At 67.2% G+C, this 222,486-nt stretch carries 211 protein-coding genes, 1 tRNA gene, 1 other RNA gene and 1 riboswitch (2 of these 214 cut by a window edge); of the genes, 115 read left to right on the forward strand and 98 right to left on the reverse strand.

Translation table 11 applies throughout. The features are described 5' to 3' along the window. Positions 1–217, forward strand: the 3' end of a protein-coding gene (locus ACI2JO_RS10145) for a hypothetical protein (RefSeq protein WP_404720581.1). It extends 1,028 nt beyond the left edge of the window; 217 of the gene's 1,245 nt are visible here — the last part of the coding sequence; its start codon lies off the left edge, out of view; it ends in the stop codon at positions 215–217. On the opposite strand, the gene smc is transcribed toward ACI2JO_RS10145, so the two are convergent. The 4 genes from smc to ACI2JO_RS10165 form a co-directional block, all read right to left on the reverse strand. Next, positions 162–3,554 (reverse strand): chromosome segregation protein SMC, encoded by a 3,393-nt coding sequence (smc, locus tag ACI2JO_RS10150; protein ID WP_404720582.1) that lies wholly within the window; start codon positions 3,552–3,554, stop codon positions 162–164. The two genes, ACI2JO_RS10145 and smc, sit on opposite strands and share 56 nt — an antisense overlap. Before the next feature lie 214 nt (positions 3,555–3,768). Continuing rightward, a complete protein-coding gene (locus tag ACI2JO_RS10155; RefSeq protein ID WP_404720583.1) occupies positions 3,769–4,521 on the reverse strand; it encodes a thioredoxin domain-containing protein in 753 nt (250 codons plus the stop codon). Between the two features lie 16 nt (positions 4,522–4,537). Then, positions 4,538–5,200: a thioredoxin domain-containing protein gene (locus ACI2JO_RS10160; RefSeq protein WP_404720584.1), complete on the reverse strand. Its 663-nt coding sequence runs from the start codon at positions 5,198–5,200 to the stop codon at positions 4,538–4,540. Next, positions 5,197–5,712: a DUF721 domain-containing protein gene (locus ACI2JO_RS10165; RefSeq protein ID WP_404720585.1), complete on the reverse strand. Its 516-nt coding sequence runs from the start codon at positions 5,710–5,712 to the stop codon at positions 5,197–5,199. The genes ACI2JO_RS10160 and ACI2JO_RS10165 overlap by 4 nt, the downstream gene beginning before the upstream one ends. A 26-nt stretch (positions 5,713–5,738) precedes the next feature. Here ACI2JO_RS10165 and mutY point away from each other — a divergent pair, with 26 nt between their 5' ends. From mutY to nudC, 3 genes are read left to right on the forward strand one after another with little or no spacing between them, the layout of a single operon-like run. Next, complete coding sequence (gene mutY, locus ACI2JO_RS10170) at positions 5,739–6,779, forward strand: A/G-specific adenine glycosylase (protein ID WP_404720586.1); 1,041 nt, start codon at positions 5,739–5,741, stop codon at positions 6,777–6,779. Further along, positions 6,776–8,128, forward strand: coding sequence for a serine hydrolase domain-containing protein (locus ACI2JO_RS10175; protein ID WP_404720587.1), 1,353 nt, complete (start codon positions 6,776–6,778; stop codon positions 8,126–8,128). The genes mutY and ACI2JO_RS10175 overlap by 4 nt, the downstream gene beginning before the upstream one ends. After that, positions 8,122–9,018: an NAD(+) diphosphatase gene (nudC, locus tag ACI2JO_RS10180; protein ID WP_404720588.1), complete on the forward strand. Its 897-nt coding sequence runs from the start codon at positions 8,122–8,124 to the stop codon at positions 9,016–9,018. Before ACI2JO_RS10175 ends, nudC begins: the two co-directional genes overlap by 7 nt. 166 nt (positions 9,019–9,184) lie before the next feature. Here nudC and gyrB read toward each other — a convergent pair whose 3' ends face one another. From gyrB to recF, 4 genes are read right to left on the reverse strand one after another with little or no spacing between them, the layout of a single operon-like run. Further along, the gene (gene gyrB / locus ACI2JO_RS10185; RefSeq protein ID WP_404720589.1) at positions 9,185–11,677 is read right to left on the reverse strand and encodes a DNA topoisomerase (ATP-hydrolyzing) subunit B; all 2,493 of its coding nucleotides are present in this window, start codon (positions 11,675–11,677) and stop codon (positions 9,185–9,187) included. 42 nt (positions 11,678–11,719) lie between these two features. Beyond that, the gene (locus ACI2JO_RS10190) at positions 11,720–12,943 is read right to left on the reverse strand and encodes an MFS transporter (protein WP_404720590.1); all 1,224 of its coding nucleotides are present in this window, start codon (positions 12,941–12,943) and stop codon (positions 11,720–11,722) included. A gap of 9 nt (positions 12,944–12,952) precedes the next feature. Further along, a complete protein-coding gene (locus ACI2JO_RS10195; RefSeq protein ID WP_404720591.1) occupies positions 12,953–14,230 on the reverse strand; it encodes an MFS transporter in 1,278 nt (425 codons plus the stop codon). Positions 14,231–14,253: 23 nt separating this feature from the next. Then, positions 14,254–15,339 (reverse strand): DNA replication/repair protein RecF, encoded by a 1,086-nt coding sequence (gene recF / locus ACI2JO_RS10200; RefSeq protein WP_404720592.1) that lies wholly within the window; start codon positions 15,337–15,339, stop codon positions 14,254–14,256. A gap of 463 nt (positions 15,340–15,802) precedes the next feature. Here recF and rarD point away from each other — a divergent pair, with 463 nt between their 5' ends. Continuing rightward, complete coding sequence (gene rarD / locus ACI2JO_RS10205) at positions 15,803–16,669, forward strand: EamA family transporter RarD (RefSeq protein ID WP_404720593.1); 867 nt, start codon at positions 15,803–15,805, stop codon at positions 16,667–16,669. Here the strand turns inward: rarD and ACI2JO_RS10210 are convergent. Continuing rightward, entirely contained in the window at positions 16,659–17,888 is a 1,230-nt protein-coding gene (locus ACI2JO_RS10210) for a dicarboxylate/amino acid:cation symporter (RefSeq protein ID WP_404720594.1), read from the reverse strand. The genes rarD and ACI2JO_RS10210 overlap by 11 nt on opposite strands. Before the next feature lie 68 nt (positions 17,889–17,956). Between ACI2JO_RS10210 and glmM the strand changes: the two genes are divergently transcribed. Further along, complete coding sequence (glmM, locus tag ACI2JO_RS10215; RefSeq protein WP_404720595.1) at positions 17,957–19,294, forward strand: phosphoglucosamine mutase; 1,338 nt, start codon at positions 17,957–17,959, stop codon at positions 19,292–19,294. Between the two features lie 215 nt (positions 19,295–19,509). Here glmM and gpmA read toward each other — a convergent pair whose 3' ends face one another. Then, entirely contained in the window at positions 19,510–20,196 is a 687-nt protein-coding gene (gene gpmA / locus ACI2JO_RS10220) for a 2,3-diphosphoglycerate-dependent phosphoglycerate mutase (protein ID WP_404720596.1), read from the reverse strand. Between the two features lie 13 nt (positions 20,197–20,209). Beyond that, positions 20,210–20,665, reverse strand: a complete 456-nt coding sequence (locus tag ACI2JO_RS10225; protein ID WP_404720597.1) for a GNAT family N-acetyltransferase — start codon at positions 20,663–20,665, stop codon at positions 20,210–20,212. Between the two features lie 74 nt (positions 20,666–20,739). On the opposite strand from ACI2JO_RS10225, the gene ACI2JO_RS10230 reads away from it, so the two are divergent. Both ACI2JO_RS10230 and ACI2JO_RS10235 read left to right on the forward strand, forming a co-directional pair. After that, the gene (locus ACI2JO_RS10230; RefSeq protein ID WP_404720598.1) at positions 20,740–21,495 is read left to right on the forward strand and encodes a dienelactone hydrolase family protein; all 756 of its coding nucleotides are present in this window, start codon (positions 20,740–20,742) and stop codon (positions 21,493–21,495) included. A 76-nt stretch (positions 21,496–21,571) separates the two neighbouring features. After that, the gene (locus ACI2JO_RS10235) at positions 21,572–22,099 is read left to right on the forward strand and encodes a GAF domain-containing protein (protein WP_404720599.1); all 528 of its coding nucleotides are present in this window, start codon (positions 21,572–21,574) and stop codon (positions 22,097–22,099) included. A gap of 4 nt (positions 22,100–22,103) precedes the next feature. On the opposite strand, the gene ACI2JO_RS10240 is transcribed toward ACI2JO_RS10235, so the two are convergent. Beyond that, positions 22,104–22,385 carry a chorismate mutase gene (locus tag ACI2JO_RS10240; RefSeq protein ID WP_404720600.1) on the reverse strand — a complete coding sequence of 94 codons (282 nt, stop codon included), beginning with the start codon at positions 22,383–22,385 and terminating at the stop codon, positions 22,104–22,106. Positions 22,386–22,466: 81 nt separating this feature from the next. Between ACI2JO_RS10240 and ACI2JO_RS10245 the strand changes: the two genes are divergently transcribed. Next, a complete protein-coding gene (locus tag ACI2JO_RS10245) occupies positions 22,467–23,477 on the forward strand; it encodes a polyprenyl synthetase family protein (RefSeq protein ID WP_404720601.1) in 1,011 nt (336 codons plus the stop codon). A gap of 157 nt (positions 23,478–23,634) precedes the next feature. On the opposite strand, the gene lepA is transcribed toward ACI2JO_RS10245, so the two are convergent. After that, a complete protein-coding gene (lepA, locus tag ACI2JO_RS10250) occupies positions 23,635–25,446 on the reverse strand; it encodes a translation elongation factor 4 (protein WP_404720602.1) in 1,812 nt (603 codons plus the stop codon). Between the two features lie 226 nt (positions 25,447–25,672). Between lepA and ACI2JO_RS10255 the strand changes: the two genes are divergently transcribed. Beyond that, the gene (locus ACI2JO_RS10255) at positions 25,673–26,620 is read left to right on the forward strand and encodes a hypothetical protein (RefSeq protein ID WP_404720603.1); all 948 of its coding nucleotides are present in this window, start codon (positions 25,673–25,675) and stop codon (positions 26,618–26,620) included. Positions 26,621–26,693: 73 nt separating this feature from the next. Here ACI2JO_RS10255 and ACI2JO_RS10260 read toward each other — a convergent pair whose 3' ends face one another. Both ACI2JO_RS10260 and pnuC read right to left on the reverse strand, forming a co-directional pair. Next, a complete protein-coding gene (locus ACI2JO_RS10260; protein ID WP_404720604.1) occupies positions 26,694–27,209 on the reverse strand; it encodes an AAA family ATPase in 516 nt (171 codons plus the stop codon). Beyond that, complete coding sequence (pnuC, locus tag ACI2JO_RS10265; protein WP_404720605.1) at positions 27,206–27,784, reverse strand: nicotinamide riboside transporter PnuC; 579 nt, start codon at positions 27,782–27,784, stop codon at positions 27,206–27,208. Before pnuC ends, ACI2JO_RS10260 begins: the two co-directional genes overlap by 4 nt. 118 nt (positions 27,785–27,902) lie before the next feature. Between pnuC and ACI2JO_RS10270 the strand changes: the two genes are divergently transcribed. The 5 genes from ACI2JO_RS10270 (at position 27,903) to ACI2JO_RS10290 (ending at position 31,253) form a co-directional block, all read left to right on the forward strand. Continuing rightward, positions 27,903–27,979, forward strand: a tRNA-Pro gene (locus ACI2JO_RS10270). Between the two features lie 77 nt (positions 27,980–28,056). Continuing rightward, positions 28,057–29,178, forward strand: coding sequence for an NADH:flavin oxidoreductase/NADH oxidase (locus ACI2JO_RS10275; protein WP_404720606.1), 1,122 nt, complete (start codon positions 28,057–28,059; stop codon positions 29,176–29,178). A 35-nt stretch (positions 29,179–29,213) separates the two neighbouring features. Next, positions 29,214–29,978: a molybdate ABC transporter substrate-binding protein gene (gene modA / locus ACI2JO_RS10280; protein WP_404720607.1), complete on the forward strand. Its 765-nt coding sequence runs from the start codon at positions 29,214–29,216 to the stop codon at positions 29,976–29,978. Further along, complete coding sequence (gene modB / locus ACI2JO_RS10285) at positions 29,975–30,658, forward strand: molybdate ABC transporter permease subunit (protein WP_159755148.1); 684 nt, start codon at positions 29,975–29,977, stop codon at positions 30,656–30,658. The genes modA and modB overlap by 4 nt, the downstream gene beginning before the upstream one ends. Beyond that, a complete protein-coding gene (locus tag ACI2JO_RS10290; RefSeq protein ID WP_404720608.1) occupies positions 30,648–31,253 on the forward strand; it encodes an ATP-binding cassette domain-containing protein in 606 nt (201 codons plus the stop codon). Before modB ends, ACI2JO_RS10290 begins: the two co-directional genes overlap by 11 nt. A 135-nt stretch (positions 31,254–31,388) precedes the next feature. Here ACI2JO_RS10290 and mtgA read toward each other — a convergent pair whose 3' ends face one another. The 3 genes from mtgA to ACI2JO_RS10305 all read right to left on the reverse strand — a co-directional run bounded on the left by mtgA (position 31,389) and on the right by ACI2JO_RS10305 (position 34,047). After that, the gene (mtgA, locus tag ACI2JO_RS10295) at positions 31,389–32,063 is read right to left on the reverse strand and encodes a monofunctional biosynthetic peptidoglycan transglycosylase (protein WP_404720609.1); all 675 of its coding nucleotides are present in this window, start codon (positions 32,061–32,063) and stop codon (positions 31,389–31,391) included. A gap of 62 nt (positions 32,064–32,125) precedes the next feature. Further along, the gene (gene rpoH, locus ACI2JO_RS10300; RefSeq protein WP_404720610.1) at positions 32,126–33,028 is read right to left on the reverse strand and encodes an RNA polymerase sigma factor RpoH; all 903 of its coding nucleotides are present in this window, start codon (positions 33,026–33,028) and stop codon (positions 32,126–32,128) included. A 71-nt stretch (positions 33,029–33,099) separates the two neighbouring features. Further along, complete coding sequence (locus ACI2JO_RS10305; protein ID WP_404720611.1) at positions 33,100–34,047, reverse strand: RluA family pseudouridine synthase; 948 nt, start codon at positions 34,045–34,047, stop codon at positions 33,100–33,102. Between the two features lie 62 nt (positions 34,048–34,109). Here ACI2JO_RS10305 and ACI2JO_RS10310 point away from each other — a divergent pair, with 62 nt between their 5' ends. The 11 genes from ACI2JO_RS10310 to ACI2JO_RS10360 all read left to right on the forward strand — a co-directional run bounded on the left by ACI2JO_RS10310 (position 34,110) and on the right by ACI2JO_RS10360 (position 42,519). Continuing rightward, positions 34,110–34,520, forward strand: coding sequence for a M67 family metallopeptidase (locus tag ACI2JO_RS10310; RefSeq protein ID WP_404720612.1), 411 nt, complete (start codon positions 34,110–34,112; stop codon positions 34,518–34,520). 9 nt (positions 34,521–34,529) lie between these two features. After that, positions 34,530–35,177 (forward strand): histidine phosphotransferase family protein, encoded by a 648-nt coding sequence (locus ACI2JO_RS10315; RefSeq protein WP_404720613.1) that lies wholly within the window; start codon positions 34,530–34,532, stop codon positions 35,175–35,177. A gap of 78 nt (positions 35,178–35,255) precedes the next feature. Next, on the forward strand, positions 35,256–37,550 hold the full coding sequence (locus ACI2JO_RS10320) for a chemotaxis protein CheA (protein WP_404720614.1): 2,295 nt from the start codon (positions 35,256–35,258) through the stop codon (positions 37,548–37,550). Further along, complete coding sequence (locus ACI2JO_RS10325) at positions 37,547–37,981, forward strand: chemotaxis protein CheW (protein WP_404720615.1); 435 nt, start codon at positions 37,547–37,549, stop codon at positions 37,979–37,981. The genes ACI2JO_RS10320 and ACI2JO_RS10325 overlap by 4 nt, the downstream gene beginning before the upstream one ends. 73 nt (positions 37,982–38,054) lie before the next feature. Continuing rightward, positions 38,055–38,420 carry a response regulator gene (locus ACI2JO_RS10330; RefSeq protein WP_184039445.1) on the forward strand — a complete coding sequence of 122 codons (366 nt, stop codon included), beginning with the start codon at positions 38,055–38,057 and terminating at the stop codon, positions 38,418–38,420. Positions 38,421–38,448: 28 nt separating this feature from the next. Next, positions 38,449–39,507 carry a chemotaxis protein CheB gene (locus ACI2JO_RS10335; protein ID WP_404720616.1) on the forward strand — a complete coding sequence of 353 codons (1,059 nt, stop codon included), beginning with the start codon at positions 38,449–38,451 and terminating at the stop codon, positions 39,505–39,507. Further along, on the forward strand, positions 39,507–40,331 hold the full coding sequence (locus ACI2JO_RS10340; protein ID WP_404720617.1) for a CheR family methyltransferase: 825 nt from the start codon (positions 39,507–39,509) through the stop codon (positions 40,329–40,331). The genes ACI2JO_RS10335 and ACI2JO_RS10340 overlap by 1 nt, the downstream gene beginning before the upstream one ends. Positions 40,332–40,413: 82 nt before the next feature. Continuing rightward, entirely contained in the window at positions 40,414–41,103 is a 690-nt protein-coding gene (locus tag ACI2JO_RS10345) for an N-acetylmuramoyl-L-alanine amidase (protein WP_404720618.1), read from the forward strand. Positions 41,104–41,229: 126 nt separating this feature from the next. After that, an RNA gene (gene rnpB / locus ACI2JO_RS10350) (RNase P RNA component class A) lies at positions 41,230–41,623 on the forward strand. A gap of 54 nt (positions 41,624–41,677) precedes the next feature. Continuing rightward, a complete protein-coding gene (locus ACI2JO_RS10355) occupies positions 41,678–42,226 on the forward strand; it encodes a DnaJ domain-containing protein (protein ID WP_404720619.1) in 549 nt (182 codons plus the stop codon). Beyond that, entirely contained in the window at positions 42,223–42,519 is a 297-nt protein-coding gene (locus tag ACI2JO_RS10360; RefSeq protein ID WP_404720862.1) for a (2Fe-2S) ferredoxin domain-containing protein, read from the forward strand. The genes ACI2JO_RS10355 and ACI2JO_RS10360 overlap by 4 nt, the downstream gene beginning before the upstream one ends. Before the next feature lie 239 nt (positions 42,520–42,758). Here the strand turns inward: ACI2JO_RS10360 and paoC are convergent, their stop codons facing one another. Genes paoC through paoA form a run of 3 tightly spaced genes read right to left on the reverse strand, consistent with a single transcriptional unit; the run spans position 42,759 to position 46,539 of the window. Continuing rightward, a complete protein-coding gene (gene paoC, locus ACI2JO_RS10365; RefSeq protein ID WP_404720620.1) occupies positions 42,759–44,954 on the reverse strand; it encodes an aldehyde oxidoreductase molybdenum-binding subunit PaoC in 2,196 nt (731 codons plus the stop codon). Then, complete coding sequence (locus ACI2JO_RS10370; RefSeq protein ID WP_404720621.1) at positions 44,951–45,904, reverse strand: FAD binding domain-containing protein; 954 nt, start codon at positions 45,902–45,904, stop codon at positions 44,951–44,953. Before ACI2JO_RS10370 ends, paoC begins: the two co-directional genes overlap by 4 nt. Beyond that, positions 45,901–46,539 (reverse strand): aldehyde dehydrogenase iron-sulfur subunit PaoA, encoded by a 639-nt coding sequence (paoA, locus tag ACI2JO_RS10375; protein WP_404720622.1) that lies wholly within the window; start codon positions 46,537–46,539, stop codon positions 45,901–45,903. Before paoA ends, ACI2JO_RS10370 begins: the two co-directional genes overlap by 4 nt. Before the next feature lie 154 nt (positions 46,540–46,693). Here paoA and ACI2JO_RS10380 point away from each other — a divergent pair, with 154 nt between their 5' ends. Both ACI2JO_RS10380 and ACI2JO_RS10385 read left to right on the forward strand, forming a co-directional pair. Then, positions 46,694–47,464, forward strand: a complete 771-nt coding sequence (locus ACI2JO_RS10380; RefSeq protein WP_404720623.1) for a class II aldolase/adducin family protein — start codon at positions 46,694–46,696, stop codon at positions 47,462–47,464. Between the two features lie 60 nt (positions 47,465–47,524). Then, positions 47,525–49,465, forward strand: a complete 1,941-nt coding sequence (locus tag ACI2JO_RS10385) for a sialate O-acetylesterase (protein WP_404720624.1) — start codon at positions 47,525–47,527, stop codon at positions 49,463–49,465. A 294-nt stretch (positions 49,466–49,759) separates the two neighbouring features. Here the strand turns inward: ACI2JO_RS10385 and pnp are convergent, their stop codons facing one another. The 6 genes from pnp to ACI2JO_RS10415 all read right to left on the reverse strand — a co-directional run bounded on the left by pnp (position 49,760) and on the right by ACI2JO_RS10415 (position 55,198). Continuing rightward, the gene (pnp, locus tag ACI2JO_RS10390) at positions 49,760–52,117 is read right to left on the reverse strand and encodes a polyribonucleotide nucleotidyltransferase (RefSeq protein ID WP_404720625.1); all 2,358 of its coding nucleotides are present in this window, start codon (positions 52,115–52,117) and stop codon (positions 49,760–49,762) included. Between the two features lie 201 nt (positions 52,118–52,318). Next, the gene (rpsO, locus tag ACI2JO_RS10395; RefSeq protein WP_028966110.1) at positions 52,319–52,588 is read right to left on the reverse strand and encodes a 30S ribosomal protein S15; all 270 of its coding nucleotides are present in this window, start codon (positions 52,586–52,588) and stop codon (positions 52,319–52,321) included. 8 nt (positions 52,589–52,596) lie between these two features. After that, positions 52,597–53,508 (reverse strand): tRNA pseudouridine(55) synthase TruB, encoded by a 912-nt coding sequence (gene truB, locus ACI2JO_RS10400; RefSeq protein WP_404720626.1) that lies wholly within the window; start codon positions 53,506–53,508, stop codon positions 52,597–52,599. Beyond that, entirely contained in the window at positions 53,505–54,197 is a 693-nt protein-coding gene (locus ACI2JO_RS10405; protein ID WP_404720627.1) for a site-2 protease family protein, read from the reverse strand. The genes truB and ACI2JO_RS10405 overlap by 4 nt, the downstream gene beginning before the upstream one ends. Before the next feature lie 48 nt (positions 54,198–54,245). Beyond that, positions 54,246–54,563 carry a hypothetical protein gene (locus tag ACI2JO_RS10410; RefSeq protein ID WP_404720628.1) on the reverse strand — a complete coding sequence of 106 codons (318 nt, stop codon included), beginning with the start codon at positions 54,561–54,563 and terminating at the stop codon, positions 54,246–54,248. Between the two features lie 50 nt (positions 54,564–54,613). Beyond that, on the reverse strand, positions 54,614–55,198 hold the full coding sequence (locus ACI2JO_RS10415; protein WP_404720863.1) for a thymidine kinase: 585 nt from the start codon (positions 55,196–55,198) through the stop codon (positions 54,614–54,616). A 28-nt stretch (positions 55,199–55,226) separates the two neighbouring features. On the opposite strand from ACI2JO_RS10415, the gene ACI2JO_RS10420 reads away from it, so the two are divergent. Beyond that, positions 55,227–55,679 carry a hypothetical protein gene (locus ACI2JO_RS10420; protein ID WP_404720629.1) on the forward strand — a complete coding sequence of 151 codons (453 nt, stop codon included), beginning with the start codon at positions 55,227–55,229 and terminating at the stop codon, positions 55,677–55,679. A 239-nt stretch (positions 55,680–55,918) separates the two neighbouring features. On the opposite strand, the gene rbfA is transcribed toward ACI2JO_RS10420, so the two are convergent. From rbfA to rimP, 6 genes are all read right to left on the reverse strand, one after another. After that, entirely contained in the window at positions 55,919–56,302 is a 384-nt protein-coding gene (rbfA, locus tag ACI2JO_RS10425) for a 30S ribosome-binding factor RbfA (protein WP_404720630.1), read from the reverse strand. 126 nt (positions 56,303–56,428) lie between these two features. Continuing rightward, a complete protein-coding gene (gene infB / locus ACI2JO_RS10430; RefSeq protein ID WP_404720631.1) occupies positions 56,429–59,254 on the reverse strand; it encodes a translation initiation factor IF-2 in 2,826 nt (941 codons plus the stop codon). Beyond that, on the reverse strand, positions 59,255–59,989 hold the full coding sequence (locus ACI2JO_RS10435) for a DUF448 domain-containing protein (protein WP_404720632.1): 735 nt from the start codon (positions 59,987–59,989) through the stop codon (positions 59,255–59,257). It lies immediately after the preceding gene. Then, positions 59,970–60,200, reverse strand: a complete 231-nt coding sequence (locus tag ACI2JO_RS10440) for a 4-oxalocrotonate tautomerase family protein (RefSeq protein ID WP_404720633.1) — start codon at positions 60,198–60,200, stop codon at positions 59,970–59,972. Before ACI2JO_RS10440 ends, ACI2JO_RS10435 begins: the two co-directional genes overlap by 20 nt. After that, a complete protein-coding gene (nusA, locus tag ACI2JO_RS10445) occupies positions 60,200–61,831 on the reverse strand; it encodes a transcription termination factor NusA (protein ID WP_404720634.1) in 1,632 nt (543 codons plus the stop codon). The genes ACI2JO_RS10440 and nusA overlap by 1 nt, the downstream gene beginning before the upstream one ends. Next, complete coding sequence (rimP, locus tag ACI2JO_RS10450; RefSeq protein WP_404720635.1) at positions 61,831–62,403, reverse strand: ribosome maturation protein RimP; 573 nt, start codon at positions 62,401–62,403, stop codon at positions 61,831–61,833. The genes nusA and rimP overlap by 1 nt, the downstream gene beginning before the upstream one ends. 197 nt (positions 62,404–62,600) lie before the next feature. Here rimP and ACI2JO_RS10455 point away from each other — a divergent pair, with 197 nt between their 5' ends. Both ACI2JO_RS10455 and ACI2JO_RS10460 read left to right on the forward strand, forming a co-directional pair. Further along, a complete protein-coding gene (locus ACI2JO_RS10455) occupies positions 62,601–63,791 on the forward strand; it encodes a PQQ-dependent sugar dehydrogenase (RefSeq protein WP_404720864.1) in 1,191 nt (396 codons plus the stop codon). A gap of 256 nt (positions 63,792–64,047) precedes the next feature. Beyond that, entirely contained in the window at positions 64,048–65,241 is a 1,194-nt protein-coding gene (locus ACI2JO_RS10460) for an MFS transporter (protein WP_404720636.1), read from the forward strand. Here ACI2JO_RS10460 and ACI2JO_RS10465 read toward each other — a convergent pair. Continuing rightward, complete coding sequence (locus ACI2JO_RS10465) at positions 65,234–65,497, reverse strand: hypothetical protein (RefSeq protein WP_404720637.1); 264 nt, start codon at positions 65,495–65,497, stop codon at positions 65,234–65,236. The two genes, ACI2JO_RS10460 and ACI2JO_RS10465, sit on opposite strands and share 8 nt — an antisense overlap. Before the next feature lie 117 nt (positions 65,498–65,614). Continuing rightward, a riboswitch (glycine riboswitch) is annotated at positions 65,615–65,717 on the forward strand. 167 nt (positions 65,718–65,884) lie between these two features. Between ACI2JO_RS10465 and gcvT the strand changes: the two genes are divergently transcribed. The 4 genes from gcvT to gcvPB all read left to right on the forward strand — a co-directional run bounded on the left by gcvT (position 65,885) and on the right by gcvPB (position 70,487). After that, a complete protein-coding gene (gene gcvT, locus ACI2JO_RS10470) occupies positions 65,885–67,033 on the forward strand; it encodes a glycine cleavage system aminomethyltransferase GcvT (protein WP_404720638.1) in 1,149 nt (382 codons plus the stop codon). A 2-nt stretch (positions 67,034–67,035) separates the two neighbouring features. Further along, positions 67,036–67,407 carry a glycine cleavage system protein GcvH gene (gene gcvH, locus ACI2JO_RS10475; RefSeq protein ID WP_404720639.1) on the forward strand — a complete coding sequence of 124 codons (372 nt, stop codon included), beginning with the start codon at positions 67,036–67,038 and terminating at the stop codon, positions 67,405–67,407. Positions 67,408–67,557: 150 nt separating this feature from the next. Beyond that, complete coding sequence (gene gcvPA, locus ACI2JO_RS10480; protein ID WP_404720640.1) at positions 67,558–68,916, forward strand: aminomethyl-transferring glycine dehydrogenase subunit GcvPA; 1,359 nt, start codon at positions 67,558–67,560, stop codon at positions 68,914–68,916. Next, positions 68,913–70,487, forward strand: coding sequence for an aminomethyl-transferring glycine dehydrogenase subunit GcvPB (gcvPB, locus tag ACI2JO_RS10485; protein ID WP_404720641.1), 1,575 nt, complete (start codon positions 68,913–68,915; stop codon positions 70,485–70,487). Before gcvPA ends, gcvPB begins: the two co-directional genes overlap by 4 nt. A 142-nt stretch (positions 70,488–70,629) precedes the next feature. Here gcvPB and ACI2JO_RS10490 read toward each other — a convergent pair whose 3' ends face one another. Further along, entirely contained in the window at positions 70,630–71,529 is a 900-nt protein-coding gene (locus tag ACI2JO_RS10490) for a DMT family transporter (RefSeq protein ID WP_404720642.1), read from the reverse strand. Between the two features lie 89 nt (positions 71,530–71,618). Here ACI2JO_RS10490 and proS point away from each other — a divergent pair, with 89 nt between their 5' ends. Continuing rightward, positions 71,619–73,148: a proline--tRNA ligase gene (gene proS, locus ACI2JO_RS10495; protein ID WP_404720643.1), complete on the forward strand. Its 1,530-nt coding sequence runs from the start codon at positions 71,619–71,621 to the stop codon at positions 73,146–73,148. A 123-nt stretch (positions 73,149–73,271) separates the two neighbouring features. Here the strand turns inward: proS and ACI2JO_RS10500 are convergent, their stop codons facing one another. The 4 genes from ACI2JO_RS10500 to thrS all read right to left on the reverse strand — a co-directional run bounded on the left by ACI2JO_RS10500 (position 73,272) and on the right by thrS (position 79,388). Further along, entirely contained in the window at positions 73,272–76,085 is a 2,814-nt protein-coding gene (locus ACI2JO_RS10500) for a TonB-dependent receptor (protein WP_404720644.1), read from the reverse strand. Between the two features lie 194 nt (positions 76,086–76,279). Beyond that, a complete protein-coding gene (infC, locus tag ACI2JO_RS10505) occupies positions 76,280–76,813 on the reverse strand; it encodes a translation initiation factor IF-3 (protein WP_184504475.1) in 534 nt (177 codons plus the stop codon). Between the two features lie 207 nt (positions 76,814–77,020). Beyond that, positions 77,021–77,344 (reverse strand): hypothetical protein, encoded by a 324-nt coding sequence (locus ACI2JO_RS10510; RefSeq protein WP_404720645.1) that lies wholly within the window; start codon positions 77,342–77,344, stop codon positions 77,021–77,023. Between the two features lie 58 nt (positions 77,345–77,402). Then, positions 77,403–79,388 (reverse strand): threonine--tRNA ligase, encoded by a 1,986-nt coding sequence (gene thrS, locus ACI2JO_RS10515; protein ID WP_404720865.1) that lies wholly within the window; start codon positions 79,386–79,388, stop codon positions 77,403–77,405. A gap of 283 nt (positions 79,389–79,671) precedes the next feature. On the opposite strand from thrS, the gene ACI2JO_RS10520 reads away from it, so the two are divergent. Both ACI2JO_RS10520 and ACI2JO_RS10525 read left to right on the forward strand, forming a co-directional pair. Beyond that, positions 79,672–80,298 (forward strand): TIGR02281 family clan AA aspartic protease, encoded by a 627-nt coding sequence (locus tag ACI2JO_RS10520; protein ID WP_404720646.1) that lies wholly within the window; start codon positions 79,672–79,674, stop codon positions 80,296–80,298. Between the two features lie 69 nt (positions 80,299–80,367). Next, positions 80,368–81,351, forward strand: a complete 984-nt coding sequence (locus ACI2JO_RS10525) for a DUF3667 domain-containing protein (RefSeq protein ID WP_404720647.1) — start codon at positions 80,368–80,370, stop codon at positions 81,349–81,351. A gap of 290 nt (positions 81,352–81,641) precedes the next feature. On the opposite strand, the gene ACI2JO_RS10530 is transcribed toward ACI2JO_RS10525, so the two are convergent. Then, complete coding sequence (locus ACI2JO_RS10530) at positions 81,642–82,457, reverse strand: LD-carboxypeptidase (protein ID WP_404720648.1); 816 nt, start codon at positions 82,455–82,457, stop codon at positions 81,642–81,644. Positions 82,458–82,507: 50 nt separating this feature from the next. Here ACI2JO_RS10530 and murC point away from each other — a divergent pair, with 50 nt between their 5' ends. The 7 genes from murC to ACI2JO_RS10565 all read left to right on the forward strand — a co-directional run bounded on the left by murC (position 82,508) and on the right by ACI2JO_RS10565 (position 88,988). Beyond that, positions 82,508–83,917, forward strand: a complete 1,410-nt coding sequence (gene murC, locus ACI2JO_RS10535) for a UDP-N-acetylmuramate--L-alanine ligase (protein ID WP_404720649.1) — start codon at positions 82,508–82,510, stop codon at positions 83,915–83,917. Positions 83,918–84,062: 145 nt separating this feature from the next. Next, positions 84,063–84,788 carry an alpha/beta hydrolase gene (locus ACI2JO_RS10540; protein ID WP_404720650.1) on the forward strand — a complete coding sequence of 242 codons (726 nt, stop codon included), beginning with the start codon at positions 84,063–84,065 and terminating at the stop codon, positions 84,786–84,788. 18 nt (positions 84,789–84,806) lie between these two features. Then, positions 84,807–85,241 carry a VOC family protein gene (locus ACI2JO_RS10545; protein ID WP_404720651.1) on the forward strand — a complete coding sequence of 145 codons (435 nt, stop codon included), beginning with the start codon at positions 84,807–84,809 and terminating at the stop codon, positions 85,239–85,241. Between the two features lies 1 nt (position 85,242). After that, positions 85,243–85,959 carry a hydroxyacylglutathione hydrolase gene (gloB, locus tag ACI2JO_RS10550; RefSeq protein ID WP_404720652.1) on the forward strand — a complete coding sequence of 239 codons (717 nt, stop codon included), beginning with the start codon at positions 85,243–85,245 and terminating at the stop codon, positions 85,957–85,959. 57 nt (positions 85,960–86,016) lie between these two features. Beyond that, complete coding sequence (locus tag ACI2JO_RS10555; RefSeq protein WP_404720653.1) at positions 86,017–86,424, forward strand: hypothetical protein; 408 nt, start codon at positions 86,017–86,019, stop codon at positions 86,422–86,424. Positions 86,425–86,435: 11 nt separating this feature from the next. Next, positions 86,436–87,755 carry a cystathionine gamma-synthase family protein gene (locus ACI2JO_RS10560; protein ID WP_404720654.1) on the forward strand — a complete coding sequence of 440 codons (1,320 nt, stop codon included), beginning with the start codon at positions 86,436–86,438 and terminating at the stop codon, positions 87,753–87,755. Positions 87,756–87,824: 69 nt separating this feature from the next. After that, positions 87,825–88,988, forward strand: a complete 1,164-nt coding sequence (locus ACI2JO_RS10565) for an NAD(P)/FAD-dependent oxidoreductase (RefSeq protein ID WP_404720655.1) — start codon at positions 87,825–87,827, stop codon at positions 88,986–88,988. Between the two features lie 36 nt (positions 88,989–89,024). Here ACI2JO_RS10565 and ACI2JO_RS10570 read toward each other — a convergent pair whose 3' ends face one another. Further along, positions 89,025–90,152: a zinc-binding dehydrogenase gene (locus ACI2JO_RS10570; protein WP_404720656.1), complete on the reverse strand. Its 1,128-nt coding sequence runs from the start codon at positions 90,150–90,152 to the stop codon at positions 89,025–89,027. Between the two features lie 95 nt (positions 90,153–90,247). On the opposite strand from ACI2JO_RS10570, the gene ACI2JO_RS10575 reads away from it, so the two are divergent. From ACI2JO_RS10575 to ACI2JO_RS10595, 5 genes are all read left to right on the forward strand, one after another. Continuing rightward, positions 90,248–91,081 carry an arylamine N-acetyltransferase gene (locus tag ACI2JO_RS10575; protein ID WP_404720657.1) on the forward strand — a complete coding sequence of 278 codons (834 nt, stop codon included), beginning with the start codon at positions 90,248–90,250 and terminating at the stop codon, positions 91,079–91,081. Between the two features lie 237 nt (positions 91,082–91,318). Next, on the forward strand, positions 91,319–93,178 hold the full coding sequence (locus ACI2JO_RS10580) for a beta-L-arabinofuranosidase domain-containing protein (protein ID WP_404720866.1): 1,860 nt from the start codon (positions 91,319–91,321) through the stop codon (positions 93,176–93,178). A gap of 75 nt (positions 93,179–93,253) precedes the next feature. Beyond that, on the forward strand, positions 93,254–95,470 hold the full coding sequence (locus ACI2JO_RS10585; RefSeq protein ID WP_404720658.1) for a DPP IV N-terminal domain-containing protein: 2,217 nt from the start codon (positions 93,254–93,256) through the stop codon (positions 95,468–95,470). A gap of 59 nt (positions 95,471–95,529) precedes the next feature. Continuing rightward, positions 95,530–96,246: an MgtC/SapB family protein gene (locus ACI2JO_RS10590; protein ID WP_404720659.1), complete on the forward strand. Its 717-nt coding sequence runs from the start codon at positions 95,530–95,532 to the stop codon at positions 96,244–96,246. A 60-nt stretch (positions 96,247–96,306) separates the two neighbouring features. Next, positions 96,307–97,377, forward strand: a complete 1,071-nt coding sequence (locus ACI2JO_RS10595; RefSeq protein ID WP_404720660.1) for an aspartate-semialdehyde dehydrogenase — start codon at positions 96,307–96,309, stop codon at positions 97,375–97,377. Positions 97,378–97,511: 134 nt separating this feature from the next. On the opposite strand, the gene ACI2JO_RS10600 is transcribed toward ACI2JO_RS10595, so the two are convergent. Further along, entirely contained in the window at positions 97,512–98,120 is a 609-nt protein-coding gene (locus ACI2JO_RS10600) for a YitT family protein (RefSeq protein ID WP_404720661.1), read from the reverse strand. Positions 98,121–98,202: 82 nt separating this feature from the next. On the opposite strand from ACI2JO_RS10600, the gene ACI2JO_RS10605 reads away from it, so the two are divergent. After that, on the forward strand, positions 98,203–98,649 hold the full coding sequence (locus ACI2JO_RS10605) for a GFA family protein (RefSeq protein WP_404720662.1): 447 nt from the start codon (positions 98,203–98,205) through the stop codon (positions 98,647–98,649). Next, positions 98,630–99,391: an alpha/beta fold hydrolase gene (locus ACI2JO_RS10610; RefSeq protein WP_404720663.1), complete on the forward strand. Its 762-nt coding sequence runs from the start codon at positions 98,630–98,632 to the stop codon at positions 99,389–99,391. The genes ACI2JO_RS10605 and ACI2JO_RS10610 overlap by 20 nt, the downstream gene beginning before the upstream one ends. 51 nt (positions 99,392–99,442) lie before the next feature. Here ACI2JO_RS10610 and ACI2JO_RS10615 read toward each other — a convergent pair whose 3' ends face one another. From ACI2JO_RS10615 to ACI2JO_RS10625, 3 genes are all read right to left on the reverse strand, one after another. Next, positions 99,443–99,928, reverse strand: coding sequence for a hypothetical protein (locus ACI2JO_RS10615; RefSeq protein WP_404720664.1), 486 nt, complete (start codon positions 99,926–99,928; stop codon positions 99,443–99,445). Between the two features lie 65 nt (positions 99,929–99,993). After that, a complete protein-coding gene (locus ACI2JO_RS10620) occupies positions 99,994–101,424 on the reverse strand; it encodes an AMP nucleosidase (protein WP_404720665.1) in 1,431 nt (476 codons plus the stop codon). A gap of 70 nt (positions 101,425–101,494) precedes the next feature. Beyond that, the gene (locus tag ACI2JO_RS10625; protein WP_404720666.1) at positions 101,495–101,974 is read right to left on the reverse strand and encodes a peroxiredoxin; all 480 of its coding nucleotides are present in this window, start codon (positions 101,972–101,974) and stop codon (positions 101,495–101,497) included. 97 nt (positions 101,975–102,071) lie between these two features. On the opposite strand from ACI2JO_RS10625, the gene ACI2JO_RS10630 reads away from it, so the two are divergent. The 9 genes from ACI2JO_RS10630 to trxA all read left to right on the forward strand — a co-directional run bounded on the left by ACI2JO_RS10630 (position 102,072) and on the right by trxA (position 115,766). After that, a complete protein-coding gene (locus ACI2JO_RS10630; RefSeq protein ID WP_404720667.1) occupies positions 102,072–102,632 on the forward strand; it encodes a YqgE/AlgH family protein in 561 nt (186 codons plus the stop codon). A 101-nt stretch (positions 102,633–102,733) separates the two neighbouring features. Next, positions 102,734–104,200, forward strand: coding sequence for an adenosylhomocysteinase (ahcY, locus tag ACI2JO_RS10635; protein WP_404720867.1), 1,467 nt, complete (start codon positions 102,734–102,736; stop codon positions 104,198–104,200). Between the two features lie 133 nt (positions 104,201–104,333). Further along, complete coding sequence (locus ACI2JO_RS10640) at positions 104,334–106,670, forward strand: PAS-domain containing protein (protein ID WP_404720668.1); 2,337 nt, start codon at positions 104,334–104,336, stop codon at positions 106,668–106,670. After that, on the forward strand, positions 106,667–107,122 hold the full coding sequence (gene tsaE, locus ACI2JO_RS10645) for a tRNA (adenosine(37)-N6)-threonylcarbamoyltransferase complex ATPase subunit type 1 TsaE (RefSeq protein WP_404720669.1): 456 nt from the start codon (positions 106,667–106,669) through the stop codon (positions 107,120–107,122). The genes ACI2JO_RS10640 and tsaE overlap by 4 nt, the downstream gene beginning before the upstream one ends. After that, the gene (locus ACI2JO_RS10650) at positions 107,119–108,102 is read left to right on the forward strand and encodes an aminoglycoside phosphotransferase family protein (protein ID WP_404720868.1); all 984 of its coding nucleotides are present in this window, start codon (positions 107,119–107,121) and stop codon (positions 108,100–108,102) included. The genes tsaE and ACI2JO_RS10650 overlap by 4 nt, the downstream gene beginning before the upstream one ends. Continuing rightward, the gene (locus tag ACI2JO_RS10655) at positions 108,099–108,854 is read left to right on the forward strand and encodes a nucleotidyltransferase family protein (protein WP_404720670.1); all 756 of its coding nucleotides are present in this window, start codon (positions 108,099–108,101) and stop codon (positions 108,852–108,854) included. Before ACI2JO_RS10650 ends, ACI2JO_RS10655 begins: the two co-directional genes overlap by 4 nt. Further along, positions 108,847–111,822: a double-strand break repair protein AddB gene (gene addB, locus ACI2JO_RS10660; protein ID WP_404720671.1), complete on the forward strand. Its 2,976-nt coding sequence runs from the start codon at positions 108,847–108,849 to the stop codon at positions 111,820–111,822. The genes ACI2JO_RS10655 and addB overlap by 8 nt, the downstream gene beginning before the upstream one ends. Before the next feature lie 123 nt (positions 111,823–111,945). Continuing rightward, positions 111,946–115,395: a double-strand break repair helicase AddA gene (gene addA, locus ACI2JO_RS10665; protein WP_404720672.1), complete on the forward strand. Its 3,450-nt coding sequence runs from the start codon at positions 111,946–111,948 to the stop codon at positions 115,393–115,395. A gap of 47 nt (positions 115,396–115,442) precedes the next feature. Next, the gene (trxA, locus tag ACI2JO_RS10670; protein WP_335307963.1) at positions 115,443–115,766 is read left to right on the forward strand and encodes a thioredoxin TrxA; all 324 of its coding nucleotides are present in this window, start codon (positions 115,443–115,445) and stop codon (positions 115,764–115,766) included. Between the two features lie 526 nt (positions 115,767–116,292). On the opposite strand, the gene ACI2JO_RS10675 is transcribed toward trxA, so the two are convergent. Together ACI2JO_RS10675 and argJ are read right to left on the reverse strand one after the other, a co-directional pair. After that, positions 116,293–116,904 carry a glutathione S-transferase family protein gene (locus ACI2JO_RS10675; RefSeq protein ID WP_404720673.1) on the reverse strand — a complete coding sequence of 204 codons (612 nt, stop codon included), beginning with the start codon at positions 116,902–116,904 and terminating at the stop codon, positions 116,293–116,295. Between the two features lie 8 nt (positions 116,905–116,912). Next, positions 116,913–118,139: a bifunctional glutamate N-acetyltransferase/amino-acid acetyltransferase ArgJ gene (argJ, locus tag ACI2JO_RS10680; RefSeq protein WP_404720674.1), complete on the reverse strand. Its 1,227-nt coding sequence runs from the start codon at positions 118,137–118,139 to the stop codon at positions 116,913–116,915. 69 nt (positions 118,140–118,208) lie between these two features. Here argJ and ACI2JO_RS10685 point away from each other — a divergent pair, with 69 nt between their 5' ends. After that, entirely contained in the window at positions 118,209–119,054 is an 846-nt protein-coding gene (locus ACI2JO_RS10685) for an energy transducer TonB (RefSeq protein ID WP_404720675.1), read from the forward strand. Here ACI2JO_RS10685 and ACI2JO_RS10690 read toward each other — a convergent pair. From ACI2JO_RS10690 to uvrA, 3 genes are all read right to left on the reverse strand, one after another. Next, positions 118,967–120,202, reverse strand: coding sequence for a hypothetical protein (locus tag ACI2JO_RS10690; protein WP_404720676.1), 1,236 nt, complete (start codon positions 120,200–120,202; stop codon positions 118,967–118,969). The two genes, ACI2JO_RS10685 and ACI2JO_RS10690, sit on opposite strands and share 88 nt — an antisense overlap. Positions 120,203–120,360: 158 nt before the next feature. After that, a complete protein-coding gene (locus tag ACI2JO_RS10695; RefSeq protein ID WP_404720677.1) occupies positions 120,361–122,022 on the reverse strand; it encodes an ATP-dependent nuclease in 1,662 nt (553 codons plus the stop codon). Further along, positions 122,019–124,934 (reverse strand): excinuclease ABC subunit UvrA, encoded by a 2,916-nt coding sequence (gene uvrA, locus ACI2JO_RS10700; protein WP_404720678.1) that lies wholly within the window; start codon positions 124,932–124,934, stop codon positions 122,019–122,021. Before uvrA ends, ACI2JO_RS10695 begins: the two co-directional genes overlap by 4 nt. Positions 124,935–125,093: 159 nt before the next feature. Between uvrA and ACI2JO_RS10705 the strand changes: the two genes are divergently transcribed. From ACI2JO_RS10705 to tal, 4 genes are all read left to right on the forward strand, one after another. Continuing rightward, entirely contained in the window at positions 125,094–125,399 is a 306-nt protein-coding gene (locus ACI2JO_RS10705; RefSeq protein WP_404720679.1) for a hypothetical protein, read from the forward strand. 200 nt (positions 125,400–125,599) lie between these two features. After that, on the forward strand, positions 125,600–126,277 hold the full coding sequence (rpiA, locus tag ACI2JO_RS10710; protein WP_404720680.1) for a ribose-5-phosphate isomerase RpiA: 678 nt from the start codon (positions 125,600–125,602) through the stop codon (positions 126,275–126,277). 70 nt (positions 126,278–126,347) lie between these two features. Continuing rightward, positions 126,348–128,417 (forward strand): transketolase, encoded by a 2,070-nt coding sequence (gene tkt, locus ACI2JO_RS10715; RefSeq protein ID WP_404720681.1) that lies wholly within the window; start codon positions 126,348–126,350, stop codon positions 128,415–128,417. Between the two features lie 110 nt (positions 128,418–128,527). Then, on the forward strand, positions 128,528–129,637 hold the full coding sequence (gene tal, locus ACI2JO_RS10720; protein WP_404720682.1) for a transaldolase: 1,110 nt from the start codon (positions 128,528–128,530) through the stop codon (positions 129,635–129,637). 121 nt (positions 129,638–129,758) lie between these two features. Here the strand turns inward: tal and ACI2JO_RS10725 are convergent, their stop codons facing one another. Genes ACI2JO_RS10725 through ACI2JO_RS10735 form a run of 3 tightly spaced genes read right to left on the reverse strand, consistent with a single transcriptional unit; the run spans position 129,759 to position 132,812 of the window. Continuing rightward, entirely contained in the window at positions 129,759–130,148 is a 390-nt protein-coding gene (locus ACI2JO_RS10725) for an acyl-CoA thioesterase (protein ID WP_404720683.1), read from the reverse strand. Next, on the reverse strand, positions 130,145–130,729 hold the full coding sequence (locus ACI2JO_RS10730; protein ID WP_404720684.1) for a DedA family protein: 585 nt from the start codon (positions 130,727–130,729) through the stop codon (positions 130,145–130,147). The genes ACI2JO_RS10725 and ACI2JO_RS10730 overlap by 4 nt, the downstream gene beginning before the upstream one ends. Next, on the reverse strand, positions 130,716–132,812 hold the full coding sequence (locus ACI2JO_RS10735) for a S9 family peptidase (RefSeq protein ID WP_404720685.1): 2,097 nt from the start codon (positions 132,810–132,812) through the stop codon (positions 130,716–130,718). The genes ACI2JO_RS10730 and ACI2JO_RS10735 overlap by 14 nt, the downstream gene beginning before the upstream one ends. 76 nt (positions 132,813–132,888) lie before the next feature. On the opposite strand from ACI2JO_RS10735, the gene gluQRS reads away from it, so the two are divergent. The 5 genes from gluQRS (at position 132,889) to egtD (ending at position 136,970) form a co-directional block, all read left to right on the forward strand. Continuing rightward, positions 132,889–133,692 (forward strand): tRNA glutamyl-Q(34) synthetase GluQRS, encoded by an 804-nt coding sequence (gene gluQRS, locus ACI2JO_RS10740; RefSeq protein WP_404720686.1) that lies wholly within the window; start codon positions 132,889–132,891, stop codon positions 133,690–133,692. Between the two features lie 202 nt (positions 133,693–133,894). Further along, complete coding sequence (locus ACI2JO_RS10745) at positions 133,895–134,122, forward strand: twin transmembrane helix small protein (protein WP_028966053.1); 228 nt, start codon at positions 133,895–133,897, stop codon at positions 134,120–134,122. Next, positions 134,122–134,679: a cob(I)yrinic acid a,c-diamide adenosyltransferase gene (locus ACI2JO_RS10750; protein WP_404720687.1), complete on the forward strand. Its 558-nt coding sequence runs from the start codon at positions 134,122–134,124 to the stop codon at positions 134,677–134,679. The genes ACI2JO_RS10745 and ACI2JO_RS10750 overlap by 1 nt, the downstream gene beginning before the upstream one ends. 54 nt (positions 134,680–134,733) lie before the next feature. Next, positions 134,734–135,993, forward strand: a complete 1,260-nt coding sequence (egtB, locus tag ACI2JO_RS10755) for an ergothioneine biosynthesis protein EgtB (RefSeq protein WP_404720688.1) — start codon at positions 134,734–134,736, stop codon at positions 135,991–135,993. After that, positions 135,993–136,970 carry an L-histidine N(alpha)-methyltransferase gene (egtD, locus tag ACI2JO_RS10760; RefSeq protein WP_404720689.1) on the forward strand — a complete coding sequence of 326 codons (978 nt, stop codon included), beginning with the start codon at positions 135,993–135,995 and terminating at the stop codon, positions 136,968–136,970. Before egtB ends, egtD begins: the two co-directional genes overlap by 1 nt. A 68-nt stretch (positions 136,971–137,038) precedes the next feature. Here egtD and ACI2JO_RS10765 read toward each other — a convergent pair whose 3' ends face one another. Both ACI2JO_RS10765 and sppA read right to left on the reverse strand, forming a co-directional pair. Beyond that, entirely contained in the window at positions 137,039–137,605 is a 567-nt protein-coding gene (locus ACI2JO_RS10765) for a GNAT family N-acetyltransferase (RefSeq protein ID WP_404720690.1), read from the reverse strand. After that, complete coding sequence (gene sppA, locus ACI2JO_RS10770; protein ID WP_404720691.1) at positions 137,602–139,473, reverse strand: signal peptide peptidase SppA; 1,872 nt, start codon at positions 139,471–139,473, stop codon at positions 137,602–137,604. The genes ACI2JO_RS10765 and sppA overlap by 4 nt, the downstream gene beginning before the upstream one ends. A gap of 233 nt (positions 139,474–139,706) precedes the next feature. On the opposite strand from sppA, the gene ACI2JO_RS10775 reads away from it, so the two are divergent. The 5 genes from ACI2JO_RS10775 (at position 139,707) to ACI2JO_RS10795 (ending at position 144,468) form a co-directional block, all read left to right on the forward strand. Next, a complete protein-coding gene (locus ACI2JO_RS10775) occupies positions 139,707–141,110 on the forward strand; it encodes an MATE family efflux transporter (RefSeq protein WP_404720692.1) in 1,404 nt (467 codons plus the stop codon). A gap of 145 nt (positions 141,111–141,255) precedes the next feature. Then, positions 141,256–141,543 carry a co-chaperone GroES gene (groES, locus tag ACI2JO_RS10780; RefSeq protein ID WP_028966046.1) on the forward strand — a complete coding sequence of 96 codons (288 nt, stop codon included), beginning with the start codon at positions 141,256–141,258 and terminating at the stop codon, positions 141,541–141,543. Positions 141,544–141,595: 52 nt separating this feature from the next. Further along, positions 141,596–143,239 carry a chaperonin GroEL gene (gene groL / locus ACI2JO_RS10785; protein ID WP_184504023.1) on the forward strand — a complete coding sequence of 548 codons (1,644 nt, stop codon included), beginning with the start codon at positions 141,596–141,598 and terminating at the stop codon, positions 143,237–143,239. Positions 143,240–143,483: 244 nt separating this feature from the next. Beyond that, complete coding sequence (locus ACI2JO_RS10790; RefSeq protein ID WP_404720693.1) at positions 143,484–143,990, forward strand: Uma2 family endonuclease; 507 nt, start codon at positions 143,484–143,486, stop codon at positions 143,988–143,990. A 10-nt stretch (positions 143,991–144,000) separates the two neighbouring features. Further along, positions 144,001–144,468 (forward strand): DUF3429 domain-containing protein, encoded by a 468-nt coding sequence (locus ACI2JO_RS10795; protein ID WP_404720694.1) that lies wholly within the window; start codon positions 144,001–144,003, stop codon positions 144,466–144,468. 54 nt (positions 144,469–144,522) lie between these two features. On the opposite strand, the gene ACI2JO_RS10800 is transcribed toward ACI2JO_RS10795, so the two are convergent. Beyond that, positions 144,523–145,584, reverse strand: a complete 1,062-nt coding sequence (locus ACI2JO_RS10800) for a mannose-1-phosphate guanylyltransferase/mannose-6-phosphate isomerase (RefSeq protein WP_404720695.1) — start codon at positions 145,582–145,584, stop codon at positions 144,523–144,525. A gap of 106 nt (positions 145,585–145,690) precedes the next feature. On the opposite strand from ACI2JO_RS10800, the gene ACI2JO_RS10805 reads away from it, so the two are divergent. Continuing rightward, positions 145,691–146,503, forward strand: a complete 813-nt coding sequence (locus ACI2JO_RS10805) for a DUF815 domain-containing protein (RefSeq protein ID WP_404720696.1) — start codon at positions 145,691–145,693, stop codon at positions 146,501–146,503. Between the two features lie 257 nt (positions 146,504–146,760). Here the strand turns inward: ACI2JO_RS10805 and ACI2JO_RS10810 are convergent, their stop codons facing one another. Together ACI2JO_RS10810 and ACI2JO_RS10815 are read right to left on the reverse strand one after the other, a co-directional pair. Continuing rightward, positions 146,761–148,212 carry a methyl-accepting chemotaxis protein gene (locus ACI2JO_RS10810; RefSeq protein ID WP_404720697.1) on the reverse strand — a complete coding sequence of 484 codons (1,452 nt, stop codon included), beginning with the start codon at positions 148,210–148,212 and terminating at the stop codon, positions 146,761–146,763. Between the two features lie 69 nt (positions 148,213–148,281). Further along, the gene (locus ACI2JO_RS10815) at positions 148,282–150,066 is read right to left on the reverse strand and encodes an ABC-F family ATP-binding cassette domain-containing protein (protein WP_404720698.1); all 1,785 of its coding nucleotides are present in this window, start codon (positions 150,064–150,066) and stop codon (positions 148,282–148,284) included. A gap of 115 nt (positions 150,067–150,181) precedes the next feature. On the opposite strand from ACI2JO_RS10815, the gene ACI2JO_RS10820 reads away from it, so the two are divergent. From ACI2JO_RS10820 to ACI2JO_RS10830, 3 genes are all read left to right on the forward strand, one after another. After that, entirely contained in the window at positions 150,182–150,475 is a 294-nt protein-coding gene (locus ACI2JO_RS10820) for a hypothetical protein (protein WP_404720699.1), read from the forward strand. Positions 150,476–150,573: 98 nt separating this feature from the next. Continuing rightward, positions 150,574–151,239 (forward strand): response regulator transcription factor, encoded by a 666-nt coding sequence (locus ACI2JO_RS10825; RefSeq protein ID WP_022686661.1) that lies wholly within the window; start codon positions 150,574–150,576, stop codon positions 151,237–151,239. A gap of 58 nt (positions 151,240–151,297) precedes the next feature. Continuing rightward, complete coding sequence (locus ACI2JO_RS10830) at positions 151,298–152,605, forward strand: sensor histidine kinase (RefSeq protein WP_404720869.1); 1,308 nt, start codon at positions 151,298–151,300, stop codon at positions 152,603–152,605. Between the two features lie 166 nt (positions 152,606–152,771). Here the strand turns inward: ACI2JO_RS10830 and ACI2JO_RS10835 are convergent, their stop codons facing one another. From ACI2JO_RS10835 to ACI2JO_RS10870, 8 genes are all read right to left on the reverse strand, one after another. Beyond that, on the reverse strand, positions 152,772–153,191 hold the full coding sequence (locus tag ACI2JO_RS10835; protein ID WP_404720700.1) for a SufE family protein: 420 nt from the start codon (positions 153,189–153,191) through the stop codon (positions 152,772–152,774). Between the two features lie 40 nt (positions 153,192–153,231). Then, positions 153,232–153,471 (reverse strand): hypothetical protein, encoded by a 240-nt coding sequence (locus ACI2JO_RS10840; RefSeq protein WP_404720701.1) that lies wholly within the window; start codon positions 153,469–153,471, stop codon positions 153,232–153,234. Between the two features lie 29 nt (positions 153,472–153,500). Then, positions 153,501–153,725 carry a hypothetical protein gene (locus ACI2JO_RS10845; protein ID WP_404720702.1) on the reverse strand — a complete coding sequence of 75 codons (225 nt, stop codon included), beginning with the start codon at positions 153,723–153,725 and terminating at the stop codon, positions 153,501–153,503. Between the two features lie 56 nt (positions 153,726–153,781). Beyond that, positions 153,782–154,063: a hypothetical protein gene (locus ACI2JO_RS10850; RefSeq protein WP_404720703.1), complete on the reverse strand. Its 282-nt coding sequence runs from the start codon at positions 154,061–154,063 to the stop codon at positions 153,782–153,784. Between the two features lie 53 nt (positions 154,064–154,116). After that, positions 154,117–154,497, reverse strand: a complete 381-nt coding sequence (gene pspC / locus ACI2JO_RS10855; protein ID WP_404720704.1) for an envelope stress response membrane protein PspC — start codon at positions 154,495–154,497, stop codon at positions 154,117–154,119. Beyond that, positions 154,497–154,778: an envelope stress response membrane protein PspB gene (pspB, locus tag ACI2JO_RS10860; protein WP_333915561.1), complete on the reverse strand. Its 282-nt coding sequence runs from the start codon at positions 154,776–154,778 to the stop codon at positions 154,497–154,499. The genes pspC and pspB overlap by 1 nt, the downstream gene beginning before the upstream one ends. A 1-nt stretch (position 154,779) precedes the next feature. Further along, a complete protein-coding gene (gene pspA, locus ACI2JO_RS10865; RefSeq protein ID WP_404720705.1) occupies positions 154,780–155,442 on the reverse strand; it encodes a phage shock protein PspA in 663 nt (220 codons plus the stop codon). An 82-nt stretch (positions 155,443–155,524) separates the two neighbouring features. Further along, positions 155,525–155,662 carry a hypothetical protein gene (locus tag ACI2JO_RS10870; RefSeq protein ID WP_404720706.1) on the reverse strand — a complete coding sequence of 46 codons (138 nt, stop codon included), beginning with the start codon at positions 155,660–155,662 and terminating at the stop codon, positions 155,525–155,527. A 155-nt stretch (positions 155,663–155,817) separates the two neighbouring features. On the opposite strand from ACI2JO_RS10870, the gene pspF reads away from it, so the two are divergent. From pspF to ACI2JO_RS10885, 3 genes are all read left to right on the forward strand, one after another. Continuing rightward, positions 155,818–156,879 (forward strand): phage shock protein operon transcriptional activator, encoded by a 1,062-nt coding sequence (gene pspF, locus ACI2JO_RS10875; RefSeq protein ID WP_404720707.1) that lies wholly within the window; start codon positions 155,818–155,820, stop codon positions 156,877–156,879. Between the two features lie 60 nt (positions 156,880–156,939). Continuing rightward, the gene (locus ACI2JO_RS10880) at positions 156,940–157,551 is read left to right on the forward strand and encodes a superoxide dismutase (RefSeq protein WP_404720708.1); all 612 of its coding nucleotides are present in this window, start codon (positions 156,940–156,942) and stop codon (positions 157,549–157,551) included. Positions 157,552–157,708: 157 nt separating this feature from the next. Beyond that, positions 157,709–159,853, forward strand: coding sequence for a TonB-dependent siderophore receptor (locus ACI2JO_RS10885; RefSeq protein ID WP_404720870.1), 2,145 nt, complete (start codon positions 157,709–157,711; stop codon positions 159,851–159,853). Positions 159,854–159,862: 9 nt separating this feature from the next. Here ACI2JO_RS10885 and ACI2JO_RS10890 read toward each other — a convergent pair whose 3' ends face one another. Genes ACI2JO_RS10890 through ACI2JO_RS10900 form a run of 3 tightly spaced genes read right to left on the reverse strand, consistent with a single transcriptional unit; the run spans position 159,863 to position 162,671 of the window. Beyond that, the gene (locus ACI2JO_RS10890; protein WP_404720709.1) at positions 159,863–160,567 is read right to left on the reverse strand and encodes an inner membrane-spanning protein YciB; all 705 of its coding nucleotides are present in this window, start codon (positions 160,565–160,567) and stop codon (positions 159,863–159,865) included. Further along, on the reverse strand, positions 160,564–161,496 hold the full coding sequence (ftsY, locus tag ACI2JO_RS10895; protein ID WP_028966018.1) for a signal recognition particle-docking protein FtsY: 933 nt from the start codon (positions 161,494–161,496) through the stop codon (positions 160,564–160,566). Before ftsY ends, ACI2JO_RS10890 begins: the two co-directional genes overlap by 4 nt. After that, on the reverse strand, positions 161,493–162,671 hold the full coding sequence (locus tag ACI2JO_RS10900; RefSeq protein ID WP_404720710.1) for a MiaB/RimO family radical SAM methylthiotransferase: 1,179 nt from the start codon (positions 162,669–162,671) through the stop codon (positions 161,493–161,495). The genes ftsY and ACI2JO_RS10900 overlap by 4 nt, the downstream gene beginning before the upstream one ends. Before the next feature lie 16 nt (positions 162,672–162,687). On the opposite strand from ACI2JO_RS10900, the gene ACI2JO_RS10905 reads away from it, so the two are divergent. The 5 genes from ACI2JO_RS10905 (at position 162,688) to rimM (ending at position 166,237) form a co-directional block, all read left to right on the forward strand. Then, on the forward strand, positions 162,688–163,242 hold the full coding sequence (locus tag ACI2JO_RS10905; RefSeq protein WP_404720711.1) for a DUF924 family protein: 555 nt from the start codon (positions 162,688–162,690) through the stop codon (positions 163,240–163,242). A gap of 276 nt (positions 163,243–163,518) precedes the next feature. Continuing rightward, on the forward strand, positions 163,519–165,027 hold the full coding sequence (gene ffh, locus ACI2JO_RS10910; RefSeq protein ID WP_404720712.1) for a signal recognition particle protein: 1,509 nt from the start codon (positions 163,519–163,521) through the stop codon (positions 165,025–165,027). 126 nt (positions 165,028–165,153) lie between these two features. After that, positions 165,154–165,579 carry a 30S ribosomal protein S16 gene (gene rpsP, locus ACI2JO_RS10915; RefSeq protein ID WP_404720713.1) on the forward strand — a complete coding sequence of 142 codons (426 nt, stop codon included), beginning with the start codon at positions 165,154–165,156 and terminating at the stop codon, positions 165,577–165,579. Between the two features lie 54 nt (positions 165,580–165,633). After that, positions 165,634–165,774 carry a hypothetical protein gene (locus ACI2JO_RS10920; protein WP_404720714.1) on the forward strand — a complete coding sequence of 47 codons (141 nt, stop codon included), beginning with the start codon at positions 165,634–165,636 and terminating at the stop codon, positions 165,772–165,774. Next, the gene (gene rimM / locus ACI2JO_RS10925; protein WP_404720715.1) at positions 165,743–166,237 is read left to right on the forward strand and encodes a ribosome maturation factor RimM; all 495 of its coding nucleotides are present in this window, start codon (positions 165,743–165,745) and stop codon (positions 166,235–166,237) included. The genes ACI2JO_RS10920 and rimM overlap by 32 nt, the downstream gene beginning before the upstream one ends. A gap of 82 nt (positions 166,238–166,319) precedes the next feature. On the opposite strand, the gene ACI2JO_RS10930 is transcribed toward rimM, so the two are convergent. Further along, positions 166,320–167,228 (reverse strand): NAD(P)/FAD-dependent oxidoreductase, encoded by a 909-nt coding sequence (locus tag ACI2JO_RS10930; protein WP_404720716.1) that lies wholly within the window; start codon positions 167,226–167,228, stop codon positions 166,320–166,322. A gap of 63 nt (positions 167,229–167,291) precedes the next feature. On the opposite strand from ACI2JO_RS10930, the gene ACI2JO_RS10935 reads away from it, so the two are divergent. The 5 genes from ACI2JO_RS10935 to rplS are packed head-to-tail and all read left to right on the forward strand — an operon-like array spanning position 167,292 to position 169,387. Next, positions 167,292–167,579: an AbrB/MazE/SpoVT family DNA-binding domain-containing protein gene (locus ACI2JO_RS10935; protein ID WP_404720717.1), complete on the forward strand. Its 288-nt coding sequence runs from the start codon at positions 167,292–167,294 to the stop codon at positions 167,577–167,579. Positions 167,580–167,584: 5 nt separating this feature from the next. Next, positions 167,585–167,953 (forward strand): type II toxin-antitoxin system VapC family toxin, encoded by a 369-nt coding sequence (locus ACI2JO_RS10940; RefSeq protein WP_404720718.1) that lies wholly within the window; start codon positions 167,585–167,587, stop codon positions 167,951–167,953. Then, entirely contained in the window at positions 167,950–168,276 is a 327-nt protein-coding gene (locus ACI2JO_RS10945) for a hypothetical protein (protein WP_404720719.1), read from the forward strand. The genes ACI2JO_RS10940 and ACI2JO_RS10945 overlap by 4 nt, the downstream gene beginning before the upstream one ends. After that, positions 168,273–169,007, forward strand: coding sequence for a tRNA (guanosine(37)-N1)-methyltransferase TrmD (gene trmD / locus ACI2JO_RS10950; protein ID WP_404720720.1), 735 nt, complete (start codon positions 168,273–168,275; stop codon positions 169,005–169,007). The genes ACI2JO_RS10945 and trmD overlap by 4 nt, the downstream gene beginning before the upstream one ends. Beyond that, positions 169,004–169,387, forward strand: a complete 384-nt coding sequence (gene rplS, locus ACI2JO_RS10955) for a 50S ribosomal protein L19 (protein WP_404720721.1) — start codon at positions 169,004–169,006, stop codon at positions 169,385–169,387. Before trmD ends, rplS begins: the two co-directional genes overlap by 4 nt. 109 nt (positions 169,388–169,496) lie before the next feature. On the opposite strand, the gene ACI2JO_RS10960 is transcribed toward rplS, so the two are convergent. The 4 genes from ACI2JO_RS10960 to ACI2JO_RS10975 form a co-directional block, all read right to left on the reverse strand. Then, a complete protein-coding gene (locus ACI2JO_RS10960; protein ID WP_404720722.1) occupies positions 169,497–170,573 on the reverse strand; it encodes an NAD(P)/FAD-dependent oxidoreductase in 1,077 nt (358 codons plus the stop codon). Then, a complete protein-coding gene (locus ACI2JO_RS10965; RefSeq protein WP_404720871.1) occupies positions 170,555–171,238 on the reverse strand; it encodes a methyltransferase domain-containing protein in 684 nt (227 codons plus the stop codon). The genes ACI2JO_RS10960 and ACI2JO_RS10965 overlap by 19 nt, the downstream gene beginning before the upstream one ends. Continuing rightward, positions 171,238–172,293 (reverse strand): type III polyketide synthase, encoded by a 1,056-nt coding sequence (locus ACI2JO_RS10970; protein ID WP_404720723.1) that lies wholly within the window; start codon positions 172,291–172,293, stop codon positions 171,238–171,240. Before ACI2JO_RS10970 ends, ACI2JO_RS10965 begins: the two co-directional genes overlap by 1 nt. A 67-nt stretch (positions 172,294–172,360) precedes the next feature. Further along, on the reverse strand, positions 172,361–173,689 hold the full coding sequence (locus tag ACI2JO_RS10975) for a replication-associated recombination protein A (RefSeq protein WP_404720724.1): 1,329 nt from the start codon (positions 173,687–173,689) through the stop codon (positions 172,361–172,363). A 126-nt stretch (positions 173,690–173,815) separates the two neighbouring features. On the opposite strand from ACI2JO_RS10975, the gene ACI2JO_RS10980 reads away from it, so the two are divergent. Next, positions 173,816–174,439: a PadR family transcriptional regulator gene (locus ACI2JO_RS10980; protein ID WP_404720725.1), complete on the forward strand. Its 624-nt coding sequence runs from the start codon at positions 173,816–173,818 to the stop codon at positions 174,437–174,439. Further along, the gene (locus ACI2JO_RS10985) at positions 174,436–174,726 is read left to right on the forward strand and encodes a DUF2218 domain-containing protein (protein ID WP_404720726.1); all 291 of its coding nucleotides are present in this window, start codon (positions 174,436–174,438) and stop codon (positions 174,724–174,726) included. Before ACI2JO_RS10980 ends, ACI2JO_RS10985 begins: the two co-directional genes overlap by 4 nt. Positions 174,727–174,810: 84 nt before the next feature. On the opposite strand, the gene ACI2JO_RS10990 is transcribed toward ACI2JO_RS10985, so the two are convergent. Then, positions 174,811–175,962, reverse strand: coding sequence for a glycosyltransferase family 4 protein (locus tag ACI2JO_RS10990; protein ID WP_404720727.1), 1,152 nt, complete (start codon positions 175,960–175,962; stop codon positions 174,811–174,813). Positions 175,963–176,010: 48 nt separating this feature from the next. Beyond that, positions 176,011–177,792 (reverse strand): cation:proton antiporter, encoded by a 1,782-nt coding sequence (locus ACI2JO_RS10995; protein WP_404720728.1) that lies wholly within the window; start codon positions 177,790–177,792, stop codon positions 176,011–176,013. 143 nt (positions 177,793–177,935) lie between these two features. On the opposite strand from ACI2JO_RS10995, the gene ACI2JO_RS11000 reads away from it, so the two are divergent. The 6 genes from ACI2JO_RS11000 to ACI2JO_RS11025 all read left to right on the forward strand — a co-directional run bounded on the left by ACI2JO_RS11000 (position 177,936) and on the right by ACI2JO_RS11025 (position 184,583). Then, positions 177,936–179,747 carry a DUF885 domain-containing protein gene (locus ACI2JO_RS11000; protein WP_404720729.1) on the forward strand — a complete coding sequence of 604 codons (1,812 nt, stop codon included), beginning with the start codon at positions 177,936–177,938 and terminating at the stop codon, positions 179,745–179,747. A 127-nt stretch (positions 179,748–179,874) separates the two neighbouring features. Further along, entirely contained in the window at positions 179,875–180,885 is a 1,011-nt protein-coding gene (locus ACI2JO_RS11005) for a zinc-binding alcohol dehydrogenase family protein (RefSeq protein ID WP_404720730.1), read from the forward strand. Positions 180,886–180,930: 45 nt separating this feature from the next. Then, complete coding sequence (gene fucP / locus ACI2JO_RS11010; RefSeq protein ID WP_404720731.1) at positions 180,931–182,235, forward strand: L-fucose:H+ symporter permease; 1,305 nt, start codon at positions 180,931–180,933, stop codon at positions 182,233–182,235. A gap of 5 nt (positions 182,236–182,240) precedes the next feature. Further along, positions 182,241–183,059 carry an IclR family transcriptional regulator gene (locus tag ACI2JO_RS11015; RefSeq protein WP_404720732.1) on the forward strand — a complete coding sequence of 273 codons (819 nt, stop codon included), beginning with the start codon at positions 182,241–182,243 and terminating at the stop codon, positions 183,057–183,059. A 13-nt stretch (positions 183,060–183,072) separates the two neighbouring features. Then, a complete protein-coding gene (locus ACI2JO_RS11020; RefSeq protein ID WP_404720733.1) occupies positions 183,073–183,930 on the forward strand; it encodes an amidohydrolase family protein in 858 nt (285 codons plus the stop codon). Continuing rightward, positions 183,927–184,583, forward strand: coding sequence for a DsbA family protein (locus ACI2JO_RS11025; RefSeq protein WP_404720734.1), 657 nt, complete (start codon positions 183,927–183,929; stop codon positions 184,581–184,583). The genes ACI2JO_RS11020 and ACI2JO_RS11025 overlap by 4 nt, the downstream gene beginning before the upstream one ends. Before the next feature lie 7 nt (positions 184,584–184,590). Here the strand turns inward: ACI2JO_RS11025 and ACI2JO_RS11030 are convergent, their stop codons facing one another. Together ACI2JO_RS11030 and ACI2JO_RS11035 are read right to left on the reverse strand one after the other, a co-directional pair. Continuing rightward, a complete protein-coding gene (locus tag ACI2JO_RS11030) occupies positions 184,591–185,529 on the reverse strand; it encodes a cation diffusion facilitator family transporter (RefSeq protein WP_404720735.1) in 939 nt (312 codons plus the stop codon). A gap of 58 nt (positions 185,530–185,587) precedes the next feature. Continuing rightward, on the reverse strand, positions 185,588–187,675 hold the full coding sequence (locus ACI2JO_RS11035) for a PAS domain S-box protein (RefSeq protein WP_404720736.1): 2,088 nt from the start codon (positions 187,673–187,675) through the stop codon (positions 185,588–185,590). 217 nt (positions 187,676–187,892) lie between these two features. On the opposite strand from ACI2JO_RS11035, the gene ACI2JO_RS11040 reads away from it, so the two are divergent. After that, positions 187,893–188,666, forward strand: a complete 774-nt coding sequence (locus ACI2JO_RS11040; protein ID WP_404720737.1) for an SDR family oxidoreductase — start codon at positions 187,893–187,895, stop codon at positions 188,664–188,666. A gap of 12 nt (positions 188,667–188,678) precedes the next feature. Here the strand turns inward: ACI2JO_RS11040 and ACI2JO_RS11045 are convergent, their stop codons facing one another. After that, entirely contained in the window at positions 188,679–188,876 is a 198-nt protein-coding gene (locus tag ACI2JO_RS11045) for a hypothetical protein (RefSeq protein WP_404720738.1), read from the reverse strand. 222 nt (positions 188,877–189,098) lie between these two features. Between ACI2JO_RS11045 and ACI2JO_RS11050 the strand changes: the two genes are divergently transcribed. After that, positions 189,099–189,680, forward strand: a complete 582-nt coding sequence (locus ACI2JO_RS11050) for a gluconate 2-dehydrogenase subunit 3 family protein (protein ID WP_404720739.1) — start codon at positions 189,099–189,101, stop codon at positions 189,678–189,680. A 65-nt stretch (positions 189,681–189,745) separates the two neighbouring features. Beyond that, positions 189,746–191,122 carry a GMC oxidoreductase gene (locus tag ACI2JO_RS11055; RefSeq protein WP_404720740.1) on the forward strand — a complete coding sequence of 459 codons (1,377 nt, stop codon included), beginning with the start codon at positions 189,746–189,748 and terminating at the stop codon, positions 191,120–191,122. An 88-nt stretch (positions 191,123–191,210) separates the two neighbouring features. Here the strand turns inward: ACI2JO_RS11055 and ACI2JO_RS11060 are convergent, their stop codons facing one another. From ACI2JO_RS11060 to ACI2JO_RS11090, 7 genes are read right to left on the reverse strand one after another with little or no spacing between them, the layout of a single operon-like run. Further along, positions 191,211–192,008 carry a TrmH family RNA methyltransferase gene (locus ACI2JO_RS11060; protein ID WP_404720741.1) on the reverse strand — a complete coding sequence of 266 codons (798 nt, stop codon included), beginning with the start codon at positions 192,006–192,008 and terminating at the stop codon, positions 191,211–191,213. A gap of 20 nt (positions 192,009–192,028) precedes the next feature. After that, positions 192,029–192,298 carry an HPr family phosphocarrier protein gene (locus tag ACI2JO_RS11065; protein WP_404720742.1) on the reverse strand — a complete coding sequence of 90 codons (270 nt, stop codon included), beginning with the start codon at positions 192,296–192,298 and terminating at the stop codon, positions 192,029–192,031. Further along, on the reverse strand, positions 192,295–192,702 hold the full coding sequence (locus ACI2JO_RS11070; RefSeq protein ID WP_028965961.1) for a PTS sugar transporter subunit IIA: 408 nt from the start codon (positions 192,700–192,702) through the stop codon (positions 192,295–192,297). The genes ACI2JO_RS11065 and ACI2JO_RS11070 overlap by 4 nt, the downstream gene beginning before the upstream one ends. A gap of 29 nt (positions 192,703–192,731) precedes the next feature. Continuing rightward, positions 192,732–193,628 (reverse strand): RNase adapter RapZ, encoded by an 897-nt coding sequence (gene rapZ / locus ACI2JO_RS11075; protein ID WP_404720743.1) that lies wholly within the window; start codon positions 193,626–193,628, stop codon positions 192,732–192,734. After that, the gene (locus tag ACI2JO_RS11080) at positions 193,625–194,056 is read right to left on the reverse strand and encodes an HPr kinase/phosphorylase (RefSeq protein ID WP_404720744.1); all 432 of its coding nucleotides are present in this window, start codon (positions 194,054–194,056) and stop codon (positions 193,625–193,627) included. Before ACI2JO_RS11080 ends, rapZ begins: the two co-directional genes overlap by 4 nt. Continuing rightward, on the reverse strand, positions 194,053–195,618 hold the full coding sequence (locus tag ACI2JO_RS11085) for a stimulus-sensing domain-containing protein (RefSeq protein ID WP_404720745.1): 1,566 nt from the start codon (positions 195,616–195,618) through the stop codon (positions 194,053–194,055). The genes ACI2JO_RS11080 and ACI2JO_RS11085 overlap by 4 nt, the downstream gene beginning before the upstream one ends. Next, positions 195,587–196,291 (reverse strand): response regulator transcription factor, encoded by a 705-nt coding sequence (locus ACI2JO_RS11090; RefSeq protein ID WP_404720746.1) that lies wholly within the window; start codon positions 196,289–196,291, stop codon positions 195,587–195,589. The genes ACI2JO_RS11085 and ACI2JO_RS11090 overlap by 32 nt, the downstream gene beginning before the upstream one ends. A 168-nt stretch (positions 196,292–196,459) precedes the next feature. Between ACI2JO_RS11090 and ACI2JO_RS11095 the strand changes: the two genes are divergently transcribed. From ACI2JO_RS11095 to ACI2JO_RS11110, 4 genes are all read left to right on the forward strand, one after another. Then, positions 196,460–198,070: a phosphoenolpyruvate carboxykinase gene (locus ACI2JO_RS11095; protein ID WP_404720747.1), complete on the forward strand. Its 1,611-nt coding sequence runs from the start codon at positions 196,460–196,462 to the stop codon at positions 198,068–198,070. Positions 198,071–198,207: 137 nt separating this feature from the next. Next, entirely contained in the window at positions 198,208–199,665 is a 1,458-nt protein-coding gene (gene guaB, locus ACI2JO_RS11100; protein ID WP_404720748.1) for an IMP dehydrogenase, read from the forward strand. A 403-nt stretch (positions 199,666–200,068) separates the two neighbouring features. Continuing rightward, the gene (locus tag ACI2JO_RS11105; RefSeq protein ID WP_404720749.1) at positions 200,069–201,220 is read left to right on the forward strand and encodes an RsmB/NOP family class I SAM-dependent RNA methyltransferase; all 1,152 of its coding nucleotides are present in this window, start codon (positions 200,069–200,071) and stop codon (positions 201,218–201,220) included. Between the two features lie 33 nt (positions 201,221–201,253). Further along, positions 201,254–201,778, forward strand: a complete 525-nt coding sequence (locus tag ACI2JO_RS11110) for a M48 family metallopeptidase (protein ID WP_184506810.1) — start codon at positions 201,254–201,256, stop codon at positions 201,776–201,778. A 4-nt stretch (positions 201,779–201,782) separates the two neighbouring features. On the opposite strand, the gene rsmA is transcribed toward ACI2JO_RS11110, so the two are convergent. The 4 genes from rsmA to ACI2JO_RS11130 form a co-directional block, all read right to left on the reverse strand. Then, positions 201,783–202,604: a 16S rRNA (adenine(1518)-N(6)/adenine(1519)-N(6))-dimethyltransferase RsmA gene (gene rsmA / locus ACI2JO_RS11115; protein ID WP_404720750.1), complete on the reverse strand. Its 822-nt coding sequence runs from the start codon at positions 202,602–202,604 to the stop codon at positions 201,783–201,785. Then, complete coding sequence (gene pdxA, locus ACI2JO_RS11120) at positions 202,601–203,599, reverse strand: 4-hydroxythreonine-4-phosphate dehydrogenase PdxA (protein ID WP_404720751.1); 999 nt, start codon at positions 203,597–203,599, stop codon at positions 202,601–202,603. The genes rsmA and pdxA overlap by 4 nt, the downstream gene beginning before the upstream one ends. 4 nt (positions 203,600–203,603) lie before the next feature. Beyond that, positions 203,604–204,956 carry a peptidylprolyl isomerase gene (locus ACI2JO_RS11125; RefSeq protein ID WP_404720752.1) on the reverse strand — a complete coding sequence of 451 codons (1,353 nt, stop codon included), beginning with the start codon at positions 204,954–204,956 and terminating at the stop codon, positions 203,604–203,606. 78 nt (positions 204,957–205,034) lie between these two features. Further along, the gene (locus ACI2JO_RS11130; protein WP_404720753.1) at positions 205,035–207,263 is read right to left on the reverse strand and encodes an LPS-assembly protein LptD; all 2,229 of its coding nucleotides are present in this window, start codon (positions 207,261–207,263) and stop codon (positions 205,035–205,037) included. 150 nt (positions 207,264–207,413) lie between these two features. Here ACI2JO_RS11130 and ACI2JO_RS11135 point away from each other — a divergent pair, with 150 nt between their 5' ends. The 4 genes from ACI2JO_RS11135 to ACI2JO_RS11150 all read left to right on the forward strand — a co-directional run bounded on the left by ACI2JO_RS11135 (position 207,414) and on the right by ACI2JO_RS11150 (position 210,326). Then, complete coding sequence (locus ACI2JO_RS11135; RefSeq protein ID WP_404720754.1) at positions 207,414–208,856, forward strand: leucyl aminopeptidase; 1,443 nt, start codon at positions 207,414–207,416, stop codon at positions 208,854–208,856. 9 nt (positions 208,857–208,865) lie between these two features. Continuing rightward, a complete protein-coding gene (locus tag ACI2JO_RS11140; RefSeq protein ID WP_404720755.1) occupies positions 208,866–209,306 on the forward strand; it encodes a DNA polymerase III subunit chi in 441 nt (146 codons plus the stop codon). Positions 209,307–209,386: 80 nt separating this feature from the next. Further along, positions 209,387–209,809 carry a nucleoside-diphosphate kinase gene (gene ndk, locus ACI2JO_RS11145; protein WP_341208491.1) on the forward strand — a complete coding sequence of 141 codons (423 nt, stop codon included), beginning with the start codon at positions 209,387–209,389 and terminating at the stop codon, positions 209,807–209,809. A 1-nt stretch (position 209,810) separates the two neighbouring features. Beyond that, a complete protein-coding gene (locus ACI2JO_RS11150) occupies positions 209,811–210,326 on the forward strand; it encodes a GNAT family N-acetyltransferase (protein ID WP_404720756.1) in 516 nt (171 codons plus the stop codon). 173 nt (positions 210,327–210,499) lie between these two features. On the opposite strand, the gene ACI2JO_RS11155 is transcribed toward ACI2JO_RS11150, so the two are convergent. From ACI2JO_RS11155 to ACI2JO_RS11190, 8 genes are all read right to left on the reverse strand, one after another. Next, on the reverse strand, positions 210,500–212,626 hold the full coding sequence (locus tag ACI2JO_RS11155) for a TonB-dependent receptor (RefSeq protein WP_404720757.1): 2,127 nt from the start codon (positions 212,624–212,626) through the stop codon (positions 210,500–210,502). A gap of 62 nt (positions 212,627–212,688) precedes the next feature. After that, complete coding sequence (locus ACI2JO_RS11160) at positions 212,689–212,928, reverse strand: hypothetical protein (RefSeq protein ID WP_404720758.1); 240 nt, start codon at positions 212,926–212,928, stop codon at positions 212,689–212,691. Further along, positions 212,925–214,178, reverse strand: coding sequence for an N-succinylarginine dihydrolase (locus ACI2JO_RS11165; RefSeq protein WP_404720759.1), 1,254 nt, complete (start codon positions 214,176–214,178; stop codon positions 212,925–212,927). The genes ACI2JO_RS11160 and ACI2JO_RS11165 overlap by 4 nt, the downstream gene beginning before the upstream one ends. Continuing rightward, positions 214,175–215,191 (reverse strand): arginine N-succinyltransferase, encoded by a 1,017-nt coding sequence (locus tag ACI2JO_RS11170; protein WP_404720760.1) that lies wholly within the window; start codon positions 215,189–215,191, stop codon positions 214,175–214,177. Before ACI2JO_RS11170 ends, ACI2JO_RS11165 begins: the two co-directional genes overlap by 4 nt. Next, positions 215,188–216,390, reverse strand: coding sequence for a hydrolase (locus ACI2JO_RS11175; RefSeq protein ID WP_404720761.1), 1,203 nt, complete (start codon positions 216,388–216,390; stop codon positions 215,188–215,190). Before ACI2JO_RS11175 ends, ACI2JO_RS11170 begins: the two co-directional genes overlap by 4 nt. 66 nt (positions 216,391–216,456) lie before the next feature. Continuing rightward, positions 216,457–217,515: a YdiY family protein gene (locus ACI2JO_RS11180; RefSeq protein ID WP_404720762.1), complete on the reverse strand. Its 1,059-nt coding sequence runs from the start codon at positions 217,513–217,515 to the stop codon at positions 216,457–216,459. 13 nt (positions 217,516–217,528) lie between these two features. Continuing rightward, positions 217,529–218,029 carry an RNA pyrophosphohydrolase gene (locus ACI2JO_RS11185; RefSeq protein ID WP_404720763.1) on the reverse strand — a complete coding sequence of 167 codons (501 nt, stop codon included), beginning with the start codon at positions 218,027–218,029 and terminating at the stop codon, positions 217,529–217,531. A gap of 31 nt (positions 218,030–218,060) precedes the next feature. After that, positions 218,061–219,053 (reverse strand): alpha/beta hydrolase, encoded by a 993-nt coding sequence (locus tag ACI2JO_RS11190; protein WP_404720764.1) that lies wholly within the window; start codon positions 219,051–219,053, stop codon positions 218,061–218,063. A gap of 42 nt (positions 219,054–219,095) precedes the next feature. Here ACI2JO_RS11190 and ACI2JO_RS11195 point away from each other — a divergent pair, with 42 nt between their 5' ends. The 3 genes in view from ACI2JO_RS11195 to ACI2JO_RS11205 are tightly spaced (at most 12 nt apart) and all read left to right on the forward strand, a layout consistent with a single transcriptional unit that may run on beyond the window. After that, complete coding sequence (locus ACI2JO_RS11195; RefSeq protein WP_404720765.1) at positions 219,096–220,016, forward strand: histone deacetylase; 921 nt, start codon at positions 219,096–219,098, stop codon at positions 220,014–220,016. A gap of 9 nt (positions 220,017–220,025) precedes the next feature. Further along, positions 220,026–221,366 (forward strand): cryptochrome/photolyase family protein, encoded by a 1,341-nt coding sequence (locus tag ACI2JO_RS11200; RefSeq protein ID WP_404720766.1) that lies wholly within the window; start codon positions 220,026–220,028, stop codon positions 221,364–221,366. 12 nt (positions 221,367–221,378) lie between these two features. After that, positions 221,379–222,486 carry the 5' portion of a class I SAM-dependent methyltransferase gene (locus ACI2JO_RS11205; RefSeq protein ID WP_404720767.1) on the forward strand. Its footprint extends 107 nt past the window's final position, so only the first 1,108 of its 1,215 coding nucleotides appear in the window; its start codon is at positions 221,379–221,381; the stop codon falls past the right edge of the window.

Consider the following 222,486-nt stretch of genomic DNA (forward strand, 5'->3'; position numbering starts at 1 on the left):
CCTGCTCGCCTATTTTGCCGAATTCTGGTTGTTCGCCGGGATGGATGGCGCATGGCCGTCAGCGACGCAGTCGGACGTTCTTGCCGCGGCGATCGTGCGCGGAGTGGCGATCCTGTGGCTGATCCATGGCGCTTTGCGGGATGACGCGCCTTCCTGGACGGTCATTCCGCTGCCAGCAACTCCGCAGCCTGGAGATCGACCGACACCAGCCGGCTGACGCCCTTCTCGATCATCGTCACGCCGAACAGCCGGTGCATCCGGCTCATCGTCACGGCATTGTGGGTAACGATCAGATAGCGGGTGTCGGTTTCGCGCGCCATGCGGTCAAGCAGGTCGCAGAAGCGCTCGATATTGGCGTCATCGAGCGGGGCGTCGACCTCGTCCAGCACGCAGATTGGCGCGGGGTTGGTCAGGAAGAGGCCGAAGATCAGCGCGATCGCGGTCAGCGCCTGCTCACCACCCGACAGCAACGTCAGCGATTGCAGCCGCTTGCCGGGCGGCTGCGCCATGATCTCAAGCCCGGCCTCCAGCGGATCGTCCGAATCGACCAAGGCGAGATGCGCCTGCCCGCCGTCGAACAGCGTGGTGAACAAGCGCCGGAAATGGCCGTCGACCGCTTCGAACGCCGCGAGCAGCCGCTGGCGTCCCTCGCGGTTGAGCGTGCCGATCGAGCCGCGCAGCCGGTTGACCGCCTGACCCAACTCCTCGCGCTCCGCGGCGGTCGCTGTACCGGCGGCTTCCAGCTCGGCGAGTTCCTGCTCGGCAACCAGATTGACCGGGCCGAGCCGCTCCCGGTCCATGACCAATCGTTCGTGCGCGGCCGACTCGTCGGCGGGGCTCGCGACCGTGTCGCTATCGAAACCGACGCGCGACGGCAGGGTCGGTGCGGGACATTCGAAACGCTCACCCGCGACGCGCCCCATCTCGACCCTACGCAATTCGTGGCCTTCGAGCCGCGCGATCGCACCGGCGCGCCGTTCACGCGCCTTGGCCAGCGTCTCGACGGCACGGGACAGCGCGGCGTCGGCGATGCGCAGCGCGACGTCGGCCTCGCGCTCGGCTTCGTGCGTGGCTTCGGCTTCGGCGCGGGCGGCGAGGTGTTGCGCGTCAAGCGTCGCGATTTCGGCCGCCAACGCCGCAGGCCGCTCCGACAAATCGGCCAGTTCGGCGTCGAGCGCGGCGGTGCGGGCGGTCATCTCCTCGATCCGCCGTGCCGCTTCGCCCGCTCGCGCGCGCCAGCCAAGCGCCTCGTCGCTGGCGCCGGACGCGCGGGCGCGCGCCTCTTCGAGCATCCGGTCGTGCGTGCTGCGATCGGCGCGGGCGAGCGCGACATGCGCGCGCGCCGCCTCCGCCTCGGCTCGAAGCCGCGCGGTCGCTGCGGTCGCCGTCGTGCCGTCGGGTAAAGCGGCAACCGCCTCCGCCGCTTGCGCCTGTTCGATATCGGCTGCTTCTACCTCGGCAGTGACGCGTGCGGCGCGCGCGGCAAGGTCAGTCTGTTGCGCCCCCAATCGCTCGATCAGCGCGGTAGTGCGATCCTCGTCGCGCTGCGCCGCGCGGTGCGCCGCTTCGGCCTCGGTCAGCAACGCGCGCGACGATTGCGCGGCGGCGCGCGCGCGCGCGATCCGTTCATCGAGTTTCGTCCGGCGCGTGGTGGTCACCGCGACCGCCTGCTCGGCAGCGGGACGTTCGGCCTCGAGCGCGGTGATGCGGTTGAGCCGCTTCAATCGCTCGGCTGCCGCTACGCCGCCGATGTCGCTGACGTAACCGTCCCAGCGCCGGACATGGCCGGTGCGAGTGACGAGTCGCTGGCCGACCTGCAGAACCTGACCGGAGTCGCCCTCGACCAGAAATACCTGCGACAGCCGCCGTTCGAGCCCGGCTGGAGCAGTGACGCGCGCGGCGAGCGGCAGCGTGCCAACTGGTGCGGGGGGATCGGTCGGATCGAGCGCGGCACCGGTCCAGTCGGCAAGGGCGGTTTCCAGTTCGTCGCCGAGTACCGCGGCGAGCGCACGTTCAAACCCGGGCTCGGCACGCACCGCATCGATCAGCCGATCGCCGTCACGCGCGGTCGACTGGCGCAGGGCGGACAACTCACCATCAAGCGCGGCCAGTGCGGCGATGGCGGCGGCGCGACTTGCCTCGGCGGGATCGCGTTCCTCGCGGGCCTCGCTTTCGCTCGCTTCGGCCCAGGTGAGCGCGGCGGCTGCCTTCTCGGCCTTATCCTGCGCCACGGCGAGCGCCGCCCGCGCGGTGGCGCGCTGTTCCTCAAGGACGACGGGATCGTCGAGCGCCTCGATCGCTCCGGCCAGTTGCAGCGCCTCGCGCCGTGCCCGGTCGTAGCGCGCCGCCGCGGCCGCCTGCGCGGCGAGCGCGACGCGGCGTTCGGCGGCCTCTGCAGCCTCGGCGGACATCGCCTGCGCCAAGGCAACCTCGGCATCGCGCGCGCGCCGCTCGGCGTCGGTCAGCGCGGCATCGAGGGCGGGGCGGGCGGCGGCGCCTTGCGCGAGACGCTGTTTGAGCGCGTCACGCTCATCGGTCAGCCGCGCCATCGCCGCCGCCGCGTCATGCGCCAATGCGTCCTCGCGCGCGCGATCCTCATCGATGCGCGTACGCGCGGCGCGTGTGTCGGACAGCTGGCGCTCAAGCCCGACGCGCTGCTCCTGAAGTCGGGTGAGCTGGTGCGCGGTCTCCGCAGCGGCGTCGCGGCCAGCGAGCGCGGCATCGCGCGCGGCGACGTATCGTTCGGCGGCGGCCTGTTGCGCCGCCTGGGCGGTGGTGCTTTCGACCGTCGCGGTGGCGAGCGCTGCGTCGGCGGAATCTGCTTCGGCCTTGGCGTCGCTCGCGGCGGCGGCCGCGTCGCGCCAGCGTGCGAAGATCATGCGCGCTTCGGCGAGGCGAATTTGCTCGGAGAGCAGGCGGTAGCGCTCGGCGGCGCGTGCCTGTCGCTTCAGCGCCGTGATCCGCGTCGTCTGATCGGCGAGCAGTTCGTCAAGCCGCGCGAGATTGGCCTCGGTGGCGCGCAGCCGTGTCTCGGCGTCCTTGCGGCGGACGTGAAGGCCGGCGATACCGGCCGCTTCTTCCAGCATTGCGCGCCGCTCGACCGGACGTGCGGCGATGACGGCACCGATACGATTCTGGCTGACGAGTGCTGGCGAATGTGCGCCGGTCGCTGCATCGGCGAACAGCAACTGGACGTCGCGCGCACGGACATCGCGGCCGTCGATCCGATAAGCGGAGCCGGCGCCGCGCTCGATGCGGCGGACGATTTCGCTTTCCTCGGGGCCATCAGGGCCGTCCCGCTCGGCAAGCAGCGCGACCTCGGCGAAGTCGCGTGGCGGGCGCGACGCGGTGCCAGCGAAGATCACGTCTTCCATGCCGGCGCCGCGCATCGAACGCGCGCTGCTCTCGCCCATCGTCCAGCGAAGTGCTTCAAGGAGGTTCGATTTGCCGCAGCCGTTGGGGCCGACCACGCCGGTCAGCCCCGGTTCGATGCGTAGATCGGCCGGGTCGACGAAGCTCTTGAAGCCGGTGAGGCGAAGGCGCTTTATGCGCATCGCGTCAGGCCGCGACGGTTCTCGTCGTCATTCCCGCGCAGGCGGTATTCCAGAACCTCTGACCAATACGAAAGAAGCGCGACGTCCGCGCGTCTGAACTCCCGCCCGCACGGGGATGACGGAGGAAGAGGCCGGGAAGACATAAGTCGCTTGGGGCGGATGCCATCAGCACCCGCCCGCGACAGGCGTCCGTGTCGACGGACGCCTGCCGGCATCACGCGCCCGCGTTCTTCAGCGCCGTCTCGACCTGCGCCCAGGTGACGCCATCGACCTTCGCGCCGTTGAGGATGAAGGTCGGGGTGCCGGTGACGCCGTTCTTGTCGGTGCCGTCCTGCATCATTTTGGTCAGCTGATCGATGGCCTTGGCATCGGTCAGGCAGGCGCGCGCCTGCGCCTCGGGCACGCCGCGCTGCTTGATGAACTCCAGATAGCCCATCTTCTCGGCCCAGGCGGTGGCGACCTGCGCGGGGGCGGCATTCTGCGTCTGCTGCAGGAATGCCTGATCCTGCGCGATCTTCATCTGCGTATCGAGGAACTTGGGCTGATCGATATACATCTGCTCGAGGATCGGGAAGAATGGCTGCGGCCCTGCGCAGCGTCCGAGCAGCGCGGCGGCGAGATCGGGCGGGCCGTGGACCAAGAAGTCGCGGAATTCATACGACACCTTGCCGCTCTTGACGTAATTGTCCTCGAGCGGGCGCATGCCCGTCTGGCCGAAGGCGCCGCACGTCGGGCAGGTGCGCGAACCATATTCGACCAGCTTCAGCTTGGCATCGGGATTGCCGACGACATAGCCGCCCTCCGGGGTCGCGGACACGACCTGCGTCCAATCCTGACCGGCGGGTGCCGCGACCGCCTTCACCGATCCGGCGGGTGCGGTCGGGGTGCTGCTGTTACCGTCGCCGCCGCTGCCGCAGCCGGCGAGCAGCGCGACCGCCGCCAGCAAGGGGATTGCCAAACGCTTCATCGTGTCACTCCGTCGCTCATTTCGCACCCGCGGCGCGCAATTGCGGCTGCAATTGCGCCCAACCGACATTCTGGATCAGCCGCCCGTTGATCTCGAAGGCGGGCGTGCCGGGGACCTTTGACGTGCTTTCCGACACCGCGATCGTCTTTTTCACCGCAGTATCAGTGGTGAAGCAGGCTCTGATCGCGGCCGGCGGCGCACCCGCGTCGCGGGCGATCGCGGTCAGCCCGGCGCCCTCGGCGATCGCGGAGAGCTGCGCCAGTTGCGGCCAGCTCGCGATCCGGTCGCGGTTGCCCTGTGCCCAGTCGCTGGCGCGATCAAGCCACTGTTCCTGCTTCTGAAAAAAGGCGGCGTGGACGCGCGGGAAGGCTGCTGCGCCCGAGCAGCGGGCCAATGTCGCCGCGGCGAGGTCGATGCCGTCATGGACCTGGTTGCGATATTCGACACTCGTCGAGCCCGAGCGGACCATCGCGCCGAGCGTTGCGCCGGATTCCTGTGTGAAATGAGCGCAATGCGGGCAGGTGTAGCTGACGTATTCGACCAGCTTCACGCGCGCCTTCGGATTGCCGATCAGGTAGCTGCCGCTCGCCACCGGCGTCGCGACCGCGGTCCACGGGCGCGGCGCGGTGGCAGCGGTGAGCGCGATGGTAGCGAGAAGGAGGAGGAAAATACGGGTCATCGAACCTTCGGCAGGACAGGACGGGGCGTGGCAACACCGGAAGCGAGCGCCTCCAGTACCGCTTTCAGCTCGGGATCGGCGATCGTGCGCAGGCTCTGCCCCATCTCGGGCGGGGCCGGCACGAGCGACGGCGGCGCGCGGCGTTCGGGGCGGCGCGTGACCTCACCATGCCGGATCGCGACGCGCACCACCGCGGCATAGCCGAAGAAGCGGTTCACGCGTTCGATGATCTCGGCCGTCAGGTGGCTCATCATCGCAGCATGGGCGCCACGAACGGTCAGCGTCAACACGCCGTCCTGCTTCTTGCCGGCGGGAAACCGGATCGATTCGGGCGTGCTGGCGGTGGCGAGTCGCTCGCCGACGATCTCCGGCCAGCGTGTGACGATCGCTGATTGCACGAAGCCGAAGCGCCGGAACGCCGCACCGCCGACCGCCGGCAACAGCTCTGCGACCTGCCGCGAGCGATTGTGACGCGGGGATTCGGTTTTGGGATCGCCAGCGCGCTTGCTCATTCCGTCGCCCATGCCATAGCCGGGGCATGGACGCCAAGCACCGGATCGATATCGCGGCTCCGTTGCTCGACTGGTACGACCGTCATCGCCGCGATCTGCCGTGGCGCGCAAAGCCCGGCGAGGTCGTCGATCCCTATCGCGTGTGGCTGAGCGAGGTGATGCTCCAGCAGACGACGGTGGCGACCGTGCGTCCGCGCTTCTCCGAATGGACACGACGCTGGCCGACCTTCGCCGACCTTGCCGCAGCGGACGAGGGCGAGGTGATGGCGGCGTGGGCAGGGCTCGGCTATTATGCGCGGGCACGCAACCTGCTGGCGGCGGCGCGGACGATCGCGGCGGAGTATGGCGGGCAATTGCCTGATACCGAAGCGGCACTGCGCGCGCTGCCGGGGTTCGGCGACTATACCGCGGCGGCGGTGGCGGCGATCGGGTTCGGACGGCGCGCGGTGGTGGTCGACGCCAATGTCGAGCGCGTGGTCGCGCGGCTGTTCACGATCGACACCCCGCTGCCTGCCGCGCGCAAGGCGATCCGCGCGGCGGCGGACACCATCACCCCTGACGCGCGAGCGGGCGACTTCGCGCAGGCGATGATGGACCTCGGCTCGGCGATCTGCTCACCGCGCAAACCGCGATGCCTATTGTGTCCGCTGAAGCATGCGTGCGCCGCGCAGGCGGCAGGGACACCCGAAGCCTATCCAGTCAAAAAGCCGAAGGCGGCGCGGCCGCACCGGCATGGCACGTTGTTCTGGTTGCAGCGCGGCGATTCGGTACTGCTGGTGCGGCGACCCGACAAGGGGTTGCTCGGCGGGATGCGCGCGTTGCCGACCGGACCGTGGAGCGATGCGCCGCCGTTGCTGGCCGATGCGCCCGCCGACGCCGAATGGCAAATGCTGACCGGGTCGGTAAATCATGGCTTTACGCATTTCACGATCGACCTTGCGATCGCGGTGGCGCACACGGAAATCGCGAGCAACAAAGGTGAGTGGTGGCCGGTCGACCGGCTCGACGAAGCGGGATTGCCGACGGTGTTCGCGAAAGCGGCAGATGTGGTGAGGAGACGGGCATGATGACGAAGCGGTGGACGATGAAGCCGGTGAAGGCGGTGGGGCTGAGCGCGGCGTTGCTGGCGACGGTCGCGGCATCGGCACAGCAACCGCAGCCGCAGATGCGTCCGCCAGCGCCGGCTCCGCGTGCGCCCGATGCCGCAGCGGCGGCGACGCTGCTGCCCGCGACCAAGGCGCTGTACGACGGCTATATTGCCGCCGGGAAGATGCCGGGGATCGTCGGCGCGTTCGGGCTCGGCGAGCTGCCGACCGTGTTTGTCAGTGCGGGCACGATCTCGCTCGATCCCGGCGCCGCCGCTGCCGGCCCCGACTCGTTGTGGCGCGTCTATTCGATGACCAAGCCGATCACCGGCATGGCGGCGATGCTGCTGGTCGAGGACGGCAAGCTGTCGCTCGACGATCCACTATCCAAGTACTTCCCGGCGTTCGCGAAGATGCGGGTGCTGACCAGCCCCGACACCTCGCTCGAAACGCGTCCCGCCACCAAGCCGATCACGCTGCGCGAGCTGATGACGCACACCTCGGGGATCGGCTACCAGATCAACGCCAAGGGGCCGCTGCTCAAGGAGTTCGAGCGGCTGGGGCTGGTGCCCGCCACGGTCAACGCGCAGATCGAGGCGCAGGCCCGGCGCACCCGTCCTGCGACGCTCGCCGCCTTCGCGGACCGCGTCGCGCAGGCGCCGCTTGTCGCCGAGCCGGGGACAACCTGGCATTATTCGATGGGGCTCGACGTGCTGGCGGCGGTGGTCGAGAAGGCGAGCGGCATGTCGTTCGAGCGCTTCGTCCAGACGCGATTGCTCGATCCGCTCAAGATGAACTCGACCTATTGGCAGGTGCCGCAGCGCGACGTCGGCCGGTTCGCGACCAATTATGCGTTTGTCGAGGAGAAGCTGACCCCGCTCGATCCGGCGGCGCGCTCGCCGTGGTTGCAGCCGCCGAGCTTCCCGTATGGCGGCGCGGGGCTGGTGAGCAGCGCGCGTGATTATGATCGCTTCCTCCATATGCTCCAGAATTACGGGATGCTGGAGGGCACGCGCGTGATGAAGGAGCAGACCGCGCGGCTGGCGATGTCGAACCTGATGCCGGAGGGCGTCTTCTTCGACAATGACGGGCAGCAGCGCGGGTTCGGCGCGGGCGGGGTCGTGTATCTCAACGACGATCCGAACGGCGCGTCGAAGGGTAGCTATGGTTGGGCAGGCGCGGCAGGGACGCTGGCGCTGGTCGATCCTGCCAAGCGCTTCCGCAGCACGATCATGGTCAATTACTTCCCGGCGGAGAAATGGCCGCTCGGCAAGGAAACCTATGCCGCGATCCGGCGCGACGCGGTGCGGCTGCACGGGGGACAATGGTGAGTTCAGTCGGGGTGATCGAAACCGGGTTCACCGGCGGTTTGCTGGATCGCGCCGACGCGTTGCGGCAGGATCCGGCCGCGATCGCCGCGCTGCTGGCGGACCCGGCTTCGCGGCTGCTGCGGCTCGACGCATTCGAGCCGATCGTGGAGGATGACGGGACGCTGGCGTGGGGCACGATCGCCGATGCGCCGGACGGGGCCGAGTTCGTGTTGCTCGGGCTTGCCGAAGGGTGCGCGCATTTCGCGGCGGTGACCCCGGGGGAGGCGCCGCCCCCGCCGTATCGGTCGCCAACGTTGTTCGCGTTGCTTGACCGCTTGCAGGGCGGTGAGGCGGCGACCTTCGCGGCGGCGCGCGCGCTGATCGACTGGCATGCGCGGCATCCGTTTTGCGCCCGCTGCGGCCATCAGACCGCGCCGTTTCGGGCGGGCTGGGGACGACGCTGCCCGAACTGCAAGGCGGAGCATTTCCCGCGTGTCGACCCGGTTGTCATCATGATCGCCGAGCATGACGGGCGCGCGCTGATCGGGCGGCAGGCGGCATTTCCGGTGGGGCGCTATTCGGCGCTTGCCGGGTTTCTGGAGCCCGGCGAGTCGATCGAGGAAGCGGTGGCGCGTGAGATCTTCGAGGAGGCCGGGGTGCGGGTCTGCGCAGTGCGCTATGTCGCGAGTCAGCCGTGGCCGTTCCCGTCGCAGTTGATGATCGCGTGTATCGCCGAAGCCGAGGATGATGCGATCACGCTCGACACCAACGAGCTGGAGGACGCGCGCTGGGTGACGCGCGACGAGGTGCGCGCGGCGCTGGCGGGTGAGGCGGGGGCGTTCGGTGCACCGCCACCCTATGCGATCGCGCATTCGTTGCTGCGTGCGTGGGCGGATGGGACGGCGGGCTAGATATCTACCCGCCCGATTCGTCATTTCCGCGAAGGCGGGAATCCAGTATCTCTGACGTTTCGACCCCTGCGAAGACCTGCGCGTCTGGATCCCCGCCTGCGCGGGGATGACGTTGTGGAGAGCGCCTGAACCTCGTCGCCCCGGATCACGTCCGGGGCGACAGTTCCTAGACGTCGAGGTTCGCCACACTCAGCGCATTGTCCTGGATGAACTCGCGGCGCGGCTCGACGACGTCGCCCATCAGGCGCGTGAAAATCTCGTCCGCGACGTCGGCCTGTTCGATCGCGACCCTGAGCATCGTGCGGTTCGACGGGTCAAGCGTGGTCTCCCACAACTGCTCCGCATTCATCTCGCCGAGACCCTTGTAGCGCTGGATCGCCAGCCCTTTGCGGCCCGACGCGAGGATCGCCTCCAGCAATTGCGACGGACGCGCGACCAGCGACTGGCCGCGGCCGACGGTGACGGTTTCCTCGCCTTCCTCGTCAGTGGCCACCGCATCGGCCGGTGCCTCGACCGCCGCGGTCTTGACCGGGACGAGCTTGGCGGCGTGCGCGAAGGTGTCGGCCTGTTCGGCGGCGAGCGTGTGAAGCTTGCGCGCCTCCGCCGAGGCGAGGAACGCCGCCTCGACGATGTGGTGATCGGTCACGCCGCGCCACAGTCGCTCGAAATGGATGCCGCCGTCCTCGGTGACGCGCGCACTCCATGTCGCGTCGCTGTCGCCCTGATCGAGCCGGCGGACGACCTCCGTGACGGCAGCGGCGCGGGTGTCACGCGTCGCCTCGGGATCGAGCGCGCCGCCAAGAGCCAGCCCCTCGATGATGACCGGATCATAGCGGCGCGGGACATAGCGCATCAGCGTGCGCATCCGTCGCGCGTGCTCGACCAGCGGGCGCAGGTGCGCGCCGGTCAATTTCTCGTCGCCCCGCTCCAGCGCCATCGCGCCGAGCCCGGCGTCGACGAGGTAATTGTCGAGCGCGTGATCGTCCTTGAGATATACTTCGGAGCGGCCCTTGGTCGCCTTATAGAGCGGCGGCTGCGCGATATAGAGGTGCCCGGCCTCGATAATCTCGGGCATCTGGCGATAGAAGAACGTCAGCAGCAAGGTGCGGATATGCGCGCCGTCGACGTCGGCGTCGGTCATGATGACGATCTTGTGGTAACGCAATTTGTCGAGCTTGAAGTCGTCGCGGCCGATGCCCGTGCCCATCGCCTGGATGAGCGTGCCGATCTCCTTCGAGCCGAGCATCCGGTCGAAACGTGCGCGCTCGACGTTGAGGATTTTGCCGCGCAACGGGAGGATCGCCTGGAAGTGGCGGTCGCGGCCCTGTTTGGCCGAGCCGCCGGCCGAATCACCCTCGACGAGGAACAGCTCGGACTTGGCAGGATCGCGCTCCTGACAGTCGGCGAGCTTGCCGGGCAGGCTGGCGATGTCCATGACGCCCTTGCGCCGCGTCAGTTCGCGCGCGCGCTTCGCCGCCTCGCGCGCGGCGGCGGCGTCGATGATCTTGCCGACGATCGAGCGCGCGTGCTGCGGGTTTTCCTCCAACCATTCCGCCATCTTGTCGGCCATCAGGCTTTCGAGTGGCTGGCGGACCTCCGACGAGACGAGCTTGTCCTTGGTCTGGCTGCTGAACTTCGGGTCGGGCAGCTTGACCGAGACGATCGCGGTCAACCCCTCGCGCATGTCGTCACCGGTCAGGCTGACCTTCTCCTTCTTCAGGAGCCCCGACTTTTCGGCGTAGTTGTTGAGCGTGCGGGTCAGCGCGGCGCGGAAGGCGGCGATGTGCGTGCCGCCGTCACGCTGCGGGATGTTGTTCGTGAAGGCGAGGACGTTCTCGTAATAACTGTCGTTCCACTCCAGCGCGACCTCGATCGTGACATGATCGCGGGTGCCCGCGACCGAGATCGGATCGGGGAACAGCGGCTGCTTGTTGCGGTCCAGCCACTTCACGAACGCGGCGATGCCGCCTTCGTAGAACAGTTCGATCGACTTCGGCTCTTCGTGGCGCGCGTCGTTGAGGAACAGGCGGACGCCCGAGTTGAGGAACGCCAGCTCGCGATAGCGATGCTCGAGCTTCTCAAAATCGAACTCGGTGATCTTGAACGTCTCGGGCGAGGGGAGGAAGGTGACGCGCGTGCCCTTCTTGCCCTCGGCTGGCCCAACGACCTTGAGCGGGGCGACCGCGTCGCCGTGCGCGAAGCGCATGTAGTGCTCCTCGCCGTCGCGCCAGATCGTCAGGTCGAGGAATTCGGACAAAGCGTTGACCACCGAGACGCCGACGCCGTGCAGGCCCCCCGACACCTTGTAGGCATTGTCGTCGCTGGTGTTCTCGAACTTGCCGCCGGCGTGGAGCTGGGTCATGATGACCTCGGCCGCCGAGACGCCTTCCTCGGGGTGGATCCCGGTCGGAATGCCGCGGCCGTTGTCGGTCACCGACACCGAGCCGTCGGCGTTCAGCGTGATGTCGATCCGGTCGCAATGTCCGGCCAGCGCCTCGTCGATCGCATTGTCGCTCACCTCGAACACCATATGGTGAAGGCCCGAGCCGTCGTCGGTATCGCCGATGTACATGCCGGGGCGCTTGCGGACGGCGTCGAGGCCCTTCAGCACCTTGATCGAGGAGGCGCCGTATTCGCTGGTATTCTGAGGTTCTGCCATGGCGATCATATAGGCAGGCGGGCGGTGTAGCGAAAGCGAAACCTAGCCTTGCGCGGGTCGCTCGCGCAGACCCGCGAAGAGCAGCCCGGCGATCGCCAGCGCGGCGCTCGCCGCCGCCAGCCCGGCCGCATCGCCACCGGTCCAGTCGTGCAGCGCACCGAAGCCGATGATCCCCACCCCGCTGCCGGCCAGCGCGATGACGATCAGCGAACCGTAGATCTCGCCATAAGCATGCAGCCCGAACAACCGCGCGGCGAAAAAAGGAAACAGGTCATTCTCCGCACCGTTCATCAGCCCGGCGAAAAAAACGCCGAGCGCAAGAGCGGGCAGTGCAAGACCACGCCACTGCAGCGCGACGAAGCCGAGCGCGGAGACGAAGGCGACGGTGGCGGCGATCCGCTGCGGCGCGAACCGGTCGATCAACGCGCCGAAGGTGATCCGCGCCGCGACCTGCGACGCCCCGAAGGCGGTGAGCAGCAGTGCCGCCCGTGTGGCGGTCAGCCCGCGGTCGATCCCGAACGGCACGAGTTGCGTGACGAAGCCGATCGTCCCCAGATTAACGAAGAAGCCGGTCAACCCCAAACGCCAGAAGCGCGGATCACGCCGCGCCGCCGCGGCGGTGACACCGGTCGCCGACAACGGGTCGAGGGCGGCGCGGCGTAGCTGGGGAGCGGTGCCGCGGATCGCGAGCAGGGCGATCGGGAGAGCGATCAGCGCCGAATAGACCGCCAGCGCCACGAACCCGCCCCGCCAGCCGAAGTCGTCGATGACCTCGGCCAGCACGATCGGCAGCAGCAAGGTGGCGAGCGGCAGTCCTGACGTCGCGATCCCGAGCGCGAGCCCGCGATGCGCGAAGAAGCGCGCCGCGATCAGCTTGCCATAGGCGAGTGCGCTGGTGCCCGGCACGGTCATCGCCAGCGCAAGTACCAGCAGGTGATAATGCCATAGCTGCCCGCGCATCGTCGCCATACCGAGATAGGCGGCGGCGAGCGCGACCATGCAACCGACGATCATCGGGCGCACGCCCACGCGGTCGACCATTCGCCCGAGCAGGGGCACCGCGAGGCTGCCCGCAAAGCCCAGTCCGCTGGCGGCGGCGACCGCACCGCGGCTCCAGCCGAATTCGCCGGTCATGCCCGGCACGAACATGCTCGACAGATTCTGGAACAACGCTGGCCCGGCCCCGCTGCCGATCACCGCGCCGAACACGATCGGCCAGCCGGTCCGCCATTCGTTATGATTCGGGACGGGCGGACGGTGCGACATCGACGCGCGCTAGCGGGCCGCACCGTGCCCGTCATCCCCTGTACGATCGGGGAGGATCAGGAAGCATACTGCCGCCAGCGACAGCGCGCCGCAACCGAGCGTCAGCGCAGCGGTGTAGCCGCCGGTCAGATCGTGGAGCCGTCCGAAGCCGATGATCCCGACGGCGGTGCCCGAAAGGGCGATCGGCATCGCGGTGCCGTAGATTTCGGCATAGGCGCGCAGCCCGAATAGCCGCGCGGCGAAGAACGGCAGCAGATCGTTTTCCGCGCCGTTCATCAGCCCTGCGAAAAAGACGAGCGTCAGCAGCAGCGCCAGCCCCGACGGCGCGAACGCCAGTCCGACGAAAGCAGCGGCGGACAGGATCGCGAACGCCGCCGCCACCGGCTGTGGGCGCAGTCGATCGACCAGCCAGCCGACCAGCAGCCGACCGGCAATCGCGCTGGAGGCGAAGCTGGTGAGAAGCAACGCCGCCTGCGCCGGGCGCAAGCCGAGTTCGAGCCCGATAGGAACGAGCTGCGTCACGAAGCCCGTCGTGGCGGCGTTGATGAGCCACGCCGAGGCGACCATGATCCAGAAGCGGCTGTCGCGCCGTGCCGCCGCCGCGCTGGTGCCCGGCAGCGCGGCGCGGGCTGCGGCGGGCGTGGCGGGGAGCGCCACCGCGCGCAGGCTGAGCAGGATCAGCGGCAGCGCAAGGATCGCCGATCCGGCCGCCAGCGCGGCAAAGCCGGTACGCCAGCCGAAGTGCGCGATGGTGGCGCCCAGCAACGGGGCGGCGACGATTGTCGCCAACGCCAGCCCGGACGTGCCGAGCGCCAGCGCCATCCCGCGCCCCCGCATGAAACGCGCCGCAATCAGCTTGCCATAGGCGAGGCTGCTCGTGCCCGGCAGCGCCAGCACCAGCAGCACGACGCCGAGCTGATAACGCCAGATCGCGCGACCGCCGTTCAAGCCCATTGCGGCGAGCCACAGATAGGCGACACCCAGCAACAGCATCGAGGCGACGATCACCGGCCGCACGCCGACAAGATCGGCGGCGCGCCCGATCAGCGGCGCGGCGATCGCGCCGGCCAGCGCCAGCCCGGCGGCGGTGGCGATGTCGCCGCGCGACCAGCCGAACGTCGCCTCCAGCCCCGGCGTGAACAGGCTGGAAAGATTCTGGTACAGCCCGGGCCCGAACCCGGCGCCGAGCATCGCCGCCGCCACCACCGGCCAGCCGCGCCGCCATTCGGTCAGCGTGCGCGGGGCGGTGGCAGGAGTGGCGAGATCGGTCAGCGCGTTTCTTCCCATTGGACAGGACGACAATTCGTTCCTCAACGCGGCGCGGGCGAAAATGTTGTGGGCGTAACGACGTCGTGCAGCGCGACCCAGGTGGCGGCGTCGATCCCCTCGAAAAGCGCGCGCTCGGTGCCGGTCATCCACACCTGCCCGAGCGGGGCGAGACGCGCGAACAGCGCAGCGCGGCGAATGGGGTCGAGATGCGCGGCGACTTCGTCGAGCAGCAGGACCGGGGCATGCCCGGTCAGCCGTCCGACCAGCTCGGCATGGGCGAGCACAATCGCGAGCAGCAAGGCCTTCTGCTCACCGGTCGAGGCGGTAGCGGCCGGGCGCGCCTTGTCGACATGGGTGACGATCAGGTCCGCGCGATGCGGACCGACCAGCGCGCGCCCGGCGGCCGCGTCTCTCGCGCGGCCGGTACGGAGCGCGTCGATCAGCGCGGCGGCGTCGCCGCTCCAGCCGTCGAGCGCGATGCGCGCGCGCGCGATCTCTCCGGCGGGCTGCGCGGCGAGCGCCAGGTCGAGTGCGGCGACGGTGCGGCGGCGGGCGGCGTCGAGTGCGGCGCCGTGCTGCGCCATCTGCGCCTCCAGCGCGGCGAGCCAGTCGGGATCGGGAAGTGGATCGGCGAGTAACCGGTTGCGATCACGCATCGCCGCCTCATAGCGCGCGCCATCCCGGGCATGGCCGGGTTCGATCGCGAGCGTCAGCCGGTCGAGGAAGCGCCGCCTTCCGCCCGCCGCCTCGGTAAACAACCGGTCCATCGCCGGAGTGAGCCACAGCACCGCGAGCCGTTCGGCGAGTGCGGTGGCGGGGGCGGCGCCGCCGTTGATCCGCACGACCCGCCGCTCGGGCGCGGACGCGAGCGTGCCGGTGGCGAGCGTGACGCCGTCGTCAAGCGTCGCGGCGACTCCGAAGCCGCCCGGTCCGTCGCTGCGCGCGACCTCCGACAAAGCGGCGCGGCGCAATCCCCTTCCGGGCGCGAGCAGCGACACCGCCTCCAGCACGTTGGTCTTGCCTGCGCCGTTGGCTCCGTACAGCACGACGAAGCCGGGCGCGGCATCGGGCGCGATCGACAGCGCTTCGTGGTTGCGGACATCGGTGAGGACGAGGCGGGACAGCATGATGGCGCGACGCTGGTACGGCCAAAGCGCGGGGAGGGCGACTGTTTCCTTGCGAGCCGGCAATGGTTTGAATCACCAGTTCGCTATGGCCAGGCGAGAGGCCGTCAGGGTCGTTGTTAGCTGGCCGATAGCACCCGGCAGCAGGGAGGCGGCGGTTATCTGAACGCGAACGTCGGTGCTGGCTGCCACAACTCGATTTTCGTGCCGTCAGGATCGAAGAACACGCCGTCGACCCCAGTGATCCTTCCCGGCGTTTCTACTGATGTGGGTCATGGCCGGCAGCGCCCCGAGAACCGCATAGAATGGCAGCGATTTGAGGATGACCAAAGCCACATGACGCTCCCCGGTTCACGGGTGTGATCCTATGAATCTTCTGGCTGGTAAAAATAGCACACCATTGAGGCTCGCCCCGGCCCCCCATGCAGGACTTGCGTCTTCGCCTCGCACCCGCGACACGGCGCGCATGACGACACCAGCGACGCGTTCCGGCCTGCTCCTTGGCGTGGGCGCCTATGTGTCATGGGGGCTGCTGCCGCTCTACCTGCACCTGCTGACCGGGGTGCCGGCGTTGCAGGTGCTGGCACATCGCGTCGTCTGGTCGCTGCTGCTGCTTGCCGCGATCGTGCTGGCGATGCGGCGCGGCCGGGCGATCGTGGCGGCGGCGCGGGGGCGGACGCTGTTGCTGCTGTGCGCGTCCGCCGCGCTGATCGCGGTCAACTGGCTGGTCTATATCTTCGCGGTGCAAAGCGGGCATGTGCTTGAGGCGAGCCTCGGCTATTTCATCAATCCGCTGCTCAACGTCGCGCTGGGGACGATCGTGCTCGGCGAGCGGATCGGCGCGGTACAGAAGGCCGCGGTCGCGGTGGCGGCGACCGGCGTCGCGGTGCTGGCGATCGCGGGGGGCGGGGCGTTGTGGATTTCGCTGACGCTCGCGTTCAGCTTCGGCGTGTACGGGCTGATCCGCAAGGTGGCGGCGATCGATGCGCTGGGCGGCCTGACCGTCGAGACCGCCTTGCTGGTTGGCCCGGCGTTGGCGGTGTTGTGGCTCAGCCCCGAGCCGGTGTTCGGACGCGGCACGATCGACCTGCTGCTGGTGCTGGCGGGGGCAGTGACCGCCGCGCCGTTGCTGATGTTCGCCGCCGCGGCGCGCCGGTTGCAGTACTCGACACTGGGGCTGCTGCAATATCTCGCGCCGACGCTGCAATTCCTGCTGGCGGTGCTGGTGTTCCACGAGCCGTTGCGCGATGTGCATCTGATCACTTTCGCGCTGATCTGGGCCGGTTGCGCGCTCTACGCCCTGGGCAGCCGGCCGCGGCGCGCTACTCCTTAGGCTCGCGCCGGCCCAGCCAGGCGGTGGTCGCAAGGTCCATGGTGACGTTGCCGACAGTGCGGATGATGTCGGGGATCGTCTCGACCGCGACCAGCAGGCCGAGCGGGGCGATGGGTGCGCCGATCGTGCCCGCGATCGGTGCGATCGCACTGACGTAGCTGACGGTGCCGGGCAGGCTGACCGAGCCCAGCGAGGTGAGCGTCGCCACCACCACGCCGATCGCCAGCGTCGCGGGCGACAGCGTCACATTGAACCACGTCGCGACGTAGATCGCGACGGCGAGGTTCATCGCCGGCCCGGTCGTGCGGAAGATCGCAACGGCGAGCGGCAGCGTCACGCCGGCGGTGCGCACCGGCACGCCAAGCGCGCGCGCGCCCTCCAGCATCGCGGGCACCGAGGCGAGCGAGGATTGCGTGCTGATCGCCACTGCCTGCGACGGGAGCGCGGCGCGCGCGAAGTCCGCAAGGTTGATCCGCGCACCCAGCCAGGCGACCGGATAGGCCAGCAGCGTGACGATTACCCCGACGCTGGCGATGACGAGAATATAATGCGCCAGCGCCCCGAACGCGCCCGAGCCCGCTCGCGCCCCGACCACCAGCGCCAACGCGAAAACGCCGAGCGGTGCGATCCACAGCACCCAATCGATCACCACCAGCATCGTGTCGCGCAGCGCGGTGAAAAAGCGCACCAGCAGCGCACGCCCCTCGGCATCGATCCGCGCGATCGCGAACGCGAACACAAGCGTGAAGATGATCAGCGACAGGAAGGCGTCGCTGGCGGCGGCGTGGACGATGTTCGTCGGGACGATCCCGGCGAAGAACTCGCCGAGCGGCGGGACGTTCGGCACCTTGCCCGCGCCGACCAGCGCCGCGCGCAACGCCTGCGCGGAGGCGGCGGGGAGCGGCGCGACCGCTAGGATCAGCGGGGTCGCGATTGCGGCGATCACTGCCGAGAGGAACAGGAAGGTGACGTAGAGCGCGATGGCGCGCCCGGCGAGCCGCCCGGCGCGCGCCGCCTCGGCGGTCGACGCGACGCCGGTGACCAGCAACGACACGACCAGCGGCACGATCGTCATCTGCAAGCCGTGCAGCCACGCCGCACCGATCGGCTCGGCGACCGCGATCGTGCCGGGAACCGCATCGCGCGCGAAGCTGGCGAGCGCGACGCCGCCCGCCAGTCCGATCAGCAGCGACAGCAGGATGCGGGTGGCTTGCGACATGCGGTATCTTCGCCTTTTGCTCGTCCGCGATTATGGGACCTGTCTGGGCCAAGCGAACGGAAGACACGATGGCAAGGAAATATTTCGGCACCGACGGTATTCGCGGCCTGACCAACGCGGGTGCGATGACCGCGGAGATGGCGATGAAGGTCGGGATGGCGGCCGGGCGGCACTTCCTGCGCGGGCAGCATCGGCACCGGGTGGTGATCGGCAAGGACACGCGGCTGTCGGGCTATATGCTGGAGAGCGCCTTGCAGGCCGGGTTCACCAGCGTCGGGATGGACGTGACGCTGGTGGGGCCGATGCCGACCCCGGCCGTGGCGATGCTGACCAAGTCGATGCGCGCCGACATGGGAGTGATGATCTCCGCCAGCCATAATCCGTTTTTCGACAATGGCATCAAGCTGTTCGGGCCGGATGGATACAAGTTGTCCGATGAGGACGAACTGGCGATCGAGGCAGCGATCGACGGTGAGGTCGCGCTGGCACCGGCCGGCGAGATCGGCCGCGCCAAGCGCATCGACGACGCGCGCGGGCGCTACATCCACTTCGCCAAATCCACCTTCCCCAACGACCTGCGGCTCGATGGGATGAAGGTGGTCGTCGATTGTGCGAACGGCGCCGCCTATCAGGTCGCGCCTGAGGCGTTGTGGGAATTGGGCGCCGATGTCGTGCAAATCGGGGTCAATCCCAACGGGCTCAACATCAACGACAAGATCGGCTCGACCCATCCCGAGGCGTTGTCGGCGGCGGTGATCGCAAACAAGGCGGAGATCGGGATCGCGCTGGACGGCGACGCCGATCGCTTGATCGTGGTCGACGAAAAGGGTCGCGTGATCGACGGCGACCAGTTGATGGCGACGATCGCGGCGGGCTGGGCGCGCGCCGGGCGGCTGGCGGGCGGCGGGCTGGTCGCGACGGTCATGTCGAACCTCGGGCTGGAACGGCATCTGAAGGCCCAGGGGCTGGGGCTGATCCGCACCGCCGTCGGCGACCGGCATGTGCTGGAGGCGATGCGACGCCGCGGGTACAATGTCGGCGGCGAGCAATCGGGGCATATCATCCTTAGCGATTATGCGACGACCGGCGACGGCCTGGTCGCGGCGTTACAGGTGCTGGCGGAGATCTGCCGCGCGGGCGCACCCGCGAGCGAGGTGCTGCACCGCTTCGAGCCGCTGCCGCAGTTGCTGAAGAACGTGCGCTTTACGGGCGGCAAGCCGCTGGAGACCGACGCGGTGAAGGCGGTGATCGCCGACGCCGAGGCGGAGCTGGCGGGGCGCGGGCGGCTGGTGATTCGCCCGTCGGGCACCGAGCCGGTGATCCGCGTGATGGCCGAGGGCGACGATCCCGCGCAGGTGGAGCAGGTGGTCGACCGAATCTGCGACGCGGTGCGCGCGGCGGTCTGAGGGAGTGGTGCGTCGGGGCTGATGTGCACTTCCCCTGATCACTTTACCGTCACCCCGGCGAAGTCCGGGGTCGATATTCCGGACGGTTGTGACAGGACGCGGCGTGCCACCACTTCGTCCTTCTCAACTGAACTCCGGCCTGCGCCGGGCTGACGGGGGAGGGGGGTAAGGCCCTCTCCCGTCTATGCCGGGTCGAGTCCGGGACGACGGCAGAATTACCGCTCGTTCAGATAATAACGGTCGGTCGCATTGAGTGCATCATCCAGTTCGTAGACGATCGGCTGACCGGTCGGGATTTCCAGCCCGGTGATCTCGTCGTCGGAAATCCCCGACAGATGCTTGACCAGCGCGCGGAGCGAGTTGCCATGCGCGGAGATCAGGACACGTTGCCCGTCCTTGAGCGCAGGCGCGATGCGGCCCTCCCAATAGGGCAGGACGCGCGCGATCGTGTCCTTCAGGCTCTCGGTCGCGGGAACGTCGATCCCGGCATAGCGGCGGTCAGCCGATGGGTCGAATTGGCTGCCCGACTCGATCGGCGGCGGCGGTACGTCGAAGCTGCGGCGCCAGATGTGGACCTGCTCGTCGCCGTGTTTCGCGGCCGTCTCGGCCTTGTCGAGCCCGGTCAGCCCGCCGTAATGCCGCTCGTTGAGCCGCCAGTCCTTCTCGACCGGCAGCCACAGCCGCCCCATCGCCTCCAGCGCGAGGTTGAGCGTCTTGATCGCGCGAGTCTGAAGCGAGGTGAAGGTCTGGTCGAAATCCAGTCCCTTGGCCGCCATCAACTCGCCCGCCGCGCGGGCCTCGGCTGCGCCCTTTTCGGTAACGTCAACGTCCCACCAGCCGGTGAAGCGGTTTTCGAGATTCCAAGCGGACTGGCCGTGGCGGATCAGGACAAGCGTGGGCAATCGGGTTCTCCCGTTAAAGGATCAGGGTCAGGAACTGGTTATGCGGGCTTGGCTGGTAATCCGCGAAGGCGGCGCAGGCGGTAAAGCCGGCGCTGCGATACAGGGTGACCGCCGGCTGATGCAGCGCGGCAGTACCGGTTTCGAGGCTCAGCCGCTTATAGCCGCGCGCGCATGCTGTGGCGATGACGTGCGCGAGCAGTGTGCGGCCGACGCCGGTGCCGCGCGCTTCGGGAGCCGCGCGCATCGACTTCACCTCGCCATGATGCGGATCGAGCTGCTTGAGGGCGACAAACCCGACCAGCGATTCTGCACGCCAGGCGGTCCAGAACGTCACCTCCGGCGCCGACAAGCCGGTCGCATCGAGCGCGAAGGCAAATTCCGCCATATGACTACGTAGCTCGGCGAGATGATGCGCGAGCAGTGGAGCGACATGCGAAGCGGTGGCATCGTCCTTCCTGATCTGCATCATCACGCCCGCTGCTTGTTCGCCGAATGGCTCCGATCTAGCGAATGGCACGATCGACACAACAGGAGAGCGCGCCCATGACGATCCGCCGTCGCACTATCGTCCACGACGGCCCGGGTGGCCCCTTCGAGGGCGTGTTCGCCTGGGACGATGCCGGTACCACGCCGCGATCAGGCGTGCTGGTGATCCCGAACGTGCTGGGGCAGAAGGAGAGCGACAATCTCAAAGCCGAAGCGCTGGCGGCGCTCGGCTACGCCGCGTTCGCCTGCGACCTGTTCGGGCAGGGCAAAAGGACGCAGCGCGGCGAGGGAGCCAGCCGCTACATGGACGAACTCAATGCCGATCGCGCGCTGTTGCGCGAACGGCTGCGCGCCTCGTTAGGCGCGTTGACGGCGCAGGATGAGGTGGATGAGGCGAACGTCGCTGCCATCGGCTTTTGCTTCGGCGGCAAATGCGTGCTCGACATGGCGCGCGCCGGGTTGCCGATCCGGGGCGGAGTGAGTTTCCATGGCGTCTACGACCGGCCGGACTGGGCAAGTGTCAATCCGATCGCCGTTCCGCTGCTGGTCTGCCACGGCTGGGACGATCCGCTCGGCCCGCCCTCGGCCCTCGTCGCGCTGGGGCAGGAACTCACCGACGCACGCGCCGACTGGCAGATACATGCCTATGGCGCAGCGGGGCACGCCTTTACCGACCAGGCGATGCCAAGGGGGCACGAGGGGTTCGGCTATGATCCGAAGGCGGATCGCCGAAGCTGGCGAGCGATGAGTCAATTCTTACAAGATGCCTTTAATAACAGCGAGATCGTTGCCGGAGCCGACACGGCATTGTAGCTAACGTGGCACGACCGGTGGCTGACAAGCCAGCGATACAGGTCGGTTTGGCGCGGGCTCGGGGACTTCGGAGGCTATGGGGATCACCGTTTATGCGCCGGCGCCGACGCCCAATGATGAGGCGGCACGCGAGCAGGCGGTGCTGGCGTCCGGCGCGCTGGACGCGCGCGACGACCCCGAACTTCAGGAGCTGGTCGAGCAGGGGCGGCAACGCTTCGCAACCGGCATGGCGGCGGTGTCGATCGTCTCGCGCGACTGGCAATATCTGATCGCCGCCAGCGGCGTTACTTCCCGGACCTACAGCCGCCGTATGTCACTGTGTGGCCACGCGATTATCACGCCGCGCGCGGTCTTCTGCGTCGAGGATGCGCGTGCTGACGTGCGCTTCGCCGACAATCCGGTGCTGATCGACGGCGGGCAGGTGCGCTTCTATGCGGGGGCGGCGCTGATCGATTCGGATCATCTGCCGATCGGCACCTTCTGCGTGTTTGATCACATGCCGCGCAGCGACTTCGGCGCTTATGAGCAGATGCACCTCAAGCAGATGGCCGACGCGGTAATGACTCGGCTGGCGGTGCGCCGCGCCACGTCACCGGCGCTCTGACGAACTATGCGGCGGCGGCGGCGCGGTGATGGCGGATCACCTCGTCGATGATGAAGCGCAGGAACTTCTCGGAAAATTCCGGGTCCAGCTCGGCGTCCTCGCTCAACTGGCGCAGGCGCGCGATCTGTGCGTCCTCTCGGCCGGGATCCGCAGCGGGCAATCCGGTCTGTGCCTTGTAGGTGCCGACCGCCTGAGTGATCTTGAACCGCTCCGCCAGCAGGCAGACGAGGGCCGCATCGATGTTGTCGATGCTCTTGCGATAGCCCTTCAGAACGTCGTCGGTCATCACGCTTCCCCGTCAAAGCGAAGTTGGTCATCCATCCCGCGCTTGCGTTGCGCGCGTGCCTCCCCCTAAGGGCAGGAACAGATGAGCGCTACCTTGCACCGACTTCCCGGGCACACGCCCTCGCTCGATCCGATGATCGGGCTGGTCGCCGCCGACATGGATCACGTCAATGCCGTGATCGTGGAGCGGATGCGATCGGAGATCCCGTTGATCCCAGAGCTCGCCGGACACCTGATAGCAGGCGGGGGCAAAAGGATGCGCCCGATGCTGACGCTCGCCGGTGCGCAACTCGTCGGTTATGGCGGCGACCGCCATCACCTGCTCGCCGCGGCGGTGGAGTTCATCCACACCGCGACGCTGCTCCACGACGATGTCGTCGACGGATCGGATCTGCGGCGCGGCAAGCGCACCGCCAATATCATCTGGGGCAATCCCGCCAGCGTGCTGGTCGGCGATTTCCTGTTCTCGCGCTCGTTCGAGCTGATGGTGGCGGGCGGCAACATGCGCGCGCTGGAGATCCTGTCGAACGCCTCGGCGGTGATCGCGGAGGGCGAGGTCAATCAGTTGACCGCGGCGCGGCGCGTCGATCTGCCCGAGGAACGCTATCTCGATATCATCCACGCCAAGACCGCGGCGCTGTTCGCGGCGGCGTGCCGGATTGCGGCGGTGGTCGCCGGGCGCCCGGCGGCGGAGGAGCAGGCGCTCGACTCCTATGGCCGCAATCTCGGCATCGCGTTCCAGCTGGTCGATGACGCGATCGATTATACCAGCGACGCCGGGACGATGGGCAAGGATGCCGGCGACGACTTCCGCGAAGGCAAGATGACGCTGCCGGTCATCCTCGCCTATGCGCGCGGCGGCGACGAGGAGCGGGCGTTCTGGCGCGACGCGGTGGAGGGCCGCCGCGCGAGCGACGCTGATTTCGCGCATTCGATCGATCTGGTCCGCCAGACCCGCGCCGTCGACGACACGCTCGCGCGGGCGCGGCACTACGGCCAGCGGGCGATCGAGTCGCTGGCGGGCTTTGCCGACAGCGCGATCAAGGACGCGATGGTCGAGGCGGTCGAGTTCGCGGTGGCGCGGGCTTATTAGGCGCGAAGGATATCCCGTCATTGGGAGAGTGGTGACGCAATCCAGGGTTGGATCAGGACTCCCTGGATTGCGTCGCCACGCCCGCAATGATGTGCATAAAGAAGAAGCTACTTCCCTCGCGTCGCCCCGGCGGCCGCCGGGACCACGGCTTTAAGGATCAGTTCTCGTCGCCCATCCGCAGCGCGGCGATGAAGGCTTCCTGCGGGATGCTGACACTGCCGTATTCGCGCATCTTTGCCTTCCCCTTCTTCTGCTTCTCCAGCAACTTGCGCTTACGCGTCGCGTCGCCGCCGTAGCATTTGGCGGTAACGTCCTTGCGCATCGCGCTGATCGTCTCGCGCGCGATCACCTTTCCGCCGATCGCCGCCTGGATCGGGATCTTGAACAAATGGCGCGGAATCAGTTCTTTGAGCCGCTCGCACATGCCGCGACCGCGTGTTTCGGCGGTACCACGGTGGACGATCATCGACAGCGCGTCGACCGGCTCCTCGTTGACGAGGATGCTCATCTTGACGAGGTCGCCCTCGCGGTAGCCGATCTGATGATAGTCGAAGCTGGCATAGCCCTTCGACAACGACTTCAGCCGGTCGTAGAAGTCGAACACCACCTCATTGAGCGGAAGTTCATAGGTGGCCTGAGCACGACCGCCTACATAGGTGAGATTCTTCTGAATACCGCGGCGATCCTGACACAGTTTCAGGATGCTACCGAGATATTCGTCGGGAACGTAGATCACCGCCTCGATCCACGGCTCGCTGATCGACTCGATCTTGTTGGGATCGGGCATGTCGGCGGGGTTGTGGAGGTCGATCTGTCCCGCGCCGTGTGACAATTCAATCTGATAGACGACGCTCGGCGCGGTGGTGATGAGGTCGAGGTCGTATTCGCGCGTCAGCCGCTCCTGGATGATCTCCAGATGCAGCAGCCCGAGGAAGCCGCAGCGGAAGCCGAAGCCGAGCGCTGCCGAGGTTTCCATCTCGAAGCTGAACGACGCGTCATTCAGCCGCAGCCTCGAAATGCTCTCACGAAGCTTCTCGAAGTCGTTGGCATCGACCGGAAAAAGTCCGCAGAACACGACCGGCTGAACTTCCTTGAAGCCCGGCAGGGCCTCGGCAGCGGGTCGCTTGGCATCGGTCAGCGTGTCACCGACGCGTGCCTGCGCGACGTCCTTGATCTGTGCGGTGATGAAGCCGATTTCGCCGGGTCCGAGGTCGGCCAGTTGCTCGATCTTGGGGCGAAAGCAGCCGACGCGGTCGATCAGGTGCGTCGTTCCGGCCTGCATGAAGGTGACTTGCTGCCCCTTGCGGAGCGTCCCGTCCACCACCCGAACCAAAATCATCACGCCCAGATACGGATCGTACCACGAATCGACGAGCATCGCCTTCAGCGGTGCGTCCGCGTCGCCCTTGGGAGCAGGAATCTTGCGAACGATCGCTTCGAGGATGTCGGGGATGCCGATCCCCGATTTGGCGCTGGCGAGGACCGCGTCGGACGCGTCGATGCCGATCACGTCCTCGATCTCGGAGCGAACCTTTTCGGGCTCGGCAGCGGGGAGGTCGATCTTGTTGATGACCGGCACGATCTCATGATCGTGCTCGATCGACTGATAGACGTTGGCGAGCGTCTGCGCCTCGACGCCCTGCGCGGCGTCGACGACCAGCAACGCGCCCTCGCACGCCGCCAGCGACCGCGACACTTCATAGGCGAAGTCGACGTGGCCGGGCGTGTCCATCAGGTTGAGCGTATAGGTCTCACCGTCGTGCGCCTTGTAGGACAGGCGGACGGTCTGCGCCTTGATGGTGATCCCGCGCTCTTTCTCGATGTCCATATTGTCGAGCACCTGCTCGCTCATCTCGCGGTCGGTGAGCCCGCCGGTCGCCTGGATCAGGCGATCGGCGAGTGTCGACTTGCCGTGATCGATGTGAGCGATGATCGAGAAATTGCGGATCGTGTTGAGCGGGGTCGTCATATCATCGCGCGCCTAGCGCAGCATTGGCGCAAGCGATAGGGGGGCGACGATTCCGTGCGCACCCGCGCGCTCCGCCATTCCGCGCGGTCGGCGACTTTTCATCACACATTCGCCGCCTCGATCGATCAGCCAGGCAGGCAACGCACATCTTTGAAATACAACTCGAGGTTCGCGGCTCGATACGCTAGCGTTATGGTCAAAGCGCACGTTTTGGGGTGGGACGACGATGAAGCAGCATGTGTTTCGGGCAGCAGCGCTGGTCGTGGCGCTCTCCTGGTGCGGGACCCCAGCAGGGGCGCAGTTCGGCGGCTTCAAGCTTGGCGATCTTGCGAAGCGGACGGGCATCTCCATGCCGAGCCTGCGCAAGGAGCCGATCTCGACCAGTCTGCCGGACGCGCGCTGGGGCGATCCCACGCAGGACAATTTCACGCCTCCTTCCCCCAGGCGGGAACTGACCCAGCTGCAGCGAACCGCCAACGGCGGCTTCCTGCTTCAGGCCGGATATTATCGCTTCCACGATCAAAGCTACTGCCTGCATGCGGGGACGCATGGGCCGGGTGGCGGCGACGGGTATCTGTATGCGCCGCCGCTTGGCGCAGCCAGGGACGCGGTGATCGCGATCGTTCGCGGCTCCGTCCCGCACCCCGAAATCGATCAGCATGTCATCCAGGCGTTGCTCTGGGCGATCCTGTCGCGGGCAAGGATCGAGGATTTGTCAGGCGAGCAAAAGGTGGCTGCGGCGCAGCTGCTGACGCCGCGGCAGCTCGCCGGGCTGAACCGCAACGTCATGGACATGTTGTCGTCCGGGCCGATCGCGGACAATCTGCCGCGCGAGGTAAGGACCGTCATGCAGGCCGAAGCCGACCTGCGGCGGATGCTGACCACGCCTGGCACCAGCTTCGGCGAGCTGGAGCGCGTCGCCGTGCTCGCTGGTATGGCGCCTGCCGGTCCGGGGAGCATCGCGGTGCCAACCGGGCGCTGGAGCCACCATCCCGACGGCTATTGGATCCGCTACCTTCCTAACAGCTACTCGAACACCGTGGTCGAACTATGGGTGCCGGAAGGTTCGCCGGGGGTCGGGAAGGAATATGATCCGGCCACCCATATCGCGGTGCCGGGCAACACCTCGCGGCAGCGACTGATCCAGTCCGGCCGGCCCTATCGGAACGAGTGAGGCCGACTGGCCCGTCCAGCGACGCTCGTTGTCGCGCGCTGAGCCATGCCAATGGCGTCAACGCGGGCGGCGGCTACAGCGCCGCACGGATTGCGGTAAGGGCGTTCAGATAGCGGCGCGAGCCTTGGCCCTGGATCAGCACCCACGGCACGCCACGCCGCTCCAGCTCGCGGCGTGACAGGTCGAAGAAGCGTCGGCGTTCGCGCTGCGAACCGAACATGCGGGTGCCGTCCTCGACCCACGGCAGATCGATGTCGAACAGCAGGTAGAGGTCGGCGGTGCCCCGCCATTGATCGAACCACGGATCGCGTCGTCCGAACATCATGTCCGCCCATACCGCGCTCATCAACGGATCGGTGTCGAGGATTACGGGGGACGCGCCGCTGGCCACCGCATTGCGCGCCTTTGCGTCCTGCGTCTGCGCGATCACGACGAGGTCGGCCATCGTCAAATCGGTGCCATAGGTCTCGCAATAGGTGCGTCCGAATTCGGCGACGCAGATCGAGTCAAACTGCTGCGCCAGTCGCGGCGCCATCGTCGACTTGCCGGTGCTCTCCGGCCCGTGAAGGCAGACGGTCCGCAACGTCATGCCGGCACCATCCGCCACCCGGTGGCGAGCGCGCGGCGCCAGTCGAGCAGCCCCCAGACCGCGAGCCCGAGATAGACGAGGTAGAGCCCGGCGAAGGGGTAGAGCCCCTTGGCGAGATAGAGCGGCACCGAGGCGACGTCGACCGCGATCCACAGCCACCAATTCTCGATCGCGCGCCGCGCCATCAGCAGTTGCGCCGCGACGCTGGCGGCGGCGATCCCGGCATCCCACCACGGCAGTGCGGCGTCGGTCAGCCGGTGCATCGCGCTACCCCATGCCAGCCAGCACAACATCATGCCGATGACCCATGCGGCGCGGGCGCGGGTGTCGAGCGTGCCGACGGGGACGTCGCCGCTCCGTTCCTGCGCGCGCCGCCAGTTCCACCAGCCGTACAGATTGGCGGCGGCGAAGAAGAGCTGCAGCAAGGCGTCCGAATAGAGCCGGGCGCGGAACACCACGACGCCGAGCAGTGCGACCGAGACGATCGCGGTCGGAAAGGTCCAGATGCTACGCCGCGCGGCCAGCGCGACACAGGCAATCCCGAGGGCGGTGGCGATCCATTCGGCAAGCGACATCGCCGCGAAACCTAGCCGCGCGAGGATGTAAAAACAGCTACGATTCCCCGCTTGCGCTGCGAATTTCCGCTGATATAAGCCGCGCCCTGTCGACGGTACATCCGCTCGGCACCCTGGTCGGGGAATAGCTCAGCCTGGTAGAGCACTGCCTTCGGGAGGCAGGGGCCGGAGGTTCGAATCCTCTTTCCCCGACCATTTCATTTGCCGCGGCCGCGCGGCACCATTCTTCCGCTGATGCGTAGGAGCCGCTCACCTTCAGGAGCGTGTTTCCGATGAGCGGACCCCGGTTATTCCAGCCAATTGCGATCGGCGGCCTGACGATCGCCAATCGCATCGTCATCGCCCCGATGTGCCAATATTCGGCGGTCGACGGCGGCATGACCGACTGGCACACGATCCATCTCGGGCACCTTGCGCTGTCAGGCGCGGGTGTGCTGACGATCGAGGCGACCGCCGTCGAGCCGATCGGGCGGATCAGCTATGGCGACGTCGGACTCTGGGACGATGCGACCGAAGCGGCGATGGCGCGGGTGCTCGAATCGGTGCGACGTCATTCGGACATGCCGATTGCGATTCAGCTTGGCCATGCCGGACGCAAGGCGTCGACCGACCTGCCATGGAAGGGCGAGCGCCAAATCCCGGCCAGCGATCCGCATGGCTGGGAGACGGTTGCGCCATCGGCATTGCCCTATGATCCCGAGAACCCTGCGCCGGTGGCGCTCGACCGTGACGGGCTGGTGCGTATCCGCGACGCCTTTGCCGAGTCGGCGAAACGGTCGGCGCGGCTCGGGCTCGATCTGATCCAGATCCATGCCGCGCATGGCTATCTGCTCCACCAGTTCCTGTCGCCGCTCTCCAACCGGCGTGACGATGAATATGGCGGCTCGCTGGAGAACCGGATGCGTTTTCCGCTGGAGGTATATGACGCGGTGCGCGCGGCGTTCCCGGCGGAACGGCCAGTGACGGTGCGCGTGTCAGGCAGCGACTGGGTCGAGGGCGGCTGGGATGCGGAGCAGACCGTCGCCTTTGCCAGGGCGCTTGAGGCGCGCGGCTGCGCGGCGATCCACGTATCGAGCGGTGGGCTCGATCCGCGCCAGCAGATCCCGGTCGGGCCGAGCTATCAGGTGCCGCTGGCACGAGCGGTGAAGCAGGCGGTGTCGATCCCGGTCGTCGCGGTCGGGCTCATCACCGAGCCGCAGCAGGCCGAGGCGATCGTCGCGACCGGTGATGCCGATCTGATCGCGCTGGCGCGGACGATCCTCTACGATCCGCGCTGGCCGTGGCACGCCGCCGCCGAATTGGGTGCGCGGGTGAAGGCGCCCGACCAATATCTCCGCTCGCAGCCGCGCCAGTACAAGCATCTGTTCGACGTCGACGGTTCAGCGGAGGATTGAGGGCGGCGCGATTGTCTTCGCCCGGGGCGGGTGCCATGAGCGTCGTCATGCGCTTCCTGCTTTCGCTGCTCGCCCTTTTGCTGATCGCCGGACCTGCGGCGGCGCAGGAGCGCGCGCCGCTGGTACTGGCGGCGGCGAGCATGCAAGAGGCGTTGACCGAAGCGGGCGACGCGTGGGTGAGGGCGGGGCATGAGCGACCGCGATTGTCGTTCGCGGCGTCGTCGGCGCTCGCGCGGCAGATCGCGGCGGGCGGGCGCGCCGATCTGTTCATCTCCGCCGACAACGACTGGATGGACGACGTCGCCAGGCGCGGGCTGGTCGTGGCGGGGTCGCGCGCGGTGCTGGCGCGCAACCAGCTGGTGGTGGTGTCGCGGCCGGGGCTGCCGCGCGTCGTGGCGACCAAGGGGGCGGCGCTCGCCAGGTTGCTGGGCGGCGGGGCGTTGGCGATGGCCGATCCCGACAGCGTACCGGCAGGCAAATACGGGCGTGAAGCGCTGACCCGGCTCGGCGCATGGGAGGCGGTCGCCCCGCGCGTCGTGCGGGCGGAGAATGTCCGCGCGGCGCTGGCGCTCGTCGAGCGCGGGGCGGCGCCTTACGGGATCGTCTATGCCACGGACGCACGCGCGGCGAGCGGCGTGCAGATCGCGGGCGTGTTCCCGCCGCGCAGCCATGCGCCGATCGTCTATCCGATCGCGCGGCTGACCGCTGGGACGAGCCCGGAGGCCGAGGGCTTTCGTCGCTTTCTGCTGTCGCGCGCCGGGCAGGCGATCCTCGCGCGGCGCGGCTTCACGACGCGTTGAGCGAGCTGCTGCCGATCGTCCGGCTGACCCTGCTGGTCGGCGGGACCGCGACGCTGGGGGCGCTGCCGGTCGCGTTCGCGCTGGCGTGGGTGCTGGCGCGGTGGCGGTTTCCGGGCAAGGTGCTGCTCGACGGGCTGGTGCATCTGCCGCTGGTGGTGCCGCCGGTGGTGACGGGCTGGGTGCTGCTGCTCGCCTTCGCGCCGGCGGGTCCGATCGGGCGCGTGCTGGAGGCCGGCTTCGGGGTCAGCGTGCTGTTCCGCTGGACCGGCGCGGCGATCGCGGCTGGGGTGATGGCCTTGCCACTGATGGTGCGCGCGATGCGGCTGTCCATCGAGGCGGTCGACCGGCGGCTGGAACAGGCGGCGCGAACGCTGGGCGCGACGCGCTGGCGGGCCTATGCGACCGTGACGCTGCCGCTTGCCGCGCCGGGGATAGCGGCGGCACTCGTGCTCGGGCTGGCGCGCGCGATCGGCGAGTTCGGCGCGACGATCACCTTCGTGTCGAACGTGCCGGGCGAGACGCAGACGCTGCCGCTCGCCATCTATGCCGCGCTCCAGCGGCCGGGGGGCGAGAGCGAAGTGTGGCGGCTGGCGGCGGTGTCGGTGGCGCTGTCGCTGGTCGCGCTCATCGTGTCGGAGGCGCTGGTGCGGCGCGCGGGGCGGGGCGTGCATGTCCTTTGACGTCGATGTGTCGGCGCGGCGCGGCGCGGGCACGGTCGGTGCGCGCTTCGTGGCGGGCGACGGGTTGACGGTGCTGGTGGGTGCGTCGGGGGCGGGGAAGACCAGCCTGCTCGACATGATTGCCGGGCTGCTGCGGCCGGTGCGCGGGCATGTGCGGGTCGGCGGACGGACGTTGTTCGATGACGACACCGGGGTCGACCTGGCACCGGAGCAACGCCGGGCGGGCTATGTGTTTCAGGACGCGCGGCTGTTTCCGCATCGCCGCGTGCAGGCGAACCTGCTGTACGGCGCGCGCGATGCCTCGCGGCTGGCGGAGGTGGCGGCGACTTTGGACATCGCGCCGTTGCTCCGGCGGTGGCCGCGGACCTTGTCGGGGGGCGAGGCGCGGCGGGTGGCGATCGGGCGGGCGCTGCTCAGCGAGCCGGCGTTCCTGTTGCTGGATGAGCCATTGTCGTCGCTCGATCCCGCGCGGCGTGAGGAGGCGATGCGCGCGATTGAGCGGGTGCGCGACGCGCGCGCGGTGCCGATCCTGATGGTGACGCATGATGCGCGCGAGGCAGAGCGGCTGGGGGATCGGGTGATCACGATCGGGTGAGCGTGCGGCTTCGCCGATACCACGTCCGTTCGCCCTGAGCCTGTCGAAGGGCTAGATGCACGTGCTTCGACGAGCTCAGCACGAAGGGGTTTGGTTCTTCACGTTCACTTCGATGGGGGACAGTCGGCGTGACGGTCAGCGCAGGCAGCTATCCAGCCCGGTGCGGCGAACCGCGCCCACGTAGCGCGCGATCTGGTTGCCCCGGCGGCGGACGAAGCCGGTCGGGGCGACCGCCTCGCGCTTCTTCGGGAGCGGCAGAACAGCGGCGATGCGCGCGGCCTCGACCGGGCTCAGCGTCTCGGCGCTGTGATGAAAGTAGCGCTGCGCCGCCGCCTCCGCGCCATAGGTGCCGATACCGGTCTCGGCGATGTTGAGATAGACTTCCATGATCCGCTGCTTGCCCCAGATCGTCTCGATCAGCAGCGTGAACCATGCCTCCAGCGCCTTGCGGAGATAGCCGCCGCCCTGAAACAAAAAAGCGTTCTTGGCGGTCTGCTGGCTGATCGTCGAGCCGCCACGGATCCGCTGGCCCTCGGCATTATGCGCCGCTGCCCCGGCGATCGCGCGCCAGTCGAAACCGTGATGGCTGCAGAAGCGCGCGTCTTCGCCCGCGATCGCGGCGCGTGCCATGTCGGGGTCGATCCGTGACAATGGTGTCCAGTCCTTCGTCACCGAATGACCGCCGACGACGTCACCCATCATCGTCATGGTGAAGGGTACGGGGACGATCGCGTAGACGCCGACCCAGACGAGCGACAGCACGACGAAGCCGAGGACGATCTTGAAGAGCAGGCGCAGCGCGGTGAACATGCGCCGCGTCGTACCGGCACCGGGCGGGGTCGCTCAACCCCCCGCCGGTGCCGCATCACGTATCAGGCGGTCAGCAGCCGTTTGTCGCCCGCCAGCCGCATCATCGCGCGCTGGAGCTTCTCGAACGCGCGGACCTCGATCTGGCGAACGCGCTCACGCGAGACACCATAGACCTGGCTGAGTTCTTCCAGCGTCTTGGGATCGTCGGTCAGGCGGCGCTCGGTGAGGATATGCTTCTCGCGATCGTTGAGATCATCCATCGCGTTCATCAGCATGTCGTGGCGGACGTCCTTCTCTTGCTGGTCGGCGACGACGCTGTCCTGCAAGGGCGCATCGTCCTGCAACCAGTCCTGCCACTGACCCTCGCCATCCTCGCGCATCGAGACGTTGAGCGACGTGTCGCCGCCCATCGCCATGCGGCGGTTCATGCTGACCACATCCGCCTCGGTCACGCCGAGATCGGTGGCGATTTTCTGGACGTTCTCGGGCGTCAGATCGCCGTCCTCGAACGCGTCGAGCCGCGCTTTCATCCGGCGCAGGTTGAAGAATAATTTCTTCTGGGCCGCGGTGGTGCCCATCTTCACCAGGCTCCACGAGCGCAGGATGAACTCCTGGATCGAGGCGCGAATCCACCACATCGCATAGGTGGCGAGGCGGAATCCGCGATCGGGCTCGAACTTCTTCACGCCCTGCATCAGGCCGATATTGCCCTCTGAGATCAGCTCGCTGACCGGAAGGCCGTAACCGCGATAGCCCATCGCGATCTTGGCGACGAGCCGCAGGTGGCTGGTGACGAGCTGCGCGGCGGCGTCGGTATCGCCATGCTCCTGGAAGCGCTTGGCGAGCATATATTCCTGCTCGGGCGCGAGGATCGGAAACTTCTTGATCTCCGACAGGTAGCGATTGAGGCTCTGCTCCCCGCCGAGCGCAGGAATCGTCGCGGGGACGTTGCTGCGGGTTGCCATGATCCTAAGTCTCCCTTCCTTGCGGAATACGCGTGATGTGCCAGCTGGCGACGTCGAACCGCGTTCCGTTTCTATACGATAAGCTGACTGAACAGTTCCTGCATGTCCGGCGGCATCGCGCTGTCGAAACCCAGCGTTTCGCCGGTGATCGGATGCACGAACCCCAGATGCGCGGCGTGAAGCGCCTGCCGCCGAAAATTCAGCGTGTCCAGCACCTGCTTGTGAGCATGTTTTGTTCTACCATAAACCGGATCGCCCAGCAAGGCATGGCCGATCGATGCCATATGCACGCGAACCTGATGCGTGCGACCGGTTTCCAGCCGGCACTCGACCATGGTCGCATCGCGGAGGAGGTCCAGCGTTCGGTAATGCGTCACCGCGCGCTTGCCGCCGACCACGATCGCGACCTTCTTGCGATTGTTGGGTGAGCGTGCGAGCGGAGCGTCGACCGATCCCGCCGCCGGCATTGGCCGGCCACCGACGATCGCGCGGTAGCGGCGATCGATGCTGTGCGCGGCAAATTGCCTGGCGAGCCCTTCGTGGGTGCGGTCGGTCTTGGCGGCGACCATCAGCCCGGAGGTGTCCTTGTCGATCCGGTGGACGATCCCCGGTCGTGCAACGCCGCCAATACCGGAGAGCGACCCCTGACAATGGTGGAGCAACGCGTTGACCAACGTCCCGTCGAGATTGCCGGCCGCGGGATGGACGACCAGTCCGGCGGGCTTGTCGATGACGATCAGGTGTTCGTCCTCGAATGCGATGACGAGCGGAATGTCCTGCGCCTCATTGTGCGCGGGCGTCGGAGCGGGAACAGCGACCGCGAATTGCTCGCCGCCACGTGCCTTGCGCGACGGGTCTCGCATGGCCGTGCCCGCCTGCGTGACCTGTCCGGCGTTGATAAGCACCTTCAGCCGCTCGCGCGACAGCGTCGGCACCGCATCGGCGAGCGCACGATCCACCCGCCAGCCGTCGGCGGCCTGTGCGATCGTCGCTTCGAGAATGATGACCCCCCGGTCCATTGCTTTGCTAAATGGCGATGATGGTCAGGATTACAATCGCCCAGCGAAACGAACTCCGTGCCATGGCGGCCGTGGAGCGAGGCGAGATCTGCGGCCTGTTGCTGGGCGACGGGGTAGTGGTGACGCGGCTGTTGCCGTGCAGGAACGTCGCCGCCGATCCGGCGACGCGCTTTGAAATCGATCCGGCGGCGTTGATCGCCGCGCATCGGTCGGCGCGCGGCGGGGGCGAGCGGATCATCGGTCATTATCATTCCCACCCCTCCGGCATCGCGCGACCTTCGCCGCGCGATGCCGCCGATGCCGCGCCCGATGGCAGCATCTGGCTGATCGTGGCGGGCGAGGCGGTGACGGCGTGGCGCGCGGTGGCGCATGGCGCGGTCGAGGGGCGGTTCGATCCGCTGACGCTGGACGTAAGCGGTTGCGCGGGCTCGGGCGACTCGCCACAAGGCCGTAACGCCATCCCGCCAAGGTAGCCCTTACCGATGCCCATCAGTCCGGTCGATTTCGCTTCGCTGCTCTGTTCGCGGCTATGCCACGATCTGTTGTCGCCGGTCGGGGCGCTGAACAACGGGCTGGAGTTGCTGAATGACGAAACCGACCCGGAGATGCGGGCGCGGTGCCTGGAGCTGCTGAACGAAAGCGCACGGACGTCCGCGAACAAGCTGAAGTTCTTCCGGCTGGCGTTCGGCGCGGCGGGTGGCTTTGGTGAGCGGGTCGACGTGCACGAGGCGCGGCAGGCGGTCGAGGCGCTGTTGGGCGACAACAAACGGCTGAATCTGCAATGGATGGTCGAGGCGACCGAATTGCCCAAGGCAGCGGTGAAGGTGCTGCTCAACCTGGCCTTGATCGCCGGCGATACCTTGGTGCGTGGCGGCACGGTGACCATCGGGACCGAGGAGAGCGCCGAGGCGACCGAGATCGTGCTTCGCGCCGAGGGGCCGCGGATCGTGCTCGATCCCGATCTGCGCACGACGCTGACGGATGGGCCGGCGGATGAGAGCGCGGTCACGCCGCGCGCCGCGGCTGCGTTCCTTGTCCACGAACTGGTGGGGGAGGCAGGCGGATCGGTGGTGGTCAGCGAGCCGGTGGACGGCGCGCTGTTGTTCGGCGCGGCGCTGCCGCACCGCTAACCTCGGCCGCGGCGCGGTAAAGACCCTTTTAACGCCTGTCGTGCGATGCCGTCCGCCTAGCCAGGGCGACGGGACCGCATGGACGATCTTCTGCAGGAATTCATTGCTGAAACGCGCGAAACGCTGGAGGCGATCTCGGGCGAGATCGTGGGGTGGGAGGCCGACCCTAACGATCGTTCGCGGCTGGATGCGATCTTCCGCTTCGTCCACACGATCAAGGGCAGCTGCGGCTTCCTCGATCTGCCCCGGCTCGCGCGGTTAAGCCACGCCGCCGAGGATGCGCTGGCGGCGGTGCGCGCCGGCGAGCGAGCGCCGGACCAGGCGCTGGTCACCGTCATCCTCGCGATCATCGATCGCATCGGCGAGATCGTCGAGGCGATCGATGCAGGCGAAGCGCTGTCCGAGTCGGGCGAGGCGATGCTGATCGCGGCGCTGGACGGCGCGATCGCGGGCGAGATCACGCCCGCGTCCGAGCCGGCGGATACGCCGTCGGCGGCCCATGCGACCCGTGCCACCCCGAAGCGATCGGTGCGGTTGTCGGTCGACCTGCTCGACCGGATGATGAGCGGCGTGTCGGACATGGTGCTGGCGCGGAACCAGCTGGCGCGGCATTTGCGGATGATCGACGACCCGCGGCTCGAATCCATGCTGGAGCGGCTGAGCATCTCGGTCGACGAGTTGCGCGACACGGTGACACGGACCCGGATGCAGCGCGTCGAATCGCTGTTTTCGGCACTGCCGCGACTGGCACGCGACTCGGCGGCGGCGCTCGACAAGTCGGTGACGCTGACGATCGAGGGCGGCGACGTCGAGCTGGACCGCGAGATGATCGAGCTGTTACGTGACCCGTTGGTGCATCTGGTCCGGAACGCCGTCGATCATGGGATCGAGGATCGCGCCAGGCGGATGCAGGCGGGGAAGCCGGCGGCGGGAGAATTGCGGATCGTCGCGCGGCAGGCGGGCAATCTGATCATCATCGAGATCGCCGACGACGGACGCGGCATCGATAGCGAGCGGTTGCTCGCCAAGGCGTTGCGCGAGCGTCCCGAGCGGGCCGCCGAACTCGCCGCGCTCGACGAGGACGGGCGGCTCAAGCTGATCTTCGAGGCCGGGCTGTCGTCGCGCGATGAAGTGACTGCGCTGTCAGGTCGCGGCGTGGGCATGGACGTGGTGAAGGCCAATGTCGAACAGGCCGGCGGGCGAATCTCGCTGGTCAATCGCCCGGGCCAGGGGCTGGTGATCGCGCTGGAGGTGCCGTTGACGCTGGCGATCCTGAACGCGGTGCTGGTCGAGGCGGCGGGAACGCGCTTCGCGATCCCGCGCCAGTCGGTCGACGAGATCGTCGCGGTGGATGGCGGTGCGGTACGAGTCGACCGCGTTGCGGCGGGCGCGGTGGTGCTGTTGCGTGGACAGCGGCTGCCGATGATCTCGCTGCCGACCCTTCTGGGGCGGAGCGAGGCGGCGACGGCGCCGGGCTTTCTGGCGATCGTGTCGCTGCGCGAGGGGCGGTTCGCGCTCGCGCTCGACGGGGTGAACGATACGCAGGAACTGGTGGTGAAGCCCGCCGCGCCCGCGGTGATGTGCGCGGGCATCTACGCCGGGCAGATGTTGCCCGACGACGGCGCGCCCATCCTGCTGCTCGATTGCTCGGCGATCGCGGCGCGTGCCGCGCTGGCGTTCGAGCGCGCCGACGAGGCGGTGGCGGAGGCCGAAGCGGTCGAGCCGGTCCGGGCCCTGCTGTTCGACGACATCGACGGCGCGCGCCGGATGATCGTGTCGGACGCGGTCGACCGGATCGAGGGCGTTGCGGCGGGCGGGGTCCGCGCGCTGGCCGGCGGGCTGTGGCTGACGATCGGCGATCGCTCCATCCCGGTATGGTCGGGGACCGGTGCGGTGGCAAGCGAGGTGCGCACGGTCCTGCGCCTCCAGCTCGACGATCAGGAACTCGCCTATCCGATCGCCGACGCGATCGAGATCGTGCCGCTGCCGCAGGACATCGCGCTCGCCGCCGATCCACATGGCGTGATCGCGGGGCTGGCGGTGATCGACGGCGAGCCGATCGAGCTGGTCGATCCGTTGGCGCTGTTCGACGATGCGCCGGCCGCGGCCGAGCGACCGGTGTGCCTGCTGCATGGCGCGGAGAGCGGCTGGATGGAGGCGTTCCTGAAGCCCGCGATCGAGCAGGCCGGCTATCGCGTGGTGCGACGCGCCTCGCCGGACATGCCGGTCGCGCTCGCGCTGGCCATGGAGGATGACGCCGACGCGCCGCCGGTGCCGGTGCCGGCGCTGCGGCTGAGCCGCGAGCGGGGCAAGCCATTGTACCGCTTCGACCGTGCCGCGCTGATCGCCGCACTCAAGGGATATGCCGCATGATGGGCGCTCTGCATCTGGTCGCACGGGTCGGCGACCGTGGTCTGCTGTTCGATGCCGAGCGCGTCGACTCGGTGGTCGAGGTCCACAGCACCGTTCCGGCCCCCGGCGCTGCTCCGGCCGTCGTCGGGCTGGCGGCGATGCGTAGCCGCGTGGCGACCGTCATCGACGTGCGCGAATTGTTTGGCGGCATGCCGATGGTCCGCGACGGCAAGGGGGGACGTGCGATCGCAACCCTGGTCGATGGACATCTTTACGCAATCGCCGTCGACGCGCTTGAGGACGTCGCCACCTTCACCCTGGCTCCCGCGCCGATCGCGCAAGGCACCGCCGGCGAATGGGACTTCGTCACCGGCGTCGCCGAGGGCGAGGGCGAGACGTTGATGGCGGTCGACATCGACCGGCTGGTCGCGCGCGCAAGTGCGCTGGGCTGAGCCCCGCCATTAACTCCATCCTTACTGCGCCGCGCCCAAGATGCGGCATCATCAGAAAAAAACCGGAAGTAGCATGAAGACCTGCCTGATCGTCGATGACTCCAAGGTGATCCGCAAGGTGGCGCGCCACATCCTGGAGGCGCTGGACTTTTCGGTGTCGGAAGCGGGTGATGGTCGCGAGGCGCTGACCCATTGCCGGCAAACGTGCCCGGACGTGATCCTGCTCGACTGGAACATGCCGGTGATGAGCGGGATGGAGTTCCTGCGCGCGCTGGGCGAGGAGCCGATGCCGCGTCGGCCCAAGGTGGTGTTCTGCACCACCGAGAACGGCATGGCGCATATCCGTGCCGCGATCGAGGCGGGCGCCGACGAATATGTCATGAAACCGTTCGACCGGGAGACGCTGCACAGCAAGCTCCAGATCGTCGGCGTCGCCTGATACTGATCGCGACGTGTCGGAACCTGCCATGATCCCGTTTCCCGGGCCGGCTGCTGCCGACCGGCAACCGCGCGTCCTGATCGTCGACGACTCGGCGGTAGCCCGCGCGGCCCTGTCGCGCTTTATTACTGGCAGCGGCCGGTTCGAGCTGGCGGGTGCGCTGCCGGATGCGCAGCGCGCACTGGCTTTCCTGCGGAAGGAGTCAGTCGATTTCATCCTGCTCGATCTGGTGATGCCGCATCAAAGCGGGATCGATGCGCTGCCGGAGCTGCTGAAGGCCGGTGCGGGTGCGCGGGTGCTGGTCGTCTCCAGTTCGGCCGCGGAGGGCGCCGCGGTGACGATGCGGGCGCTGGCGCTTGGCGCGGCGGATACGCTGGTGAAGCCGAGCATCGGCGCATTCGCCGGTCGGTTTGGCGAGACACTGCTGGCACGACTCGATCTGCTCGCCACCCATGGCGTGAACCGGCCGCTGCCGCGCCGCGCAACGATCATGACGCCGCCCCCGTTCGATGCGATCGCGATCGGCGCCTCGACCGGCGGCATTCACGCGCTTGCTTCATTGCTGGAGCAGGTGCCCGCCGCGATGACCCAGCCGATCTTCGTCACACAGCATCTGCCAACCGCCTTCTCGCCCTATTTCGCGGCGCAGATCGGGGCCGTCGCACGACGCCCGTCGACGATCGCTCACGAGCGGCGGCGGGTGCTGGAGGGTGAGGTGCTGATCGCGCCCGGCGATGCGCATCTGCTCGCCGCAACGCAAGCCGACGGGCAGATCGCTACGCGATTGTCGCAGGCGCCAAGCCCGACCGGCAATCTGCCGTCGGTCGACCCGATGTTCACCAGTCTCGCGCAGACCTATGGCACGCGGCTGCTGGCGATCGTGCTGACGGGCATGGGGCGCGACGGCCTTCAGGGAGCGCGGGCGGTGCGCGCGGCCGGTGGGACGATCGTCGTGCAGGACCGCGACTCTTCGGTCGTCTGGGGCATGCCGGGTGCCGTTGCCGAGGCTGGTCTGGCGGATGCGGTGCTCGCGCCGCATGAGATCGGCGCGATGATCGCAGCGCGGCGCGCGGGCGGGCGCGCGTGATGGCGGAAATCGATTCCGGTTCGGCGCGCGTGTTCGCGGCGCTGCTGGAGGCGCGTACCGGGCAGCGTATCGCCGTTGGCCGGAGCTGGCGGTTCGAGGCGTCGCTGGGCCCGTTGCTCCAGTCGTACGCGCTGGACCGCGTCGACCAGCTCGCGGCGCGGTTGATCGAGGGCAAGGACAAGCAACTGGCCGATAAGATCGTCGACGCGTTGCTCAATCAGGAAACGTCGTTCTTCCGCGATGGCGGCGTGATCGAGGGGGCGGTGGAGGCTGTTGCCGGACGCGCGCCAATGCGGGTCTGGTGCGCGGCCTGCGCGACCGGACAGGAGCCGCTGTCGCTGGCGATGTTGTTCGCCGAAGCGGGCGGGGCGATGCCGGAGATCGTCGCCACCGACGTTTCCGCCGCCGCGATCGCGCGCGCGCGCGAGGGCCATTATTCGCAATTCGAGATCCAGCGTGGACTGCCGATCAGGCGGATGATGAAATGGTTCGAGTCGGCCGCCGACAACAATTGGCGCGCCTCGGCCACGTTGTTGGGGGCGATCCATTATCGCCGGCACAATCTGATCGTCGACGTCCCGCCGATCGGCGAGTTCGACCTGATCCTGTGTCGCAACCTGCTGTTCTACTTCGCGCCACACCAGCGTGAGGAGGTGCTGGCGCGGCTGGCCGGGGCGCTCAGACCGGACGGGTTCCTGCTGCTGGGCGCGGGCGAAACCGTGATCGGGCAATCGGAACGGCTCCGTCCCAGCGCGCGCGCGCGGGGCCTCTACGAACGCGTTCCCGACCCGGCCGACAGCAACCGGGTTTACACCGGGCACTGATTTCGCGAACGACGGTGCATCGGGTAACGGTGGCGAGGTCGATGGTGGCAGGCGGGGAGCGTCGGACGGGCGGATCGGGCGCATGAGGTGCCGCGAGCTGCCGTCACCCAGTTTCAACGAGCGGTTGCTGCCGATCTCGATGATCGTGCTGCATTATACCGGGATGAAGACCGCGCAGGAGGCGCTCGACCGGCTCCGTGATCCGGCCGCCGAGGTGTCCTGCCACTATTTCGTCGACGAGGATGGCACGATCACCCGGCTGGTCGCCGACGACAAGCGCGCGTGGCACGCGGGAGCGGCGCATTGGCGCGGCGTGACCGACGTCAACTCGGCGTCGATCGGGATCGAGATCGTCAACCCCGGCCACGACCATGGCTATCGCGCCTTCCCGGAACCGCAGGTCGAGGCAGTGATCCGGCTCGTCGCGCGTCTGAAGGACATGTACGAGATCACGCGCGGCAATATCGTCGGTCATTCCGACGTCGCGCCGCTGCGCAAGCGCGATCCGGGCGAGCTGTTCCCGTGGCATCGGCTCGCGCGGCTACGGCTGGCGCTGCCGCGGCCGACCAAGAATCTCGTCGATCCGATGTGGGGCGAGGCGGCGTTCTGCCTCGCGCTGGAGCGGTTCGGCTATGACGTGAACGACCGGATGGCGGCGATCATGGCATTCCAGCGGCGCTTCCGGCCCGAGCTGATCGACGGCGAGATGGATGCGGAATGCCGGATGATCCTGCTCGCTTTGCTGTTGCCCAGGCCGCAGGGGGATGATTGACCCCCGTTCGTCATTGCGAGCGTAGCGAAGCAATCCAGTGTTCCGCGCGCGGCCCTGGATTGCTTCGCTACGCCCGAAATGACGATCCGCTTTGCTATCGCGTCCGCGTTCTCTAAGAGGGCCCCGCCAGAGGGCCGGGCGGCCGCGTCGCGCGCAAGCGTGCCGAGGAAAGTCCGGGCTCCACGGAACAACGGTGGCGGGTAACGCCCGCCGGCTCGGGCTTCGGCCCGCAGTCAGGGACAGTGCAACAGAGAGCAGACGGCCTGGGCCTCGGCCCGGTCATGGTGAAAGGGTGCGGTAAGAGCGCACCGCGCGGCCGGTAACGGTCGTGGCACGGTAAACCCCACCGGGAGCAAGACCGAATAGGGGCAGCATGGCGGCGCTTGCGTCGTCGGGGTGTGTTCCCACCCGCTGCCCGGGTTGGTTGCTGGAGCGCGTCGGCAACGGCGCGCCGAGAGGAATGGTCGCCTATCCCCGTTCGCGGGGTGGACAGAACCCGGCTTACAGGCCCTCTGGCAAATTCGCGGCCACGATCGGTTGGCGCGGGCGCGACGCGTCCTTATGTGCCGCACGAATGGCACGTATTCCCACCCGATCGAACGACTGGGGCTTTCCCCGCTGGCGCGGCTATGGCGCCAATCGCGAGGCGACGACCGTGCGGCTGTGCGACCGTCACGGCTGCACCGAGCCGGGAACGTGCCCTGCGCCCAAGTCGCCCAACAGCCCCGAGCGCTGGTATTTCTGTCAGGCCCATGCCGCCGAGTACAACCGCGGCTGGAATTATTTCGAGGGCCTGTCCGCCGAGGAGGCCGCGCAGCGCGAGGCGAACGAGCGGCGCGACGCGGGCGGCTTCTCGCAGTCGAAGCATCAGGCATGGGCCGGATCGGGCGACGGCACGCGCTCGCGCGACGAAATGCGCGCGCTGGAGGTGCTGGAGCTGGAGGTGGATGCGTCGTTCGACGATGTGCGGCTGGCGTGGCGGCGGCTGGCGAAGTCGAACCACCCCGACGTGCGGCCTGGCGACAAGGACGCCGCGACGCGCTTTCAGGCGATCCAGGCCGCCTATGACGTGCTGCGCGTCGCCGAGGAGGCGCGGACGTGGAAGCCGCGCGCCGAGTCATGAAGGATCAGGTGCGCGCCGGCTGGACGGGTGCGGTGCTGGTGTGCGGGAAGTGCTCGAAAAAGCTGGACGGCGGGTTCGGCGCAAAGGGCAGAACGTCGCTCGCCAAGGCGCTGCGCGGCGAGCCGGGGTTCGGCAAGGGACGCAAGGCAGCGGTCGGGGTGGTCGAGGTGAAATGCCTCGGCATCTGTCCGAAGGGCGCGGTGACGATCGTCGACAGCCGCGCGCCGGGGTGCTGGCGGATCGTACCGGCGGGGGCGAATGTCGAGGCGCTGGGTGAGTTGTTGAAGGATTAGGGACGTTAACTCCCGTTCGCGCTGAGCCTGTCGAAGCGTGTGATAAAAGCGCTGTGCTTGCAGCCCGTGCTTCGACAGGCTCAGCACGAACGGGAGGGGGTGACCGTCCATAACCCCGTCATTTCCGCGCAGGCGGGAATCCAGAACCTCTGACGTTGCGCCTCTATTGACATGCCTGCGCGTCTGGTTTCCCGCCTGCGCGGGAATGACGTGGCGGGAGCAGCGGGAGCCGCCCTCCTTCACGCCATCGGTAATCCCTCCAGCACCTTGTCGAGCGTCAACGGATAGTCCCGGATGCGGACGCCGCAGGCGTTGTAGACGGCGTTCGCCACCGCCGCCGCCGCGCCACACAGCCCGAGTTCGCCGACGCCCTTGGCCTTCATCGGCGAGGTCTTGTCGTCGAGCGTGTCGAGGAACACAACCTCCTGATGCGGCACGTCGAGATGCACGGGGACGTGATATTCGGCGAGATCGTGGTTCACGAAATAGCCGAACCGCGCGTCGACCACCGCATCTTCCATCAGCGCCGCGCCGATCCCCATCGTCATCCCGCCGATCACCTGGCTGCGCGCCGACGTCGGGTTGAGGATGCGCCCGGCATCATAGACGCCCGACATCCGCCGCACGCGGATTTCGCCAGTAAAGACGTTGACCGCCGCCTCGACGAAATGCGCGCCGAAGGTCGCTTGCGCGTAATCCTTCTCCAGCGTGCCGTACTCCATCGAGTCCTCGCCGCTGATCCCCTCGTCGCCTGCCGCCTTCGCAAGATCGACCGCGCGGTTGCCGCTCGACACCTTACCGTCGGCGAAGGTGACGTCGTCGGAATTGAAGCCCAGCTTCTGCGCGATGCGGCGGCGAAGGTCGACGCAGGCGGCATAGACGCCCGCGGTCGAGCTGTTGCCGCCCCATTGCCCGCCCGAGCCGGACGAGACCGGGAAGCGGCTGTCGCCGAGCAACACGATGACCTTGTCGAGCGGCACCCCGAGCATCTCGGCGGCGGTCTGCGCGATGATCGTGTAGCTGCCGGTGCCGATGTCGGTCATGTCGGTCGCGACCGTCACCATGCCCTTGCGGTCGATCCCGACGCGCGCGCCCGACTTCATGTTCATGTTGTTGCGGAACGCCGCGGCCATGCCCATGCCGACCAGCCAGTCGCCGTCGCGCACCTGCGCCGGTTTCGGGTTGCGGCGGTTCCAGCCGAACTTTGCCGCACCCTCTTCGAGACAGCGGACGAGGTTGCGGTCGGAGAACTCCCGCTCCGGCTGCTCGGGATCGACCATCGTGTCGTTGACGATGCGGAAGCGCACCGGGTCCATCCCCAGCTTCTCCGCCATTTCGTCCATCGCGACCTCAAGCGCCATCAGGCCGGGCGCTTCGCCGGGCGCGCGCATCGCGTTGGCCTCGGGCAGGTCGAGCACCGCAAGATGCGTCTCGGTCAGCCGGTTGTCGCCGGCGTAGAGCAATTGCGTCTGATTGGCGGCCGTCTCCGGGCCACCGCCGGGTAGATCGCCCGACCACGTCTGATGCGCGATCGCGGTGATCTTGCCCGCCTTGTTCGCGCCGATCCGGATGCGCTGGATCGTCGCGGGGCGGTGCGTGGTGTTGTTCATCAGCTGCTGCCGCGCGAGCGCGACCTTGACCGGGCGCCCCGCCGCCTTCGCCGCGAGCGCGGCCATCACCGCATCGGACCGCACCCACAATTTGCCCCCGAAACCGCCGCCGACATAGGGCGAGAGGACACGGATCTTTTCCTTGGGGATCAGCAGCGTCTCGCTCATGTCGCGCACCGCCCAGGCGATCATCTGGTTGCTGGTCCACAAGGTCAGTTCATCGCCGTTCCACGCCGCGATCGTCGCGTGCGGCTCCATCATCATGTGGCTCTGGTCGGGCGTGGTGTAGGTGGCGTCGAGCTTGACCGGGGCGCTGGCGAACGCGCCGGCGAAGTCGCCGCGCACGGTTTTCATCTTGTCGCCCTTGGCGATCGGCGCGCCGTCCTTGGCCGCTTTCAGCTCATATTTGCCCCTGGCGCGCGCATAGTCGACGCGCACGCGTTTGGCGGCGTCGCGTGCCTGCTCGAACGTCTCGGCGACGACGATCGCAATCGCCTGATCGTAATGCTCGACCTCCGGACCGGCGAGCATCGTCGCGGTATGTGCCTTGGCCTTGCCGAGCTTGCCGGCGTTCTCGTAGGTGACGACCGACACCACACCGGGTGCGCGCTGCGCATCGGCAATGTCGATCCGCGTGATGCGCCCCTTGGCGACGGCTGCGCCGACGATCACGCCGTAGGCGTGGTTCGGGGCGACGTCGTTGCGCTCGAAGGCATAAGGTGCAGTGCCGGTGACCTTGAGCGGGCCGTCGATACGGTCGGTGGGCTTGCCGATGACCTTCTGCTGGTCAATCGGGTTGCGGCCGGCGGGGGTGTCGAACTTCATGCTGCGCGTCCTTCGGCGAGCACCGCGGCCAGCGTGCGCTCGACCAGCGGGATTTTATAGGCGTTCTGCGATGTCGGCGTCGCACCGGCGAGCGCGGCGGCGGCGATCGCCTTCGCGCCACCGTCCAGCCGCGCCTCGGCGGCGGCAACCCGCCACGGCTTGTGCGCGACGCCACCGAAGGCGAAGCGGGGCGTGCCGCTTTCGGGCAGGATCGCCGCGACCGAAACCGTCGCAAAGGCGTAAGAGGCGCGGTCGCGGACCTTGCGATAGATATGCGTGCCGCGCACCGGCGGTGGGAGCGTGACGGCGGTGATCATCTCTCCGGGCGAGAGCGCGGTCTCGATCCACGGCGTACTGCCGGGCAGGCGGTGGAAGTCGGCGATCGGGATCACGCGAGTGCGTCCGCCGCCGTCGACCGTTTCTACGGTCGCGTCGAGCGCGCGCATTGCTACCGCCATGTCGCTGGGATGGGTCGCGATGCAATCCTTGCTGGTGCCGATCACCGCCAGCGCGCGGCTGTAGCCGCCCAGCGCCGCGCAGCCCGAGCCGGGCTTGCGCTTGTTGCACGCCTGATTGGTGTCATAGAAGTACGGGCAGCGCGTCCGCTGGAGCAGGTTGCCCGCGGTCGTCGCCTTGTTCCGCAACTGTCCCGACGCACCCGATAGCAACGCGCGGCTGAGCACGCCGTAGTCGCGGCGGACGCGCTGGTCGGCGGCGAGCGCGGTGTTGCGGACCAGAGCCCCGACGCGTAAGCCGCCATCCGGTGTCGCCTCGATCGTGTCGAGCCCGAGCCGGTTGATGTCGACCAGATGCGTCGGCGCCTCGATCTGCAGCTTCATCAGGTCGAGCAGATTGGTGCCGCCGGCGACGAACTTCGCGCCCGGCTTCGCGGCGACCGCGGCGGCGGCAGCGGCGGGGGAGGTGGCGCGCTCGTAGGTGAAGGGCTTCATGCGACGTCCTCCGCACCCGCGACATCGGCGATCGCGGCAACGATATTTGAATAAGCGGCGCAGCGGCAGATGTTGCCGCTCATCCGCTCACGGACTTCCTGCGCGTCGATGCGACCGGCGGCGGTGAGGTCGGGCGAAACGTAGCTCGGCACGCCGTCCTTCACCTCCTGCAACATCGCCACCGCCGCCATAATCTGGCCGGGGGTGCAATAGCCGCATTGATAGCCGTCGTGCTTGACGAACGCGGCCTGCATCGGGTGCAGGTCGCCCGGCCTGCCGAGCCCTTCGATGGTCGTGATGCTGTCGTCATCGTGCATCACCGCGAGCGTCAGGCACGAGTTGATTCGTTTGCCCTCGACCATCACCGTGCACGCACCGCACTGGCCATGGTCGCAGCCTTTTTTGCTGCCGGTCAGCTGCAGATGCTCACGCAACGCGTCGAGCAGCGTGACGCGCGGGTCGAGGTCGAGCGCGCGCTTCTTGCCGTTGACGGTGAACGACACCGGAACGGTGGCGGCGGGCGTCTCGGCGGGCAGCGGCTGCGCATCAAGCGGCAGCGCGACGGTGGAAGCAGCGGCGGCGCCGCTGACGAGTGCCCCGCGGCGGGTGGGGCAAAATCCGTTGGTATCGGTCATGTCGGTCCTGCTGTCGAAGCGGACAGGACGCCGCTCCGCTCGATGAAACGCGTATGATCTCCGTTATATCCTCAAGCCCAGGAGATGCGAGCCCGCTGGCGGACGTCCAGCGCCTGTATTAACATCGCTGTCAAAAGCTGGAGAGGACAGGCTGATGGCATCGCTCGCGACGGTGGATTCGACGTTGATGGCTCCGGGCGAGTGGGAGGCGCGGGTCGATCTGGCCGCCGCCTACCGGCTGGTGGCGCTCTATGGCTGGGACGATCTGATCTTCACGCATCTGTCGGCGCGGGTACCAGGGCCGGAGCATCATTTCCTCATCAACCCCTATGACATGATGTTCGAGGAGATCACCGCCTCCTCGCTGGTCAAGATTGACGTAGACGGGCAGCCGGTCGGCGCGAGCGCGCATCCGGTCAATCCGGCCGGGTTTACGATCCACTCGGCGATCCACATGGCGCGCGACGATGCGCAGGCGGTGATGCATCTCCACACGCCGCACGGGCAGGCGGTGTCGGCAATGGCGTGCGGGCTGTTGCCGCATACCCAGACCGCGATGATCGCGTCGCACGACGTCGCCTATCATGAATATGAGGGGATCGCGACCGACCTTGAGGAGCGCGAGCGGCTGGTCGCCGATCTCGGTTCGCGCCACGCGATGATTTTGCGCAACCACGGCACGTTGACGGTGGGGGACTCGGTCGCATCGTGCTTCCTGCGACTCTATTTCCTCGAACGCGCGTGCGAGGCGCAGGTGTTGATGCTCGCCGCCGGTGCCGATGGCCTGCATACGCCGCCGCAGGGTGTTGGGGACAAGGTCGCGCGGCAATCGCCGCCCGCCGGTGTCGGGATGCTGGCGCGCGGGCTGGCGTGGCCGGCCTTGTTGCGCAAGCTCGACCGGATCGATCGCTCCTATCGCGATTGACGCTTGGCGAGCCCCCGCCGCGTGCGATACGTGAGCGCTAACAAAGCGATGGAGGGGATGATGGCGATGTGGCGCATGTTGGTGGCGGGATCGGCAATGGCGCTGGCCGCGCCCGCGGGGGCACAGGTGGCGACGCCGCGCTTCGCGCACATCTTCGCGGATCATGCCGTGCTCCAGCGCGACCGGCCGATCGCCGTGTGGGGTCAGGGCGCGCCGAACGCGGCGGTGACGGTGCGGCTCGGCCAGCAGAGCGCCTCTGCCACCGCCGACGCGCAGGGGCGCTGGCGTGCGACGCTGCCGGCGCAGGCCGCTGGCGGGCCCTATATGCTCACGGTCGACGGCGGGCAGACGCTGAACGACATCATGGTCGGCGACGTCTTCCTGTGCGGCGGCCAATCGAACATGGAGTTCATGGTCAAGCAATCGACCAATGCCTGGGGCGCATTGCAGACCCCGGCCGACCCCGACCTGCGTTATGCCACGATCCCCGACACCAGTCGCGCGGAGCCGCTCGCCGATCTGGAGGCGCCCGCCAAATGGCAGCGCGTCGGGCCGGACACGGTCGGCGACGCCTCGGCGGTCTGTTACTACATGGCCCGCTCGCTGCGGCAGAGCGAGAAGGTCCCGATCGGCTTCATCAATTCCGAATGGGGCGGGACGCGGATCGAGAGCTGGATCAGCCCCATGTCGCTGGCGACGATTCCGCGACTTAAGGACGGGATCGCGGCGGTCGATCTCTACGGCCGGGATCCGGGCAAGGCGCTGGCGCAGGACGGCGCGCGGCGCGAGGCATGGTGGAAGGCGCATGACCCGGCCGCCGCGCGTCAGGCGGCCTTCCGGCGGCCCGACTTCGACGACAGCAAGTGGGCGACGATCCCGACCTCGGCCTGGAAGGAAGCGGGCGTGCCCGCGCTCGCTGCGTTCGAGGGAGTGGTGTGGCTGCGCGGCACGATCGACCTCACCGCCGAGCAGGTCGCGGCCGCAAAGACGCTGCAGCTCGGGCCGATCGATCAGTACGAAGAAACCTGGGTCAACGGCCGCTATGTCGGCGGCGGCAGCGTCAATTGGGCGTGGCGGCATTACGACGCGCCCAAGGGGACGTGGAAGGTCGGTCGCAACGTCGTCGCGATGCGCGTGCTCGGTGGCGCGAACGGCGGCGGGCTGACCGGTGCCGCGCCGCGCGGGCTGGAACTGGCCGACGGGACGCTGGTGCCGTTCGCCGGGCCGTGGCGCTATTTGCAGGGCCGCGCGCTGACCGGCGAGAAGATCGCGCCCGCGCCGTGGGACGTGCCCAACAGCCTCGCGACGCTGCACAACGGCATGATCGCGCCGCTCGCCGGCTATGGGCTGAAGCTCGCCGCCTGGTATCAGGGCGAGTCGAACGCCGGCGAGGCATCGACCTATCGCGAGCTGATGACGTTGCTGATGGCGGACTGGCGGCGGACCTTCGCCGCGCCGGCCTTGCCGTTCTTCGTCGTCCAGCTCACCTCCTACGGCAAGCCGTCCGCCGCGCCGGTGCAGTCGGGCTGGGCGGAGCTGCGCGAAGCGCAGGCGCAGGCGGTTGCGCAGGACGCCAACGCCGGGCTGGCGGTGACGCTGGACGTCGGCGACCGGTTCGACATCCATCCGACGCAGAAGACGGTGGTCGGCGAGCGGCTGGCACGGCTCGCGCGGGTGGTCGCTTATGGCCAGCCGGGGCTGCGCAGCGGGCCGGAGGTCGCGGGCGTGTCGCGTAGTGGCAGTGATCTGGTCGTGCGCTATCGCAATGTCACCGACGGGCTGCACACGTATAGCGCAGGGCAGGCGATCGGGTTCGAGGCCTGCGCGGGAGAGACGTGCCGCTTCGTGCCGGCCGAGGCGCGGGGCGATACGGTGGTGCTCGCGGGCGCGAATGCCGCGGGCGTGACGAAGGTTCGCTACGCGTGGAGCGATGCGCCGTTCACGAACCTGTTCGACGGCGCGGACCTGCCGGCGGCGCCGTTCGAGCGTGGGGTGGAGTAAGCGCGCCGTCATTGCGAGCGTAGCGCGGCAATCCAGAGCGGCCTGATCCGGCCCTAGATTGTTTCGCTGCACCCGTGATGACGCTCCCTACTGCTGTCACCCCGGCGAAGGCCGGGCTCCAGTTGCGAGCGGCTGGTGGCGATGCGAACCGTTCGACCACCACGGCCTTCCCGACTGGACCCCGGCCTTCGCCGGGGTGACGCTTTGAACGTGAGGTCACGGGACTACCCCAAACGAAAATGGCCCCGGCATTGCTGCCGGGGCCATCCGCTTGCTGCACGCAAAGCGAAGCGATTAGTCGCGATCGTTGGTCAGGAAGGCCGGCGCGAAAGCGGGCGCATCGCCCTCTTCCTTGCCACCACCTTCGCCGCGCTCGCGGCGCGGGCCACGACCTTCGCGACGCGGGCCGCCGCGATCACCACCACGGTCACCGCCGCGATCGCCGCCACGGCCACCGCCATCGCGGCTGCCGCCGTCACGGCGCGGGCCACGGTCGCCGCCGCGGTCGCTGCGCTCACGCGGCTCGCGTGCGGGGCGGGTGTCTTCCAGCTCGGCGCCGGTTTCCTGATCGACGACGCGCATCGACAGGCGAACCTTGCCGCGCGGATCGATCTCGAGGACCTTGACCTTCACGGCCTGACCCTCGGTCACGACGTCGCCCGGCTTCTCGACACGCTCGTTCTTCATTTCGCTGACGTGGACGAGACCGTCCTTGCCACCCATGAAGTTCACGAACGCGCCGAAATCGACGATGTTGACGACCTTGCCGTCGTAGATCTTGCCGACCTCGGCCTCTTCGACCAGCCCCTTGATCCACTTGATCGCGGCGTCGATCTGCGCGTGATCCGACGACGACACCTTGATGACGCCCTCGTCATCGATGTCGACCTTCGCGCCGGTGGTGGCGACGATCTCGCGGATCACCTTGCCGCCGGTGCCGATCACTTCGCGGATCTTCGACTTGTCGATCGTGAACGTCTCGATGCGCGGCGCGTGCGCCGACAGCTCGGTACGCGTCGAGTCGAGCGCCTTGGCCATTTCGGCCAGGATGTGCGCGCGGCCCTCATGCGCCTGCGCCAGCGCGACCTTCATGATCTCTTCGGTGATGCCGGAGATCTTGATGTCCATCTGCAGCGCGGTGATACCCTCGCTGGTGCCGGCCACCTTGAAGTCCATGTCGCCGAGGTGATCCTCGTCGCCGAGGATGTCCGACAGGACCGCAAAGTCCTTGCCCTCGAGGATCAGACCCATCGCGATCCCCGACACCGGGCGCTTCAGCGGCACGCCCGCGTCCATCATCGACAGCGAGCCACCGCAGACCGTCGCCATCGACGACGAGCCGTTCGACTCGGTGATGTCGCTGGTGACACGGATCGTGTACGGAAACTCTTCCTTGGTCGGCAGCACCGGATGCAGCGCGCGCCACGCCAGCTTGCCATGGCCGACTTCGCGACGACCCGGCGCGCCGAAGCGGCCCACTTCACCGACCGAATAGGGCGGGAAGTTATAGTGCAGCATGAAATGCTGATACGACAGGCCGTTCAGACCGTCGATCATCTGCTCCGCATCGCGGGTGCCCAGCGTCGTGGTCGCGATCGTCTGCGTCTCGCCACGCGTGAACAGCGCCGAGCCGTGCGCACGCGGCAGGAAGTGGACTTCCGCTTCGATCGGACGCACCGTCTTGGTGTCGCGTCCGTCGATACGGCGGCCGGTCTTCAGGATCGCGGTGCGGACGATATCCGCCTCCAGCTTCTTCACCAGCTTCAGGCTGGCGAGATACGCCTGCGGATCGCTGTCCTTCAGGTCGGCCATGCCGTCACGCGCCTTGGTGCGCGCGGCGTTGATCGCGGTCTGGCGCGCCTGCTTGTCGGTCAGCTTGTAGGCCGCCTCCAGATCCTTGCCGATCAGCTTCTTCAGCTTGGTCTTGACGGCTGCGCTGTCGGCCTGAACCTTCAGCTCCCACGGCTCCTTCGCCGCCTGCTCGGCCAGATCGATGATCGCGTTGATGATGTCCTGCGACGCCTTGTGCGCGAACATCACCGCGCCGAGCATCACGTCCTCGGACAGCTCCTTGGCCTCCGACTCGACCATCATCACCGCGTCATGCGTGGCGGCGACCATCAGGTCCAGCTCGCCCTCGACGACCTGCGCGTCGGACGGGTTGAGGATATACTCGCCGTCCTGATAGCCGACGCGCGCCGCGCCGATCGGACCCATGAACGGGACGCCCGACAGCGTCATCGCCGCCGAGGCCGCGATCATTGCCAGCAGATCGGGCTCGTTCTCGCCGTCATACGACATCACCTGCGCGATGCAGTTGATCTCGTTGTAGAAGCCTTCCGGGAACAACGGGCGGATCGGGCGATCGATCAGGCGGCTGACCAACGTCTCACGCTCGGTCGCGCCACGCTCACGCTTGAAGAAGCCGCCGGGGATGCGGCCGCTGGCGGAGAACTTCTCCTGATAGTGAACGGTGAGCGGGAAGAAATCCTGCCCTTCCTTCACGGTCTTGGCGGCGGTCACGGCGCACAGCACCACCGTTTCGCCGAGCGTCGCGATCACCGCGCCGTCGGCCTGGCGGGCGACCTTGCCCGTCTCCAGGGTCAGCGTCTTGCCGCCCCACTGGATTTCCACCTTCTTGGTATCGAACATCTGATTTCCTTCACTCCCCGCACCCGATGCGCGGGGGGCCTGCGTGCGGGCCGATAGTGGCCCGGGAAGATATGGCCGTATTGCCGCCTCTTCCGTCCCGGCTCCAGCGGGCCGGGAAAGCGCCGTCTGGCGCTCTTACATGCTGGACCCGGCTTACACCGGGATGACAAAAGGGGCGACCTTGCGGGCCGCCCCTTGATGTTACTTGCGGAGGCCGAGCTTGGCGATGAGCGCCAAATACCGGTCACCATCCTTCTTGCGGAGATAGTCGAGCAGCGAACGACGCTTGTTGACCATCATCAGCAGACCGCGGCGGGAGTGGTTGTCCTTGGCGTGGCCCTTGAAGTGCTCGGTCAGGTTCTTGATCCGCTCCGTCAGGATCGCGACCTGGACCTCGGGCGAACCGGTGTCGCCTTCGGCGCGGGCGTTGTCCTTGATGACTTCCTGACGGCGTTCTGCGGTAATCGACATATGTGTTCCTACGACATCTTTGACAAGTTGAAGCCACGGACGACGCGAACGGAGCCTTGCTCCACCTCTACCAATGCGACAGGTGACTCACCCAGCATGGCAAAGGCCTGACCGTCGTCGGCGGCGATCCCGGCCAGCACACGCCCCTGACGGAGCGCCCCTGCCTGGTCGGGCGTGAGTGCGAGAGCCGGGATGTCGTCCAGCCCTGCGCTCAATGGCAGGAGAAAGTGTTCAAGGCTGCGCGCCTTAGCGATTTCATCCAGTTTGTCCAGCGTAATCGCCTGATCGAGGGAGAACGGCCCGGCCTTCGTCCGGCGCAGATAAGTGACATGGCCGACCGTGCCGAGCGCCAGCGCAATATCGCGCGCGAGGCTGCGGATGTACGTACCCTTGGAGACGTGTGCGGTGAGCGTCGCCTGCTCCAGCGGTCGGTCGTCGAGTGCGGTCGCGACCGTCAGCGCGTGGATCGTCACCTCGCGCGTCGCCAGCACCACGTCCTCGCCAGCACGCGCGAGATCATAGGCGCGCTGCCCGTCGACCTTAAGCGCCGAATAGGCCGGCGGCACCTGCGCGATCGGTCCGGTGAAGCGCGGCAGGGTCGCCTTAAGTGCCTCCGCGGTCGGGCGCGTGTCACTGGTCGCGATCACCTTACCCTCGCCGTCGAGCGTGTCGGTCTGCTCGCCGAAGCGGATCGTGAAATCATAGACCTTGTCGCTGTCGAGCATCCGCCCGGCCAGCTTGGTCGCCTCGCCGATCGCGATCGGCAGCACGCCTGTCGCCAGCGGATCGAGCGTTCCGCCATGCCCGACCTTGGCCTTGCCATAGCCGCCGGTGCGCAGTGCGCGCTTCGCCGCCGACACGCCCTGCGTCGAGCCGAGCCCGAGCGGCTTGTCGAGGATCAGCCATCCGTGGAGCGTCACGCGCCAATCGCTCCCGCCAGCGCGAGATACCATTCGGCGAGCGCCTGCGCGGGTGGCTGGACGAGTCGCTGGACGATGTTCGCGCCCGGCACCAGCGACGGCAGAACCAGCAGCAACACGATCAGCAGCGGAAAGCCGAACCGCGCGAGCCGGTCCCAGCGCTGCGCCATCCGCTCGGGCAACAGACCGGCGACGACATGCCCCCCGTCGAACGGCGGCAGCGGGATTAGGTTGAAGATCGCAAGAAAGACGTTGATGAGGACGAAGTTGAGCAGGTTGGCGGCGACGAACGCGGTGAGGCTGCCCGGCGCGACGCCATAGATGTCGCGCGTGAACAGCCCCAGCAGCACCGCGCCGACCAGCGCCAGCACGAGGTTTGATCCCGGCCCGGCGAGCGCGACCAGCATCATGTCGCGGCGCGGGTTGGGGAGGCGGCGCGAGTCGACCGGTACCGGCTTCGCCCAGCCGAACACCGGTGCCTTGGCGATCGCGAGCATCAGCGGCAGGATGACGGTGCCGACCGGATCGACGTGGCGCAGCGGATTAAGCGACAGCCGACGCTGCTCCTGCGCGGTCGGATCGCCGAGCGCGCGCGCGGCCAAGCCGTGCGCGACCTCATGGAAGACGATCGCGATGACGAGCGGAATGATCCAGATCGCCGCTGACCATATGATGCCATTGGGGTTCATGCCCGCGCAGATAGGGCGGGGCAGGGGGCATGGCTAGGCGCGAGGTGGTCAGTCGATCAACTGATCGTCTGGTAGTGGCAGGACTAGCCAAGGCGATCGCGTGTCCGCCCTTTCCGCGACGTGTCCCAAATCGACGATCGGAAGCGACGACAAATCCGGATGGCGGGCCACCACGTGTGCGGCGTGTACGAAGCGACAATCGGCAGTGAAGTCATGATCATGAGCGCCGCACATGAATTGCAGGTCGCCGCTGGCCTCATGAAGAAACAGGAGAACGGGGGTGCCCTCAATGACATGGATGCACGTGAAGCATCCCTTGTCGGCATCGAAGGCGTAGCCAGCAAGGCTGAAGGTCGAGGCGGTCATGATCTTCGTTTGGCACGTATGCACGGACATGAATAGCTCAGGAGCCGCCGTTAGCCATGATCATGCAATGCCTCGCCGAAATGCCGCCGGCACAGCGCAACATAGCGATCATTACCGCCGATCTCGGTCTGCCGCCCCTCTGCGACCGGACGGCCGTCGGCATCGACGCGCAGGTTCATCGTCGCCTTACGCCCGCAGGCGCATACAGATTTGATCTCGACCAAAGAGTCCGCCAGCGCCAGCAGCCGCGCCGAGCCCTCGAACAGCGCGCCGCGGAAATCGGTGCGCAGCCCGTAGGCGAGCACCGGTATGCCCGCGCGATCCGCCAACGCGGCAAGCTGGTCGACCTGCGTGGCGGTGAGGAACTGCGCCTCGTCGACCAGCACGCAGGCGAGCGGCGTGTCGGCGTGGCGTCGCAGCACGCCGGCGGCGATGTCGGTGGTCGGGTCGAACATCGTCGCAGGGGCGGACAGCCCGATCCGCGAGGAGATTGTCCCCGCGGCAAAGCGATCATCGACCGCCGCGGTAAACAGCATCGTCGCCATCCCGCGCTCGCGATAGTTGAAGTCGGCTTGCAGCAGGTTGGTCGACTTGCCGGCGTTCATGCTGGCGTAGTAGAAATAGAGCTTGGCCATGCACCCGTCAGACCGGATGACGACAATCATGTCCAGCACCGTGCCGCCCGGTCTCTGCCCGATCATTGTGGTGCAGGATCGTTATCAGGGCGCATGTTCGGGCGGAGCGTGGCTGGTTATCGCACAGGCGGACCGACCCTTAAACGATACGACGCATGTGGCATGGGTCTTGGACGACGGTCCCGGCGGTGCCGACGTGTGCGCGTCGGATTTCTGGAGCGATGCGCCTTCATGGGTCGCGAGCGCTCACCCGGCTGTTGACGCCATTGCCCGACTGGTCCGCCGAAATAGCACCGTCGGTGCCGGTAGACCCTTTGCCGTCGAAGAAAAACTACGGTCAGATAAGGGCTTTGATCCGTCGGCCTATTCGCGTCAGGCACTTGGCCGTCGGAAGATGCGGGGCACACGCGACGCGCGCGTCAAGCTGGTTACGAAAGGCGATGTTTACGAAAGTCCTGACCGGCACCTCGAACAGCTTTGATCAAGTCGATCGTGCGGCCGCCGGTATCCTGCACCAAGCCCTCGATCGCGAAGATCAGCGTGCCGGGTGCTGTTGCCCATCTGACACGGCGATCGTTCACGATCTCCAGAACGGCAACGCCATCGGCAGGTTGCCCGTCGCCAGAACCAGACGCCAACTACCGCGGCGCTGTGAGTTCATCGCACCACGGCTCGATTCAGAACGTGAGCGCTGCCGAAGTAGCGATGCTAACGGAGACATCAGTCGTCGCCCAGATCGCGCGCCACCTCGGGCTTGCGCAGCAGCGCGTCAATATGGCTGCCCTCGTCGAAGCTGTCGTCGGCCAGAAACTTCAGCCGCGCGGCATATTTCATTTTCACCCGCGTCGCGACTTCGCGTTGCAGATAGGCGGTGTTGGTGCGCAGCGCCTTGAGCACCGCTTCTTCGTCCTTGCCGAGCAGCGGCTTCACGAACACTGTCGCGTGGCGCAGGTCGGGCGACATGCGCACCTCGGTGATGCTCACCATATGGCTGGCGAGCGTCTCGTCATGCACGTCGCCGCGCTGGAGGACTTCGGACAGGATGTGACGGACCTGCTCGCCGACGCGTAGCGTGCGGACAGATTTTTCTGGCTTGTCGGTCATTCATGATCTCCCTCTCCCCTCTGCGGAGAGGGGCGGGGTGAGGAGAGGGGTCTCACCAAGACCAGCGTCCGTAGCGGCCCCTCACCCAAGCCTCTCCCCAGCGGGGAGAGGGCTATTTACAGTCGCTTACAGCGTGCGCTCGCGCAGTTCGACCTCGAAGGTTTCGAGGTAATCCCCCGCCTTGATGTCGACAAAGTTCTGCGTGAACGTGACGCCGCATTCCAGACCGGCGCGCACTTCCGGCACGTCGTCCTTGAAGCGGCGCAGCGACGCGATCTCACCATTGTAGATGATGACGTCGTTGCGCGTGATGCGCGCCTTGAGCGCCTTGCGGATGACACCCTCGGTGACGAGCAGACCGGCCGCGCGACCATGCTTGCCCGCCGAGAAGACCTCGCGGATTTCCGCACGACCGACGACGGTTTCGAACGCTTCCGGCCCGAGCTCGCCCGCCATGCCCGCCCGGATCTCGTCGATCAGGTCGTAGATGACGTCATAGTATTTCAACGCCACCTTCTGCCGCTCGGCGATCTCGCGCGCCTTGGCGTTGGCGCGGACGTGGAAGCCGATGATCGGCGCGCCGCTGGCGCCCGCCAGCGTCACGTCGCTCTCGGTGATCCCGCCGACGCCGGCGTGCAGCACGCGCGCACGGATCAGGTCGGTCGAAATCTTGTTGATCGACGCGACGATCGCCTCGACCGTACCCTGCGTATCCGCCTTCACGACCAGCGGATATTCGATCGCGGCGTTCGCACGCAGCGCCGAGAACATGTTCTCGAGGCTGGTCGGCGCCGTGGTCGTGCGCTTCTGAAGCACCACGCTCTGACGATATTCGGCGACTTCGCGTGCCCGCTGCTCGTTCTCGACCACCTGCAACTGATCGCCCGCCGATGGCGTGCCCGACAGACCCAGCACCTCGACCGGCATCGACGGACCCGCCGACTTGAGCTGACGCCCCTTGTCGTCGACCAGCGCACGGACCTTGCCGCTCTCCGCACCGACCACGAACACGTCGCCGACCTTCAGCGTGCCGCGCGTGACCAGCACGGTCGCGACCGGACCGCGGCCCTTGTCGAGCTTCGCCTCGATCACGCTGCCCTCGGCCGCACGATCCGGGTTCGCCTTCAGGTCGAGCAATTCGGCCTGGAGCTGGATCTTCTCGATCAGCTCGTCGAGCCCGATCTTCTTGAGCGCGGACACTTCGACGTCCTGCGTCTCGCCGCCCATCATTTCGACCTGGATGTTGTGCTCGAGCAGACGCTCGCGAACGCGCTGTGCGTTCGCCTCGTGCTTGTCGATCTTGTTGATCGCCACGATCATCGGCTTGCCCGATGCCTTGGTGTGATTGATCGCCTCGATCGTCTGCGGCATCAGCCCGTCGTCGGCGGCGACCACCAGCACCACGATGTCAGTGACGTCGGCACCGCGCGCGCGCATCGCGGTGAACGCCTCGTGGCCCGGCGTGTCGAGGAAGGTGACCTTCGACTTGTCCTTCAGCGTCACCTGATAGGCGCCGATATGCTGGGTGATGCCACCGGCCTCGCCGCGCACCACGTCGGTGCCGCGCAACGCGTCGAGCAGCGAGGTCTTGCCGTGATCGACATGGCCCATGATCGTCACGACCGGCGGACGCGTCTGCAGCGTTTCCGCCGCATCCTCGGTGGTGTCCATCGCGAGATCGATGTCGGAATCCGACACGCGGACGATGTTGTGGCCGAATTCGGTCACCAACAGTTCGGCGGTGTCCTGATCGATCGTCTGCGTCATCGTGACGGGCATGCCCATCTTGAACAACGTCTTGACCAGATCCGCACCACGCTCCGCCATGCGGTTCGCGAGTTCCTGGACGGTAATCGCTTCCGGCACCTGCACGTCGCGGACCTGCTTGGCCTGCGGCTCGCGCGGGCCGCCGAAACCACGCTTCTCCTTCTCGCGCGCACGCTTCAGCGCCGCGAGACTGCGCGCGCGTGCACCGTCCTCGTTGAGCGCGCGCGTGACGGTCAGCTTGCCGCCACGACGCTCGTCACCCTTGCGATCACGCTGCTGCGGACGCGCCGGGCTGTTGTTGCGCGGGGTGGCCTGACCGCTGGGCAGGCTGCGCGGGGCGTTGCTGCTGCCACCGCCAGAGGCGGTCGACGCTGCCGGGGTCGGCGTGGGCGTCGGAGCCGGCGCGGGCTTGGGCTGCGGCTTGGGGATTTCGGGACGCGCGACCGGCGAGAAGCGACGCGGGGCGGGCAGCGACGGGTCACGACCCAGCGCCAACGTCGGCGCTGGGGCCGGCGTCGAAGCAGGGCGCGGCGCGGGAGCGGGCGTCGGAGCCGCGGCAACCGGTGCCGCGGGCGTCGCTGCCGCCGGCGCCGGGGTCGGTGCGGGCGCAGGAGCCGGGGTCGGTGCAGCGGCCTCTACCGGCGCGGGGGCCGGTGTCGGCGCGGGGGCTGGTGTCGGCGCAGCCGCGGGCGCGGGCTGTGCAGCGACCGGCTCCGGTGCAGCCGGCTCAGGCGCGGGAGCCGGCTCCGCAGCCTTCGCAGCGGCTTCGGTTTCGGCACGCGCGCGCTCTTCGGCACGACGACGCTCTTCCTCGGCGGCGCGCTGACGCTCGGCGTCCTCGCGGCGGCGGGTTTCCTCCAGCGTGTGCATCCGCTGGTCCTCGGCCTCGCGCAGCAGACGCGCCTGGCGCTCCTGCGGAGTCTCGTTCGAGACCGGCGGGCGTGGCGCGGGACGCGCGGGGGCGACCGGTGCGGCGGGCGCCGGCGTCGGCTCGGGCGCCGGGGTCGCCGCTTCAGGCGCACCGCCTTGCGGACCGAGCACGCGGCGACGCTTCACCTCGACCACCACCGTATTGCTACGGCCGTGGCTGAAGCTCTGCTTCACCTTGCCGGTCTCGACCGTGCGCTTGAGCCCCAGCGGCTGGCGCATTCCGAGTTTCGGCTTGTCGTTGTCGGTCTCGCTCACTCAAATTCCTCGTGCAGTCTCACGGCCGGTAGTGGTCGCCTCGGCAATGCCGGGCGCCGATGCGCCTTGCGCGGCCGTAGCGCAAGGTGCTGTATTCAGATCAGGGCCGATAAAGTGCAGCCAACGATCGAGCGCTTCGCTGAGTCGTTTGGCCGCAGCGCGGTCGATGACGCCGATGTGTACCACATTTTCGCGGCCCAGCGCCAACGACAATATGGGGCGCGCGACCGGCAGTGCCAAGCCCCTGACGTCGGAACCTTCGCGATCGGACCCGACGCGCCACGCCTGTGCCAGCTTGCGGCAGCCATCCTCGGCCGCGTCGGCGGCATGATAGAGTGCGTGGAGCTTGCCCGAGCGCGCGGCGGTTTCGATCCGCTCCGCGCCGGTCAGCACCGTGCCGCCGCGTGACTCCAGTCCGAGCCGATCGAGGGCGTTGCGCTCCAGCGCGGCTGCGATCAGCGCCGGCAGATCGTCGGGGATCGTGAACTCGCCGGTCTTGAACGCACGTGCCAGCGCACCGCGTAATTTCCCCTTTGCGATCGCCTGTTCGAGTTCGACGCGATCCACCCCGATCCACGCCCCGCGCCCGGGCGCCTTGGCGCGCACATCCGGCAGCACCCGCCCGTCAGGGGCGAGCGCGAGCCGGATCAGCGCCGCAGGCGACGCGCGCTCGCGGGTGAGAATGCACGAGCGTTCGGGGGTGCCGTCTAGCGTCTCATTGTCGGGGGTCCGCATGTGCGTCTCCCTTGACAACAGGCGCATCGCGGTCGGCCAGCAACTGGCCGCCCGCACCGTAATTCTCGGTCGACACTTCCTCGATCACGATCTGCACCGCGGCCGGGTTCTTGCCCAGCCGCGTGACCAGCGACGTCGTGACGTCCGCCACGATCGCCGCTTTCTGCTCGCGCGTCGCCGCGCCCGCCAGTCGGATCGATACGAACGGCATCAGGCGTCCTGATCCTCCGATGCAGGCTCGGCGGGTTGCTCGGCGACCGGCTCGTCGTCGAACCAGTGCGCGCGCGCGGCCATGATGATCTCATTGCCCTGCTCGTCGCTGAGGCCATACTCGCCCAGCACGCCGCCCTTGTTCTCCGGGCGATCGGTGCGACGCGGCGCATCGTCGTTGCGGCGGCGCGGCTCGGCGCGCTTCTTCTCGACCAGCTCGTCGGTCGCCAGATCGGCGAGATCGTCGAGCGTCTTGATCCCTGCCTTGCCGAGCGTCACGAGCATCGCCTCGGTCAGATACGGCAGCTCGGCCAGCGCATCCTCGACGCCCAGCGCCTGCCGCTCCTCGCGATTGGCCTGCTCGCGACGATCGAGCGCTTCCTGCGCACGGCTCTGCAGCTCCTGCGCGAGATCCTCGTCAAAGCCCTCGATCCCGGCCAGCTCGTCCAGCTCGACGTAAGCGACCTCTTCCAGCGCGCCGAAGCCCTCGGCGACCAGCAACTGCGCCAGCGTCTCGTCGACATCCAGCTCGTTCTGGAAGGTCTCCGAATTCTTGACGAACTCCTGCTGACGCTTTTCGCTGGCGTCGGTCTCGGTCAGGATGTCGATCGCCTTGGCGGTCAACTGGCTGGCGAGACGCACGTTCTGGCCACGACGACCGATCGCGAGGCTCAGCTGATCGTCGGGAACGACCACCTCGATGCGGTCCTCTTCCTCGTCGATCACCACGCGCGCGACGTTCGCCGGCTGCAACGCGTTGACGACGAAGGTCGCAGTGTCGGGCGACCAGGGGATGATGTCGATCTTCTCGCCCTGCATCTCCTGCACGACCGCCTGCACGCGGCTGCCCTTCATGCCGACGCACGCGCCGACCGGGTCGATGCTCGAGTCATGCGAGATGACGCCGATCTTGGCGCGGCTGCCCGGATCGCGCGCCGCGGCCTTGATCTCGATGATGCCGTCGTAGATCTCCGGCACTTCCTGCGCGAACAGCTTCTTCATGAAGTCGGGATGTGCGCGGCTGAGGAAGATCTGCGGGCCGCGGTTCTCGCGCACCACCTTGAGAATCAGCGAGCGGATGCGATCGTTGACGCGCACTACCTCGCGCGGGATCTGTGCGTCGCGGCGGATCACGCCCTCGGCGCGGCCGAGATCGACGACGATGTGGCCGAACTCGACGCGCTTGACGACGCCGGTGATGATCTCGCCGGCGCGTTCCTTGAACTCTTCATACTGGCGCTCGCGCTCGGCGTCGCGAACCTTCTGGAAGATCGTCTGCTTGGCTGCCTGCGCCTGGATGCGCCCGAATTCGATCGGCGGGAGCGGATCGACCAGATAGTCACCGACGCTCGCGCCCGGCTGCAGCTTCTGCGCGCCGTTGACGTCGACCTGCTTGTAGATGTCGTCGACCAGCTCGACCACCTCGACGACGCGCCACAGGCGCAGGTCGCCGTTGTTCGGGTCCAGCTTGGCGCGGATGTCCATTTCCTGGCCGTAGCGCGTGCGCGCGGCGCGCTGGATCGCGTCCTCCATCGCCTCGATGACGATCGCCTTGTCGATCATCTTCTCCGAAGCGACCGAATTGGCGATCGCGATCAGCTCCGCACGATTGGCGGTGACGCCGGTGGCCATCAGTGGGTTTCCTCTTCTTCGTCCGTGGACGTTATCTGAATCTCTTCTTCCGCGCCCTCCATCGAGAGCGGGACGGTGGCCTCGATCAAACGATCGGTCAGCACCAGCTTGGCATCGGCGATCAGCGCGAACGGCACCTGCTCCAGCACGCCGGTCCGCGGATGGCGGATCGCGATCATGCCGTCGGCGTCGATGCCTTCGAGGTCGCCCTTGAACTGCTTCTGCCCGTCGACCGCCTCGGTCAATACGATGCGCGCCTCATGCCCGGCCCAGTCGATGAAGTCCTGCTGGCGGGTCAGCGGGCGGTCGATGCCGGGCGACGACACTTCCAGCCGGTATGCGCCCTCGATCGGATCCTCGCCGGCTTCCTCCAGCGCGTCGAGCTTGTCCGAGATGCGGCGCGACAGTTCGGCGCAATCGTCGATGTTCAGCTGCCGCGTGTCGGGCCGCTCGGCCATGATCTGCAGCGTGCGCTCATCGTCCTTGCCGAACAGGCGGACGCGTACCAGCGCGAAGCCGAGCGCGTCGGCCTCTGGCTCGATCAACCGGACGAGGGGAGTGATGTCGTTCAAAAGCACCTACCGCACATGCGTTTCTTGCCGCCGCGGAGCAAGCCCCGCAGCCCCTTATCACCTGACGATGTAAGAGAAAGCACGGTTCCTATAGCGCCACTTCACCAGTGTCGCAAGCACCTAGCCCATGGAGGTGGAACAATGCCGATGACCCGGATTTGTTGAATGAAATCCGTGTGAAAAGGAGAAAAGGGTTGCTGTATCGTCTTGCGCTCGCCGCTGCCGCGCTAAGTGCGGCGTCCGCCTGCAACGGTGAGGACTCGGCCGCGGTGCAGCCGATCGCTGAGGCCCCCGTCGCTCCCGCACCGACACCTAGTCCGTCGCTTTCGCCCACCGGAACGCCGGTGGCGGGCACCCCCTTTGCCCGCGCGGTCGTTGCTGACTTCGACGCGCCCTGGGCGATGACGTTCCTTCCCGATCGTCGGATGCTCGTCACCGAGAAAAAGGGCGAATTGCTGCTCGTCGCCGCCGACGGATCGTCGCGTCGCACGATCGCGACAATTGACGTCGACTCCGCCGGGCAGGGCGGGTTGATGGACGTGGTGCTGGCCCCGGACTTTGCCACCAGTAGGCGGGTCTATTTCAGCTATTCGGCCGCGGGGCAGGGCGGCAAGGGTGTGGTGCTTGCGCGTGGCGTGCTGTCGGGCGATGCGGGGGCCGAGCGGCTCGCGTCGATCGAGACGCTATACCGTGCCACCCCGCTCGTGACGGGCGATGGCCATTATTCGGGACGGATCGCCTTTTCGCCGGACGGCCAATATCTGTTCTTCACCAATGGCGAGCGACAGAAGTTCACGCCGGCGCAGGACAAGGGCGGGTCGCTCGGCAAGGTTCTGCGGCTTACCCCGGATGGCAAGCCGGCGGCGAACAACCCGCTCGCGGCACAAGGCTTTCTCCCCGAGGTGTGGAGCTATGGTCACCGCAACCTGCTTGGGCTCGCTTTCGATGCACAGGGCAATCTTTGGCAACAGGAGATGGGGCCGAAGGGCGGTGACGAGCTGAACCTCATCCTGCCCGGTCGCAATTATGGCTGGCCGAATGTCTCGAACGGCTCGAACTACGACGGCAGCGACATCCCCGACCACGCGCCCGGCGACGGCTATGAGGCGCCCAAGGTGTGGTGGAATCCCGTGATCTCGCCGGGCGGGCTGATGATCTATTCGGGCGATCTGTTCCCCCAATATAAGGGCGATGCATTCATCGGCGGGCTGTCGTCCCAGTCGCTGGTGCGCGTCGATCTGAACGGAACGAACGCGAGCAAGGGCGATCAATGGTCGATGGGCGCGCGCATTCGCGAAGTGGAGCAAGGGCCCGATGGTGCGATCTACGTGCTGGAGGACGGTGGCGACTCGCAAGGCCGGTTGTTGCGATTGACGCCGGCCTCATAGGTCCGGGATGATAGGGGGCATGGACCATCCGGCCCCCGTCGCCCCTGCGCGGGCAGGGGCCCCTGTGCGTCGAATGCCTCGCCCGGACCAACACACACCTTGCGCCTTGTGTCAGACCTTCCAGGCCTCCACCGACAGCCATAGGCTTGTGCCAGCGCCGGAGCGAGGGAGGCGCTCGCAGGACAAGCCCTTGACGCTGCACCGCAGCATCGCCAGCTAGACGGCTCACCAGAAAAGCTGAAATCGGGGAATTCGCATGGCCACCGCCATCGCCGACGTGCGCAACGCACCCGTCGGCTTGATTCATTTGTCGCTCGCCGTTGGCGGGTTCGCGATCGGCACTACCGAATTCGCGACGATGAGCCTGCTGCCCGATATGGCGCGCGATCTTGGCGTCGATGCGCCGACCGCCGGGCACGTCATCAGTGCCTATGCGCTGGGCGTGGTCGTCGGTGCACCGCTGCTCGCGGTGCTGGGCGCGCGGATGGCGCGGCGGCATCTCCTGATCGCGCTCATGACGCTGTTCGCGCTTGGTAACGGCCTCTCCGCGCTCGCGCCGACCTACGGCTGGATGATGCTGTTCCGCTTCATGGCCGGTCTGCCGCACGGCGCCTATTTCGGGATTGCAATGCTGGTGGCGGCGTCGCTGGTCGATGCGGGGAAGCGGACGCAGGCGGTGGCGCGTGTGATGCTCGGGCTGACGGTCGCGACGATCGTCGGCGTGCCGCTCGCCAATTTCATGGGGCAATTGCTCGGCTGGCGGTCATGCTTCTTTGTGGTCGCGGGTTTGGCCGCGCTTACCGCCGCGCTGGTCGCCTTCTTCGCGCCGCGCGACCGGGGTGATCCGGCGGCGAGCCCGCTGTCGGAGCTTCGCGCGCTCAGGCGTCCGCAGGTGTGGCTGACGCTCGGCATCGGGGCGATCGGCTTTGGCGGGCTGTTCGCGGTCTACACCTATCTGGCGGACACGATGGCCGACGTGACGCAGGTCGGTCCGCGTATGGTGCCGTTCGCGCTGGCCGCGTTCGGCGTCGGGATGACCGCTGGCAACCTGATCGTCCCAAAATTCGCCGACCGGGCGTTGCTGCCGACTGCAGCGGCGGTGCTGGTGTGGAGCATCATCGCGCTGCTGCTCTGGCCGTTCGCCGCACAGCATTTCGCGACCGTCCTCGTTGCGATGGTCGCGATCGGGATCGGCGGGTCGCTCGGTACCGTGCTTCAGACCCGGCTCATGGACGTGGCCGGCGACGCGCAGGCGCTCGCGGCGGCGCTCAACCATTCGGCCTTCAACACCGCAAATGCACTCGGGCCGTGGCTGGGCGGGATGGCGATCGCGGCCGGCTGGGGCTGGACGTCGACCGGGCCGGTCGGCGCGCTGCTCGGTCTCGCCGGGCTGGTGGTGCTGGCGATATCGTGGCTGGTCCAGCGCGGCACGGCGCCCGCGACTACATGACGATGCCCGGCTTCGCCTCCGCGATCGCCGCCAGCACCATCCGCTCCCACACCGCGACATCGCCCGCGGCCGCCATTGCGGGGCTGGGCGCGCGCATCGTGTGCAGCACTGCGATGGCGTCGTCGCGGTAATCCTTCCACTGCGCATCGACCAGCGCACTGGGCGACTCGACGGTGCCGTGGCCGTTGGCGCTCAGATGTTGCGCCGCCAGCACGCGCGCGATCCGCTCGACGATCGGGGAGGTGGCAGTGTCCATAAGCGATCTCCTTCTCCTCCGCGATGAACGTGCCGCGCGCGTAACGGCTCCACTCGACGATTGACTCGTGCCACGGCGGGCGTAGAGGGCGCTTCAGTCGATGCCGCGCAAGGGGCATGGGCAGGCGCGGGAGAGCGCGGCCGGCCTTTCAGGTCATCAGCCGCCGCCGAAGGAGCAACCACCCCGGAATCTCTCAGGCAGCAGGGACCGCGCCGGCCGATCGACACTCTGGAAAGCGGCACGCGAGCTTTTGCCCGCGCGCCCACCGAAGGGGTAACCCGGCCTGCCCGGGGAAAGCTCTCAGGTTCCGTGACAGAGGGGGACATTCGGATCGTCAGCGACCCTTCGGGAACGTGCGACCGAACCTCTTGCGACGGAAGACCTGTGATGAGCGATACGCCCGCCACCCAAGAAGACGACGGTTTCGAGCCGCTCGAAATCCTGACCCTCCCCCTCGACGCATGGCACCGCGCGCGTGATGGCCGGATGGTCGAGTTCGCCGGCTACCACATGCCCGTTCAGTACGAAGGCATCATGGCCGAGCACCTGTGGACGCGCGAGAACGCCGGGCTGTTTGACGTCAGCCACATGGGCCAGCTGTCGATCACCGGCGAGGGCGTCGCCACCGCGCTTGAGGCGTTGATGCCCGCCGCGATCAGCGACGCGCCGCTCAACAAGGCGCGCTACTCGCTGCTGCTCAACGAAGAGGGCGGGGTGCTCGACGATCTGATGCTGACGCCGCAAGCCGCGGATCGCATCTACATGGTCGTCAACGGCGCGACGAAGTACGACGATGTCGCGCACATGATCGAGCATCTGCCCGACGACATCACGCTCAACATGATGGAAGAACACGCCTTGCTGGCGGTGCAGGGCCCGAAGGCGGTCGAGGCGGTCGCGCGGCTGGTGCCCGGCGTCGAGGCGCTGACCTTCATGCAGGCCGGCGCGTTTGAGTGGAACGGCCACGCGCTCTGGATCAGCCGCTCGGGCTATACCGGCGAGGACGGGGTGGAGATGTCGGTGCCCGCCGAGGCCGCCGAGGCGTTCGCCGACGCGCTGGTCGCGCAGCCCGAGATCAAGCCGATCGGCCTCGGCGCGCGCGACTCGCTCCGGCTGGAGGCCGGCCTGCCGCTCTACGGCCACGACCTCGATCCCGCGATCACGCCGGTGCAGGCCGATCTCGGTTTCGCGCTGTTCAAGCGCCGCCGCGAGGCCGCCGACTTCCCCGGTGCCGCGCGCATCCTCGCCGAGCGCGAGAACGGCCCCGCCACCAAGCGCGTCGGGCTGCTGGTCGAGGGGCGTCAGCCGGTCCGCGAAGGCGCCGACGTGCTCGACGCGTCGGGCGCGATTGTCGGCCGCGTCACCAGCGGTGGCTTCGCCCCCACCGTCGGCGCGCCGATCGCGATGGCCTATGTCCCGCTCGCCGATGCCGTGCCCGGCACCGTCGTCACCCTGTCGCAACGTGGCAAGGCGCACCGCGCCACCGTCACCGCGATGCCCTTTGTTCCGCACCGCTACTTCCGAGGAGTGAAGTAAAGATGAGCCGTTATTTCACCGAGGATCATGAGTGGATCGATGTCGATGGCGACATCGGCACGGTCGGCATCAGCGACTATGCGCAGAGCCAGCTCGGCGACATTGTCTTCGTCGAAGTGCCTGACGCCGGCCGCTCGCTCGGCAAGGGCGACGAGGCCGCAGTGGTCGAAAGCGTCAAGGCCGCATCGGACGTCTATTCGCCCGTCTCCGGCAACGTGCTGGAAGGCAATCCGGCGCTCACCGACGAGCCGGCGCTGGTCAACAGCGACCCGGAAGGCGAAGGCTGGTTCTTCAAGATGACGCTGTCGGATGCATCCGAGCTCGACGCGCTGATGGACGAAGCCGCCTACGCCGCGTTCGTCGCAAAGCTGTGATGTAACCAACGCCCCCTCCCCATTGGGGAGGGGGTCGGGGGAGGGGCGCGTGCTCGCGAGACGGTCGCCGTCTCACCCGCTGCCATCCGTACCCCTGGACGCTGGCCCTTCCCCGACCCCTCCCTGACAGGGAGGGGGGAGAAAAACAAAATGCGCTACCTGCCCCTGACCCCCACCGACCGCCAGGACATGCTGGCCGTGATCGGTGCGTCGTCGATCGACGATCTGTTCGCCGACGTGCCCGAAGCCGCGCGGCTCGACGGCCCGATTCACGATCTGCCCAACCACGCCAGCGAGCTGGCGGTCGAGCGCCACATGGCCGCGCTCGCCCGCAAGAACACCGTTGCAGGCGACGTGCCGTTCTTCCTCGGGGCCGGGGCGTATCGCCATCACGTCCCCGCCAGCGTCGATCACCTGATCCAGCGCGGCGAGTTCCTGACCGCCTATACGCCGTATCAGCCGGAGATCGCGCAGGGCACGCTCCAGATGCTGTTCGAGTTCCAGACGCAGGTCGCCGCCTTGCTCGGCACCGACGTCGCGAACGCCAGCATGTACGACGGCTCGACCGCCTGCTGGGAAGCGATCGGCATGGCGCGGCGGATCACGCGGCGCGGCAAGGCGATCCTGTCGGGCGGGCTGCATCCTCACTACGTCTCGGTCGCCAAGACGATGGCGAAATACACCGGCGACGTGCTCGACACGGCGCTGCCGACTCTCGGCGCCGACACCGAACTCAACGCGTTGATCGCGAAGATCGACGACGACACCTCGTGCGTCGTCGTCCAATATCCCGACATCCTCGGCCGCATCGCCGACCTCACTCCGCTCGCCGACGCCTGCCACGCGAAGAAGGCGCTGCTGATCGCGGTCGTTACCGAGCCGGTCGCGCTTGGCGCGCTGCGTTCGCCGGGCGAGATGGACGCCGACATCGTCGTCGGCGAGGGCCAGTCGCTCGGCGTCGGGCTGCAGTTCGGCGGACCCTATGTTGGGCTGTTCGGCTGCAAGGAAAAGTACGTCCGCCAGATGCCGGGCAGGCTGTGCGGGCAGACCGTCGACGCCGAGGGCCGGCGCGGTTTCGTGCTGACGCTCTCCACCCGCGAACAGCATATTCGTCGCGAAAAGGCGACCAGCAACATCTGCACCAACTCGGGGCTGTGTGCGCTGGCGTTCTCGATCCATATGACCCTGCTGGGCGAGGCGGGTCTTCGCCGGCTCGCGGCGCTCAACCACGCCGGTGCGTGCCGCGCGGCCGATCGGCTGGCCAAGGTGCCGGGCGTGCGCGTCGTCAATGACACCTTCTTCAACGAATTCACGCTCGACATCGGCAAGGAAGCGCGCCCCATCGTTCGCGATCTCGCCGACAAGGGGGTGCTGGCGGGCGTGTCGCTTGGCCGGCTGTACCCGGGCGAGGGTGCGCTCGAAAACGGACTGATCGTCGCCGTCACCGAAACCGCGACCGACGAGGATATCGAGGCGTTGGCGACCGCGCTTCAGGAGGCACTGGCATGAGCATCAACGCAAGCGGCTGGAAGCCGACCACGCCCGTCGCTGGCGGCAACGCCGCACCGACCTTCACCGGCAACAAGGCCTTGATGCTCGAAGAGCCGCTGATCTTCGAGATCGGCTCGACCGAGACGACCGGCGTCGACTTCGCGAACGGCGATGTCGCGGGCTCGCGGCTCGGCGACCTGACCCGCAAGAGTGCGATCGGCCTCCCCGGCCTGTCGGAGCAGGAGACGGTGCGCCACTACACCCGCCTCAGCCGGCAGAATTACGCCATCGACCTCGGGCTGTTCCCGCTCGGCTCGTGTACGATGAAGCACAATCCGCGCCTCAACGAGAAGGTCGCGCGGATGCCGGGCTTCGCCGACATCCACCCGCTCCAGCCGGTCGACACCGTGCAGGGCGCGCTGGGCGTCATCAACGAGCTGGCGGTGTGGCTGATCAAGCTGACCGGCATGTACGGCGTCGCGATGAGCCCCAAGGCCGGCGCGCATGGCGAGCTGTGCGGCATCCTGTGCATCAAGGCGGCGCTGGAGAAGCGCGGTGAGGGCCACCGCAAGGTCGTGCTGGTGCCCGAAAGCGCACACGGCACCAATCCGGCGACCGCAGCCTTCGCGGGCTTCACGGTCGAGGACATTCCGGCCACCGCCGATGGCCGCGTCGACACTGCGGCGCTCAAGGCGCGGCTCGGGCCGGACGTCGCGGCGGTGATGATCACCAACCCGAACACCTGCGGGCTGTTCGAGCGTGATCTCAAAGAGATCAGCGACGCGGTCCACGCCGCGGGCGGCTACGTCTATTGCGACGGCGCGAACTTCAACGCGATCGTCGGGCGCGTCCGTCCCGGTGACCTCGGCGTCGACGCGATGCACATCAACCTCCACAAGACCTTTTCGACCCCGCACGGCGGCGGCGGGCCGGGCTCGGGGCCGGTGGTGCTGTCGGAGGCGCTCGCGCCGTTCGGCCCGCTGCCGTTCACCGCGCGAATGGCCGATGGGCACATCCAGCTGATCGAGGAAGAGACAGCCGGCGACGACCATCCCGACACGTTCGGCCGCATGGTCGCGTTCCACGGTCAGATGGGGATGTTCACCCGCGCGCTGGCCTATATCCTCAGCCATGGCGCGGACGGCTTGAAGCAGGTCGCCGAGGATGCGGTGCTCAACGCCAATTACGTGCTGCGCTCGCTGGAGGACGTTCTCGACGCACCGTTCGCGGGGGCGGGGCCGTGCATGCACGAGGCGATCTTCTCGGATAAGGGCTTCGCCGCCGGCTTCTCGACGATCGACGCCGCCAAGGCGCTGATCGACGAGGGTTTCCACCCGATGACCATGTACTTCCCGCTGGTCGTCCACGGTGCGATGCTGATCGAGCCGACCGAAACCGAAAGCCGCGCCGCGCTCGACCAGTTCATCGGGGCGCTGCGCTCGGTGGCGGAGCGGGCAAAGGCGGGCGACCCTTCGCTCAAGACCGCCCCGCACTTTGCCCCCCGCGCACGCCTCGACGAGACGCTCGCGGCGCGTAAGCCGGTGCTGACGTGGAATCCGCCGGTGGTTCAGGCCGAGGCGGCGGAGTAAGCCTCCGCCGTACCGTTACCCACCACCCATCACCCCACACTCTACCCGTCACCCGGCGAAGGCCGGGGTGACGGGCGAGCGAAGGGCGACCGGTAAGGACGGAGGCGATGGGCAAGGGCGGGGGCGCGACAAGTGAAGCCGCTCAATCCTCCGGCGCCGCCGTCACCGTCTGCTGCTTTCCCAGCCGCTGCTCACGCCACACGATGAACAGCCCACTCGCGATGATCACCGGCGCGCCCACCCACGTCATCGCGCTCGGCAGCACCCCGAACAGCAGCCAGCCGTAGAGCGTCGCCCAGATCAGCCCCGAATAATCCATCGGCACCACCGACGTCACCGGCGCCAGCTTCGCCGCCCCGGTCAGCGCGAGTTGCCCGCAGCCACCGACCAGTCCGATCGCCGCGAGGTTCAGCCACGTCAGCGGATCGTGCGCCTTCAGGTGAAAGGCATAAGGCACCGCGATCAGCGGCAGCGTCAGCACCGAGAACCAGAACACCGTCGTCCCCGATGGCTCGTCGCGCAACTGCCGCAGCAGGATCGCGACCAAGGCGACGAACAGCGCCGCCAGCAAGCCGACGATCGCCCCGAATAGCGGCACATGCGTGCCACCGCCGGGCTGCGCGACGATCAGCACGCCGGCGAACCCGACCAGCACCGCGCCCCAGCGCTGCACGCCCGTCCGTTCGCCCAGCACCAGCGCGCCGAGGATCGTCGCGAAGATCGGCACCGTGAACTGGAACGTTGTTGCCTCGGCCAGCGGCAGCAGCAGCACCGCACCAAAGGTGAACACCATCCCGACCACTCCGACCAGCGAGCGCGCCAGATGCCCCTTGATCCGCGTCGTGCGCAGCGATCCCAGCCCGCGCGTCGCCGCGACGAACCCCAATACCACCGGTAGCGCGCACGCCTGTCGCCAGAACATCGTCTCGGGGAGCGACGCGCCGCGCGTCTCGGCGAGCTTCACCAGCGCCGACATCGTGGAAAGGAAGAAAATCGCCAACAGGCGCAGGGCGATGCCCTTCAGGACGCGATCACCCGACATTCCGCTGCTCCTAACCGCCGCACTGCGACGAAGGAACCCCGTGCGTTGCCGCTTGGCGAGCGGGCGCTTTTGCCGCTATCGCCGCGCGCATGAAACATGCGCTCCCCGTCACCCGCGAGGCCGACTTCGCCGCCTGGTATCAATCCGTCATCACCGAGGCCGACATGGCCGAGGAATCGGGCGTGCGCGGCTGCATGGTCATCCGGCCATGGGGCTATGGCATCTGGGAGCGGTTCCAGCGGCTGCTCGACGATCGCATCAAGGCGACCGGTCACGAGAATTGCTATTTCCCGGTCTTCATCCCGCTCAGCTATTTCGAGCAGGAGGCCAGCCATGTCGAAGGGTTCGCAAAGGAAATGGCGGTCGTCACCCACCACCGGCTGATCGCCGACGGGAAGGGCGGGCTGGTCCCCGATCCCGCCGCGAAGCTGGAGGAGCCGCTCGTCGTCCGCCCGACCAGCGAGACGGTGATCGGCCACGCCTTCGCGCGCTGGGTGCAGTCGTGGCGCGACTTGCCGGTGCTCATCAACCAATGGGCGAACGTCGTCCGCTGGGAGATGCGCACGCGCATGTTCCTCCGCACCGCCGAATTCCTGTGGCAGGAGGGGCATACCGCGCACGCCACCGCCGACGAGGCGCGCGAGGAAACGCTGAAGATGCTCGAGGTCTACCGGGACTTCGCCGAGAATTGCGTCGCGGTGCCGGTGATCGCGGGCGAGAAGCCCGAGAACGAGCGCTTCCCCGGCGCGGTCGGCACCTGGTCGATCGAGGCGATGATGCAGGACGGCAAGGCGCTCCAGGCCGGCACGTCGCACTTCCTCGGCACCAATTTCGCCAAGGCGCAGAACATCCGCTTCCAGAATGCCGAAGGGCAGCTCGATTACGCGCAGACGACGAGCTGGGGCGTGTCGACGCGGATGATCGGCGCGCTGATCATGGTGCATGGCGACGACGACGGGCTGCGCGTGCCCCCGCGCGTCGCGCCGTGGCAGGTGGTGATCGTCCCGATGCTGCGCGACACGCCCGAGGACGAGGCGCTGGTCAGCTATTGCCGCGAGTTGCAGCAGGCGCTGGCGGCGGAGAGCGCGTTCGGCGAGCCGGTGCGGGCATTGCTCGATCTCAAGCCGGTTAAGGCGACCAACAAGCGCTGGGGCTGGATCAAAAAGGGCGCGCCGCTCGTGATCGAGGTTGGCGGGCGCGACATGGCGGCGGGCAACATCTCGGTAATCCGCCGCGATCGCCTGTACCGCGAAGACGGCAAGCTCGACAGCGCCGCCGTGGCGCGCGACGGCTTTGCCGGCGGGGTCGCCGCGCTGCTCGCCGACATCCAGCAGACGCTGTTCGATCAGGCCAAGGCGCGGCTGGAGGCGAATATCGCGCCGGCCAGCGAGTGGTCGCAGGTCGAGGCGCATTTTGCCGAGAACGCCAGGAACCCCGGCTGGCTGGAAGTGCAGTGGTCGCGCCCCACCGGTGCCGCGCTCGACGCGGTGGTCGAGCGATTGAAAGCGCTCAAGCTGACGCTGCGCAATGCGCCGACGGGGCAGGCGGCGGCGGACGGCGCGTGCATCTTCACCGGCGATGCCGCGGTGGAGCGCGTGCTGGTCGGTCGCGCTTACTGAGGTCAACCACTCACACCATTCCCCGGCGCAGGCCGGGGTCCAGTTGGGTAAGGTCGCCTTAGAATAACGAGCGGCCCGCAACTGGACCCCGACCTTCGCCGGGGAACGGTGGTTTGCTTTACCTCAAAACCGCGTCCGTAGCGTCAGCCCGTACGTCCGCGGCTCCGCGAGGAAAGACGCGAACAGCTGGTTGCCGGTCCCACCGAACGCCTGCACCTGTTGCTGGCTGCCCGCGCCCTGGAACGGCGCGTTGAACGCCACCTGCTGATATTCGGTGTCGAGCAAATTCTGCGCCCAGACCTCGATCGCCCAGCGATCCTGGTTGCCGCGCAGGCCGATACGCGCGTTGAGCAAGGTAAAACCATCCTGCGTCTTCTCGACGAACAGGTCCGAGCCGGTGTTGTAGTCCGATACCGTCCGCTGATCGACGTAGAACAGCGCCGACATGCCGCTGCTGCCGATCGGCGGGTTCCAGCTCACCGAGGTGGTGATGACATTGCGCGGCGCGTTCGACATCTGCGATCCCGACAGCAGGAACAGCGCCGGGTCGAGCGCCGCACCCGCATCCGAGCCGACGAGGTTGCGACGATATTTCGTGTCGGCGAACGTATAGCCCATGTTGATCGCGAGATGCTCGGCCGGGTAGAAGCCTGCCTCCGCCTCGAAACCCTGGCTGACCACGCCATAGCGGACGTCGCCGGTGCACGCGCCGGTGGCAAGCGAATTGTCGCGGTCGGCGCCGTTCAGGCTGTCCGAGCAGGAGCCGATATTCTCGACGACATAATTGGTGCCGTTGAAGGTGTTGAGCTGGAAATTCTTGAACTCGGACCGGAAGCCGGCAAGGTTGAACGTGAACGGCCGGCTCGAATATTTTAGCCCGATTTCATAGGCATTCACCGTCTCGGGATCGAAGCGCAACCGGCTGGCATCAATATTGGCGATGGTGGCCGGATTATAGGCGTCGCCGAGATCCGAACGATCGAGGTTATACCCGCCCGCCTTGTAGCCGCGCGAGTAGCTGGCGTAGGTCATCAGCCGGTCGCTCGGCTTCCAGCTCAGTACTGCGGTGCCGGTTACCTGATCCTCGCGCAACTTGTCGCTGATCGTCTGGCCGTTGAGCCGGCTCGACGAGTTGCCCGTACAGGCCAGGGTCGCGATTCCGCGGGTCAGCGCGGCAAGCTGCGCATTGTTGAACAGATTGCCGCCCGGTCCGGCGCCTAGCAACGCCTGCACCTGCGGACATACCGTGTTGTTGTTGCCGAAGGTGGCGTCGAAGTCCTTCTGTTCGCGGGTCCAGCGCAGGCCGGCGGTCAGCGACAGCCGATCGGTCAGCCGGAAGATGTTGTGCGTGAAGACCGCGAAGCTCTTGCTGTTCTGGTTGTAGACGTCGCGCGTCGTGCCGAGGTCGTTGAGCGTCGAGAGCAGGCGGATGCTGCCCAGCACGATCGGCGTCGCGGCGCCGAAGGCCGCGGTCGTGCCCGGCACCTGTCCTTGCAGGATCGCCGAGCCGGCCGCGCTCAGGCAACCCGGATTGGCCGGGTTGCGCAGCGCTGCATTCGGGTTGATCGTCGCGACGATCCGGCACGCGGCGAACGCGCCATAGTCGCGGCCGAACTTCAGATTGTCGACGACCTGCAGATCTTCGTTGCTGAAGAAGCCGCCGATCAGCCAGTTGAGCCGGTCGCCGAACGCCTCGCCATTCAGCCGCAGCTCCTGCGTAAAGGTGTGGAACCGGCGATAGTTGTTCCCGTCGGCCGGCCGATATCCGATGTCGAGCACGTTCGCGTCGATATCGTTCGCGCCGTCCGACTTATATTCGCGATAGGCGGTGATCGAGGTCAGCGCCGCGCTGCCCAGATTCCAGTCGATCTGCCCAGAGCCGCCGTAATCCTTGGTGACGTTGGCATAGGCGCGGCCGGGGGTGAAGGCGATGCGGCGGCTATAAGGATCACTGCCCGCCGGAAAGACGCTGCCCGCCGGATAGCCGCGCAGCGCAGCGATCTGCTGCATGACGCTGACGATGCGGTTGCCGGCCGGGTTGATCGCGTAATCGCCCGGCGTGCCCGGGGTCGGATCGGTCTTCTCGCGCGTGTCGACATAGACCGCGCCGCAACACTTTTCGTTGCGCCACGTATAGTCGCCGATCAGCCGTACGGAGAAGTCGGGCGACGGCTCCAGCAGCAACTGGCCGCGCACGAACCAGCGGTTGCGGTCGTTATAGTCGGTATCGTTGACGACATCGCGATAGAAGCCGTCGCGCTTCGACGCGACGCCGTCGATGCGGAACGCCAGCAGGTCCTTGACGATCGGCCCGGTGATCGCCCCCGCAACGCGGTAGAAATCGTAGTTGCCGTACGTGCCCTCGGCGTAGCCACCGAAATCGAATGACGGTGCCTTCGTATAGATGTTGATCGCACCCGCCGAGGAATTGCGGCCCGACAAGGTCCCCTGTGGCCCGCGCAGCACCTCGACCCGGTCGACCTCGCCGAGATCATTGAGCCCGGAGCCGGTGCGGCTACGATACACGCCGTCGATGAAGACCGTCACCGAGCTTTCGAGCCCCGGATTGTCGCCGACTGTGCCGATGCCGCGGACGCGCGCCGAGGCGTTCGCCTCCGATCCGGTCGACGAGACGTTGAGTGACGGCGCGAGCTGCGCGAGCTGGCGGATGTCGGTCGCGCCCGAATTCTGCAGGGCAGCCTGGCTGACCGCGTTGATCGAGATCGGCACATCGGCCAGCCGTTCGGCACGGCGGGTTGCGGTCACGACGATATCGCCGGCGTTGAGCATGCCGGTGTCGCCCGACTGCGCGGCGGCGGTGCTGCCTTGCCCGGCAACCGCGGCGTTGGTGGTGACGGGGCTCGTCTGGTCCTGCGCCAGGGCCGGCATTGCCAGCACCGCGGCGGCGGTGGACAGAAGGGTGGCGGTAAGACGCATGGCGCTATCTCTCTCCCAATGTCATCCGAACTCTTTGAAGGTTCGGTATTGAGAGAGCGTAACGCAGATGCCGCGCCCGTCCAGCCATATTCGAGAGACAGGCCGAGAATTTAGAAAACACTGTCCGACAAATACAACACCGCCGCGCTGGTGAGGCGCGGCGGACGTTACGGCAGGCTTGGCAAATCCGCGCGTTACTTCGGCGCGAGCACCATCAGCATCTGGCGGCCTTCCATGCGCGGATAGGCCTCCACCTTGGCAATTTCCTGCACCTGCTCGGCGACTCGCTGGAGCACGTTCATGCCAAGCTGCCCGTGGCTCAGCTCGCGACCGCGGAAGCGCATCGTGACCTTCACCTTGTCGCCTTCCTCGATGAACTCGGCGACCTTCTTCATCTTCGTGTCGTAATCGTGGTCGTCGATGTTCGGACGCATTTTGATCTCCTTGATCTCCTGCGTCTTCTGCGACTTGCGGGCGAGGTTCGCCTTCTTCTGCGCCTCGTACTTGAACTTGCCGACATCGAGGAACTTGGCAACGGGCGGATCGGCGTTGGGCGACACTTCGACAAGGTCGAGCCCGAGTTCACGCGCCTGCTCCATCGCCTCGCGCGTGTACATCACGCCAAGGTTCTCTCCCTCGTGATCGATCACGCGGACCTTGGGGCTCTGGATCCACTCATTGAACCGCGGGCCGTTCATCGGCGGCGCCTGGTTTGGCCGGCGCATCATGGGAGGACGTATGGGTATTGCTCCTGTATCAACTACCGGCTCAATATAAGGCATCGGGCGGCGTTTTGGAAGATGTCATACGGGGGAGTGACAGCGCCTGCTCGTCGCATCATCCCGGACGTGATCCGCCGGCGTGCTCCAGCCTGATCGGCTCAGAAAGCGGAATTCCGGTCAACTACGGGATGACGATCGCCGGAAAATCGTTTCTCAGCCCTTCGGCGCGACGCGGGCCGGAGCATCGAGAATGCTACGCATCGCATTGTTGCGGTTGGTGATTTTGGTCTGCTCGTCGTCGGAGAAGCGACCGTCGCTGGCATAGCGATCTGCCAGCGAGTCGGTTACGCCATTCTCGGCTTTCGCTCGACGCGCATCGCTCCGCGACAGCCGCCCGGCGGACCGCTCGCGGTCGATGCGGGCATTGTTGTCGCGCACGCCGCGATCGACCGGGACGATCCGCCCGTTGATACCGGTCTGCGCGGCGGCGGGCAGGGGTATTGAAAGCGCGAGGGTCGCAAGCAAGATACGCATCATCTTCGCTCTCCCATGATAATCTCTCGACCATAGGAGAGCGGGATGATGCCGTCGAGCGTCAGCGCAGATCCGGCGCCCGCGCCTCGTCGCGCAGCATCTGCACCGCTTCGTCGAGCGTCAGGAACGTCTGCGCCTGACTTCCCAGCCGGCGCAGCGCGACCTTGCCTTCCTCGGCCTCGCGCTTGCCGACCACCAGCAGGTTCGGGACCTTGGCGACCGAGTGTTCGCGCACCTTGTAGTTGATCTTCTCGTTGCGCAGATCGGTTTCGACGCGAATGCCCGCCGCCCGCAGCTTCGCCGCCACCTCATGCGCGTAATCGTCGGCGTCGGAGACGATCGTCGCCACCACCGCCTGCACCGGGCTCAGCCACAGCGGGAAGCGCCCGGCGTGATGCTCGATCAAAATACCGATGAAGCGCTCGAACGTGCCGAGGATCGCGCGATGCAGCATCACCGGCCGATGCCGGTTGCCGTCCTCGCCGACGTAAGACGCGTCGAGCCGGTCGGGCAGCACGCGGTCCGACTGTATCGTCCCGACCTGCCACGTCCGCCCGATCGCATCGGTCAGATGGAATTCCAGCTTCGGCGCGTAGAAAGCGCCTTCGCCCGGCAGTTCCTCGAACTTGTCCTTGATGTCCTGCGGCAGGTTTGACGCCTGCACCGCCTCGCGCAGCTCCTGCTCGGACGTGTCCCACATCTCGTCCGAGCCGAAACGCTTCTCGGGACGCAGCGCCAGCTTCACCGCATAATCGGTGAAGCCGAGATCCTGATAGACCGAGTGGAGCAGCTCGCAGAACTTGCGCACTTCCTCGACCAGCTGGTCCTCGCGCACGAAGATATGCGCGTCGTCCTGTGTGAACTGGCGGACGCGCATGATGCCATGCAGCGCGCCATGCGGCTCGTTGCGGTGGCAGCAGCCAAACTCGGCCATGCGGATCGGCAGGTCGCGATATGATTTGATCCCCTGCTTGAAGATCAGCACGTGCGCCGGGCAGTTCATCGGCTTGAGCGCCATCATGTCGGCGTCGCCCGAGATGACCGCGCCCTCATCCTCGGTATTGGGGATTTCGTCAGGGACGACGAACATGTTCTCGCGATACTTGCCCCAGTGGCCCGACTGCTCCCACTGCCGCGCGTCCATCAGCTGCGGCGTCTTCACCTCGGCATAGTCGGCGGCGTCGAGCCGGCGGCGCATATACGCCTCCATCTGCCGCCAGAGGATATAGCCCTTGGGGTGCCAGAATACCGAACCCTGCGCCTCGGGCTGGAGGTGGAACAGGTCCATCTCCGCGCCGATCTTGCGATGGTCGCGCTTGGCGGCCTCTTCCAGCATCGTCAGATGCGCGTCGAGCTGCTTCTTGTTGAGCCAGCCGGTGCCATAGACCCGGCTGAGCATCGCATTCTTCTGGTCGCCGCGCCAATAGGCACCCGACACACGCGTCAGCTTGAAGGCGTTGGGGTCGAGCCGCCCGGTCGATGGCATGTGCGGCCCACGGCACATGTCAAGCCACGCGCCCTGGCGATAGATCGTCAGCTCCTCGCCGTCGGGCAGTTCGGCGGCCCATTCCGCCTTGAACGTCTCGCCCTGCTTCTTCCACGTTTCGATCAATTGCTCGCGCGACCAGACCTCGCGCGTGAACGGCTCGTTCTTCGCGATGATGCGCCGCATCTCGGCCTCGATCGCGGGCAGGTCCTCGTCGGTGAACGGGCGGTCCTTCGGCGCGAAGTCGTAATAGAAGCCGTCGTCGGTCGCCGGGCCAAAGGTGATCTGTGTGCCCGGAAACAGATGCTGCACCGCCTCGGCCATCACATGCGCGAAGTCGTGGCGCGCCAGCTCCAGCGCGTCCGCCTCGTCCTTCTGCGTCACCAGCGCCAGCCGCGCGTCCTGCGTCAGCGGGCGCGACAGGTCGCGCAGCTCGCCGTCGACACGCGCGGCGATCGCCGCCTTGGCGAGCCCCGGCCCGATCGCGGCGGCGATGTCGGCGGGGGTGGTGCCGGACGCGACCTCGCGGACCGAACCGTCGGGCAGCGTGATCGAGAGCATTTCCATCGAAGGGTCTTCCTGCACAAAGTCGAGGTGCCGGCCTAGCGATGCCGTGCCCCGACGAAAAGAGCGGCGTTGGTGATCGTCAGGGTGGAAAGCCGCCGCACCGTTTCCACCCGGTCCGGGCGGGCGGGCCCACGCGTCAGTCGGTGACGCGGGCACCGGCCCCCGGACGCGGCCGGGTGATGGTAGTGGGCATCGTCTTCACCGGCCCGGCATAGCGCCCCCGCCGCGTGCGCGCCAGCCATTCTCCAGCAAGGTTGCGCTTCCTATATGCCCCGTCATGCCCGACGGGATCACCGCCAATCCGCACTTTTACTTGCTGCTCGGTGCGCTGTTCCTCGCGGCGTTGGTGGCGCGACGCATTCCGATCCTGCGCACCCTCGTCAGCCTCGCCATATGGATCGGTGCAGGGTTGCTGCTCTACGCGGCGATCACCGAGCGCGGCCGGTTCGACCCATGGCTCGGCCGCGCGGCGGCGGCGCTCGACCTCGACGAACAAAAGGTCGCGGGCGAGGAAACGCGGATCCGCATGAGCCGCGACGGCCATTTCTACGTCCGCGCGACGATCGGCGGGACGCAGCACCGGCTGCTGGTCGATAGCGGCGCGACGATCACCGCGCTGTCGCCTGCCACCGCCGCCGCGGCAGGCGTCGAGGTCAAGCCCGCCGTCTTCCCGGTGTTGCTCAAGACCGCCAACGGCACGATCCGCGCCGACACCGGCGAGGTGCCCGAACTGCGTTTCGGCAACGTCGTCGCGCGCGATCTGGCGGTGGTGGTGTCGCCCGCGTTCGGCGACGTCGACGTGCTGGGTATGAACTTCCTGTCGCGGCTGAAAAGCTGGCGTGTCGAGGGCCGCACGCTGATCCTCACGCCGCATCATCCGCAGGACGCGAAGGCCGACGCCTGAGCCAGCCTTGCCGCGCGCCTCGGCTTTGTGCCAGATCAATCGCGGGAATAAACGGGGCGGATCAAGTCGATGGAGATGAGCGGGGGCGGGGCGACCTGCCTGAATTGCGGCGCGACCCGCATCGGCGAGTACTGCCACGTCTGCGGTCAGTCCGGGCACATCCACCGCACGCTGGGCGCATGGTGGCACGACTTCACGCATGGCGTCCTCCATATCGAAGGTGCGGTGTGGCGCACGATAGGGATGCTGCTGCGCCACCCCGGCGCACTGACCCGCCGCTATATCGACGGCGAGCGCCGCCGCTTCCTGTCGCCGCTGGCGCTGTACCTCTTCTCGGTGTTCCTGCTCTACATCGCCTATTCGCTGTTCGGCGGGTTCGCCAATGTCAACGCGCCGTCCGGCAACCCCCGTGCGCAGCTCGTCGCCGAGCAGACGCGCATCGCCGATCTCGGGCAGACGCTCCGCCAGCAGCGCGCCGCGGCGGCAGGGGCGGGGCGCGATACGCGTGCGCTCGACGCGCGCATCGCCAAGCTCGCGACCGACGCGCGGGAGCTGGAAGACGCGCGCAAGATCGTCGACCGGATGCCGGATGCGTCCGACGGCGTGAACGAATCGATCCACACCGGCTGGCACACGTTCGACGAGAAGCTGAACCACGCGATCGAAGACCCGGAGCTGTTGCTCTTCAAGATGGAGGCGAACGGCTACAAATTCTCCTGGGCGCTGATCCCGCTGTCGATGCCGTTCATGTGGCTGCTGTTCGCATGGCGACGCGGCGCGCATCTGTTCGACCATGCGGTCTTCGTCACCTATTCGATGAGCTTCGTCAGCCTGCTGATCACCGCGATGATCCTGTGGTCCAGCGCGCTTCATCTGCCCGGCGTGGCGCTGATGATGCTGCTGTTTCCGCTGCATCTGTTCGTGCAGATGCGCGGTGCCTACGGGCTCGGCAACGGCAGCGCGGCGGTGCTGACGGCGGCGGCGCTGGTGGCTTCGCTGGCGTCGCTGGTAATCTGGGTGGCGCTGCTCCTGCTGCTCGGCATCGCGCACTAGAGCGGTTTCCGACCGATGTGCATCACCGTGATTGCGTCAGCAAGGCTGCTGGCGAGGAGCGGCGTGAAGCAGGGGCTGGTATGCCCCTGCAAGCGTCGCGACGACGTCCAGCGGCCTTCCTGACGCAACCCCTGCGGGGCGGGCCGATTTTGGCCCGTGGCGGCGTCGCTCGGCAGTCACGGGGGCAAAGCCCCGTTTCTTCCTCCCTCCTGGCCACGAACCAAAATCGGCTCCGTCACGATGATGCACATCGGTCGGAAACCGCTCTAGGGTCTTCGTCGTCCCGGGGCTTACCCCACCCCGAACGGCACCACATGGTTGGCCTGCATATGCCCGATCTGCGCGCGCCCGAGATATGGCACGCCCAGATCGCGACACCAGCGCACCATCATCTCCTCGATCGGCTCGCCCCAGTCGGGCTCGTTTTCCTTCACCGCCGTCACCGCCCCCAGCCGCACACCCGCGATGCTGCGCAGCTGCGTGGCATTGCCGAGCGTAAACAGCATCCGGTCGATCGCATACATCGCCTCCGACACTTCCTCGACGATCAGCACATGGTCGGCGAGATCGGGCAGATACGGCGTTCCGATCAACGCGGCGAGGATCGACAGGTTGAACGCCGCCGCCGGCCGCCCGTCGAGTCCCGGCTCCAGCCCGGCGCGATCGCCACGCGCCAGCCATCCCAAGGACCGCGCCACGGTCGCGTCACCGCCACGCCGCCGGATATCGCTCGCCATCGGCCCGTGCGCCACGTGCCCGATCCGCCGCGCATAAAGTGCCCCGAGCAGAAACCCGACGTCGGAATAGCCGAGATAGGTCTTGGTCCGCGCCGCCGGCCCGAGTTGCGGCATGATCGTCGCCAGCAACCGGTTGGACCCATAGCCGCCGCGCAGGAACCAGATCGCGTCGAACGCCGGATCGTTGGCATATTCAAGAAACGCCGCCGCGCGCACCGCGTCCGAACCAGCGAAATGCCCGTCCTGCGCATAGCATTGCGGATGAAAAACGAGGTCGATCTCAGGGTAAGCGACTGCTGCAAAGGCAGAAACCGGGGCGACCACGTCCGGATTGGCGACGCTGCTCGCCGCCAGTACGCCGATCCGCATCGCTACCTCCTGCTTGTCACGCCCGCGCAAAGCGCCGATAGCCCGCCGCCATGCATGACGGCAACGTATCGGGCCAGCGCTTCTTTCTGGTCGGGATCGGCGGATCGGGAATGATGCCGCTGGCGATGATCCTCAGGGGCCGCGGCGCGACCGTCGCGGGCAGCGACCGCGGGCTCGACCAGGGCCGCGTCCCCGCCAAGTTCGACGGCCTGCGCGCGCTCGGCGTCGAGCTGTTCGCGCAGGACGGCAGCGGCGTGATATCGCCCGACCAGATTGTTGTCGCCTCCGCCGCGGTCGAGGACACGGTGGCCGACATCGTCGCCGCCACCCGGCTGGGCTGTCGTCGCCTGTCGCGCGCGGAGCTCAACGCCACCTTGTTCAACGCCGCCGCGCAGCCGATCGGTATCGCGGGCACCAGCGGCAAGTCGACCGTCACCGGCATGATCGCGACGATCCTTCACGCGGCCGGGCGCGACCCGACCGTGATGAACGGCGCGGTGATGAAGGACTTCGCCAGTCCCGATCGCCCCTTCGCCAGCGCTTTGATCGGGCAGGGCGATCCTTACGTCAGCGAGGTCGACGAGAGCGACGGCTCGATCGCGCTGTATCGCCCGCAGGTCGCGGTGCTCAACAACGTCAGCCTCGACCACAAGTCGCTCGACGAGCTGAACCGGCTCTTCGGCGATTTCATCGGTCATGCGCGCACCGCAGTCGTGAACGCCGACAACATGGACGCCGCACGGCTGGCGATGGCGCTGCCCGCGGCGCGGGTGACGCGCTTCTCGCTGGTAGACGAAAGTGCAGACCTGTTCGCGACCGAGATGGCTGCCGAGCCGTTCGCGATCCGCTGCACGCTCGTCGTCGACGGTCAGCGCACGCCGGTCGCGCTCAAGGTGCCCGGCCGCCACAACGTGTCGAACGCACTCGCCGCGATCGGCGCGACGCTCGCCGCCGGCCTCTCACTCGAACAGGCGGTGCAGGGGGTAGAGCGCTTCACCGGCCTGCGCCGGCGCTTCGATCTGGTGGGAGAAGCGAAGGACGTCGCCGTGATCGATGACTTCGGCCACAACCCCGACAAGATCGCCGCCACCCTCGACACGCTCCACGCCTTTCCCGGCGGCGTGATCGCGCTGTTCCAGCCGCACGGCTATGGCCCGCTCAAGGTGATGCGCGCTGAGCTTGCCGCGATGTTCACCACGCACCTGCGCGCCGACGACCTGCTCGTGCTGCCCGATCCGGTCTATCAGGGCGGCACCGTGTCGCGCGAGGTGACCAGCGCCGACGTGGTGCATGACGTCAGCATCGCCGGCGGCAACGCGGTCTATATCCCCGACCGCGCGGCGGCGGCGGCGCATTGCGTCGCACAGGCGCGGCCCGGCGACCGCATCGTCGTGATGGGCGCACGCGACGACACACTGTCGCTGCTCGCGGCGGAAATGGTGTCGATGCTGGAAGGCTGACCTCTCCTTTGATCGCGGGGATAACGGAAGAAGCCACGTGGGCCGTCGCTGCCGACTAATCTCCGGACGTCTCGCTCGACTGGCATCACGCCACAACCGGCTCGCACCCTTCCGCTCCCCCGCGTCTTCCCGCTAAGACATATCGATGAGCATCGTCACATCGCAACCGCCGCGCCCGCGGCTCGCCTACCACCACACCCAAGGCGCCACGCCGACGATCGTCTTCCTGCCCGGCTATGCCTCCGACATGACCGGCAGCAAGGCGGTCGCGCTCGAGGATTGGGCAAAGGCGCAGGGCCGCGCCTACCTCCGCTTCGATTACGGCGGCTGCGGCGCGAGTGAGGGCAAGTTCGAGGACCAGTCGCTCGCCGACTGGCGCGACGATGCGCTGGCGATGATCGATCATGTCGAGGGACCGGTAGTGCTGGTCGGCTCGTCGATGGGCGGCTGGATCGCGTTGCTGGCCGCGCTCGCCCGGCCGGAGCGCGTCGCGGCGCTGGTTGGCATCGCCCCCGCGCCCGACTTCACCGACTGGGGCTTTTCGCAGGACGAGAAGATGTACCTGCTCCAGCACGGCCGCCTCGAACGCCCGAACCCGTATGGCCCCGTGCCGACCGTGTACACGCGCCGCTTCTGGCAATCGGGCGAGGCGAACCGCCTGATGGGTGGCATGATCGCCTTCGACGGTCCGGTGCGCTTGCTCCAGGGGCAACAGGATCCCGACGTGCCATGGCATCGCACCTGCCGGCTCGCCGAACTGATCCGCTCGCCGCACGTTCAGACGTGGTTGGTCAAGGACGGCGATCACCGGCTCTCGCGCGAGGACGACATTGCGCTACTGGTCCGCGCCGTCGAGGATGTAGTGCCCTGACGGGCGGGAGCGAAGACGTTGAAATATCTGCACACGATGATCCGGGTCAGCGATCCCGATGCGACGATCGCCTTCTTCGAGCTGCTCGGGCTCAGGGAAGTCCGCCGTATCGACAGCGAGAAGGGCCGCTTCACGCTGATCTTCCTCGCCACGCCCGAGGACATGAACGCCCCGGGCGAGCGCGCAAATGCCGAGGTCGAGCTGACCCATAATTGGGACGCGGAGAAATATACCGGCGGGCGCAACTTCGGCCATCTCGCCTATCGCGTCGACAATATCTACGAGACCTGCCAGCGGCTGCTCGACCACGGCTATGTCATTCACCGCCCGCCGCGCGACGGGCATATGGCCTTCGTGAAGACGCCCGACGGCATCTCGATCGAGCTGTTGCAGGACGGCACGCTCGAACCCGCCGAGCCCTGGGCGTCGATGCCCAACACCGGGACGTGGTGAGATGCTGGAGATCGTCCGCGTCCCCGTGCTGAGCGACAATTACGCATGGCTGCTCCACGATGGCGCGCAGACGGTCGCGCTTGATCCCGGCGAGGCGCAGCCGCTGCTCGACGCGGCGGCGGCGCGCGGCTGGACGATCGGGGCGGTCTGGCTCACCCACTGGCACGGCGATCACGTCGGCGGCGCGGCGGCAATCAAGCAGGCGACCGGCGCGCGGGTGATCGGGCCGAAGGCCGAGCGCGCCAAGATCGCGGCGCTGGATGATGGCGTTGGGGAGGGGGACGTCGTTACCCTCGGTGAACATCGCGCGGAGGTCTGGCACGTCCCCGGTCACACCGCCGGGCATATCGCCTTCCACTTCGCCGCCGATGAAGTGATCTTCACCGGCGACACCTTGTTCGCGATGGGCTGCGGCCGGCTGTTCGAGGGCACCCCCGCCGAGATGTTCGCGAATATGCAACGCTATGCCATGCTCGACGACGCCACCCGTGTCTATTGCGGCCACGAATATACGCAATCGAACGGCCGCTTCGCGCTGACGGTCGAGCCCGACAATCACGCGCTAACGAAGCGGATGGCCGAGGTCGACCGGCTCCGCGCCGCCGGTGAGCCGACGATCCCGACCACGATCGGTGATGAGCGCGCGACCAATCCGTTCCTGCGCGCGCCCGATGTCGCCACCTTCGCCGAACGCCGCTTGCGCAAGGATCAAGGCTGACGATATGGTATCGCACGTAACCATGCCGGTAACGTGCGGAGAGAAGGAGAGAAAGCGATGCGTTTCCTCATCACCTTCGCCGCTGCGGCGGCGCTCGGCGCAGTCGCTGTGGTTGCCGCCCCCGTCCAGAAGGCCAACAGGCCGGACAAGAACCGGATCGCCTACGAAAAGCTGCTGGCGGGCAAAACCGCCGGCAAGCCGCAGGATTGCATCGACACGCGCTTCACCCGCCCGCAGCTGACCGCTTACGATGGCAAGCTGCTCTACCGCGTCAGCGGCAAGCTGGTCTATGTCACCGAGACGGGTGGCGGCTGCGAGGCGGTGTCGCGCGGCGATGCGATCATCACCCGTCAGTATCAGACGCGCCTGTGCCGCGGCGACATCGCCCAAACCATGAACCTGCAGGCCAATATCCCCAGCGGCAGCTGCGCGATGGGCCAGTTCGTTCCCTATCGTTCCCAATAGGTGAGACAGCCATGACCAAGCCGACCGAAGACGATCTGACCGGCGTCGAAACGCGCCGCTCGCCCAAGGCCGAGATCGACTCGATTGGCGGGCGCAAGCTGAAGCCCGCGACGCTGATGATGGGGCACGGCTACGACCCCGCGCTCTCCGAAGGCGCGCTCAAGCCGCCGGTGTTCCTCACCTCGACCTTCGTCTTCCCCAATGCCGCGGCGGGCAAGCGTCACTTCGAGGGCGTGACCGGCAAGCGCCCCGGCGGCGCCGAAGGGCTGGTCTATTCGCGCTTCAACGGCCCCAATCAGGAAATCCTCGAGGACCGGCTCGGCATCTGGGAGGGCGCGGAGGACGCGCTGACCTTCTCCAGCGGCATGTCGGCGATCGCGACCCTGTTCCTGTCGCTGGTGCGGCCGGGCGACACGATCGTCCACTCCGGCCCGCTCTATGCCGCGACCGAGACGTTGATCGCGCGCGTGCTCGGCCGCTTCGGGGTCAACTGGCTCGACTTCCCGGCCGGCGCGACCCGCGAGGAGATCGACGCAATCATGAAGAAGGCGAACGACGCCGGCCGCGTCGCGCTGATCTATCTCGAAAGCCCCGCCAATCCGACCAACGCGTTGGTCGATGTCGAGGCGGTGCGCGCCAGCCGCGACGCGATCTTCGCGGACGCCGAGGAACTGCCGCCGATCGCGATCGACAACACCTTCCTCGGCCCGCTTTGGTCGCAGCCGCTCCAGCACGGCGCGGACGCGGTGGTCTACAGCCTCACCAAATATGCCGGCGGCCATTCCGATCTGGTCGCGGGCGCGGTGCTGGGCGCAAAGCCGCTCATCAACACGATTCGCGCGATGCGCAACACGATCGGCACGATCTGCGATCCCAATACCGCGTGGATGCTAATGCGCAGCCTCGAAACATTGGAATTGCGGATGAGCCGGGCGGGCGAGAATGCCGCCGAGGTCTGCGCGTTTTTGCGCGATCACGAGAAGGTCGAGCGTGTCGGCTATCTCGGCTTCCTCGCCGAGGCCGAGGGGCGGCAGGCCGACATCTACCGTCGCCATTGCACCGGGGGCGGCTCGACCTTCTCGCTCTACCTCAAGGGCGGCGAGCCGGAGGCGTTCCGCTTTCTCGACGCGCTGAAGATCGCCAAGCTCGCGGTCAGCCTCGGCGGCACCGAAACGCTCGCCAGCCATCCGGCGGGCATGACGCATCTGTCGGTCGCCGACGAGCGCAAGCAGGCGCTTGGCATTACCGACAATCTCGTCCGCATCTCGATTGGGGTGGAGGATGCCGACGATCTGGTCGCCGATATGGAACAGGCGCTGGCGGCGATCTGACCTCCCGTCATTGCGACCCTGGCGTGCGCCGGGGTCGCAATGACGTGTGATCTATGACACGGCCGCGCCATGGAAACATTCGACGCGATCGTGCTGGGCGCGGGCGGGGCAGGGTTGATGGCGGCGGCGGTCGCCGGGCAGCGCGGGCGGCGCGTCGTCGTGCTCGACCATGCCGAGGCGCCGGGCAAGAAGATCCTGATCTCCGGCGGCGGCCGCTGCAACTTCACCAACCTGCACACCGCGCCGGACCGCTATCTGTCCGCCAACCCACATTTCGCCAAGTCGGCGCTCGGCCGCTACACTGCGCGCGACTTCCTGGACATGGTCGAGCGGCACGGGATCGCGTGGCACGAGAAAACGCTCGGCCAATTGTTCTGCGACGGTTCGGCGCGCGCGATCGTCGAGATGCTGCTTGGCGAATGTGAGCTGGGCGGCGTCACGATCCGGCTCGGGCAGGCACTCGGCGAGATCGGCCATGCCGATGGCCGCTACACCGTCCGCCACGGCGACCGCAGCTACACCGCTCCAGCGCTGGTGATCGCCACTGGCGGGCCGTCGATCCCGAAGATGGGCGCGACCGGTATCGCCTATGACATCGCGCGTCGCTTCGGCCTGAAGGTCGTCGAGCCGCGCCCCGCGCTGGTGCCGCTGACCCTGCCCGGCGACGAGGCGCTGTTCCGCGCGCTGTCGGGCGTCGCCACGCCGGTCGTCGCGCGCGCCGGCAAGGCCGCATTCGCCGAGGCAGCGCTTTTCACTCACCGCGGCCTGTCCGGCCCCGCGATCCTGCAAGCGTCGAGCTATTGGCGGCACGGCGAGGCGGTCGCGATCGATTTCCGCCCCGACACCGCATCCGGCTGGCTGACCAATGCCAAGCGCACCCGCCCCCGCGCGACGCTGGCGCAGACGCTCGACTTGCCGTCGCGGCTTGCCGACGTACTCGCCGAACGGCTGGAGATCGGCGAACTCGGCGCGGCCACCGACCACGCCCTGACGGAGGCCGAGCGCCGCCTGTCGGACTGGCGCTTCCACCCCGACGGCACCGAAGGCTTCGCCAAAGCCGAAGTGACGGTCGGCGGCATCGCCACCGACGCCTTGTCCTCGAAGACGATGGAGGCGCGCAAGGTGCCCGGCCTGTACGCGATCGGCGAGGCGGTCGACGTCACCGGCTGGCTGGGCGGCTACAATTTTCAATGGGCGTGGGCCAGCGGCTGGGCCGCCGGGCAGGCGGTCTAGGCGCTGCCGCCACCGCCTGCGCAGCGATGACGATCCTTACCGCATCGGATCGATCAGATACTTCTCCCCCGTCGCCTTGCGCTCATAGGCGCGCAGCACATCCGGGTTCAGCGCCTCCTTCAACCCGATCGTCGCGGTGTACTTGCTGGCAAAGGTCGTGGTCAGCTCGTCGGCAATCCGCTGCCGCATCCGCTGCGCGGTTTCCACGCCCGCCTTCTTGAGCCACGGGAACAGCAGGAAGCCCGACACGCTCCACTGGAACCCGAAGGCCAGTCGGTTGAGCGTGGTCGGGCCGGTGTCGAGCGCGCCGTAGATGTAGAGCTGCTTGAACGTCTCCGAGCCATAGCGGCTGTATGCGCCCGCATTACGATTGGCGGCCTGCTCCATCGCCTGCAGGATGTCGCTCCCCAGCGTTCCGCCGCCGATCGCGTCGAAGGCGATCGTCGCGCCGGTCTCGGCACAGGCATCCGCCAGCTTCGCACGAAAGTCCTCGTCCTGGCTGTTGAGCACATGGGTCGCGCCGATCTCGCGGAGGATCGCCTCCTGCTCGGGCTTGCGGACGATGTTCACCAGCGGCACGCCATCGGCGAGACAGATCTTCTGGAGCATCTGCCCCAGGTTCGACGCCGCGGCGGTATGAACGATCGCCTTATGCCCTTCGGCGCGCATCGCCTCGACGAAGGCGAGCGAGGTCAGCGGGTTGACGAACATCGCCGCGCCATCCGCCGCGCTCGCGCCCTCGGGCAGCGGAACGACCTCGCGCAGCTTGGCGAGCCGGTATTGCGCGAACATCGCGCCGCCGATCATCCCGACCTTGCGCCCGACCAGCTCGTGGCCCTGCGCTCCTGCGGCGACCACCGTCCCCGCGCCCTCGTTGCCCACCGGCAGCGACTGGCCGACCCGCGCGCGCAGTCCCTTCATGCGCCCCTCCGGCACCTGGAAGCGCAGTTCCGGCGCATCGGGCGTACCGATCTCTTCGAGCGTCGTCACATCAGCCGGGCCGAGCAGCAGCCCGAGGTCGGAGGGATTGATCGGCGCAGCCTCGACGCGCACCAGCACCTCGTCATCGCCGGGCGTCGGATAGGTGACCTCCTCGAGCCGCAGCGTCAGCGAGCCATCGGCATCGACCACCGATCGCAGTTCCAAACCCTTGATGTCGCTCAACTTGACCTCCTGATGTGGGTGAACCGGCATGGGCCTGACGATGGGGGCGGTCAAACCCGTTCTCAACGCCGCCCAACCGCGCTACCGCTGGCGGCATGTTCGACCTCGACGCTTATCTCGCCCGTATCGACCTTCCCGCGCGACCGACCCGCGATGCCGCCGGCCTGTCGCGCATCCAGCACGCGCACCGCCTTGCGATTCCGTTCGAAAATCTCGACGTCCGGCTTGGCCGTGCGATCGCGATCGACGGGCCCAGCGTCGCCGCCAAGTTGGTCACCGCCAGACGCGGCGGCTATTGCTTCGAGCAGAACCGGCTGCTGCTCGACGCGCTCGCCGCGCTCGACTTCAGCGCACGGCCGTTGCTCGCGCGCGTCTGGCTCGGTGCCACGGCGGTCCCGCCGCTGACGCATACGCTGTCGTTGGTGACGATCGACGGCCAGTCGTGGATCGCCGACGCTGGCTTCGGCGGCAGCTACGCACCCGTGATGCCGCTCGCCGACGGCGCGCAGGGCGAAGCCCCCGATGGCGCGCGTTTCCTGCTGACCCGCGACGACGCGCGCGCCGGAGAGGGTGGCTGGCTGCTGTTGCGCGACGGCGATCCGACAACCACCGATGGTCGCGGGGCCGGGCCGGGGTGGCAGCCGCAATACAGCTTCACCACGACCCAGGTGCACGACAGCGATCTGGCGATGGGCAATCACTGGTCGATGAGCGCGCCCGCCAGCCGCTTCACCAATGTGACGGTGACGAGCATCATCCTGCCGCGCGGCTTCGCGTCGCTGACCGATCGCCAGTATCGCCGCCGCGCGTCGGAGACGATGGCCGAGGCGGAAATCAGCGATCCGCGTGTCTACCGGATGCGGCTGAGCATGATGTTCGGGATTGACCTGAGCGCAGCCGAGGTGGCGGCGCTTGGCCTGTTCGGGTGACGCCTACCTGCGAAGCGTTCAACACCGGAGGGGCCGGGCGACGCTGACCGTCATGGTTCGGGAGACGGCACGACGGCTGAGCCAAGTGCCTGTGAGCGGGTGGCAATTGACGGAGTAATGGCTATGATCGCCGTGCGCAGCCCGAGCTGCGCGCGATAGGAGAGTTTCGTGGCCACCGTTTGTTGCAATCCGCTGTCGCGTCGTCACTTTCTCTCCGGCGTGGCCGGCAGCGCGTTGATGGCCGGCGTCGATGGGCCAGCCCTTGCGCAAGCGCCCGCCACCGCCACCGCCACCGCCACGCTTCAGCCATTCGACATGCGCGACGTCGACCTGCTTGACAGCCCGTTCCTCCACGCCCAGCGCCAGACCGAAGCGTATCTGCTGCGGCTCCAGCCGGACCGGATGCTCCACAACTTCCGCGTCAACGCCGGATTGAAGCCCAAGGCGCCGGTGTACGGCGGCTGGGAGTCTGAGCCGATGTGGGCGGACATCAACTGTCACGGGCACACGCTGGGCCATTACCTTTCCGCCTGTGCGCTGGCGTATCGCGCGACCGGCAAGGCCGAGTACCGCAAGCGGATCGACTATATCGCCGGAGAGCTGGCCGCGTGTCAGAAGGCTGCGAACAGTGGGCTGGTCTGCGCTTTCCCCAAGGGGGCGGCGCTCGTGTCGGCGCATCTGCGCGGCGAGCCGATCACCGGCGTGCCGTGGTACACGCTCCACAAGGTCTATGCCGGCCTGCGCGACGCCACGCTGCTGGCGGACAGCGCGGCGGCGAAGGCGGTGCTGCTGCGGCTCGCCGACTGGGGTGTGGTCGCGACCCGCCCGCTCAGCGACACGCAATTCGAGGACATGCTCAAAACCGAATATGGCGGCATGAACGAAGTCTATGCTGACCTGTTCGTGATGACCGGAAACCAAGACTATCAACACCTTGCTGAACGTTTTTCGCAAAAGGCGGTCCTCGCGCCGCTGGTCAGGGCGCAGGACCAGCTCGACGGGATGCACGCCAATACGCAAATCCCCAAGATCATCGGCTTCCAACGGGTCCACGAGGCCGGCGGCGACGCCAGCTACCACGCCGCCGCGCAATTCTTCTGGAAGACGGTCGCGCGCACCCGCGCGTTCGCGACCGGCGGGCACGGCGACAACGAACATTTCTTCGCGATGGCCGATTTCGACAAGCACGTCTTCTCGGCCAAGGGCTCCGAGACGTGCTGCCAGCACAATATGCTCAAGCTGACGCGGCAGTTGTTCCTGCAGGATCCGCGCGCCGATTACGCAGACTATTACGAGCGCACGCTCTACAACGGCATCCTCGCCTCGCAGGACCCGGACAGCGGCATGGCGACCTATTTCCAGGGCGCGCGTCCCGGGTACATGAAGCTGTATCATACCCCGGAGGACAGCTTCTGGTGCTGCACCGGCACGGGAATGGAGAATCACGTCAAATATCGCGACTCGATCTATTTCCACGACGGTCGCCGGCTTTTCGTCAATCTGTTCATCCCGTCGTCACTGAAGTGGCGCGAACAAAACGTTGTTATTACACAGGATACTTCATTCCCGGCACAGGCCGGCACCCGGCTGCGCATCGCCGCCAGTCGCCCGTCGTCGCTCGCGCTGGAACTGCGCCATCCACGCTGGAGCCGCACCGCCACCGTGCTGGTCAACGGCCGCGCCGCTGCGACCTCCGCGGAACCCGGCAGCTATGTCACGATCGACCGCACGTGGAACGATGGCGACACCGTCGAATTGCGGCTGGTCATGGAGCCCGCCGCCGAGCAGGCCCCCGCCGCGCCACAGATCGTCGCCTTCACCTATGGACCGCTGGTACTGGCCGGCGCACTCGGCAGGCAGGGGCTGGCATCGGGGGCGGACATCATCGTCAACGAGCGCAAATACGGCGAGTATAATGACGCGGCCGTCGCGGTGCCGGTGCTGGCCGGTGAGCCCGACGCACTCGCAAGGAGCATCCGCTCCACCGGCAACCCGCTCGAATTCACGATCGCCGCGCAGGATGGGACGCCGGTTCGCCTGATCCCCTATCACCGCATCGCGCACGAACGCTACGCAACCTACTGGCAACTCGCCTGACGGGCGCGCGGCCAAGATTTCGCTGTCTTCATGCGGTGATCTTTGCCACCAGCGGCCGCGTGACGGAGGGTCTGAATGCACAAGTGGTTTATCGCCGCCGCGCTGGCGACGACGGGTTTCTCGACCGTGGGTGAGGCGCGGGCGGCTGACCCGCAGACGCCGCTGACGCTGGAGCGGGTGTTCGCCGCGCCGGACCTCGCCGGCCCCCAGCCGCGCGCGCTGAAGCTGTCGCCCGACGGCACGTTGCTGACCTTCCTGCGCGCCCGCCCCGACGACAAGGACCGGCTCGACCTCTGGGCGCGCGACACCACCACCGGTGCGGAGCGGATGCTGGTCGACAGCCTCAGGATCGGCACCGGCGCCGCCTTGTCCGAAGCCGAGAAGATGCAGCGCGAACGCGCCCGCATCGGCGCGCTCAAGGGCATCGTCGCCTATGACTGGGCGGCGGACGGCCGCAACCTGCTCGTGCCCGTCGATGGCAACCTCTATCTTGCCGGCACCGACGGGCAGGTCCGCCGGATCACCGACGTCCCCGGCGGCGTGCTCAACGCCAACGTGTCGCCGCGCGGCGGTTTCGTCAGCTATGTCCGCGACCAGAACGTCTGGGTCCAGCCGCTCGCCGGTGGCGCGCCCCGCGCGTTGACCAGCGAGGGTCGGGGCCTGGTCCATTTCGGCGAGGCGGAATTCGTCGCGCAGGAGGAAATGCACCGCGCCGACGGCTATTGGTGGAGCCCCGACGATCGCTACGTCGCGATCGAGCGGTTCGACGAAACGCCGGTCAAGGTCTTCACCCGCGCCGCGATCGGTGCGACCGGCACCAGCATCTACGAACAGCGCTATCCCGCCGCCGGCACCCCCAACGTGCTCGTCGACCTCTACGTCATGCGCGCCGATGGCTCGGGCAAGGTGAAGGTCGACTTGGGCATCGACCCCGACATCTATCTGGCGCGGGTCGACTGGCTGCCGGACGGCTCGGCCTTGCTCGTCCAGCGTGAGAACCGCGCGCAAACGAAGCTCGACATGCTGCGCGTCGATCCCGCGACCGGCAAGGCGACCGTGCTCTTCACAGAGACCGCGCGCGCGAAGAGCTGGATCAACCTCTCCGACAGCTATCGTCCGATGGAGGACGGCAGTCTGTTGTGGCATTCAGAACGCGACGGCTACGGGCATCTGTGGCGGTTGAAGGACGGCCACTGGACGCAGCTTACCAGGGGCGATTGGGTCGTCACAGGGCTGGTCGCGGTCGACGAGGCGAAGGCGCGCGCCTATTTCATGGGAACGAAGGACGATGTCCTCGAACAGCATCTCTATGCGCTCGACCTGAAGCGCGGCGGCATCACGCGGCTGACGGAGCGCGGCTGGAACAACAGCGTCACCGCCGACGGCAAGGCGCAGCGCTTCCTCGTCACCCGCTCCAACCCCGATCAGCCGCCGCAGACCTATCTCGCCGACGCCACCGGCAAGCGCCTGTCGTGGATCAACGAGAATCGCGTCGAGGGTACGCATCCCTACGCGCCCTATGTCGCCAGCCACCAGCCGGTGCGCTTCGGCACGATCAAGGCCGCCGACGGCACCACCGATCTTCACTGGCAGATGGTCACGCCGCGGCTGGAGCCGGGCAAGCGCTATCCGGTGTTCTTCCAGCATTACGGCGGCCCCGGCCCGCAATATGTGACGCGCAGTTGGAAGAACCCGCTGATCCAGCATCTGGTCGACAGGGGCTGGATCTATTTCGAGGTCGACAATCGCGGCTCCGCCAATCGCGGTGTCGCCTTCGAAAGCGCGATCTGGCACGCGATGGGCACGGTCGAGGTGGCCGACCAGCGCAAGGGCGCCGACTATCTCAAGACGCTCGACTTCGTCGATGCGAAGCGGATCGCGACCTTCGGCTGGTCATATGGCGGCTATATGTCGCTGAAGATGATCGAAGCCGATCAGAATCTGTATGCCGCCGCGATTTCGGGGGCGCCGGTCACCGACTGGCATCTGTACGACACGCATTATACCGAACGCTACATGGGCGATCCGCGCGTCGACGGCGTCGCCTATGACGCCTCGCGCGCGGTGATCGATCCGAAGAAGATCACCACCCCGTTGCTGCTGATGCACGGCATGGCGGACGACAACGTCTTCCTCGACAACAGCACGAAGGTGGCGGCGGAACTGCAGGCGGCCGACATGCCGTTCGAGATGATGCTCTATCCCGGCAAGACGCATTCGGCGTCGCGCGACATCCACGTCTGGACGACGATCGAACGCTTCCTCGACCAGCATGTGCGCGACAAGCCGTAATGACGTCGTCGTTGCCACGGTGTAACATCGGCGTCCCCGTCGCCCGCTAGCGCCCGGCCATGCGTTTCCAGACCCTTTTTCATCTGTCGCCGTTCCTCGACACCGCGATCAGTTACCTGACGGCCTTCGTCCTCGGCACCGCCATCGGGGCGGAGCGGCAGTATCGGCAGCGAACCGCGGGGCTGCGCACGAACGCGCTGGTGGCGATCGGCGCGGCGGCGTTCGTCGATCTGGGTCAACGGCTGGGGGGCGATGTCGAGTCGATCCGGGTCATTTCCTATGTCGTGTCCGGGATCGGCTTCCTTGGCGCCGGCGTCATCATGAAGGAGGGGATGAACGTCCGCGGCTTGAACACCGCCGCGACCCTTTGGTGTTCGGCGGCCGTCGGTGCGATTGCCGGGTCCGACATGGTGGCGGAGGCGATGTTGCTGACCGGCGTGGTGCTCTTCGCCAACACCGCGCTTCGCCCGCTGGTCGACGCGATCAACCGCATTCCCTTTGTCGGCGGAACGGTGGAGGCAACCTATAGCGTCACGATCACGGTCGCTGTCGAGGAGGCAGGGCCGCTTGGTGATCTGCTGGTCGAGCATCTCGAAAATGCGCAATTGCCGGTCGCCGACCTGGCGACGCACGAACGCGGCGATGAACAGGTCGCGGTCATTGCCACCCTCGTCGGCACGAACGTGCCCGACAAGGAGCTGGACTCGCTGGTTGATCACCTTTCGCGCGTCCATGGCATCGAGCACGCCACCTGGCAGGTGAGCACGCACGATTAGGAAAGCAGATGGACGGCCTCGCGCAACGTCGATAGGGCGATCCCATCAACGGAGGTTTCGATGGGTTATCGGGTGGTAGTGGCGGGGGCCACGGGCAATGTCGGGCGCGAGATGGTCAACATCCTCGCCGAGCGGCAGTTTCCGGCGGACGAGATCGCGGTGCTCGCCTCGTCGCGCTCGGTCGGCGACCAGATCGAATACGGCGACACCGGCCGGATGCTCAAGGTACAGAATATCGAGCATTTCGATCCCGCCGGCTGGGATATGGCGCTGTTCGCAATCGGCAGCGAGGCGACCGCAGTCTATGCGCCGAAGTTCGCCGCGGCCGGCTGCGTCGTGATCGACAATTCGTCGCTCTACCGCATGGACCCGGACGTGCCGCTGATCGTGCCGGAGGTGAATGCCGCCGCGATCGACGGCTATACGCGCAAGAATATCATCGCCAACCCGAACTGCTCGACCGCGCAGATGGTCGTCGCTCTCAAGCCGCTGCACGACGCGGCCAAGATCAAGCGCGTCGTCGTCGCCACGTATCAATCGGTGTCGGGCGCGGGCAAGATCGGCATGGACGAGCTGTTCGAGCAGAGCCGCAACATCTTCGTCGGCGACCCCGCCGAAGCGAAGAAGTTCACCAAGCAGATCGCGTTCAACGTCATTCCGCACATCGACAGCTTCCTCGACGACGGCTCGACCAAGGAAGAGTGGAAGATGGTCGTCGAGACCAAGAAGATCCTCGATCCGAAGATCAAGGTCACCGCCACCTGCGTCCGCGTGCCGGTGTTCGTCGGCCATTCCGAAGCGATCAACATCGAATTCGAGAACGAACTGTCGGCCGAGGATGCGCAGAACATCCTGCGCGAGGCGCCGGGTGTGATGCTCGTCGACAAGCGGGAGGACGGTGGGTACGTCACCCCGATCGAAAGCGCCGGCGACGATGCCACCTATGTCAGCCGTGTGCGCGAGGACCCGACCGTCGAAAACGGTCTGGCGCTCTGGTGCGTCAGCGACAACCTCCGCAAGGGCGCGGCGCTCAACGCGGTGCAGATCGCCGAACTGCTCGGCCGCCGGCATCTGAAGAAGGCGGACGAAACCGACGCGGACGATTTCCAGGCGGTGCTGACCGCGGAGTAACCGCCTTTTCCCTCTCCCCTGAATAGGGGAGAGGGATAGCGGAGCTTGCCAGTTTACTGGCTAGCGCAGCTTGGGTGAGGGGTCGAGCGAGCCGAAGGCTCGCGTGCGTTCCCGGCAGGACGACCGCGCCCCCCTCAATATCCCCGATACCGTCCCGGCCGGTGCCACGCGATCAGGATGCCGCTGATCGCCGCCGACGAGATCGCCGACCAGCCGACCCGCTCCGGCGGCAGGAAGGCGAGCGCGGTCAGCAGGATCAGCGCGTCGATCGCCATCTGTGTCCGCCCGGCATTCCAGCCGCGCGTCTTCTGCAGCCACAGCGTCACGACCCCGGTCCCGCCGATCCCGGCATGATGCCGCGCCAGCGCCAGCGCGCCGAACCCGATCACCGACCCGCCCGCCAGCGCCGCGAACGCCGGGTCGATATGCGCGATCGTCAACCCGATCCGCGTCCACGTCCCCAGCGCCGCGACACCCGCACCGACCAGCACCGTGCGCAGCGTGAACCGTCGCCCCATCGCCTTCCACGCCAGCCACATGAAGGGCAGGTTGATCAGCGTGAACAGCACGCCCGTCGGCAGCGGCACCGCATAGGAGATCAGCAGCGCGATCCCCGCCGTTCCGCCCGTCACCAGCCCCGCGGCATGGAGCAGCGCGAGCCCGAGCACGACCAGGATGCAGCCGAGCGTCAGCGCATAGGCGTCCTCGATCGCGGAATGGGGCAGGGGTTCGTCCGGGGTCACGCGCGCTCCCTATCGGCGGGAGCGATGTGCTGCAATGCAGCATCGGTGGACGCAAGGAGTACCGCTGCGTACAGCCGGGGTGATGAGCCGTATCATGACCGGTGGCTGCCAGTGCGGCAGCGTGCGCTACAGCGTCGTGGTGACCGACGACGACGCCTATCTCTGTCACTGCCGGATGTGCCAGCGCGCGACCGGCGGCGTATTCGCGGCGCTCAAGCAGGTGCCTCGCGCCGCCGTGACCTGGACGACCCGCGAACCCGATCGCCGTGCTTCGTCCGAGATCGCGCAGCGCGGTTTCTGCGCCGAATGCGGCACACCGCTGACCTACGAGGGCACGGCGTCCGACAATATGGACCTGACCGTCGGCAGCTTCGATGAGGCGCACCGATTGCGACCGGTCGGCCATTTCGGCGTCGAGAGCCGTCACCAGGCGTGGAGAGAGCTGCTATTCCTGCCCGATAAGCGGACCCAGGATCTTCCGAACCTCGTTAGTCAATGGATGGAAACGCGTGGCCATGTCCCCGACTGAAACCCGGTACTTTGACAGCTTCGACGGACAGCGGATCGCCTGGCGCGAGCTGGGGGAGGGGCGTCCGGTGGTGCTGATCCACGGCTTCTTCTCGGATGCGCAGACCAACTGGTTGAAATACGGCCATGCTGCCGCGATCGCCGCCGCTGGCTTCCGGGTGATCATGCCGGATCTGCGTGCACATGGCGACAGCGCCCGCCCGCACGACCCGACTGCTTATCCGCCCGACGCCTTGGCGCAGGATGGTCATGCCCTGATCGAACATCTCGGGCTAAGTGACTATGATTTGGGCGGTTATTCACTGGGCGCGCGGACGACGGTGCGGATGCTAGCGACCGGCGCAACTCCGCGGCGCGTCGTGATCGCCGGCATGGGCCTCGATGGCATCACCCGCGCCGACCGCCGCGCCGGCCACTTCCGCAACATCTTGACCAACCTCGGCAAACACGAGCGCGGCAGCCCCGAGTGGATGGCGGAGGCGTTCCTTAAAACGACTGGCGGTGATCCGATCGCGCTGCTCGGAATCATCGACACCTTTGTCGGCACGGGTCAGTCGACGCTCGACGATATTGTTCAGCCCGTGCTGGTGGTTAGCGGTAGGGACGACGACGACAACGGCTCCGCTCCGGCCTTGGCCGACGCCTTGCCGCAGGCGCGTTATGTCGAGGTTCCCGGCAACCACATGAGCGCTGTCACCAAAGCTGAACTGGGGCAGGCAATCGCGGACTTTCTCGCGGCGTAACAATGCCCTCCGATATCATCCCGGGTTGGCCCCGGGATGATCGGCAGGCGCTCACGCCTTTTCGGGGATTGTATTCTCGTCGGCGATTCCTGCCTCGAATGACTTGGAAGAATCTTTCCCATCCGGTTGATGCGCCTTCGCTTTCTTCGGCCCTTCGGGCGCGGGAAGCCGCGGTGATTTGGGCGTTGAACTGCGCAGCGTCAGCAAGGCCGCCGTCGCCGCCGCGCCGATTGCCGCGACGCCACCCGCGATCGCCGCCGCACCCCACTTGCCCCCAACCTTGTCGATCGCCGCCTCACCGCGCGACGCGGGCTTGCGACTCGCCGCCGTCCGTGACTTCGTGGAAGTCGCGCGAGTGCGCTTCGCGGCAGGCTTCTTCGCGGATGCCGTCGGATTTTCCGCCGACTTGGCCGTCTTCGCCTTCGTGGCGCGCGGTGCAGCCGCCTTGGGCGCGGCGGCCTTGCGCGGTGCGCGACGGCGCGGGGCGGCGGGCTTCGACGCCGCCGGGGTTGGCGTCTCGCTGGTGTCGTCGGCCATGATTTGCTCCCGTATCGGTGGTTTCGGAAGCGCAACGCACGGACGGCGCGGTGTTTCCGACCCGATCAGCGGAACGGCGGCTCGTTGAAGGCGCGCAGCTTGCGGCTGTGCAGCTTCGCACCTTCGCGGCGCAACTCCTCGCACGTCTCGATCCCGATCCGCATGTGCTCGCTGATCGCGCGTTCGTAGAAGCGGTTGGCCTGACCCGGCAATTTCAGCTCGCCATGCAACGGCTTGTCCGACACGCACAGCAACGTCCCATAGGGTACGCGGAAACGATAGCCCTGCGCCGCGATCGTCGCCGACTCCATGTCGATCGCCACCGCGCGGCTCAGCGAGAAACGCAGCGCCGAGCGCGCATAGCGCAGCTCCCAGTTACGATCGTCGGTGGTGACGATCGTCCCCGTCCGCAGTCGCCGCTTCAATTCGTCGCCCGACTGGCCCGAGACCGTTTCGGCGGCACGCGCCAGCGCCTGCTGCACCTCGGCGATCGCCGGCACCGGGATCTCGGGCGGCAGCATGTCGTCGAGTACATGATCATCGCGGAGATAGGCATGCGCGAGCACATAGTCGCCGATCCGCTGCGACGGCCGCAGCCCGCCGCAATGCCCGATCATCACCCACGCCTCGGGACGCATCACCGCCAGGTGGTCGCAAATCGTCTTCGCGTTCGAGGGCCCGACGCCGATGTTGACGAGCGTGATGCCGGTACGGTCATCGGCCATCAGGTGATAGGCCGGCATCTGCAGGCGCCGCCACGCGCTATCGTCGAGCATCGCCGGATCGTCGCCCGCCTTGAACAGCACGCCCCCCGGCCCCGACAACGCGCTGAAGCGTCCGCCCTCGCTCACCTGCTGCGCACCCCAGCGGACGAATTCATCGACATAGCGGTGGTAGTTGGTGAACAGCACGTAGCGCTGGACATGCTCCGGCGGCGTACCCGTGTAATGCCGCAGCCGCGCGAGGCTGAAGTCGGTGCGCAATCCGTCGAACAAGGCCAACGGTCGCGTGCCGTCGATCGACGCCCACAGCCCGTCCGCGATCTCGTCGCCGATGAAGGCCAGTTCGGTGGTCGGGAAATAGCGCGCCAGCTCCGCCGCCGACGTGGCGTCGAGGCTCAGCGCGTGATGCGGCTCGATCACATAGGGATAGGGGATTTCCTGCGTCCCCGGCACCGCATCGACCTGAACGTCATAGTCCTCGATCAACAGCGTGAGCTGTTCGACCAGATAGTCTGCGAACACCGCCGGTTTGGTGACGCTGATGCGATAATCGCCGGGGCTGACCAGCCGCCCGAACGAGCGCATCGGCGTCGGCCGCCCATCGCTGCCAGCGAAGCGCAAGCGGATTTCGGGATAGGCGAACGAGCCATCGCTTCGCGCGCTGCGCGCCGGCACGGAGCCGTCCGCGATATACGCGGTGATCGCTGCCTTCAGTCGATCGACGGAGGCGGTGTAGAGCCGGTCGAGTTCCCGGACGAGGTCATTCGCTGTCATGTCGGACGGTTACATAGTCCGCATGACCGCGACAAGTCGCCCCGCCGACAAACGGCGGGGCGTTGGTGCCTTACAGCGTTTCGAGCAGATGATCGGCGGAACTGACCCGGAACTCGCCGGGTGCCTCCACCTGCAGCGACTCGACCTTGCCGTCGTTGATGACCATCGCATAGCGCTGGCTGCGGCGGCCCATGCCGAACTTGGTGCCGTCCATGTCGAGGCCCAGCGCAGTCGCGAAATCGGCGTTGCCGTCGGCCAGCATCGTGATGCCCTGCGCGTCGTTTGCCTTCGCCCACGCCTCCAGCACGAACGGGTCGTTGACGGCGGTGCAGGCGATCTCGTCGATGCCCTTGGCGTTCAGCGCGTCCGCCTTCTGAATGAAGCCGGGCAGATGCTGGGCCGAACAGGTCGGCGTATATGCGCCCGGCACCGCGAACAGCGCGACGCGGCGGCCCTTGAAATAGTCGGCGGTGTCGATCGGCTCGCGGCCGTCGGGGGTCAATCTGGTGAGCTGCACGGAGGGAAGGGGATCGCCGACGCCGATAGCCATGAGGGATTCTCCGGTTGAAATGTAGCGCAGCGATGGCGAGTGCGAGCCGTCATTTCAAGCTTTGGCAAGCGCGCCGCGAGCGCCTAGATCACGGGACATGGAGCAAGCGACCTCTCTCACCGGCCAGTTCCTGCTCGCGATGCCGGGAATCGGCGACGCGCGGTTCGATCATTCCGTGATCGCCATGTGCAGCCATGACGAGCAGGGTGCGCTGGGCATCGGCATCGGCGCGATCGTCAACGGGCTAGGGCTGCACGAAGTGCTCGAGCAACTCGAGATCGCGCCCGGCGTCGCGCCCGATGCGCCGGTGCATTTCGGCGGACCGGTCGAGCCACGGCGCGGCTTCGTGCTCCACTCGGACGATTGGGGCGCGCAGGACACGCTCGACGTCGCCGGACGCTGGCGGCTGTCGGGCACGCTCGACGTGCTGCGGGCGATTGCGGCGGGGAACGGGCCGTCGCACTGGCTGGTCGCGCTCGGTTATGCCGGGTGGGCGCCGGGGCAGCTGGAGGCGGAACTCACGCGGCATGGCTGGCTCAATGTCGAGGACTCAAACGACATGCTGTTCGCCACGCCGGTCCAGGAACGCTGGACGCGCGGCTTCGTGGCAGCGGGGGTCGATCCACGGTTGTTGTCGACGCAGAGCGGTCACAGCTAGGCGGCCGTACGACGGAACGTGGAGCCCGGATCACATATAAAGATACCTTTATATTTGATCCGGGCGGACTTCACGGCTAAGGCGCGCGGATGCCGATCGGTATGGGTGCATGCCTTGGTCGGCCTCATCTGAGTGGAGACAACGCCGTGGCAACCGCCCCCGTGCTCGATAAGAACGACTACGTCATCAAGGATATCGGCCTCGCCGACTTCGGCCGCGCCGAGATCAACATCGCCGAGACCGAGATGCCCGGCCTGATGGCGCTGCGCGACGAGTATGGCGCGTCGCAGCCGCTGAAGGGCGCGCGCATCACCGGTTCGCTGCACATGACGATCCAGACCGCGGTGCTGATCGAGACGCTGGTCGCGCTGGGCGCGGACGTCCGCTGGGCGACCTGCAACATCTTCTCGACGCAGGATCATGCCGCCGCAGCGATCGCCGCCGCCGGTATCCCGGTGTTCGCGGTAAAGGGCGAGACGCTCGCCGAATATTGGGATTATGTCGGCGACATCTTCAACTGGGGTGCCGACACGGACGGCACCACCGCCAACATCATCCTCGACGACGGCGGCGACGCGACGATGTTCGCGCTGTGGGGCGCGAAGCTCGAGGCGGGCGCGACCTTCGGCGAGCCGGAGAATGAGGAAGAGGTCGAGTTCCAGCGCTCGGTCAACGCATTCATCGCCAAGTACCCGGGCTACCTGACCCAGACGGTCAAGAACCTGAAGGGCGTCTCGGAAGAGACCACCACCGGCGTCCACCGCCTGTACGAGATCGCGAAGAAGGGCGAACTGCCGTTCCCGGCGATCAACGTCAACGACTCCGTCACCAAGTCGAAGTTCGACAATCTTTACGGCTGCAAGGAATCGCTGGTCGACGCGATCCGTCGCGCCACCGACGTGATGCTCGCCGGCAAGGTTGCGTGCGTCGCGGGCTTCGGCGACGTCGGCAAGGGCTCGGCGCAGTCGCTGCGTAACGGCGGGGCGCGCGTGCTCGTCACCGAAATCGATCCGATCTGCGCCCTGCAGGCGGCGATGGAGGGCTTTGAGGTCGTGACGATGGACGAGGCGGTCAAGCGCGCGGACATCTTCTGCACCGCGACCGGCAATGCCGACGTCATCACCGCCGATCACATGAAGGCGATGAAGCCGATGTCGATCGTCTGCAACATCGGCCACTTCGACAGCGAGATCCAGATCGCCGCGCTCAGCAACTATGAGTGGAACGAAGTGAAGCCGGGCACCGACCTGGTCAAGTTCCCGGATGGCAAGCAGATCATCATCCTCGCCAAGGGGCGTCTGGTGAACCTGGGCTGCGCGACCGGCCACCCGTCGTTCGTGATGTCGGCGTCGTTCACCAACCAGACGCTGGCGCAGATCGAGCTGTGGACCAAGTCCGAGAACTACAAGAACGAGGTCTACGTTCTGCCGAAGCACCTCGACGAAAAGGTCGCGGCGCTGCACCTCGAAAAGCTGGGCGTCCAGCTTTCGAAGCTGACCCCGAAGCAGGCCGGTTACATCGGCGTGCCGGTCGAAGGGCCGTTCAAGCCGGATCACTATCGCTACTGATCTGGCGATACGAACCGTAACAGGGAGGGCGGGGCCACGAGCCTCGCCCTTTTTTGTGCGCGACCATTGCGCCGCTTGCCGGTGACGGACGCCGACCCTAGACAAGCCGCATGTCGCGGAACTCGCACGCTCTATGACGCCGCTTTCGCCGAGCATCGCGGTGGCGATCGGGGCGGTGGTGCTGCTGCTCGTGCTGGCGGGAGTGATCCTGATCGCAACCGGATTGCGCGCTCGCGCGGGAGCGGCAGAGGCGGTGAGCGAGCGCGAGACGATCGAGACGCTGCTCGCCGCCGCGCCGATGCAGCCGATGGTGCTTTTGCCTGACGGCCGGATCGAAATGGCGCGGCGTGTCGCCGACTGGCTGGGGTTCAGCGAAATACCCGGCTATCTTCAGGAGGTCGAGGCGGCAGGCTGGGGGCTGGACGCCGGCGAGGCGCAGGCACTGTCGCGCGGGCTGGCGGCGTGTCAGCGGTCGGCGCGGAACTTCACCCACACGATCCATGCGCGCGACGGCGGACGGACGCTGACCGTACAGGGTGACCGGCGCGGCGACGCGGTCATCCTGTGGTTCTACGATTCGACCGCCAGCGAGGGCGAGATGCGCCGGCTGCGCGCGGAGCATGACGATCTTTCGGGCGCCTTCGAAACCCTGACGGGGCTGGTCGAGGCTGCGCCGCTGCCGATGTGGTACCGTGACGGCGATCTTCGGCTCGCGATGGTCAATTCCGCCTATGTCAGCGCGGTGGAAGGCAGCGATGCCGCGGACGTGGTCGGTCGCGGTGTGGAGCTGGTCGACGGCTCGGGGCAGGGCAGCCCGAGCGCGGGCGCGGCGACCGCGCGCAACGAAGGGCGCCCGCAGCAACGCGTCCTGCCCGCCACGATCGACGGCGCCCGCCGCTCGCTGCGAATCCATGACGTGCCGCTGCCGGTAGGCGGCGTCGCGGGATATGCTATCGACATCGAGGAGCTGGAACAGAGCCACGCGCGCGAACGCCGCTTCGCCGAGGCGCAGCGCGCGATGCTCGACCGCCTGTCCGCGGGCGTGGCGCAATTCGCACGCGACCGCAGCCTCGTCTTCTGCAACCAACCGTTCCGGCGCATGTTCGCGATGCGGCTGGAATGGCTCGCCGACCGTCCTGAGTTCGACCGCGTGCTCGAGCGGATGCGCGAGGCCAATCGCGTCCCGGAGGTCCGCGATTTTCCCGGCTGGAAGGCCGAGCGCCGCAACTGGTTCGTCAATGCCGAAACCGCGGTCGAGGAAAACTGGCATCTGCCCGGCGGCACGCATCTGCGCGTCGTGGCACAGCCGATCCCCGACGGCGGATTGATGGTGTTTTTCGAGGACCGTACCGAGCAGGTCCAGTTGGCCAGCGCACGCGATACCTTGCTGCGCGTCCGCACCGCGACGTTCGACAATCTGTTCGAGGCATTGGGCGTCTTCTCCGCCGATGGTCGTCTGCAATTGTGGAACAACCGCTTCCGCGCGCTCTGGGACCTGGATGAGGAGTTCCTCACCGGTCATCCGCGCGTTGACGTCATTGCCGAAAAGGTCGCGCCGAAGTTGGCGAATCCCCGTCGCGCACGCTCGATTGCCGAGCTGGTGCGCACGGCGACCATCGAACGCCAGCAACGTGCCGGGCACATCGCACTTGCGGACGGACGTCAGTTCGAGTTCGCTGCGGTGCCGTTGCCCGACGGCAACGCGCTGTTCACGATGCTCGACATCAGCGACAGCCGGGCAATGGAGCAGGCGCTGCGCGAACGTAATGACGCACTGGAGGCAGCGGACCGGGTCAAGACCGCCTTCGTGGCCAACATGAGCTACGAATTGCGCACTCCGCTGACATCGATCAGCGGCTTCGCCGAAATGCTCCACGGCGGCTATGCCGGCGACCTTTCGCCCGACGCGATCGCCTATCTCGATGCGATCCTCGATTCGGTCGATCGACTGGGGCTGCTGATCGACGACGTGCTCGACCTGACCTCGACCGACAGCGGCGCTCGCCCGCTTGAGCGCTCCGACATCGACGTGGCGGCGGTAGCGCACGCGGCGGTCGACGCGCTGCGGGCGAGCGCCCGCAGGCACCACGTCGATCTGGCGGTTGAAGTGCAGCGCTCGGCCGGGCGACTGACCGGCGACGCGCGCCGCATCCGTGAGGTTATCGAGCATCTGCTACGACGCGCGATCGGGACCACGCCGGAGCATGGCCGGGTCGAGTTGACGGTTGACGGCAAGGCGCGCGGCGCGCGGATCGTGGTCAGCGACAGCGGCCCGGGTATGAGCGCCGAGCAGGTCGCGCGTGCCTTCGACCGCTTCGCCGGAGAGGGAGCGCCGACGACTGGCGAGCGCGCACTCGGGCTCGGCCTTCCGCTCGCCAAGCAGTTCGTCGAGGCGCATGGCGGCACGATCGCGCTGCATAGCACGCCCGAGACCGGTACGATCGTTACCGTGGACCTGCCGCGGCGATGAGGCGTGGTGAGGAACGGCTGGCCGATCTCGCGGCAACCGCGGCGATCGGTGCGCGGCTTGCGGATGTGTTGCGTCCCGGCGATGTCGTGACCCTGACCGGCGGGCTGGGCGCAGGTAAGACGAGCCTCGCGCGCGGCGTGCTCGCCGCGTTGGGGCTCGCGGAAGAGGCGCCGAGCCCGACCTTCGCGATCGTTCAGCCGTATGATCCGCCGGAGATCAGGCTGCCGGTGCTTCACATCGATCTCTATCGACTCGATGATCCTGACGAGGTCGATGAACTCGGGCTGGAGGAAGCGCGGCGCGACGCGGCATTGCTGGTCGAATGGCCCGAGCGCGCAGGCGTGGGGCGCTGGCGCGATGCACTGGCGCTGGACATCGCGATGGCCCCGGATGGCGCGCGTCGCTTGACTTGGGAAGCGCCCGACGCTTGGGACGGGCGATGGCCACGATGATTCCGCCGGCAGACGCACCGGCCTTTCTCGACGCACACGGATGGGGCGGCGCGCGGATCGAGCCGCTGGCCGGCGATGCCTCGTTCCGGCGCTATTTCCGCGTCCATGCCGGCGCGCGCCGCGCGATCCTGATGGACGCGCCCCCGCCGCAGGAGGATCCGCGCCCGTTCCTCGCCGTCGCCGCGTGGCTGGCGGAGCATCGGTTCGCCGCGCCGGCGGTTCATGCGGTCGATCTGGAACGCGGATTGGTGCTGCTGGAGGATTTCGGCGACGTGCGGCTGCGCGAAACCGCCGATGGCGACCCGCATGTCGCGCTGGCCTTGTACGAGGCGGCGGTCGATCTGCTGGTGGCCTTGCGCGCCGCGCCCGCGGGCCCGTGGCGCCCCTACGACCGCGCCGAACTGCAGCGCGAAGCCGGCCTGCTGGTCGACTGGTACTGCCCGGCGATCGGCGCGGCCGTGGATGCCGGGGGCTATCGCGCGGCATGGGATGCGGTGCTGCACCATGTCGAGGACGCGACCGCTGTCACGGTGCTGCGCGATTATCATGCCGAAAATCTGATGCTGGTCGGCGCGGAGCGGACGCTCGGCCTGCTCGACTTCCAGGACGCGCTGGCGGGGCACCCCGCCTATGATCTCGTGTCGCTGCTCCAGGACGCGCGACGCGACGTCGACCCGACGATCGAGGAGGCGATGCTCGCGCGTTACCGCACCGCGACCGGCGAGGGCGATGCTTTCCTGCGCGCCTATCACGTGCTCGGCGCGCAGCGGAATGCCAAGATCCTCGGCATCTTCGCAAGGCTGTGGAAGCGCGACGGCAAGCCCCGCTACGCCGCATTGTGTCCGCGCGTCTGGGCGTATCTGGAACGCGACCTGACCGACCCCGCGCTCGCGCCGGTCGCGCGCTGGTTCGACGACAATCTGCCGCCCGAATGGCGCGGCGATCCGTTGCTGCTCGCCGAAGCGCGGGGGCTGGCATGACGCGCCCGCGCTACATCCGCCCCGATCCGGGCTCGCGCGTGCCGCGTACCGCGATGGTGATGGCGGCGGGCGTCGGCAAACGGATGCGCCCGCTCACCGCCACCCGGCCCAAGCCGCTGGTCGAGGTGCGCGGACGCGCGCTGATCGATCACGTCTTCGACCGGCTGCGCGCCGCCGGGGTCGAGCGCGCGGTGGTCAACGTCCATTATCTCGCCGACGCACTGGAAGCGCATCTGCGCCACCGCGTGCATGACATCGATGTCGTCATCTCGGACGAGCGCGCGCAACTGCTGGAAACCGGCGGCGGGATCGTCCGCGCGCTCCCGCTGCTCGGTGACGAGCCGTTCATCGTCGTCAACGGCGACAATCTGTGGCTCGACGGACCGACCGACGCGATCCGGCAACTCGCCGATCGGTGGGACGATGCGACGATGGACGCGCTGTTGCTGATGGTGCCCTATGCGCGCGCGCACAATCACCACGGACAGGGCGATTTCCACCTCGCGCCCGACGGCCGGATCAGCGCCCGGCGCAAGCCGGGGCGGGTCGCGCCGTTCGTGTTCACGGGCGTTCAGATCGTCTCGCCGCGGCTGATCCGCGACTGGCCGCAGGGGCCGTTCTCGACCAACGTCTTCTGGAACCGCGCGATCGAGGCGGGACGTGCCTACGGCCTCGTCCACCAGGGCTTGTGGTCGGAGGTAAACGTGCCGGGCGCGATCGCGCGGACTGAGGCACTGCTCGCCGATGGCTGACGCCGCGCCGCCGGCCGAGCGGGGCTTGCGGCTCTACACGATCCCCGCGCACCGCGCGTTTGCCGATGCGCTGGTCGCCGGGCTGTTGCGGCGGTTCGGTGGTGACCGTCTGGCGCTGGCGCGCGGGACGGTTCTGGTGCCGAACAACCGTGGCGGTCTCGCGGTGCGCGAAGCGTTCGTGCGCGCGAGCGGCGGCGCGCTGCTGTTGCCGCGCATCGTCGCACTGGGGGGTGAGGAACTGGACGCCAGCATCGGCGCGGCGCTCGATCCCGCCGATGCGGTGCCGCCGCTGCCTCCCGCCGTCGATCCGCTGCAACGACGCATGATCCTCGCGCGGCTGGTCGAGGAGGAACGTGCCGGCGGGGGGCGTCCGGTCGATGCCGCGGAAGCGGTACGGCTGGCCGGCGATCTCGCCGCAACGCTCGACCAGTTGATCGTCGAGGAGGTGCCGCCCGCACGGCTCGCGGCCATCGATCCGGGCGAGGGGCTGTCGGACCATTGGGAGACGGCGCTGCGCCTCTTCCGTATCCTGCTGGACCGCTGGCCCGCCGAGCGGGACCGGCTGGGCGCGATCGACGCCGCCGAACGCCGCATCCGCCTGCTCGACCAGCAAGCGGCACGGTGGCGGGCATCGCCATCCGACAGCTTCATATGCGCGGCGGGGATCACCGATCCCGCGCCGGCGGTCGCGCGCCTGCTGCGCACGGTGGCGGAAATGCCGGGCGGGATGGTGGTCTTCGCCGACCTCGACCTGACGCTGCCCGACGAGGAATGGGCGGCGCTCGGCCCCCACGAACCCGATCCCGTCAGCGGCCTGCGTGCGCGATCGATCGAAGTGCATCCGCAATTCCACCTCAAGCTGCTGCTTGAACGGATCGGCGCGGCGCGCGACGAGGTGTCGCGCTGGATGGGCGGCAGCGAGCATGATGCGACCGCCGCGCGCGGGCGGGCGATCGCCAACGCGCTCGCGCCCGCGCGCTTCACCGCCAAGTGGACGCGGCTCGACGCCGCCGATCGCCGGCTGACCGGCGTGACCGCGGTCGAGCTTGCGACACCGGCGGAGGAAGCGCAGGCGATCGCGCTCAAGCTGCGCGAGGCGGTTGAGACGCCCGGGCTTACCGCGGCACTGGTCACGCCCGACCGGATGCTCGCGCGGCGGGTGGCGGCGCATTGCCGGCGCTGGAACATCGAGGTGGATGACAGCGCCGGGCGCGCGCTGACGATCTTGCCGCCGGGCACGCTGCTTACCGCGATTGTCGAGGCGGCGGCGCAGGATTTCGCGCCGATGGCGCTGTTGACGCTGCTCAAGCATCCGCTGGTGCGGCTCGGCGACGGACGTGGCGCGTGGCTCGACGGGGTGCGTCGCCTCGACCGCGCCCTGCGCGGCCCGCGTCCGGCGCCGGGGCTGGAAGGCATCGATCGCCATCTCGCCGCGCATCCGGTTTACGCGGCCGCCGCCGAATGGTGGCGCACGGCGCGCCCGCTATTGGAGCCGGTCGCCCGCGGGTTCGGGACGGCGGTGGCGACGTTGCCGGGGCTGGTCGCCTGTCTGCGCGAGGCCGCCAACCTGCTGGCCGGTGACGAGGCATGGCGCGGCCCCGCGGGGCGGGCGGCGGCTGACCTGCTGACCGGGCTGGAGACACAGGCGCCGCTCGGACCGCAAGAGATCGCCCCGGCCGGCTTCGCACCGTTGCTGCGGATGCTGATGGACGAGATTGCGATCCGCCTGTTGCCGCGTGAGCGCCATCCGCGCCTCGCGATCTACGGTCTGATGGAGGCGCGGCTCCAACGCGCCGACCTGATGATCCTGTCGGGCCTCAACGAAGGCACCTGGCCGGGGCTGCCCGCCCCCGATCCGTGGCTTGCGCCGCGCGTCCGCGCCGAACTCGGGTTGCCGGGGCTGGAACGCGGGATCGGTGTCGCCGCCCACGATTTCGGGCAGGCGCTGGGGGCCAGGCAGGTGGTGCTCACCCGCGCGCGTCGTGACGCGCGCTCGCCTGCGCTCGCCTCGCGCTTCTGGCTGCGGCTGGAGGCGATGACCGGCGAGCGCTTCCCGCGCGACAGCACGCTGGCGGCTTGGGCCCGCGCGCTCGATGGAACGCGCGTGCCGACGCCCGCCGATCGCCCCGAGCCGCTGCCGCCCATGCGGCTGCGCCCGCGCCAGATTTCCGTGACCGAGGTCGATCGGTTGAAGGCCGATCCGTTTGCCTTCTACGCGCGGCGGATACTGAAGCTGTCGGCGCTCGATCCGGTCGATGCCGATCCCAGCGCGGCGTGGCGCGGCACCGCCGTCCATGCGGTGCTCGAGGCTTGGGCGCGCGAGGATGCGTGCGATCCCGAAAAGCTGCTGCCGCGCGCAGTGACATTGCTCGCCGATCCCGCGACGCATCCGCTATTGCGCGCTTTGTGGCAGCCGCGGCTGGTCTCGGCGTTTGAATGGGTTGCGGCGAAGACGCTCGCCGATCGTGCCGTCGGCCGCGAGGTGCTCGCGGTCGAGGGGCGCGGCAAGGCGGAACTGTCCGGGATCGAGCTGACGGGACGCTTCGACCGGATCGACCGGATGCCCGATGGCGGCCTGGGAATTGTTGATTACAAGACCGGCAAGGCGCCCTCGGTCGCGGCGGTCCGTGGCGGGTTCAACCTGCAACTCGGGCTGCTCGGCGCGATCGCTGAAATGGGCGGATTCGAGGGCATCAAAGGCGAAGCGACCACGTTCGAATATTGGTCGCTGGCAAGGAAGGGCGACACGTTCGGTGCGGTGTCGAGCCCGGCCGACCCGGCGGGCAAGGGCGGGCGGATCATGACCGACGATTTCGTCCGGGCAGCGTGCGACAGCTTTGCAGCGGCGGCCGCGCGCTGGCTGACGGGCGAGGAAGCGTTCACGGCCAAGCTCCACCCGGAATTCGCGCCGTTCGCCGAATACGACCAGCTGATGCGCCGCGATGAATGGTATGGTCGCGATGCGTGACCACCCTCGTCGTCGTCATTCCCGCGCAGGCGGGAATCCAGAACCTCGGACCTTCGCGATGAGGGCGCAACGTCGGCGTGTCTGGAGTGCCGCCTGCGCGGGAATGACGGAGGAGGTGCAGCCATGACCCCTCGTGCCATCACCCCGCTACCCCGGCTCAAGGACGCGCAGCTCCGCGCCAGCCGGCCGGAGGCGCACGTCTGGCTTTCCGCCTCGGCGGGGACCGGCAAGACGCAGGTGCTCGCCGCGCGCGTGTTCCGCCTGTTGCTGCGCGATGTCGAACCGTCCGCGATCCTGTGCCTCACCTTCACCAAGGCCGGCGCGGCGGAGATGGCGGCGCGCGTCAATCGCCAGCTCGCAGCGTGGGTGCGGATGCCCGACACCGATCTGGCCGCCGATCTCGCCGCGCTCGGCGAGCGGGTGACGCCGCCGATGATCGCGCGTGCGCGGACCCTCTTCGCGCGCGTGCTCGATGCGCCGGGCGGCGGCTTGCGCATCCAGACGATCCACGGTTTCTGTCAGGGATTGCTCGCCGCCTTTCCGATCGAGGCGGGCTTGGTCCCCGGCTTCCGCCCGATCGAGCCACGCGAGGAAGCCCTGCTGCGGCGGCAGGCGCTGTCGGACATGCTGGTACAGGCCGAGCGCGAGGGTCGCATGCGGCCGCTTGAAACGATCGGCGCGCTGAGCATCCGCCTCGGCGAGCAGGGCGCTGAGCAGTTCCTTGCCGATTGCGCGCGCGCGCATGATGCGCTCCAGGCGCTCCCGATCGGCGTTGCGCCCTTCATTCGCACACAATTGGGGCTCCCGCTCGGCGATGTAGCCGCATATATTCGCGACGCGTGCGGCACCGAGGCGATCGATCGTGCGACCCTCGACACGATCGCAGCGCTCAATCGCGCCTGGGGCACGAAGAGCGGCATCGACCGCGCCGAAACGATCGGCGCGTGGCTCGCCGCCGATGCCGACGAACGCGCCGCGACGCTCGATCGATTGCACGGTGTGTGGGCGAAAAAGGACGGCGATCCAATGTCGTTCGGCAAGGGACGCGCGCCGGCCGATCCCTATTATGCCGACCACGCGATGCGGATGCATGGCTGGTGCGGCGAATTGCTGTCGTTGCGCACGCGCGCTGCCTATGCGGACATGCTGGGGGCCGCGCTGGAAGTCGGACGAGACTATGCGCGCGGCTACGCAGCGGCGAAGCGGCACAGCGGTGCGGTGGATTTCAATGACTTGATCGATGCCGCGGTGTCGTTGCTGCGCCAGGAGGGCATCGGCGAGTGGATCCGCTACAAGCTCGATCAGATCACCGAACATGTGCTGGTGGACGAAGCGCAGGACACGAACGTCGCGCAGTGGACGATCATTCGCGCGCTGGTGGACGAATATTTCGTCGGCCGCGGCGTTTATGCGCCCTCCGTGCGTACCTTGTTCACCGTCGGGGACCTGAAACAGGCGATTTTCGGCTTTCAGGGAACCGATCCCCTCTTCTTTGTAGCAGCTGAGGAACACTTTGCTCGGAAGGCGCGGGAGGTTTCAGGCGATGATCTGATGCCAGACCATGAGCGTGGTCTACCATTCGATCGGTTGTCGCTTACCGACTCATTCCGCTCCACCGCACCCGTTCTGGAATTCGTCGATCAAGCAATCCAAACCATCGGTGCTGCGGGCTTGGGCGCCGCTGACGCCATCCCGCCACATTCCAGCCAAGTAAAAGGCCCCGGCGCGGTCGTCCTGTGGCCGCCGGTCGCCGCGGGTGCGAGCGACGCCGAGGATGGTGGCGAGGAAGGCTGGATCGACGATGCGGTCCGCGCCAACGCCACCCGCATCGCGCAGGCGGTGAAGCGCTGGCTCGGCCCGCTCGAACACGGCGGGCTGATGCTGGAGAGCAAGGGGCGGCGCCTGCGTCCCGAAGACGTGATGATCCTGGTCAAGCGCCGCGGCGAGCTGGCGCAATTGCTGGTCGCGCGTCTCTATGCCGAGGGCGTGCCGGTGGCCGGGGTCGATCGGCTGCGGCTGTCCGCGCCGCTGGCAGTGCAGGACCTGCTCGCGGCCGTGCGCTTCGTGTTGCAACCCGACGACGACCTCAGCCTCGCCAGCCTGCTCGTCTCGCCGCTGATCGGCTGGACACAGGACGAGTTGATGATGCGCGCGGTTGAGCGGCAGGGGTCGCTGTGGCGACACCTGTCGCGGCACTTCGCCGAGCATGTCACGGCGCTGACTGCGCTACTCGCTAGCGCCGATTACGACACGCCTTATCGATTCCTCGAGATGCTGCTGTCCGGGCCGCTCGACGGGCGGCGCAAGCTGCTCGCGCGGCTCGGCGAAGAGGCGCGCGATCCGATCGAGGAACTGCTCAACGCCGCGCTCGATTTCGAAACCGGCTCGACGCCGTCGCTGCAACGCTTTCTCGACTGGTTCGAGCGTGACGAGGTGGAGATCGTCCGCGATGCCGCCGCCCCGCTCGACGCGGTGCGAGTCATGACTGCGCACGGCGCGAAGGGCTTGCAGGCGCCGTTGGTAATTCTCGCGGACGCCACCGCCGATCCCGACGCAAGCCCACGCTCTACGCTGATGTGGACGCCCGAGGGCATGGAGAAGCCGATCCCTGTGTTCCGCCCGCGTGCGGCCGAGCGCGCCGGTGCGATTGACCTGGCCATGGCGAACGTCGAGGAGCGCGAGCGGCAGGAACATTGGCGGTTGTTCTATGTCGCCGCGACGCGCGCGGAGGAACGGCTGGTGTTCGCCGGTTCGCTGAGCGCCAAATGGCAGGGCGTACCGCCCGAGGCGAGCTGGTACGCCGCGGCCGCGCGCACGCTCGACGCTTTGGGGGTGGAAGGCGAGGACGAGCGCGTTTTCGCAGGCCACCATCCTGCCAAGGCGACCGCGCCGACGGGCAGCGGTGCGGACGAGGGCGATGTGGCAGTCGTGCTGCCCGATTGGGCACGCCGCACCGCACCCGAAGACGCCAAGCCGCCGCGCCCGCTCACCCCGTCATCAGTGGGTGACGACGTGGTCAGCGACGCGCCGCCGGCGCCGGCCGCGCGCTTTGCGGCCGAGCGGGGCACGTTGATGCATGCGCTGTTCGAGCGGCTGCCGCCATTGCCGCCGACGGCGCGCGAGGCGGCGGCGTTGCAATGGCTGGGCGCGCGGGGAGTGGCCGATCCGCAAGCGATTGTTGCGCCGGTGCTGGCGGTGCTTGATGACCCGGTGCATGCGGCGCTCTTCGGTCCGGCGGCGCTGGCGGAAGCGCCGATCGCCGCGACGCTGCCGACTGGGCGCGTGATCTCGGGGACGATCGACCGGCTGCTGCTCGGCGACGGCGTGGTGCGCGCGATCGACTATAAGACCGGGCGCAGCGTGCCGGCAGATGTGGCAGACGTGCCCGATTATCACCTGCGTCAGATGGCCGCCTATCACGCCGCGCTGGAGGTGATCTTCCCCGGCGCCCGCGTCGAGGTGGCGTTGCTCTACACCGCGGGGCCGCGGCTCATCGAATTGCCTGCCGCGCTGCTCGATCCCGTCAAGCGCCGCTTCTCCGGCCCGGAGCAAAGCTTGGCCGCCGGTGGTTGAGCGCGCGCACCCCGCACCCTAGTTTGATGGCATACAAGGAGAATGACATGGCCACCAAGAAGATCACCGACGCCAGCTTCCAGACCGACGTGCTGTCCGCCGACAAGCCGGTGCTGGTCGATTTCTGGGCGGAATGGTGCGGCCCGTGCAAGATGATCGGCCCGTCGCTGGAGGAGATCAGCGAGGAACTGGGCGAGCAGGTGACGATCGCGAAGCTGAACATTGACGAGAACCCCGATGCGCCGGGTCAGTATGGCGTGCGTGGAATTCCGACGATGATCCTGTTCAAGGGCGGGGTGCCGGCGGCGACCAAGGTCGGTGCCGAGCCCAAAGGCCGGATCAAGGCGTGGCTCGAGGGTGAGCTGGGCTGATGCTGTGGGCGGCGCTGCTGTTGATGCAGGGCGCCGCCATTATTCCGCTGGCGATTGGCACGTGGTGTGTTGGCGCGAGAAACGCTCTGGCGGGGCGATGACCGTCAGCCGCGGGTCGGACTATGAGTGCCGGTGTTTTCGTGCGGCTCGATCCTAGGAGGGCGTGTGGATCGGCGAGTTCGAGGGTTCGCGATTCATCCATGGTGCGAGGAGCTACGATGGGGGCGTCGGCGTTCGACGTCGTATACCGCGATCTAGTGGCACGTCATTGACGAGATGAACCACATCGCCAAGGTCGTCCCGCGGCGATATGGCACAGCTTGCCAGATCTCTCTAATCACGTAGCAGATGCTGCCCACGGCGCGCCATTCGCGGTTCAGCCTTCCCGGTTTCGGGCAGATGGGCATGTGGTATCGGAGCCTGTTGCTCGACGCGGTCCAGTCTGCCGAGCTGATACGCACCGCGTCCAAGTGAGCAGGTCGGCGCCCTGGCTCATTCCCAGGAGTAAAGCACGATCTGATCGTTCTTACGTCAGCGGGATCATGACGGTTGCGGCATAGCCGGGTCGTGCCGTGAGCCGCTCGTACCAGTTCGCGACGTGCGGCAGCGGTTCACGCGCCAGCCCGAGCGCGAAGAACGTATGTGCGTAGACACCCATCGGTATATCGCCAAGCCCGAACGTGTTGCCAGACAGCCACGGCTGCGTTGCCAGCGCTGCCTCGATCACCGTCATCATCCGCCCGCACACCATCGTCGCGCGGTCGATGGCGGCTGCGTCACGCTGCTCGGGAGATTGCCGCACGAGCCCCATGAACACCGGCCGCTGCGTCTCGGCATAGCCGAATTGCCAATCCATCCAACGATCCGCCAGCGCGCGCCGCACTGGATCGGCCGGCCAAACCGCGTCGTCGCCGTGCCGAGCCGCGAGATAGCGCAGGATCGCGTTCGACTCCCATAGCACGACGTTGCCATCCTCAATCGTCGGAACCAGTGCGTTGGGGTTCTTCGCTCGATACGCGTCGTCCATGCCGAACGCGCCGCCGACGTCGTGGCGCTGATATGTCAGGGCAAGCTCTTCGGCGAGCCAGACTACCTTTTTGACGTTGTGCGAGTTCAGCCGCCCCCAGATCGTCAGCATCGTGCGCGTCAGCTCCGATAATCGGCATTGATCGAGATATAGCCGTGGGTCAGGTCGCAGGTCCACACCGTGGCGCGGCCGTCGCCGAGGCCGAGGTCGACGCCGATCTCGATGGTTTGCCCCTTCAAGTGCGCCGCAACCGGCGCTTCGTCATAGCCGGTGACCGCCAGCCCGCCCTCGGCGACCTGCGTCGCGCCGAAGCGGATCGCCAGCCGGTCGCGATCGGCGGGCTCGCCGGCCTTGCCGACCGCCATGACGACGCGGCCCCAATTGGCATCCTCGCCGGCGATCGCCGTCTTCACCAACGGCGAATTGGCGATCGACATCGCGATCCGGTGCGCCGAACGGTCGCCCTCGGCGCCCTCGACTGAGATTTCGATCAGCTTGGTGGCGCCTTCACCGTCGCGCACGACCAGCAGTGCGAGCTGGCGGCAGACATCGGCCAGCGCCGCGCGGAACGCATCCGCACCGTCGCTGTCGTCGTCGGCGAGCGGCGTGTTGCCCGCCGCACCGGTCGCGAACGCCAGCACCGTGTCACTGGTCGAGGTGTCGCCGTCGACGGTGATGCACGAAAAGGTCCGTGTATTCGCCGCCGACAGTGCGGCCTGCAGGAAAGGCGAATCGACCGCGGCGTCGGTGAAGATAAAGCCGAGCATCGTCGCCATGTCGGGCGCGATCATCCCCGAACCCTTGATGATCGCTGCGATCGTGATGGTTCGGCCGTCGATGACCGCCGTCGCGGTCGCGCCCTTCGGATAAGTGTCCGTTGTGCCGATCGTCTCGGCGGCGGCGCGCCAGTCGGCTTGCGGCGCAGAGAAGGCGGCGGCGAGGCCAGCCTGTGCCTTGTCGATCGGCAACGGCACGCCGATCACCCCGGTCGAGGCGACGAACACGTCGGACGGGCGGCAGCCGATCGCCTGCGCGGTCTGCGCCGCGATCGCCTCGACCGCCTCGCGTCCGCGATTGCCGGTGAAGGCGTTGGAGTTGCCGGCGTTCACCACCAGCGCGCGTGCCTCGCCCAGCACCAGGGCCTTGCGGCACCATTCCACCTCGGGCGACGGGCATCTGGATTGCGTCAGCACGCCTGCGACGGTCGTGCCCGGCGCCAATTCCACGAACGTCAGGTCGGTGCGATCCCACTCCTTGTAGCGCGCGCGGGCGACCCGCAGCGTGACACCGGGAATGGCCGCCATTTCGGGGAACGGCGTGGCGAGCGGGGAGATGGACGTCGACATGCCGTCGCCTTAGCTTTGCGGTCGGGGCGCGCAAAGGGGGATGGTGACGCAATGCGGATGACGGGACGGGTGGCGGCGCTGATCGCGATGCTGGCGGCGGTGCCGGCGACGGGGAAGAACGTGCCGCGCGTAGCCAAACCGCCTCAGCCACGCAATCTCGGGCGCTGGTTCGGCGCCGACAACTATCCGCCCTCGGCCATTCGCGCCGGTGAGCAGGGGCGGGTGGTCGCCATCGTGTCGATCGATGCGACCGGCCGGCCGACCGCATGCCGCATCGACATTTCGACTGGCTCGTCGGCGCTGGACGAGAAAACCTGCGATATTGTGCTCACCAGCGGAGAGTTCGATCCGGCGCGCGACCCACGGGGGCGTGCGATCGCAAGCGAGATGCCCATGCCGGTGCGCTGGGTGCTGCCGGACGCCGGCGACCCTCGTCTGGGGAGTGGGCCCAACGACTTCACGATGATCCAGACAATCGCCGCCGACGACACGATCGAAGCCTGCGAGATCATCGTCGACGGCAAGCCGCAAGCAACCGAAGGCGCGCCATGCGGCGCGCCCGGTTTCGACCCGGCGGGAATGCGCGCGACGCTGAAGGTCGTCGGGCGCTTCAGGCTGCGCTCGGACAGCCTGGTCCGCCATGGCGACACACCGCCGCCACTCCCCAAGGCTCCGGCAACGGGACGCGTGCTGTCGTTCCGCGAGGCGCGTCAGGACGTCGATGCCGAGGGCGTGGCGACGAACTGCACGATGGCGGTGGGGGGTGAATGGGCGGAGCAGATGAAAAGCCACCACGAGCCGACGATCTGTGAAACACATCAGCTTTTTTATCCAGTGCCCGGCCCGAACGGGGGGCCGAAGCCCGTGCAGGTGCTGCTCGCGACCTGGCTGACGCTGCTCCCTCCCGAACCGTGACCGGCGTCAGCCGGATCGTGATGCGCACATGACGCCGCCGCCACGGGCCAGCCGCTCTCCACATCGGTGATCGCGAGCGACGGTGCGGGATCAGGCGCAGCGTCGACGGTCGCGAAGCCGAACCACCGGTCGCGCTCGACCGCACGGGACGCGAGCGTGGCCGGATCGTCGTGATCGGGGGGCGGGCCCATCCGCTCGGCCTCCGCTTCGGTCAGCGCGCGCGTATAATCGGGCGAGGCCGGGTCGCCATCCTCCTCGCCGTAGAAATCCGCGGGCGGGGGAAAATCGGTACGCCAGTCATTGGCATCCTCATCCCACCAGACAGGCTCGGGCGGCAGCGAACGTTGCGAATGTTGAGACGCTGGCGCGGTGGCGGCCGGGTCGGCGGATGGGGCGGCGAAGGCGATCAGCCCGGCGGCCTCGGCGCGCGCCCATTGCTCGGCGGTCCAGTGCTGGCGTTGCGCGGGGTCGAGATCGGCGACCGGCACGTCGGCGGCGCTGGCGTGGCCGGTGCGCGCGAAGCGGTCCGCGGCGGCGAGCGCGTAGAGCGGGGCGAGATCGGCGGTGCCTTCGGCCGGCGTGCCGAGCGCGCCGCTGCGTTGCGCGAGGAACAGCCCGGCGCGCGCGGGGCCGGCGTCCTGCGCGACGAGATCGAGATAGGCGTCGAACTCCTGCGCGACGAGCCGCGCGGCCTGCACATCGGTGTCGGGGGCCGCCTCGATCTGGCGGTCGAGGCGGGCGAGCAGGCTCATCGCGAGGCGGTTGTCATGGCGGTGGCGGGTGACGATGGTGCCGTCGGCGCGGGTGTAGGTGTCGGTCTGGCCGTGGAGCGCGCGGACCATCAGCGTCTCGGCGACGACCTCGCGCGCGACGAGCGACGCGGCGCGCCAGCCGAGCGCGAACGCCGCGCCCTTGGCGGTGCGGCGGAAGGCATAAGCGGAGGTGGCGGACAGCCCGACGCGCGCGCAGGCGGCGTCGACGCCGTGACCCTCGGCGATCGCTTCGAGGAAGAGGCGCTGGTTGGTGGCGGACCAGCCGTCGTGGCGGCGGGACTGGGTGGTTTCAGTCAGGAGGGTGACGGCGGGGGGCGGCGTCGTGGCCCGGCGGGCGGGGGCGGTGATGCCTTCCATCGGGGTCATGACGGTCATGTTGGGTGCGCCTCCTGCGGAAAGGGTGCGGGAGGGTGGCTTTTGTTGGAGGGTGTAGGACAGCCCGCCGCGCCAAGGCGGTAGCGAAGCGACCGGCGCGGCTATGAGTGCGGGGCGACGGCTGCTGTAGAAGCCTAAATTGAGGTGTCAGATGCTAATTACATCCCCTTCCGGCTGCTATCGTATACCCATTTTGCTACACGTCCCATGAAGCTCCAAACATCGTCTGCTGCCGGCTTTAGATAGGATGGTTGTGAGGGATCTGATCCCATCGCGTCAAATACACTGACAAGCCATTTGCTTTTAGAGCGATCTACGTTCAAGAAACTTAACCAACTTTCAAGCTCACCAGATCGAACAGTGAAAAGACCGTACTCTTCCATTTGATCAAAGAACGCATTAGCCGTCTCGAGTTCGTCTTGTTTTAGGAGTGAAACTCCCCCGTCGCGCTTGTAGTTTTTGGACGCTTTTTCTAGGTACGAGCGAACCGTTCTGCGGGCCGCAGCCATTGAGTCTTTCAGTCCAACTGGGGCGCCTGCTGCCTTGAAGAATCTATCCCAAACCTGTCCATCTTCTTTTACCCAGTCGATATCCAATATAAAGGCTGAAGGTACACCGATTTCTCGAAGTGGGGATGCAATATTTACGACAGTTTGCTTATTATGTGCATTTAGAAATATAACATGGTTCATCCCTGTTTGGGAGAACCTCGTCATTCTAGTATTGATTTCGTCGTAGAACGCCCTGTCGCTATCCCCTTCTACTATCACCGCTCCCTCGTAAAATAGTGCTGTTGACGCCCCAATTGATCTAAATAGCGGGTCGGTCATTAACTTGCTGAGTTTTTTCCATCCTAAATGTCTCGCTGTTGCCGCTCCGGACTTATGAGTTAAGCGAATTACGTCGACCTCATGGCCCGACAATACGCAGCCAAGCAAGAATGCGGAGCTATGAGTGGCTGCGAAGACCTGTTTTGATGTGCTTGTTTGCGAGGCGATTTGCTGCCCGAGCAAAAATTGCAGTGAGGGATGAAGAAACGCTTCCAGCTCATCCACAAATATAATGTCGGGATCGCCGACCATTATCTCTCCTAGTAAGCCCACAAAAGCTCTCGTCCCATCACTGGCATCTGAAAGTGCCATAGCATTTTCGAAAAAAGAAGCTGCTTCTATGTCAAATCGCTTCTCCACGTTATTATCGGGCGGAAGCAAAGACAATTTATAGCCTAGTTGAGGAGCTTTCGTCGGGTCAATTACGAGGTATTGTCCGAAAGCTTTGTGGACGATCTTCGAAAGGCTCTCTCGGGCCTTGTCGTTTTGCCAGATCGCTGAAACGGTGTTGGTGGGGGTACTGCCGACAGGCTCGATTTGAACGGGATTGGCTAGTCCAAGTCGATCATGACCATTCAAATCTATGTAGAAGTAGCGTAGAAAATGCTGGGCCAAGTATTGGCGCTCGCTTACATCCGCTCCAGACTTTCGGCCTTGGGCAAGTAGAGAAAGATGTACAATTTGGCGTCCGCCCTTCCCCTCAAAAGCAACGGTGCCATCTGAAGCGTTTTCACCTTCCTTTTTTGGTCTAATCAGCTCCTTTATTCTCTGCTCAAACTCTCGATCAGTTATGGGGCTGATCTCAGATGATTTGAGAACGTAATTTTTATAGCCAGTTATGGGTGAGATAGCCTCTTGTATCTCCTTTAGGACGCGACTCTTGCCGCCATTATTAGGTCCTATAAAAATTGTCACCCGGCCTGGGTGAATCGTAAGTGGATCGACGTGCTCACTTGGGCCGGCCTTAAAGTTCAGCTTTTCTACCTTCATTTACCCCGCCCTGCCGATTTCCGCGCATCTGTTGTTTCCAGCAACGGCGCCAGATACCGCCCCGTGAAGCTCCGCGGCTCCTTCACCACTTCCTCCGGCGTCCCCGCGGCGACGATCTCGCCGCCCTTCACGCCGCCCTCCGGCCCGAGGTCGACGATCCAGTCGGCGGTCTTGATGACGTCGAGATTGTGCTCGATGACCACCACGGTGTTGCCCTGCTCGACCAAGGCATGGAGTACCTCGAGCAGCTTGCGGACGTCCTCGAAATGCAGGCCGGTGGTCGGCTCGTCGAGGATGTACAAAGTGTTGCCGGTGGCGCGGCGGCTGAGTTCCTTGGCGAGCTTGACGCGCTGCGCCTCGCCGCCCGACAGCGTCGTCGCCTGTTGCCCGACCTTGACGTAGCCGAGCCCGACCTCGACCAGCATCGCCATCTTGTCGCGGATTGGCGGGACGGCGGCGAAGAAGCTCGCGGCGTCCTCGACCGTCATGTCGAGCACGTCGGCGATGCTGTGCCCCTTGTGCTTCACCTCCAGCGTCTCGCGATTGTAGCGCGCGCCGTGGCAGACGTCGCAGGTGACATAGACGTCGGGGAGGAAGTGCATCTCGATCTTGAGCACGCCGTCGCCCTGGCATGCCTCGCAGCGCCCGCCCTTGACGTTGAACGAGAAGCGTCCGGGCTTGTAGCCGCGCGCCTGTGACTCGGGCAGCCCCGCGAACCAGTCGCGGATCTGCGTGAACGCGCCGGTATAGGTGGCGGGGTTGGAGCGCGGGGTGCGGCCGATCGGCGACTGGTCGATGTCGATGACCTTGTCGAGATGCTGGAGCCCGGTGATCTTGTCGTGCTTGCCCGCGAGGATGCGCGCGCCGTTGAGCGTGCGCGCCGCGGCGGCATAGAGCGTGTCGATCGTGAAGCTCGACTTGCCCGACCCCGACACGCCGGTGATGCAGGTGAAGGTGCCGAGCGGGATCGACGCGGTGACGCCGGTCAGGTTGTTGGCGGTTGCGTTATGGACGGTGAGCTTCTTGCCGCTACCTTTGCGGCGCTTGGCCGGGACCGCGACCGCGCGCGTGCCGTTGAGGTAATCGGCGGTGACCGAGGTCTTGCTCTTGAGCAATTGCTTGACGGTGCCTTGGGCGACAATCTGCCCGCCGTGGACGCCCGCGCCCGGCCCCATGTCGATCACGTAATCGGCCATGCGGATCGCATCCTCGTCATGCTCGACGACGATCACGGTGTTGCCGAGGTCGCGCAGCCGGCGGAGCGTGGCGAGCAGCATGTCGTTGTCGCGCTGGTGCAGCCCGATCGACGGCTCGTCGAGGACGTAGAGCACGCCCGACAGCCCGCTGCCGATCTGGCTGGCGAGGCGGATGCGCTGGCTCTCGCCGCCCGACAGCGTGCCGCTGGTACGGTCGAGGTTGAGATAGTCGAGCCCGACGTTGTTGAGGAAGCCAAGCCGCTCGATGATCTCCTTCAGGATGCGCTCGGCAATCGCGCGCTGCTGGTCGCCGAGGTGGTTGGGGAGATCGGTGAAGAAGGCGAGCGCGTCGACCACGCTCATGCGGGTGGCGTGGCTGATGTTCTCGCCGGCGATCTTGACCGCCAGCGCTTCGGGCTTGAGCCGCGCGCCCTTGCAGACCTCGCACGGCTGGCTCGACTGGTATTTCGACAGCTCCTCCTTCATCCACGCGCTCTCGGTCTGGAGGAGGCGGCGGTTGAGGTTGCCGATCACGCCTTCGAACGGCTTTTTGACGTCGTAGCTCTTCTTGCCGTCGATGAAGGTCAGCGTGACCGCCTTGCCCTCGGTGCCGAAGAGGATCTTGTCGGCGATTTCCGGGTGCAGCTCGCCCCATGGCGTATCGAGCGAGAAATTGAACTCGCGCGCGAGGCTGGCCATCACCTGCATGTAATAAGGCGAGGGCGGGTTGGACTTCGCCCAGGGGACGACCGCGCCCTTCTTGATCGACAGTTCGTGGTTGGGGACGACGAGATCCTCGTCGAACACCAGTTTCTCACCGAGCCCGTCGCACGCCGGGCAGGCGCCCTGCGGCGCGTTGAACGAGAAGAGGCGCGGTTCGATCTCGGCGATCGTGAAGCCGCTGACCGGGCAGGCGAACTTTTCGGAAAAGACGATGCGGCCCGGCGGGGCGTGATCGCCGAGCACGACGCTTTCGGGGGTGCGCGGCTCGACCGGGTCGGCGGGGTCGATATAGGCGAGGCCGTCGGCGAGCTTGAGCGCGGTCTCGAAACTGTCGGCGAGGCGGGTGGCGGCGTTCTCGTTTACCGCGAGGCGATCGACCACCACCTCGATGTCGTGCTTGTACTTCTTGTCGAGCGCGGGGGCTTCGTCGATCTCGTGGATCGTGCCGTCGATGCGGACGCGGGTGAAGCCCGCCTTCTGCCACTCGGCCAGTTCCTTGCGATACTCGCCCTTGCGGCCGCGCACCACCGGGGCGAGCAGGTAGAGCCGCGTGCCCTCGGGCAGCGCCATGACGCGGTCGACCATCTGGCTGACGGTCTGCGCGGCGATCGGCAGGCCGGTGACGGGCGAATAGGGCACGCCGACGCGCGCCCACAGCAGGCGCATATAGTCGTAGATCTCGGTGACGGTCGCGACCGTCGAGCGCGGGTTGCGGCTGGTGGTCTTCTGCTCGATCGAGATCGCGGGCGACAGGCCCTCGATATGGTCGACGTCGGGCTTTTGCATCAGCTCAAGGAACTGGCGGGCGTAGGCCGACAGTGACTCGACGTAGCGACGCTGACCCTCGGCATAGATGGTGTCGAAGGCGAGGCTCGACTTGCCCGACCCCGACAGCCCGGTGATCACCGTCAGTGTATCGCGCGGGATATCGACGCTCACGTCCTTGAGGTTGTGCTCGCGCGCGCCGCGGACGGAGATCGTCGTCAATGCCATGAGGGGGTTTGTTCCATATCTGTTCGGCCGCGTCCAGCCCGGCGGCAGACGCGCGATGTGGGGCGGGTGCCGCACTGCGGCAAGACGCATGGGCGACGCGACGGTTGCGGGGCAGCGGCAGTGTCTTATATGACTGCGACAGTCAGGAGGCGCGAGGCGATGGCCAAGAAGAAGAAGGGCAAGCTGCCCAAGGAAGTGCTGGGGGTGAAGGTTCCCAAGGAGCTGCGCAAGGCTGGCGAGAAGCTCATCGAGCAGGTGCAGGGTCCGGCGGGCAAGCAGGCGCTGGCGGCGGTAGTCGGCGCGGTCGCCACCGCGGCGCTGTCACGTGAGGCAGCGAAGGCAGCGGAACGAACCGGGAAGGCTGACGCGCCCGGCCCCGAGGCGACGACGCGCACCGAGCCCGGCGAGGCGTTCGCGCGCGCCGCCGAGCTTCTGGTGGGGAAGATTTTCGCGCCGCGCTCCTGAAGGGGCGGGGCCGGTTCGACGTTCAGGTTTCTCATGGCAGATCAGTTTGTTGATCGCCTCCTTTCTCCGTCGCCCCAGACTGGATCCGAGGCCCGCTTTTTGTCGGCGAGCGTGGAAGAAGAAGCGGGATCCCGGATCAAGTCCGGGATGACGAGAGGGGCGATTGGTGCAACCTGTGGCGACGTTGGTGCGCTGAGGCGATGATGACGCAGGACGACGACAAGAGCGCCGCCGCCGAGGCGGCAGTGGCCGAGGTGCAGCACGACATGCTGGTCGGGCTCGGCACGGGATCGACGGTGCGGTTCGCGATCGACGCGCTGGGTCGACGGGTGGCGGAGGGACTGCGTATTGCCGCGGTCGCGACTAGCCTCGATAGCGCCGACCGCGCCGCCGCGCTGGGCATCGTCGTGCGCGACTTCGCCCAGGTCGCGCGCGTCGACCTGACGATCGACGGCGCCGACGAGATCGACGACCGGCTGTGGGCGATCAAGGGGGCGGGCGGGGCGATGCTGCGCGAGAAGATCGTCGCCGCGGCCTCGACGCGGATGGTGGTGATTGCCGATGCCTCCAAGCGGGTCCCGGCGATCGGTGCGGCGAAGCTGCCGATCGAGGTGTTGCCGTTCGCGCGCAGCTATGTCGCGGATCGGCTGGCGATGCTCGACGCGACGGTGACGGTGCGCGACGGCGTGACCGACAACGGCAACCTCGTGCTCGATGCCCATTTCTCACTCTTCCCCGACGCGCGGGCGCTGGCGACCGCGCTGGATGCCACCCCCGGCGTGCTGGGGCACGGGCTGTTCCTCGACGAGGTGGATGCGACCTATGTCGCGGACCGCGGCGTCGTTACGCGGCTGGAACGCGTCGAGGTGAGCGGTTAAGGGAGACGGGACTCGGCAACCGGCGTCGCGCCGGTGCGTTCGACCCCGTGACTCCCGACATGAGGATTGCATGACCGATATCGCCAGCTCGCCCGCCGGTTTCCACGAGGACGGCAGCCCGGAGCGGCTGCAGATCGACACGATCCGCACGCTGTCGATGGACGCCGTGCAGAAAGCCAACTCGGGCCACCCCGGTACGCCGATGGCGCTGGCGCCGGTCGGCTGGACGGTGTGGACGCAGTTCCTGCGCTATGACCCCGCGCATGCCGACTGGCCGAACCGCGACCGCTTCGTGCTGTCGGTCGGCCATGCGTCGATGCTGCTCTATTCGCTTCTGTATCTCGCCGGCGTCGAGGAAATCGACGCAAATGGCCAAAAGAGCGGCAAGCCGGCGATGTCGCTGGACGATATCAAGCAGTTCCGCCAGCTCTCCTCCAAGACGCCGGGGCATCCAGAATATCGCCACACCACCGGGGTCGAGACGACGACCGGGCCACTGGGCGCGGGCTGCGGCAACTCGGTCGGCATGGCGATCGCCGAGCGTTGGCTGGCGGCGCGCTACAACCGTCCGGGTTTCGCGCTGTTCGATCACGACGTCTACGTCCTGTGCGGCGATGGCGACATGATGGAGGGCGTGTCCGCCGAGGCGGCGTCGCTGGCGGGACATCTGAAGCTCAGCAACCTCTGCTGGATCTACGACAGCAACCAGATCTCGATCGAGGGCGATACCGACCTCGCGTTCGACGAGGACGTCGGTGCACGCTTCCATGCCTATGGCTGGAACGTGATCCATGTCGACGATGCCAACGACATCAAGGCGTTGACCGAGGCACTTCAGGCGTTCCGCGAGGAAACCGAAGCGCCGACGCTGATCGTCGTCAAGTCGGTGATCGGCTGGGGTTCTCCACGCGCCGGCAGCGAGAAGGCGCATGGCGAACCGCTGGGTGCGGAGAATATCGCCAAGACCAAGGAAGCGTACGGCTGGCCGGCGGAGGATTTCTTCGTGCCCGAGGGCGTGAAGGAAGCGTTCGGCAAGGCGGTAAAGGATCGCGGCGGCAAGGCGCGCGACGAATGGGTCGCGCTGTTCGAGAAGTATCGCGGCGAACATGCTGATCTCGCGGCGGAACTCGACCTGCTGCTCAAGGACGAGCTGCCGGAGGGCTGGGACAGCGAGATCCCGACCTTCGACGCCGACGAAAAGGGCGTGGCAAGCCGCGACGCGGGCGGCAAGGTGCTGAACGCGATCGTCAAGAAGGTGCCGTGGCTGCTGGGCGGCTCGGCCGACCTGTCGCCGTCGACCAAGACCGACATCAAGGGCGCGGCATCGTTCGAGGCCGACAATTACAGCGGCTCGAACTTCCACTTCGGCGTGCGCGAGCATGGCATGGGCGCGGTGGTGAACGGCATGGCGCTGTCGCACCTGCGCGCGTACGGCTCCACCTTCCTCGTCTTCCTCGATTACATGCGCGCGCCGGTACGGCTGTCGGCGATCATGGAGATCGGCGCGGTTTGGGTGTTCACGCATGACTCGATCGGCGTCGGCGAGGATGGCCCGACCCACCAGCCGATCGAGCATCTGGCGACGCTGCGCGCGATCCCGGGAATCGACACATTCCGGCCGGGCGACGCCAACGAAGTCGCGGCGGCTTGGCGCGCGGTGATGAAGGATGCGAGCACCCCGGCGGCGCTGATCCTGTCGCGGCAGGCGCTGCCGACGCTTGATCGCTCGAAGTATGCGAGCGCCGATGGTGTCGAGAAGGGCGCGTATGTGCTGGCGGGTGGTGACGAGACGCCGGACGTGATCCTGATCGCGACCGGATCGGAAGTGTCGCTGGCGGTGCAAGCGTATGAAAAGCTGGTCGCCGAAGGCGTCAAGGCGCGCGTCGTGTCGATGCCGAGCTGGTATCGCTACGAGTTGCAGGACGCCGCCTATAAGGAGAGCGTGCTGCCCAAGGCCGTCAAGGCGCGCGTCGCGATTGAAATGGCCGGGTCGCTCGGCTGGGATCGCTATGTCGGGTTCGAGGGGCGGCAGATCACGATGTCGACCTTCGGCGCGTCGGCGCCACTCGCCAAGCTGGCGGACAAGTTCGGCTTCACGGTCGAGAATGTGGTGAAGGTGGCAAAGGAAGCGATGGCGTGAGGGTCGCCCCTGCGAAGGCGGGGGCCCATGACTATATCGGCAGGCGACACCGTGCACGGTGAGAGACATGGATCCCCGCCTGCGCGGGGATGACAGACCGGAGAGAGCAGATGAGCAAGCTACAGGACCTCAGCAACGCCGGCACCGCGGTGTGGCTGGACTTCGTCGACCGCAAGTTCCTCGAACAGGGTGGCTTGCAGAAGCTGGTCGACGAGGACGGGCTGACCGGGGTCACCTCCAACCCGACGATCTTCGAAAAGGCGATGGGCGCGGGCGATGCCTATGACGCGGGTTTCGCGGAGTTCGACAAGGCCAATCCGGGCGCGGAGCCGATGGCGCGCTATGAGGCGCAGGCGATCAAGGACATCCAGGCGGCGTGCGACACGCTGCGCCCGGTCTATGACCGGCTCGATGCCAAGGACGGTTATGTCAGCCTCGAAGTGTCGCCGTATCTGGCGCTGAAGGGGCCGGAAACCGCCGAGGAGGCCGAGCGGCTGTGGCAGGCGGTCGATCGTCCGAACCTGATGATCAAGATTCCCGGCACCGACGACGGCGTGCGCGCGATCCGTGACACGATCGCCAAGGGGATCAACGTCAACGTGACCTTGCTGTTCGGGGTCGAGGCGTACAAGGCGGTCGCCCATGCCTATGTCCAGGGGCTGGAGGAGCGCGTGTCGAAGGACATGGCCATCGACCGGATCGCCAGCGTGGCGAGCTTCTTCGTCAGCCGCATCGACAGCAAGATCGACGATGCGATCGACGCCGGCACGGGTGGTGACGAGGCCAAGGCGCTGAAGGGCAAGGTCGCGATCGCCAACGCCAAGCTGGCCTATGCCTGGTATCAGGAGTTCATCGCGTCGGATCGCTGGCAGAAGCTGGCGGCGAAGGGCGCGCAGCCGCAGCGTCTGCTGTGGGCATCGACCGGGACCAAGAACCCGGACTATCCCGATACTTTGTATGTCGATCAGCTGATCGGGCCGGAAACGGTCAATACGATGCCGCCGAAGACGATGGACGCGTTCCGCGACCATGGCACGGTCGCGCAGACGTTGACGCAGGGTGTCGACGAGGCGCGGCACGTGATCGAGGAACAGGCGCGGCTCGGGCTCGATCTGGACGGCGTGACCAAGACGCTGGTCGACGAGGGCGTGGCGAGCTTCTCCAAGTCGTTCGACGATCTGTTGAAGGTGATCGGCGGGAAGCAGCCGGCGAAAGTTTGATGTTGCGGTGATGGGCGGGGGCTGGTGACGGCTTCCGCCCCTCCGTCATTACGAGCGTAGCGAAGCAATCCAGGGCCGGATCAGCACGCCCTGGATCGCTTCGGCACGCTCGCAATAACCTTCAAGCCTGAAATGGCGCGGCGATTTCCGGCGTAATCCGTAGCAGCCGCCCGCTCGCGCGGTCGAGTAGCGCCCAAGTTGTCACGCCCTCGACGCGCAGCTTGCCGTCGGTACCGACGAAGCGGAAATGGCGGTCGAAGCGCGCGCCGCGCGGTGGGTCGGGGACCCAGGTTTCGCCCGTAACCGTCTCGCCTTCCACGACATTGCCGCGATAGTCGATGACGTGTCGGGTGATCATCCAGACATAGGCCGCCTGATGCGCCGGGGGTGCGATCGCCGCCCAGTGCGCGACCGACAGATCCTGAATCCATCGCACCCAAACGGCATTGTTGACGTGGCCGAGCTCGTCGATGTCTGCGGGTTGCGCGGTGAAGGTGCGGGCGAACGTCATGCGTGGCTGGCCTTGTACCAGCGCCAGCCACCGAACGCGATGCCCGCGGCGATTACTGCGCCGATCGCCCACCACAGATGCCGGTTGGCGACGATCCGCCCGAGCAATTGCTCGAAGCCGTGTCCGAACAGATAGCCGATCCCGGTGAACAGGATCGCCCAGCAGGTTGCCGACACGCCGTTGACGATCGCGAAGCGCCGCGCCGAGACGTTGGTCGAACCGATCGCGATCGGGCTGACGGTGCGCAGCCCGTAGAGGAAGCGGAAGGCGAAGATGAAGGCGGTCGGATGCCGCTCGAACGCAGCGACGGCGCGCGCGAAGGCGGGCTTGGCGCGCGCGGCGGCGATCCATTTGCGGTCGCGAAAGTGCCGGCCGGCGTAGAACCACGCCTGATCCGCGGTGTACGACCCCAGACCGGCGGCGAGCATCGCGAACGGCAGCGACAGCAGGCCCTTGTGCGCAAGAATGCCGCCGGCCATCACCGCAGCCTCGCCCTCGAGCGCCGCGCCCGCGAACAGCGCGGCAAGGCCGTAGTGCGCGACGATCGCCTCGATCGTCATGCCGCGGTCATGCCTCGACACCCAATTGCCACAGCACGAAGGCATGTTCCTCGGCGGCTTCGCGCAGGCTCTCGAAACGGCCCGACTTGCCGCCGTGCCCGGCGCCCATGTTGGTCTTGAGCAGCAGCAGGTTGGCGTCGGTCTTGGTGGCGCGCAGCTTGGCGGCCCATTTGGCGGGCTCCCAATAGGTCACGCGTGGATCGTTGAGCCCACCCGAGATAAACAGCGGCGGATAATCCTGTGCTTTTACATTGTCATATGGCGAGTAGCTGCGGATCAGCGCGAAGGCGGACGGGTCGTCGATCGGGTTGCCCCATTCGGGCCATTCGCCGGGCGTGAGCGGCAGCGTGTCGTCGAGCATCGTATTGAGGACGTCGACGAACGGCACGTCGGCGATGACAGCGCCCCACAATTGCGGATCGGAATTGACGACCGCCCCCATCAACTCACCGCCCGCCGAGCGTCCGGCGATCGCGATCTGCCCGGCGCTGGTCCAGCCCTGTTCGATCAAGCCGTTCGCAACGTCGACGAAGTCATTGAAAGTGTTGGTGCGCTTTTCCAGTTTGCCGTCGTGGTACCATTGCTGACCGAGATCGTCGCCGCCGCGAATGTGCGCGATCGCATAGGCGAAGCCACGGTCGAGCAAACTGAGGATGCCCGTCGAGAAGCCCGGCGGGATTGCATGGCCGTACGCGCCATAGGCATAGAGGAACAGCGGCCGCGAACCATCGCGCGGGAAATCGCGAGGGTAGACGATCGAGACCGGCACCGCGGCGCCGTCGCGGGCAGTGATCTTCAGCCGCTGCGTGTCATATTTCGCCGCGTCATAGCCGCTCGGGATTTCCTGCACCTTCAAGGTGGTGAGGACGCCAGTGGCGGTGTCGTAGTCATAGACGGTGCCCGGTGTCACCATCGACTCATAGCCGAGCCGCAGAACCGTCTGATCGTATTCGGGATTGTCGCCAAGGCCGGCGGCGTAGCTCGCTTCGGGGAAGGCGATCCGGCGCGGTTTGGTGGCGGGGTCGTAGAAATGGATCTCGATCTGGTCGAGCCCGTCCTCACGCCCCTCGACGATGAAGAAATCGCGGAAACACTCGACCCCGGTCATGTAGAAATGCGTGCTCGGTGCGATGCGCTCGGTCCACTCGCCGGGGGCGGTGATCGGCGCGGTGACCAATCGCCACATCGGGTCGGTGTCGTTGGTGTGGATGAACAAGGTATCGTCGTGCGTGTCGACGTCATATTCGCGCCCCGGCAGGCGCGGCGCGATCAAGATCGGCTCGGCGAAGGGATCGTCGGCCGGATAAAGGCGAATCTCGCTGGTGTCGTGGCTGCTGGCGACGAGCGCGATCCATTTGCGGTCGCTTGTCTGGCTGACGCCGACCGAAAAGACCGGATCGTCCTCGTAGTACAGCGTCACGTCGTCGTCGCTCGACGTGCCGAGGCGATGGAATTTGATCGTGCGCGTGCGCCATTGATCGTCGGTGAGGCCGTAGAGGATGCCGCTGCCGTCGCTGGTGAAGACGATGTTGCCGATCGTGCCCTCGATCGACGTGTCGCCCCATTTGCCGGCGGCGGACTCGATCGCCTCGGGGGCGGCGGTCGCGCCGTTCAGGCTCTTGAAGCGGATCGTGTAACGCTCCGACCCATCCTCGTCGGTCGAATAGGCGAGCAGTGTCCCGTCCTCGCTGATCGACAGCGCGCCGAGCCGAAAATATTCCTTGCCCTCCGCCAATGCGGGTTCGTCGAGCAGCAACTCGTCGGGGCCGCCCGCGACGGGTTTGCGCCACCATTTGCGATACTGGCCGCCGGTCTCGAAGGCCGCCCAGTAGAGATGATCGCCATCCTTCTGCGGGACGCTGCTCTCGTCTTCCTTAATGCGCGCCTTCATCTCTTCGTAGAGGCGGTCGACCAGCGGGCGGTGCGGCGCCATCTCCGCCTCGAAATAAGCGTTCTCTTCCTCGAGGTAGGCGAGAACGTCCTTGTCGGTGACATCGGGGTAATTGACGTCTTTCAGCCACGCCCAGGGATCGTCGATGGTGATGCCATGCGTCGTGAAGCTATGCGGGCGGGTGGCGGCGACGGGGGGCGTGCGTTCGGTCATAGGCGCTTCCTAACGCGCGATATCGGCAAACGTCACCCTCTTGTCGCCGCGGGCACGACGGCGCACATCGCGCGGCATGAGCGTCGTCACCCGCTTTGCGCCATCGCCGACCGGTCGGCTGCATATGGGCCACGCCTTTTCCGCGATCCGGGCACATGACTTCGCGCGCGCGCGGGATGGTCGGTTTCTGTTGCGCATCGAGGATATCGACGGGACGCGCAGCCGGTCCGAGCATGTCGCGACGATCATGGAGGATCTGCGCTGGCTGGGGCTGACGTGGGACGGAGAGGTGGTGTTTCAGTCGACCCGGCTCGACGTCTATGCTGCCGCGCTTGCGCAACTGCGTGAGATGGAACTGCTATATCGTTGTTATTGTACGCGTGCGGAGATTGCCGAAGCGCTGGCCGCACCGCACGGCGCGGTGGCGGCCTATCCGGGCACGTGCCGCCATGCGCCAACGCGCGACGTGCCGCATTGCTGGCGGCTCGACATGGCGGCGGCGGTGGCGCGCTGCGGCGACCTGTCCTGGACCGATCGTGGACAGGTGGTGGCGAACGCCGCCTTGGCGCAGGGCGACGTGGTGCTGGCGCGCAAGGATGCCCCGGCGAGCTATCACCTCGCGGTGACGGTTGACGATGCCGCGCAGGGGGTGACCGACGTGGTGCGCGGGCGCGACCTGTTCGAGGCGACGCATGTCCACCGCGTTTTGCAGGCGTTGCTCGGGCTGCCGGTGCCGGGGTGGTGGCATCACGATCTGTTGGTGGGAGCAGACGGTATGCGCCTGGCGAAGCGGCACGGCGCGCCGACACTGGCGGCGCTGCGCGAGGCCGGGATGGACGGGCGCGAGGTGGCGGCGAAGCTGCGGGCGGGGGTGGTGTAGCGCCCGTCACTCGCGCGTCGCCCTTGCGGAGGCAGGGGCCATGGCTGTGTCGGCTTGGTGGTCGGTCTGACACAGGTCGGACCGATGTGTGTCGGCCGATTTTCTTCGGTGTTGGCGGTCGAGCCAATGAGGGGCGACGGCGGGCGACGGACGCGCCGCGACGGCCATTGCCGTTTGCTCTTTCGGGGCTTAGCTTCGGTTCATGAATACATTCCTCGTCATCCTGCTGGTCGCGGCGATGATCGCCACGGTGGTCGCGCTGGTGCGCGGCATCGTCTCGTTCCTCCAGAGCGCCTCGGCCGAGGCGCGCGGCGAGGGGCCGACTGCGGCGCAGCTGAAATCGAACCGGATGATGCAGATGCGCATCTTCTATCAGGCGCTGGCGGTGTTGATCGTCGTCGTGATCCTGTTCGCCGCCGGGCGCACCTGATGGTCCGGCTCAACCGTATCTACACGCGCACCGGCGATGAGGGCACGACCGGGCTGTCGGACGGCAGCCGCGTCGCGAAGACCGATGCGCGCGTGCAGGCGATCGGCGATGTCGACGAGGCGAACAGCGCGATCGGGGTTGCGATCGCCGGGCTCGGCGACGCGGCACTGGTCGAGCAGCTTACCCGTATCCAGAACGACCTGTTCGATCTGGGTGCCGACCTCGCGACGCCGGGTGACGATTACGAACCCGGCGAGATGACCCTCAGGATCGTTCCGGCGCAGGTTGCGCGGCTGGAGGCGGAGATCGACGCGCTCAACGAACATGTCCCGCCGCTGACCAGCTTCGTGCTGCCAGGTGGCGCGGCGGCGTCGCTGCATCTTGCGCGGGCGATTGCGCGGCGCGCCGAGCGCTCGGCGATCGCGCTGGCGCCGCATGCCAACCCGCAGGCGCTGATCTATTTGAACCGCCTGTCGGATTTTCTTTTCGTCGCGTGCCGATCGGTGAACCTTAATGCAGGTGGGGACGTTCTGTGGGTCGCAGGGGCAAACCGATAACATAGGGCAGTCCCGTGCGCGCCCGATCTCCCGGGTGGCTGCAGGAGGACGACCATGGAAGCGCTCTCCCGGCATGATGCCGGGACCGACCTGTTGGCGCGACGGTACGCGCAGGTGCGGCGGCTGACCGAGGCGCTGGTCGCCCCGCTCTCAGATGCTGACGCGACCGTCCAGTCGATGGACGATGCCTCACCGGCGAAATGGCATCTCGCGCACACGACGTGGTTCTTCGAAACCTTCGTCCTGCGCGATCACGTGCCCGGCTACGCGCTGCACGATGCGCGCTTTCCGTTTCTTTTCAACAGCTATTACGAGGCCGAAGGGCGACGCCATGCCCGCGGACGACGCGGGATGATAACCCGGCCGACGCTGGACGAGGTGCTGGCATATCGGCATGCGGTGGACACGGCGTTGCTGGCGGCCTTCGCCGCATTGCCCGCGGCGGCGCTGGAGCTGGTGACGCTGGGCTGTCATCATGAGGAGCAGCATCAGGAACTGCTCGTCACCGACGTGCTGCATCTTTTCTCGGAAAACCCGTTGGAGCCTGCGATCTGGTCACCCGAGCGCAAGGTGCCGGTCGCGATGCCGAGGCCAGTCGCGTGGCTCGAAAGCGACGAGCGTATCGTCGAGGTCGGCCACAACGGCAATAACTTCGCGTTCGATTGCGAGGGGCCGCGGCATCGCACCATACTGCTCCCGCATGCGATCGCCGACCGCACCGTCACCAATGGTGAATGGGCGGCGTTCATCGCCGATGGTGGCTATCGCGATGCGCGGCTTTGGCTGTCGGACGGCTGGGCGTGGGTGCAGCGCGAGCGCGTCGGTGCGCCGCTCTATTGGGAGCATCGCCATGGGGCGTGGACGCGCTTCGGGCTCGACGGGCGGCGCGCGGTCGATCCGGCGGCGCCGGTGACGCATATCAGCTTCTACGAGGCGGATGCCTATGCGACCTGGGCGGGCGCGCGACTGCCAACCGAATTCGAGTGGGAGGCGGCCGCCGCGCCGTTCGACGCGCGCGCGGGCAACCAGCTCGACGGGGCGGGGGCGATCGAGCCGCGGCCTTCCGACGACGGGCCGGCGTTCTTCGGCGACGTCTGGGAATGGACGGGCTCGGCCTATCGCCCCTATCCCGGCTTCCACCCGGTCGAGGGCGCGGTCGGCGAGTACAACGGCAAGTTCATGAACGGGCAGTTCGTGTTGCGCGGCGGCAGCTGCGCGACCCCGCGCGGGCATGCGCGCGCCTGCTACCGCAACTTCTTCTACCCCCACCAGCGCTGGCAGTTCACCGGCGTGCGGCTGGCAAAGGACCTTTAATGCTGAAGCCTGAGATCGAGGACGGGCAGGTGACGCTCGCCGACCCGCAGTTCCGTGCCGACGTGCTCGCCGGGCTGGAACGCCGCCCCCGCGCGATCCCGGCGCGGTGGTTCTACGATCACCGCGGCTCGGAACTGTTCGAGCAGATCACCGATCTTCCGGAATATTATCCGACCCGGACCGAGACCACGCTGCTGGAAGGATTGTGCCCCGAGTTGCGCGAGATCGTCGGCGAGGGGCGTGCGGTGGTCGAGTTCGGGTCGGGCTCGTCGACCAAGACGCCGATCGTGCTGCGCTGCGTGAAGCCGTCGTCCTATGTGCCAATCGACATTTCGGGCGATTTTCTCCGCCAGTCGGCGCGCGAGCTGTCGGATGCGTTCCCCGGCTTGCTGGTGCTGCCGTTCGAGGCCGACTTCACGCGCCCGCTGACGCTGCCGCATACGATCAAGGATGCGCCGAAGCTGGGATTCTTTCCGGGATCGACGATTGGCAACCTGATCCCGCTGGCGGCGATCGACCTGCTGCGTGCGATGCGCGCGTCGCTGGGCGAGGGGGCGATGCTGCTGATCGGGATGGACCGGATCAAGGACCCGGCGGTGCTTGTCCCGGCCTATGACGATGCGCAGGGCGTGACCGCGGCGTTCAATCGCAATCTGCTGGAGCGGATCAACCGCGAGTTGGACGGGACGGTGCCGGTCGACGCCTTTGCGCACGAGGCGCGATGGAACGACGATCGCGCGCGGATCGAGATGCATTTGGTCGCGACGCGCGATGTCGCTTTCACCGTCGAGGGGCGCGAGTTCACGATCGCGGCGGGCGAGTCGATCCATACCGAGAACAGCCACAAATATGGCGAGCGCGACGCGCGCATCCTGCTCCGCGCGGGCGGATGGACGCCGGTGCGCGAATGGACCGATGCCGAGGGCAAGTTCGCGGTGATCCTCGCCGAGGCACAGGCCGAGCGGCCGGCGCCGTGACGCCGCGTCGACCGCACTCCTTCGACGGCAGTTTGGGACGATAACGGCAGCCTTGATCGACGGCGACGTCAGTCGCGGCGAACGCCCGTGACGCTGAACGCTTTCGGCTCGACCGGAGGGATCGCGCTGTCGTTCAGCTCGCACTGCCAGAAGCCGACGTCGATCCAGCGCCCCTGTTTGTAGCCGATCTCGCGGTACACGCCCGCGCGGCGGAAGCCGACCGCTTCGTGGAGCGTGATCGAGGCGTCGTTGGGCAGGCTGATCACGCCGATCGCCTGCGTGAACCCCTGCGCGCGCAGCGTGTCGACCAGCGCCTCGTACAGCAGCCGCCCGACCCCCTGCCCATGTGTGGCGCCGCCGACGTAGATCGAGGTTTCCACGACATAACGATATGCCGGACGATCACGGAAGCGCGTCGCATAAGCATAGGCCAGCACCGCGTCGCCGCCGGTCGCGACCAGCCACGGGTAATAACCCTGCGACCCCTCGATCCGCTCAAGCATCGCTGCGGCGTCGGGCGCGTCGCTCTCGAACGAAACGGTGCCCGACAGGACGAACGGCGCGTAGATCGCGGCGATCGCCGCGGCATCGTCGCCGGTCGCGGCGCGGATCGTGATCGGACCGTGCGGCATCATAGCCCGATCCGCGCGACGACGAGCTGCCACAGATTGCGGTCCTCGGCGCGCGCCGCAACGGGGCCGAGCCCCACACATTCGAGGCATTGCGCGCGCACCGCCGCGCCGCCCAGCATCCGCTTTGCATCCCCTAGCGCGGACGCGAACGCCTGCTGGCGTTGCCACGCCAGCCGCGACAACGCGTCGGGTGCGCTGGCGTCATCGTCATCGTCTTCCTGGCTGGCGAGCTGCTGCGCGATCTGCGCGGCGAAGCCGGGCTTCTTTTCCAGCCACACGGCCTGCGCATCGTCGAGCTTCGCGCGCTTCGCCGCCTCGGCGATTGCGTCGTCGAGCCCGCCGAAACGGTCGACCAGCTTCAGCTGCTGCGCGATCCCGCCAACCCAGACGCGACCCTGACCGATCTCGTTGACGCGCTCGACCGGCAGCTTGCGCGACTGCGACACGCGGGTGAGGAATTGCAGATAGCCATGCTCGATCCCGGCCTGGACGATCCGGTCCAATTCGGGGGTGGTGCCGCCGAGCACGTCGGGCTGGCCGGACAGCGGCGTGGTCTTTACGCCGTCGGTCGACAGTCCGATCTTCTTGAGCGTGTTCTCGAACGTCGGGATGATCCCGAAGATACCAATCGAGCCGGTGATCGTGCCGGGCTCGGCGAAGATCACATCGGCGGGGGTCGACACCCAATAGCCACCCGAGGCGGCAAGCCCGCCCATCGAGACCACCACCGGCAAGCCACGGCGCTTGGCCTCCATGATCGCGAGCCGGATCTTCTCCGACGCCAGCACCGACCCGCCCGGCGAGTCGACGCGCACGACCAGCGCCTTGAGATCGTTGTCGACAAGGCCGTTGTAGAGCAGCTTCGACACGGTGTCGCCCGCCGCCTTGCCGGGACCGGCCTCGCCGTCGACGATCTCGCCCGCGATCGTCAGCACGCCGACCTTGCCCTTTTTGGGCAGCGGGTTGGCGGCGACATAGGCGTTGTAGTTGATCGTTTTGAACCAGCCCGCCACCTTCTTGTCGTCGCCGCCCGCGACTTGCGCGACGCGGCGACCGAAGGCGACGCGGTCGCCGAGCTTGTCCACTAGCCCGGTCGCGAGATTGGCGCGCGACACGTCGCCCTGCATCTGCGTGACGAGCTGCGCGGGGTTGCCGAGCCATGGCGCAAGCTGCGCCTTCGGGCGCGCGGTCGACACCGCCTCGCGCCACTGGTCGAACAAGGTGCCGTAGAGCGCCTGCGACGCCTCACGCGCTTCGGAGCTCTGGTCGGTGCGGGTATAGGGCTCGACCGCCGACTTGAACTTGCCGACGCGATAAACGTGCGCGTTGACGCCGAGCTTGTCGATCAGCCCCTTGTAGAACAACTGGTTGCCGCCGGGACCGGCGAAGAAGGTACCGCCGAGCGGGTCCATCCAGATCTCGCTCGCCGCCGAGGCGAGGCGATAGCCGCCGTCGGTGTAGGCGGTGGCGTAGGCGAGCACCGGCTTGCCCGCGGTGCGCGCGCGGAGCAGCGCCGCCTGCACCTCGCCGAGCACCGCCGGATAGGCGCCGCCGAAGCGGTCGAGGTCGAGGACGATCGCCTTGACCCGGTCGTCGGTGCGCGCGGTGTCGATCGCGCGCAGCACATCACGGAGGCGATATTGCCTGCCGACCTGCTGCCCGCTGACCAGCGCGGTGAGCGGCACCTCCTCGGGCTGTTCGACGATCGGGCCGTCGAACTTGAGCACCAGCGCCCCGTCGCCGATCGCCGCCGGGCGCTGCCGCGCGTTGAGCGCGGCGAAGATCGCCGCAAAGAATAGCAGCATCGCGACGAGCACCAGCGCGTCCTTGATCCCGACCAGCAGCTTCCAAGCGCCGCGTACCAGCTTCATCGTTCCTGCCACCTTTGTAACGTGGCGGCGATCGTAGCGCGGAGTGTATGACCGGGGCAATACGCTTTGAGGGTAAATGGCCTTTGTGGTCATTCCCGCGGAGGCGGGAATCCAGAACCTCGGGCGTTTCGCTTCTATCGCCGGCGCTGCGCGTCTGGATCCCCGCCTGCGCGGGGATGACGATGGAGGGGCGGGGTCGCCATGGGAGACAGGCTCGGCTAGGGGCTCCCCCCATGAACGCGCCCGCCACCCTCGCGCCGCTGACGCAGGCGCCGCCGCCGACGTGGCGCGCGGAGCTGCGCGCGCTTGCGGCGTTGGCGGGGCCGCTGATCGGGGCGAACCTGCTCCAGATGGCGGTGTTCGCGGTAGATGTCGTGTTCGTCGCGCGGCTCGGGCCGGTCGAGTTCGCGGCCGCGACGCTCGGCGTGTTCTTCTTCCATATCCTCGGCTTCGGGCTGATCGGGATGGTCGGTGCGGCCGAGCCGCTGATCGCCGCCGCGCTCGGGCGGCGCGTTGGCGCGGTGCGGCAGGTGCGGCGGTCGTTCCGGATGGCGATGTGGCTGGCGGTGCTCGGCTCGATGGTGGTGATCGCGGTGCTCAACTGCGTCGCGCCGTTGCTGCAACTCGCGGGACAGGACCCGGCGGTGGCGGCGCGTGCCGGATCGTTTTGTCGCGTCCTGTCGCTCGCCGTGCTTCCGGCGGTCGGCGCAGCGTTGATACGTCTGACCGCTGCGGCGCTGGGTCGACCGGGCTGGGCGTTGATGGTCACCGCGCTGGCGCTGGGCGTCGCGGTGCTCGCCAATTGGTGTCTGGTGTTCGGCAACGCCGGCTTCCCGGCATTGGGGCTGGAGGGATCGGCGCTGTCGAGCGTCATTGTCTCGACCGCCACTTGCGCAGCCTATGTCGTGATCCTGTTCACGGATCGCCGGCTGCGCCGGTACCGGCTGCTCGGGAAATGGTGGCGCGCCGAATGGTCGCGAATGGCGGAGATCGCGCGGCTGGGCGCGCCGATCGCGCTCGGCTGGATGGCCGAAGGCGGGCTGTTCGGCGGCGCCGGCCTGCTGATGGGGCTGATCTCGGTCGCGGCGATCGACGCGCATGCGGTGGCGCTCAACATCGCTGCGATCGCCTTCCAGATCCCGTTCGGGCTCGCGCAGGCGGCGACGATCCGCGTCGGATTCGCATTTGGCGCGGGCGACCGCGCGTGGGTGGCGCGTGCCGGCAATGTCGCGATCGTGACCGGGATCGCGGTGATGGTGCTAAGTGCCATGGTGTTCTGGGCAGTGCCGCATTGGCTGGTGCGCTTGTACATCGATCCGGCGCATGAGGGGGCGGTGGCGTCGCTGGCGATCGCGCTGCTCGGGATCGCGGCGATCTTCCAGCTCGTTGACGGTGCGCAGGCGGTAGCAGCGGGGGTATTGCGGGGTGTACAGGACACGCGCGTGCCGATGCTGATCCAGATCGCCGGTTATTGGGGGGCGGGGTTCGGGACCGCGCTGCTGCTCGGCTTCGGGCTCGGTTGGGGCGCGGCGGGCATCTGGTGGGGGCTGGCGGTGGGGCTCGGCGTCGTCTCCGCGTTGCTGATCTGGCGATGGAGCGCGCGCGAGCGGCTGCACCTGTCACCACGCACGGCCTGATCGCACGCACGTCCCGTCCGACGGTTCCCAAAAATTTCAGGTCAGGCGTTGACCCCGGCAGGGGGCACCCACATATGCGACCCGCTGGCACTCGGCTGGGTCGAGTGCCAAAGAACTGTCACATACCTTAGAGGGGTAAAGAGCAATGAACTTTCGTCCGTTGCACGACCGTGTTCTCGTCCGCCGCGTCGAGGCGGAAGAGAAGACGGCCGGCGGGATCATCATCCCCGACACCGCCAAGGAAAAGCCGCAGGAAGGCGAAGTCGTCGCCGCTGGTGCGGGCGCCAAGAACGACAAGGGCGAGGTCGCCCCGCTCGACGTCAAGGCCGGTGATCGCATCCTGTTCGGCAAGTGGTCGGGCACCGAGGTCAAGGTCGACGGTGAAGACCTGCTCATCATGAAGGAATCGGACATCCTCGGCATCATCGCCTGAGCGTTCGACCGCCTCAACTTTCTCAACATTCGTCATCTGAAAGGGTAGCCACATGGCAGCCAAGGACGTGAAATTCGGTCGCGACGCGCGTGAGCGCATCCTGCGCGGCGTCGACATCCTCGCCGATGCGGTCAAGGTCACTTTGGGGCCGAAGGGCCGCAACGTCGTGATCGACAAGAGCTTCGGCGCGCCCCGCATCACCAAGGACGGTGTGTCGGTCGCCAAGGAAATCGAGCTCAAGGACAAGTTCGAGAACATGGGCGCGCAGATGGTGCGCGAAGTGGCCTCGAAGACCAACGACATCGCGGGTGACGGCACCACCACCGCCACCGTGCTGGCGCAGGCGATCGTCCGCGAGGGCATGAAGTCGGTCGCGGCCGGCATGAACCCGATGGACCTGAAGCGCGGCATCGACCTGGCGGTTGTCAAGGTCGTCGCCGACATCCAGGCGCGCTCCAAGCCCGTCTCGGGCTCGCAGGAAGTCGCGCAGGTCGGCATCATCTCCGCCAACGGCGACCGTGAGGTCGGCGAGAAGATCGCGGAAGCGATGGAGAAGGTCGGCAAGGAAGGCGTGATCACCGTCGAGGAGGCCAAGGGTCTCGAATTCGAGCTGGACGTCGTCGAGGGCATGCAGTTCGACCGCGGCTATCTGTCGCCGTACTTCATCACCAACCCGGAGAAGATGCAGGTCGAGCTCAACGACCCTTACATCCTGATCCACGAGAAGAAGCTGTCGTCGCTGCAGGCGATGCTGCCGATCCTCGAGGCAGTGGTGCAGTCGGGCCGTCCGCTGCTGATCATCGCAGAGGACATCGAGGGCGAGGCGCTCGCCACGCTCGTCGTCAACAAGCTGCGCGGCGGCCTGAAGGTCGCAGCGGTCAAGGCGCCGGGCTTCGGCGATCGTCGCAAGGCGATGCTCGAGGACATCGCGATCCTGACCAAGGGCGAAGTCGTCAGCGAGGACCTCGGCATCAAGCTCGAGAGCGTCACGCTCGGCATGCTCGGCACCGCCAAGCGCGTGACGATCGACAAGGACAACACCACCATCGTCGACGGTGCGGGTGATGCGGAGTCGATCAAGGGCCGTACCGAGGCGATCCGCCAGCAGATCGAGGTGACCACCTCCGACTACGACCGCGAGAAGCTCCAGGAGCGTCTGGCGAAGCTCGCAGGCGGCGTCGCGGTGATCAAGGTCGGCGGCTCGACCGAGGTCGAGGTGAAGGAGCGCAAGGATCGCGTCGACGACGCGCTGCATGCGACCCGCGCCGCGGTCGAAGAAGGCATCGTCCCGGGCGGCGGCACCGCGCTGCTGTACGCGTCGAAGGCGCTCGACGGTCTGACCGGCGAGAACGACGACCAGACGCGTGGTGTCGACATCGTCCGCAAATCGCTGACCTCGCTGGTCCGCCAGATCGCGCAGAACGCCGGTCACGACGGTGCGGTGGTCTCGGGCAAGCTGCTCGACGGCAACGACACGTCGATGGGCTTCAACGCCGCGACCGACACCTATGAGAACCTGGTTGCGGCCGGCGTGATCGACCCGACCAAGGTTGTGCGCACCGCGCTCCAGAACGCCGCGTCGGTGGCGGGTCTGCTCATCACCACCGAGGCGACCGTCTCGGAGCTGCCCGAGGACAAGGCCCCGGCCATGCCCGCCGGCGGCGGCATGGGCGGCATGGGCGGCATGGACTTCTAAGCCACGGCCGGACCTGCGCCAGCGCGGCTGGCGCAGGACCTGCCACGGCGCGGACAGCCGGTCGGCAGCGCCGATCCGGTCTGACGTCCAAGGTAGCGGCTTTGCCGCTGCCGCCCAAGCGTTTGGCGAAGGGCCGGCGGAGCGATCCGCCGGCCCTTTGTTTGCGGGTGGTGATCTCCTACACTCGCCGCATGGCCACGCTGCTCGGCTTGGTGAACCGCACTTGCTGACCGCAGCGGAGTTCATGCAGATCGATTTCGGACCGGACCTGAAGGCCGAACCCGACAATGGGGTGATCCGGATGATGGCGGGCGGCTCGCGCGATCATGCGCGGGTGCAGGCCGATATTCCTATCGCGTTGGGCAGTCGGCTGCGTGGATCAGGCTGCCGCTCTTGTAAGTCCGACATGGCGATCCTGACCCACGACGCGTCGGTGGGATATCCAGACGTCACTATTGATTGTGGGCAGCCGGATGACAGCGGCGGAGACCGCTATCTCTCCGCGCCCAGGGTTATCGTCGAAGTACTGTCGCCATCGACGCGCACTATCGATCTGGGATCGAAGACGACGGAGTATCAGGCGCTATCGAGTGTCGAGGCGATCGTCTTCGTCGACCCCGAAGCGGAAACCTTGATCGTCAGCGCGCGCTCGAAAGCGGGCTGGTTCTATAGCCTGCCCGCGCGACGTGACGTCCTTTTCCCCACGCTGAACCTCTCCATCCCGGACGAGGAAATCTTCGCACGCGACTGACGGGGCAGCCGTGCGTTTGGCGCGTATGAACCAGCGTGCCCGCATTCCCATCGACAGCATCGTCTTCGGCTATGGCCCGATGCTCCCGCTAGTCGTCGCCGGGATCGCCGCATGGGTGCTCGGGCCCGGATGGGGGTTGATCGCGGTGCGGCTGGCGATCGTGTGGGGCGCGCTGATCCTGTCGTTCATTGGCGGGGTGCGGCGCGGGTTCGGGTTCGCGACGCCTGACGCGACGACCCTAGTCGAGATCGTTACGGCGGTAGGCTATTTCACGATTGCAGGGCTGGCGCTGGTGGTGCCGTTCGTCAGTACGTCGCTGGCGATGCTCGCGGCGGGGTATGCGCTGGCGGCATTGCTCGACCGGCGTGCGGCGCTGGCAGGAAACGCGCCGGCGCATTTCGCGAAACTGCGGCCGCCACAGCTGTTGCTGGGATGCGCCGGACTGGCGGCGTGCTGCGCTTGGGTGATGCTGGGATAAACCGACCCGGTCGTATTTGCGTCGCCCCGGATCAGGCTGGGGCGACGCGAAAGCTCAGCCCTTCATGGCTTCGAGCAACAGCTTGACGTCCTGACTACGCCCGCGCGGCAGGATCAACACGTCGTTGCCGCTGGCGACCACGATCAGATTTTCCACCCCGACCATCGCGACCCGCACCCCGTCGCTGCGCGCGAGGCAGTTGCTGCTGTCGAGCATGATAACCTCGCCGTTCACGACGTTGCCGCGCGTATCGCCCTCGCTGATCGCGTGTAGCGCATCCCAACTGCCGACATCGCTCCATCCCATCGCCACCGGCACCACCGCGACGCGATCGGCCTTCTCCATGACCGCATAATCGATCGAGTCCGACGGCGAAGCCGCAAACGCGTCGGCATCGGGATAGACGCGTACGCCCTCACGCCGGGCGCCCGCGCACGCCTTGCGCACCGAGCTGACGATCTCGGGTGCGAACTGCTCGAGTGCGGCCAGATAGGCGTCGGCGCGGAACAGGAAGATCCCGCCATTCCATGCATGGTCGCCCGAAGCAATCATCGCCTCTGCGACGTCGCGCTTCGGCTTTTCTACGAACCGCGCGACGCGGTGGACTCCCGCGGCGATCTCCTCGCCGACCTTGATATAGCCATAGCCGGTTTCGGGCGCATCGGGGGTGATGCCGAACGTGACCAGCCAGCCCTGCTCCACGAGCGGCAGCGCGGCATGGATCGCGGCGTGGAACGCCTCGCGATCGGCGATAACATGGTCGGAGGGCATGACCAGCAGCGCCTGATCGGCGCCGGCGCTGAGCGCGGCGAGCGCGATCGCGGGCGCAGTATTGCGCCCTGCGGGTTCGAGGATCAACGCGCTGGGCATGGTGCCGATCGCGCCGAGCTGTTCCTCGACCGCATCGGCATGCGCGGCATTGGCGACGACGATCGGCGCGGCGAACGCATCGCCGTGGGCGCGTGCCGCCGTCAGCTGCAACATCGTCTCGCTCGCGGTCAGCGCGAGCATCTGCTTTGGCTTTTCCGGCCGCGACATCGGCCACAAGCGAGTACCTGATCCGCCTGAAAGGATCACCGGCACGATTTCGGTCAATTGCTGCTCCTGTTCCCCCATGAGGGCGCAAACGCGCTCTCGACGCCACAACACGTCTGATCGTGCAAGGTTTCCTTATGCACGATATTGCGTTGCGGCAACGTGACGACCGGATTAGCGGGCGCCTATGACCGACACCCTGGACCGGATCGCCGCCGCGCTGGAGCGGCTCGCCCCGCCGCCGCCCGCCAGCGCCGACCCGCTGGCGCACCCAGCTTACCTCTGGCGCGATGGTGCGCTGGTGGTGGCGCGTGCCTTTGCGCCGCTGCCGTTGACGTTGTTGCAGGGCGCGGAGGCGCAGAAGGCGACCTTGCTCGCCAATCTCACGCGGCTGGCCGACGGGTTTCCTGCGCAGGATGCACTGCTGTGGGGCGCACGTGGCACGGGCAAGTCGGCGCTGGTGAAGGCCGCCGTCGGCGCGGTGCAGGCGGCAGGCGGCGCGCTGGCGCTGATCGAGGTCGCCGCGGACCGGCTGGAAACACTGCCCCGGCTGTTCGACATGGTGGCCGGGCAAAAGCGCGCGTTCGCGATCTTCCTCGACGATCTCGGCTTCGATGCCGCGGCAGAGGCGCGTGTGTTGCGCTCGCTGCTGGAAGGCGGGGCAGAGGCGCGACCTGCAAATGCGCGGCTGATCGTCACTTCCAACCGCCGCCATCTGGTGACGCGCGACATCAAGGAACAGGAAAGCGCGATTAACCCGCGTGATTCAGTCGACGACCAGATGGCGCTGGCGGATCGTTTCGGGCTGAGCCTCGGCTTTCACGTCGTCGATCAGGACGGTTATCTGGCGATCGTCCGCGGCTATGCCGAGCGATACGGGCTGCCGTTCGATCCCGCCGACGCGGTGCAATGGGCGACGCGGCGGGGCAGCCGGTCGGGGCGCGTGGCGTGGCAATATGTCGTCGAGCTGGCCGGACGGGAGGGGAAACGGCTGGACTAGGCTGATGGAGGGCCTGCCGGATCGACGCGGAGACAGTACCGTACAAATTTCAGCGCCGTCGTTTGCAGGGTGACGTCGCCGACGAACGGAAGGCCATCGTTGTCGATCGCTGCGGTGGCCCCGATCATCTGCTTGCCAGCCGGGCAGAGAATGCAGGTTCGCACGGAACAGGGCGTTTCTTGCCGTACGGCCAACGGTGATCCGGTTGTCCCACTCTTGGGCATCGGATCGCCGTCATCGATCGCGGAAGGCTGGGCTCAGGCCGCCGCCAGCCGCTGCTGCATCCGGTGAACAGGATTGCCATCCGTATCGCCCAGCCGGAAGCGGGCGACCTCGCGAGACAGCACTTCGGCTTCGGCGGCGAGCGTGCGCGCGGCCGCGGTGGCCTGTTCGACCATCGCGGCGTTGCGCTGCGTCACGTTGTCCATCTCCGACACCGCGGTGTTGACCTGGCCGAGCCCGACCGACTGTTGGCTGGCCGAGGTTGCGATCCGCGAGACGAGGTCGCTGATCTCACCGATCCGGCCTATGATGCGCTGGAGCGCCTGACCCGCCTCATTGACCAGATCGACGCCGACGCCGACCTGTTCGGAGGAGGCGAGGATGCGGGTCTTGACGTCCTTGGCTGCGTCCGCCGAGCGCTGTGCCAGCGCGCGGACTTCGGAGGCGACGACCGCGAAGCCCTTGCCCGCTTCGCCGGCGCGCGCCGCCTCGACGCCCGCGTTGAGTGCGAGCAGATTGGTCTGGAACGAGATGCCGTCGATCACGGTGATGATCTCGCTGATCTCCGCCGACGAGCGTTCGATGCCGCCCATCGCCTCGACCGCCCGGCGGACGATCTGGCCCGATTCCTCGGCCTCTCCGCGCGCTTCGCCAACGATGCGATTGGCCTGCGTGGCGCCATCGGCGGTCTGGCGGACGGTAGAGGTGATCTCGTCCATCGCGGCGGCGGTTTGCTCCAGCGAGGCAGCCTGCTGCTCGGTGCGCTGCGACAAATCGTCGGACGCCTGCCGGATATCACCCGAACCAGTGCGGATCTGGAGGCTGGAGCGGGTGACGACCCCGAGCGTCGTCGACATCTGCGTGCGCATCGCCTCAAAACTATCGGCGAGCGCCTGATATTCAGCTGGGAGGCCGTCGAGCGTCTCGGTCAGGTCGCCGTTCGCCATTCGCTCGAACACCTGCCCGCAGCGCTCGATCACCGCGCGGCGTCCCGCCTGCTCGGCCTCGAAATAGGCGGCGAGCGCGATGTCCATGTCGATCAGCGACGCCTTGACCAGCGCGGTCGCGGCGCGCGCGCGGCGGCGGGCACCGAACGGCCAGAGCAGCCGGCCCAGCATCACCTTGGGGAGTACGTGCTCCAGCATCCGCGCATAGCCGCTGATGTACCAGGTGGGGGCAAGGCCGATGCGCGCGTGGATTTGCCCGATGTGCGAGGCGGCTGCGGCGTAATTGCGGTCGATCGGACCCGAAAAGAGCTTGCGCCAATGTTCGAGCTGCTTGTCGCGGGCGTGATCCATCCGCGCCTGCGACTGAAACATGCGGCTGATCGCCGGGGTGCTGGCGATATGCTTGTAGAGCGCGACCAGCGCGGTTGGCGCGTGGCGCTCAATCGCGCGCCGTACCACCGGGAAGGTCGCATAGCTGCGTTCGGTATAGCCGAACGCGGCCAGACGTTGTTCGAAGTCGATTGGTTCCGATCCGCTCACAGCACTTCCTCCGTGCCGTCAGCAATAATCGGAGACGGTTAAGGTCGGGTAAGCCTGCCGCGTTGAATTCTAAGCATTTTCTACAATTTCAGCTAGTTCAAGCCAGCGCATCTCGGCGGCGTCCTTCTCGTCACGGAGCGCGGCGACGCTGCGGCTGAGACGGTCAAACGCGGTGGGATCGCGCGTGTACAGCCCCGGATCAGCCATTGCCGCCTCGTCAGCGGCGATCCGCGCATCCAGTTCCTCGATCCGCTTGGGCAGCAGATCATAATCGCGCTGATCCTTATAGGTCAGCTTGACACGAGCGGGGGCAGGAGGTGGTGCAGCCGCCGCGGCGGGTTTGGCGGCGGCCTTCCTGGTGGCCTCGACGTGCGGGCGGCGCTGGCGCTCCCAGTCCTCGTACCCGCCCGCGACGACATCGACGTGCCCCGACCCGTCCAGCCCGAGCGTGATCGTGACGGTACGGTCGAGGAAATCGCGATCGTGGCTGACGATCAGCACGGTGCCGCCGTAATCGGCGATTACCTCCTGCAACAGATCGAGCGTTTCGAGATCAAGATCGTTGGTCGGCTCGTCGAGGATCAGCAGATTGGACTCACGCGCAAATTCGCGCGCGAGCAGCAGCCGCGAGCGCTCGCCACCAGACAGCGTGCCGACCTTCGCCTCGGTCAGCGACGGATCGAAGAGGAATTCCTTGAGATACCCGTGGATGTGCTTGCGCGATCCCAGCACGTCGATCCACTCGCCGCCGTCCGCCAGCACCTCGCGCACCGTTTTCTGCGGCGCCATCAGGCTGCGCTGCTGGTCGATGAAGATGCCGTCGAGCGTCTTCGCGCGCTTGACGGTGCCGGTGTCGGGTTCCAGCTCGCCGGTCAGCAGCTTGAGCAGCGTCGTCTTGCCCGCGCCGTTGCGCCCGACCACGCCGATCCGGTCGCCGCGCGCGACGCGCAAATTGAGGTCGCGGATGATCGGGCGGTCGCCGAAGCTCTTCGAGACATGGTCGACGTCGATCACGACCTTGGTCTTGTTGTCGTCGCTGGCCATCTGGAGCGCAGCGGCGCCCTGCGGCCCCATCATCGCGGCGCGTTCAGCGCGCATCTCCTTGAGCTTCGACAAACGGCCCTGGTTGCGGCGGCGGCGACCGGTGACGCCGCGCTGCAGCCAATGCTCCTCGATCTTCAGCTTGGCGTCCAGCCGCTGCGCGTTGCGCTCCTCCTCGGCGTAGACCTGCTCCGTCCAGGCATCAAAGCCGCCAAATCCGACCTCGGCGCGGCGCAGCTCGCCACGGTCGAGCCACAGGGTCTGCCGGGTCAACCGGGTGAGGAAGGTCCGGTCGTGGCTGATGACGACGAATGCGCCGGTGAAGCGCTTCAGCCAGTCCTCGAGCCATTCGATCGCGGCGATGTCGAGGTGGTTGGTCGGTTCGTCGAGCAGCAGCACATCGGGGTCCATCGCCAGTGCGCGGACGATCGCGGCACGGCGGCGCTCGCCGCCTGAGGCGGAGGACGCCTCGCGCGACAGGTCGATGCCGAGTTGATCGGCGATTGCATCAGCTTGATAATGTTCGGGCGCATCGTTCCCGGCCAGCGCATAGTCGCGCAGCGTGGCGAAGCCGCTGACGTCCGGGTCCTGCTCCAGCATCACCACCTTGGTGCCGGGCACGATCGTTCGCCGCCCCTCGTCAGCGTCGATGACGCCCGCGATCAGTTTCAGGAGCGTGGACTTGCCCGCGCCGTTGCGTCCGATCAGCGCCAGCCGATCGCGCTCGCCGACATACAGGTCGAGATGGCGGAACAGCCATCCGGCCCCCTGAACGAGCCCGAGGTTCTCATACGACAATATTGGTGCGGCCATGTGCAGCGACCTAGGGAACCCCAGCGCAAGGGGCAAGTTGCGCGGAGGACACATGCGCCGCTTTCCTCATTCACAGGCTGTTCAAGCCGCTTTGCCTATGCCAGCACCGGTGAGAATGCTTCCTTCGCTCCTCTTGTGCGGGCTGGCCGCTCCGGCGATCGCCCTGCCGACGCCCGACCAGGCACGCGACGGGTCGGTGGCCTTGCAGGCACGCCGGCAGGGCCGGTTGCTGCCGTTGCCCGAGATCGAACGCCGCGTGGTGCCAACGATGCGCAACGCCCAGTACATCGGCTTCGATCTCGAAATGCCGAGCGGGATCTACACACTCAAATTTCTGCGCGATGGCGCGGTTATCTGGATCGATGTCGATGGCCGTACCGGGCAGGTGCTCGGTCGGACCGGGCGTTAGCCGGCGTTCAGCGCGATGAAAGCCGCAATTCCATACCGGCCGGCTTTCGTGCTAGCCCGCCGGCCAGACATAACGATTTCTAGGGAGCCCCACCACCGATGCGCGTGCTGATCGTCGAAGATGAGCCCAATCTGGGGCAGCAGCTGAAATCAACGCTGGAGGGTGCTGGCTATGCCATCGACCTGGCGACCGATGGTGAGGAAGGGCATTTCCTCGGCTCGACCGAGAATTACGACGCGATCGTGCTCGACCTCGGCCTGCCGGAGATCGACGGTCTGACCGTGCTCGATCGCTGGCGCAAGGAGGGCAAGGTGACGCCGGTGCTGGTGCTCACAGCGCGCGATAGCTGGTCGGACAAGGTCGCCGGGCTCGATGCGGGGGCGGACGATTATGTCGCCAAGCCTTTCCAGACCGAGGAACTGATCGCACGGCTGCGCGCGCTGATCCGCCGCGCCTCCGGTAATGCCTCGTCGGAGCTGATCGCCGGCGACGTGCGGCTCGACACGCGCTCCGGCAAGGTGACGCGCGCCGGCGAGCCGGTGAAGCTGACCGCGCAGGAGTACAAGCTGCTCAGCTACCTGCTCCACCACAAGGGCAAGGTGGTGAGTCGCACCGAGTTGATCGAACATATCTACGATCAGGATTTTGATCGCGATTCGAACACGATCGAAGTGTTCGTGACGCGCATCCGCAAGAAGCTGGGCCAAGACGTGATCACCACGATCCGCGGCTTGGGCTACAGTCTGGAAGACCCGGACGCCTGACACCGTGATGGAGGGCGAGCCCAGCAAGCCGCGGGCGAGCGGGTCGCTCTCGCGGCGGATGATCCTGATCGCGTTTGCGTGGATCTCGGCGCTGCTGGTCGGCGGCGGGTTCGCGCTCGATCGCGTACTGGTCGGCGCGGTGACGGCCAATGCCGACGATCAGCTGCAATATGTGCTGCGCTCGTTGCTGGCGTCGGCGGAGATCGACCCGATCGGCGAGGTGCGCTTCAACCGCCAGCCCGCCGACCAGAGTTTTCTGGAGCCGTATTCAGGGCTTTACTGGCAGGTATCGGCGCCGGGGCACGAGACGTTCCCGTCGCGGTCGCTGTGGGATCGTGAGCTGGCATATGGCACGCCGCACAGCGGGTCCGACATCCGGAAATATGACAGCAGCCAGTTTCCTGACGAAAAATTGCGCGTGATCGAGCGTGATGTGACGCTGCCGGGGTCGAACGTTCGCTGGCGCTTTCAGGTAGCGAGCCGTGGGGACGCGCTGGAGGCGCAGATCACTGTCCTTCGGCGCACGTTGGTGCGCAGTTTCGTGCTGCTCGGGGTCGGGCTGGCGGTGCTGGCGACGCTGCAGACGTTCTATGGCCTGTTGCCGTTGCGGCGCTTGCGGCTGGAGATCGCCAAAATGCGCGCCGGGCAATCAAACCGGATCGACGGCGCGATGCCACTTGAGCTGTTGCCGATGGTCGAGGAGCTGAACGCGCTGGTTGCGCATAACGAGACGCAGGCCGAAGAGGCGCGGCGCCACGCCGGCAATCTGGCGCACGCCCTGAAGACGCCGCTGACCGTCATCATGAACGCCGCGACCGCGCAGTCAGACGATCTGGCCGATACCGTGATCCGTGAGGCGCGAACGATGCGGCGGCAGGTCGACCATCACCTGGCGCGCGCGCGCGCGGTCGGGCGGCGCGGGTCGGCGCACAGCCGCGCGCAGGTGTGGCCGAGCGTCGAATCGGTCGAGCGCGCGGTGCAGCGGCTCTATCCGCATGTGCGGATCGACATGAGCGGGCCCAAGGATCTGGTCGCGCATATCGAGCGACAGGATCTCGACGAGATCATGGGCAATCTGGTCGAGAATGCCGCGAAATACGGCGGCGGCAGCGTGTTCGTCACCGTCGGGGCTCAGGCGGGGTTCGTCGAGATTGATGTCGAGGATGACGGCATGGGCATCCCGGAGGCGGATCGCATTCGTATCTTCGACCGCGGGGTGCGCCTGGATACCGGCAAACCGGGAACCGGGTTGGGGTTGGCGATCGTTCGCGATGTCGCGGAAATCTACGACGGGACGGTGACGCTGGAGGAGAGCGATGACCTCGGCGGGTTGCTGGTACGGTTGCGGTTGCCGATGGCGGGGTGAAGGGATCGTGACGGCAGGTCGGGCTTTTGCGGAACCGCCTTCGCAACTAGACCCCGGCCTTCGCCGGGGTGACGGCCTTGGATAGCCGGAAATCCAGACGCGCAGGTCCATCGGTAGAAGCGTAAGGTCATAGGTTCTGGATTCCCGCCTTCGCGGGAATGATGAACTAGCCAGCGTAACGTGTCGCGGTTTCGCGGATCAGGGCAATCATGTTCGGAATGCCCTGCGTGCGGTTAGAGCTGAGCTGTGCCTTCAGGTCGAACGAGGCCAATTCGCCTTCGATATCGGTGGCGAGGATTTCCGCCGGCGTGCGGTCCTGAACGGTCAGCAGCACCAAAGCGATGATGCCCTTGGTGATATGCGCGTTGCTGTCGGCGAGGAAGTGCAGCCGGCCGTCGTAGCGAACCGCGGGATAGACCCAGACCGAAGCGGAGCAGCCGCGCACCAGCGTCGCGTCGGTCTTGAGCGCCGTGGGCATCGGCTCCAGCGCGCGGCCGAGTTCGACGAGCAGGCGGTAGCGGTCGTCACCTTCAAGGAAGGCGTATTCGTCGCGAACGTCGTCGAGCGTGGCAGCGGCTTCGGTCATAGAGCGCGCGCTACCGCCCCGGCGCGCCGCCCGCAACCATTCAGAGGTCGACGCCCGCCGCAATCGCTTCCAGCTTGCGGATACGTTCCTTCAGGTCGGCGATCTCGATCCGCGCGCCGGCATTGTGGGGCGGTGCGGGCTCGTTCGCCAGCCGCAGCTCCTGGCTTTTAAGCTGGAGCCAGCCGCGCCAGCCGTTCAGCGCGGCGACGATCAGCATCGCCAGCCCGGCAAGCGACGCGACGGCAAGGGTGAGGGTGAGGGTGATCTGGGGATCGGACATGGCTGCCTTCTCCTGTGCTGGCGTTGGGATCAGCGGTCGCGCAATTCTTCGATCTGGCGTTCCAGATCGCTGCGGCCGTGTTGATCGGTGATGACGCGCTCCAGGACGGCAATGCGTTCCTTGAGCTGGCGGATTTCATCATAGGAGCGGGGGTCGGCTCCAGTCTCGGGCAGTCGCGGCTGAGCGCGTTCGGCGCGGTACTTCTCACGACTGACGCGGCCGATGGTAACGATCATCACGATCAGGACCACCATTATCGCTACGGACCACGGCACGATAGTTCCTCCCTCTTTCGTTTGTCTTCGGGTGTTCAGTTCAGCGGGCGCTGATCGGGCATCGTGCGCAGTGCGTCGATCTCGTCGGCAAGCGCGACGCCCTTATCGGTGGCGATCCGTTCGAGCACGCGGACGCGGGCTTCGAGCCGCTCGGTCTGCGCCGCATATTGTGCGGCCTTTTCGGCGGTGCGCTCGGCGTCGAGTTCGAGGCGGCGGTGCTGGATGTCGAGCCACGGCCGAACGATCATCTTGGCGACAATTGCCGTGATCGGGATCATCAGCGCTACGATCGGGACGAGGATAGGACCGAGTTCCATGACGTCATTCTCCCTTGGCGGTCGCAGTGTTCTGCGATCACGCGCCTGGCGTTTCAGCGCAGGCTGTCGATTTCCTTGGCCAGCGACGAGTTGCGGCTGGTGTAGTGGAGCTCGATGTCGGCAAGCCGGCGGTCGATGTCGCGGAACTTGGCGCGGACCTCGGCGGTCGACCGCTTCGGATTGGCGCGAACGCCCTGCCAGAACTTCTGGTCGTCATGATCCTGATAGAGGCCGGTCGGCTTCGGATCGACGATCCAGGCGACCACCACATAAGCGAGCAGGATCCACCATTGCTGCGCAACAATCGTCAGCCCGGCGATGCCGAGACGAACCCAGAGGACGTCAATCCCGACATAATCGGAGATCCCGGCGCAGACGCCCTTCCACTTGCCATTCTGCGGATCGAGGTAGAATTGGGTGCGGCTGTCGGACATCAGTTCCTCCGCTGCGACGTGGGTTGATCGAGGCGATAGTCGGGTGCCGAGCGATAGTCGGCGATGCCGGGGCGGAAATCGGGATTGTCGGCGGCGACGATCCGTTCGACCGTGTTGACACGGTCCTCGAGCCGGCGGGCGAGATTGTACATCTCGTCGAGCAACTGCTCGTCCTCACCGGTCATCTTGGGTGCGGTCTTCCACTTCGTCACATAGTGCAGGATCAGCCACGGCAATCCGATCATGAATGCCAGAATGGCGATGACGCCGGTCAAGTCCATTTCAACCCTCCTTGTTCAGGCGCTTCTTCAGCGCTTCGAGCTCGGCGTCGATCTTGTCGTTCGATCGCAGCTCGTTGAATTCGTCCTCGAGCGATCGGGGCGTGAGGCCCATCGCCTCGGCACGTCCCTCCGCCTCGTCGGCGCGGCGCTCCAGGATTTCGAAGCGGCTGAACGCCTCGTGCGTCTTGGGGCCGTTCCACATCTCGCGCAGCCGTGCCTTGGTGTTGGCGCTCTCCAGCCGCGTCGCGATGGCGTTCTGCTTGGCGCGAGCCTCGCGCAGCTTGTTCTGAAGCTTGGCGATATCCTCTTCAGAGGAGCGCAGCGCCTCGTCGAGGCCGGTCACTTCCTCGCGGAGCTGTGCCCCCATGTCGGCGGCCTTGCGACGCTCGACGAGTGCGGCCTTGGCGAGATCCTCACGGTTCTTGGACAGCGCCAGCTCGGCCTTCTCGGTCCAGCTGGCCTCCAGTTCCGCCAGCTTGGCGATATGGCGGCGCATCTCCTTCTGATCGGCGATGGTGCGGGCGGCAGAGGCGCGAACCTCGACCAGCGTGTCTTCCATCTCCGCGATGATGATGCGGACCATCTTGGCGGGATCGTCCGCACGGTCGAGCAACTCGGCCATGTTGGCGGCGACGATGTCGCGAGTGCGGGAGAAAATGCCCATTCGATGCGGACTCCTTGGGTATTCGCGCCTTCTTAGCGGATTGGGCAGGGTACGGGGAGGGTTCCCGTATCCCGCCCTCCGCTCACGCTATCGTGCGGGCGGAAACGGTGGGGGTGTTCGCCAGCGCCGTGGCCGGGCCGACCGCGCCGAGCACCATCGTGGCGCTGACGAGGACGGTGAGGGCGAGGGCGGCGAGCTTGGTGGTGAAGGTAGCGGTCATGGTGGAAACTCCCTGAATGCGTTGTTGCCAGAAGCTTTGCAGGAGGCGTGCCAATTTGATTTTTTGGCGTAAAAGCGAGCTTTTTTGGCGGCCAGAAGCGAATTGCAAAAACTGACAGTTGCTATCGTCTGGCAATTTGCGCCAATCCTTGGTGCATGAAGCGCAGCACGCAGGTGATCGGACAGTCGGGCGTTTTTCTCGACGCGCTGGAGCGGGCGAGCCGCGCCGCCGCGCTTGATCGCCCGGTGCTGGTGATCGGCGAGCGCGGGACCGGCAAGGAGCTGGTCGCCGAGCGGCTTCACCATCTGAGCCCGCGCTGGGATCAGCCGCTGGTGACGATGAACTGCGCCGCGCTGCCCGAGACGCTGATCGAGGCGGAATTGTTCGGGCATGAGGCGGGGGCCTTCACGGGCGCGTCCAAGGCGCGCGCGGGGCGGTTCGAGGAAGCGGATGGGGGCACGTTGTTCCTCGACGAACTCGGCACGCTCTCGATGGGCGCGCAGGAGCGATTACTGCGGGCGGTCGAATATGGCGAGGTGACGCGGATCGGGGCGTCGCGGCCGCTGCGCGTCGACGTGCGGATCGTCGCGGCGACGAACGAGCATCTGCCCGACCGCGTCGAGGATCATACGTTTCGTGCCGATCTGCTCGATCGCTTGTGCTTCGAGGTGGTGACGCTGCCGCCGCTGCGGGCACGCAAGAGCGACATTCCGGTGCTCGCCGATTTCTTCGGGCGGCGGATGTCCTCGGAGCTGGGGCGCGACGAATGGCTCGGATTTTCGCCCGAGATCGAGGAGGCGATGCGCGACTATCGCTGGCCCGGCAATGTCCGCGAATTGCGCAACGTCGTCGAGCGCGCGGTCTATCGCTGGGAGCGGGGCGGTGCGGTCGGCGCGATCGAGTTCGATCCGTTCGACTCGCCCTACCGCCCGGCGGGCGCGAACGGCCGGCGACCGGCCGCCGTGCCCGCGTCGGCGGCCGGATCGGCACCCACCGCGTCACCGCGCGGCGACGGCGCGGACGACGAGGTCGCGGCGTGCGAGGTTGGGCCTTCCGATTTCAAGAGCCGGGTGGCGCTGTTCGAGCGCGAGCTGCTGACCAAGGCGCTCGCCGAGCATCGCTTCAATCAGCGCGCGACCGCCGAGGCGCTGGGGCTCAGCTACGACCAGTTGCGCCACGCGTTGCGCCGGCACGATCTGATCGGAGCGGTTGCGTAACGAGCGCGGCGGAGCCATTTGGGGCGCATCGCGTTGCCGATGCGAACCTAAGGAGGATTTATGGCTTTCGAACTGCCGCCGCTGCCTTACGCCTATGATGCGCTGGAGCCGGTGATCTCCAAGGAGACGATGACCTTCCACCACGACAAGCATCATGCCGCCTATACCAACAAGCTGAACGAGGGCGTCACCGCGGATCCGTCGCTGGAAGGCCTGTCGATCGAGGACATTCTGGCGCGCGTCTCGTCGCTGCCGCCGCTGATCCGCAACAATGGCGGCGGGTTCTGGAACCACGATTTCTTCTGGAAGATCATGGGGCCGAAGGGCTCGACCCAGCCGTCGGGCAAGCTGGCCGAGGCGATCGACGCTTATGGAGGGCTCGACAAGCTGAAGGAAGATTTCAACGGCAAGGGCGCGGGCCAGTTCGGTTCGGGCTGGGCTTGGGTGATCGCGGACTCGTCGGGGGCGCTGAAGGTGACCTCGACCCCTAACCAGGACAATCCGCTGATGGACGACGCCAAGGACAAGGGCACGCCGATCCTCGGCAACGATGTGTGGGAACACGCTTATTACCTGACCTACATGAACGACCGCCCCGGCTATCTGAAGGCGTGGTGGGACGTGGTGAACTGGGACGAGGCCGGGCGCCGCTACGACGCCGCGATCGGCTGAGCCACTGCGCTGTGTTGACGAAAAAGGCCCGGGGCGATCCCCCGGGCCTTTTTCATGCGCGCCGAAATCATGGTGGATAGGTCGTTAACGATGCCTTGAGGCTTGCGGAGTACGGACTATGCGCCGCCGCGGGCTCGAGGGGATCAAGATCGTGCTTATGTTCAAGCGCTCCGCCGCGCTGTTCGGTGGACTGCCGGTCGCGCTGGCGCTCACGATGGCGGCGACGCCGGTCGCCGCGGAGGAGGAGCAGGCGGCGGAGCATGACGACGTCATGGTCGAAGGCGTGCGGCAGCCATATCGGGGGAGTTTCGCACTGCGCGAGATACCGCAGGCGATCACCACCATCGATGCCGCGACCCTGCAGGAAAACAATATCCTGCGCCTCACCGATGCGCTGGACCTCAATGCGTCGGTCGTGCGCCAGAACACGCTGGGCGGGCTGTGGGACAGTTTCGCGGTGCGCGGTTTCGCGGGCGACGAGAACTTGCCGAGCGGGTATCTCGTCAACGGCTTCAACGCCGGGCGCGGGTTCAGCGGGCAACGCGACGTTGCGGGGATCGAACGTGTCGAGGTGCTGAAGGGACCGGCGGCGGCGGTGCTGGGGCGCGGCGAGCCGGGCGGATCGATCAATCTGGTGACGAAACAAGCCGAGATCGGCCGCAGCTTTGGCAGCGCATCGCTGCAATATCGTAGTTTCGATACGGTGCGTGCAGAGGGCGACGCGAATGTCGCGTTGACCCGCAATCTGACCGCGCGGCTTATCGGCTATGCCGAACGTGGCGACACGTTCCGCGAGTTCGTCAGCGAGCGACGCTGGGGCTTCCTGCCGTCTGTCGCGCTGGCGATCGGCAGCAGCACGCGGCTGATCTACGACATGGAATGGACGCGAACGGCGGTACCGTTCGATCGTGGAATTGTCGTCCTCGACAACAATTTTCGCACGATACCGCGTTCGCGCTTCCTCGGCGAGCCGGGGGATGGCGATACCGTAGCGCGCGCCTTCGGGCACCAGTTGCGGGTCCAGCATGATTTCGGCAGTGGATGGAGCCTGTTGCTGGGTGCGAGCCACCGCGACACCAGGCTGACCGGCGCATCGTCCGACGTCGAGACCGCCACCGCGCGGCAGAAAGTGTTCGTCGACGGTCGCACCTTGTCGCGCCAGCGCAGGACGCGCAGCTACACCTCCGTACACAACGTCTTTCGCGCCGAACTGGCGGGTGCGTTCGCGACCGGCGCGATGCGGCATCGCGTGCTGATCGGCGGCGACGTCGATTATTTCGATACAGACCAATATTTCACGCGCTTTCGCGGCCCGGTCATCACTGCGGCCACTACCGACCGGCAGAGCTATGCGATCGATATCGAAAACCCGGTCTATGGCCGCTGGCCGGTGCCGGCGGGGGTGTCGACCACCAACCGGCTCGACGTGCAGCGTACGGCGGGCGCGTATGTGCAGGATCAGATCAGCCTCACCGACCGGTTGCAAGTGCGCATTGGGGGGCGGGTTGACGGTTTCCTGCTCCGCGTCGACAATCGCCTGCTGAACACCGTGGGGCGGCGGAGCCGGGCGCGGTTCAGCCCGCAGGCCGGCATCGTCTACGATATTGCAGCGCCAGTGTCGCTCTATGCGGCCTACGGCGAAGGCTATCGCGCCAATATCGGCACCGACGCACGCGGCAACGTCTTCGAACCCGAGACGAGCAAGTCGATCGAGGCCGGCGTGAAGCTGGTGGCGTTCGGCGGGCGGCTGAACGGCACGCTGGCGGTGTATCAGCTCGACAAGGCGAACGTGCTGGCGACCGATACCACCAACCCCGGTTACTCGGTCGCGATTGGCAAAGCGCGGAGCCGCGGGGTCGAAGTGGACCTCAACGGGCAATTACCGGGGCACGTCGATGTGCTTCTGAGCTATGCCTTTACCGACGCCGAAGCGCGGACGCGGGTACTCGATCCCAATTTCTCGTTCCAGATTTCGCCGGGCGATCCGCTCATCAACATTCCCAAGCACAATGCCAATGTGCAGCTTGCCAGGCATCTGACAGTCGGCGGACGAACCGCGGTGCTGGGGGCAGGGGCGCAATATGTCGGCGAGCGCAGCGGGCAGACCGGCAGCCGCTTTACGCTCCCCGCGCATACGCTGGCGCGTGTGTTCGGCGAGGTCGGCCTGACGCCGGGGACGACGCTGTTCGCCTCGGTCAGTAACCTGTTCGACGCGCAATGGTATGCGAACAGCTATTCGCCGATGTGGGTGCAGCCCGGCGCGCCGCGCACCGCGACGATCGGGGTGCGCGCGCGGTTTTGAAGGGCTGGTTCAGCCCTCCGGCGGCACCGGTGGCGCGTCATCGCCAAGGGTGAGGCCGTGGCGCATCAGCATGGGCACGTTGGCGATTGCGAACAGCATCGTCGCGGGAATGACGATCCACACCTTGTAGATCGCCCACAGGTCCCAGCCGCGCTGCGGGCCGACCGCGACCGCCGCGCCGCGCCACACCGCCTCGTTGAGGAACGCCATCACGACGAAGAACCACACCCAGTTGAGCGTCAGCCGCCGCCAGCCACTCTCGCGCAGGCCGGGATAGCTGCTGCCCATCAATTGCTGGAGCAGGGGGCGACCGGTCGCGACGCCGAAGCCGAGCACCGCGGCGAGCAGCGCATAGACGATCGTCGGCTTCATCTGGATGAAGCGCGGGTCGCGGAAATACATCGTCAGCCCGCCGAACACGATCACCAGCCCGGCCGAGATCAGCAGCATCGGCGGCACGCGCCCGAGCTTCACCTTTGCGATCACCAACGCGACGACGCTGGCGAGCACGAACACCGCGGTGGCGAGGATCACGCGCGCGAGCAGCAACGCCTCGACCTGTTTCAGCGTCGAAAGCATCGGGGTGAAATGCGCGACGATCCCGCGCGCGACCTCGGCGGGGACGAGGAAGTTGGCGGCGAAGAACAGCGCGAGCGGGCCGTAATCGACCAATGCGCGGACGCCGCCATGGCCGTCGTTCTGCGGCGTGCTCATCGTTGCTTGCCCCCGTCGATCCCGGCGATGATCCGGCTGACCTCGCGCGCGTCGAACGGGCGCAGGTCGTCCATCTGCTCGCCGACGCCGATCGCGTGGATCGGCAGGCCGTAGCGTTCGGCCGCTGCGACCAGCACGCCGCCGCGCGCGGTGCCGTCGAGCTTGGTCATCACCAGCCCGGTGACCCCCGCGACTTCCTTGAAGACCTCGATCTGGCTCAGCGCGTTCTGCCCGGTGGTCGCGTCGAGCACGAGCAGCACGTCATGCGGCGCGGCGGGGTTGAGGCGACCGAGCACGCGGCGGATCTTTGCCAGTTCGTCCATCAGCTCGCGCTTGTTCTGAAGCCGGCCGGCGGTGTCGACGATCAGCACGTCGGTGCCGATCGCGGTCGCCTGCTTGACCGCGTCCCAGACGATCCCGGCGGCGTCGCCGCCTTCCGGGCCGGTGACGATCGGCACGCCGATCCGCTCCGCCCAGGTCTTGAGCTGGCCGATGGCGGCGGCGCGGAACGTGTCGCCCGCCGCGAGCATCACCGCATAATCCTGTTCGAGGAACAGATGCGCGAGCTTTGCGATCGTGGTGGTCTTGCCCGAGCCGTTGACGCCGATGACGAGGATCACCTGCGGGCGCGGGAAGGCGTCGATCCCGATCGGCTTGGCGACGTCGCGCAGCACCTTCTCGACTTCCTCGGCGACGACCAGCCGGATGCCCAGTTCCTCCATGTTGCGCTCGAACGTCCCCTCGGCCAACCGGTCGCGAACCTTGGCGGCGGTGGCGGGGCCGAGGTCGGAGGCGATTAGCGCTTCCTCGACGGTGTCGAGTGTCTCCTCGTCGAGCCGTGCGCCGCCCAGCCCGGCGAGGTTGCCGACCAGGCGGTCGGAGGTGCGGCGAAAACCGCCCAGCAGCTTATCGTGCCAGCTCGTGCTCATGCGATGATTCCGGTCAGATGGTCGGGGGCGGCGGCGGTGATCGTCACCGCGACGATACCGCCGATGGGAGAAGGCGCGGGCAGACGCACCGCGGTGAAATCGGGCGCGTGGCCACGGTCGCCGGGCTTTTCGACCAGCACCGGCTGGACGGTGCCGACCTGCGCGGCGAGGCGGCGGGCGAGGCGATCGGCGGCGGCGGCGCGTAGCTGCGCGGCACGGTCGCGTGCGATGGCGGGGGCGACCTGCGGCATCCGCGCCGCCGGAGTGCCGCTGCGGGGCGAATAGGGGAAGACGTGCGCGTGGCTGATGTCGGCTTCGTCGATCAGCGCGCGCGTGTTCGCGAACATCGCGTCGTCCTCGGTCGGGAAGCCGGCGATCAGGTCGGCGCCGATCGCGACGTCGCGCGCCGCCCTGAGCCGCTCGACCAGCCGCAATACGTCGCCGCGCGTGTGGCGGCGGCGCATCCGCTTGAGGATCATGTCGTCGCCGGCCTGCACGGACAGATGAACGTGCGGCATCACGCGCGGCTCCTGCGTGAGGAGCGCGAGCAGCTGGTCGTCGATCGCGGCGGGGTCCAGCGAGGAGAGGCGCAGGCGTTCGAGCGCCGGCACCTCAATGAGCAGCCGCTCGACCAACGCGCCCAGCCGCGCGCCGCGATCGTCGTAGCTGGCGAGATCGACCCCGCTCAGCACCACCTCGCGCTGGCCGTGCTCGACCAGCGCGGCGATCTGCGGGATGATCGCCACGATCGGCTCGGCGCGGTTGCGGCCGCGGCCCTGCGGGATCGCGCAGAAGGTGCAGTGATGGTCACAGCCGTTCTGGACGCCGACGAAGGCGCGGGTCTGCGGGATTGGGCGCGGCGCGTTCGGGCGTGCGCCCCAGGTGGCGGGGAGCAGCTTGGCGGCATTGCCGATCACGCGATCGACCTCGGGCATCGCCGCGAAGCCGTCGCGGTCCATCTCCGAAGCGCAGCCGGTGACGATCAGCTCGGCCTCCGGACGCGCGCGACGCAGCCGGCGGATCGCGGCGCGGGTATCTTTCACCGCCTGATGGGTGACGCCGCAGCCGTTCACCACCACCTGCCCGCGACCCGCCATCTGGCGGATCGCCGCGCTTTCGGCGATGTTAAGACGGCAGCCGAGCGTCACGACCTCGGGCTGGGTGGATAAAGACATGAGGAGCGATCTAGTTATGACGGCGGATGAAGTCGACTCTGCGGCGCGCGCGGTGCGCGACTTCTGGTTCGGGCTGAGCAAAGAGCAGCAGTTCGCGAAGGACGACGCCCTCGACGCAACGATCCGCGACCGGTTTGGGGCGTTGCGCGCCCGGGTGCTGGAGAGCGAAGCTGCGGCGTGGCGGGATGATCCGCGCACGCTGCTGGCGGCGGTGATCGTGCTCGACCAGTTTTCGCGCAACCTGTTCCGGGGGAAGGCGGAGGCGTTCGCGGCCGACCCGCTGGCGCGTGAACTGACCGATCTGGCGATCGCGCTCGGGTGGGATACGGAGTTGTCGAAACAGGAGCGGGTGTTCCTCTACATGCCGCTGATGCACGCCGAGGATGCGGCGGGGCAGGCGAGGAGCGTCGCGATGTTCGAGGCGCTGGGAATCGAGGAGAATGTGAAGTTCGCGCACGATCATGCCGACGTGGTTGCGCGGTTCGGGCGGTTTCCGTCGCGCAATGCGGCGCTGGGGCGCGAGACGACCGAGGCGGAGCGGGTATATTTGGAGGCGGGTGGCGGCTGGTAGCCCCCCGGCCATTCCCGCGAAGGCGGAAATCCAGAACCTATGACGTTGCTACTCTATCACCAGACCTGCGCGTCTGGATCCCCGCCTTCGCGGCGATGACGGAGTGGCAAGGGCGCCAGACCCGAACAAACTTGCTTCCCATATCGCTTTCCGCTAGGCGATCACCCAAGTTCCGTTGGTGAACGCAAGGATCAAGCGCTCTTGTGGCGCACGCTGGCCGGCGAGGTTTCGCCCGCCGGCGTATTTTGCGTTTTGCGGCGGGTGAAAGGAGTTTCGATGTTCGATAGCCTCAGCGATCGTCTTGGCGGCGTCTTCGACCGGCTGCGGGGGCGTGGTGCGCTCACCGAAGCCGACGTGCGTCAGGCGATGCGCGAGGTGCGCGTCGCGTTGCTCGAGGCGGACGTGGCGCTGCCGGTCGCGCGGCAGTTCGTCGACGAGGTCACCGAAGAAGCGATCGGGCAGAACGTACTCCGCTCGGTCACGCCGGGGCAGCAGGTCGTCAAGATCGTCAACGACGCGCTCGTGCGGATGCTGGGCGGCGACGATCCCGAAGGCGCCGATCTGAACCTGAACGTTGCGCCGCCCGCGATCGTGATGATGGTCGGCCTGCAGGGCTCGGGCAAGACCACCACCACCGCCAAGATCGCGAAGCGGCTTTCGACCGGATCGATGACCGGGCGGACCGCCAAGAAGGTGCTGATGGCGTCGCTCGACGTCAATCGCCCGGCGGCGCAGGAGCAGTTGGCGACGCTCGGCACGCAGGTCGAGGTCGCGACGCTGCCGATCATCGCCGGGCAGCAGCCGGTCGAGATCGCGCGCCGCGCGGTGCAGGCGGCGAAGCTGCAGGGCTTCGACGTGCTGATGCTCGACACCGCGGGCCGCCTGCACGTCGATCAGGCGCTGATGGACGAGATGAAGGCGGTCGCCGATGTCGCGAAGCCGCAGGAAATCCTGCTGGTCGTCGACTCGCTGACCGGTCAGGACGCGGTCAACGTCGCGACTAACTTCTCCGAACAGGTGCCGCTGACCGGCGTCGTGCTGACCCGCATGGACGGCGATGCGCGCGGCGGCGCGGCGCTGTCGATGCGCGCGGTCACCGGCAAGCCGATCAAGTTTGCGGGCGTCGGCGAGAAGCTGGATCAGCTCGAGGCGTTCCACCCGTCGCGGGTTGCCGGGCGCATCCTCGGGATGGGCGATGTCGTCTCGCTGGTCGAGCGCGCCGCGGAGTCGATCCAGCAGGAAGACGCCGAGCGGATGGCGAACCGGCTCGCCAAGGGTCAGTTCGACATGAACGACCTGCGCAGCCAGCTCGCGCAGATGAAGCGCATGGGCGGGCTCGGTGCGCTGGCGGGGATGCTGCCGGGGATGAAGAAGGCGCAGGCCGCGATGGACGCGACGCCGGGCAGCGACAAGATGCTGGTGCATCTCGACGCGATGATCGGCTCGATGACCGTCAAGGAGCGCGCCAAGCCCGAGCTGATCAACGCCAAGCGCAAGATCCGCATCGCCAAGGGTTCGGGCACCACAGTGCAGGAGGTCAACAAGCTCCTGAAGATGCACCTCGAAATGTCGACCGCCATGAAGAAGATCAAGAAGATGGGCGGGTTGAAGGGCATGATGGCGATGCTCGGCAAGGGCGGGCTCGGCGGGCTCGGCAATGCGATCGGGGGCGCCGACATGGGCGACATGATGGGCAAGCTGGGCGGGCCGGGCGGTGGTCCGGGGCTCCCCGGATTGCCCGGCAACCTTCCGGGCGGGCCCGGCGGGTTCAAGTTCAAGAGATAGCGATCGTCGCTCCTGCGGAGGCAGGGGCTCGAGGTCTCTCCCTGACGAGGGGCGCCGGTCGTTGAAACGAAAACATGTCCCTGCCTCCGCGGGGGCGACGAAACGAAGAAGCAAGGAAGTTAGCAAATGGCACTCAGCATTCGCCTGTCGCGTGGTGGCTCGAAGAAGCGTCCGTACTATCGCATCGTCGTCGCCGACGCGCGCAGCCCGCGCGACGGCAAGTTCATCGAGAAGCTGGGCAACTACAACCCGCTGCTCGCCAAGGACGACGAGAAGCGCATCGTGCTCGACGGTGAGCGCGCCAAGCACTGGCTGGCGATGGGCGCGCAGCCGACCGACCGCGTGGCACGCTTCCTCGATGCGGCCGGCGTGAAGGAGCGCGCGGCACGCAGCAACCCGAAGAAGGCCGAGCCGGGCGAGAAGGCCAAGGAGCGCGCCGAAGAGCGCGCCGAGAAGCAGAAGGCGGCCGAGGAAGCCGCTGCCGAGGCAGCAAAGGCGCCGGCGGCCGAGGCAGAGGCTCCTGCTTCCGAGGCCGAAGCGACCGCCGAATAAGCATCCGATCGCGGTCGTCGTGCGTTGCTCCCGTTCACTCGAACAGGAGAGCGCATGATGACCGCCGATCCCGATCCGCGCACCGCGCCCGAGGACCATGAAGACGCGACCAACCAAGGCGTCTCCGCCAACGACCCCGCCGAAGGGCGCGACGACGCCCCCGATGGCGACGGCGACTCGCCCGATAGCGAGTGAGGTGCCGGCCGGCGTAATCGTGCTGGCCGCGATTACCGGCGCGCATGGCGTGGCGGGTGAGGTGCGGCTCAAAGTCTTTGCGGACGATCTGGCCTCACACCGCTCGTTCAACGGCGGGGCGCTGAACTTGGTAAAGTTGCGTGATGGCACGATCGCGCGCTTCGCCGAGGTCGCGGATCGCACCGCGGCGGAGGCGTTGCGCGGAACGGTGCTGACCGTGCCACGCGATGCGCTCCCTCCGCTTGGCGAGGGCGAATATTATCACGCCGATCTGCTCGGGCTCGCGGCGGTTTCCACGACCGGGGAGGAATTGGGCGTCGTCGCGGCGGTCGAGAATTTCGGTGCTGGCGACGTCGTTGAGGTTCGGCGCGCTAGCGGCAAGACCTTCATGGTGCCAATCTCGGCGGTGCCGGAATGGAATGATGAGCAGCTGGTGATTGAGGCCGAATTCGTCGAGCCTTGACGCCACCCGTTTGCGCTGAGCTTGTCGAAGGGCGTGTCTGGGGCACGTGCTTCGACAAGCTTAGCGCGAACGGGGGATGCGATTACCTCCTGAGCGGACTTCGCTCCGCCAGCAGGTTGCGGATCGCGGTGGCCGCCACCCCGGCCTCGCCCATCGCATGGCTGATCTGGTCCAGCCCCTTAACGACATCGCCCGCCGCGAACAGGCCGGGGACGCTGGTCCGCTGATGGTCGTCGACCTCCAAACATCCTTCGTCGCTGGCGCGCGCGCCGGCCTCGACCGCGAGCCGTGAGCGGATGCGCGAGCCGAGCGCGGGATAGACGCTGTCGAACGCCATCCGTCCGCGTGCTGTGTCGAAGGCGAACTGTTCGCCCTCGATCGCATAGCCGCCACATGGTCCGTCGACTCGCACCACGCCGGCATCGTCGAGCGCCTGCGCGCACGCCGGGTCCAGATCATGTTCAGCCTCGGGCGACACCAGCGTCACGTCGCGAGTGAAGCCACGCAGGAACAGTGCCTCGCGCATCCCGTGATCGCCGGTGCCGATGACGGCGACGCGGCGGTCGGTCACTTCATAGCCGTCGCAGACCGGGCAATAGCGCAACAACCCGCGGGCCAGTGCCGGATCATGGACGTCCGGTAACAGGTGGGCGGGGCGATGATTGACGACGCCGGTGGCGAGCAGCACGGTCCGCGCGCGGTGCGTGCCATGATCGGTACCGACAACGAAGTCGTCGCCGTCACGCGTGAGGCTAATGACTTTTACCGGCTCGCGTCGGGCGCCATATTTTTCCGCCTGCGCCTGCATCAGCGCGAGCAGGTCCTTGCCGGCGATCCCTTCGGGATAGCCGGCATGATTGCGGGTGCACGGGATCATCGCAGCGCGGCTCGATCCGTTGTCAAACAGGCGGATGGCGAGATGGTAGCGCGCCAGATAGATGGCGGCGGTCAGCCCGGCCGGTCCTGCGCCGATGATGATGCAATCGTCCACGAACCCTCCATCTTGCACGCCCCGCGGCCCGTATATACACGCCGTACATACAGGAGGCTGGCGATGGGTAACGAATATCGCGCCAAGGTGTTCAAGTCCGGCAATTCTGTGGCGTTGCGGCTGCCGAAGGCGCTTGGCTTCGAGGCCGGGCAGGAGGTTCGGGTCCGCGAGGAGGCCGGCAAGTTCTCCTTCGAGGCGGTGAATGACGCCGGACGGATCGACCTCACCGGCTTGTGGGGCTCCTGCCCAGATTTGAAGCCGTTGACATCGGAGGAGCGTGAATTCGATCGTTCCCCGCGGATTTGGGATGATCCCGACTGGCCGGGCTGGGGTGAGGATCCGAGCGCGTGACGTTCATGCTCGACGCCAATATCGTCATTGCGCTTCTGGGTGGCGGCCCCGACGTTTTGCGCCAGCGGGTCGAAGCGTGTCGGCCGGGCGATATCGGGATCTCTTCGATTGCTTTTGCCGAGGTCGCGCTCGGTAGCTGGAACGGCAAGCGGCCGTCGCTCAGCGCGCTGGACCAACTGCCCAGGTTGTTCGAGATTTTGCCGTTCGACCTGCTCGCCGGCCGCATCTACGCGCGTCTGAAGTTCCGGCGGCGTAGCTTTGACATGTTGATCGCAGCCCATGCGCTGTCGCTTGATCTCACCCTCGTCACCAAAAACGAACGCGACTTCGCCGACATTCCCGATCTGAGGATCGAGAACTGGACGTTGCCATGATGACGGCGAGCGACCTGCTGTGGCTGGTCGGCGTGCCTGCGATGGCGGCGGCGGTGCTGGCTGGTGTGTTGCTGGTTCTTCGTGGTCGGGGCTGGTCGCGACGTCGGCTCATCCTGACCGCGTCCTTACCGCTGCCGTCGCTCGGCGCGTTGTTGTGTGTGGGGCTGTTTGTCCATGCGATGCTCGCGTCGCCGGAGCGGTGCGGCGTCGATGCGTGCGGGATGGCGATGGCGTTTGCGATGTTCGGGCTGGTCTATGCGGCCGGTGCGTTTCTTCTCGGTGCGGCGGCGGCCAGCATCGTCTATTCATTGGGACGTCAATGACCTTCCGCGCCACGATCCTGACGCTCTATCCCGAGATGTTTCCCGGCCCGCTCGGCACGTCGCTGGCCGGGCGGGCGCTGGCAGAGGGCAAATGGTCGCTCGACGCGGTCAATATCCGGGACTTCACCACCGATCGCCATCGCACCGTCGATGATACGCCGGCGGGGGGCGGGGCAGGGATGGTGCTACGTGCCGACATTCTCGCGCGCGCGGTCGATGCGCAGGCCGATGGGCGGCCATTGCTCGCGATGACGCCGCGGGGTGCGCCACTGCAACAAGCGCGGGTCCGTGCGCTGGCGGCGGGACCGGGTGCGGTGATCCTGTGCGGGCGGTTCGAGGGCTTCGACGAACGGCTGCTGGAGGCGCGCGGCGTCGAGCAGGTTTCGATCGGCGATTACATCCTGTCGGGGGGCGAGATGGCGACGCTGGTGCTGCTCGACGCTTGCGTTCGGCTGCTTCCCGGCGTAATGGGCGCGGCTTCCAGCGGAGTCGAGGAAAGCTTCGAAAGCGGCCTCCTTGAATATCCGCATTATACCCGACCTGTCGAATGGGAAGGGCGCACGATCCCCGAGGTGCTGCGGTCGGGGGATCATGCGAAGATCGCGGCTTGGCGGCAACGTCAGGCAGAGATCGACACACGGCTACGGCGGCCAGACCTTTGGGAGCGTCATGAGGGCGCTCGGGTCGGCTCGCCCTCTGGCGCGCGGCAACGGACTGAGGACGAACAATGAACCTGATCCAGACGCTCGAAGCCGAGCAGATCGCCAAGTTCAACGAAACCAAGAAGATCCCCGAATTCCGCCCCGGCGATACGCTGAAGGTCGGCGTGAAGGTGGTCGAGGGTGAGCGCACCCGCGTCCAGAATTACGAAGGCGTGTGCATCGCGCGCTCGAACAAGGGCATGGGCTCGTCGTTCACCGTCCGCAAGATGAGCTTCGGCGAGGGCGTTGAGCGCGTCTTCCCGCTGTACTCGCCGAACGTCGATTCGATCGAGGTGGTGCGCAAGGGCGCGGTGCGTCGCGCCAAGCTGTATTACCTGCGTGGCCGCACCGGCAAGTCGGCGCGTATCGCCGAGCGTCGCGACACGCGCACGGTTGCCGCGGCCGAGTAATCGGCGCGGCTCCGTCGGGGCTTTGCGAAGAGGCGTGGCGGGCGACCGCCGCGCCTCTTTTCGTTTCCGTCATGTGAGCGCAGCGAAGCAATGACGAAGTAGGCGAAGGCTAGGATTGACCGACCCGCGTCGCGGCGGCGACCGCGTCGATCAAGCCGAGGCGCGCCGCGATTGGCAAAAGCGCCGCGATCATCGGCGGGCGTTCCGCCATGGCCCGGATCGCGCTGGCGACCGCCACGGGGCGCACGGTCTGGCGAGCGAAGCGGGTTTGCCATGCCGACGACGGCTCGCCCGTCAGCCACGCCTTGGCCGCCGATACGCCGCTGGCCAGCGCGATGCCCATGCCTTCGCCCGCGAGCGACGGGATCACCGCCGCCTGATCGCCGAGCCGAAAGCAGCCATCGTTGCCTCCAATCGCCCGCCAGCCGTACGGCACGTTTGCGATCGCCTCCACCGGCGTCGCGTTACCTGCGAGCCGGTCGGCGAAGGCGGGAAGCTCCGACGCAAGCACGGAGAGCAGGGCGTCCGGACTGCCCGCCTCGGTCAGACGCGAGCGGCGGATCGCCAGGCAAACATTTGCGCTGCCGTCCTCTTGCAGCACCACGCCGGCATAGCCGCGGTCGAACAGGTGCAATTCGATCACATCTCCGACGCAGCGCGCGACGTCGGCACCGCGGCGGCGGGTGCGAAGGCCGATGGTTGGGTCGACGCCACGCGCGTCGGCCGGGCGCGCCGCACCACGCACGTCATGCTTACCGCTGGCGAGGAACAGTGCGCCACTCGCCAGCAGCGCGCCATCGCCAGTGCGGACCGCACCGTTCTCGATCGCACGCGCGACAACGCCCCGCTCCACCGCTGCCCCGCCGGACATCGCCCGGTCGAGCAACAGCGAGTCGAGCCGGGCGCGCGAGACGCCGATGGCAGGGGCGGGCAGCGCCGTCTCGACCACGCGGCCGCGCGCGAAGATGCGCACCCGCGTCACCCGCGAGTGGTTGAGTGTGTCGGCGTCGACACCGAGCCGCGCGAGCGTCTCCAGCGTCCGCCAGCTCAGGAAACCGCCGCACAGCGCGTCGCCGGTTTCGCGCGTCCGCTCGATCACCAGCGGCCGGGCACCGCCGCGCGCCAGCGTGATCGCCGCGGCGCTGCCGGCCGGCCCGCCGCCGAGGATCAGCGGCTGGCGACGCACAGCCGAAACGGGAATGTGCGGAAGACGCGCGCCTTACTGATCCCGGCCTCTGCGAGCAACGGCGGCCACTCGGCGGGGCGATAGCTCCGCGCGATCGAGAGCCGCCCGTCATGCCGCACGATCGGGTGCCAGCCAAACAGTCCAGCCAGCAGCGGCCAGCCATGATACGCGAAGCCGTGGCGGTGCAGATCGTTGACCAGCCAGCCGACCCGCGCTTCGCGGGCCATGAAGCGCAGGAATGCGGTCAGTTGCGCACGAGTCATGTGATGCGCAACGAGGCTGGAGATCACGAAGTCCCAGCCTTGACCTGCGAAATCGGCATAGTCGCCGGTTCGCCAGTCGATCGCGAGATCGGGCGGTGTATGCGCACGGGCGGCCGCTTCGCTGCGCGGGTTGAGGTCGACACCTACCAGATCGAAGGCGATGCCGCGCCGTGCCCCCCAATCCGCGATCCGCCGCAACATATCGCCGTCACCATAGCCGACATCGAGCAGGCGGTAGCGCTGGCCTTTCTTCGTGAGCCTCGCGAGAAACGCCAGTGTCGGGCGGGCGGCCATCGTTACGACATTGACCCGCGCAAGATCTGCGACAACCGCAGCGTAGATGTCCGGCGGCAGATCGTCGGCGTCCATCAACTCTTCGGCAGTGGCGCGCTGATCGAGCATCACGCCGCGCTCGCGAATGTCAGCCCCTCGGCGGCGAGGCCGGGGCCGAACGCGAGTGCGATGCCATGCTCGACCGGCGCGCCGCGCAGCACGCGCGCGAGCACGAACATCAGCGTCGCCGAGGACATGTTGCCGTTGGCCGCGAGCACCGCGCGTGAATCGTCGAGCGCGTCGGAGGGCAGCGCCAGCGCGTGCTCAACGGCGTCGAGGATCGAGCGACCGCCGGCGTGAACCGCCCAGCAGTCGACCGCGTGCCCACCGGTGAGCGTTGCGACCAGCGCCGGGTCGCTTAACGCATTGCCTATCCGTCCGGGCACTTTGCCCGACAGGTGCATCGCAAAGCCATGATCGGTGATGTCCCAGCGGATCATGTCGGCGGCATCGGGTACGGTGGCGCTGAACGGTTGGCCGATCGTCAGGCCTTGCGGTATCGCGGTGACCAGTGCCGCCGCGGCACCATCCCCGAATTGCAGCATGGCCAGTAGCGGCTCGATCGCGCGCTCGGCCTGAAGATGGAGCGTCGAAAGTTCGACGGTCACGACCAGCACGCGCGCCGTCGGCTCGGAGCGGACGATGTGGCGTGCGGTGCGCAAGGCGGCGATTGCCGCATAACAGCCCATGAAGCCGACCAGCGTGCGCTCGACGCTGCCGGCCAAGTCCAGCGCGCGGGCGATGACCTGATCGATGCCGGGCGCGACGAATCCGGTGCAACTCGCAACAACGAGGTGGGTGATATCGTCGAGCGCGACCTGCGCACCCAGATCGGCGATGGCTGCCAGCGCCAGCGCCGGTGCCGCCTGCGCGTACAGCGCCATTCGCGAACCGGTACCGGGATGCGGCTCGGCGGCGTAGAAGCCGGTCGCGCCGACCGGCGAGCCCTGTTCGGCCGGGAGCACCGACCAGCGATGCTTGATTCCCGCGCGCGCCGCCATCCGGGCGAACACGCGCGCCTCGCGCTCGGGCAAACGCTGCTCGGCCCAGTCGACGAAGGCGGCGTGGATGTCGTGGGTTGGGACGGCGGTGCCGACGGCGGCGATATGGGGCATGGCGCGCATTACCTGCGCCTAACGCATGTGAAGCAATTTGGGCCCGGCAATCTTGCCGCAACGGTCCGCAGCTCGTTCAATCGCCGCGCCGCTCGCGCGCTGTCGTCCAGAAGGCGAGCCGCTTGCGGATCTCGCGCTCGTAGCCGCGCTCGTTCGGCTCGTAGAACCGATGGTCGTCGCCGATCTCCGCCGGAAAGAAGTCCTGCGCCGCAAAGGCATCGGGGTAATCGTGATCGTAGCGATAGCCCTCATGGTAGCCGAGCTCCTTCATCAGCTTCGTCGGCGCGTTGAGGATATGTTTTGGCGGCGGCAACGAGCCGGTGTCGCGCGCCACGGCGCTCGCGCGGTCGAACGCGACATAGGAGGCGTTCGACTTCGGCGCCGTCGCGACGTAATTGATCGCCTGCGCCAGAAACAGGCGGCCCTCGGGCATCCCGACACGCTCGAACGCCTGCCAGGCAGTCATCACCTGCACCAGCGCCTGCGGGTCCGCCATCCCGACATCCTCGGACGCGGCGCAGCACAGGCGACGGAAGATCACGCCGGCATCCTCACCGCCGCGCACCATCCGCGCAGCCCAGTAAAGTGCGGCGTCGGCGTCACTACCGCGCAGGCTCTTGTGGAAGCAGCTGAGCAGGTTGAAATGCTCCTCCTGGCCGCGATCGTAGAGCGGGGCGCGCTTCTGGACGATCGCCGCCAGCGCGGCGGTTTCGATCGGCGTGTCGGCTCCGATCAGGAACAGCGTTTCGCACAGCCCGAGCAGATAGCGCGCGTCGCCATCGGCCATCGCGATCAGTGCGGTGCGCGCATCGGGGTCGAGCGGCAATGTCCGTCCCTGCTGCGTTTCGGCACGCGTGATAACGGTATCGAGGTCGGCGGCGGACAGCCGGTCGAGCGTGAAGACCTTGGCGCGCGACAACAGCGCGGCGACAAGGCTGAAGCTCGGGTTCTCGGTGGTCGCGCCGATCAGGACGATTGTCCCATCCTCGACCGCCGGCAGCAGCGCGTCCTGCACGGGCCGCGAGAAGCGGTGCAACTCGTCGATGAACAGCGCGGTAGGCTTTCCGGCCGCGCGCAGGTCTCGTGCCGTGGTGAGCGTGCGGCGCAGGTCGGCGATCCCGGTCGACACCGCGGAGAGCTGTACGAAGGCATAGCCCGCCTCGGCCGCGATCAGTCGCGCGATCGTCGTCTTGCCGACGCCTGGCGGCCCCCACAGCACGAACGACGACAATCGGCGCGAGCGGATCATCATCGCGAGCGGCGCCTCCGGGCCGAGCAGGTGGCGCTGGCCGATCACGTCTGCGAGCGCGCGCGGGCGTAACTGGTCTGCAAGCGGGGCGTGCGGATCGGAAGCAGCGGGGCTGGGAGGATCGACGGGATCGAACCCGGCAAACAGGTCGGCCATGCGAGCCATGTAAGGTGCGCGGCCGGCTGCGTCATGCCGGAAAGTTAAAATATATCTTGTACACTCTTGCTTGAACGCAATGAAGATATATCTTGCTGCATCATGATACAGGATGGAGTCGAACGGATGTTTGGTTTTTCGCAGGGTGGCCGTGGGCGCCATCATCATTTTGGACCGCGCGGCGGGGGCGGAGGCTTCGACGCGGAGCGGTTCTTCCACTGGATCGAGCGGCTAAACGACGGTGAGCACCGTCGCGGCGGGGGCGGCGGCGGCGGGCGCAGCAGGCGGATGTTTGACGGATCGGAGCTGCGGCTGGTGCTGCTCAAGCTGATCGCAGACACCCCGCGCCACGGCTATGAGCTCATCAAGGCGATCGAGACGCTGACCGGCGGCGCCTATGCGCCGAGCCCGGGGGTGGTCTACCCGACGTTGACCCTGCTCGACGAGATGGAACTGATCGCGGAGCAGGCCAGCGAGGGGTCACGCAAGCGCTTCGCCATCACCGACGCCGGGCGTGCACATCTCGACGAACAGGCCGAGACGGTTGCGACGCTGATGGCGCGGCTGGAGGCGCTGGCCGCACAGCGCGCCCAGGGCGAGGGCGAGGGCGCGCCGGTTCGACGCGCGATGCACAACCTTCGCCACGCGGTCATGGATCGCGTGAAGCGCGCCGACGCCTCGCCGGAACTGCTCCACGAGATCGCCGCGTTGATCGACGAAGCAGCGCAGAAGGTGGAGCGGCTCAAGTGACGGTGCGCGTGGCGCGCGTGCCGACGCATTCGGCGAGCCGCTATCTCCAGCAGCTTGCCAAGCACTGGAGCCACAAGATGGAGGTCAGCTTCTCCGAACAGGAGGCGACGATCGCCTTCCCGGACGGCGCGACGCTCGAACTGCGCGCGGACAGCGAGACGCTCGACGTGCGGCTGGTGGTGCCCGAGGACGGCGATGTGGCGCGGATGGAGGAGGTGGTGGCGAGCCACCTCAACCGTTTCGCCTTTCGCGAGGCGCCGCTGACCTTCGATTGGCGGGGGGTATGATGTGAGGCTCGCTTCCCGACCGCTGGTCCTGAGCTTGTCATGGGCGCGTGCGTCGACAGGCTCAGCAAGAACGGTCGGGAGAAATCACTTCCGTGTTAGCGCCAGCACTTCCTGATACGCCTGCAGCACCGCGGCGTTGGCGGTGTCCCAGCGGAAGTCCTGTGCGCGGCGATGTGCGGCTTCACCCATTTCCGCGCGCAGTGCCGGGTCCGAGATGAGCCGTGCGATCGCCGCGGCATAGCCGTCGAGATCCTCCGGCGGCACGAGGAAGCCGGTGCGCCCGTCCTGGAGCAGGTCGACCGCACCGGTGGCGCGCGCCGCCACCACGGGAACGCCGGCGGCCATCGCTTCCGACGTCACCTGTCCCCAAGTCTCTGTGACGCTGGGGTTGAACAGCAGGTCCATCGACGCAACCGCGCGGCCGAGATCGTCGCCGCTCTGGAAGCCAGCGAACGCCGCCTGTGGCACGCGTTGGGCGAACCAGTCGCGCGCCGGCCCCTTGCCGACCACCAGCACGCGATGGCGGACACCCAAGGCGTCGAGCCGCGCCAGCACGTTGGCGAACACGCCCAGCCCCTTCTCGAGCACCAGCCGACCGAGAAACCCGATCGTCACCTCATCGTCGCCGATCCCGAGTGAGCGCCGCCATGCGAGGCTGCGTGCCGCAGGATGGAAGCGCCGGTGATTGACGCCGCGTCCCCACAGCGAGATCGGTGTCGTCACCCCGAAGTCGCGGATCACTTCCGCCATCGACGGTGTCGGCACCAGCACGCGATCGGCGCGATTGTAGAAGCGGCGCAGGATCGCGACGATCACCGGCTGCACCAGCGACAGGCCGTAATATTGAAAGTAGGTCTCGAAGCGGGTGTGGACGGTCGCGACCACCGGCACGCCGCGCCGCCGCGCCCAAGTGACGGCGGCGTGGCCGAGGAACTCGGGTGCGGACACGTGTACCAAATGCGGGTCGAACGCCTCCAGATCGCGGCGCGGCTGCGCCGGAAGCCCGCGGCCAAGCTTATACTCGCCGCGCCCGCCCGGCATCGGGATCGCGGGCACGTCGACCACGGTGCCGCGCGCCTCGAACGCCGGGGTCGGAGTGGTCGGCGAATAGACGCGCACCTGCACGCCCTGATCGAGAAGGTAGCCGACCAGCAGATTCTGCGCCTGGTTCGCACCGTCGCGAACATAGTTGTAATTGCCGCTGAAGAAGGCGACGCGCAGGTCGGACGGGTTCATACTCCGCCCGCTAGCCGCGATGTGCGGCAAAATCGCGACCGTGCGGGCTCAAGCGGGGCGGATTTCATCGCTGCGCCGGATGCGCCGAATGCGCGGCTGTCGCTCCAGCTTCGCGGTGCGGCGGATCGTCTCGCGCAATTCCTCGCGCTTGTCGTGGATCGAGGCGATAACTGGCCCCATCGCCACGCCGAGATCGACCAACACTGCCTCGGACAATTGAAGCGAGCTTTCGAGCGTCTCGGGGACCGCGTCGGTCACCCCGGCCTTGTAGAGTTCGGCGGCATGCGCCGTGTCGCGCGCGCGCGCGATGATCGGCAGATCGGGAAAGGTGGCCCGCAGCCTTTTGGTCAGCCGCACCGTCAGCACCGGATCGTCCATGGTCAGGATCAGCGCGCGCGCATTGCCGAGATCGAGCCGGTCTAGCAATTCCGCCCGTGCGACATCGCCGAAGATGATCGGATATCCACCCGCACGCGCCTGCGTCACTGCGTCGATGTCCGCCTCGACCGCGACATAGCGCTGGTCGTGGCGCGCCAGCATGTCGGCCACCATCCGTCCGACACGGCCGAAGCCGAAGACCACCGCCCGAGTCCCGTCGATCTGGTCGAGCGTGTCGGGCCGCGCGCCATCGCGCTTCTCGATGCGCCGCGCGATCACGCGGCCGAGCAGCGCGAGCAATGGGGTGATCGTTAGCCCGATCGCCGTGACGGTCTGCCAGAAGCTGGCGGTGGCGGCGGTGATGAGCTGCGCCTGTGCAGCGGTAGCGAGCACGATCAGCGTCGTCTCCGACGGGCTGCCCATCAGCATGCCCGTCTCGGCGGCGATGCCCGGCCGCGCGTTGGCAACGCGCAGCAGCAGATAGGTGACCACCGCCTTGACCGCAACGACGCCGAGCACCGCCGCTAGCAACGGCATCCAGTTGCGCGCGATCGCGCCAAGGTCGAGGCTCATGCCCACCGTGATGAGGAACACGCCGAGCGCAAGACCCTTGAACGGCGCGGTCATTACCTCAACCTCGGTGTGGTATTCGGTCTCGGCGATCAGCAGCCCGGCGAGCAGCGCGCCGACGATCGGCGACAGACCCGCGGCGGTGGTCGCGACGCTGGCGACGATCACGACCAGCAGCGAGGCGGCGAGAAACAGTTCGGGGCTCTTGGTGCGCGCCGCCTGCGCGAAGAGGCGGGGCAGCACCAGCCGCCCGCCGAGATACATCGCCACCACGGTCAACCCGCCACGCAGCGCGACCCCGGCAATCCCGACCCAGCCTTCGTCGCTGGCAGTCGGCGCCATCGCGCCCAGTGCGAAGATGATCGGGACGAGCGCGAGGTCTTGAAACAGCAGGATCGCGAAAGCGCCGCGCCCGACCGGGCTGGTGGTGCCGACCAGCGGCAGCACTAGCGCCGTCGATGACAGGGCGAGCGCGAGGCCGAGCCCCGCCGATCCGCCCCAGCTTTGCCCCAGCAGATGCAGCGCCACCCCGACCAGCACCGCGCAGCCCACCAATGCCGCCGGCCCGGTGCCAAACACCAGTTGCCGCATCGCCCATAATCGCCGGAACGACAGTTCCAGCCCGATCGAGAACAGCAGCAGCACGATCCCGAACTCGGCGAACGGCTCGATCGATTCCGGATCGGAGATCGTGAAATAATAAAGCCACGGCGCACGCGGTACCAGCGCGCCGAGCCCCGCAGGGCCGACCAGCGCACCGACGAGAATGAAGCCGATCACCGGGCTGATCCGGAATCGGGCAAACGCCGGAATCACCAGACCGGCGGCGCCGAGCACCACCAATGCGTCCGAGAAACCTTCGTTATGCAGTCCGATCGCCATAATCGCGACTGTACGCAGGCGCGTGCTGCTTTGTCGCCCTTCGTGACCCGAAAAATGCGGATTGCCACTCAAGTGACTGCCCCCGCTCGACAAAGCCGGGTGCAAACGTCAGTCTGGCTGTCATAACCAGATCGGGAGTTCGCATGCGTCGTCGCCAGTTCCTCGCCTCCGCCAGCGCCACCGCTGCGCTCGCCGCCCTGCCGCGCGCGGCTGCCGCCGCCGCGAAGACCGGCGCGCGCGATGCCGATCTGCGTGCGCTGCTCGACCGCTTTTTCTATGCGCGGCTCGATGAGAGCCCGGAGCAGGCGACCTCGCTGGGGCTAGACACGGGTGCACGCGCACCGCTCAAGTCGCGGCTGTCGGACGCGAGCCGCGCCGGGGAGTTGCGCGACTTCGCCCGTGCGCGCGCCGAACGCGCGGCGCTCAGGGCGATTCCGCGCGACGCACTCGGCGATGCGGCGCGGCTTGATTATGACATCGTCGCCTACAGCCTCGACCGAATGCTGGCGGGCGAGCGGTATGACTATGGTGCGAGCGCAGGCCGATATGCGCCCTATGTACTGACACAATTGACCGGCGCGTATCGCGACGTGCCCGACTTCCTCGCCAATCAGCATCGCGTGCGGGACGCCGCCGACGCCGATGCCTATGTCGCGCGCGTCGCCGCTTGGGGTCCGGTGATCGACGCCGAGACCGAGCGCCAGCGGGGGGACGCGGGCAAGGGGGTGTTCGCGCCCGACTACATTCTCGACACGACGCTCAAGCAACTCGCGGCGGTGCGCGACAAGGCCGCCGATGCGACCGGGCCCGCGACCGACATCGCGGCCAAGCTGAAGGCCGCGAACCTGCCCGCCGATCGCGCCGCGGCGGTGACGAAGCTGATGACCGAGCGCGTCTTCCCCGCGCTCGACCGTCAGCGCGCGCTGGTCACTGAATTGCGCGGGCGCGCGGTGCATGACGCCGGCGTCTGGCGGCTTCCCGATGGCCAGGCCTATTACGCCGCGGCGGCGAGCGCGGCGACCACCACCGACATGACCGGCGACGAGATCCACCGGCTGGGGCTGGCGCAGGTCGCGGAGATCGGCGCGCGCATCGACGGCATCCTGCGCAAGCAGGGCATGGCGCAGGGCACGGTCGGCGAGCGGCTAGTCGCGCTCAACAAGGGCCCGGATCAGCTGTATCCCAACACCGACCCGGGCCGCGAGGCGCTGCTCGAGCAGCTCCGCGCGCAGGTCGCGGCGATGACGAAGCGGCTGCCCGAGCAATTCGCGATCCTGCCGCGCGCGCCGGTCGAGGTGCGGCGCGTCCCCGAGGCGATCCAGGCGGGCGCGCCGGGCGGCTATTATCAGTCGGCGTCGCTCGACGGGTCGCGGCCGGCGATCTACTTCATTAACCTGCGGGATACGTTCGACCGTCCCAAATTCGGGCTGGCTACACTCAGCTATCACGAGGGGGTGCCGGGGCATCATCTGCAGGTGATGTCGGCGCTGGAAAGCCAGGACATTCCGCTGATCCGGCGACGCGGCTTCTACTCGGGCTATTCGGAGGGCTGGGCGCTCTATTCGGAGCAGCTCGCCGACGAGATGGGGATGTATGACGGCGATCCGCTCGGGCAGGTCGGCTATCTGCAATCCCTGCTGTTCCGCGCGACGCGGCTGGTCGTCGACTCCGGCATGCACGCGAAGCGCTGGAGCCGTGAGAAAGCAACCGATTACCTGATCGCCACGACCGGGATCGCGCGCGGACGCAGCCAGGGCGAGATCGACCGTTACACCGTCTGGCCGGGGCAGGCGTGCAGCTACAAGATCGGTCACACCGTCTGGACGCGGCTGCGCGACGAGGCGAAGCGCGAGGCGGGAAGCAAGTGGGATCCAAAGGAATTCCACCGCGTGCTGACGCTGGGTGCAATGCCGCTGACCGTGCTGGAGCAGGTGGTTCGCGAGCGGATGGCATAGTGCACAGCATCAGTCGACTGCGTCACGCGGCGCCCACGTATGAGACCGGCTGCCTCGCGATCTTCCTGTTGCCTGTCTGTGAACAAGGTCTCATATATGAAAGTGACTGAGGTAGAGGACGTTAGCCATGCGCGCGATTGTGTGCCGCGAGCCATTTGCGCTCGAACGCGTCGAGCGCGATCCGCCGCTCGCGGCACCGGGTGCGGTACTGATACGGATGCGGCGCGTCGGACTGTGCGGCACCGACTATCATATCTTCGCGGGCAATCAGCCCTTCCTCTCCTATCCGCGCGTGATGGGGCACGAACTGGCCGGTGAAATTGTAGCGGTGCCGGACGGCTCGCTGTTGCACTTCGGACAGCGGGTGACGATCAACCCGTACCTCGCGTGCGGAGTCTGCGTGGCCTGTCGCAAGGGCAAGCCCAATTGCTGCGCGCGAATTGCAGTGCTCGGCGTCCACACCGATGGGGGGATGCAGGACGTCATCGCGGTGCCCGAGCGCGCGGTGATACCGGCCGATGACCTTACGCTCGAACAGGCGGCGATGGTCGAATTTCTCGCGATCGGCGCTCATGCGGTGGCGCGCGCGAAGCTCTCTCCCGGCGACCGCATACTGGTCGCCGGAGCAGGGCCGATCGGAATTGCGGTTTCGCTGTTCGCGCGATTGGATGGCGCGAGGGTGACGATCATCGACACGCGTGCCGCGCGGCTCGACCATGCACGCGACCGGCTGGGGTTCCCCGACGTTTTGATGGTCGATGATGATATTCGCGACGGACTGGCGGCACGCACCGACGGCGACTTCTTCGACTGTGTGTTCGACGCCACCGGCAACATCCATGCAATGCGTGCCGGGCTCGATTATGTCGCTCACGGTGGAAGTTACGTGCTCGTCAGCGTCGTACCCGATGACCTGGTCTTCGCCGATCCCGAGTTTCACCGGCGCGAGACGACGCTGATCGCCAGCCGTAATGCGCTGTCGAGCGACTTCGCGCGCGTGCTCGCCGCAATCCGTAGCGGCGTCATTCCGACCGACGCACTCCATACCCACAGCGTCGACGCCGACGATCTCCCCGCGCGGATGCCGCAGTTGATCGCCGCGGCGGACCATGTTCTGAAGGCGATCGTGACATTCTGACAAGCGGGCGCGACGACCCGACCCAGCGGCAAGAGGATGACGATAATGGCGTGGCACGGCTCCCCTCCGCTGGAGGATCATCCCCGCGCGGACCGAATGCACGAGCCGGGCGGCGCGCGGCGCTGGGTGCCGGCGCTCGTCATCACTACCTCGCTGTTCTTCCTGTGGGGGATGGCGAACAACCTCAACGACATCCTGATCGCGCAGTTCAAGAAGGCATTCACGCTCTCGGATTTCGGCACCAGCTTCGTGCAGCAGGTATTCTACCTCGGATATTTCGTTTTCGCGATCCCGGCGTCGATCGTGCTGCGGCGTTTCGGGTACAAAACGGCGATCATTACCGGCCTGCTGCTCTATGGTCTGGGCGCGCTGCTGTTCTATCCGGCGGCGGCAGTCAGTGCCTATCAACTCTTCCTGTTTGCCCTGTTCGTAATCGCCGCCGGGCTGGCGTTCCTCGAAACCTCCGCCAATCCGCTGATGACCGAGCTCGGCGATCCCGCGACCGCGACGCGACGGCTCAACTGGGCGCAGGCCGCCAATCCGTTCGGCGCGATCACCGGCATCCTGATCGGACGCAACTTCATCCTCTCGGGGATCGAGCATGACGAGGCGACGCTCGCCGGCATGAACGCCGCCGCGCGCGCGGCCTTTTACCGCAACGAGGTGCAGGCGGTCGCGACTCCGTATCTGGCGATCGCCGCCATCGTGCTGCTGTTCGCCGGTGCCGCCGCGCTCACGGCCTTCCCCCGCAACACGGCGGCGCGCGACGTACCTGAGGAGGCACGGACGCAGCGTTTTGCCGACCTGTTGCGGCACCCGCGGCTGATCGGTGCGGTGATCGCGCAATTCTTCTACGTCGGCGCGCAGGTCGGGCTTTGGAGCTACACGATCCGCTATGCGCAGGGCGCGCTCGGCTGGAACGAGCGGCAGGGGGCGGACATGCTGTTCGTCTCGCTGTTGCTTTTCGCAAGCGGTCGGTTCGTCGGCACGACCCTGATGACATGGATCGCGCCATCGCGCTTGCTCGCGATCTTCGCGCTGGTCTCGGCCGGGCTGGCGGGGGTCGCGGCGCTGGTCGGGGGACCGATCGGGCTCTACGCGCTGGTGGCCACCAGCTTCTTCATGTCGATCCAGTTCCCCACGATCTTCGCGCTCGGCGTTGAGACGCTCGGTCCGCTGCGCCGGCTCGGTTCGTCGCTCATCATCATGGCGATCATCGGCGGCGCGGTGCTGACCGGGGTGATCGGCTTCGTCTCGGATCAGGCCGGGATCGCAGCGGCCATGCTGGTGCCGGCGGCGTGTTTCCTGGTGGTGCTGACCTACGCCGTCCGCGCGCGCACGCAAGCCTGACGCCGATGACCCGCGCGCGCGTGCAGGCCGATGCGGACGGTGCGGCCAAGCCAAAGCAGACCACCTATGCCGCGCCTGCGCTGGAAAAAGCGTTCGAGATCCTCGATCTCCTCTCTGCATATCCGCAGGGGGCGCTGGTCACCGACATGGCGTCGGCGCTCGGCCGTTCGGTTGGCGAGTTGTTCAGGATCGTCGTCGTCATGGAACAGATCGGTTATCTGCACCGCTCACCGGTCAACGATCGCTATACGGTGTCGTACAAGATCCTCGACCTCGCCTATCGTGCGACGCCCGCGCAGAATCTGACGCGTGCGGCGACTCCTGAGATGCAGCAACTCGCCGTCGAGACCGAGCAATCCTGCCATTTCGTCGTGCCCAACGGCGCCTGTGGCCTGGTGATCGCGCGCGAGGAAAACCCGGGAATGCGGGGCTTTTCGCTGCGGCTCGGCGCGGCGATCGACATGATCCGCAGCTGTTCGGGGCAGGTGCTGCTCGCATTCTCCTCGCCGCAGCGCGTCAAGCGGATCGTTGCGCTGGCCGCCGAGGCGCAGGCGCAGCCCGTCGACATGGACTGGCTGGAGGACCGGCTGAAAATTGTGCGAAGACAGGGCTTTGACCTGCGACAGAGCCCCGTGACGCAGGGGGTGACGGACGTCAGTTATCCGGTATTCGCGTTCAGTGGCGAGATCGTGGGGGCGCTGACCGTGCCCTATCTCGAGATGATTGACGGATCGCAACGGGTGAAGCTGGATGCTGTCGCGGGGCTGCTGCAGGCGGCGGCGGCGCGCATCTCGCTGACTTTGGGGCATCATCCGGCGGACTGACGAGGACGATAACATGACCCGAACGCCGCGCATCGACGCGCATCACCACCTGTGGCGCTACGATCCGGCGACGTTCGGCTGGATCGATCCCGACAGCGCGATCGCGCGCGATTATGACACCGATGCGCTCGCCGGTGCGCTGGCGACGCGCAAAATAGCAGGTGCAATCGCGGTACAGGCGCGGCAGGTGTCAGGCGAAACGCGGATGCTGCTCGATGCGGCGACACATTGTACAGCGATTTGCGGGGTGGTCGGCTGGATCGACCTGCGCGCCGGCGACGTCGCCGAGAGAATGGCGGTCGAGGCCACGCCGTTGCTGGTCGGCTACCGCCACGTCGTGCAGGACGAGCCCGACGCCGATTTCCTGCTTGGCGACGCGTTCGTCCGTGGAGTGCGCGCGCTGGCCAAGCAGGGGTTGAGCTACGACCTGCTCGTCGACCATCGGCAACTCGCGACGGTGCCGGCGTTCCTCGACCGGGTCGGGGAAGGGCGCTTCGTGCTCGACCATGCCGCCAAGCCAGCGATCGCGGGCGGGGGATGGCAGCCGTGGGCGGAGCGGCTGAAAGCTGCTGCCGCCTGTGAGGGGCTGATGTGCAAGGTGTCGGGTCTGGTCACGGAGGCGGATCATGCGCACTGGACCGCGGACGATCTCGACCGCTATCTCGATCATGTCTTCGCGTTGTTCGGACCGGAGCGGCTGATGTGGGGATCGGACTGGCCGGTCTGCCTGCTCGCGGCCGACTATGGCGCGGTGCATGACGTGATCGCCGCCTATGTCGCGCGGCACTGTCCTGCGGCGGCCGACGGTATCTTCGGCGGGCATGCGCGCGCCTTCTACAAGCTGGCGACGGAGGCGGCAGCATCGCCGTGACCGATCCTGCCCGGCGTCTGGGCCGTCGCGCGCTGTTGACGCTCGGCATGGCGGGCGGCGCGGGATGGGCGCTGGGTCGCGTGCTCTCCCGAAGCGCGCCGGTCGGGCGCGACGTGCAGGCCTCAGGGGCAGTGGCGGCGATCCTCGACGATCCGGAAGCCCCCGCGATCGGCCGGGCGGATGCATCGCTGCGGCTGGCAGTGTTCAGCGATTATCGCTGCCCGGCCTGCCGCCACGGTTTTCCGGCATTGACCGAGGCGGTCGCAAAAGACGGCGACGTGCGCCTGCTGTACAAGGACTGGCCGATCTTCGGCGACGCCTCGGTACAGGCGGCGCGCGTCGCGCTCGCCAGCGCCACGCAGGGCATCTATCCCAAGGTGCACCGTCGGCTGATGACCACCCCCGGCGCACTCGACACCGCACAGTTGCGCGCCGCCGTCGAAGCGTCCGGTGGCGATTGGCCACGCCTTCTGGCAGACCTGACGACGGAGGGCGAACGCATCGACGGGCAGCTTCGTCGGCACGCGGCGGAAGCGGCCTCCATCGCGCTGCCGGGAACGCCGGGCTACCTCGCGGGATCGCTGCTCGCGGTCGGCGTGATCGATGCTGCTGCGTTCGCGCGCTTGTTCGCCGCGGCGCGAAGCGCCGCCTGAGCGATGGTCAGAACGTCACCGCATCCGCGCTTTTCTCGGGCCGGATGTAGATCGATTTGAGCTGCGGCAATGCGGTCCGCAACTCGGTTTCGATCGTCTCGATCAGTGCCTCGGCCGCACCCATCGACAGGTGATCGTCGAAATCGGCGCTGATCGCGGCGAAGACGATGTCGGGCGCGGTGTGGACGGTGCGGACGTGGTTGACCGCGACGATCTCCGGGTGCGCGGCGACGATCGCGCGCGCATGGGCGATCACCGCCGGGTCGGCACGCTCGCCGATCAGCAACCCCTTCGCCTCGCGCGCCAGCAACACCGCCACCGCCGCGAGCAGCACGCCGATCACGATCGAGGCAACGCCGTCCAGTCGCGGATCGTTGAAATAATGGCTGCACCACACACCGATCGCCGCCACCAGCAGCCCGATCAGCGCCGCGCTGTCCTCGAACAGGACCATGAACCCGGCCGGATCCTTCGAATCGTGGATCGCCTGCCACCAGCCCGTTTCGCCGCGCGTCTGATTGAACTCGCGCATCGCGATCGTCCATGACGCGCCTTCCATCAGCGTTGCGATGCCGAGCACGATGTAATTGACCAGCGGATCGACGAGCGGCTCCGGCTCGATAACGTGCAGATAGCCTTCGTAGATCGATACGCCCGCGCCGATCGCGAAGATCAGGATCGCGACGACAAACGCCCAGAAATACAGCTCTCGCCCGTAGCCGAACGGATGCGCGGCATCGGCAGGGCGGCGCGCGCGGCGCTGCCCGTAGAGCAGCAGCACCTGATTGCCGCTGTCGACCACCGAGTGAACGCCCTCGGTCAGCATCGACGATGATCCGGTAATCGCGGCCGCGATGAACTTGGCCACCGCTATGCCCAGGTTCGCAGCCAGCGCACCGAACAGCACGATATTGTCGCGCCAGCCTTTTTTGCCCGTTTCGCTCACGCCGTCTCCTTCACTGCGAAGCGAGACGCGACGGAACCTCGCAGGTTCCTCAATCCCGTCACCACCGTGCGCTACGCGCCACCGCGCGGCGAAGGACGCGCGACAGTTGCTCGATGGAATATGGCTTGTGGAGCAGCTCGAACCCGTGCTGCCAGTTCTCGGCGAGCACATGCGCATAGCCGCTGGTGAGCACGATCGGCAGCCCTGGGTGATCCCTGCGGATGCGCGTCGCGCATTCGACCCCGTTCATTCCCGGCATCACCACGTCGGAGAAGACCACGTCGAAGCGCGAGGCATCGGTTTCCAGCATTGCCAGCGCATCATGGGCATTGGTCGCCAACATGCTGCCATAACCGAGTTCGTTCAGCGCGGTGGTGGCAAATCGACCAACCTCCTCATTGTCCTCGATCAGCAGCACGTTGGCACCGTGGCCGTCGGCGGGGCCGTGCTCCTCGTCTTCCGGCTGCGGCAGCGCCCGGCCTTCCGCGACGCGGGGCAGGTAGAGCGTAAAGCTGGTGCCCAGCCCGTGCTCGCTGACGACGCTGATGTCGCCGCCGGATTGCTTGGCGAAGCCGATCACCTGGCTGAGTCCGAGGCCGGTGCCCTTGCCGACGCCCTTCGTGGTGAAGAACGGCTCGAAGATGTGCGGAAGCGCCTCGGGGGAGATACCGGCACCGTCGTCCGTCACCGTCACAGACAGGAAGTCGCCGCTGACCCCGTGATGACCGCGCAGCGACGGGATCTCGGCCACGGGCGACACTGCGAGGCGCAATTTGCCCTGGCCTTCCATCGCGTCGCGCGCATTGATCGCGAGATTTACCAATGCGGTTTCGAACTGGCTGCGATCGACTTCGGCAAGGCACGGATCGGCCGGCGCCTCGACATGCAACGCGACGCGGGCTCCGATCAGCGTCTGCACCATCTCGGCGATATCACCAACCGCGTGGCCGATATCGAGCAATTCGGGAGTCAGCGCCTGCCGACGTGCGAAGGCAAGCAACTGTCCGGTCAGTTTGGCGGCGCGGCCGGCGGTCTCGCTGATCGCCTCGACATAGCGATCGCGCTTCGCCGGCGGCAGGTCAGGCCGGCGAAGAAGCTCGACCGAGCCGCGAATGATGGTCAGCAGATTGTTGAAATCATGGGCGACTCCGCCGGTCAGCTGGCCGATCGCCTCCATCTTCTGCGCCTGACTGAGCTGTTCGGTGGTCCGCTTGAGCTGCTCCGCCGCTTCCTTCGCGTCGGTAATGTGCCGACCGATTGCAAAAACCTCCGTCGCGCCGGGCGCCGCCACCCATTGCAGCCAGCGATAGCTGCCGTCGCGATGACGAAAGCGCGTCTCAAACGTCGGCATGGTGCCACCCTGCGCAGCGGCAAGCGCCTCGACGGCGGCGGGCAGGTCGTCGGGATGGACCAGCGACAGTGCGTCGATCCCGATCAATTGCTCGGCATCATAGCCGAGGATTTGCTTCCACGCCGGATTCACGGACAGGTAGCGTCCGTCCGCTCCCACCACCACCATCAGGTCAGGCGAGGCATTCCACATGCGATCGCGCTCGGCGGTGCGCACCGCGACCTGTTGTGCCAGATCGGCGTTGAGCCGCACCAGTTCGGCGCGGCTTTCGGTAAGCGCGCGATCCGCCAGCACGCGCTGCGTCGTTTCGTTGGTGAAGATGAACAGCCCGGTCTTCGCGCCGTGATCGTCGAGGACGCGTGAATAGGAAAAGCTCCACCACGTATCGGCCGCACCGCGATCGGTGGCGAGCCTCCACGGTAGGTCGACGAAGCGCCGGCTGTTCCCCGCGAACGCATCCTCGATGATCGGCCGGGCCTGCTCCCACGCGTCCGCCCATACGTCGCGCATCGGCGTGCCCATCGCCCACTCGAGCCGTGGCCCGAGCAGCGGGAAGTAGGTTTCGTTGAAGAAGAAAAACAGTTCCTCGGCGTCCCAGCACAGGATCATCGATTCGGGCGAGTTGAGCAGAAGGCTGAGTGCGGTCTTGAAGGACGATGGCCAGCCCTCCGGCGGGCCAAGCGGATGATCGCGCCAGTCGCGCGCCAGGATCAGCCGCGTCGCCGCGCCGCCGCCGGCCAGGAAGCCAAGCGCTTTCGGCAGATCGTCGGGAGCGGGCGAAGTTAGGTCGGTCATGAAATCCGATAGTAAAGGCGGGCGGATAACGAGCCACCTAGCTTGATGATCCGCGTCGAGGAAGGTCGACCGCCGCTACGCTGGATGGTTGGGCTCGGCAGACGGAGCGGCGGAGACGACAAACCGCGCGCGGCATCGCAACTCACCAGATGATCATCACGTTAGATTGCCCGATCCGGAGGCGTTCCACGTACCGGCACAGGCGGAGCGAGCAGCGATGAAGACGAGTGGCAATACGATCCTGATGACGGGCGGCGGCAGCGGTATCGGCGAGGCGCTGGCGCACCGCTTCCACGACCGCGGCGACACCGTCATCATTGCCGGGCGACGCCGCGATGCGCTTCAGAGGGCGGCGGCGGGGCGCGAGCGCATCCATGTCCGAACACTGGATGTCGAGGATGCTGCCGGGGTCGAGGCGTTCGCCCGGCAAGTCGTCGCCGACTTCCCGGCACTCAATGTGCTGTTCAACAACGCCGGAATCATGAAGTACGAGGATCTGACCGCGTATCGTGATCTGGCGGATGCCGAGGCGACGGTGGAGATCAACATCCTCGGCCCGATCCGGCTGACCAACGCGCTGACCGGGCACCTCGTTACGCAAAGCGATGCCGCGATCGTCACCGTGACCTCCGGCCTCGCCTTCGTACCGCTGGTTGCCGCCCCGACCTATTCGGCGAGCAAGGCGGCCATCCACTCCTACACCGTGTCGCTTCGCGCCCAACTGGCGGGCAAGGTCGAGGTGATCGAGCTCGCGCCACCCGGCGTGCAGACCGACCTGACGCCGGGGCAGGCGCATCGGCCGGGCTATATGCCGCTAGAGGCTTTCGCCGATGCGGTAGCTGCGCAGTTCCTGCAGCAGCCGACCCCGCGCGAGATCCTCGTCGACGAGGTCCAGTTCCTTCGTCAGGCGGAGCGCGAAGGTCGTTTCGATGAAACGCTCAAGACGCTTACCGAGCGCGCCGCGCAGCAACGTGCCGCCGGCGCCGAGTGACCGCATGGCGTGTCAGCGCGTACGATCGGTGTGATGTTTGATCAGCCACGGCGCGGTGCGAGGGTCGGTGGCGGTCGCCGCCGCCTGCGTCGGAACCGCTGCCGTGGCGCTCGACGACAGGCCGAACCAGTGTGGCCGCTCGACGGCGACGAGAAGGGCTAGCAGGCAGGAGCCCAGTCCGAACCATACCGAAAGCCCGCGCGTCGTCATCAACAACCTCCTCCGTGCCGGATCGGATCTCGACCGGCGCTACGGCATGTAACGTTCGCGAACGAGCCGGGTGTAGCTCGTCAATGACAAATGCTTGCTGAAATAAGGTTAACAATGCTGATCTGCCTCAGACCTTCGGCGCATTGACTGCGCGGCTGGGGCCGGCATAACTCTCTCAACGAAAGTAGCGGGTTGGGGAGAGGGTATGAGCCAGGCTCACGCATGTCGCGGGCGCGGGGCGTCGCGATGATCGGTCGGCGCGAAACGCTCGCGGCGATGGTGGCGGCGTTCGGGGCGAGCGCGTTCGCTCCGCTCGCGCGTGCGGTCGCCTATCAGCCAAACCCCGTCATCAACACCGGCCCGCCGGCTCCGGTCTTCACCGCCGCGCAGCGCGCGCTGGTTGCGGCGCTCAGCGAGCGGGTGATCCCGACCACCGACACGCCGGGCGCGATCACCGCGGGGGTGCCGGCCTATATCGAGCACATGCTTGGTGATTGGGCGATCGACGACGAGCGCGCCACGATCCTCGGCGGACTTGCCGCTGTCGACGCGCGCAGCATGGCGGACTATCGGGTGCCGGCGGTGAAGGCGACGGCGGCGCAGCAGGATGCGCTTTTGACGCTGGCGATGAACGACAAGCTGCCGGGGGCCACGGCGTTCTTCCCGGCGTTCAAGCAATTGGTGCTGACTGGCTATTACACCTCGGAGGTCGGGATCACGCAGGAGCGCGAATATCTGCCGGTGCCCGGCGAATATGACGGCGCTTATCCCTATGCGAAGGTCAAGCGCATCTTCTCCTCCTGACGTCGGCGGTGGCGTCCGGCGCGCCACGCTTTCCCCGAACCTCCTTATGGCGGGCATACAAGATCATGGCAGCTACAGATCGTTTTGACGCAATCGTCATCGGCTCCGGCATCAGCGGCGGCTGGGCGGCGAAGGAGCTTACCGAAAAGGGGCTGCGCGTCCTGATGGTCGATCGCGGCCGGATGGTCGAGCATGGCGAGGATTATCCGTTCGACGGCAAGTCCGTCTACGAAACCCCCGCGCGCGACCGAATGCCCGCCGCGCTCGCGAAGCGCGACTATTTCGCGCTCAACGGCTGGGTGTCGCCCGCGACGCAGCCGTTCTTCATCAACGACCGCCTCAACCCCTACGATTACGATGCGCCCAACAAGTTCAATTGGGTGCGCCCATCGGTGGTCGGTGGCAAGTCGCTGACCTGGGGACGGTGGAGCTTCCGCTGGGCGCCGACCGACTATGAGGCGAACAAGCGTGAAGGCGTCGGCGTCGACTGGCCGATCCGCTATGAGGATGTCGCGCCGTGGTACAGCTATGTCGAGAAGTACATCGGCGTATCCGGGGGCAAGGAGAACCTCGACTATCTGCCCGACAGCGAGTTCATGCCGCCGTTCCCGATGAACGTCGCGGAGAAATGGCTGAAGGGACGGCTGGAAGGCGAATTCCCCGGCCGCAAGCTCATCAACGCGCACGTGCTGCTCAACTCGCGTCCGAAGGATAGCGAGCGGAGCTGGTTCCATTCGAACGGCGCGCTGGGCAGTCAGGTGATGGACCACATCTTCCGCGTCGGCGTGCAGGGCGAGATCCCCGGCATGACCGACCTGATCGAATATGGCCGGCGGCCGGGCGGGGTTTATGTCCCGCGCTTCCGCAATCTCACGACGGAGGCGCTGCCGTTCAAGCGCGGCTATGGCTATCAGGGACAGGCGTTCCGCCAGCCGGCGATGGTCGACGGCTTCGGTGCCGACATGAAGCACGGGATGCGCGAATATGGCCCGTGGCGCTTCTCGATGGGCGCGTTCGGCGAATGCCTGCCGTACGACGATAATCGCGTCATGCTGAACTTCAACAAGACCGATCGCTTCGGCACGCCGCTGCTCCGCTTCGACGTGACGTTCCGCGACAACGAGATCAAGATGATGGACGATGCGCTGGAGCAGGGGCAGCTGATGCTGCGCCGCGCCGGGCTGACCAACGTCACGGGTGGTCGCGGCAAGCACGTTCCGGGCGAGGCAATCCACGAGATGGGCGGCGCCCGCATGGGGCGCGATCCGAATACGTCGGTGCTCAACGGCTGGAATCAAGCGCATGATGCGGCCAACCTGTTCGTCACCGACGGCGCGCAGATGGCGTCGGTGTCATGCGTGAACCCGTCTCTGACCTTCATGGCGATGACCGCGCGCGCGGCGGATCATGCGGTCAAGCAGATGAAGGAAGGCATTATCTAAGCGCAGGTCGCGCTGCGCCAGGCGAGACGTAGCGCGACCTTCGGCACCAGCACAGAAGACACCATGGCGCTTTTCCGTCGCGGACCCGTCAACGGTGCCGCGCAAGCACCTCATAGGCCATTACCGCCGTCGCGACCGCCGCGTTCAGGCTGTCCGCCTTACCCAGCATCGGCATCTTCACCAGCAGGTCGCACTCGGCCTCATATTCCTCCGGCAACCCTTGTGCCTCGTTGCCGGTCAGCAGGAAGGTCGGCGCGGCATAAGGCGCGTCGCGATAGCCGTTTTCGGTCTGCAGGCTCAGCCCGACCAATTGCCCCGGTCCCTCGCGCAGCCACGTCAGGAACTCCGGCCAGATCACGCGCACGATCGGCACCGTGAACAGCGCCCCCATGCTCGCGCGCACTGCCTCGGTCGAAAAGGGGTCGACGCATTCGTCGACGAGGATCAGCGCGCCCGCGCCGACCGCATCGCCGGTGCGCAGGATCGTGCCGAGATTGCCCGGATCGCGCAGCCGTTCCGCGACCAGCCAGATCGGCGCGGCGCTGCGGTCGAGGTCGCCGAGCATGGTCTCGAACGTGTCGAACACGCCGACCACCGCCTGCGGATTGTCCTTGCCCGACAGTTTGGAGAGGATGTCGGGTGTCGTTTCGACCGCCTCGCCATAATCGCCCTCGACCGCGTTGATCAGCGCGCGGACCAGAGGATGGCCGGCGCTCGCCGCGGCGAAGAACAGGATGCGCGGGATGCGCCCGGTCTCGCGCGCCTCGGTGAGGATGCGCAGCCCCTCGGCGAGGAACAGCCCTTCCTCGCGGCGATGACGCTTGTCGCGCAACGCCTGCACGCGCTTGACCAGCGGGTTGGAAAAGGAGGTGATGACCTTGGGCATAAGAAGCAAACGGCGGAGGATCAGTCCTCGCCGAACTTGCCCTCGACCAGCGCACACATCGTCTCGACCACGCCCTCGGCGTCGTCGCCTTCGGCGGAGATGGTGATATGATCGCCCTTGGCGGCGCCCAGCATCATCAGCCCCATGATCGAGGTCCCGATCACTTCCGAATCGCCCTTCGCGACTTTCACCGGCGCGGGCTGACCGCTGGCGAGCGTCACGAACTTGGCGCTGGCGCGCGCGTGCAGCCCGCGGCGATTGGTGACTTCGACCGTGCGCGACACCGTCATGCCGCGGCCTCGCCCAGCACCTCGGAGGCGACGGAGATATATTTGCGCCCCGCCTCGCGTGCGGCGGCCACCGCCGCGACCACCGTCATCGCCTTGCGCGCCGACTCCAGCCGGATCAGCATCGGCAGGTTGATGCCCGCGATCACCTCGACCCGCCCGCGCTCCATCAGCGAGATCGCGAGATTGGATGGCGTGCCCCCGAACAGGTCGGTCAGGACGATCACGCCGCGTCCCTCATCGACCTCGGCGATCGCGGCGGCGATGTCGGCGCGGCGCGCCTCCATATCGTCTTCCGGCCCGATCGCGACGGTGCGCACCTGCCGCTGCGGCCCGACGACATGCTCCATCGCGACCACGAACTCATCGGCGAGCCGCCCGTGGGTGACGAGCACCAAACCGATCACTGGCCCCGACATTTTCTTCGACAATCCGTTCATTGAGCCTGTGGGCGTCCCTCGAGCGCATCCTGCGGGGCCGCCGCAAGGTCCCGATGCACGATCGTGGGGCATAATCCCGCGTCGCGCAACCGTCCAGCGACGCGCTCGGCGACATGGACCGAGCGATGTTTGCCCCCGGTACAGCCGAACGCCACCGTGACGTAAGGTTTTCCCTCCGCACGATAACGCGGCAGCAGCAGCAATAGCAGGTCCTCGATCTTCCCCACAGCTTCCTCATATGCCGGATCGGCGGCGATATAGGCCGCCACTGCCGGGTCCTGTCCCGTATGGGGACGCAGCGTCGGGTCCCAATGCGGATTTCGCAGGAAGCGCATGTCGAACACCATATCGACCCCCGCCGGGATGCCCCGCGCGAAGCCGAACGATTCGATCGTCAGCGTCGTCCCGACCCCGGCGTCGCGCGTGAACATTTCGCGCACCTGTTGCGCCAACGTATTGGCCTTGAACGTCGTCGTGTCGATCAGCCGGTTGGCGCGCTCACGCAGCGGCGCCAGCAGGCGTCGCTCACGCTGGATGCCCTCGACCGCGGGGCGATCATCGGCGAGCGGATGGCGACGACGCGTCTCGGCGAAGCGCCGCGTCAGTTCCTCGCCCGAACAGTCGAGGAACAGCATCCCGACGTTATCACCGCGCTGGCGCAGTTCCTCGAACCGCCGCAGCGCGGTGTCGGCGTCGAAGTTGCGCGTGCGCGTGCCGAAGCCGATCGCCAGCGGGCGAGGGGCCTCGTCGGGATCGGCAGGGGGCGCGACGACGCGCGGCAACAGCGACAGCGGCACGTTGTCGATCGTTTCCCAGCCGAGATCCTCCAGCGTCTTCAACACCGTCGAGACGCCCGCCCCGGCCATTCCGGTCACCAGCAGCACTTCGTTCATCGCTCGGCCTCTCTGACGGGCGGTTGTTCGGCCAGTGCCCATTCGACCTTGATCGGTGCGGAGGGCCAGCGCGGATCGATCACGACCTCGGGCACGGTAACGCCGTCGAGGACGATCGCGCGCGGCTCGGGCATCCGCTCGTCCTCACTGGCGAGCACCACCGATAGCGCGACCGGCACCGCCGCGCAGGCCGGCCGGGCGACGATCCCGATCCCGCGCACCTCCATCCGCCCGGCGATCGTGGCAGGCGCCCGCGCGATCAACACGCCGTCCTCCTGCGCCAACAGGGTGTAGTCATCGGCGACCAGAACGGCGCCGCGATCAATCAGTCGCATCGCCAGATCGCTTTTGCCCGCGCCCGAGGGGCCGGTCAGCAGCACACCGCGCGCGCCGATTGCGACGCAGGTCGCATGGACGGTCGCGCTCATGCGCGCGCCGCCAGCGGCAGGCGGACCACGAAGCGCGCGCCGCTCAGCCGATCCTCGCGCGATTCGACGCCGATCTCGCCTTGATGCGCCTCGACGATCGTTCGCGCGATCGCCAGCCCCAGCCCGGAATGCTGCCCGAACGTCTCTTCCGCCGGGCGGACAGAATGGAAGCGGCGGAAGATCGCCTCGCGCGCTTCCTCGGGGACGCCGGGGCCCTCGTCCTCGACCCACACCTCCAGCATCGACCGGTCGCGTCGTGCCGCGATCGTCACCGTGCCGCCCTCGGGCGAAAACGAGATGGCGTTGTCGATCAGATTGGCGAAGACCCGCTCCAGCCGTGCACCTTCGCCCGCCACGATCAGTTCGTCGTCGAGCGGATCGAAGCGCACGCGCACGTCATGCGCCGGCCCGCGCGCCTCACGCTCGGCGACCATCGCCGCCAGCATCGCCGCGACATCGACCGGGTCGAAGGTCGCGCGGCTCAATTGCGCGTCGAGCCGCGAGGCCTCGGAAATGTCGCTGATCAACCGGTCGAGCCGGTGAACATCGTCGTTGACGATTGAAAGTAGCTTGGCGCGCAGCTCCGGTTGTTCGACGCGACTGAGCGCGTCGGTGGCGGAGCGCAACGAGGCGAGGGGGTTCTTCAGCTCATGCGTCACGTCGGCCGCGAACGCCTCGGTCGCGTCGATCCGTGCGCGCAGCGCCAGCGTCATGTCGGATAGCGCGCGCGCCAGCATTCCGATCTCGTCGCGCCGTTCGGGCAGGCGGGGCACCGTCACCTCGCGCGCGCGACCCAGCCGCACCCGTACCGCGGCGCGCGCCAGCGAGCGCAGCGGCACCACGATCGTCCTTGCCAGGAACAGCGACAGCCCGATCGAGATCGCGCTCGCCACCAGCACCACCACGCTCAGCCGGTAGCGCTCGGCGCGGACCCGCTCGGTCACGTCGCGCGCATTCACAGCCGTCAGCAATGCCATATTACCCCCCAGCGGGGCGGCGGCGGTGATCACCGGGGTCCGGTCCGGCGCGCGCCACAAGGTCTGCGCGCTTGCCGCGCCGGTGAATACCGCGCGCACATCCGGCCAACGCCGCCCGTCACCGCGCTCGCGATAGCCGGGTGCGAGCGGCGCGCGCACGATCCGGTCGATCGCTGCATCCAGCCAGCGCGCGCTGCGCCGCGCCAGCGGATCGTTGTCCGGATCGTCGAGCCGGAAATTGCCGACGCCCAGCGCGCGGCTGTCAGCGAGCAGGGCGCCGCCGCGATCGTACAGCCGCACGCGCGTCCCCGTTTCCTGCGCGAGCCGCGTGATCGTCGCGTCGCGCATGTCCGGCGCGATCGGCGCCAGCGCCTCCGCCATCAACCGCACCTCGCGCGCCGCCTGTGTCGAACGCTGGTCGAGAATACGGCTCCGGAACGATTCGAGATAGAAGAACCCGCCCGCCAGCAGCAGCAGCGCGAGGACGTTGACCGCCAGGATGCGCGGCGTGAGCGAGACCTTGCCCGACCACGCGCGCGCCTGTTCGGCGGCGTCACTCCTCCGAAAAGCGGTAGCCGGCGCCATACAGCGTCTCGATCGAGTCGAAGGCGGGATCGGCTTCGCGGAACTTGCGGCGCACGCGCTTGATGTGGCTGTCGATCGTGCGGTCGTCGACGTAGATGTCGTCTTGATAGGCCGCGTCCATCAACTGGTTGCGGGTCTTCACGATGCCGGGGCGCTGCGCCAGCGTTTCCAGGATCAGGAATTCGGTGACGGTCAGCGTGACGGGATTGCCGTCCCACGTCACGCGGTGTCGCGCCGGGTCCATCACCAGCCGCCCGCGTTCGATCGGCCCTTGCGTCTCGGACTCGCCCTCCGCGCCCGCCTGCGCCGGCTCGGTGCGGCGCAGGATCGCGCGGATGCGTGCGATCAGCAGCCGCTGGCTGAACGGCTTGGCGATATAATCGTCCGCGCCCATCGCAAGGCCCAGCGCCTCGTCGAGCTCGTCGTCCTTGCTGGTGAGGAAGATCACCGGCAGCCGGCTCTTCTCGCGTAGCCGGCGCAGCAGCTCCAGCCCGTCCATCTTCGGCATCTTGATGTCGAAGATCGCCAGGTCGGGCGGATTCTCGGTCAGCGCCTTCAACGCCGCCTCACCGTCCGAATACAGCCGGGTCATGAACCCCTCTGCCTGCAGCGCGATCGACACCGAGGTCAGGATGTTGCGATCGTCATCGACCAGCGCGATCGTGGCGGTCATGGATTGGTCCCGTGCTTCACACCGGCAGGGGTAAGGCAAAGCGCCGCGTCGCTCAACAAGAACGACACGCCTCCGATATGTGTTTAACACGTTTGACGCCGGTCGCCGTCCGGCGTATTTCGGCGCCATCGAACGCGCCCGTCGAGGCGCCCATTGGAGGACGGACCTTTGAGCCATCGCATTCCCGACGCCGGGCTGGAGACGCAGGGCATCGAAACCCGCGCCACGCTGCACTGGAACCTCGTCACCGCGCGCCTGACCGAGGCCGCCGTCGCGCGCAGCGAGGGCAAGCTCTCCGCCGACGGTCCGCTGGTGGTGGAGACCGGCGCGCACACCGGCCGCTCGGCGCAGGACAAATTCATCGTCCGCGATGCCGAGACCGAATCGACCGTCTGGTGGGGCAAGTCGAACAAGGCGATGGACCCGGCGCATTTCGCGGCGCTCAAGGCCGACTTCCTCACCGCGCTCGGCGCGAAGAGCGACCTGTTCGTGCAGGATCTGTACGGCGGCTCGCAGCCGTCGCACCGCGTGCGTGTGCGGGTCATCAACGAACTGGCGTGGCACAATTTGTTCATCCGCACGATGCTGGTCCGCCCCGAGGAGAAGGACCTCAAGGGCTTCGTCCCCGATTACACGATCATCGACTTGCCGAGCTTCCGCGCCGATCCCGCGCGCCACGGTTGCCGCAGCGAGACGGTGATCGCGGTCAACATGACCGAGAAGCTGATCCTGATCGGCGGCACGCGCTATGCCGGCGAGATGAAGAAGTCGGTGTTCGGCATCCTCAACTATCTGCTCCCGCCGACCGGGGTGATGCCGATGCACTGTTCGGCGAACATGGGCGCGGACGGGCGCACCGCGGTGTTCTTCGGCCTGTCGGGCACCGGCAAGACCACGCTGTCCGCCGATCCCAAGCGCACGCTGATCGGCGACGACGAACATGGCTGGTCCGACGACGCGGTCTTCAATTTCGAGGGCGGCTGCTATGCCAAGATGATCCGCCTGTCGGCCGACGCCGAACCGGAGATCTTCGCCACCACCAAGCGTTTCGGCACCGTGCTCGAGAACGTCGTGATGGACGAGGTGACGCGCCAGCTCGACCTGGACGACAACAGCCTCGCCGAGAACAGCCGCGGCGCCTATCCGATCGACTTCATCCCGAATGCGTCGAAGGAGAATATGGGCGGCACCCCGCGCAGTATCGTGATGCTGACCGCGGACGCCTATGGCATCCTGCCCCCGATCGCGAAGCTGACCCCGGATCAGGCGATGTACCACTTCCTCTCGGGCTATACCGCGCGCGTCGCGGGCACCGAGATTGGCGTCACCGAGCCCGACGCGACCTTCTCGACCTGCTTCGGCGCGCCGTTCATGCCGCGCCACCCGTCGGTTTACGGCAACCTGCTCAAGGAGCGGATCGCGCGCGGCGGGGTCGATTGCTGGCTGGTCAACACCGGCTGGACCGGCGGCAAGTACGGCACCGGGCACCGGATGCCGATCAAGGCGACCCGTGCGCTGCTCAATGCCGCGCTCGACGGCAGCCTCAACGACGCCGAGTTCCGCACCGATCCCAATTTCGGGTTCAAGGTGCCGGTCGCGGTTCCCGGCGTCGACAGCGCGATCCTCGATCCGCGCGGGACATGGGCCGACAAGGCTGAATATGACGAGACCGCGGCGAAGCTGGTCGACCTGTTCAACGACAATTTCGCGCAATTCGCGGAGCACGTCGACCAGGGCGTCCGTGAGGCTGCACCGAAGGCGGTCAAGGCCGACGCCTGAACAACTTTCGTCCCCCGGCTCAAGGCCGGGGTGACGAACACGGATTGAGACAGCCGGCGAGGGCAGGGTACTAGCCCTTCGCCGCCGATGCGGTTACATGGCGCGCCACTTCCTCACCCCACAGGATTCGGCGTTCCATGAACATCCGCCTCGGCCTTACCTTCGACGACGTGCTGCTCGTGCCGGCGGAGTCGAGCGTGCTTCCTGGAGAGGCCGATACGCGGACGCAGGTGACGCGCGGCATCTCGCTCAACATCCCCGTCCTCTCCTCGGCGATGGACACCGTGACCGAGGCCGACATGGCGATCGTCATGGCGCAGCTCGGCGGGATGGGCGTGCTCCACCGCAACCTGACCGTCGACGAACAGGTCGCGGCGGTGCGACAGGTCAAGCGCTTCGAAAGCGGCATGGTCGTCAACCCGATCACGATCGCGCCGCAGGCGACGCTCGCGCAGGCGCAGGCGTTGATGGCCGCGCACCGCATCAGCGGCATCCCGGTGGTGGAAAGCGACGGCAAGCTGGTCGGCATCCTCACCAACCGCGACGTGCGCTTTGCCGAGAACCCCAATCAGCCCGTCGCCGAGCTGATGACGCGCGAGCAGCTCGTCACCGTCTCGACCAGTGTCGGGAAGGAAGAGGCGCGCCGCCTGCTCCACCAGCGCCGCATCGAAAAGCTGCTGGTCGTCGACGATGCCTATCGCTGCGTCGGGCTCATCACCGTCAAGGACATCGAAAAGGCGGTCATGTACCCCGAGGCGACCAAGGACGCCGCCGGCCGCCTGCGCGTCGCCGCCGCCACCACCGTCGGCGACAAGGGCTTCGGCCGCACCGAGGCGTTGGTCGACGCCGAATGCGACCTGATCGTCATCGACACCGCGCACGGCCACAACAGCGAAGTCGCGCGCGCAGTCGAGCGCGTCAAGAAGCTGTCCAATTCGGTGCAGGTCGTTGCGGGCAACGTCGCGACCGGCGAGGCGACACGCGCGCTGATCGATGCGGGGGCGGACGGGATCAAGGTTGGGATCGGCCCGGGCTCGATCTGCACCACGCGCGTCGTCGCCGGCGTCGGCGTGCCGCAGCTGACGGCGGTAATGGATTGCGCCGAGGCTGCCGCGAAGGCCGGCGTCCCGGTCATTGCCGACGGCGGTCTGCGCACGTCGGGCGACCTCGCCAAGGCGCTGGCAGCGGGTGCGGGCACGTGCATGGTCGGCTCGTTGCTCGCCGGCACCGAGGAAGCGCCGGGCGAAACCTTCCTTTATCAGGGACGGGCGTACAAGTCTTATCGCGGCATGGGCAGTGTCGGCGCGATGGGTCGTGGCTCCGCAGACCGTTATTTCCAGGGGGAGGTTCGCGACCAGCTGAAGTTGGTGCCCGAGGGGATCGAAGGGCAGGTGCCGTACAAGGGCCCGGCGCGCGACGTGATCCACCAGCTCGTCGGCGGCATCAAGGCGGCGATGGGCTACACGGGCTCGGCGACGATCAAGGACCTGCAGGCGCGCGCGCAATTCGTCCAGATTACCGGTGCGGGGCTCAAGGAAAGCCACGTCCATGACGTGACGATCACCCGCGAGGCACCCAACTATCCGACCCGTTGAGGCGCCGACACCCGCGCCGCTGTCCTACGCGGCGCGGGTCTGGCAGAAGCGGGGAATGACGATCGCGCAAGATTGCCGGCCGATGCTGCCGTTCACAGGCTCGATCCCGGCCCCAAATTCGTTGTCCCGGCAAAAGCCTGGGTCCCGCTTCTTCTTCTTCTTGGCCGGGCGAGCACCCGGTCGACATCGCGCGGGGCCGACCCAGTGACGGAGCCTCCGGCAGCTACGGAGCGTCCCCCAGCTGGACCCCGCCGTGCCCGGGGTGACGAAAGAAGTAGGGAAAGCGCCTCATTGCCACCCCGCCAGCGTCTCAACATTCGCAACATTCGCGTCCATCCACTGTTCGCCCTGAAGCGCGGATGGATCCCACCACCGCTCCGCCTCCGACCCCGAAAGCACAACGATGACCCCCGCCGCCCGCACCCAAGCCGCGATCGACCTTCTCGACGCGATCGTCATCGCCGCACGCGAAGGCGGGGCGGCGGCTGACACGTTGATCTCGCGTTATTTCTCGCAACGCCGCTACGCCGGCTCCAAGGACCGCCGCGCCGTCCGCGAACTGGTCTACGCCGCGATCCGCCGCCTTGGTGAGCGCCCTGCCGATGGCCGCGCCGCGATGCTCGCGCTTGCCGCGACCGATCCGGCGCTCGCCGCGACCTTCGACGGCTCCACCCACGGTCCGGCGCCGATCGGCGACGAGGTGCCCGCTGCCGAAGGCCTGCACCCGCGCTGGCTTGAGGATCGCCTGACCGCCTCGGGCGTAAACGCCACCGAGCAACAGGCATTGATCGACCGCGCCCCGCTCGACGTACGCCTCCATCCCGATCATGCCAACCTGGAACTCCCCAATGCCGTGCCGATCCCCGGCCTTGCGCTCGCGCGCCGGCTCCCCGCCGGCAGCGATGTGGCCGCACACGCCGGCGCGCTGGAGGTACAGGATGCCGGCAGTCAGGCGGTGACGCTGGCCGCAGGGGTCGTGCCGGGCATGACGGTGCTTGATCTGTGCGCGGGTGCGGGCGGCAAGAGCCTCGCGATGGCCGCGCAGATGGCCAACGACGGCCGCATCATCGCTTCCGACGTCGACCGCGCCCGCCTCTCCCGTCTCGCGCCGCGCGCCGAAAAGGCTGCGGCGACGATCATCGAGACGCGGCTGCTCAACCCCAACCAGGAAACCGAAGCGCTGGCCGACGTGCAGGCAGACGTTGTGCTGATCGACGCGCCGTGCTCGGGCACCGGCACGTGGCGGCGCAACCCGGAGGCCCGCTGGCGCCTCACCCCCGCGCGGCTCGACCGGTTGATCGAGACGCAGCGTCACGTTCTGGCGATCGGTGCCGGCGCGGTAAAGCCGGGCGGGGCGCTCGTCTATATCGTCTGCTCGCTGCTCGACGGAGAGGGTCCCGCGCAGGTCGACGCCTTTCTCGCCGATCGTCCCGGCTGGCAGGCCCAGCCGCTGGCATTGCCGTTCGGCAGCCCGCATCATGCCGGCACCCGCCTCACCCCCGCGCATGACGGCACCGACGGTTTTTTCGTCGCACGGCTGCGGGCACCATGCTAACCGGGCCGGATCGTGTCGAAGCTGGAGCCGTTCATGCGTTTCACCGCCATCGCCATGGCCGCCTCGCTGGCGCTGGTGTCGATCTCTACCGCGCTCCACGGGCAGCGGCCTGACGACCAGATCGACGCGCGCAGCATGGCGTTGCTGCAACAGGGCAAGGCGGCGCGCGCGGCGGGCAATCTCGAAGGCGCGACCGATCTCCTCGAAACCGCGGTGACGGTCGACCCACGCAACCGTCAGGCGTTCGTCGCACTGGCGGGTGTCGCGGAGGCGCGCGGGCTGCCGGGCAAGGCAATCCGCCTCTATCGCGAGGCGCTGCTGCTCGAGCCCAATGACGTCAACGCGTTGGCGGGGCAGGGCGAGGCGATGGTCGCGAAGGGCGCGGTCGAGCGCGCGCGGCAGAACCTCGCCAAGGTTCGCTCGCTGTGCAAGGGTGCCTGTCCGCAGGCGACGACGCTCGCGTCGGTGATCGCCAAGGGTCCTCCGATCACCACCGCGCAGGTCGGCGCGAACACCACCACCGCCGCGGCGGGGGCCGCACCGACCTCGGACGATTGAGGCGTCAGCTCAGCCGCTTGGCGACCGCGACGAACTCGGCGACGCTCACCGTCTCGGCGCGGCGCGTCGCCTCAATCCCCTCGGCTTCCAGCGCGTCCAGCGCACCCGGCACCCCGCGCAGCGACTGCCGCAACATCTTGCGCCGCTGACCGAACGCCGCCGCGGTGACGCGCTCCAGCACCGATAGCGCCACACCCGCCGGCGCCTCGGCCGGGGTGATGTGGACCACCGCCGACATGACCTTCGGCGGCGGCGTGAAGGCGGAGCGGTGCACCGGCATCGCAATCCGCGCGGTCGACCGCCACTGCGCCAGCACCGCCAACCGGCCATAAGCGTCGCCGCCGACCGGCGCGACGATCCGCTCCGCCACCTCTCGCTGGAACATCAGCGTCAGCGACCGCCACCATGGCGACCACCCGGCGGACAGCCATCCGATCAGCAAAGCGGTCCCGACGTTATAGGGCAGGTTGGACACAATGTGCGGCGCACCTTCGAACAGCGCCTGCGCGTCGATCTCGGTCGCGTCGCCCTCGATCACCCGCAGCTTGCCCGGATATGCCGTCTCGAGTTCGGCGAGCGCCGGGATGCAGCGCCGGTCGCGCTCGATCGCGGTCACCCGCGCGCCCTGCGCCAGCAACGCCCGGGTCAGACCGCCGGGGCCGGGGCCAATCTCCAGCACCTCCGCGTCGGTCAGATCGCCTGGAATGCGCGCTATCCGCCCGAGCAACTGTGCGTCGAACAGGAAGTTCTGCCCCAACGCCTTGGACGCCGACAGACCATGCCGCGCGATCACATCGCGCAGCGGCGGCAACTCAGGCGCGGTCATGCGGTTGCGGCGCGCGTACGATGCGCCGCGGCGTCCGCCGCCATCAGGATCGCCGCAATCGTCGCGCCGGGGTGGGCCACACCCTTGCCCGCGATCCCGAAGGCCGTGCCATGGTCGGGTGAGGTGCGGACGATCGGCAAGCCCAGCGTGATGTTAACCCCGTCGTCGAAAAACAACGTCTTCAGCGGTACCAACGCCTGATCATGGTACGGGCACAGCGCGACGTCATAAAGCGCGCGCGCGCGAGCGTGGAACATCGTGTCGGCCGCCAGCGGCCCGCGCACGTCGAGGCCTTCGCCGCGCAGGATCTCAATTGCCGGCTGCATTACCTCGATCTCTTCGCGCCCCAACGCACCGTTCTCGCCCGCGTGCGGATTAAGGCCGGCGAAGGCCAGCCGGGGCTGCTCGATCCCGAAATTGCGCAGCATCGCGCGCGCGGTCACCCGCGCCTTGGCGAGCATCAGCTCGACCGTGATCAACGCGGGCACCTCCGCCAGCGGCACGTGCGTCGTTATCGGTACGACGCGCAGTCCCGGCCCAGCGAGCATCATCACCGCATTGTCGCGTGCGATCCCGCAGCGTTCGGCGACGAATTCGGTCTGTCCCGGATAGGTGAAGCCGGTCTGGTAAAGCTGCGCCTTGGAAACCGGTCCGGTGACCAGCGCGCGGCCTGCGCCTGATCTTACCAGCCCCGTTGCCAGCTCCAGCGCCCGAACGGCGCAGCGGGCGCCATCCGGGTCGGGCAGTCCCGGCACGATGTCGCCAGCGTCCTCGACGGTGAGGACCGGCAGCGCGTCCGGGAAGACCTGCGCCACCGCATTCAGGTCGGAAACCGCAGCGACCGGCCCGTCCCAGACACGCGCGATCGAGCGCCGGTCTCCGACGGCAACGAACGGCGGCAGCGCGCGTTCGACGCGCGCGTCCCACGCCTTGGCGATCGTCTCCGGACCAATCCCCGCGGGATCGCCCATGGAAATGACGATCGGACCAACCATCGAATCAGCGATATTCGATGACCGCATCACGCCGCAGGTCGCGAAGCGCCTGCTGCGCGCGCAGATTGACGCGCTGCTGCTCGAGCTGGTTCTGGATCTGCTGCGCCCCCGGAAGCTGACCGCCCTGCGCCTCGTCGCGCCCGCACATCACGAGGGTACGCACGCCCTCCGTGGGCGAACCGAACGGCGGGGTTGCCTGACCGACCTGCAGCTTCAGCATGATCGCCTGCAGCGGCGGCGGAAGGTCGCGGATGCGGATCGCGTCATTGTCGACCACCTCGGCGTTCAGCGAAGCCGCCACCTTCGCAACCGAGCCGCAACCTTGCAGCTTCTGAATCGCCTCGGCGAAGGCGCTGGTGCGAGCGGTGGCCTGCGTCTGTGTCGTCCCAGCCGGAAATTTGATGGTGAGCTGCTTGAGGCTCAAGCGCGCATCGCGCGGATCGGCGGTGAGCACCTGCCGTTTGTCGACAAGATACAGGATCGAGAAGCCGCCCGGCGTTGCGACCGGTCCTGCGACCTGCCCGACCTGCATCGTCTGCGCCGTCTCGGCGAGCGGACCGGGAAGCTGCGCGGCGCGCACCCAGCCCAGATCGCCGCCGACCCCCCGTGTCGACGCCTCGGAGAAGTTGCGCGCGAAATAGCTGAAGGGCGCCTGACCCTTGCTGATCTCGGCGATCAATTGTTTGCTGTTGTCGAACACCTGCTGCTGCCGATCGGGCGTCGCGGCGAGGTAGATTTCGTTGAGGTGATATTCCTCGGTACCCTTTGCGGCTTCCAGCCGATCGAGGATCGCCTTCACCTCTTCGTCGCCGACGTTGACGAACGGCTCGACCCGCTTGCTCAGGTAACGATTCCACGCCAGCTCGCCCTCGATCTGGCGACGCAGCGAGCGATCGGACGACCCCTGCTCGCGCAGCCAGGTCGTGAGCTGGTCCGGCGTTTTCTGCAGGTTGCGGGCGACTCCTGCGAAGGCTTGGTCGATCTCGCCCTTGGTCACGGTAATATCCGCAACCTTTGCCTGCTGGATCTGAAGGGTTTCGTCGATAAGCTGACGCAGCACCTGCAATTGCAGTTTCTCGCGTTCCTCGGCGTTCAGCTTGGCGTTGTTCGCCGCGGCGATGAAGTTCACCCGCTGGTCGACGTCGGTGCCGGTGATGATCGACTCGTTGACGATCGCGGTCGCCTTACGAACGTTCGGATCAACCTTGCCGAAGATCTGAAGGTCGTTGGGCAGGTTGAGCCCGGTGGTGTCGCGCACCTGTTCGGCATCCTGCGCAAGCGCAGCGCCCGTCACGCCGAGCGCCACCATCGTTCCCAGCAACCGGCGGGTCAGCGCCGCGCCTCTTGTCTTCATCATCACGTTCGTCTCGAAATCCCGATGAGGTGCGCCTGTCGCCGCCGCGGCGCTTTTGCCGGAAAACAACTGAACCGCGGCTTAGCGGCCGAGGTTCTTCAAGGAAAGCGTCAACAGATAGCTGTTGCCGCTCCGCGCGTCACCGACGTTGCGATAATCGCGCTTCCACGCCAGCCCCAGGGTGAGACAATCGTCTTCATAGGTGACACCAACCCGGTGACGGATCGGCGAAAAACCATCCGACGTGGACAAGGGATCTTCCGCACGGTTGGTCAGGTCGACGATCGCCGAGCCCCATACCGACCAGAAGCGGGTGATCCCGACCCGACCGCCGGCGCGTACTTCCTCCCGATCCTGCAGGTCTTCCAGTACATCGATGTCGCGGTTGAGCCGCAGGTAGCCGATGGTCGCATAGGTCTGGCGCGTGCCGACCGTCGCGTCGATCTCGTTGCGGCGCACCGCGAAATTATCCTTGTCGATCCGATAGCGGTGCGTCAGCGTCACCAATTCGCCAAAGCGTATGTTGGTCCGCCCGACGATGTCGGAGAAGCGATCGGACAGCCCGGTGCCGTCCGGCAGGATGCTGGCGCGGTTGTTGAGACGATAACTCTGCCCGATATTCGCGGAAATCGCGATACGGTCCAGGTCGAGCGCCCATTCCGCGCCATAGGTAACGCGGCTGGAATCCTCCCAGCGATCGTAGCCGGAGAAGCGGTTGAGCGCGAACAGGTTCGAATCTTCTAGGTCGACCGCGCGGGCATCCTCATTCGGAACCTGAATGTTGCGCGTCTTGGGCGTGGCGACGACCTGCACGCGCGGGGTGAAGCGCTGGAACCCGCCGAACAGCTCGCCGACGAACGGCCAGCGCACGTCCGCCGCCAGCGCCCCGATGAAGCGGGTCTGGAAACCCTCGATCCCGCGGTAGCTGACGATCGAGGTCGCGGCCACATTCTGCGTGTCATAGGCGTCGGCGCGGCCGAACGCGGTCAGCGTCACTTCCTGCCCGAGCACGGTGATCCCGCGCCAGTCCCAGCGCGCGCTGCCGAACGCGCGCTGCGTGTCCTGTCCGGCCTTGCGCCCGATCGCCAGCGAGTTGAGCTGAATCTGCAACGTGCCCCCGAGCAGTGCATCGGGCACGCGGCGGCGGTAGTCGATCTCCGGCAGCGCAACCGGCTGCATTCCCTGACGATCACCGACGCGCAGCGTCTGCACCGCCCAGCCGGCAATCGACAGATAGCTGTTCGGATCGACCCGCTCGAGCGCCAGCGTCGTGCGCAGCCGGTCCTCGTTCGAGATGTCATAGCGGCGCAGGAAGGTCCGGTCGGTCACGAGCCGCAGCGAACCCGACAGGCTCCAGTTTGGGTCGAACTGGAAACGCCCGGCGCCGTCCAGATAGCCGCGAAACGCGCGCTCGGTGTTGGTTGTGGTGATATCCGCAAGATTCTGCGTTCGACGGCTGCTCGTGGCGAAGCCGCGGATGGAATAGGCACCCAGCTCGTTCAGCCCGCTATAGCGCGCCTCCATCATCGGCACCTCGGAGGTAAAGAGGTGCGGCGCGAGCACGAGCGACTGATTGGGGCCAAGTGCCAGATTGAACGGCAACACCAGCTCGGCGCCGTTCAGTCGGGTCAGTCCGATCGACGGGGTCAGCAGCCCGGTGTCGTTGGTTTCCGCCACCGGCGTGCTGAAAGGCGGCAGCGATGGGCTGGTGAGCCCGAACAAGTGGAAGCGCGCACCCTGATAATAGACCCGCTTGCGATCCGGACGATACAGAACCTTGATCGCGGTGATCTTCCAAGAGGGCTCCCGCGGGCAGCCGTCTGATCCGGTGACCGCACAGGGCGAATAGACCGCGCGATCCAGGTTCATCGTCCCGTCGGCGTTGCGGACGCCGCGCACCGCCGCCAGCCGCCCGCCCTGATCCAGAACGACGAGCAGATTGTCGACCACGCCATCCTTCAGCGTGTCGGTCAACTCGATCGTATCGCCGTAAGCGACATCGCCCTGCGGGTTCGTTACCGCGACATTGCCGGTCGCGACGACCTGCCCGCTCTTGCGATTCCAGACGACCTTTTCAGCGCGCAGTCGCTCTCCGGCGCGCGACATCCGCACCTCGCCGGTGGCGGTGACGACATCGGCATTGTAATCATATTCGAGGGCCCCGGCGCTGAACTGCACCTGATCGCTGTCGGCGGGAACCGCCGCCGCCGCGGCGGGAGCGCCGCCCGCGCGATCCTGAAGCGACTGCGCAGCGGCCGGTGCGGCCAGCGCCAGACACAGCGCACCGCCGGCGAGAAGATCGAAACGCATCACGTCGTCGTCGTTGCCCCGTTTGCGCGACCGACCGGAAGTGGCGGCCACGCCTTTGCCGCCTATCGCATCGCCACGCGTGGCCTGCAACGCTTTGCCATTTCACCAGGCGGTGCCTAGGTAGGCGGCATGTTGCAAGAGGATACAGGAATGCAGATCGTCTTCACCGCCGACCGTCCCGCCGATGCCGCGGTGCTGGCGTTGCCGGTCCGCAAGGATGCGCCCCTAGGCGGGTTGGTCGACGGCGCCGACGCATTGCTGGCGGCTGCTGCTGCCGGGCAGCGCTTCACCGGCGAGGCGGGCAGCGTGGCGGAGGCGTTCGTGGCGGTCGGGCAGGGGACGCAGCGCGTGCTGTTGCTCGGCGTCGGCAGCGGTGACGATGCGGCGTTCGAGCGGGCGGGCGGCGCGCTCACCGCGCGGCTCCTCACTTCGGGGGTCGCCAATGCCGTCGCCGATCTGCACGGCGAGCCAGCGCTTTCTACCGCTCGCTTTGCGGCGGGCGTGTCCCAGCGCGCTTGGCGCTTCGACGAGTATCGCACCAAACTCCCCGAGAAACAGAAGCCGACGCTGAGCTCGGTCACGATCGTCGGCGACGATGCCGAGTGGACCGGGCGGGAGGCGGTGACACGCGGACTGGGACTGGCGCGGACGCTCGCGACGTTGCCGCCTAACATCCTCTATCCGGAGAGCTTCGTCGAACGTGTGCTGGAAGCCGTTGATGGTCTAGGGCTCGAAGTGACCGTGCTCGACGAAGAGGAACTCGCCGGTCTCGGGGCGGGTGCGTTGCTCGGCGTCTCGCAGGGATCGCGGCGGGAGGCTCGGGTACTCGCGCTCAAGTGGGCCGGCGCCGGTGCGGACGCGCCATTGACCGCGCTGGTGGGGAAGGGCGTAACCTTTGATACTGGCGGGATTTCGATCAAGCCGGCCGCGGGCATGGAAGACATGAAGTGGGACATGGGCGGAGCGGCGGCGGTGGCCGGCGCGATGCTGTCGCTCGCCGCGCGCAAGGCAAAAGCCAATGTTATCGGGGTGATGGGCCTGGTCGAGAACATGCCCGACGGCAATGCGCAACGTCCGGGGGATGTCGTGACGAGCATGTCGGGTCAGACGATCGAGGTCATCAACACCGACGCCGAGGGACGGCTGGTGCTGTGTGATTGCATCACCTGGGTCCAAAATACCCATAAGCCGACGCGGATCGTGGACCTTGCGACGCTGACCGGGGCAATGATCGTCGCGCTCGGTAACGAATATGGCGGGCTGTTCAGCAACGACGACACGCTCGCCGGGCAGCTGCTGGCGGCGGGCCTCGCCACCGGCGACAAATTGTGGCGCTTCCCGCTGTCGGACGCTTACGACAAGCTGATCGACTCGCCGATCGCCGATGTGAAGAACGTCGGTCCGCGCGGCGCGGGATCGATCACCGCGGCGCAATTCCTGCAGCGTTTCGTCGACGAGGGCGTCGCCTGGGCGCATCTCGATATCGCCGGGATGGTCTGGGCCGACAAGGACGGTCCGACCTGGGCGAAGGGCGCGACAGGCTATGGCGTGCGCGTCCTCGATCGCTTCGTCGCCGACACCTGCGAGGGCTGAGGCGGGACGATGCAGGTCGATTTCTACCACCTGACCCGCATGCCGCTGGAGCGTGCGCTTCCGCAGATCGCGGCGAAGGTGGTGGGGTCGGGCGCACGGTTGCTGATCGTCGCCGCTGACGAGGAGCGGCGTGCGGCGCTCGACCGGCTGTTGTGGAACTATGCGCCCGACAGCTTCCTGCCGCACGCCCAGCAGGGCGGGACGGCGGACGAGCGCCAGCCGATCCTGATCGCCGCCGACGTCAATCCCGCCAATCGCGCGCGCCACATCGCGCTGGTCGACGGCGAGTGGCGCGACGCCGCGCTCGATTTCGACCGCGCCTTCCACTTCTTCGATGAGGAACATATTCGTGCGGCGCGCGCGGCGTGGAAGGAACTGGCGGTGTGCGACGGGGTCGAGCGGCGCTATTGGAAGCAGAACGAGGCGGGGCGCTGGGAACAGGCGGCCTGAGCGCTCGCTTGCATCCCCGCCCGCGTCCGCCTAGGGCGACGCCACTTCCATCCTATTCATTTCAGGAGCCCGTGACCGTCATGGCCGCGAACCGTACCTTCTCGATCATCAAGCCCGATGCCACGCGCCGCAACCTGACCGGCGCCGTCACCAAGATGCTGGAGGAAGCCGGCCTGCGCGTCGTCGCGTCCAAGCGTATCCAGATGACCAAGGAGCAGGCCGAGGGCTTCTACGCGGTCCACAAGGAGCGTCCGTTCTTCAACGATCTGGTCTCGTTCATGACGTCGGGCCCGGTCGTCGTGCAGGTGCTGGAGGGCGAGAACGCCATGCAGCGCAACCGCGACATCATGGGCGCGACCAACCCCGAGAATGCTGCGCCGGGCACGATCCGCAAGGAACTGGCCGAGTCGATCGAGGCGAACACCGTCCACGGTTCGGACTCGGACGAGAATGCCGAGATCGAGATCGCCTATTTCTTCAAGCCGGAAGAAATCGTCGGCTGATATGGAGTGGCGCCTGCACCGTGCGGGGCCGGCGGATGCCGCCGCGCTCTCGCTGGTAGCGGGCGCCACTTTCCTCGAAGCATTCGCGGGCATCCTCGACGGGCCGGACATCGTCGCGCATGTCACGCGCAACAGCAGCGTAGCCGCGTTCGAGGCGTATCTGGCCGATGGCGCGATCGCGACGCTGGCCGAGGCCGAAGTGGGCGGTGCGCCGATCGGTTACACCCTGCTGACCGCGCCCGATCTACCCGTGGCGATGGAGCCTGGCGATATCGAGCTGAAGCGCATCTACGCGCTTTTCCCTACTCATGGCACCGGCCTTGGCCCCGCGTTGATGGTGCGCGCGATCGACGACGCGCGCGCGTGCGGCCACCATCGCCTGCTGCTCGGCGTTTACGGCCGCAACAAGCGTGCGCAGCGTTTCTACGAGAAGCAGGGCTTTGCCGTCGCGGGCACCCGCCGCTTTCGCGTCGGCGCAACGTGGCACGACGATCTGATCTACGCCCGCGCGATATAATCGCGTCGCCCCGCCATTCAGCCGGGCGACGACAATCCTCAAACGTGATGACGTCAACTTGAGCCGTCATTGCGAGCGTAGCGAAGCAATCCAACGCGTCCTGGTCCGGCCTCGGATTGCTTCGCGACGCTCGCACTGACGAACGATACGGGGCGACCTCACGTCGTCATGGTCTAGATCCCTACGCGGAACGTGACCCGCACGTCGCGACCCGCGAGCGGCGCAAAATCCTTGAGGACGCTGGCAGCGCGGCGGGCCTCGACGTCGAAGATGTTGTTCGCCGCCAGCAGGATACTGCGCCGGTCGCTGCCACCCCACGGATGGAACGACAGCGAGGCGTTGACCATCGTATAGCCATCGGTGCGCGTCTCGAACGGCGCGGTGCGATTTTGGGCGAACGCACGTTCCACCTCGATGCGCGCACCGCTGGTGTCGTTGCGCGCCTCGATTCCGCCGAGCAGGCGCAACGGCGGAATGCGCGGCACTGGCCCGCGGTCGACCACCTCGGCGTGGACATAGTCGCCGAGCAGATCGGCGGTAATCACGTGCGTGCCGATCGTCGCCAGCCGCGCTGACGCATCCGCCTCGAAGCCGTAATAGCGCGCCTTTGCCTGATCGTAGCGGAAGCACGGCAACTCCACCTCACCCTGCGCGGCGGTCACGCACGCCGCCTCGGCGACCTGCGACTCATAGATGTAATTGTCGAACCAGTTGTAATAGGCCGACGCATCCAGGCTGAAGATCTGGTTGTGTGCGTGAAGGGTGGCCTCCAGTCCCCACGACGTCTCCGCACGGAAATTGGGGTTGCCCAGCTCGTAAGCCTGCGTGCCGGCGTGCGGACCGTTGGCGAACAACTCCTCCGCCGATGGCGCGCGCGCGGTGCGCGAACCATTCAGCCCGACGCGCAGGCCGTCCGCGAGCGTATAGGCTGCCCCCAGCGACCCCGACCACGTTCCGAACCTGCGATCCTGACCGGTAAAACGCTCGGTCCCTTCACGGAAGCCGGGAACAGCGGTCAGGCGGGTCTGTTCGTAGCGCAGTCCGCCCTCGGCCTTGAACCGGCCATCTTCATATTGCTGAAGCGTGAAGAGCCCGGTCTGTTCGGTCTGGTTGCGCGGCAGGAACGCCTCGTCCCCGACCACGTCGAACGCACGGCTGAAATATTGCACGCCGCTCGCACCCTGCCACGCGCCGCGCTTGGCCTGTACCACCTCGAGCCGCGCCTCGAGCCCCTTGTTGTAGAAGGCGGTGCCGACCGAGCCGTCTTCCTCCAGCTCGAAATGCCGGTAATTGGCATGCGCGGCGCGGATGCGGATCGCATCGATCAGCGAGCCGTGCGGGGTGACTTCGGCGCGCAGGTCATAGCGGTTCTGGACCACGTCGAGCCGCGGCGCTTCCTGCTCCTGCCCAAGTGCGGTCGCATAGCGAACCGGCACGCCGTAGAGGCTGTCGTAATGGCCGTAGGAGACGCCCAGCATGCCGCCATCGGTGATGATCGACGCGCCGGCACCAGCGGTCCACGTCTCCGCCCCGCTGTTGGGCAGCTTGCCGCTCAATGCAGCGTTGCCAGCAAAATCGATCGGCTCGTCGCCGGCTTGCGGCGCACCCGCCAGCGCCAGCGAGGCGCGGCGTGCGGCGCGCGAGAGGATGAACCCGCCGGTGCGCAGATCGTCCGCCTTCAGGTATGATCCGTCGACGTGCAGCACGAGCGGGCCGACTGCGGTCACGTCCGCCGCGCCGCCGACCGAGCGCTCGTTGGCCGCACTGCCATAGGTGCCGATCGCATCGACGCGATAGCCGTTCTGTGGCAGCGCGCGCGGGATACGGCGGTCGACCACATTGACCACGCCACCGACTGCCGATGAGCCGTACAGCAACGCCGCCGGCCCGCGCAGCACCTCGACGCGCTCGGCGAGCAGCGGATCGATCACTACCGCATGGTCGACCGAGGTATTCGACACGTCGATTGAACCGATGCCGTCGGTCAGTACGCGGATACGATCGCCCTGAAAACCGCGCAGGATCGGCCGCGACGCATTCGGCCCGAACGAGGTTGCCGACACGCCGGGTAGCCGCGCCAGCGTTTCGCCGATGGTCGGGCGCAACTCACGGGTCAGGTTCGCACCGGTCAGCACCGACGTGCCCTGCAGCACGTCGGCCTCGCTGGTCTGGATCGGCGCAGTGACGATCACCTCGTCGGAACGATGCGGATCGGGCTGACGCGCCGCGTCGGCGGTCTGGGCGGCGGCAGGCAGGGTGAGCGGTGCAAGCGCAACCGCGGCAAACAACATGGTCTTCATGGCGACTCCCTTACGGGGTCATCCATTAGCGCAATGATACAACATATCAAGCGTCGATCCGCTCAAGGGTTGGCGTCGCGCTCTACCCCGTCGATGATCTTGCCCCCGGCCATGAACACCACGATCGTGCACGCGCCGAACATGATCCAGCCGGACGTGCCGGGAAAGCGATGCAGATAGGTCATCCCGCGCTCAACCGCGCCGGTGGCGATCGCGTAGATCAGCATGAATGCCTCGAATTTGGTCTTCACGACGAACAGCCGCGCGACGCTCCGCCACCAACGCTGCAAACGCGCGGTCATCCGCGTAACTCCGCCAGTCCAAGTTCCTCCACCAGCGCCGCACGGGCGGTGGCGATCTGTTCCAGCAAGGCACGGTCGCCAAGATCGGCCGGCGCGATCGCCGCGGGCCAATGACGCTCGATCACCGCGGCGATCCGGTCGAGCCGCCGGTCGTCGACCAGAAAGCGTTGGTCGACCGTCACCGGATCGCAGACGACGCGCAGCCGCAGGCACGCTGGCCCGCCCCCGTTCGCCATCGACTCGCGGACGTCCACCACCTCGACACGACGGATCGGCCCATTGCCCGCCAGATGCGCCTCGATCCAGTGCCACACGCGCGGGTTGGCGCGGGCCTCTTCGGGCACGATCAGCGTCGGCACGCCATCGGGCGGGGTGACGAGCTGGGCGTTGAAGAGGTAGGAGCCGATCGCATCGCTCAGGCTTACCTCGGCCGCCGGCACCTCGACGATTTCGACCTCGGGCAGCAAGCGGCGCAGGTCGGCGTAGAAGCCGTCCCGGTCCGCGAAAGCCTGTTCGTGCGCCAGCAGGATGCGCTCGTTTGCGACCGCGACCACGTCGTTGTGAAAGGCGCCGGCGGCAATCGCCTCCGCCGATTGCTGGACGAACAACGTCCGTGCCGGATCAAGCCCGTGGTGCCGCGCGATGGCCCGGCTGGCCTCGACATGCTGTCGCGCCGGAAACGCGCCGCCTGTCACGCCGTAGACGAACACCTCGACACCCGGCGCATCGTGCGCGGCACACAGCCGCATGTGGTTCGCCGCCCCTTCATCACCGAACGGCGGCGGTACCGGCGGCTGCACGACGAACTGCGCGGCGTCGGCGAAGGCGACCTGCAATTGCGCCAGCGTCGCGCGCCACTCGTGGCTGCGATGCGGCATCGTCACCAGGTTGGCGACGGTCAGATGGCAGCGCCCGTCCGCCGTATCTGAAGCGGGCGAAACGGTTGCAGCGTTGGCGGCCCACATCGAGGAGGCGGAAAGCGCCTGCGCCTTCAAGTGCGCCGGTGCCGCATCATATTCGGTCGCCAGCCGTGCGAGCCACGCGTGATCGGGGCGGGGCGGGGGGATCAGCACGCCCTGCACGAGCCCGAGCGCGAGATTGGCACGCATCTTCGCCACGCCCTGCAACGCCGCTGCGCGGGGATGCGCGACCTGTCCAGCATTGGCGGTCGCGGCGAGATTGCCGGGGCTGAGCCCGGCGTAATTGTGGCTGGGGCCGACGATCCCGTCGAAGTTGATCTCGCGTATCATATCCGTCCGATCCAGCTTACCCGGTCGCCTTCGCGCAGCCGTAGCGCGGTGGCGGCGGCGGGGTCTAGCGAGATGCCTCCGTCGATCGTCCCGATCCTGGCATAGGCGCAGCGGAAGTCGGCGAGCCGTCCGGTCGCGACAAGCGCTTCGATCGATCCCCCCTCGCGCACCGCTGCGACGGGCGCGTCCTGCGCGTCGCGCACGGTGCGGATCTGATCGGTCTTGACCGTCATCGTCGGGCCGCCATCGAAGATGTCGATGTAATTCTCGTACGCAAACCCCTCATTCTCCAGCATCCGCATCGCGGCGCGCCCGGAGGGGTGCGGCAGCCCGATCGACGCGCGCGCATGGTCGGAGAGCATCGCCGTATAGATCGGGTGCTTGGGCATCAGGTCGGCGATGAACTGGTGCCCGTGTACGGCATTGAACTCGTCAGCCTCCTGAAATCCCATGCCAAAAAACCGGCCTGCCAGCCCGTCCCAGAACGGCGACCCGCCCGCCTCGTCGATCACCCCGCGCAGTTCGGCGAGCGTCCGGTCCGCAAAACGCGGGCGATGCGCGCGGATGAACAGGTAGCGGCTACGCGCCAGCAACAGCCCCAGCCCGCCCGCGCGCTCGCCAGGGTGGAGGAACAGTCCGCCGACCTCGCTCGCGCCCTCCAGATCGGTGGTGAGCGACAGCATTTCGGCCCGGAACGTCCGCTCCAGCTCACGGCTGTGCTGGGTCAGCGTGCCGAGCCGATAGCTGTAGAAAGGATGCTTCTGCCCGACGTGCGTGAACAACTGGCATGTTCCGCGCACCTCGCCGGTGACGTTGTTCTCGAGCATCAGCACGAACAACTCGTCGGTCAGCGAGGTGTCGTCATGCCCGAGCGCCAGCGCGCTGCGCTCCAGCTTAGCGGTCAGCGCGTTGCGATCCGGGGGCAGGTTGGTGAAGCCGCCGCCGGTCAGCTTGGCCATTTCATAGAGATGCGACAGGTCGTTACGGTCGGCGGCGCGGATCACGAACGTCATGCCAGTGCTCCCTCGGCCAGTCGCAGCATCGTCACCGCCGACAGCGCCGCACGCTCGGCCAGGCTGTCGACGATCAGGAATTCGTCGCTCGAATGGATCGCACCGCCGCGCGCACCCATCGTATCGACCACCGGCACGCCGCACGCCGCGATATTGTTGCCGTCGCAGACGCCGCCGGTGTCGCGCCACGCGATTGGCTGGCCGAGGTCGGCCCCCACGGCGCGTACCAATCCGAGCAGCCGCGCGGCACCCGCGTCGATCGGCTTGGGCGGGCGATTGAAGCTGCCATGGACGGCGATGCTCACCTCATGCGCGGCCTGCACCGCCGCGACCGCGGCGTCGATCGCCGTGCGGGCGCGGGCGATCTCGGCGGCATCGGCGGGGCGGAAGTTGACGCGCAGCACTGCCAGATCGGGAACGACATTGTTGGGGCCGCCGCCCTCGATCCGCGCCGGATTGACCGCCAGTCGTGGCGAGCGTTCGTCGTGCAACCGCACTGCCAGGGCGCTCGCCGCGACGATCGCGTTGCGCCCCTCCTCGGGGTTGCGTCCGGCGTGCGCCGCGCGTCCGTGCACGACGATCGAGAAATTGCCCGTTCCGCCACGTGCGCCGGCCAGCGTGCCGTCCGGAAGCGCGGGCTCGTAGGTGAGGGCCGCCACCTTGCCGCGGGCCGCTTCGGCGAGCAGCGAGGCGGATGACAGCGAGCCGGTTTCCTCGTCGGAATTGATCACCACGTCATAGCCGAGCCGCGTACCACCCGCCTCAATCGCCAGCAGCGCCTCGAGCATCAGCGACAGCCCGCCCTTCATGTCCGCGACGCCGGGGCCGTTAAGCACGCCGGGCTCGCGCCACCGCGGTGACTGGAACGGGTGATTGGCGGGATAGACGGTATCCATATGCCCGGTCAGCAACAGCCGCACCGGCGCTTCTGGGCGTACCGATAGATGCAGGTGCCGGCCGTGCGCCAGCGGCTCGACCCGTCCGTCGCCCGCGACGCTGTCGGTCGGTGTCGGCTCGACCAGCTCCACGTCGCCCGGCAGCGCCGCGAAGGCGTCGGCCAGTTCCTCGGCCATCGCCGCGCAGCCCGCGACATTGCGCGTGCCGCTGTTGATCGCGGCCCAGCGCTCGACCCGCACCAGCATCGCGGCGGCGTCGATCCTCTCCAGAGATGCCCGTTCGGCGGGCGATAGCTTGTTCATTCCAGTACCGTAGCGGGCTGATCGCAGAAACGGAACACGCGGGCCGAACGGTGCCTTCAGGGGCGGCTAGAAGGCGTACACCAAGGACGCGCGGCTGGTGGCATCCGTCGTCATGCGACCGTTCGGCGGCTCGCTTTCATATTGCAAGGTGTAGGAAAGTCGTGCGGACAGCGGCCCGAGCAGCTTCGCCTCGATTGCCGAGACGCTGCGGATCGTGCTGTTGTAGCGCTCCCAGTAACCCGACGCGCTTTGCGTCGCGACCAGCCCACTGAACAAGGTCCAGTTCAACTCGACGCTTCCGCGCGCGGCCAGGCTGCCCTGCATCGTGCCATCGGTGAAGTCGGTTTGCCGGAACGCCGGTCCGACCTCGAGGTCGAGAGTCAGCCCGTTACGCCGGATGACGCTGTAACCGGCACCGATCGAGCCTGAATAACGGCTGTAATAGCCCAGGAACCGATCCGATTCATATTGGCCGTTGCCGTAAATGTATCCGCGGTCATTGATCTTATAGTTCGGCTGATAGCCAAGTGCGTAGCGTTCGCGGCTGGTGACGCCCCCGGTGCGCTGAAAATCAGCCTGCGCCATCACGCGATGCCGCCAGCGCAGCCCCTCTCGGGTCAGATCGGCGACGCCGGTCAATCCGGTGACGTCGGAATTGCCGGTCGAGATGAACCCGCCCGCCTCGACGCGCCCGCTCCAAAGCTGAAAGGCGCTGGCCTTCTGCACCCGTTCGTTGCGCGCCCGCGCCCTCGCTTCCTTCCACTCGGTCGCGCGCCGCAGCACCAGGTCGCGCGATCCGGGATCGCCGGCGCGGGCATATTTGACCAGGGTATCGACGCCGCTTTCGTCACCCGCCTGCATCGCGGCGTCGAGCATCGCGCGCATTTCAGGTGAAATTTCCGGGCCGGGGATCCTGCCGAGCGTGACGCCGACATCGTTGAGGACCGGTGGCGGCACTTCCAATGACGGTGCGGTGAGGACGATCGCCTCGACCTCCAGCTCCGGCCGTTCGAGCGTCGTCTGCCGCCGGGCGCGTCGTGCCGACGCACGACGGCGCGGTGCCGCGGCGACCGCCGGCTCTGGCAGCGCGGCAAGGCACACCGTCCCGATCAGCACCGACAACATCGCGGGCCGTCGATCAGCGCGCCGCGCCGCCGCTACCCGGCAGGTGCGGGGCAAAGGCGGCGATCACGTCGCGGTAGAGTTGCGCCTTGAACGGCACGATCAGGTGCGGGAGATCGGCGGGCGCGGCCCAGCGCCACGCGCGGAATTCGGGATGCGGCGTGTCGATGCGGATGTCGCCATCCTCGCCATCGAAGCGGAACAGGAACCAGCGCTGCCGCTGTCCACGATATTTTCCCTTCCACACCTTGCCGATCATTTCGGGCGGCAGATCGTAGAACAACTCCTCTGGCGCTTCGGCGATCAGCGTCACCTTGTCTTCGGTGACGCCGGTTTCTTCCCACAACTCGCGGATCGCGGCGGTCTGCGCCTGCTCGCCCGGATCGATGCCGCCTTGGGGCATCTGCCACGCTTCCAGTACGTTATCGATGCGCTGGCCGACGAACACCTGTCCGTCGCGATTGAGGAGCATCACACCCGCGCACGGGCGATATGGCAGGGAGTCTGGCGCAGTCATGCCGGTCGAATAGGCCGCGACTTGAGGTGCTTCAACCCGCCGCCCTCGCATTTGCGATATCGTGGCTCGCCGCCGTGATCGCCGCGCGCACCGCCGTCAGGAAAGCAGTAAGATCCTGCTGGCTCGACGGGATTGCACGCCGCAGCGTCGCAAAGCCATGGATGTTGCCCCGCGCCTCCTGATACGTGACCGGCACCCCCGCCAGTGCGAGCGCGGCGGCATAGGCGCGGGCCTGATCGCGCAGCGGGTCGAGCCCCGCGGCAACGATCACGGCAGAAGGCAAGTCGCTCAGGTCGTTAACGATCGGCGAAAAGCGCGCATCCTCGGCATCGGGCCGGTAATGACCGCCGAACCACCCCATCGTTTCACGGGTCAGCAGGTAGCCGTCACGAAAGGCATCGAACGAGGGATATGGCCGCGTGGCATCGGTCGCCGGATAGATGGGCGCCTGAACGAGCACCGGCACCGCCGCGGGTTGGTCGCGCAATGCCGCGCTGGTCACGATCGCGAGATTGCCGCCGGCGCTGTCGCCGCTCAATATCAGCCCCGTGACGGCGCGTCCCAGCTCGGCGGGGCTTTCCGCCACCCACCGCGCTGCTGCCTCGGCATCCTCGACCGCGGCGGGGAAGGGCGATTCCGGCGCGAGCCGGTAGTCGACCGAGATGACCGGCACGTCCAGTTGCCGCGCCATTTCCGCCGCGAGGCTGGCGTGACTGGTCACGTTGCCGACCACCCAGCCGCCGCCATGGAAGAACACCAGCGCCGGACCCGCTGCGCGCTCGGCCCGCGCATCGAACAGGCGCGCCGGTAGCGGGCCGCCGCATCCGGGGATGGTAACATCCCTCGTAACGGCCAGTTCGCCGCGCGGTGGATCGGCGACGTCGCACATCGCCAGCATCGCCGCGCGCGCCTCCGCCACCGTCATCTGATGCGTGCGCGGGCCGGGCAGATTGTTGACATAACCGAGGAACGTCGCGACGTCCGGGCGAACGATCGGTGGCACGGCGTTGGTCGGTTCGGTCATCCACTACTCCTGCGCACGGTCGCTCATCACTATCTTAGGTCGATGATCGCGATCGTCCACCACCCCGATTACGTTACCGAGGCCCCCGCGCGCAGCACCTATCGCTGGGGCAAGAATGGCGCGATCCGTGACCTGCTCCGCGCCGAGGGCGACCGGATCGCCTGGTACGAGCCCGACGCGATGCCGCGCGCCTGGCTGGAGGCGACCCACGATCCCGATTATGTCGCCGAGGTGCTCTCGGCACAGGTGCCCGCCAGCAAGGAGCGGCGGATCGGCTTTCCGGTGACCGCCACCGTCGCGCGACGGGCGCAGATGGTGCCGGGCGGCACCTATCTCGCCGCGCTGCTCGCGCTGGAACATGGGTTTGCCGCCAATACCGCCGGCGGCAGCCACCATGCGCTTGCGGACACCGGCGCCGGCTATTGCGTGTTCAACGATCTCGCCGTCTCCGCGCACCGGCTGGTGGAGGAAGGAGCGACCCGGCGCGTGCTGGTCGTCGACGTCGACGTTCACCAGGGCGATGGCACCGCCGCGCTCACCGCCGGTCATTCGCAGATCGCGACCTATTCGATCCATGCCGAAAAGAACTTTCCGGTTCGCAAGGCGCGCTCCACGCTCGACGTGCCGCTGGCCGATGCGATCGGCGACGACGCCTATCTGGCGGTGCTTGAGGAGACGCTGTCACCGATGATCGTCGAGTGGCAGCCGACGCTGATCCTCTATCAGGGCGGGGTCGATCCGTTCGTGGGCGACCGGCTCGGTCGGCTGGCACTCAGCGAAGAGGGGCTGGTCCGCCGCGATCGGCTGGTCGCGCGGCTCGCGATCGCCGCGGGCGTGCCGCTCGCCTGCACCGTCGGCGGTGGCTATGGCGACGATGTGATGGCGATCGCCGCCCGTCATGTCCGGGTCATTCGCACGTTGGGCGATGCCTTTGCCGGAACCGTGGGCGCGCATCGTTCGTAGCGGGGAGCGATGACCACCTTGCTCTGGCTACGGCAGGACCTGCGCCTCCACGATCAACCGGCGCTCGTCGCCGCCGCGCATCAGGGGGCGGTGATCCCCGTCTACATCCTTGACGACGATGCGCCCGGCGCATGGCGGATCGGCGGGGCGCAACGCTGGTGGCTTCATCACAGCCTCACCGCGCTCGACAAGGCGCTGCGCCAGCACGGCAGCCGCCTGATCCTGCGTCGCGGCGATGCGGTCGCGATCCTCAGCGAATTGGCGGACAGCGTCGAGGCCGAGGCGATCCACGCGATCCGCCACTACGAACCGTGGTGGCGCAAGGCGGAGGATGCGTTCGGCGAACGCCTCTGCCTTCACGATGGCAATCACCTGGCCCCGCCCGAACAGGTGACGACCGGTGCGGGTGGGCAATTCCGTATCTATTCGGCATTCTGGAAGGGGCTGCAGGAGCATCTGCCCCCGGAGAAGCCGGTGCCGGCACCCCGCTCGATCCCCGCGCCGGAAAAGTGGCCGAACAGCGACAGGCTGGCCGACTGGAAGCTGTTGCCGACCAAGCCCGATTGGTCGGGCGGGTTCGACTGGACACCCGGCGAGGATGACGCCCGCCGGAAGATCGCCGCGCTCGATCTCGACGGTTATGACGATCGCCGTAACCTGCCGGCGGAGGAAGGCACCTCCCGCCTGTCGCCGCATCTGCACTTCGGCGAGGTCTCGCCACGCGCGGTGTGGCACGCCAGCGGCGCCCACGACGTCACTTTCCGCAAGGAACTGGCATGGCGCGATTTCACTGATGGGGTCGTGCTCGCGCTGCCGGACTATGCCGACAAGAACGGCCGCGCCGCCTTCGACAGGCTGCCCTGGCGCAGCGGCAAGGCGGCCGACTCCGACCTGCGCGCCTGGCAGACCGGTCACACCGGCTATCCGATCGTCGATGCGGGCATGCGGCAGCTCTGGCAGACCGGCTGGATGCACAATCGCGTTCGGATGATTACCGCCTCGTTCCTCATCAAGCATTTGTTGATCGACTGGCGCGAGGGTGAACGCTGGTTCTGGGACTGTCTGGTCGATGCCGACTACGGCAATAACGCGGTCAACTGGCAATGGGTCGCCGGCACCGGCATCGACGCCAATATGTTCGGGCGGATCATGGCGCCGCTGTCGCAGTCGGAGAAGTTTGATGCCGGCGATTACATCCGCGAATGGGTGCCCGAGTTGAAGGACGTGCCCGATGACGCGATCCACGATCCCGACAGCGCCGGCTGCCGGCCCGACGACTATCCGTCCAAGTTGATCGGTCATCGCGAGGCACGCGAACGCGCGCTGGCGGCGGGCAGGAAGGTACGGTAGGGCGCGTCCGCCATGGACGCGGCCACCTCCCATCCTTCGCCTGTACCCGGTCGCGCGCGCTTGGTCGCGCCGCTGTGGCATCGCCTTCTCGACCGCATCGATCGTGGAATGTTGTCAGGCGCGATCGAGGCGCAGCTACCCGATGGGACGCGGCGGCTGATCGGCGGTCATGCGCCGGGCCCGGTTGCCGTGGTGCGACTGGTGCGATGGAGGGCCTTGTGGCGGCTGGTCACCGCAGGGTCGATCGGCTGGTACGAGGGCTGGATGGCCGGCGACTGGATCAGCCCCGACCCGGTGCCGATCTTCGACCTGTTCGTGCGCAACCGCACCGGGCTCGGCAATGTCGCGCGCGCCAAGCATGTGGCGCGATGGGCGGTGTGGCTCGGGCACCGGTTGCGCCGCAACGATCGCAGCGGCGCGCGTCGCAACATCGCGGCGCATTACGATCTGGGCAACGATTTCTACCGTGAGTGGCTCGACCGGACGCTTACCTACTCCAGCGCGCTCCATGTCGCAGACGGCACGGCGCTCGAGGTGGCGCAGCAACGCAAGCTCGACGCAATCCTGACGCGCACCGCAGCCATGCCCGGGCAGTCGATCCTGGAGATCGGCTGTGGCTGGGGCTCGTTCGCGGCCACCGCCGCCGCCGCTGGCGTCACCGTACACGGGCTGACGCTCTCCACCGAACAGCGCGACCATGTGCTCGCGCGCGGCCTTGACGGCGTGACGGTGTCGCTGACCGACTATCGCGACGTTTCCGGCCAATATGACGCGGTCGCCAGTATCGAGATGGTCGAGGCGGTCGGCCCCGAATATTGGCCCGCCTATCTCGCGACGATCGCGCGCGTCCTGAAGCCGGGCGGCCGCGCCGCGCTGCAGTTCATCACGATCGCCGAGGATATCTGGGACGCCTACAACGGAAGCGCCGATTTCATCCAGCGCTACGTCTTCCCCGGTGGTTCACTGCTCTCCGCCAGTCGCTTCCGCGCCCTGGCCGAGGCGCAGGGGCTGGCGTGGCGCGACGAACAGCGCTTCGGCCTGGACTATGCGGAGACGCTGCTGGAATGGCGTCGCCGCTTCGACCGCGCCGTGAGCGAGGGGCGATTGCCCGCTCGCTTCG

Source organism: Sphingomonas sp. NPDC079357 (genome assembly GCF_044901155.1).
In the GTDB taxonomy this organism is placed as follows: Bacteria; Pseudomonadota; Alphaproteobacteria; order Sphingomonadales; family Sphingomonadaceae; genus Sphingomonas.

What these genes read in the sequence shown, in the direction of transcription:
- ACI2JO_RS10230 (WP_404720598.1), top strand. Translation starts at nt 20,740, where the DNA reads ATGACGATCCGCCGTCGCACTATCGTCCACGACGGCCCGGGTGGCCCC.
- ACI2JO_RS10900 (WP_404720710.1), bottom strand. Translation starts at nt 162,671, where the DNA reads ATGTCTTTATCCACCCAGCCCGAGGTCGTGACGCTCGGCTGCCGTCTT.
- ACI2JO_RS10820 (WP_404720699.1), top strand. Translation starts at nt 150,182, where the DNA reads ATGCTTCCTTCGCTCCTCTTGTGCGGGCTGGCCGCTCCGGCGATCGCC.
- ffh (WP_404720712.1), top strand. Translation starts at nt 163,519, where the DNA reads ATGTTCGATAGCCTCAGCGATCGTCTTGGCGGCGTCTTCGACCGGCTG.
- ACI2JO_RS10195 (WP_404720591.1), bottom strand. Translation starts at nt 14,230, where the DNA reads ATGGGAAGAAACGCGCTGACCGATCTCGCCACTCCTGCCACCGCCCCG.
- ftsY (WP_028966018.1), bottom strand. Translation starts at nt 161,496, where the DNA reads ATGAGCACGAGCTGGCACGATAAGCTGCTGGGCGGTTTTCGCCGCACC.
- ACI2JO_RS11110 (WP_184506810.1), top strand. Translation starts at nt 201,254, where the DNA reads ATGCGTTTCACCGCCATCGCCATGGCCGCCTCGCTGGCGCTGGTGTCG.
- uvrA (WP_404720678.1), bottom strand. Translation starts at nt 124,934, where the DNA reads ATGGCATTGACGACGATCTCCGTCCGCGGCGCGCGCGAGCACAACCTC.
- rbfA (WP_404720630.1), bottom strand. Translation starts at nt 56,302, where the DNA reads ATGACCGACAAGCCAGAAAAATCTGTCCGCACGCTACGCGTCGGCGAG.
- ACI2JO_RS10850 (WP_404720703.1), bottom strand. Translation starts at nt 154,063, where the DNA reads ATGGAACTCGGTCCTATCCTCGTCCCGATCGTAGCGCTGATGATCCCG.
- ACI2JO_RS10695 (WP_404720677.1), bottom strand. Translation starts at nt 122,022, where the DNA reads ATGAAGGTAGAAAAGCTGAACTTTAAGGCCGGCCCAAGTGAGCACGTC.
- trmD (WP_404720720.1), top strand. Translation starts at nt 168,273, where the DNA reads ATGACCTTCCGCGCCACGATCCTGACGCTCTATCCCGAGATGTTTCCC.
- ACI2JO_RS10605 (WP_404720662.1), top strand. Translation starts at nt 98,203, where the DNA reads ATGAGCCGTATCATGACCGGTGGCTGCCAGTGCGGCAGCGTGCGCTAC.
- ACI2JO_RS10630 (WP_404720667.1), top strand. Translation starts at nt 102,072, where the DNA reads ATGGAGCAAGCGACCTCTCTCACCGGCCAGTTCCTGCTCGCGATGCCG.
- ACI2JO_RS11155 (WP_404720757.1), bottom strand. Translation starts at nt 212,626, where the DNA reads ATGAAGACCATGTTGTTTGCCGCGGTTGCGCTTGCACCGCTCACCCTG.
- ACI2JO_RS10585 (WP_404720658.1), top strand. Translation starts at nt 93,254, where the DNA reads ATGCACAAGTGGTTTATCGCCGCCGCGCTGGCGACGACGGGTTTCTCG.
- ACI2JO_RS11125 (WP_404720752.1), bottom strand. Translation starts at nt 204,956, where the DNA reads ATGATGAAGACAAGAGGCGCGGCGCTGACCCGCCGGTTGCTGGGAACG.
- ACI2JO_RS10655 (WP_404720670.1), top strand. Translation starts at nt 108,099, where the DNA reads ATGACGCGCCCGCGCTACATCCGCCCCGATCCGGGCTCGCGCGTGCCG.
- ACI2JO_RS10490 (WP_404720642.1), bottom strand. Translation starts at nt 71,529, where the DNA reads ATGTCGGGTGATCGCGTCCTGAAGGGCATCGCCCTGCGCCTGTTGGCG.
- ACI2JO_RS10975 (WP_404720724.1), bottom strand. Translation starts at nt 173,689, where the DNA reads ATGGCCGACCTGTTTGCCGGGTTCGATCCCGTCGATCCTCCCAGCCCC.
- ACI2JO_RS10870 (WP_404720706.1), bottom strand. Translation starts at nt 155,662, where the DNA reads ATGACCGCTACCTTCACCACCAAGCTCGCCGCCCTCGCCCTCACCGTC.
- gcvPA (WP_404720640.1), top strand. Translation starts at nt 67,558, where the DNA reads ATGCGCTACCTGCCCCTGACCCCCACCGACCGCCAGGACATGCTGGCC.
- guaB (WP_404720748.1), top strand. Translation starts at nt 198,208, where the DNA reads ATGAACATCCGCCTCGGCCTTACCTTCGACGACGTGCTGCTCGTGCCG.
- ACI2JO_RS10225 (WP_404720597.1), bottom strand. Translation starts at nt 20,665, where the DNA reads ATGATGCAGATCAGGAAGGACGATGCCACCGCTTCGCATGTCGCTCCA.
- ACI2JO_RS10370 (WP_404720621.1), bottom strand. Translation starts at nt 45,904, where the DNA reads ATGAAGCCCTTCACCTACGAGCGCGCCACCTCCCCCGCCGCTGCCGCC.
- rarD (WP_404720593.1), top strand. Translation starts at nt 15,803, where the DNA reads ATGACGACACCAGCGACGCGTTCCGGCCTGCTCCTTGGCGTGGGCGCC.
- ACI2JO_RS11105 (WP_404720749.1), top strand. Translation starts at nt 200,069, where the DNA reads ATGACCCCCGCCGCCCGCACCCAAGCCGCGATCGACCTTCTCGACGCG.
- addB (WP_404720671.1), top strand. Translation starts at nt 108,847, where the DNA reads ATGGCTGACGCCGCGCCGCCGGCCGAGCGGGGCTTGCGGCTCTACACG.
- ACI2JO_RS11140 (WP_404720755.1), top strand. Translation starts at nt 208,866, where the DNA reads ATGCAGGTCGATTTCTACCACCTGACCCGCATGCCGCTGGAGCGTGCG.
- lepA (WP_404720602.1), bottom strand. Translation starts at nt 25,446, where the DNA reads ATGACGACCCCGCTCAACACGATCCGCAATTTCTCGATCATCGCTCAC.
- ACI2JO_RS10725 (WP_404720683.1), bottom strand. Translation starts at nt 130,148, where the DNA reads ATGACGTTCGCCCGCACCTTCACCGCGCAACCCGCAGACATCGACGAG.
- ACI2JO_RS10560 (WP_404720654.1), top strand. Translation starts at nt 86,436, where the DNA reads ATGACCAAGCCGACCGAAGACGATCTGACCGGCGTCGAAACGCGCCGC.
- ACI2JO_RS11175 (WP_404720761.1), bottom strand. Translation starts at nt 216,390, where the DNA reads ATGAACAAGCTATCGCCCGCCGAACGGGCATCTCTGGAGAGGATCGAC.
- ACI2JO_RS10880 (WP_404720708.1), top strand. Translation starts at nt 156,940, where the DNA reads ATGGCTTTCGAACTGCCGCCGCTGCCTTACGCCTATGATGCGCTGGAG.
- mtgA (WP_404720609.1), bottom strand. Translation starts at nt 32,063, where the DNA reads ATGTTCACCGCGCTGCGCCTGCTCTTCAAGATCGTCCTCGGCTTCGTC.
- ACI2JO_RS10890 (WP_404720709.1), bottom strand. Translation starts at nt 160,567, where the DNA reads ATGAGCACGCCGCAGAACGACGGCCATGGCGGCGTCCGCGCATTGGTC.
- trxA (WP_335307963.1), top strand. Translation starts at nt 115,443, where the DNA reads ATGGCCACCAAGAAGATCACCGACGCCAGCTTCCAGACCGACGTGCTG.
- rpsP (WP_404720713.1), top strand. Translation starts at nt 165,154, where the DNA reads ATGGCACTCAGCATTCGCCTGTCGCGTGGTGGCTCGAAGAAGCGTCCG.
- ACI2JO_RS11005 (WP_404720730.1), top strand. Translation starts at nt 179,875, where the DNA reads ATGCGCGCGATTGTGTGCCGCGAGCCATTTGCGCTCGAACGCGTCGAG.
- ACI2JO_RS10305 (WP_404720611.1), bottom strand. Translation starts at nt 34,047, where the DNA reads ATGGACCGGGGGGTCATCATTCTCGAAGCGACGATCGCACAGGCCGCC.
- ACI2JO_RS10210 (WP_404720594.1), bottom strand. Translation starts at nt 17,888, where the DNA reads ATGTCGCAAGCCACCCGCATCCTGCTGTCGCTGCTGATCGGACTGGCG.
- tal (WP_404720682.1), top strand. Translation starts at nt 128,528, where the DNA reads ATGAGCAAGCTACAGGACCTCAGCAACGCCGGCACCGCGGTGTGGCTG.
- ACI2JO_RS10510 (WP_404720645.1), bottom strand. Translation starts at nt 77,344, where the DNA reads ATGATGCGTATCTTGCTTGCGACCCTCGCGCTTTCAATACCCCTGCCC.
- ACI2JO_RS10775 (WP_404720692.1), top strand. Translation starts at nt 139,707, where the DNA reads ATGAACGCGCCCGCCACCCTCGCGCCGCTGACGCAGGCGCCGCCGCCG.
- pspA (WP_404720705.1), bottom strand. Translation starts at nt 155,442, where the DNA reads ATGGGCATTTTCTCCCGCACTCGCGACATCGTCGCCGCCAACATGGCC.
- ACI2JO_RS10945 (WP_404720719.1), top strand. Translation starts at nt 167,950, where the DNA reads ATGATGACGGCGAGCGACCTGCTGTGGCTGGTCGGCGTGCCTGCGATG.
- gloB (WP_404720652.1), top strand. Translation starts at nt 85,243, where the DNA reads ATGCTGGAGATCGTCCGCGTCCCCGTGCTGAGCGACAATTACGCATGG.
- ACI2JO_RS10580 (WP_404720866.1), top strand. Translation starts at nt 91,319, where the DNA reads ATGGCCGGCGTCGATGGGCCAGCCCTTGCGCAAGCGCCCGCCACCGCC.
- ACI2JO_RS10155 (WP_404720583.1), bottom strand. Translation starts at nt 4,521, where the DNA reads ATGAAGCGTTTGGCAATCCCCTTGCTGGCGGCGGTCGCGCTGCTCGCC.
- ACI2JO_RS10160 (WP_404720584.1), bottom strand. Translation starts at nt 5,200, where the DNA reads ATGACCCGTATTTTCCTCCTCCTTCTCGCTACCATCGCGCTCACCGCT.
- ACI2JO_RS10640 (WP_404720668.1), top strand. Translation starts at nt 104,334, where the DNA reads ATGACGCCGCTTTCGCCGAGCATCGCGGTGGCGATCGGGGCGGTGGTG.
- ACI2JO_RS10575 (WP_404720657.1), top strand. Translation starts at nt 90,248, where the DNA reads ATGTTCGACCTCGACGCTTATCTCGCCCGTATCGACCTTCCCGCGCGA.
- ACI2JO_RS10805 (WP_404720696.1), top strand. Translation starts at nt 145,691, where the DNA reads ATGACCGACACCCTGGACCGGATCGCCGCCGCGCTGGAGCGGCTCGCC.
- ACI2JO_RS10340 (WP_404720617.1), top strand. Translation starts at nt 39,507, where the DNA reads ATGGCGGAAATCGATTCCGGTTCGGCGCGCGTGTTCGCGGCGCTGCTG.
- ACI2JO_RS11135 (WP_404720754.1), top strand. Translation starts at nt 207,414, where the DNA reads ATGCAGATCGTCTTCACCGCCGACCGTCCCGCCGATGCCGCGGTGCTG.
- ACI2JO_RS11180 (WP_404720762.1), bottom strand. Translation starts at nt 217,515, where the DNA reads ATGTTGTCGGTGCTGATCGGGACGGTGTGCCTTGCCGCGCTGCCAGAG.
- pspF (WP_404720707.1), top strand. Translation starts at nt 155,818, where the DNA reads ATGAAGCGCAGCACGCAGGTGATCGGACAGTCGGGCGTTTTTCTCGAC.
- ACI2JO_RS10520 (WP_404720646.1), top strand. Translation starts at nt 79,672, where the DNA reads ATGCCCGACGGGATCACCGCCAATCCGCACTTTTACTTGCTGCTCGGT.
- ACI2JO_RS10830 (WP_404720869.1), top strand. Translation starts at nt 151,298, where the DNA reads ATGATCCTGATCGCGTTTGCGTGGATCTCGGCGCTGCTGGTCGGCGGC.
- ACI2JO_RS11165 (WP_404720759.1), bottom strand. Translation starts at nt 214,178, where the DNA reads ATGATACGCGAGATCAACTTCGACGGGATCGTCGGCCCCAGCCACAAT.
- pnuC (WP_404720605.1), bottom strand. Translation starts at nt 27,784, where the DNA reads ATGTCGCTTGCCGAATGGATCGCCACCGCCCTCGGGATTGCCTGTGTC.
- sppA (WP_404720691.1), bottom strand. Translation starts at nt 139,473, where the DNA reads ATGAAGCTGGTACGCGGCGCTTGGAAGCTGCTGGTCGGGATCAAGGAC.
- addA (WP_404720672.1), top strand. Translation starts at nt 111,946, where the DNA reads ATGACCCCTCGTGCCATCACCCCGCTACCCCGGCTCAAGGACGCGCAG.
- rsmA (WP_404720750.1), bottom strand. Translation starts at nt 202,604, where the DNA reads ATGACCGCGCCTGAGTTGCCGCCGCTGCGCGATGTGATCGCGCGGCAT.
- argJ (WP_404720674.1), bottom strand. Translation starts at nt 118,139, where the DNA reads ATGTCGACGTCCATCTCCCCGCTCGCCACGCCGTTCCCCGAAATGGCG.
- ACI2JO_RS10800 (WP_404720695.1), bottom strand. Translation starts at nt 145,584, where the DNA reads ATGGGGGAACAGGAGCAGCAATTGACCGAAATCGTGCCGGTGATCCTT.
- ACI2JO_RS10260 (WP_404720604.1), bottom strand. Translation starts at nt 27,209, where the DNA reads ATGACGTTGCGGACCGTCTGCCTTCACGGGCCGGAGAGCACCGGCAAG.
- ACI2JO_RS11035 (WP_404720736.1), bottom strand. Translation starts at nt 187,675, where the DNA reads ATGACCGACCTAACTTCGCCCGCTCCCGACGATCTGCCGAAAGCGCTT.
- ACI2JO_RS10615 (WP_404720664.1), bottom strand. Translation starts at nt 99,928, where the DNA reads ATGGCCGACGACACCAGCGAGACGCCAACCCCGGCGGCGTCGAAGCCC.
- ACI2JO_RS10345 (WP_404720618.1), top strand. Translation starts at nt 40,414, where the DNA reads ATGAGGTGCCGCGAGCTGCCGTCACCCAGTTTCAACGAGCGGTTGCTG.
- ACI2JO_RS10735 (WP_404720685.1), bottom strand. Translation starts at nt 132,812, where the DNA reads ATGACCGAACGCACGCCCCCCGTCGCCGCCACCCGCCCGCATAGCTTC.
- ACI2JO_RS10940 (WP_404720718.1), top strand. Translation starts at nt 167,585, where the DNA reads ATGCTCGACGCCAATATCGTCATTGCGCTTCTGGGTGGCGGCCCCGAC.
- ACI2JO_RS10885 (WP_404720870.1), top strand. Translation starts at nt 157,709, where the DNA reads ATGTTCAAGCGCTCCGCCGCGCTGTTCGGTGGACTGCCGGTCGCGCTG.
- egtD (WP_404720689.1), top strand. Translation starts at nt 135,993, where the DNA reads ATGCTGAAGCCTGAGATCGAGGACGGGCAGGTGACGCTCGCCGACCCG.
- ACI2JO_RS10335 (WP_404720616.1), top strand. Translation starts at nt 38,449, where the DNA reads ATGATCCCGTTTCCCGGGCCGGCTGCTGCCGACCGGCAACCGCGCGTC.
- ACI2JO_RS10360 (WP_404720862.1), top strand. Translation starts at nt 42,223, where the DNA reads ATGAAGGATCAGGTGCGCGCCGGCTGGACGGGTGCGGTGCTGGTGTGC.
- paoA (WP_404720622.1), bottom strand. Translation starts at nt 46,539, where the DNA reads ATGACCGATACCAACGGATTTTGCCCCACCCGCCGCGGGGCACTCGTC.
- infC (WP_184504475.1), bottom strand. Translation starts at nt 76,813, where the DNA reads ATGATGCGCCGGCCAAACCAGGCGCCGCCGATGAACGGCCCGCGGTTC.
- ACI2JO_RS10175 (WP_404720587.1), top strand. Translation starts at nt 6,776, where the DNA reads ATGATGACGAAGCGGTGGACGATGAAGCCGGTGAAGGCGGTGGGGCTG.
- smc (WP_404720582.1), bottom strand. Translation starts at nt 3,554, where the DNA reads ATGCGCATAAAGCGCCTTCGCCTCACCGGCTTCAAGAGCTTCGTCGAC.
- fucP (WP_404720731.1), top strand. Translation starts at nt 180,931, where the DNA reads ATGGCGTGGCACGGCTCCCCTCCGCTGGAGGATCATCCCCGCGCGGAC.
- ACI2JO_RS10815 (WP_404720698.1), bottom strand. Translation starts at nt 150,066, where the DNA reads ATGGCCGCACCAATATTGTCGTATGAGAACCTCGGGCTCGTTCAGGGG.
- ACI2JO_RS10275 (WP_404720606.1), top strand. Translation starts at nt 28,057, where the DNA reads ATGAGCGGACCCCGGTTATTCCAGCCAATTGCGATCGGCGGCCTGACG.
- ACI2JO_RS10255 (WP_404720603.1), top strand. Translation starts at nt 25,673, where the DNA reads ATGAAGCAGCATGTGTTTCGGGCAGCAGCGCTGGTCGTGGCGCTCTCC.
- ACI2JO_RS11055 (WP_404720740.1), top strand. Translation starts at nt 189,746, where the DNA reads ATGGCAGCTACAGATCGTTTTGACGCAATCGTCATCGGCTCCGGCATC.
- ACI2JO_RS10840 (WP_404720701.1), bottom strand. Translation starts at nt 153,471, where the DNA reads ATGTCCGATCCCCAGATCACCCTCACCCTCACCCTTGCCGTCGCGTCG.
- ACI2JO_RS10245 (WP_404720601.1), top strand. Translation starts at nt 22,467, where the DNA reads ATGAGCGCTACCTTGCACCGACTTCCCGGGCACACGCCCTCGCTCGAT.
- ACI2JO_RS10530 (WP_404720648.1), bottom strand. Translation starts at nt 82,457, where the DNA reads ATGCGGATCGGCGTACTGGCGGCGAGCAGCGTCGCCAATCCGGACGTG.
- ACI2JO_RS10500 (WP_404720644.1), bottom strand. Translation starts at nt 76,085, where the DNA reads ATGCGTCTTACCGCCACCCTTCTGTCCACCGCCGCCGCGGTGCTGGCA.
- ACI2JO_RS10675 (WP_404720673.1), bottom strand. Translation starts at nt 116,904, where the DNA reads ATGCTGACGATCTGGGGGCGGCTGAACTCGCACAACGTCAAAAAGGTA.
- ACI2JO_RS11190 (WP_404720764.1), bottom strand. Translation starts at nt 219,053, where the DNA reads ATGACCGAACCGACCAACGCCGTGCCACCGATCGTTCGCCCGGACGTC.
- mutY (WP_404720586.1), top strand. Translation starts at nt 5,739, where the DNA reads ATGGACGCCAAGCACCGGATCGATATCGCGGCTCCGTTGCTCGACTGG.
- ACI2JO_RS11160 (WP_404720758.1), bottom strand. Translation starts at nt 212,928, where the DNA reads ATGACCGCGCGTTTGCAGCGTTGGTGGCGGAGCGTCGCGCGGCTGTTC.
- ahcY (WP_404720867.1), top strand. Translation starts at nt 102,734, where the DNA reads ATGGGTGCATGCCTTGGTCGGCCTCATCTGAGTGGAGACAACGCCGTG.
- ACI2JO_RS11080 (WP_404720744.1), bottom strand. Translation starts at nt 194,056, where the DNA reads ATGAGCGCGACCGTCCATGCGACCTGCGTCGCAATCGGCGCGCGCGGT.
- ACI2JO_RS10405 (WP_404720627.1), bottom strand. Translation starts at nt 54,197, where the DNA reads ATGAACCCCAATGGCATCATATGGTCAGCGGCGATCTGGATCATTCCG.
- paoC (WP_404720620.1), bottom strand. Translation starts at nt 44,954, where the DNA reads ATGAAGTTCGACACCCCCGCCGGCCGCAACCCGATTGACCAGCAGAAG.
- ACI2JO_RS10385 (WP_404720624.1), top strand. Translation starts at nt 47,525, where the DNA reads ATGGCGATGTGGCGCATGTTGGTGGCGGGATCGGCAATGGCGCTGGCC.
- ACI2JO_RS11065 (WP_404720742.1), bottom strand. Translation starts at nt 192,298, where the DNA reads ATGACGGTGTCGCGCACGGTCGAAGTCACCAATCGCCGCGGGCTGCAC.
- ACI2JO_RS10980 (WP_404720725.1), top strand. Translation starts at nt 173,816, where the DNA reads ATGTTTGGTTTTTCGCAGGGTGGCCGTGGGCGCCATCATCATTTTGGA.
- ACI2JO_RS10190 (WP_404720590.1), bottom strand. Translation starts at nt 12,943, where the DNA reads ATGTCGCACCGTCCGCCCGTCCCGAATCATAACGAATGGCGGACCGGC.
- gcvPB (WP_404720641.1), top strand. Translation starts at nt 68,913, where the DNA reads ATGAGCATCAACGCAAGCGGCTGGAAGCCGACCACGCCCGTCGCTGGC.
- pnp (WP_404720625.1), bottom strand. Translation starts at nt 52,117, where the DNA reads ATGTTCGATACCAAGAAGGTGGAAATCCAGTGGGGCGGCAAGACGCTG.
- ACI2JO_RS10935 (WP_404720717.1), top strand. Translation starts at nt 167,292, where the DNA reads ATGGGTAACGAATATCGCGCCAAGGTGTTCAAGTCCGGCAATTCTGTG.
- gcvT (WP_404720638.1), top strand. Translation starts at nt 65,885, where the DNA reads ATGAGCGATACGCCCGCCACCCAAGAAGACGACGGTTTCGAGCCGCTC.
- ACI2JO_RS10410 (WP_404720628.1), bottom strand. Translation starts at nt 54,563, where the DNA reads ATGACCGCCTCGACCTTCAGCCTTGCTGGCTACGCCTTCGATGCCGAC.
- recF (WP_404720592.1), bottom strand. Translation starts at nt 15,339, where the DNA reads ATGCTGTCCCGCCTCGTCCTCACCGATGTCCGCAACCACGAAGCGCTG.
- ACI2JO_RS10420 (WP_404720629.1), top strand. Translation starts at nt 55,227, where the DNA reads ATGTCCAGCACCGTGCCGCCCGGTCTCTGCCCGATCATTGTGGTGCAG.
- ACI2JO_RS11170 (WP_404720760.1), bottom strand. Translation starts at nt 215,191, where the DNA reads ATGACGTTCGTGATCCGCGCCGCCGACCGTAACGACCTGTCGCATCTC.
- ACI2JO_RS10310 (WP_404720612.1), top strand. Translation starts at nt 34,110, where the DNA reads ATGGCGGCCGTGGAGCGAGGCGAGATCTGCGGCCTGTTGCTGGGCGAC.
- rplS (WP_404720721.1), top strand. Translation starts at nt 169,004, where the DNA reads ATGAACCTGATCCAGACGCTCGAAGCCGAGCAGATCGCCAAGTTCAAC.
- ACI2JO_RS10435 (WP_404720632.1), bottom strand. Translation starts at nt 59,989, where the DNA reads ATGCGGACCCCCGACAATGAGACGCTAGACGGCACCCCCGAACGCTCG.
- gluQRS (WP_404720686.1), top strand. Translation starts at nt 132,889, where the DNA reads ATGAGCGTCGTCACCCGCTTTGCGCCATCGCCGACCGGTCGGCTGCAT.
- pdxA (WP_404720751.1), bottom strand. Translation starts at nt 203,599, where the DNA reads ATGGTTGGTCCGATCGTCATTTCCATGGGCGATCCCGCGGGGATTGGT.
- ACI2JO_RS10355 (WP_404720619.1), top strand. Translation starts at nt 41,678, where the DNA reads ATGGCACGTATTCCCACCCGATCGAACGACTGGGGCTTTCCCCGCTGG.
- ACI2JO_RS11150 (WP_404720756.1), top strand. Translation starts at nt 209,811, where the DNA reads ATGGAGTGGCGCCTGCACCGTGCGGGGCCGGCGGATGCCGCCGCGCTC.
- ACI2JO_RS10620 (WP_404720665.1), bottom strand. Translation starts at nt 101,424, where the DNA reads ATGACAGCGAATGACCTCGTCCGGGAACTCGACCGGCTCTACACCGCC.
- ACI2JO_RS11000 (WP_404720729.1), top strand. Translation starts at nt 177,936, where the DNA reads ATGCGTCGTCGCCAGTTCCTCGCCTCCGCCAGCGCCACCGCTGCGCTC.
- ACI2JO_RS11130 (WP_404720753.1), bottom strand. Translation starts at nt 207,263, where the DNA reads ATGCGTTTCGATCTTCTCGCCGGCGGTGCGCTGTGTCTGGCGCTGGCC.
- tkt (WP_404720681.1), top strand. Translation starts at nt 126,348, where the DNA reads ATGACCGATATCGCCAGCTCGCCCGCCGGTTTCCACGAGGACGGCAGC.
- ACI2JO_RS10525 (WP_404720647.1), top strand. Translation starts at nt 80,368, where the DNA reads ATGGAGATGAGCGGGGGCGGGGCGACCTGCCTGAATTGCGGCGCGACC.
- ACI2JO_RS10990 (WP_404720727.1), bottom strand. Translation starts at nt 175,962, where the DNA reads ATGAACCCGTCCGACCTGCGCGTCGCCTTCTTCAGCGGCAATTACAAC.
- ACI2JO_RS10970 (WP_404720723.1), bottom strand. Translation starts at nt 172,293, where the DNA reads ATGCGCGCCATGCCCCATATCGCCGCCGTCGGCACCGCCGTCCCAACC.
- thrS (WP_404720865.1), bottom strand. Translation starts at nt 79,388, where the DNA reads ATGCTCTCGATCACGCTGCCCGACGGTTCGGTCCGCGAGGTCGCGTCC.
- ACI2JO_RS10650 (WP_404720868.1), top strand. Translation starts at nt 107,119, where the DNA reads ATGATTCCGCCGGCAGACGCACCGGCCTTTCTCGACGCACACGGATGG.
- ACI2JO_RS11090 (WP_404720746.1), bottom strand. Translation starts at nt 196,291, where the DNA reads ATGACCGCCACGATCGCGCTGGTCGATGACGATCGCAACATCCTGACC.
- ACI2JO_RS10540 (WP_404720650.1), top strand. Translation starts at nt 84,063, where the DNA reads ATGAGCATCGTCACATCGCAACCGCCGCGCCCGCGGCTCGCCTACCAC.
- ACI2JO_RS11045 (WP_404720738.1), bottom strand. Translation starts at nt 188,876, where the DNA reads ATGACGACGCGCGGGCTTTCGGTATGGTTCGGACTGGGCTCCTGCCTG.
- rpiA (WP_404720680.1), top strand. Translation starts at nt 125,600, where the DNA reads ATGATGACGCAGGACGACGACAAGAGCGCCGCCGCCGAGGCGGCAGTG.
- gyrB (WP_404720589.1), bottom strand. Translation starts at nt 11,677, where the DNA reads ATGGCAGAACCTCAGAATACCAGCGAATACGGCGCCTCCTCGATCAAG.
- rpsO (WP_028966110.1), bottom strand. Translation starts at nt 52,588, where the DNA reads ATGTCGATTACCGCAGAACGCCGTCAGGAAGTCATCAAGGACAACGCC.
- ACI2JO_RS10825 (WP_022686661.1), top strand. Translation starts at nt 150,574, where the DNA reads ATGCGCGTGCTGATCGTCGAAGATGAGCCCAATCTGGGGCAGCAGCTG.
- ACI2JO_RS10315 (WP_404720613.1), top strand. Translation starts at nt 34,530, where the DNA reads ATGCCCATCAGTCCGGTCGATTTCGCTTCGCTGCTCTGTTCGCGGCTA.
- ACI2JO_RS10165 (WP_404720585.1), bottom strand. Translation starts at nt 5,712, where the DNA reads ATGAGCAAGCGCGCTGGCGATCCCAAAACCGAATCCCCGCGTCACAAT.
- glmM (WP_404720595.1), top strand. Translation starts at nt 17,957, where the DNA reads ATGGCAAGGAAATATTTCGGCACCGACGGTATTCGCGGCCTGACCAAC.
- ACI2JO_RS10380 (WP_404720623.1), top strand. Translation starts at nt 46,694, where the DNA reads ATGGCATCGCTCGCGACGGTGGATTCGACGTTGATGGCTCCGGGCGAG.
- egtB (WP_404720688.1), top strand. Translation starts at nt 134,734, where the DNA reads ATGGAAGCGCTCTCCCGGCATGATGCCGGGACCGACCTGTTGGCGCGA.
- ACI2JO_RS10745 (WP_028966053.1), top strand. Translation starts at nt 133,895, where the DNA reads ATGAATACATTCCTCGTCATCCTGCTGGTCGCGGCGATGATCGCCACG.
- ACI2JO_RS10320 (WP_404720614.1), top strand. Translation starts at nt 35,256, where the DNA reads ATGGACGATCTTCTGCAGGAATTCATTGCTGAAACGCGCGAAACGCTG.
- ACI2JO_RS10235 (WP_404720599.1), top strand. Translation starts at nt 21,572, where the DNA reads ATGGGGATCACCGTTTATGCGCCGGCGCCGACGCCCAATGATGAGGCG.
- ACI2JO_RS10290 (WP_404720608.1), top strand. Translation starts at nt 30,648, where the DNA reads ATGTCCTTTGACGTCGATGTGTCGGCGCGGCGCGGCGCGGGCACGGTC.
- ACI2JO_RS11085 (WP_404720745.1), bottom strand. Translation starts at nt 195,618, where the DNA reads ATGGCGCCGGCTACCGCTTTTCGGAGGAGTGACGCCGCCGAACAGGCG.
- ACI2JO_RS10555 (WP_404720653.1), top strand. Translation starts at nt 86,017, where the DNA reads ATGCGTTTCCTCATCACCTTCGCCGCTGCGGCGGCGCTCGGCGCAGTC.
- ACI2JO_RS10325 (WP_404720615.1), top strand. Translation starts at nt 37,547, where the DNA reads ATGATGGGCGCTCTGCATCTGGTCGCACGGGTCGGCGACCGTGGTCTG.
- ACI2JO_RS11185 (WP_404720763.1), bottom strand. Translation starts at nt 218,029, where the DNA reads ATGACTGCGCCAGACTCCCTGCCATATCGCCCGTGCGCGGGTGTGATG.
- ACI2JO_RS10590 (WP_404720659.1), top strand. Translation starts at nt 95,530, where the DNA reads ATGCGTTTCCAGACCCTTTTTCATCTGTCGCCGTTCCTCGACACCGCG.
- ACI2JO_RS10465 (WP_404720637.1), bottom strand. Translation starts at nt 65,497, where the DNA reads ATGGACACTGCCACCTCCCCGATCGTCGAGCGGATCGCGCGCGTGCTG.
- ACI2JO_RS10595 (WP_404720660.1), top strand. Translation starts at nt 96,307, where the DNA reads ATGGGTTATCGGGTGGTAGTGGCGGGGGCCACGGGCAATGTCGGGCGC.
- ACI2JO_RS10625 (WP_404720666.1), bottom strand. Translation starts at nt 101,974, where the DNA reads ATGGCTATCGGCGTCGGCGATCCCCTTCCCTCCGTGCAGCTCACCAGA.
- ACI2JO_RS10440 (WP_404720633.1), bottom strand. Translation starts at nt 60,200, where the DNA reads ATGCCGTTCGTATCGATCCGACTGGCGGGCGCGGCGACGCGCGAGCAG.
- ACI2JO_RS10995 (WP_404720728.1), bottom strand. Translation starts at nt 177,792, where the DNA reads ATGGCGATCGGACTGCATAACGAAGGTTTCTCGGACGCATTGGTGGTG.
- pspB (WP_333915561.1), bottom strand. Translation starts at nt 154,778, where the DNA reads ATGGACTTGACCGGCGTCATCGCCATTCTGGCATTCATGATCGGATTG.
- ACI2JO_RS11060 (WP_404720741.1), bottom strand. Translation starts at nt 192,008, where the DNA reads ATGCCCAAGGTCATCACCTCCTTTTCCAACCCGCTGGTCAAGCGCGTG.
- ACI2JO_RS10330 (WP_184039445.1), top strand. Translation starts at nt 38,055, where the DNA reads ATGAAGACCTGCCTGATCGTCGATGACTCCAAGGTGATCCGCAAGGTG.
- ndk (WP_341208491.1), top strand. Translation starts at nt 209,387, where the DNA reads ATGGCCGCGAACCGTACCTTCTCGATCATCAAGCCCGATGCCACGCGC.
- ACI2JO_RS10905 (WP_404720711.1), top strand. Translation starts at nt 162,688, where the DNA reads ATGACGGCGGATGAAGTCGACTCTGCGGCGCGCGCGGTGCGCGACTTC.
- pspC (WP_404720704.1), bottom strand. Translation starts at nt 154,497, where the DNA reads ATGTCCGACAGCCGCACCCAATTCTACCTCGATCCGCAGAATGGCAAG.
- groES (WP_028966046.1), top strand. Translation starts at nt 141,256, where the DNA reads ATGAACTTTCGTCCGTTGCACGACCGTGTTCTCGTCCGCCGCGTCGAG.
- ACI2JO_RS10790 (WP_404720693.1), top strand. Translation starts at nt 143,484, where the DNA reads ATGCAGATCGATTTCGGACCGGACCTGAAGGCCGAACCCGACAATGGG.
- ACI2JO_RS11050 (WP_404720739.1), top strand. Translation starts at nt 189,099, where the DNA reads ATGTCGCGGGCGCGGGGCGTCGCGATGATCGGTCGGCGCGAAACGCTC.
- ACI2JO_RS10845 (WP_404720702.1), bottom strand. Translation starts at nt 153,725, where the DNA reads ATGGTGGTCCTGATCGTGATGATCGTTACCATCGGCCGCGTCAGTCGT.
- ACI2JO_RS10415 (WP_404720863.1), bottom strand. Translation starts at nt 55,198, where the DNA reads ATGGCCAAGCTCTATTTCTACTACGCCAGCATGAACGCCGGCAAGTCG.
- ACI2JO_RS11195 (WP_404720765.1), top strand. Translation starts at nt 219,096, where the DNA reads ATGATCGCGATCGTCCACCACCCCGATTACGTTACCGAGGCCCCCGCG.
- modA (WP_404720607.1), top strand. Translation starts at nt 29,214, where the DNA reads ATGAGCGTCGTCATGCGCTTCCTGCTTTCGCTGCTCGCCCTTTTGCTG.
- ACI2JO_RS11020 (WP_404720733.1), top strand. Translation starts at nt 183,073, where the DNA reads ATGACCCGAACGCCGCGCATCGACGCGCATCACCACCTGTGGCGCTAC.
- proS (WP_404720643.1), top strand. Translation starts at nt 71,619, where the DNA reads ATGAAACATGCGCTCCCCGTCACCCGCGAGGCCGACTTCGCCGCCTGG.
- groL (WP_184504023.1), top strand. Translation starts at nt 141,596, where the DNA reads ATGGCAGCCAAGGACGTGAAATTCGGTCGCGACGCGCGTGAGCGCATC.
- murC (WP_404720649.1), top strand. Translation starts at nt 82,508, where the DNA reads ATGCATGACGGCAACGTATCGGGCCAGCGCTTCTTTCTGGTCGGGATC.
- ACI2JO_RS11200 (WP_404720766.1), top strand. Translation starts at nt 220,026, where the DNA reads ATGACCACCTTGCTCTGGCTACGGCAGGACCTGCGCCTCCACGATCAA.
- ACI2JO_RS10835 (WP_404720700.1), bottom strand. Translation starts at nt 153,191, where the DNA reads ATGACCGAAGCCGCTGCCACGCTCGACGACGTTCGCGACGAATACGCC.
- ACI2JO_RS10460 (WP_404720636.1), top strand. Translation starts at nt 64,048, where the DNA reads ATGGCCACCGCCATCGCCGACGTGCGCAACGCACCCGTCGGCTTGATT.
- ACI2JO_RS10765 (WP_404720690.1), bottom strand. Translation starts at nt 137,605, where the DNA reads ATGATGCCGCACGGTCCGATCACGATCCGCGCCGCGACCGGCGACGAT.
- ACI2JO_RS10565 (WP_404720655.1), top strand. Translation starts at nt 87,825, where the DNA reads ATGGAAACATTCGACGCGATCGTGCTGGGCGCGGGCGGGGCAGGGTTG.
- ACI2JO_RS10920 (WP_404720714.1), top strand. Translation starts at nt 165,634, where the DNA reads ATGATGACCGCCGATCCCGATCCGCGCACCGCGCCCGAGGACCATGAA.
- gcvH (WP_404720639.1), top strand. Translation starts at nt 67,036, where the DNA reads ATGAGCCGTTATTTCACCGAGGATCATGAGTGGATCGATGTCGATGGC.
- nusA (WP_404720634.1), bottom strand. Translation starts at nt 61,831, where the DNA reads ATGGCCACCGGCGTCACCGCCAATCGTGCGGAGCTGATCGCGATCGCC.
- ACI2JO_RS10240 (WP_404720600.1), bottom strand. Translation starts at nt 22,385, where the DNA reads ATGACCGACGACGTTCTGAAGGGCTATCGCAAGAGCATCGACAACATC.
- rpoH (WP_404720610.1), bottom strand. Translation starts at nt 33,028, where the DNA reads ATGGCAACCCGCAGCAACGTCCCCGCGACGATTCCTGCGCTCGGCGGG.
- ACI2JO_RS10690 (WP_404720676.1), bottom strand. Translation starts at nt 120,202, where the DNA reads ATGACCGTCATGACCCCGATGGAAGGCATCACCGCCCCCGCCCGCCGG.
- ACI2JO_RS10750 (WP_404720687.1), top strand. Translation starts at nt 134,122, where the DNA reads ATGGTCCGGCTCAACCGTATCTACACGCGCACCGGCGATGAGGGCACG.
- rapZ (WP_404720743.1), bottom strand. Translation starts at nt 193,628, where the DNA reads ATGAACGAAGTGCTGCTGGTGACCGGAATGGCCGGGGCGGGCGTCTCG.
- tsaE (WP_404720669.1), top strand. Translation starts at nt 106,667, where the DNA reads ATGAGGCGTGGTGAGGAACGGCTGGCCGATCTCGCGGCAACCGCGGCG.
- rimM (WP_404720715.1), top strand. Translation starts at nt 165,743, where the DNA reads ATGGCGACGGCGACTCGCCCGATAGCGAGTGAGGTGCCGGCCGGCGTA.
- ACI2JO_RS11015 (WP_404720732.1), top strand. Translation starts at nt 182,241, where the DNA reads ATGACCCGCGCGCGCGTGCAGGCCGATGCGGACGGTGCGGCCAAGCCA.
- nudC (WP_404720588.1), top strand. Translation starts at nt 8,122, where the DNA reads ATGGTGAGTTCAGTCGGGGTGATCGAAACCGGGTTCACCGGCGGTTTG.
- ACI2JO_RS10705 (WP_404720679.1), top strand. Translation starts at nt 125,094, where the DNA reads ATGGCCAAGAAGAAGAAGGGCAAGCTGCCCAAGGAAGTGCTGGGGGTG.
- ACI2JO_RS10965 (WP_404720871.1), bottom strand. Translation starts at nt 171,238, where the DNA reads ATGCTCGATCAGCGCGCCACTGCCGAAGAGTTGATGGACGCCGACGAT.
- ACI2JO_RS11040 (WP_404720737.1), top strand. Translation starts at nt 187,893, where the DNA reads ATGAAGACGAGTGGCAATACGATCCTGATGACGGGCGGCGGCAGCGGT.